We start from the raw sequence: 227,953 nt of genomic DNA on the forward strand, positions 1-227,953 counted from the left end.
GGTTCAAATCCTGTCCCCGCAACCAAACACTCAAAAGCCCCCGCACGTGATAAACGGCGGGGGCTTTTGCTTGGACAAAAGAACAGTGCACCAACAAAAGACGCAGGAAGCGGTAGATGTTTGCCGCCGCTCATGTGGGGCAAGAGGTCAAGTCGCCTATTGTTGGCCTCGGCATTTCTGACCTTAAGGCCGCTCCAGAGCTTGTCGATACACCAACCTTCAATCCTGTATCGAGACAAGGCGTCACAATACTGGCGAGCGCCGTGTCATGAAGTAAGCTTCGGTCATAGCCCGCGACCCTCATCGATAGAGCGCCTGTTAACGGCCATAGACGAAGACAGAATTCCCGTTAGAGTGGAGTAGAACCGTACCGTAAGCGGTCAATCCTTCACGAGGGGAGTATCAGATCATGACGATGACACGCCGCGACTTGGCCAAGATGGGCCTCGGACTGGGCGCTGCCGCAGCTCTGGGCCGGAGCGCGTTCGCGCAGGCACCGGCTTTCTTTCGTATTGGTACCGGCGGAACGGCCGGTACGTACTATCCCATCGGCGGACTTATCGCGAACGCCGTGTCCAATCCGCCCCGGCTCGTCCTGACAGCGCAGGCCTCCAATGGATCCGTGGCCAATGTGAACTCCATCGTGTCGGGTGCGCTTGAATCCGGCTTCAGCCAGGCGGACGTGGCCTACTGGGCGTATACCGGGACGGGCCTTTTCGAAGGCAAAGGCAAGATGGAGGATCTGCGCCTCCTAGCCAACCTCTATCCTGAGAGCATTCACCTCGTCGCTGCGAAATCCGCCAACATCAAGTCGGTCGCCGATCTCAAAGGCAAGCGCGTGTCGCTCGACGAGCCGGGCTCCGGCACCCTGGTCGATGCCCGCATCATCCTCTCCGGCTGGGGGCTTCAGGAAGCCGACGTGAAGGCCGACTTCCTGAAGCCCAACCAGGCGGCCGAGCGTATGCGCGACGGTGGGCTCGATGCATTCTTCTTCGTCGGCGGCTATCCCACGAGCGCCATTACGGAGCTCGCCGCCACAGGCGGAGGCGTTGAGATCGTGCCGCTGTCCGGTGCCGAAGCTGATGCCATCAGGAAACAGTACAACTTCTTTGCAGCCGACGAGATCCCGGGCGGCACCTACAAGGATGTCGGCGCGGTGAAGACGCTCGCCGTCGGAGCTCAGTGGGTCACCTCGGCGAAAGTGCCGGAGGCTGTTGTCTACGACGTCGTGAAAGGCCTGTGGGGCGACAAGACCCGCGCGGCGCTGGATGCCGGTCACGCCAAGGGCAAGCTGATCCGCAAGGAAAGTGCGCTCGCCGGTGCCGGTATTCCAATCCATGCGGGAGCTGAGCGCTTCTACAAGGAAGCCGGTCTCCTCAAGAGCTGATCGACGCCAGCCTCAGATCCAGCCTCCCGCGTCAGCCGCCGCGGGAGGCGCTTTGTTTCTTCCCTGTGAGAATGCTATGACCGCCGCCGATTCCCATATCATCATCGAGAACCGCAGCCTCGAGGAGAAATTCGATCCCGAGATGCGCTTCCGGCCCTTGCCGACAGGGACCGCATGGCTGGTGGCAGGCCTGCTTCTAACTCTTTCGCTTTTCCACTACTACACAGCGGGCTTCGGATTGCTGCGGGAAGCGACGCACCGCGGCATCCACATGGCCTTCGTGCTCGGCCTGATCTTCCTCGTATTCTCGGCCTCCAAAAAGGATTACGAACAGATTGCTCCGTCGAGCTGGTGGCGGCCTGGCAGCATCTCGCTGATCGATTGGGCGCTCGCCATCGCGGCGGCCGTCGTCAGCCTTTACGTTCCGTGGATCTTCAACGAGCTGGCTTTCCGGGTCGGTAATCCCTCGACCACCGATGTGGTCATGGGCACGATCCTGATCGTTGTCCTGCTGGAGGCAACCCGGCGTTCGGTCGGCTGGCCGCTGCCGGTGATCTCGATTTTCGTGATGCTCTATGCCTATTTCGGCCCCTCTATGCCGGGCATTCTCCAGCATCCAGGCGCGTCGTGGTCCAATATCGTCAACCATCTCTATCTCACGAGCCAGGGCATCTATGGTATCGCCCTGGGAGTTGTTGCCACTTATGTCTTCCACTACGTGCTCTTCGGCGTGCTGGCGACGCGGGTAGGCCTTGGCAAACTCTTCATCGATCTCGCCACCGTTGTCGCGGGGCGCTATGCAGGCGGGCCCGCGAAGGTCTCGATCTTCGGCTCCGCTCTGTTCGGGATGATCTCCGGTTCGTCCATCGCCAACACGGTGACGGTCGGGTCGCTTACGATCCCGGCCATGATCCGCGTGGGCTACCAGCGCCACTTTGCGGCGGCCGTTGAGTCGGCCGCCTCGACCGGCGGCCAGATCACGCCACCCATCATGGGTGCGGCCGCCTTCCTCATGGTCGAGTTTCTCAACGTCTCGTATCAGACGGTGATCCTCGCAGCGATCGTGCCTGCGTGCATGCACTTCTTTGGCGTGTTCATGCAGGTCCATCTTGAGGCCAAGCGCGCTGGATTGAAGGGGCTGCCGGCGGAGGAACTGCCGAAGGCTGCCAAAGTCATCCGTGAGGGATGGCAGACGATCATGCCGCTCGCGGTTCTGCTGATCGTGCTGTTCTCCGGCTTCACGCCTTATCTGGCGGCTTTCTGGGGCATTACGGCCTGTCTGGTCGTCGGCGCATCGAGGGTGCCCGTCATCACCCTCGGCTTCCTTGCCGCCGTCATTGCGGGCATCGCCATGGGCGTGCTCACGCAAATTATCTTCCTGGGGCCGGTGCTCGCCTCCGTGCTGGCGCTGCTCATCTATACCTATCTCAAGAGTGAGGCCGGAAAGGCGGTGGTGTTCGACCTCATCGACGCTTTCGTAGTCGGCGCAAAATACGCCATCGGCGTGGGCGCGGCTGCGGCCACTGTCGGCATTATTGTCGGCATCGTCACGCTCACGGGCGTAGGCTTCAAGATCTCCTTCATTGTCACATCCTTTGCAGCCCAACTGGCGCAAGGCTTAATGGACCTTATTCCTGCGGGCGTTGCCGACCTGAACGCCATGACGCTGTTCTTCACTCTGCTGATGACGGCCGTCGTCTGCATCCTGCTGGGTTGCGGCGTGCCGACCACGGCAAACTACATCATCATGGTGACGGTCGCGGCGCCGGCCCTCGGTCTTCTCGGCGTTCAGCCGCTCGTGGCGCATTTCTTCGTGTTCTATTACGGCGTGCTCGCCGACATTACGCCTCCCGTGGCCTTGGCGGCCTATGCAGGCGCCAGCATGGCGGGCGCCGACCCGTTCAAAACCGGCAACACGGCCTTCCGCCTCGGTCTCGGAAAGGTGCTGGTGCCATTTGTCTTCGTCTACGGGCCGGCCATGCTCATCGTCACGCCCGAGTTCACTTGGCCCGGCTTCTTCTTCGTCACAGGAGGTGCCGTTGTCGGCATCATGTTCCTGTCGGCGGCCTTCGCCGGCTATGGGTTGACTGTCATGCGGGCGTGGGAGCGTTGGCTCATCGGCCTCGCGGCCCTGCCCATCATCGCTCCTGATCCGGAGACAACCCTGATCGGGCTTGCCATGGCAGCTCCGGTAGTCGTGTCCCAGGTTCTCAAGGCTCGGACTGCCATGGTGCCGAAGCCGGCCTGAAGGTGAGGGCGTTGCTGCATAGCCTCGCTCTTTGAGAACCTGAACCATTCGGCGGCGCTCCCGTTGTTCTTGGCTTGGTTCAAAGATGACAGGAGGGCCGCATGGTCGATTACCGGAAGCTGTTGGATGCATTCATCGGAGCCATCGGGCGTCCCGATCAGCAGAATCCGGGCCAACCGGCTCAAGGAGGCATGCGGCAGCAGGTCGAAAGAAGCGTGACCCAGGTCACCGGCCAGTCGCCCGATCAGCTCCTGCAGAAGGCCAAGAATTTTGCCACCCAGCACCCTGGCCTGACCCAGACGGCTCTCATCGGCTTGGCGGGGCTCCTGTTCAGAGGGCGCAAGAAGAGCAAGCTCACCGGCAATCTTGTCAAGCTCGGTGGCCTCGCGGTGATCGGCGGGCTGGCCTACAAGGCCTATCAGGGCCAGCAGGCGGGCAAAGGCACCAGCGTTGGCGGGCAGAGCCTGACGGCTGCCCCAGCTATGGGTGAAACCCCAGCTGTTGCCTCCCAGGCTTCTGTACCTCAGTCGGACGAGGCGGTCGCGCAGTCGGCCCTCAGCGTGCCGGAAACCTCGCGCTTCCACCCTGTGTCTCAAACCGAGGACGACGCGCTTCTCTTCCTGCGCACAATGGTGGCGGCGGCTGCCGCCGACGGGCAGATCGACGAGGCCGAGCGGTCGCGAATCGTCAAGGGGCTGACCGAAGCGGGCATCGATCCGGATGCCACCCGCTGGCTGGACACCGAGATGGCGTCACCCGCCGATGTGGAGGAGCTTGCCGCCAACGTGAACGATCCGGAGAAGGCGGCTCAGGTCTATTCGGCGGCCCGCATCGCCATCGATCCTGACACGATCCAGGAGCGCGAGTTCCTGAACCAGCTGGCAGAGGCGCTCGATCTCGAACCGGCCGTGCGGTCCCAGATCGACGACACCGCCGGCGCGCTGACCTGAGGCGCTTCAGAGAGGGGAGGTTTTTCCCAGGGGCCTGATGGTCTGGTACTTCATGGTGCTCTGTGCACCGCCTCTTTCCTCGTAGCGCTTGGCCAGAATGAAGCCGAGCTCGGGCGAGTAGAGATCCGTGTGCTCGGACGTGGCCTTGCCGGCTGCGTTCAGAAAGCGGTTGCGCACGATCAGGACATTGTAGGAGCAGGTGCCGAGCTGCATCTGCTCCTGGCCCGTCACCGTCAGCTCGAGCGAGATCAGCTCTCCCACCTTGTCGGGCCGTGCCGGCGCATAGGTGAGGGCGCGGCGGGCTTTCGGCTCCAGGGGGAAGACATTGCGCAGGTCGGACACGGGGATGTTGATGCTGCGGGCCGTATCGTCGAAGCGGCTGATGGGGAAGAAGCCCCGGTAGTAGATCACGTTCTGCGTCTTCCCGCCGGGATACGAATTCACCACATGCACGAAGTGATCCGAGGAGGGCCGGACTTCGGCCTTCGTCCCCTGGCGCTCCAGGACAAAGCCGAGCTTCGCCGTCTGGGCATTGGGGCAGTCATCGGCATAAGCCGGAACGGGAAGAGCTGAAATGATCAGGAGAAGGGCAGGGCGAAGCATGGTCACATCGTGGAGCGAGAGAGGGAGCTTCGGCACGCAAAGCTTTCATTCTATGAAATATCATAACATGCTGGATTTCGCCAGGAAGGAACATGCGGCTTCTCAGGATGGCTTCGCCGGACGTTTTCTCGTCGAATGACGATGACTTTTGTCGAAGGGATGGTTGATCTCGGCTTCCGCTCCAGATCAAATACCCGTCAACTCGGTTACCGATGTCCAAAAAGGAAATGAAGAATGGCTGAGAGGCCTCACCGTCGCACTCCCGATCAGCTTCGCTCACGGCTCTGGTTCGACAATCCGGACAATCCGGGGATGACGGCACTTTACCTTGAGCGCTACCTGAACTTCGGCCTCACCGGCAAGGAGCTGCAAGGCAAGAAGCCGATCATCGGCATCGCGCAGACGGGATCCGATCTGTCGCCTTGCAACCGCCACCATCTGGAACTCGCCAAGCGCGTGCGCGACGGCATCACGGCGGCCGGCGGCGTGGCCTTCGAGTTTCCGTGCCATCCGATCCAGGAGACCGGCAAGCGTCCGACCGCCTGCCTCGACCGTAACCTCGCCTATCTCTCCCTCGTCGAGGTTCTTTACGGCTATCCGCTCGACGGCGTCGTGCTGCTCACCGGCTGCGACAAGACCATGCCGGCCTGCCTCATGGCGGCTGCCACCGTGAACATTCCGGCGATCTCGCTCAATGTCGGCCCAATGCTGAACGGCTGGCACCATGGCGAGCGCACCGGCTCCGGCACCATCGTATGGAAGGCGCGCGAGCGCCATGCGGCGGGCGATATCGATTACCAGCAGTTCATCGACATCGTGGGCTCGTCGGCCCCGTCCGTCGGCCATTGCAACACCATGGGCACGGCCTCGACGATGAATGCGCTTGCCGAGGCGCTCGGCATGGCGCTGCCGGGCTCGGCGGCCGTGCCTGCTCCTTATCGTGAACGCGGGCAGATGGCCTACGAGTCGGGCCGCCGCATCGTCGACATGGTGTGGGAGGATCTGAAGCCCTCCGACATCATGACCCGTGAGGCGTTCGAGAACGCCATCGTAGCCAATGCGGCCATCGGCGGCTCCACCAATGCGCCGGTCCACATCAACGCCATCGCCAAGCATATCGGCGTGCCGCTCGATTGCGACGATTGGGAGAAGATAGGCTTCGAGATCCCGTTGCTCGTCAACGTGCAGCCCGCGGGCGAATATCTCGGCGAAGAGTATTACCGCGCCGGCGGCCTGCCGGCCGTGATGGCCGAGCTTATCGGCGCCGGCAAGATCCACGAGGATGCGATCACCTGCACCGGCACGACCATCGGCGAGAACTGCCGCGGCAAGCACACCTGGGATCACGACGTCATCCGCTCCTACGACAATCCGCTTAAAGAAAAGGCGGGCTTCCTCAATCTCAAGGGCACGCTGTTCGATTCCGCCATCATGAAGACGAGCGTGATCAGCCCGGAATTCCAGGAGCGCTATCTCAACAATCCGGAAGATCCGAACGCCTTCGAGGGCCGTGTCATCGTGTTCGACGGGCCGGAGGATTATCATCACCGCATCGATGATCCGGCGCTCAACATCGACGAGCACACGATTCTCATCATGCGTGGCGCCGGTCCCATCGGCTATCCGGGTGCGGCCGAAGTGGTGAACATGCAGCCGCCAGGTTCGCTGATCAAACGCGGCGTTCTCTCGCTGCCCTGCATCGGCGATGGCCGTCAGTCCGGCACGTCCGGCACACCGTCGATCCTCAACGCGTCGCCGGAGGCTGCCGCCGGCGGTGGGCTGGCGATGCTGCAGTCGGGCGACCGTGTCCGCATCGATCTCAACAAGCGCACGGCCGACATTCTCCTGTCACCTGAGGAACTGGAGAAGCGCCGGGCCGATCTCGAGTCCAGAGGCGGCTATGCCTATCCGGCGAGCCAGACGCCGTGGCAGGAGATCCAGCGCTCCATGGTGGATCAGCTCTCCGAGGGCATGACCCTGAAGCCTGCTGTGAAGTACCAGAAGGTCGCGCAGACCTTTGGCGTGCCGCGCGACAATCACTAGAGCATCGTGCGGAAAAGTGGTTCCGGTTTTCGCTGGCGCGGCCCCCTGGGTCCGGTCACACGATGCTCTCACTCAAGAGGTAAGCATCGGACCCAAAAGTGCAAATCCACTTTTGGGTCCGATGCTTTAAGCAACGACGGGAGCAAGGGTTCTCATGAACAGGCTTCAAGGAAAGACCGCTCTCGTCACGGCGGCAGGGCAGGGAATCGGGCGCGCCATTGCGGAGGCTTTCCTCCGCGAGGGCGCGACGGTCTGGGCGACGGATCTCGATGTGGCGAAGCTGGAAGGTCTGGAGGGTGCCGAAAAGCGCAGGCTCGACGTGCTCTCGAATGCAGGTGTCGAGCAGCTCGTCACCGAGGCCGGATCCTTCGACGTCCTCGTCAATGCGGCGGGCTTCGTGCATCACGGCACCATCCTCGAATGCTCCGACAAGGACTGGGACTTCTCCTTCGACCTGAACGTGAGGTCCATGCACCGCACGATTAAAGCGGTGCTGCCGGGTATGCTGGAGAAGGGCCGCGGATCGATCGTCAATATCGCGTCCGGTGCCTCCTCGGTGCGCGGTATTCCCAACCGCTATGTCTACGGCACGACCAAGGCGGCGGTGATCGGCCTCACCAAGGCCGTGGCGGCCGATTTCATCAAGCGCGGTGTCCGGGCCAATGCGATCTGCCCCGGCACGATCCAGTCGCCGTCGCTCGACGAGCGGATCGCCGCTCAGGCCGAGAGTTCCGGCCAGAGCCTGGAAGCGGTGCGCCAGGCCTTCGTCGACCGGCAGCCCATGGGCCGGCTTGGCACGGCGGAAGAGGTGGCGGCGCTTGCCGTTTATCTCGCGTCGGATGAGGCGAGTTATACGACCGGGCACATTCACTTGGTCGATGGCGGGTTCGCGCTTTAAAGCGGCCAGGACTTCTTCGTCTAATTGGGAACGACACCCACCGCGTCATGGCCGCACTTGTTGCGGCCATCCACGTTTTAACGGAAGCAAAGGCGTGGATCCCCGGAACAAGTCCGGGGATGATGAAGAGGCGATGTCACGAGAGATATTAGGCTATCGCCCCTTGTAAGGCGTCTCCGGCACCGGCGTCAGCGGTCCCTTGCCCTCGACCCACGAGACGAGGTTGTCGGCCACGAGCTTGCCCATGGCGTTGCGGGTGTGGACCGAGGCGGAGGCGATGTGGGGCAGGAGCACCACGTGCTCCATGTCGATCAGCTCCTGCGGCACGCGCGGCTCATCCTCGTAGACATCGAGGCCTGCGCTGAGAATGGCCCCGGACCTGAGCGCCTCGATCAGCGCCTGCTCATCCACCACGGTGCCGCGCGCCACGTTGATCAGCACGCCGTTGGGGCCGAGGGCTTTCAGCACATCCGCATTGATGAGATGGCGCGTTGCGGCCCCACCCGGGGTGATGACGATCAGCACGTCGCAGGCCTCCGCGAGGCCGGTGACCGTGGAGTGATAGGCGTAAGCCACGTCGTCCTGTTGAGTGCGACCATGATAGGCGATGCTCACATCGAAGCCCGCAAGACGTCGTGCGATGGCCTTGCCGATGCGCCCGAGGCCGACGATGCCGACCTTCCGGTCGCGTAAAGTGGTCGAGAGAGGGAAGGAGGCTTTCAGCCATTGTCCCTCGCGCAGATAGCGGTCGGCCTGCGGGATCTTGCGCAGGGTCGCGAGCAGAAGGCCGAGGGTGAGATCGGCCACCTCGTCGTCGAGCACGCCGGGCGTGTTGGTGACGACGATGCCGCGCCGGGCTGCTTCGGCCGCATCCACGTTGTCGTAGCCGACGCCGAAGCTGGAGATGATCTCCACGTTCGGCAGCCGGTCGAGGAGCGAGGCCTCGAGGCGGCCGTAGAGAGTGCTGGTGGCGACACCGCGGATGTGCGGCCCGACCTCCTTGAGAAACGCCTCCTGATCCGTCTGCTCCCACAGGCGGTGCAGCGTGCAGGCTTTCTCCAGCGTCTCGATGACGATCGGCATCATCGGCGCGGTCATCAGGATGTCGGTGCGGCTCATGGCGTTTCCTGTTGTCGTCTGTGATCAGGGAATGGCGCAGCGTGCGGCGGCACCGCGGCGCATGGCCTCGTCGATAATCTTGGCCTGCTGCTGGAGCGCGGTCTTCACATCGGGGGCCAAGTCGAGCCAATGGCAACCGCGTAAGGCGGCCTCCAGCGCGTAGAGAGCGTTGATGTTGACCTGGCGGGGGAGCATGAACTTGAGGCGGCGATAGGCCTCGACGGCGCCGATGGAGCGAAGCTCGCCCTCGGTCCGGATGCCGGCCTCCCTCAGCCAGCCCTGCGTCACGGGTCCGATGCCGGGCAGGCTATCGACGGCGGCATCGCTCATGAAGACGTCTCCGGCTGATTTCGTTTCGCGCGTTCGCGGGAGAGCAAGTAGAGCCCCGATGCGATCACGATGCCAGCCCCGACGAAGGTCCAAGAATCGGGCCAGTCGCCGAACACGATGTAGCCCAGGGCGAGCATCCAGATGATCTGGCTGTAGATGAACGGCGCCAGGATCGCCGCCGGGGCCCGGGCGTGGGCGAGAACGAGCAACCAGTGTCCGAAGGCGCCGTAGAAGCCTGTGGTGGCCAGCAGAAACCAGACCAGGGGCGAGGAGGGCGTGGACCAGATCCACGGCAGAGCGGGTGTCACCAGGACGATGCCAGCGAAGCTTGAGTAGAGGGTTGTGGTCGCAATCGAATCGCTCGACGCGAGCATCCTGGTCACGATGTTGTAGAAGGCATAGGCGACAGACCCCGTAAGCGACAGCAGGGCTGCGGGATGCATGGTGCCGAGCCCTGGCCGCGTAATCACGAGGATGCCGATGAACCCGACCGCGATAGCGACCAGGCGCTGCCAGCCGATTCGCTCCCCCAGGAGGGGCGCTGCCAGCAGGGCCACCAGCAGGGGTGTGGCGAAGATGATCGACTGGGTCTCGACCAGCTGGAGGTATTTCAGGGCCAGGAAATTACAGAAGGTGGAGGCGAGAAGCAGGAAGGAGCGGAGGAGCTGGAGGGGGAGGCGGCGGGTCCTGAGTGCTCCCGGCTGGGTTCGCGGGTTGATGACCATGAAGGTGAGCAGGGCCGCCGACATGTAGCGGGCCCAGACCGTGACCATGGGGTCGACCGATTGGTTCACCCATTTGGCCGTGGCATCGAGACAGGAGAAGCAGAACAGCGCCGCGCACATGAGGCCGATGCCGATCATGCGGTTCTGGCGCTGTGAGATCGGGGTGGTTTGAGGCGTGGAGACGGTATCGGCCATCGGGCGATGCTAGCCGCAGCTTCATCCCGATGCGAATACCCGCAGCGCACGCCCCTCGTGCGCCGCAGGCAGGGGTGGTGTCTGTACCGTCAGGCCGTTGCGGCGAGTTCCGGCTCTGCGGCTTCCAACCCGTCGACCTCGTCGTCAGCCTCGAAGCCGGTCTGATCGGCACCTGTTAGGCCGGCAAGGTTCTTGGCGGCCCTGCGCAGGAGCTTGCGCAGGCGCTTGCGGTCCTTGTTGTCGAAGCCCTGGAGCAGCTCGCCCTCGACCTCATCCCAGAGGGCGTCGATGGCGGCCGCCCTTCGCTTGCCTTCCTTGGTGAGCTTCACGCGCACGACCCGGGCATCGCCGGGCTCCGTGTGGCGCTCCACCAGCTTGAGGGCGGACAGCCGTGAGACGGTCTTGGATGCAGTCGGCGGGCGCACCCGCAGGATTGTGGCCAACTCGCCCATGGTCATGGGACCGGACGTGCCCAGCGCCTGGAGTACCTGCTCCTGGCCGGCGAAAAGGCCGAGTTCGGAGAGCTTGTCACCCGTGCGGCTTCGGTGCAGGCGGGAGGCTTGAACCAGAGCCCATCCGACGCTCTTGGTGCTCGGATGCTTGTTGTCGGTATCCATGGTTCCTCGCTGCTCAAAGCGTTGCCTTGAGTACCATGGACACGTCTCATGACGGTACGATGACAAGCCGGGACATTATTAACAGGCTAAGGAAGTAGCCCCTCATTTCTCCTGCGTGAGAGCGCTTTCATGCCAGCGGCGGAGCAGAAGATGGCTGACGGCTGCGAGCAGGAGATAAAGAGCGATGCCGGTCAGGGCCAGGAGAACCAGGGCCGCAAAGAGCCGGGGGATGTTGAGGCGGTACTGGCTCTCGATGATGCGATAGGCCAGCCCCGAGCCTGCGCCGGCCGATCCCGCCGCCATCTCGGCCACCACGGCGCCGATGAGCGAGAGCCCGCCGGCGATCCGCAGGCCCGCCAGGAAGGCCGGCAGGGCGGCCGGACGGCGCAGATACCACAGGGCCTTGAGCCTTGAGCAGAGACGCGCAAGAGGCTTGCGGGATGCGGGGGCGCCGTAGAGCGCGAACAGCTCCATCAGGTTGCGGTCGACCGATTGAAGCCCGAGCATCGTGTTCGAGAGAACCGGAAAGAACGCGACGAGCCAGGCGCAGGTCAGAACCGCCACATCCTGAGGCATGTAGATCAGGAGCAAGGGCGCGATGGCGATTACCGGCGTGACCTGCAGCACGACGGCAAAGGGATAGAGCGAGTATTCGACGATCCGCGACAGGCTTAAGATCACGGCAATAAGGATCCCGCCGAGCACGGCCAGAGCGAGGCCGAGAAGCGTTGTTTTCAGTGTCGTCAGGAGAGAAGCCTGCAGGAGCGGCCAGTCGGCCACCATGGTCGTGCCGATCAGGCTCGGAGCCGGCAGAATATAGGGCGGAATGCCGTGCAGGCGCACGATGGCTTCCCAAAAGCCGATCATCGCTGCGAAGACCAGAAGGGGCAGGGCAAGCTTCAAGGGATTGGAGGATGCTGCCGTCACGCGCTCTCCTCCGCATTCTGCTCGAGCAGGATCTGCGAGATCTCTCCGCACAGGGCCGCATAGCGGGGGCTGGTGCGGAAATCTTTCGCGCGTGGCCCTGGCGCGTCGCCGGCAACCTCCGCCATGATGCGGCCGGGGCGCGGTGACATGATGGCGATGCGGCTCGACAGATAGGCGCTCTCATAGACGGAATGCGTCACGAACACGATCGTGCAACGCAGATCATTCTGCAGCTTGAGAAGATCGTCGTTCAGTTTGAATCGCGTGATCTCGTCGAGCGCGGCGAAGGGCTCGTCCATGAGCAGCAGCTGCGGCTTGAGGGAGAGCGCGCGCGCAATCGACACGCGCATCTTCATGCCGCCCGAAAGTTCGCGCGGATAGGCCTTCGCAAAATCTTTCAAGCCGACGAGAGAGAGGCTTTGAGTGATGCGCTCCTGCGCATCCCGCCGCGACAGGCCGCGCAAGCGCAGCGGCAGCCAGACATTATCCGCCACATTCGCCCAAGGCATCAAGGTTGGCTCCTGAAACACGAAGCCGATCTCGCTGCGGTGATCCTCATGGGCCGAGCCCGGCCACGTCACGTGCCCTACTGTCGGCTCGGCCAATTCGGCGATGAGGCGCAGCACCGTCGATTTCCCGCAGCCGGAGGGGCCGAGGAGAGACACGAAATCGCCCGCGCGAATGGCGAGATCGAAGCCGGAGAGCGCCGTCACGCCGTTCGTGAAGACCTTGCCGATATCATGCAGGGAAACGAGCGTGGATGCGGGCGCGTTCATGGGATGCAGCAGCGCTGGATGAGCCGGCGCCGCACTCCTCTACTTTCTCAGATTCAAGCCAACGCCCTTGTTCACGAACTGGAGCGTATAGGCTTTCCGGTAGTCGAGATCCGGCTTGAAGAGACCGGCCTTCACCATCTTGTCGAAGAAGTCCTTCATGCGCGCATCCGTCATGGCGCCGATGCCGAGCGTTTGCGTGTCACCGGAATCGACGATGCCGTATTCCTTCATCTTGGCGTGGGAATAAGCCAGCAGCTCGTCGCTCATCTCCGGGTTGTCGCGCTTGATGAGTTCCTTGGCCTTTGTGTTGTCACCGTTGAGATAATTGTACCAGCCCATGGTCGAGGCATCCACGAAGCGCTGCACGAGATCGGGGTTTTTCTCCACCACCTCGCGGCGCGTCTCGACCGTGGTGGAATAGGTGCTGAAACCATAATCCGCGAGCAGGAACACATTGGGCTTGAAGCCCGCGACTTTCTCGATGGTGAGCGGCTCGGAGGTGACATAGCCCTGCTGCACGGCTCGCTTGTTGGCGATGAAGGGAGCAGGGTTGAAGCCGAAGGGCTTCACCTGCTCGTCTCTGAATCCATGCTCGGCCTTCATCCACTGGAAGAAGGTGGCGGCCGCATCCTTGGACAACAGGATTTCGTTCGATGTTTTCAGATTTGCGAAGGTGTCGAGCCCCTGGCCGGGATGGCTCATGAGCACCTGCGGCTCCTTCTGGAAATGGGCCGCCACCACGATGGTGGGAATGTCCTTCTCCACCGCCGAGAAGGCCTGGATCATGCTGCCGCCCATGTAGAAGTCGAGCTTGCCGACGGTCATGAGCATGCGGTTGCTGGCGCGCGGGCCGCCCGGCACGATGGTGACCTTCAGGCCGTATTTCTCGTAAGTGCCGTCGGCGACGGCCTGGTAGTAGCCGCCGTGCTCACCTTGGGCGAGCCAATTGGTGCCGAAGGTCACGTCCGTCAGCGGCTGCGCAAGGGCGTTTCCTGTGCCCCAGGCGAGACCGGCTGCCAGCGTCCCTGCCACCAAAGCCTTCAGCGTCATGCGCATTCACTCCGTCGCTCCGGCTCCGTGCCAGCCGCGTCCGCTTCTGCGCGGTTCAGTGGAGCTTGGCAAGGTCCGCAGCGTCAGGAGGGATCCCTTAGGCGGATCATTCCACGAACCAGGGGTAAGTCCAGGTCTCCGTCAGGGCTCGGTTGCCGGCGCGCAGGAAGGCGCGCAGGTCCGTGGACTGGCCCGGCTCCAGCCGTACGTCGATGGCGGCGCGGAATCCGTCGATATGCGGATTGGGCATGATGAAGGTGTTGGTGATCTGGCCCGTGGAGGTGGAGGGAACCAGCTGCACCTGCTCGGGGGCGTTGAAGTAATAGGACAGGTCGCCTCCGGCAAAATCGACGATGAAGCGGCGGTGCCGGGGATCGCTTGGCGCGTTCGAGCCGCTGGCGCGGGGAGGCGTCTGGAAGGTGTTCACCGCCTTCCCGCCCGGGTGCATGCCGCTGATCGCGGCCGCGGCCCGCAGGCGATAGGAGATGACGACTTCCTGTCCCGGCTCGTAAGGCCGGTTCGGCTGCCAATAGGCGACGATGTTGTCCTGGGTCTCGTCCGCCGTCGGGATCTCGACCAGCTCGACCCAGCCTTCGCCCCACTGGCCGATGGGTTCGACCCAGTAGCCGGGCCGCTGGTGGTAGTGCGCTTCCAGATCCTGGTAGTGCTCGAACACCCGGTCGCGCTGCATGAGGCCGAAACCGCGCGGATTGTTGTCGCTGAAGGACGAGATGGTCTTCTTGGCCGGGTTGCGGATGGGGCGCCAGATCCATTCGCCGGCGCCCGACTGCATGAGCAGGCCATCCGAATCGTGCAGCTCCATGCGGAAATCGTCGGTGGTCTTCCGGTCGTTCTCGCCCCCGAAATACATGGAGGTGAGGGGGGCAAGGCCAACATTGTTGAGGGGCTGGCGCGGGAACAGCGTGGCCGTGACGTCGACGGTCGTTTCCCTGGACGGATAGATATCGAACCGGTAGGCGCCTGCGACCGACGGGCTGTCGAGCAGGGCAAAGATCACCGCGCGGTCGTCGTTCGGCTTCGGCATCTCGATCCAGAATTCTCGGAAATGCGGGAACTCTTCCGCCTGGCCGCCTTCTACATTGATCGCAAGCCCCCGGGCCGAGAGGCCGTATTTCTGGCCGGCTCCGAGGAAGCGGAAGTAGCTCGCGCCCAGGAAGGCGATGAGCTCGTCCATCACCTTCGGGTCGTTGAGCGGGTAGTGCAGCCGGAAACCGGCAAAGCCGAGGTTGACGGGGAGCGGCCGCTCGATCTTGTTGCGGCCATAATCGAACAGCTCCCGCTGGTAGGGCACCGGCGTCGGCACACCGTCGCGGATGATGTTCACCGTCACCGGGCGCGGATACAGGAAGCCAAGATGGAAAAGCTGCATCCGGAACGGCCCGTTGCCCGAGGCGAGCAGGGCCTTGTCCGGTCGGAAGCGGATGTCGCGGTAATCGTCGAAGCTGAGCCGGTTCAGGGGCTCCGGCAGCTGGGAGGGCGGAGTCTCGAAGGGAACCGTTGACAGCTCGCGGGCCCGGCGCACCACATCCTCGTAGCGAAACGGATTGGGCTGCGGCACCCCGTTCTGCTGCGCCCAACCCTGGCTTGAAGCGGACAGCGCGGTGGCTGCGAGCAGGCTTTGCAGGAGAGTGCGGCGGGACAGGTTCATCATGGCGCTGAAGCGGTTCTCGTCTTAGGGAAAAAGGCTGGGCTCTGGAGCCTGGAATATGGGGCCGGAGCTTCCATCCGTGTAGCTCGGCCGCTTAATGGAAGCTGAATGGTGATGCGGGCAAGACACAGGTCTCAGTACGGTTAAAAAAATTCTCCGGGAGGGCTCAAAAACTCTTGTGGTCCGGGTCGAATATGCTTATCTCCCGCTTGCCCAATTTCGCACGTGCCTGTGGTCGTGTGTCGGTTGGTGGGCATCCGGACAAGAGGCCGGACAGCCGCCCGAGAGCGCTCTAGCTCTCGATACCCCTAACCGGCAGCCGGAGGCGAAAACCGGCGCACCTCGTTCTCAACGGGGGACGCGACTTAAAGCAACGACGAACGGGCTTTTTTGGTCTCGTTGGCCCTCCAAAGGTCAACACCGAAGAGGCTTGTTTATCATTGCCAGGCGTGCGGATGGAGTATCCCCATCCAATCCAAGGCAGCATCTCCGGGTGAAGAGCCCATCGCGCTCCTCGTGTCTCCATCGCACGAAGCGGGATGCCATCTTCCCTCGCTGACGCCGGACGGCAGGAATCCCTGATCGTCTGAATTTCAATCTGGAGGCTCCACAAGACCTCCATTGAACCTTTGGTGGGGAGAGCGCCATGACTCAGCGCATCCGTGAATTTCTGCGCAACCGACGTGAGGACGGCCCGTGCGTGGTCGTCGACCTGGACGTCGTGCGTGACAACTACTCCAAGTTTGCCCGTGCGCTCCCCGACACGCGTGTGTTCTACGCCGTGAAGGCGAACCCGGATCCGCAAGTGCTCAAGCTCCTGGCCGAGCTCGGCTCGTGCTTCGACACGGCATCCGTGGTCGAGATCCAGCTCGCACTGGATGCCGGCGCCACGCCCGACCGCATCTCGTTCGGTAACACGATCAAGAAGGAGCGCGACATCGTTCGTGCGCTCGAGCTTGGCGTGCGCCTCTACGCGGTCGACTGCGAGGTCGAGGTCGAGAAGATCGCCCGCGCTGCGGCAACGGTCGGCATTGAGGCTTCCGACGTGAAGGTGTTCTGCCGCATTCTGTGCGACGGCGCCGGCGCCGAGTGGCCGCTCTCCCGCAAGTTCGGCTGCGTGCCCGAGATGGCCGTGGACGTGCTGGAGCATGCCTATCGTCAGGGCCTCGAGGCCTACGGCGTGTCGTTCCACGTGGGCTCGCAGCAGCGCAATACGGAAGCCTGGGATCAGGCTCTCGGTTCCGCATCTGCGATCTTCCGTGAATGCGCCGATCGCGGCATCCACCTGTCGATGGTCAACCTCGGCGGCGGCTTCCCGACGAAGTACCTGAAGACAGTCCCGATGGTCGAAGCCTATGGCGAGTCGATCTTCCGGGCGCTGTCGAAGCACTTCGGCAACCGCATTCCGGAGACGATCATCGAGCCGGGCCGCGGCATGGTCGGCAATGCCGGCATCATCGAGGCCGAGGTCGTTCTCGTCTCGAAGAAGAGCCAGGACGAAGACGAGGTGCGCTGGGTCTATCTCGACATCGGCAAGTTCGGCGGTCTCGCCGAGACGATGGACGAGTCGATCCGCTACCCGATCCGCACGGAGCACGATCACGACCGCAAGGTGCCGTGCGTGCTCGCAGGACCTACCTGCGATTCGGCCGACGTTCTCTACGAGAAGGAGCCTTACCCGCTCCCCATCTCGCTGGAAATCGGCGACAAGGTGCTGATCGAAGGCACGGGCGCCTACACGACCACCTACTCGGCGGTCGCGTTCAATGGCTTCCCGCCGCTCAAGTCCTACGTGATCTAACTCACGTCCCGCCTGCCTCGCGAAACGAGGCAGGCATCAACCCCACCAGAGTTGTCCCGGACGGCCGACTTGAGTTCAGGTCGGTGCGAGGGCTGTCGCTCACCCCACGTGTTTTGGGAGGCCACGGCCATGATCACAATTCGCGAAGAAACCTTCCGCGATGTCGAGCCGCGCGAGGCGCTGCTCGATGCCTGCTTCGGACCTGCCCGGTTCCAGAAGACCTGCGAACGCCTGCGCGAGGGCAGGATGCCGGCCGACGGTTTGTCCCTGGTCATCGACCGCGACAGTGAGGTCATCGGCACGGTGCGCTTGTGGCACGTCTCTGCCGGCCCGAACCGCTCCGGCCTCATGCTTGGCCCTATCGCCATCGATCCGTCTGTCCAGAGCCTCGGCCTTGGCGGAAAGCTCATGCGCGAGGCGCTCGAACGTGCTGATCAGCTCGGACACAAAGCGGTGCTGCTGGTGGGCGATGCGCCCTATTACGAGCGCTTCGGCTTCTCCACTGAGAAGACCGATTCGCTTTGGCTGCCGGGTCCTTACGAGCGCAACCGCTTCCTCGCGCTGGAGCTTGAGGAAGGCTCTCTCGACGGTGCACGCGGGCTTGTTTCCGCGACCGGCGCTTTCGAGCAGAAGCCCGATCTCGGCGCTCTCGTGGCCGCTGCCGCGCAGGTTGCCTCAAGCCGCATGCGCTTGGCCTACTGACTCTACCCTTCCGAGGGCCGCAGCCGTTCGGCCCTCGGATTGGGCAGCACGAAGGTGATGGTCGCAGCCGCCAGCATGTAGACGACAAATCCCAGGCAGATCGCCTCCAGGCTGATTCCGGCATCGAACAGCAACCCGATGGCGCCAGGAGTCGCGGCCGATGCTACCACCATGATCGCACCCGCAAGCGCGCGGATCTTGCCCAGATGCGTGGTGCCGAACAGCTCCGCCAGCACGGCTGCAATCACCACATTGGTGCAGCCCGAGGTCAGGCCGATCAGCCCGAAGAACACGAGCGGCAGGAACGGCGCGTCGAACAGGGCAAGGGTGAGGGACGCCGCCGTCATGCCGGCGAGATAAAAGTGGCTGAGCCGCACCGCCCCGAATCGGTCGACGAAACTGCCCGCCGACATGGCAACGACGAGGGAGACCAAGGCGAAGAGCGTGATGCTGCTCGCCAGAAGTTCCAGTGACCATCCCTTCACATCCGCGATGAAACGCTGATGGAAGAAATACGCCGTCATGATCGCCGGATAGCCGATCATGGTCGGAATGAGTGCGAGAAAGCGCCAGTCGCGCAAGACGTCGATCCAGCGCGGTCCTGCTTCGCTTGAAACCTTTTTGCGCGCGGATTCATGAAGATTCGGGTCTTTGCGCCTGATGAAAAATCCGAGGAGCCAGCCGAGGCCGAGAGACACGACGATGGCAAGGGCAGCTGTGCGCCAGGTGCCGGTCCAGCCGATGGCCGTGATCAGCGCGATGGCAAGGGCCGGAAAGATTGCTTCGCCCGCTGGGAAGCCAAGAGCCGCCACACCCAAGGCTCTGCCGCGGACGCCTTCATCGAGGCGGGCGGTGCTCATCACGCCTGCATGGCTCAGCATGCCCTGGCCGAAGAGACGCAGGGCGAACAGGCTCAGGCCCAGCACGATCACGTTGGGGGCGAGCGACAGGCTGAGCGCCGCGGCCGCCAAGCCAAGCATGGCCGTGGTGGCGTAAAGGCGGATGTCGACCCGATCGATGACGCTGCCGACCCAGATCATCAGCAGGCCTGAGGAGAGAGTCGCGAGGGAGTAGATGGAGCCGAATGCGCCGTGGGTCAGGCCGAAGGCATCGCGGATATCTGGACCCGAAAGGGAGATAAAGAAGGTCTGGCCGAAAGAGGACAGGAAAGTCAGGGCGAAGCCAAGTCCGATCACACGCCCATGGCGCATGAGGAGATCGTGGAATTTCATCGGTCGCAGTCAGCCTGAAGATGCCAAGGCTAGCCATCATGAAGCCTTGTTGCACGATGTCGAGGGGCAAAGCCGCATGGCAGGGATGATGTCCGTCACGCTGCCTTCGTGGCCCTCGGGCATTGACCCCGGGGGCTCCTCAATCCTAGATGCGGCCAAATCCGCCATCCGGCGTTACCCTTTTTCCATCTCTGCTTTCGTGAAGGAGACAGACCTGATGACCACTTGGCCCGTTCACGGTCGCATCAGCGGCCCCATCGTCATGATCGGCTTCGGCTCGATCGGCCAGGGCACCCTGCCGCTCATCGAACGCCACTTCGAGTATGACAAGAGCCGCTTCGTGGTCATCGATCCGCAAGAGAAGCACAAGGAACTCCTCGACGAGCGCGGCATCCGCTTCATCCAGCAGGCTGTGACCAAGGACAATTACCGCGAGCTGCTCACGCCGCTGCTGACGGCAGGCGGTGGTCAGGGCTTTTGCGTCAACCTCTCGGTGGATACGGGCTCCGTGGACATTATGGAGCTGTGCCGCTCACTCAACTGCTTCTACATCGACACGGTCAACGAGCCCTGGCCCGGCTTCTATTTCGACAAGAGCAAGGGCCCGGAATCGCGCACGAACTTCGCGCTTCGCGAGATCACCATGGAGGCACGTCACCGCAATCCCGGCGGCACCACGGCGGTGTCGTGCTGCGGCGCCAACCCCGGCATGGTGTCCTGGTTCGTCAAGCAGGCGCTCGTCAACGTCGCGGGCGATCTCGGGATCGCCTATGACGAACCCAAGAGCCGCGAGGATTGGGCGCGCCTGGCGCAGCAGGTGAACGTGAAGGGCATCCACATCGCCGAGCGCGACACGCAGCGCGCCAAGTCCGAGAAGCCCATGGACGTGTTCGTGAATACCTGGTCGGTGGACGGCTTCGTGTCGGAAGGCCTGCAGCCGGCCGAGCTCGGCTGGGGCACGCATGAGCAATGGATGCCGGAGAATGCCGGCACGCTCGGGTCCGATGCGCAGGCGATCTACCTGCTCCAGCCCGGCGCCAATACCCGCGTGCGCACCTGGTGCCCGACGCCCGGTTCGCAATACGGCTTCCTGGTCACGCACAACGAGTCGATCTCGATCTCTGACTATTACACCGTGCGCGAGAACGGGAAGGCCGCGTATCGCCCGACCGTTCACTATGCCTACCATCCCTGCAATGAGGCTGTGCTCTCGATGCACGAGATGTTCGGCAGCGCCGGTAAATTCCAGGAGAAGCAGCACATCCTCGACGAGAACGAGATCGTGGACGGAATCGACGAACTCGGCGTGCTGCTCTATGGCCACGGCAAGAACGCCTATTGGTACGGCTCGCAGCTCTCCATCGAAGAAACGCGTCGCGTCGCGCCCTACCAGAATGCCACTGGCCTGCAGGTGACCTCCGCCGTGCTTGCCGGCATGGTCTGGGCGCTGGAGAACCCGAATGCCGGCATCGTGGAGGCCGACGAGATGGATTTCCGCCGCTGCCTTGAGGTGCAGATGCCCTATCTTGGCCCGGTGAAGGGTTATTATACCGATTGGACCCCGCTCACCGACCGTCCCGGCTTCTTCCCGGAGGACATCGATTTGTCCGATCCGTGGCAGTTCCGGAACGTTCTGGTGCGGTAACGATCAACATCCTGGCCGGCCTTGAGCCGGCCGGGATCGATACAGAGCACGCCTGCATGCCCCATTTCGACGAATTCTATGCGAGCAAGCTCCGCGGTGGGCTTGGCGCCACAGATGCTGAGACAGTGCTCGATCTGCGCGGCGCCTCGCGGGAGAAGGCGGCCGCCTCGATCCAGGACATGCTGGAGCGCAGCCGCTTCGCTCAGGCCAAATCGATCGCCATCCGGCTCGACCCTCCGCCGGAGGGCGGGGGCGAGACGCTGTTCCAGCCCGTCGGCAAGGCGCTGCTCGAGGCCAAGAAGCGCGGTTGGATCGACCGGCTGCAGACCCTGCCGGCGCAAGACGGTCTTGGCTTCTATGTGGTTCTGGCCGGAAAGCCGGAGCGTGAGACCTGAACCGATTTATGCTGCCGGTGACGGCGCCGGAAAAGGCTGCGCAGGAAGCCTGAGAGCAGAAGCAGGCCGCCCCAAACGGCAATGAAGCCGGCGGCGGCCGAGAGAAGGCCCTCCTCGGTGACCGGCACGGCCGGCTCGAAGTCGCGGGAGACGGCTTCCAGGATATCCGTGTCGCCGTCGCGAACCAGCAGGGCGATGCGGGAAAAGGAGCCGGCCTCCATCATGGCCGTCCGGTGGGCCTCAAGCCGACCCAAGCGCTCCGCATTGGCCTGCATGGCCGCGCCTTGGCGGCTGACGAAATCGTCCGTGTTGGACCGCAGGCGCGCGATGGCGCTCTCCCGCGTCTCGCCGCTGACTTGAGCGTCCCTCTCGAATCGGGTGATCACCTGCCGCAACTCGTCGACCGCGCCGCCCAGGCGCTGACGGTATTGCTGAGCGAATTCAGGCCCTTGCGAGGCGGTAACGCCGCCAAGGAGCCCGAGACCGAAAGCGATGATGCGGGCGACCCGGGACAAGCTTGTCCTCCTCAACCGTCAAGAGCCGCGAGGATATCCTGTTCCGCGACTTCGTCGAGGGTCTTGGGAACCTTGAGCGCCCGTGTCTTCCGGCCCGGCTCCATCACCAGGATGACTGTCTCGATGCCGGGGCAGCCGGGGTCGTTGCAGGCGATCTCGTTGACCGCGAAGGCCGTATCCGGCGAGGCCTGAAGGGCCGAGCGGGCGAGTTCCTTCACGCGGTCGACCGCCTGCCTGTCGGGTTTGGGCAGACCGAAGGTCCCCCGCATGAAGGCGCCGAAGAGTGCCACCGGCGATCTCATGTGGGCAGGGTCAGGATGCCGGCCTGGCCGTCCTCGCACCCGAAGGCGAGGCGCCGGCCGGCCTTGTCCCAGGCCATGGCCGTGATGCCGCTGCCCTTGACGGCGGGGCGCACCAGAAGCTCGGAGGCATCGTTGAGGCGGATCAGCAGGATGCAGCCGTCCTCGTAGCCGACCGCCAGCACATAGGTGTTCGGATGGAAGGCCACCCGGCTGACCTTGGCGTGCCTGACGCCGCATTCCCGCGGCGCCTTGCCCATGGGGCCTTCCTTCGATTCGAAGGGCCAGATGATGGCGGCTTCCGCGCCGGAGGTGGCAAACCACTTGCCGTCCCCGGACCAGGAGAAGGAGCGCGTCTTCGACGGGTAGCCACTCATGCGCATGTGGCCTTTGTCCGGGATGAGCCGCCAGCCGTGGAGCGCGTTCTCCTGCATGGAGGTCACCACGAAGCGGGCATCCGGCGACCAGGTCACGTCGATATGCGAGCCCTTCCATTCGAGTCCCTCGGGCTTCGCCTCCACGTTGGGAAACCACAGGGTCGCGCCATTGTAATGGGAGATCGCCAGCCGGTAACCCTTGGGCGCGAAGGCAAGGCCTCGAGCGCTGGAGGGCACCTCGAGGACCTTCTCGCGTCCCTTGTCGTCGCGGGCAATGACCTTCCTGCCGGCCGCATAGGCGAAGGCGCCGCCCGCATTGACGGCAAGCGCGTCGATCCAGGCGCCCTTGGCTTCGGCCAGGGTCTTGGTGGAGCCGTCTGCCCCCGTGACGGCTACGCGGCCGTCGTCGCCGCCGGTGACGAAGCGCGCGCCGTCGCAGGCCCCGGCCAGAACGCCCGCATCCGGATGAGCCTCGACGCGATGAGTCTCGCCATCCTTCGCAAGCACGATGCCGCCGTCCCCAAGGCCGAGGGCGGCCGTGCCCTTCAGCCAGCCGATGGCCGTCACATGCGCGCCCGCATTCAAGGGCGTCACGTTCTGGGTGAGAGATGGAGCGGTTCCTGCAGTCATTGAGCAATTCCTTGAGATGGCTGCCCATAGCACAAATCAGCAAAACGGGAGCAACATCGTCTTGAGGCCTGGATCCGGTCCGGCGGATGTCCGGACGGACTAAGACCTTTGCGCCTTAGACCCCATGGGACGCCAGACCCATGATGCGCGTTCTCGAATCATGAGCGACATAATGCGGATCTTGCCTCTGATCACCCTCAGCCTTGCGATCGCCATGCCCGTGGGCCTTGCCGCCCAGGAGCAGCGCGGCGCTACATCGACGAGGGAGGTTCTGAAGGCCGCCTGCGAGAGGGATGCCCGCCTGATCTACAGGACCGGCGGCAAGACGCTCCCTGAGGTCCGCGAGCAGATGATCGCTGCCCGCAGAACCTATGTCAGGGACTGCCTGGCGAAAGGGAATGCGGCTGCCAGTTGATCCGCAAACGCTTTCCAAACCTTCCCGCTTTTCTCACGCCGCGCAGGCGAGAAAACCTTCGCGGATCGCCTTCTCGTTCAGGTCGCGGCCGATGAACACGACCTTGGAGGTGTGCTTCTCGCCCGGCTTCCACTCGCCCTGCACGTCACCGTCCAGGATCATGTGAACGCCCTGGAACACGAAGCGCTTCGGCTCGTCAGGGAAGGCCACGATGCCCTTGCAGCGCAGGATGTTCGGCCCCTCGACCTGGGTCAGGTTCGAGATCCACGGCATGAACTTCTCCGGATCGACCTCGCCATCGTGGTGCACGGCGACGGACTGCATCTCCTCGTCGTGATGGTGGTGATGGCCTTCCTCCAGGAAGTTCGGCTCGATCTCGATGATGCGGTCGAGATCGAAGGCCTTGCGGTCGAGCACTTCGGAGATCGGGATGGCGCAGTTCTGTGTCCGATGGACCTTGGCATAAGGGTTGATGGCGCGGATGCGGGCTTCGACCTCCTCCAGTTCCTGCGCGGACACGAGATCGATCTTGTTGAGGATGATCACATCCGCAAAGGCGATCTGGTTCTTGGCCTCGGGCGCATCCTTGAGCCGGTCGGACAGCCACTTGGCGTCGGCCACCGTCACCACCGCATCGAGGCGGGCGGTGTCGGACACGTCCTGGTCCATGAAGAAGGTCTGGGCCACGGGGGCCGGATCGGCGAGGCCCGTGGTCTCGACGATGATCGCGTCGAACTTTCCTTTTCGCTTCATCAGCCCATCAAGGATGCGGATCAGGTCGCCGCGCACGGTGCAGCAGATGCACCCGTTGTTCATCTCGAACACTTCCTCGTCGGCGCCGACGACGAGCTCGTTGTCGATGCCGATCTCGCCGAACTCGTTGACGATCACGGCGTATTTCTTGCCGTGCTGCTCGGTGAGGATGCGGTTGAGGAGGGTCGTCTTGCCAGCGCCGAGATAGCCTGTGAGGACGGTGACGGGGATCTTGTCGGTCATCGGATTAGGTCCGCAACGTTCATCTCCCACGAGCGGGGAGGGTGGATGGTCAGCTCGAAAGGGCCGCGCTGAAAGCCCTTATATTGTGTCGCATCATATCAATGTAAGTGCCGGCGGGGCCGTTCGCCTCCGAGAGCGCATCGGAGTAGACCCTGTCGCCGATCTTGGCACCGGTTTCCTTGGCGATCCGCTCCATCAGGCGGGCGTCGGAGACGTTCTCCACGAAGACGGCAGCGATCTTGTCGCGTCTGATCTGCTGGATGATGCGGGCCACGTCCTTGGCCGAGGCCTCCGATTCGGTGGAGACGCCCTGGGGCGATACGAAGTCGATGCCGTAGGCCGCCTCGAAGTAGCGGAAGGCATCGTGGGAGGTGATGATCCGGCGACGCTCAGTGGGAATGCCTGCAACGAGGCTTTTCACCTCTGCCTCCAGCGCGTCAAGCTGCTTGAGATAGGCGCTCGCATTGGCCTCGTAGGCGCCCTTGCCCGCCGCATCGGCGGCAATCAGCGCATCGCGGACATTCGCCACATAGGTCTTCGCATTGCCGATGCTCTGCCAGGCATGCGGATCGGAGCTGCCGTGATCGTGGTGTCCATGCCCGTGGCCCTCCTCCTCACCCTTCAGCGGCTTCACGCCCTTGGCGGCCTCGACCCTGGCAGCCTTGGTGCCGGAGGACTTGATAAGGCGGTCGATCCAGCCTTCGAATTTCAGGCCGTTCGTAAAGACGATCTTCGCTTCCGTCAGGCGGCGCCCATCCGCAGGCGTGGGCGAATAGACATGCGCATCGCCGTTGGGGCCGACGAGGGTCACCAGCTCGATGCGCTCGCCGCCCACGTTGCGGACCATGTCGCCAAGAATCGAGAAGCTGGCGACGACCTTCAGCTTCTCGGCATTCTGCGCCGCTGCCGGCCCTGCAGACGCAGCAAGAGTGAGGCATCCTGCCAGCAGGGACACGGCAGATCTTCTCGTCAGCATGGGTCGATCCTTTTGAGAGGTCAGGCTTCCAGATGCCGGCCGGGCCAAACAAGCCACAGCAGGCCGCCCTCACGGCCGAGCACGAGGGAAATCACATAAATGGCGCCGGCCGAGAGGATGATCGCCGGTCCGGCGGGCAGTTCGGCATGGAAGGAGAGCAGTAGGCCGCTGAACCCTGAGACGATGCCGACCACGATAGAGACGATCATCATCATGGTGATGTCGCTGGTCCAGAAGCGGGAAGCGGCTGCAGGGAGCATCATCATGCCCACAGCCAGCAGGGTCCCGAGAGCATGGAAGCCGCCGACAAGGTTCATGACGACCAATCCTAGGAAGATCAGGTGCGTGGGGGTCCCGGCCCGGCTCACCGAGCGCAGGAAGATCGGGTCCACGCATTCGAGCACGAGCGGGCGGTAGAGAACCGCCAAGGCCAGCACAGTCATGGTCGAGATGGAGGCGAGCAGCAGGAGCGTGCTGTCGTCGAGCGCCAGAACCGTGCCGAAGAGCACGTGCAGCAGGTCCACATTCGAGCCGCGCAGCGACACGATGGTGACGCCCAGCGCCAGGGACAGGAGATAGAAGGCTGCGAGCGACGCGTCTTCCTTGAGCGCCGTGAAACGCGAGACGAGGCCCGCCGCGACTGCAACGATCACGCCCGCGAACAAGCCGCCGATGGTCATGGCGGGCAGTGAGAGACCGGCCAGGAGATAGCCCACGGCGGCGCCCGGCAGGATGGCATGGGCCATGGCATCGCCCGTGAGGCTCATGCGCCGCAGCATCAGGAAGACGCCGACAGGACCGCCACCGAGGGCAATGGCTATCACGCCCACGAGGGCCCGCTGCATGAATTCGAATTCGGCCAAAGGCGCGTAGAACAGGTCGAGCATGGAGATTGCCAGTCTTATGCAGCGCTGCGGTGGCACACATCCGCGTGCGGATCGTATGCCTCGACCATGCGCCGGGCTTTCAGGAGATTCTCCGGGCTCAGGACCTCGCCGGTCTCGCCCCAGGCCACCGGCTCGCGGGCGATGAGCAGGGTCTGCGGGAAGGTGCGTCGGACCATGTCGAGATCGTGCAGCACGGCCACGACGGTGCGGGATTCGTCATGCCACCGGCGGACGAGGTCGAGCAGGTCGGCGGTCGTCTTCGCATCGATGGCCGTGAAGGGCTCGTCGAGCAGGATGACAGGAGCATCCTGGAGCAGGAGTCGGGCGAAGAGCGCGCGCTGCATCTGGCCGCCCGACAGGGTGGAGATGGGGCGGCGCTCGAAGCCGATCAGGCCCACGGCCGCCAGCGCCTCTTCGATCCTGGTGCGGTCGCGGCGCGCGACGCCGCCGAACAGGCCGGAGCGGGACCACAGGCCCATGGCGACAAGGTCGTAGACCGAGAGCGGGAACGACCGGTCGATCTCGGCAGCCTGCGGCAGGTAGGCGATGCCTGAAGCCGGTCCTTTCAGGCGGATATGGCCGTCAAGCGGCTTCAGCGTCCCGACGATCCCCTTGAGCAGGGTGGACTTGCCGGCTCCGTTGGGTCCGACCACGGCGATCAGGCTGCCGGCCGGGATCTCCCCGTCGAGGTGATGCACGGCAGGCCTGCGGCCGTAGCCCAGGGTGACCTCGTCGAACCGGATGACGGTGGATGTGAGACCCATGCGTTACCCCATCACGCTAAGAACCATCAGCCATAAGCCTGCCAGGATGGCGGCAGACCCAGCTAGGCGCTGCCCGACCGAGAGGCGCAGGAGCGAGAAGGTCGGGGCAGCGGCGACCGCCCGATGCGCGTGGCTGTGCTCGTGGGCATGATGGTGATGGCCATGTGACATGGCCTCCTACATAAACCCATCCGCATCCGATTTCCAGGGGCGTATAGTATTTTATACGCCCCTTCAACAATATGGTTTTGAAGGGTTAATCTCAGAATGCCGGATGGTATTGATAGAGCCAGGTTTCGCTTAAGATCTCGTTCTCGTTGCGCAGGTAGCAGCGCATCTCCACCGGCTCGGTTCCGGTCGCGGTCAGGTCGAACTGGGTGCGCCAGTGGCCGGGCACGTTGTTGGGAACCGCCTCGGTCAAGATGTTCGAGAACTCGCCCCGGGAGGCGGAAAGCACGGGCCGGGGGATCACGCCGCTCGGAAGCTTGGTCAGGGGCTGGCCCATGAACTCCACCATGAACTTGCGCACACCCTTTGGCCGGTTGGTGCCGGCCTGTCCGCCATTGCCGAACCGGGTGGCGACGACCCGCGCCAGCGGCGTCGGATAGGGCTCCTCCGCCGACCAGTGCATGCGGTAGCGCAGCTCGAGGGCCTGACCGGCCCGGACCGGCTCCGCCGGCACCCACATGGCTACGATATTGTCGTGGATCTCGTCGTCGGTCGGGATCTCCACGAGCTGGATGGAGCCCCGGCCCCAGGTCCCCTGCGGCTCGATCCAGAGGGAGGGACGGCGGTCGTAATAGACGCCGTCGAGGTAGTGGTCGAAGTTCCGGTCGCGCTGCAGGAGCCCGAAGCCCTTCGGATTCTCGTCGGCAAAGGCCGAGGTGATGATGCGGGGCGGGTTGTTGAGGGGGCGCCAGATGCGCTCGCCGGTGCCGGTCCACAGTGCCAGCCCGTCCGAGTCGTGGATTTCGGGGCGCCAGTCGACCGCGGTGGTCTTGGCCTTCTCAGAATACCAGTACATGGAGGTCAGAGGCGCGAGGCCGAGGCGGCTTACCTCCTGGCGCATGTAAACCGCGCTGTCGATGTCCATGATGATGGCAGAGGCCCGCTGCATGACGAAGCGGTAGGCGCCGGCCACGCTCTGACCGTCAAGGAGCGCGTAGACCGTGACCGTGTTCGAGCCAGGCTGGGGTGTCTCGAAATACACGTGGGTGAAGTCGGGGAATTCCTCGTTCTTGCCGAACACGGCTACATCGACCGCCAAGCCTCGGGCGGAGAGGCCGTATTGGTATAGCTCACCGATGGCGCGGAAATAGGAGGCACCGAGGAAGGCCACCCAGTCGTTCTTCCTCCAGTCGAGCTTGCCCGTGCGGGCCTCCTGGAAGCGGAAGCCTGCAAAGCCCGAGTTGTCGGGGAGCTTGTGGGCCGGGGAATCCGCCGGCATGTCGAAATAGTCGCTGTCGTAGACAATCTCGCGGGCCTGCCCGCTCTCCACCACATGCATGCGCACCGGCTTCTGGAAGAAGCGGCCCATGTGGAAGAAGGTGACCGGGAACTCGCTGGGGCCGTTGGCCCAGAGCGCCAGATCGGTCTTGAACCGGATCTTGCCGTGGGCGTCGTAGTCGATCTGGTAGAGCACCTCGGGCGAGGGGCTGGGCGGCGCCACGTAGGGGGAGCGCGCCATGTCCTGCGCCCGCTTCTTCAGCTCCTCGAACGAGAAGGCCGAGGGGGCTCCCATCTTCAGGCCCTGCTGCGCCAGAGCGGGGGCGGAAAAGCCCTGAGCGGCCAAGGCGGCCGTAGCGGTTGCGGTCTGGAGGAACTGGCGGCGATTGATCATGGATGAGCGCATGTATCTGTGAAGGGACGCACCCCTACCGACCAAGGTGGCAGGATTAAGTCCCTCTTAGCCTCTTGAGAAATCTTCGTCAGCGGTCAAAGTAGCCCCACACACAGGCACGGCGACAACCGTGCCGTAAATTAGGGAGTACGCTATGCATCGAACAGTCATGCGCCGCCTCATCGGCGCTGCGGCCGCCATTGCGCTGGCCGGAGCCAGCATCCCGGCCCAAGCCCAGGATTTCATCAACGTCCTGACCGGCGGCACCTCTGGCGTGTATTACCCGCTGGGCGTTGCGCTCTCCAAAGTCTTCTCCGACAAGGTGCAGGGGTCCCGTCCGTCGGTCCAGGCCACCAAGGCGTCCGTCGAGAACCTCACCCTCCTGCAGCAGGGCAAGGGCGAGATCGGCTTCACCCTCGGCGACAGCCTGGCCATGGGCTGGGCCGGCGACGAGGAGGCAGGCTTCAAGGGTAAGCTCGACAAGCTGCGCGGCATCACGGCGATCTACCCGAACTACATCCAGGTCGTGGCAACCCAGGAATCCGGCATCAAGTCGCTGGCGGATTTGAAGGGCAAGCGCCTTTCCGTTGGTGCGCCGAAGTCCGGCACCGAACTCAATGCCCGGGCGATCCTCCAGGGTGCGGGCTTGTCCTACAAGGATCTCGGCAAGGTCGAGTACCTGCCGTTCGGCGAGTCGGTCGAGCTCATGAAGAACCGCCAGCTCGACGCCACCCTGCAATCGGCCGGCCTCGGCGTGTCCTCCATTCGCGACCTCGCCACCTCGGTGCCGATCGTCGTGGTGGAGATTCCCGCCGCCGTCGTGGAGAAGGTCGGCACGCCTTACATCAAGGCGACGATCCCAGCGAACACCTATGGCGGCCAGACCGCTCCTGTGCAGACGGCTGCCGTCGTGAACTATCTCGTCACCCATTCCGGAGTGAAGGACGAGACCGTCTACCAGATGACCAAGGCGATCTACGAGAGCCTGCCGGATCTGTCCGCGGCTCATGCCGCCGCCAAGGACATCAAGCTGGAAAGCGCTCTCTCCGGCATGCCCGTTCCTATGCATCCGGGTGCACAGCGCTATTTCGACGAGAAGGGCGTGAAGAAGCAGGGTTCGTAACCTGCGCTTTCATTGACAAAAAGGCCGGGGCAGGTGAACTGCTCCGGCCTTTTTCATGACAAGAAGAACGATCCGTGAGGAGCCGCAGATGAGCCATGGCGTCAACACTTCCGAACTCGCGCAGATGGAAGCGCCGTCTGAGGCCGTAAATCCGGAACACGGTCTGCCGGAGAGCTTCGGCGAAGGGTTCCTCGGCAGACTCCTGTTCTGGATCGCGGTCTCGTTCTCCACGTTTCAGATCATCACCTCCTTCGGCATTCCTCTGGATCAGCCTTTCATCGCAGGCTTGAGCCTCACCCATCTCTGGGCCGCCGCTATGGTGGCCTGGGCGGCATGGCTGATCGGACTTGCGGTTCGCCGCCGCAGCATTGTCGACGGCGCCCTCGCCTGGATTGCCATTGCCATTGCGTTCGGGCTCGTCCTTTGGTTCGGCGGCAGCATGCCGAGCCAAGTGGTGCGTACCATCCATGTCGGCTTCCTGTGCCTCGTGGCCGGAGCGATGATCGCCAACCACCGCTCGGGCTCGTCGTCCCTGCGCGCCATCGGCTGGGTCGTCGGCCTCGCAAGCTTTGTGGTCGGGCTATACCACTTGGCATTCTACGAGGAGCTTGTCATTCGCGCTGGTGATCTCACCACGCTCGACCTTGTTGTCGGCATCGCGGCACTCGCCATCCTGATCTATCTCGTCTGGCGCGTGATGGGCTCGGCTCTACCCATCGTCGCAGGCCTGTTCCTGTCCTACTGCCTGTTCGGCAATTACCTGCCGGCGCCCCTCGATCATCGCGGCTATTCGCTCGAGCAGGTGATCGAGCACATGTCGTTTGGAACGGAAGGCATCTACGGCACCCCAACGCTGGTGTCGGCGACCTACATCTTCCTGTTCATCCTGTTCGGCGCCTTCATGGAAAAAGCCGGCGTCATCGATTTCTTCAACGACATCTCGATGGCGGTGTTCGGCGACAAGCAGGGTGGCCCCGGCAAGGTCTGCGTGGCGTCGTCTGCCCTCATGGGCACGGTTTCGGGCTCGGGCGTCGCCAATGTGGTGGCCTCGGGCCAGTTCACGATTCCGCTCATGAAGCGCTTCGGCTTCAAGGCCGCCTTCGCCGGCGGCGTCGAGGCCACCTCATCCATGGGCGGCCAGATCATGCCGCCGGTCATGGGCGCCGTCGCGTTCATCATGGCCGAGACCATCGACGTGCCGTACTCAAAAATCGTCGAGGCGGCGATCATTCCGGCCGTTCTCTACTTCGCAGCCTGCTACCTTGCGGTGCATCTGGAGGCCGGCAAGAGCCATCTGAGAGGCCTGCCGAAATCCGAGCTGCCGAATGCCTGGACCGAGATGAAGAAGAAGTGGTTTCTTCTCGCCCCGCTCTGCGTTCTCGTCTATCTGCTCTTTGCCGGATACACGCCGCTCTTCGCTGGCGCAGTGGGCCTGTCGCTCACCGTGGCGCTGATCCTCGGCACCGCCATCGTGGCAGGTTTCGGCACACCGGCCCTGCGCATCGTGTTCTGGATCGGACTTGCGCTGGTCTCCGCCTATTCGCTGGCCTCGACTGTCACGCTCGTCGTCCTCGTGGTCGCGGCGCTCTCCCTGTGGAATGCCTTCACGGGCCGGGGACGCACGACGCTTCAGGCCTGTGTCGACGCCATGGCGGACGGCGCGCGCCAAGCGCTGCCAGTCGGCCTCGCCTGCGCGGTGGTCGGCATCGTGATCGGCACCATGACGCTCACGGGCCTCGGCACCATTGTGGGCACCTGGATGATCTCCATCGGCAAGGAGAACATCTTTGCGGCCCTCGTGCTCACGATGATCTTCAGCCTGATCCTCGGCATGGGCATCCCGACGATCCCGAACTACATCATCACCTCGTCGCTCGCCGCGCCCATCCTGCTGCAGCTCGATGTGCCGCTCATCGTCTCGCACATGTTCGTGTTCTATTTCGGCATCATGGCGGACCTGACGCCGCCCGTGGCGCTCGCCGCCTTCGCGGCAGCACCCATGGCGAAGGAATCCGGACTCAAGATCGGAATCCAGGCGATGAAGATCGCGCTGCCCGGCTTCGTCATCCCCTACATGGCCGTCTACGACCCCACCCTGATGCTGCAGCCGGTGCCAGGTCTGGAGGGGGCCGGCTACTGGCTTGCGGTGGTCTACATCGTCATCAAAGCCTCGCTCGCCATGGTGCTCTGGGGGGTGGCTTCGGTCGGGTACTTCCTGAAGCCATTGACCTGGTGGGAGCGGATCTGGGCTGCCGTGGCAGCCGGCTTCCTCGTGGCGGCTATTCCGGTGACTGACGAGATCGGCTTCGTTCTCTCGGCGCTCTTCGTCGGCTACCACGTCTGGCAGACGCGCCGGGTCGCCACGCCCGTCGTCAGTTGATGATCTGCCTCCTGGCAGGCTCCACGATTGCGCCCCTTATGGCGGGAGCAATCACCCTGGCCTGGACGCATTCGGTCGAGAAGATCGTCTGGGAAGAGGACTGGCGCTCAGGCCCGGCAGGACTTGAACTAGTCGAGGCGCGGGTGCGCGGCTCCGGAGCCGGGATGGAGCCGCCACCGGAGGCCAAACTCCTCAACGGCGTCTGGTCGTGGAAGCCGAACCTGCCGCCTCAAGCGCAGGTGATCATGCGCCGCTCGGGAGCCACGGCGGATTGGCGGATCTGCGTCTCGGGCCAGTGCCGACCGATGGGGGCCTATGTGCCGCCCGAGGCCGATCCGATCGTGATGAAGGTGTGCGAAAAGCCTTAGGCGCGCCCGGTGAGCGGCTCGACCGCCACGCAGCGGCGCCAGAGGTTCACGAGGATGTAGAGAGCAAACAGGCTGAACAGAACCATCAGCGCATAGCCTACGTAGTCGCCGAGTTCGAACAGGCCGGCAATCGCCCAGCCGGCGGCGATCGCGACGCCGAAGACTTCCGCACCGACCAGGATCATGATGCTCATGATGGTGACCACGTTGCGCCAGTTGGTGCTTTTCGCCTGAGCCACTGTTGCCTTACTCCGTTTGTTGCACAGGGGACTACCCTAAACGCCCCCTCCGGTGCAAGCTCTGCCCGAATCTCATTCTGTCGCGTCTGCGTCCAATCGGAGAGACATGCCCGAGACCCCCGTTTTTTCGACCGCCGCCGTGGCGGCCCCTCACAGGCTGGCCGCCGAGACTGGCCAGAATATTCTCGCCGCTGGCGGCAATGCAGTCGAGGCGATGGTGGCCATGGCGGCCACCATCGCGGTCGTCTATCCGCACATGAACGGCATCGGCGGTGACGCCTTCTGGCTCGTGCGAGAGCCCAGGGGCCGCATCCATGCCCTGGATGCCTCGGGGCCTGCCGGCTCGCTCGCCACGATCAAGCGCTACCGGGAGAAGGACTATGACGCCATTCCATCGCGCGGGCCGGACTCGGCGCTCACGATAGCCGGTGCTGTCAGCGGTTGGGGTCTTGCGCTCGAACTGTCCCGGGCGCTCGGCGGGCAGCTGCCGCTCGATCTGCTTCTCGGGGATGCCATCCGCTTTGCCCGCAACGGATACCCGGTCTCCCGCTCCGAGGAGCGGTTCGTGACCAGCGAGGAAGCCGCCCTCTATGAGGTTCCCGGTTTCGCCGAGGCCTTCCTGGTCGAGGGCAAAAGAGCGCCGGAGGGCACGCAGAGGCGCGCGCCGCGCCTCGCCGACACCCTGGAGCGCCTCGCCCATGCGGGCCTTGCCGATTTCTATCGGGGCGATGTGGGGCGGGAGATCGCCCTCGATCTGGAACGGATTGAGAGCCCGATCACCCGCCGCGACCTGGAGACTTATCGCGCCCGCGTCGTGGAGCCCCTGTCGGTCAGGCTGAAGAATTCCACAATCTACAACCTGCCGCCGCCGAGCCAGGGATTGGCCACCCTGCTGATCCTCGGCATGGTCGAGCGCCTCAAGGGGCTCAGGGGCGAGACGCCGGAGCATCATCACGCGCTCATCGAGGCCGCCAAGCGCGCCTTCTCCATCCGCGACCGGGTGGTCGCGGACCCACGAAATCTCGTGCACGACCCGGCCTCCTTCCTGACGCTTCAGGCGCTGGAAAGGGAGGCTTCCCTCATCGACATGAAACGGGCTGCCCCCTTTCCCCTGCCGCGCCTGATCGACGGGGACACCATCTGGATGGGGGCCATCGACCGTGACGGGCTCGCGGTGTCCTATATCCAGTCCGTGTTCTGGGCCTATGGCTCCGGCTGCATGCTTCCGGCGACAGGCGTCCTCTGGCACAACCGTGGCACGGCCTTCTCGCTCGATCCTGCGAGCCGCAACCGGCTGGAGCCCGGCCACCGGCCGCTGCATTCCCTCAATCCGGCCATGGCCGTGTTTGATGATGGGCGGGTGCTGTCCTTCGGGGCGATGGGCGGCGAAACCCAGCCCCAATTCCTCAGCCAGATCTTTTCGCGCTACGCGGAGGCCGGCATGGGGCTGGCGGACGCGGTGGACGCGCCCCGCTGGCTACTCGATGCGAGGCCGCGCGAGCGTGAGGCCGTGCTGAAGGTGGAGAGCCATTTCGACCCCGGATTGATCCGCGGCCTGTCACGGCTCGGCCATCGAGTCGAGGAGATGGACGAGGCCTATTCCGGACGCTTCGGCCATGCCGGCATGCTGGTGAGGCACCCGCGCAACGGGCGCGTTGAGGCCGTGCACGATCCGCGCTCGGACGGTGGGTCGCTAGGGCTCTAGCTGGTCGCCCAGAGGCCGTAGAGCAGGCTGAGGCCCAACACCAGCACGAAGGCGGCGGCGAGAAGCTCGAGGCCTGCGATGGCGATGGCGCCCGATGCGCCGCGCCCGCCGGCGAGCCGCAACGCCATGGCCTTGAAGAACACCGCGAGCGCCGCGATGGCGCTGGTAGTCAACGCCGTGCCGAGCGCCATGGCGAAGGTCGCCGCAACACCGGCCGCGAACAGGCCCTGCGACAGGGCGAAGACCAGGACGATGAGGGCGCCTGCGCAGGGGCGGATGCCGGCGGCAAGCGCCACGCCTGCCATGTCGCGCCAGCGGGTGAGACGGCTGAGCTCCTCCGGCGGCGGCAGGTGGGCGTGATCGCAATTCTCCTGCACCGCGGCGAACGGGTTGCGCGCGAGCGCCATGACGCCCAGAACCTTACCGGCCTTGCGCCACGTGATGACGGCGCCGAGCAGGGCGACCGCAATGAAGCTCGCCAACTCCACATTCAGGGCAATGCTGTTCATGGTGGAGGCCGTGGCGCGCAGCATAAGGCTGACCACCGCCACGATGGCGATGGCGACAAGCGCCTGCACGAGGGCGGCGGCGAGACTCAAGAGGAACGCTTTGCGCAGGGCCTTCTCGTCCGCCACCAGATAGGCCGAGATCACGCCCTTGCCGTGTCCCGGACCGGCGGCATGGAAGATGCCATAGGCGAAGCCGACGAGGAGGAGCGAGACAAAGGCTGCGCCGTTCTCCTTCATCTCGCGCACGCCTGCCCGCAGGCTGGCGTAATACTCGGACTGCACGGAGAGGATCCAGGCGCCGATGTTGCCCGAAGGCGCCGCCTCGCGAAGGCCAATGCCGAAGGGGCTGCGCGGGGGCGGCTTGCTCACCGGCCCGAGCCACAGTCCGATCAGGCCCATGGCGGCGGCCACGACGGTAATGGCCGCGAGCATGATACCGAGCCGCCGCCACAGCGATGTCCGGCCGGCGCTCGGCAGGGCAGAGGCGTTGGACATCAGGGACATGCGATGATGGCCCTGTTGGAATATTCGATGCCGATATCCTGCGGCTGGATGGCGCCCTCGTCCTGCAGGATCTGCTGCATGGTGGTGTCGAGCGGCTTGGCCTTGGCGATGCTGGTCACGCAGCCCTGAGGCGCATTGGCCAGCGAGATGGCCGCCTGGCCTTCCGTCAGGCTGAAATAGACGAAGAAGGTCGGATCCTCGATCTCGACCGAGACCGCTCCCGTGGGCGCCACCGGCGCCTTCAGGGGCAGGAGGAAGGACATGGAGACTTGCGTTTTCTCCATGGTCATCCGGGCCTCCCTGGGGGTGTCGAAGATCTGGGACTTGCCCCGAGCCTTCAGCACCGTGAAATAATCAAACTCGTTGAGGGAGGCGGCGTTCTCGTCGGCGAGCTCCTGTAACTCCTCCGGTGCGAGCTTGCCGTCGCCGTTCTTGTCGAGGCCCTGCGTGACATAGGCCGTGTAGGCCTCATCAAAGGTCCAGTGATGGCGAACGCCCGTCACCTTGCCGTCAGGGGCGAAGACGATTTCCGCCTTGGCCGTAACCCACACATGGGGATGCGCGATCACCGGCGAGGACAGGCCAAAGCCCAAGACCGTCAGGGCGGATTTCAGACCGAGATGGCGTGTCATGCGTTGACCCTGGAACAGCGACGCTCCCGGCGAAAGCCGGTCATGAAAGGCGATATGCTGGTTGTATGGTTAACAGAGGCGAAACAAAGGCGCTTGATTGACGGGGTCGGGTATATATGTCAGCATTACTGACATATTCTAAACAACAAGACCGGATCACCGGCAGCGGGGCAAAGCCCCAGGAGGAACACGGATCATGGCCGAAGGTTTTGGCGCGCTTCGTCACGTGACGCTCGACGACAAGTACGATCTTTCCAAGGATAACGTCTTCATCACCGGAACGCAGGCTGTCATCCGCATGCTGCTGATGCAGCGCGAGCGCGACCGACTGGCGGGCCTCAACACGGCCGGCCTCGTGTCCGGCTATCGCGGCTCACCCATCGGCGGTCTCGACCAGAACCTGTGGCGTGCCCGGAAGTGGCTGGATCAGTCCAACATCGTCTTCCAGCCTGGCCTCAACGAGGAGCTTGCCGCCACCGCAATCTGGGGCTCGCAGCAGGCTGAGATCCGCGGCGAAGGCAAGTATGACGGCGTGTTCGGCCTCTGGTACGGCAAGGGTCCGGGCGTCGACCGCTCCGGCGACGTGTTCCGCCACGCCAACATGGCGGGCTCATCGAAGCACGGCGGCGTGCTCGCGCTCATGGGCGACGACCACACGGCGGAATCCTCCACCGTCGCGCACCAGTCCGAATTCCACTTCGTCGACGTGATGATGCCGATCCTGAACCCGGCAGGCGTTCAGGAGATCCTCGACTACGGCCTCTACGGCTATGCCATGAGCCGCTTTTCCGGCACTTGGGTCGCCTTCAAATGCGTGAAGGACAACATCGAATCGACCTCATCCGTCGATGCGTCGCTCGACCGCGTGAAGATCATCATTCCCGATGACTTCACGATGCCGCCGGGCGGCCTCAATATCCGCAACCGCGACGGCGTGCTCGACCAGGAGGCGCGGCTTCAGGACTTCAAGCGCGACGCCATGCTGGCGTTCGTGCGCGCCAACAACCTCAACCGCATCGTGCTCTCCGGCGGCCGCAACCCGAAGATCGGCATCATTACGGTCGGCAAGTCCTATCTCGATGTGCGCCAGGCGCTGGACGAGCTCGGCCTCGACGAGGTGAAGGCGAACGACATGGGTTTGCGCCTCTACAAGGTTGCTTGCCCCTGGCCGCTGTCGCAACGCGAGCTGGTGGATTTCGCTCGCGGGCTCGACAAGGTGATCGTGGTCGAGGAGAAGCGCTCCCTCATCGAGGTACAGCTGCGCGAGGAGCTCTACGGCACGGCAAACCAGCCGGTCTGCATCGGCAAGAAGGACGAGGAGGGCCGCTGGCTCTTCCCGGTCAAGGGCGCGCTCGATCCCAACGACATCGCCATTGCCATCGGCGAACGCCTGCTCGCCTACCACAACAACGACGACCTGCGCGGCCGCGTGGCGCGGCTCCGCCATGCGCAGGAGGTGCTCATCGCCACCAGCGACGTAGCAACCCGCACGCCGCATTTCTGCGCCGGCTGCCCTCACAACTCGTCCACGAAGGTACCCGAGGGCATGCGCGCCTATGCGGGCATCGGCTGCCACTACATGGTGCAGTGGATGGACCGCTCCACAGAGGGCTTCACCCAGATGGGCGGCGAGGGCGCGAACTGGATCGGCGAGTCCCCGTTCTCCAAGCGCGGCCACGTATTCCAGAACCTGGGTGACGGCACTTACAACCATTCGGGCGTGCTGGCCCTGCGCTGGTCGATCCACACCAAAACCAACGTTACCTACAAGATCCTCTTCAACGACGCGGTCGCCATGACGGGCGGGCAGAAGCATGAAGGCGGGCTCACCGTCGACATGATTGCCCGGCAGGTGCGCGAGGAGGGGGTCGAGCGCATCGCCCTCGTCACCGACGAGCCGCACAAGTACCCGAAGGAGATCCGCTGGCCCGCCGGCATGACGATCCATCACCGCAATGAGCTGGAAGCCGTGCAGCGCCAGCTGGCGGAGGTGCCGGGCGTATCGGTGATGATCTACGATCAGACCTGCGCGTCGGAAAAGCGCCGCCGCCGCAAGCGCGGCGAGTTCCCGGATCCGGACAAGCGCGTCATCATCAACGATCTCGTCTGTGAAGCCTGCGGCGACTGCTCGGTGCAGTCCAATTGCGTCGCCGTGCAGCCGGTCGAGACCGAGTTCGGCCGCAAGCGCCAGATCGACCAGTCGAACTGCAACAAGGACTTTTCCTGCGTCAACGGCTTCTGCCCGTCCTTCGTGACGGTGCATGGCGCCAAGGTGAAGAAGGCCGTGCCCGAGACCGTCTCGACGGAGGGCATGACCTTCAAGCCGCTGCCCGATCCGGCGATCCCCGCCATCGACCGCACCTTCAATGTCATCGTGACGGGCGTGGGCGGCACCGGCGTCGTCACCATCGGGGCGATCCTCGGCATGGCGGCGCATCTCGAAGGCAAGGGGCTGGGCATGATCGACATGGCCGGCCTCGCCCAGAAGGGCGGCGCCGTCTACAGCCATGTGCGCCTCGCCAACAACCAGGACGACATCCACGCCATCCGTGTGAGCGCGGATTCGGCTCATCTCGTGCTCGGCTGCGACCTTGTGGTGACAGGCACCAAGAAGGTGCTGGCCGCCGTGAAGCAGGGGCAGACGGCACTCGTGGTGAACACCGCGGAGGTCATGCCAGGCGAATTCACCCGCAACGCCGATTTCTCCCTGCCGACCGAGCGCCTCAAGCGCGCCATCAGTTCGGCGGCGGGCCAGGAGGGCGTGTCCTTCGTCGATGCGACGGCGATTGCCACCGCGCTCCTCGGCAATGCGATTGCGGCCAACATGTTCATGCTGGGCTATGCCTACCAGACCGGCCGCGTTCCGCTCTCGGGCGCAGCCATCGAGAAGGCGATTGAGCTCAACGGCGAAGCGGTAAAGATGAACCTTGCCGCCTTCACCTGGGGCCGCCGCGCCGCCGCCGAACCGGATCTCATCGCCTTAACGCTCGGCGAGCTGAAGGCGCCGACGGAATCGCGCAAGCTGTCCGAGACCCTGGACGAGGTGATCGAGCGGCGCGTCGCCTTCCTGTCGGACTACCAGAACGGGCGTTACGCCCGGCGCTACAACACCCTTGTCGAGCGCGTGCGCGGGGCGGAGGACAAAGCCGTGCCGGGCTCGACCGCACTCACCGACGCGGCGGCGCGCTCGCTGTTCAAGCTCATGGCCTACAAGGACGAGTACGAAGTGGCGCGGCTCTACACGAACGGCCATTTCGAGAAACAGGTTGCATCGGCTTTCGAGGGCGAGAACTTGACTTACGAGTTCCACATGGCGCCGCCTGTGCTTGCCAAGAAGGACCCGGTCACCGGCCTCCCAGGCAAGATGAGCTTTGGGCCGTGGATGCTGAAAGCCATGGGTGTTCTGGCGAAGTTCAAGCGGCTTCGCGGCACGCCGCTCGACGTCTTCGGCTACACTCACGAGCGCCGCACCGAGCGTCAGCTCATCCGCGAGTTCGAGGGACGGATCAAGGAGATCGTGGCGAAGCTCAATGCCGGCAACCATGCTACGGCCATCGGGCTCGCGAGCATTCCGCAGAAGATCCGCGGCTTCGGCCATATCAAGGAGCGGAACCTTAAGGCAGCAAAGGCAGAGGAGGCCGATCTCCTCGCCAAGTTCCGCGCCGATCCGCAGCCGTTGCTGGTTGCGGCGGAGTAAGTTTCTTACTCCGCACGCCCTACATTTTACGTCATGGCCGGGCTTGTCCCGGCCATCCACGTTTTCAAACCCGTAAGAAGACGTGGATCCCCGGAACAAGTCCGGGGATGACGGATGGAGTAGTGTTCTTCAGCCCCGCGCCTGACTCACCTCGACGAAGCTCTTCGCGACCTTCGCCACGTTCGCTTCGTTCAGCCCCGCCACGCACATGCGGCCGGAGCCTACCAGATAGACACCGTCGCGCTCGCGCAGGGTGGTGACCTGCTGCTCGTTCAACCCCGTGTAGCTGAACATGCCGCGCTGGTTCGTGAGGAATCCCACATCGATCTCGTTCGACAGGGAGCGGATCTGCTCGGCGAGACGCTTGCGCATGGAATCCATGCGAACCCGCATGGTCTCGACTTCGCGGGTCCATTGGGCGCGCAGGTCGTCGCTGCCGAGCACCGTCGCCACGAGAAGGCCAGCGGTCATCGGCGGGCTCGAGTAGCTGCGGCGCACAGCGAGCTTGAGCTGCCCGAGCACGCGCTCGGCTTCGGCATGATCGCGGCAGACGACGCTCAAGCCGCCGCAGCGCTCGCCATAGAGCGAGAAATTCTTGGAGAAGGAATTGGCTACGAGACAGTTGGCACGCTCGGCATAGCGGCGCACGAAGGCGGCATCCTCATCGAGGCCGGTGCCGAAGCCCTGATAGGCCATGTCGAACACCACGATGTGGCCCTTGGCCACCAGCACGTCCGTGACGGCCGCCTGCTGCCGCTCGTCGAGGTCGACGCCGGTCGGGTTGTGGCAGACGGGCTGGATCACCACGATGGAGCCGGACTCCGCGGCGTCCAGCGCCTTCACCATGCCGTCGAAATCCACGGAGCGTGTGGTGCGGTTCCAATAGGGATAAGTTGCAGTCTTGAAGCCGGCCCGCTGGAAGAGGCCGTGATGGTTGTCCCAGGTCGGGTCGCTGACGAGAACGGTCCGGCCGGGGCAGTGCTTGGCGAGGAAATCGGCCGCGATGCCCACCGCACCCGTGCCGCCGAGGGTCTGGATCGTCGCGACGCGCTTCTCGGCAAGGGCCGGGTGAGATGGGCCGAAGATCAGCTTCTGCACGCCCTCGCGATAGGCCGCATGGCCTTCCATCGGCAGGTAGGGACGCTCCGCGAAACCGTTGCGCTCATAGGCGGCCCTCACCGAGCCCAGCACCGGAAGGCGGCCTTGCTCATCCGTGTAGACGCCGATGCTGAGATTGACCTTCTCCGGCCGTGGATCGGTCTTGAAGCTGTCGTTGAGCGAAAGGATCGGGTCGCCCGCGAAGGCTTCCACCTGGCCGAACAGGGATTCCGTCATGCTGATCTCCAAGCCTGTCGCGGCAGCCTGCCTGCGACGCATCGTCGGTGCCGCGAGACCTAGCCCCTGCGAGGGCCTCTCGGCAAGGTGCTTCGTGGATTGTCAGTTATCCAGCCGCCAATCGATCGGCTCGAGGCCCTTCTCGATGAGCCAGGCATTGGCCTGGCTGAAGGGTTTCGTGCCGCGAAAGTCGTTGAGCCGGTTGAGCGGAGAGGGGTGCCCGGCCTCGATCACGAGATGCTTCGCCCCGTCCACGAGCGTGGCGCGCTTGCGAGCGGGGCCGCCCCAGAGCAGGAACACGACGGCGGGCTGCTGCTGCGAGATGGCGGTGATCGCCTGATCGACCAGGGCCGACCAGCCGAACTTCATGTGGGCTCCCGATTTGCCGGCCTCCACCGTCAGCGCCGTGTTGATGAGGAGCACGCCCTGCCGGGCCCATTTCGAGAGGTCTCCCGAGGCTGGCATCGGCACGTCCAGATCCTCGGCCATCTCGCGCAGGATCGTGCGTAAGGAAGCGGGTAGCCGCCGGGAGCCGCGATAGGAGAAGGCGAGCCCATGGGAATCGCCCGGCGTCGGGTAGGGGTCCTGGCCCAGAACCACCACCTTGACCTTCTCCAGAGGCGTGAGGCTGATGCTGGTGAACACGGCGTCCGGCGGCGGCAGCACCTGGGCGCCCGAGGCGATCACCGCATCGACCTTAGCGGCCACGGCCTCGGCACTGCCATCCTGGAAGAAGGGCAGCCTGATCCACCCCTCGGTACTGGGCTTGGCGCGGAACGCGGCGAGAGCTTGGCTGATGGGGCCGGTCATGGAGAGGTCATGCCTTTCTTCCGAGTCGAAGTGCCGACGCTGTGCCGGCTGAGGGTATCTGGCGGAATGGATCAAAAGGACATCAGGAGTGCCGCTGATTGGGGCGCCGACAATATCGACAGGATGTTACTTCTGTGACACGTTCCCGGTCTAGGCTCCACGCCTCCCACCGTGGATCCAACCTGCTACGAGGACTTTGTATGATGCTTCAGATCCGCCCCTCCGCCGCCCTGCGCGCCGGCTTTCTTGGACTATCGCTGCTGCTGTCGGGTACGGCCCTGGCGCAGGAGGCCGTGACGATCCGCTTCGTCCATACCAACGATATCGATCGCATGAGCGCCGAAAAGGGCCGCGGCGGCTTCGCCCGCCTGGCAACGGTGGTCAAGGAGGAGAAGGCGAAGGGCAACGCCTTCTTCATCCATGCGGGCGACACGATCTCGCCCTCGCTTCTGTCAGGCTTCGACAAGGGCGCCCACGTCATCGACATCCTGAACCGCATGGGCGTCGATGCCATGGCGCCGGGCAACCATGAATTCGATCTCGGCGACGCGGCCTTCCGCGCCCGCATGGCCGAGGCCAAGTTCGACGTGCTGGCCACCAACATCATCGACGGTAACGGCCTGCCGGCCAACACCAAGGCCGACAAGATGGTCGAGGTGCAGGGCGTGAAGATCGGCTTCTTCGGCCTCACCACCGAGACGACCCCGATCGAGTCGAGCCCCGGCACCATCAAGTTCTCCCCCACGGTCGACACCGCCCGCGCGAAGGCCAAGGAACTGCGCGAGAAGGGCGCCGACATCGTCGTTGCCATTGCCCACACCCCCCTGGCAGTTGACATGATCATTGCCCGCTCCGCCGGCGTGGATGTTATCATCGGCGGCCACGACGAGCACCTGCTCGCCTTCTATGACGGCAAGGTGGTTCTGTCGGAAGCCGAGTCCCAGGCCAACTTCGTCAACGTCGTCGAGCTTTCGGTGACCAAAGCGACGAAGGACGGCAAGACCACGGTCACATGGTCGCCGAACTTCCGCATCGTCGATACTGTCAATGTGAAGCCCGATCCCGATATCGAGGCGGTGGTGAAGGGCTACGAGGACAAGCTGTCCAAGGAACTCGACGTTGAGATCGGCGTGACGGAGACGGCCCTCGACAGCCGCCGGGCCACCGTGCGCGGAGGCGAGGCCGCCATGGGCAACCTGATCACCGATGCGCTCAAGGCTGCTGTCGGCGCCGATGTGGCGCTTACCAACGGCGGCGGCATCCGGGCCGACAAACAGTACCAGGCCGGCCAGAAGCTGACACGTCGCGATATCCTCTCGGAAATGCCCTTCGGCAACACCACCGTGCTGCTTGAAGTCACGGGCGCCCAGATCAAGGACGCGCTCGAGAACGGTGTCAGCCAGGTACGTGAACTCGGCGGACGTTTCCCGCAGGTCTCCGGCATCGTGGCCGAGGTCGATGTGAAGGAGTCTGTCGGCAGCCGGGTGAAATCGGTCAAGATCAACGGCCAGCCGCTTGATCCTGCCAAGACCTACAAGCTCGCCACCAACGATTTCGTCGGTCGCGGCGGCGACGGCTATCGCTCGTTCATCGGCGCCAAGTCGCTCATCGACGTCTCAGCCAGCCAGCTCATGGCAAGCCAGGTGATCGACTACGTGGCGAAGGCCGGCAAGGTGGCGCCGAATGTCGAGGGGCGTATCGTTCTGCGCTAATCCAAAAACACTTTTTTCTATTCTGGCGCCGGGACCTGCATGGGTCCCGGCGTTTTTCATAGGCCAACGGAGCCGGCGCATCCCTTTCATGTATGAGGCAAGATAGGTCGCAGGCCTCTGGTCAACGGGAAATCGCGACGTAAATTCCCCCTCCATCAATGGCAGTTGCTGTGTCATTCTGCCCACGCAACGCCGAATCTCGGACATCAAAGCGGCCTCTTCCTTGCAGTTTCACACGCCCTCAAAATCAGTCAGCCTGTCGCAGAAGCGCCGCCGGCGCTCCCTTGCGCGGGGTCGGCTGACTCTCGTCATGGGTCTGTTCGGCGTCGCCTTCATCCTCTTGACCTTCGGCTACATCGCCTGGGAGCAGCGCAACCGTCTGATCCAGCGAAACGAGGACGATCTTCGGAACGCCGCCTTCTTCCTGGCCGATCACACGGCCAGGCTTATGGAGGTCACGGACCTGACCTTGAAGCAGACCACCGCGCTCATGCAGGGGCAGAGCTGGGATCAGGTGGAAGCATCGCAGCCTCTCTGGCAGCAGATCCGTGCCGTCGATGAAGCGCTGCCCTATATTGACGGCGTCTGGCTCAACGATCCGAGCGGGCGCCTTCGGCTGACATCCGCTCAATTTCCGACCCCGGAGTCGAACGCCTCCGGACGCGACGCTTTCGCCGCGCAGCTGAACGGAGATCAGGGACTGTTCGTGGGCGAGCCGATCCTCGGGCGCGTCACGAAGGTCCCGACCTTCATGGTCAGCCGCCGCCTGCAGGGCAGCGATGGCGCGTTCGGTGGGATTGCCTCGGTGACTGTGGCTCTGTCCTACTTCTACGATTACTGGTCCAAGCTGCGGTTGCCCCGTGGCAGCCGGGTGGTGCTCATGCGCGGCTCGGACGCGGAGGTCATCGCCCAACATCCGCCGCCGCCGGATGGGCTGTCGTTCGCCCCCATCGACAAGTCCGCTTTCGATGCGGCTTTGCGCATGGCCTCCCAGGCTGGCCTCTATTCCTTCATCAGCATGGGCGGTGAGCGCGTGGGGGCCTATCGGCAGGTCGGCGCGATGCCGCTCTATATCAACGTCAGCATGCCGCAGGATGCCTATTGGACGCCCTGGTTCGTCCAGACGCGGCTTTATGGCGCCTTTGCCCTGGTGGCCCTTCTGGCTTTGCTCGCCCTCACGGCATTGGCCTCGCAGCAGTTCCACGAACAGGCCGCGAATGAAGCTCTCCTCGAGAAGCAGGTTGCCTTGCGCACCAGTGAGCTGCGGACCGAGACGGGGGCCCTGGAGGTTCTCAACCGGACAGGCAGCGTCCTTGCTGCGGAACTCGATCTGGACCGCATCATCGAAAGTGTCGTCGATGCCGGCATCGAGCTGACCGAGGCGCAGGCAGGAGCCTTTTTCTGCGCGGCCGCTCAGGGCGGGAAGGCGCATTACGGCAAATTCGCTTCTGAGGGTTTTGATGAGGCCTTCACGGCCCTCGATGTCCGGGCCATCTGTGCGCCAGCCTTCACGGAAGGCAGGACCGTCCGCCTGGACAACATCGCCGTCGAGCAAGGCTATGACGGCACGCCCTTTACGGCAGACGCTACGGCCGATCGCCCGGTGATCCGCAGCCTCATGGCGGTTCCCGTCCTGCTGCGTAGCGGCGAGACCCACGGCGTTCTTGTCTTCGGCCATGAAAGGTCCGGCGTCTTCAATGCGCGGTCCGAACGCCTGCTTGCGGGCCTGACGTCGCAGGCCGCCATCGCCCTTGAGAACAGTCGCCTCTATCGCGATGCCCAGAGCGAGATCGAGGAGCGCAAGCAGGCCCAGACCCAGCAATCGCTGCTGATCCGCGAGCTCCATCACCGGGTCAAGAACACCCTGGCCACCGTCCAGGCGGTGGTCGGCGCCACCGCGCGCTCGGCGCTGAACATCGACGATTTCTACCAAGCCTTCGTGGGGCGCATCATCTCGCTCGCCAACACCCATTCCCTGCTGACCGAGGCCGTCTGGCAGACCGCTTCCTTACGCGAGATCATGGAGAAGGAGCTGCGCCCCTACAACGACGTGAGGGGCCAGCGAATTTCCCTGAACGGTCCTGCGGTCGAGCTGCCCTCGGACGCGGCTGTGCCCATCGGCATGGCGATCCACGAGCTGACCACCAACGCGGCAAAGTATGGCGCCCTGTCGGTCCCTCGCGGCAAGGTGTCCGTTTCCTGGGATGCGGAAGCAGCTGACGAGGGCACGAGGCTCAAGCTGGTCTGGGAGGAAACCGGGGGCCCCGAGGTCTCGGCTCCGACACGGCAGGGCTTCGGTTCACGTCTGCTGCACCGGGTGCTGGCCACGCAGCTGGATGCCAAGGTAGACATGGATTTCCGGCCCGAAGGCCTGAAGGTGATGCTCGACACCGTTCTCAAGCACGAACCCAATAAGGGCCCGGCGCTCTGAGAGGCGTTCGTATTCTGCAAACGCGGCTTGCGACCGGGCGCGCCAATGTGATGGCGGTTTCGGTTGGCGGATGTGCCTGAAACTCTTATCTAAGCGGGATCGGGAGCGGCGTTCGGGAAGAACTCCGCCGCCAAGGGGCTATTCTTATGAACGAGACCGTCAATCTGACCGACCTGCGCCAGGGCGTCCGCCCGGTGGACCACCCGCCCGTGAGGGCCGGGCGGATCGGCGTGCTTCTGATGAATCTGGGCACCCCCGAGGGTACCAGCTATTGGCCCATGCGCCGCTACCTGAAGGAGTTCCTCTCCGACCGGCGTGTGATCGAGACCCCGCGCCTCCTGTGGTGGCCGATCCTCAACCTGATCATCCTGACCAAGCGCCCCGGCCCCAAGGGCCGCGACTACGCGTCGATCTGGAACAACGAGCGCGACGAGGGCCCACTCAAGACCATCACCCGCAGCCAGGCGGAGAAGGTGGCGGATCACATCAGGAGCATTGCCGGAGACAAGGTGACCGTCGACTGGGCCATGCGCTACGGCAAGCCCGAGGTGCGCGAGCGCATCCAGGCGCTTCTCGACCAAGGCTGCGACCGCATCCTTCTCGTGCCGCTTTATCCGCAATATGCCGCCGCCACCTCGGCCACCGCCTGCGATCAGGCCTTCCGGGCGCTGATGGACATGCGCTGGCAGCCGAGTGTGCGGGTCTCGCCGCCCTACCATGACGATCCGGTCTATATTGACTCCCTGGTCTCCTCGATGAAGAAGAACTTGGCGAAGCTCACCTTCGAGCCCGAGGTAATCCTCGTCTCTTTCCACGGGGTGCCGAAGGAATACCTGCTGAAGGGCGACCCCTATCACTGCCAATGCGTGAAGACCTGGCGCCTGATGCGTGAGGCTTTCGGCTGGTCGCCGGACAAGTTCCGCATGAGCTTCCAGTCCCGTTTCGGCCCGGCGGAATGGCTGCAGCCCTATACCGACAAGACCGTGGAGGCGCTCGCCAAAAGCGGCGTGAAGCGCATGGCCATCGTGGCGCCCGGCTTCTCGGCGGATTGCCTCGAAACCCTTGAGGAACTCGACGCCGAGAACCGCGAGATCTTCATGCACAACGGCGGCGAGCACTTCGCCTACCTGCCCTGCCTCAACGACAGCGACGACGGCATGCGGGTCATCAACCACGTCGTCGAGCGCGAGCTTCAGGGCTGGCTCTGAAGTTCTCCATGAGGCTGAATCTTGGCTATCTCGTGCGACGATAAATTAATCGACCAGGGCTTGGCGTTCGCCCTGGCCGTTTGTACGGAGGCCGGTGATATTCTTCGCGAGATCCGCCGCGAGGGCCGCGTCGCCGTCGAGGGCAAGGATGAGTTTGAGCTCGTCACGAACGCGGATCTTGCCGTCGACCGCCACTTCAAGGAGCGCATCGCGCAGACTTTCAAGGGTCATGCCGTTCTGTCCGAGGAAGATGAGGGCAGCGGAAACTCCTCGAAGGCGCTGTGCTGGGTGATCGATCCGCTTGATGGCACAGCTAATTTCGTTCACGGACACGATCATGTCGCCGTTTCGGCGGCGCTCAGAATCGATGGCGTGTCGGTGCTCGGCGTCGTTCACGCCCCTTTCCAGGGGCAAACCTTCTGGGCCGCTGCGGGGCGAGGCGCGTATCGCAACGGGGAGAGGATCAAGGCTTCGTCCCTGACCGATGTTCGACGAGCCCTGATCGGAACAGGGTTCCCCCATCACCGTGCCCGCATCGACGAAGTCGTGGATCGCCTGAAGCCGCTCCTGCGTGAATTCGGCGATATTCGCCGCCTTGCGGCTCCCGCGCTCGACATCTGCTGGGTCGCCGATGGCCGCCTGACTGGCTTCGTTGACAGGATTCATGAATGGGATGTCGCGGCAGCCGGCTTGATTGCGATGGAGGCCGGTGCGCGCATGACGGTACTCAAGCCGGCTGAAGGCGATGACGGAACCGATTATTTGATTGCTGCACCCGGTATATTCGAGCGGCTATGCGCCGTGCTTCGTTGATCCCGTGAGCGCGGGACGGTGCTGGATCAGCAATTCGACTAGGCCTTTGTCCTCTAGCTTCCCTTCTCCTCTCTAGGACTCCAGGCCTGTTTGGGATAGCGTGAGCCCTTTGCAACTCCGTTGCCTGGGGGACTTATGCTGGTGAGTGGGTTCGACATCTTCGTCATCGTTCTGGTGCTGGTCGTCATCGTGACGATCGCCATGGGCATCCGGACGGTCCCGCAGGGCTATGCCTATACGGTGGAGAGGTTCGGGCGCTACTCGCGCACGCTCACCCCCGGCCTCGGCCTGATCGTGCCCTACATCGATCAGATCGGCAAAAAGGTGAATGTCATGGAGCAGGTGCTCGACATTCCAAGCCAGGAGGCCTTCACCCGGGACAATGCGGGCGTCACCATCGATGCGGCCGCCTTCTATCAGATCCTCGATGCTGCTCGCGCCTCTTACGAGGTCTCGGATATGAACCAAGCCCTGCTGGTTCTGACCATGACCAATATCCGCACGGTCGTCGGCTCCATGGATCTCGATCAACTCCTGTCTCACCGCGACGAAATCAACGAGCGCCTGCTGCGGGTCATGGATGCGGCCGCCTCCCCCTGGGGGGCCAAGGTCACGCGCGTGGAGATCAAGGACATTCTCCCGCCGCAGGATCTTGCCGGCGCCATGGCGCGCCAGATGAAGGCCGAGCGCGAAAAGCGCGCCGCCGTGCTCGAGGCGGAAGGCCTTCGTCAGGCGGAAATCCTGCGCGCCGAGGGTCAGAAGCAATCGCAGATTCTGGCAGCGGAGGGCCGCAAAGAAGCAGCATTTCGCGATGCGGAGGCCCGCGAGCGCCAGGCGGAGGCCGAGGCGAAAGCCACCGGTATGGTCAGTGAGGCCATCACCAAGGGCGATCTTGCCGCCGCCAACTTCATCGTGGCGGAGAAATACATCGATGCGATCCGCGCCCTGGCCTCAGCCCCCAACCAGAAAGTGTTGATCGTTCCCATCGAGGCGGCGAGTCTCGCCGGGACGCTGGGTGGTATCGCAGAACTCACCAAGTCGGTGTTCGGCGAGGGCGGGGCAGGCCTCAATAAGCCCGCTCGCAGCGTGCCCACGGTGACGGGAGGCAATGACCGCTCATGATCCAGGATGCCTTCATCAGCCTCGGCGCCTGGGCTTGGATCATCCTTGGGGTTGTCCTGATCGGGGTCGAGCTTGTGGCGCCGGGAGCGTTCTTCCTCTGGCTCGGGCTGGCCGCCATCGTCACCGGCTTGCTCGATGCGGTGCTGGATCTCTCCTGGCAGGCTTCGGGGCTGCTCTTCGCCCTGCTCTCCGTTGGGGCTGTTGTCCTCGGCCGATTTGTCACCCGCTCGAAAACACAGCCGGACGCCGAGGCCACGCCGCTCAACCAGCGCGGACAGTCCCTTGTGGGTCGGGTGTTCACGCTTGAAGCACCCATCAAGGGCGGGGAGGGGCGTATCCGGGTCGACGACAGCTCCTGGCGCGTGACGGGCGCCGACCGGTTCGCCGGCGCCAAGGTGCGCGTCGTCCGGATCGAGGGCTCGACTCTCGTGGTCGATGATCCGTAAGCATTTTCAGGCGAAGTGGATGCCGGTTCGCCGCCAGGAAAATGCGTCGAGCAAAGAACTTCAGGCCGCGCCGGCGCGCAGCAGGTCGAGATAATGCACAAGGCCGATGGGCCGGTTGTGCTCGACCACGATCAGGGCCGTAATCCGGGAGGCCTCTTCCATCTCGAGGGCGCTGGCCACGAGGGCGTCCGGCGCGATGGTGCGCGGGGTCTTGGTCATGATCGCCGTGACCGGCAGCGTCGCGAGGTCGGGCCTCAGGTTGCGGCGCAGGTCGCCGTCGGTGACGATGCCGGCGAGCGTGCCGTCGCTGTTGACCACGATGACGGTACCAAAGCCCTTGCGGCCGATCTCCTCGATCGCCTCGCCCATGCGGGCTTCGACGCCGACGATCGGCAGGCGTTCGTCCTTGTGCATGATCTCGCGCACGAGCTTGAGCCGTGCGCCGAGCTTCCCGCCCGGGTGGAAGACCCGGAAGTTGTCGGCCGTGAAGCCACGCCGCTCCAGCAAGGCGACGGCCAAGGCATCGCCAAGGGCCAGCTGGATCGTGGTCGATGTGGTGGGCGCGAGCCCGTTGGGGCAGGCCTCCTTGGCTTTCGGCAGGGTCAGGCAGATGTCGGCGGCGCGCCCCAGGGTCGATTCCGCATTGGAGGTCATGGCGATCAGGGGAACCCGGAAACGGCGGGAATAACCGATGATATCGGCAAGCTCCGCCGTCTCTCCCGACCAGGACAGGGCGATGATCACGTCGTCGGTCTGGATCATGCCCAGATCGCCGTGGCTCGCCTCCGCCGGGTGGACGTAATGGGCGGGTGTGCCGGTCGAAGCGAAGGTGGCGGTCATCTTGCGGCCCACATGGCCGGACTTGCCCATGCCGGTGACGATGACTCGGCCTTTTGCTGCGGCAATGGTCTCGACCGCAGCCGTGAAGGGTTGCCCAAGGCCGTTGCCGATGGCCTCCATCAGGATCGTCAGGCCGTCCCGCTCGGTCTCGAGCGTACGCAGGGCGGATTGGACCGCCGGATCGGGCGAGTGGGGTGCGGATTTTGCAAGTGCCATGGCCGCCCCTTTAGCATAAGCGGGCGGCCATGCGGAACCCTTCGGCGGAACCCGGAGCCGCTTACTTCTGCCGCAGCACGGCTTCGAGCTCCTGGCGGAACTCCGCCGAGAGCTCCTCGCGCTCCAGGGCATAGGCCACGTTGGCCATGAGGAAGCCGATCTTCGAGCCGGTGTCGTAGGTCCTGCCCTGGTACTTCATGCCGAAGAAGGGCTGCTCCTTCATGAGGCGGATCATGGAATCGGTCAGCTGGATCTCGTTGCCGGCGCCGCGTTCCTGGGTCGAGAGAAGGTCGAAGACCTGGGGCTGCAGGATGTAGCGGCCCGAGATGATGTAGTTCGATGGCGCGGTGCCCTTCGGGGGCTTTTCCACCATGCCGGTGATCTCGAAGGTCTGGCCGAATTCCTGACCCACCGAGACGATGCCGTATTGATGGGTCTGGTCCTCGGGCACTTCCTCCACGGCGATGATGTTGCCGCCGTGCTTGTCGTAGGCCGAGATCATCTGCTCCATGGAGCCGCGGCTGAGCATGTCGGGCAGGATCACCGCGAAGGGCTCGTCGCCCACCAGTTCCCGGGCGCACCAGACCGCATGGCCCAGGCCCAGGGGCTCCTGCTGGCGGGTGAAGCTCGTCTGACCAGCCTGGGGCTGGTCCTTCGCCAGGATCTCCAGTTCCTTGGTCTTGCCACGGCCCTCGAGCGTGCGGTTGAGCTCGTAGGCGATATCGAAATGGTCCTCGATCACGGCCTTGTTGCGGCCGGTGACGAAGATGAAGTGCTCGATCCCGGCGGCGCGGGCCTCATCGACCACGTGCTGCACCACGGGACGGTCGACAACGCACAGCATCTCCTTGGGCACGGCCTTGGTGGCGGGCAGGAACCGGGTGCCGAGACCGGCGACGGGCAGGACTGCTTTGCGGATACGCTTCATTGAATGAGCCATAATTGAGCAGAAAGGTGGAGGGATAATCTAAGACAGGACCCGGAAAAGGAAACCGACAACTGCCAAGCTTCGGCTACCCATAACGCGGTACGCCCCGGCTTGTTTCATCCGGACGCGCTTCTTCATTGAAGCTCGGGACCTGAATTGAAGCTGAAGCGTTTTGGTTAAGCTGCTGAATGGGGCAGTTTTTCGGAGATGGACATGGCGGTACTGGTGACGGGCGGCGCGGGCTATATCGGCAGTCACATGGTGCTCGAGCTTCTGGATGCGGGCGAGACGGTGGTGGTGCTCGACAACCTGTCGACCGGCTTCCGCTGGGCCGTGCCGCAGGAGGCCACCTTTGTTGCCGGCGACGTGAGCGATCAGGCCCTGGTGTCCAGCATCATCGACGAGCACGGCATCGACAGCATCCTGCATTTTGCCGCCAAGATCGTGGTGCCGGAATCCGTCACCGACCCACTGGGCTATTACTTCGGCAACACCGTGAAGACCCGGGCGCTTCTTGAGACGGCGGTCCAGAAGGGCATCAGGAACTTCGTTTTCTCGTCCACGGCCGCGGTTTACGGCAATGCCGAGGCGCCCCTGCTGACCGAGGACATGCCGCTCGTGCCGATCAATCCTTACGGCCGCAGCAAGCTCATGTCCGAGTGGATGCTGCAGGATGCCCACACGGCCCATGGCCTGCGTTATGCCATCCTGCGCTACTTCAACGTCGCCGGCGCCGACCCGAAGGGCCGCTCCGGCCAGTCGACCCCGCAGGCCACCCACCTTATCAAGGTGGCGGCTCAAGCCGCGCTCGGCCAGCGGCCCCATCTCGATGTGTTCGGCACGGATTACGCCACCCCGGACGGCACCTGCGTGCGCGATTACATCCAGGTCGACGACCTCGCCCGGGCCCATCTCGTCGCCCTGCAGCATCTGCGCAACGGCGGCGACTGCACGATCATGAATTGCGGCTACGGCCATGGCGCTTCGGTCCTGGAGGTTGTCGACGTGGTCAAAAAGGTCTCGGGCATTGATTTCGAGGTCCGCCTGAGCCCGCGCCGACCGGGCGATCCAGCCCAGCTCGTGGCGAAGGTCGACAAGATCCGTAGCCTCGGCTGGACGCCGCAGCACGACGATCTGGAGCAGATCGTCGACCAGGCGCTACGCTGGGAGCAGACTCTGGCGGGTCGAAAAGCCGCATAGGACCCTACCTATAAGGCTAGGTGTCAACCGGGTGTTAACTCTCGTAGTGTCGCAATGGCAGGGCGATTTGTCCTGTTTCCGTGAGCGACCCCCATGCGTCAGCTTCTGGTGCGCCGCCTCTCCGGCGCCCTCCTTCTCGGTTTGAGCCTCACCGCCGGTGTGGGGCTCATGGCGCCGCCCGTTCAGGCGCAGGAGGCGTCGCAAGCCGGCTTCCAGCGCTTCGTGCAGGGGCTCTGGCCCGAGGCCAAGGCGCGGGGCGTCTCGCAGGCCACCTTCAACGAGGCATTCCGGGGCGTCGAGCCCGATGCCAAGATCATCGCGCTCACCAAGAAGCAGTCCGAGTTCGTCCGTCCGATCTGGGACTACATCAACGGATCCATCTCCGCAGAGCGCCTGAAGCGCGGCCAGGAAATGGTGGCCGAGTGGTCGAAGACGCTCGGCATGGTCGAGAAGACCTACGGCGTTCCGCGCTCCGTGGTGATTGGCGTCTGGGGCATGGAGACCAATTTCGGCAGCTTCACCGGCTCGATCTACGCCATCCGGGCGCTGTCGACCCTGGCCTATACGGGCTATCGCGCCGATTTCTTCCGCGAGGAACTGCTCACCGCTCTCCAGATCCTGGAGCAGGAGCATGTGGATCGCTCCAAGATGCTTGGCTCCTGGGCAGGCGCTATGGGCCAGACCCAGTTCATGCCATCGAGCTTCATGAAATACGCCGTTGACGGCAACCGGGACGGGGTGCGGGACATCTGGTCCTCGGTGCCGGATGCCATGGCGTCCACGGCCAATTACCTGCGCCAGCACGGCTGGGAGCCGGGGCTCCCGTGGGGCTTCGAGGTCCAACTGCCGAAGGGTTTCGATTTCCGCACCCTGAAGCAAAACTTCGCCCAATGGCAGACGCTCGGCCTGCATCGGGTCGACGGCAAGGCCATACCGCAGGCAGGCGAGGCCTCGCTGTTCCTGCCGGGCGGAGCGGGCGGTCCGGCTTTCCTGGTCACCAAGAACTACGACGTGATCAAATCTTATAATTCCTCAGATGCCTACGCCATGGGCGTGGCACATCTCGGCGACCGCCTCATGGGCGGGCAGCCGATCCAGGCCGCTTGGCCCAAGGAACCCATGCTGGACAAGGACCAGCGCCAGGAAATGCAGGAGCGTCTGGCGCGTCTCGGCTTCTATGAGGGCGACACGGACGGCAAGTTCGGCTCCAAGACCCGGGAGGCAGTTCGGAACTTCCAGCTTCGGCGTGGTTTGATCCCGGATGGCTATGCGGATTATGCTGTGCTGCGCGAACTGCGCGCGACCCGCTGACGGAGCTACCCTACGGCTCTACACCCAGGCTGGTCCGGATTAGGATGGAACCGCCTATGAGAATAGTGCCGATTCTTCGCCGTATGACCCTGGCCCTGCTCCTTGTAGCGGGCGGGGTTGATGCAGCCCTCGCGCAGTCCGGCTCCTACCAGCAGCCGGGCTACCGGGATCAGCGGGCTTATCCCCCCGGCTATTACCCTGGGAAGCTCGTGCAGCCGGCACAACCCCAGCCGCAGCAGGGCTTCAGCATCCGGCGTTTCTTCGGCGCTCGGGACGAGCCTCCGCCGCCGGCGCGCGCCCCCGTCTCAAGACCCCGCAGGTCCGCGCCGCCGCCGGCGGCCGTGGCCAAGCAGGAAAAGCCGAAGGTCAATCCGAGCACCCATGTGGTGGTGTTCGGCGATGCACTGGCGAGCTATGCCCGGCAGGGGCTCGATGCCCATTTCAGCGACGACCAGGACGTCGCGGTCGTCTCCAAGGTGAGAAGCGACACGAATCTCGTTCGCAGCGACCCGGCCGACTGGCCCAACTTCATCAAGGCAACCCTCGACGGCGGGCAGAAAACCTCGATAGCCGTCGTCATGCTGGGCACTAACGACCGGCAGTCGATTCGGGACGTCGACGAGAGCGTGGAGCCTCTGTCCGACCGCTGGAAGGAACTCTACCGTCAGCGGATCGATGCGATCACGGTCGCTTTGAAGGAGCGCAAGGCCCCGTTCATCTGGATCGGCCTGCCGCCCATGAAGAACAGCAAGCTTTCCGACGATCTCGTCGCCATGAACGAGATCTACAAGGAGAGCGTCCAGCGCAGCGGCGGGGTCTATGTGGACATCTGGCCGGGCTTCGTAGACGAGGAGAACCGCTACACCGATATCGGCCCGGATGTGGATGGAGATCCAACCAAGCTTCGGACCAACGAGGGCATCTTCTTCACCCGGGCTGGTGCGCGTAAGGTGGCCTTCTTCGCCGATACGGAAATCAAGCGGGTCCTGGGCTTAGGCGGAACGGCGACGGCCGCCGCGCCTGATCCCGCACAGATCGCGCCTGCCGATGGATCGGCCACACCTGCCATCGAGGCATCAGTGCCGCCTCCGCCGGATGCCGCCGTTCCGGTTGCCCTGCCGCAGAAGCCGCTGGTCGGGCCGGTTCTGCCGCTGACCCGCCAGGACGTCGCGCCGGGCGGCACGCTCGTGTCGGCGCCGCCAAAGCTCACCGGGGACAATGCCTACACGATCCAGCGTGCCTTGCGCACCGGAGTTGCTCCCAACTCGCGGCCGGGTCGAGCCGACGATTTTCGTTGGCCACCCTCATGACATCGCGCCGTTAAGCAGCAGCAGAACACCACGTGTCCCAGGACACGGCCGCAGCTTCATTAGTTCGTTACGATACTTAGTAACGATATGCTGTGGAAAGGTGCTTGAATATGTTGGTGTTGAACCGCGCTGTTTACTTGAGCCTGCTTCTCGGAATGCTGCCGACAACGGCGTGGGCTGATTTCTGGGCAGATAATTGCCCCCTGGACCGGCCGAAGCCGATGTTCAGTAACGGCGGTTTTCGGCTGAACAAGTCCACGGGACTCGCAACCGAGATAATCACCCTCAATAAGGATGTCACTCTTCGGTTGGAGCAAAGGACCTGTGAGTATCTGAGCCGAACCTACATTTTCATTCTCAAGGAGAGACAAGCAGAGACCCATGTTGCCGGTTGGCAATACAAGAAGTCCGTTGAATTACTCTCCTTGCTGGAGAAGAGCTCGGCGGCGAAGCTAAAATTCGCTGACGAGAAACTTGATTTTGCCGACGAAAAAAAGGCGCTCGACAACTATGTTCAGCAAGAGCCTCTTCCCAAGGAAGGCGTCGAGATCGATATTAATGACCGGCCTTATGACTCTTACGAGAATATCTCGGTTGACAGCCAGATTGGCAAAAAGGATTTCAGGATTGTCGTGAAAATCTCAAGTGGCCCTTATTGATCTCAGTTCGGATGGTTAGCAGGACGCATGTCCCAATTGCACTGCGCGCATCATCGAACTCACTGAGGTTCCGACAGCCTGCTAGGTTTTCCCAAGTGGGCTGTCGGATGCAGGCCCCATCTTCTACGAGAGGTTTGAAGCTTTCACTCCGGCAGGGTGCTGGAGCCCATCAGGAAGGTGTCGATGGACCGGGCGGCCTGACGGCCCTCGCGGATGGCCCACACCACCAGCGACTGGCCGCGGCGCATGTCGCCGGCGACGAAGACCTTGTCGTTCGACGTCCTGTAGCTCTTTTCGTCGGCCACCACGTTGCCGCGCCGATCCATGGCGACGGCGGACTGCTCAAGCAGACCTTCCTTCACCGAGCCGGCAAAGCCGATGGCGATGAAGACGAGATCGGCCTTGAGGATGAACTCGCTGCCGGGGATGGGCTGGCGCTTCTCGTCCACACGGGCGCATTGCACGCCAGAGACGCGGCCCTTTTTACCGACGACACCGAGCGTGGCAGCCTGGAACTCGCGCTCCGCGCCTTCCGCCTGTGATGAGGAGGTGCGCATCTTGGTCGGCCAATAGGGCCACACGGTGAGCTTGTCCTCCCGCTCCGGCGGCTTGGGACGGATGTCGAGCTGCGTCACGGAGAGGGCGCCCTGACGGAACGCGGTGCCGACACAGTCGGACGCCGTGTCGCCGCCGCCAATCACGATCACATGCTTCCCACCCGCAAGGATCGGCTCCTCGGTGACTTCCTCGTGCCCCATGCGCTGGTTGGCCTGAGTGAGGTAGGGCATGGCGTAATACACACCGGCGAGTTCCTGACCCGGCAGGTCCGGGTTGCGCGGATCCTCCGCGCCGCCAGCGAACAGCACTGCGTCGAACTCGTTGTGGAGCGAGGCAAAGCTGCGGTCGACGCCGATGTTCACGCCGCAATGGAAGACTACACCTTCCGCTTCCATCTGCTTCACGCGGCGGTCGATGTGGTACTTCTCCATTTTGAAGTCCGGGATGCCGTAGCGCAGCAGCCCGCCGGGCTTCGCCTGACGCTCGAACACGTGCACCTCGTGGCCTGCACGGGCGAGCTGCTGGGCGGCCGCCATGCCGGCGGGACCTGAGCCGATCACGGCCACGCGCTTGCCGGTCTGAACCTCCGCCGGCTCCGGCTTCACGAAGCCCATCTCCCAAGCCTTGTCGGCGATGGCCTGCTCGATGGTCTTGATGGTGACCGGCTGGTTTTCGAGGTTGAGCGTGCAGGCTTCCTCGCAGGGCGCCGGGCAGATGCGGCCCGTAAACTCGGGGAAGTTGTTGGTGGTGTGGAGGTTGCGCGCAGCCTCCTCCCAGTCGTCCTGCCAGACCAGATCGTTCCAGTCGGGAATCTGGTTGTGCACCGGACAGCCCGTCGGCCCGTGGCAGAACGGGATGCCGCAATCCATGCAGCGCCCCGCCTGCTTGCGCAGATCGTTGGTGTCCAGCGGCAGCGTGAACTCGCGGAAGTGGCGCACGCGCTCACCGGCGAGCTGATACTTCTGCTCCTGCCGGTCGTATTCGAGAAAGCCTGTGACCTTGCCCATGGGTTTGCCCCTTACAATCCTTATTCCGCCGCCTGCAGGTTCCGGAGACGATCCATCTCCTGGAGCGCGCGGCGATACTCGACCGGCATGACCTTCACGAACTTGGTGCGGTAGGTCGTCCAGTTGTCGAGGATCTCCTTGGCGCGCGTCGAGCCCGTGTAGGTGTGGTGGTTGGTGATGAGCTGCATCAGGCGCTCTTCATCGGGGCCTGACATGTTGGCCATGATGTCGATGCGGCCCTTGGTCTCCAGATCGCCGCCGTGATGGTGGAGGCGGCGCATCAGGTCCTCCTCCTCCTCGACGGGTTCGAGATCGACCATGGACAGGTTGCAGCGTTTGGTGAACGTGCCGTCCTCGTCGAGAACATAGGCGATGCCGCCCGACATGCCCGCCGCGAAGTTGCGGCCGGTCTGGCCTAGCACGACCACGAGGCCGCCGGTCATGTACTCGCAGCCGTGATCGCCCGTGCCCTCGACCACCGCGATGGCACCCGAGTTGCGCACGGCGAAGCGCTCGCCCGCAACACCACGGAAATAGGCCTCGCCGCCAATGGCCCCGTACATCACCGTGTTGCCGACCACGATGGAGTTCTCAGGCAGAGCCTTGGACCGGGTCGAGGGGCTGATGATGATCTTGCCGCCCGACAGGCCCTTGCCGACATAGTCGTTCGCTTCACCTTCCAGGTTCAGCGTTACGCCGGCGGCCAGCCATGCGCCGAAGCTCTGGCCTGCGGTGCCCTTCAGCTTCACGGTGATCGTGTCGTCGGGCAGGCCCTCATGGCCGTAGCGCTTGGCGACCTCGCCGGAGAGCATCGCACCCACCGTACGGTCGGAGCTTTTCACCGTCGATTCGATGGTGACAGCCTCGCCGCTCTCCAGGGCCGCACCGGCCTGCGCGATGAACGTGCGGTCGAGCACGTCCGCAATCGGGTGAACCTGACGCTCCAGATGGCGAGTCGCCACGTTCGCCGGCACATCCGGTTTGTGGAAGAGCTTGGTGAAGTCGAGTCCCTTCGCCTTCCAGTGATCGATGGCCCCGTTCTTGTCGAGGAGATCGGACTGGCCGATCAACTCCTCCACATTGCGGAAGCCCATCTCGGCCATCAGCTCGCGCACTTCCTCTGCGACGAAGAAGAAGTAGTTGATGACATGCTCAGGAAGTCCCTTGAAGCGCTTGCGCAGCACCGGGTCCTGCGTGGCTACTCCCACCGGGCAGGTGTTGAGATGGCACTTGCGCATCATGATGCAGCCGGCTGCAATCAGCGGCGCGGTCGAGAAGCCGTATTCGTCGGCACCGAGCAACGCTGCGATCACCACGTCACGTCCTGTACGCAGGCCGCCATCGGCCTGGAGCGCCACACGGCCACGCAGACGGTTGAGCACGAGGGTCTGCTGAGTTTCGGCGAGGCCGATCTCCCAGGGCGAGCCCGCATGCTTGAGCGAGGTGAGGGGAGAGGCACCCGTACCGCCCTCGAATCCTGAGATCGTGATGTGATCGGCGCGCGCCTTGGCAACGCCCGCCGCCACTGTGCCGACGCCGACTTCGGCGACAAGCTTCACCGACACGGCGGCCGAGGGGTTCACGTTCTTCAGGTCGAAGATCAGCTGCGCCAGATCTTCGATGGAGTAGATGTCGTGGTGCGGCGGCGGCGAGATGAGGCCGACGCCCGGAGTCGAGTGGCGCACGCGGGCGATCTTGGCGTCAACCTTGTGGCCGGGCAGCTGTCCGCCCTCGCCGGGCTTGGCACCTTGAGCCACCTTGATCTGCATCATGTCGGCATTGACAAGATATTCCGTCGTCACGCCAAAGCGGCCGGAGGCCACCTGCTTGATGGCGGAACGCTTGGACATGCCGTTCGCCAGCGGCCGGAAGCGCTCCGGCTCCTCGCCGCCCTCGCCGGTGTTCGACTTGCCGCCGATGGCGTTCATGGCGAGCGCCAGAGTCTCGTGCGCTTCCTTCGAGATCGATCCGAAGGACATGGCGCCCGTGGAGAAGCGCTTCACGATGTCCTGCGCGGACTCGACCTCGTTCAGCGGCACGGGCGCGCGTCCCGTCTCCTCCGCGCTCTTGATACGGAAGAGGCCGCGGATGGTCTTGAGCTCGTTGTCCTGCTCGTTCACGAGGCGCGCGAACTCGCGGTAGCGGTCCAGCGCGTTCAGGCGCACGGCGTGCTGGAGCGTCGCAACCGTATCCGGGTTCCAGGCATGCACCTCGCCACGCGTACGGTAGGCGTATTCGCCGCCCACATCGAGCGCGTTGCGGTAGATCGGTGCGTCGCCGAAGGCGTCGCGGTGGCGGCGCACGTTCTCCTCCGCCACCTCGTTCATGCCGATGCCTTCGATGGTGGTCGCGGTGCCGAAGAAGTCACGCGCCACGAAGTCGGAACGGAGGCCGATCGCGTCGAAGATCTGCGCGCCGCAATAGGACTGATAGGTGGAGATGCCCATTTTGGACATGACCTTGAGCAGGCCCTTGCCGATGGACTTGATGTAGCGCTTGACCGCCTCGTCCGCGTCCACCTCTTGCGGCAGCTCGCCGGCTGCGTGCATGGCGGCGATCGTCTCGAAGGCCAGATAAGGATTGATCGCTTCCGCGCCGTAGCCGGCAAGGCAGGCGAAGTGATGAATCTCGCGCGGTTCGCCGCTCTCCACCACGAGGCCGACGGAGGTGCGAAGCCCTTTCCGGATAAGGTAGTTGTGCACGGCTGCAGTGGCCAGCAGCGCAGGGATCGGAATGCGGTCCGGGCCGACCATGCGGTCGGACAGGATGATGATGTTGTAGCCGCCGTGCACCGCCGCTTCCGCGCGGTCGCAGAGCCGGTCCACCGCGCCGTCGAGGGCGGATGCGCCGAGCTCCGCGTCATAGGTGATGTCGAGGGTCTTGGTGTCGAAGCGGTCCTCGAAATGGCCGATGCAGCGGATCTTTTCCAGATCCGCGTTGGTGAGGATCGGCTGGCGCACTTCCAGGCGTTTGCGGCGCGAGGTGCCCTCTAAGTCAAGGATGTTCGGGCGCGGGCCGATGAACGACACGAGGCTCATGACGAGCTCCTCGCGGATCGGGTCGATCGGTGGGTTCGTCACCTGGGCGAAGTTCTGCTTGAAGTAGGTGTAGAGCAGCTTCGACTTGTCGGAGAGCGCGGAGATCGGCGTGTCCGATCCCATGGAGCCGACGGCCTCCTGGCCGGTGACGGCCATGGGCTGCATGAGGAGCTTGAGGTCTTCCGCCGTGTAGCCGAAGGCCTGCTGGCGGTCGAGGAGCGACACGTCCGTGCGCGACTCTCTGGCCTGCACGGGCTTCAGGTCTTCCAGCACGATCTGTGTGCGCTTGAGCCACTCCTTGTAAGGGTGCGCGTTTGAGAGCTGCTGCTTGATCTCGTCATCGGAGACGATGCGGCCTTCTTCCAGATCGATGAGGAGCATCTTGCCCGGCTGCAGGCGCCACTTCTCGACGATCTTCTCCTCCGGGATCGGCAGCACGCCCATCTCGGAGGCGAGCACCACGAGGCCGTCGTCGGTCACGAGATAGCGGGCGGGACGCAGGCCGTTGCGGTCGAGCGTCGCGCCGATCTGCTTGCCGTCCGTGAAGCACACGGCGGCGGGGCCGTCCCACGGCTCCATGAGGGCGGCGTGATACTCGTAGAAGGCGCGCCGGTCGTCGTTCATGAGCTTGTTGCCGGCCCAGGCTTCCGGGATCAGCATCATCATGGCGTGCGAGAGCGTGTAGCCGCCGCGCACCAGGAACTCGAGGGCGTTGTCGAAGCAGGCGGTGTCGGACTGGCCCTCGTAGGAGATCGGCCACAGCTTCGAGATGTCGTTGCCGAAGAGTTCGGAATCGACGGAGGCCTGGCGGGCCGCCATCCAGTTCACGTTGCCGCGCAGCGTGTTGATCTCGCCGTTATGGGCGACCATGCGGTAGGGGTGCGCGAGCTGCCAGGTCGGGAAGGTGTTGGTGGCAAAGCGCTGGTGCACGAGGGCGATGGCGCTCTCGAAGCGCGGATCCTGCAGGTCGAGGTAGTAGTCGCGCAGCTGCGTGACCAGCACCATGCCCTTGTAGACGATGGTGCGCGAGGACAGGCTGACGGGGTAATAGCCCTTCGTGCGCTCGTCCTTCATATCGTAGACGGCGTTCGAGATGACCTTGCGGGCGATGAACAGGCGACGCTCGAAGGTCTCGGCGTCGTCCATACCCTTGCCTTTACCGACAAAGATCTGACGGTGCAGAGGCTCGGTGGCCTTCACGCTCTCACCGAGATCGCTCGAATCCACCGGCACGTCGCGCCAGCCGAGCACCTGCAGGCCCTCGTCCGTGATCGCCTTGGTGACGATCTCCTCGACGAGCTTGAAGCCTTCGGGGTCGCGGGGCATGAACAAATGGCCGGCGCCGTACTGGCCCGCCTCTGGCAGCCAGATGCCGACCTTGGCGCATTCTGCCGCGAAGAACTTGTGCGGGATCTGAACCAGGATGCCGCAGCCGTCGCCCATCTTGGGGTCGGCACCCACCGCGCCGCGGTGGTCGAGGTTATGCAAGATCGCGAGACCCTGCTCGACGATCTCGTGCGACTTGCGGTTCTTCATGTCGGCGATGAAGCCGACGCCGCATGAATCCTGCTCGTTCCTCGGATCGTAGAGCCCCTGAGCGACGGGCAGGCCCGGATCGCGCACGACTTTGACCATATCGGCTGCATTGGCCGTGCGGCTTGGCACTTGGGCTTCCAGGCTCTTGGTCGGCACGTCGCTCATGGCTGGTCCTCACATCCGAACGCGTCATCTGAGCATCGGACCCAAAAAGTGGACACCACTTTTGGGATCAATCCAATGCTCCGTTTCTAGCTTGCGCATCGTGTGGCTCGGAAAACCGGGTCCACTTTTCCGCACGATGCGCTTTTCTTTAAGGCGGCTTTTGGGCCTGCCGGATGATCGGATCGTCCGGATGCCCGCCGCTTCTTCAGGTTTCGAGAGGTGGGTCCGGCAGGGGAGCCCGCTCCTCGCGGGCATCCTTTGGGCTGTTCGAGGTCAGCCCAGCGTCGCCCGTCCCGCCCACGCTTTGCGGGCGGCTTTCGTGGTATCTCGTTTCGTTCGCGTGGTGCGAAGCATCAAGAAAACCCCAGGGCGTCAAAGGAAGGGTGCAGGCACCCCAAAAGGGACAGTATCGCTGTCCTAATGACTGCAACCTGCCAGACTTCGCTGCAGGGCACAAGTGGGTTTAGAAAAATTTTAGACAAAAGTTACAAGGCGACGACTCGGAATGTAACAAAAGCAGCTTTTTGTCCCATTGAGACGCAAGTCTCCACCGATGGGTCAATGCTCTTGACATGTCGGATGCCTTCGCCAGGGTGCGCCCCCGAGGAGACAAGATATGAACTTTGCGAGCGACAACACCGTGGGCGCCAGCGCCCCCGTTCTCCAGGCCATCGTGCAAGCCAATGTGGGAGCCATGGCGGCCTATGGAAACGACGAGATCTCGAAGCGGGTGAGGGCAAGGTTCAACGATCTGTTCGAGCGCGAGGTCTCCGTGTTCTTCGCCACTACAGGGACTGCCGCCAACGCCCTGGCTCTCTCGTCCGCCGTGCCGCCCTATGGCCTCTGCGTCTGCCACCGCGAGGCTCACATCATCGATGATGAATGCGGGGCGCCGGAATTCTTCATGCACGGCGCCAAGCTTGTGGGCCTGCCGGGCGTCGGTGCCAAGCTGCAAGCGGAAGACGTCGCCGCGTACCTGAAGAGCCTGCCCAAGGCCGTAAAGCAGATGCCGCCGAAGGCGCTCTCGATCTCGCAGGTGAGCGAAGGCGGTCTCGTGTATAGCCTCGGCGAACTCGCTGCTCTGGGGCAGGTCTGCCGCGAGCATGGCCTGTCTTTCCACATGGACGGCGCGCGCTTCGCCAATGCGCTCGTGGCGCTCGGCTGCACCCCGGCTGAGATGACCTGGAAGCAGGGTGCCGACATCCTCTCCTTCGGCGCCACCAAGAACGGCGGCCTCATGGCCGAAGCCATTGTGGTGTTCAAGCCCGAGTTGGCGGAGGCGCTGGACTATCGCTCCAAGCGGGCCGGGCAGATCATCTCCAAGGGCCGGCTCATCGCGGCGCAGTTCGAGGGCTACTTCGCGGACGATCACTGGCTTTCCAATGCCCGCCACGCCAACCGCATGGCCAAGCTCCTGTCGGAGGGTCTGATGCGGCTGCCCGGCGTGCGTCTCGCCTGGCCGACCGAGGCCAACGAGGTGTTTCCGATCATCCCGCAGACCCTGAACCAGGTGCTGAAGACGGCCGGAATCCTCTACAGTCCCTGGACCGAGCTGAGCCTGCCGGAAGCCGAGCGGGTTGGAGAGAACGAGGTTCTGATCCGCCTCGTCGCCTCCTGGGCCACCCAGGAGGAGGACGTGCGCAAGCTTCTGGAGATCGCCTCTTCCGAGGTATCGCGCCAAGCCGCGGAGTGATTGCCCTAACCCTGCCGCATTCACGCGCGAATGGTCATTTCAAGAGACCCTTGACCGACGGGGCAGCCCTCCAGCCCCAGCGGGATTTTACCAAGGACCAGGACTTCAAAAACAAAAAAGCGCCCCGGCATGTACCGGGGCGCTATTCGTTTGGGCCTTAATTAGACGATTATGCAGCTTTCGCCTCGATGGTCTGCTGAGCGCCGTTCGAGGAAATCGGGATGAGCTTCGGCTTCTTGGCCTCTGGGATCTCGCGCACGAGATCGAGGTGGAGCAGGCCGTGCTCGAGGGCTGCGCCCACCACCTGCACTCCATCGGCCAGCTGGAAGCGCCGATCGAAGCTGCGGGCGGCGATGCCCTGGTGGAGCACGTCGACTTTGCGCTCTTCCGAAGGCTTGCGCTCGCCGCGCACGGAAAGGGCGTTTTCCTTCACCTCGACTGTCAGGTCGCGATCGGTGAAGCCGGCCACCGCAATGGAGATGCGATAGGCATTCTCGCCGGTGCGCTCGATGTTGTAGGGCGGGTAGCTCGGAGCCGCATCGACGCCGACCATCTGGTCGAGCATCGAGAACAGGCGGTCGAAGCCGACCGTATTGCGGTACAGGGGAGCAAGATCAAACTGTCGCATGGCATATTCTCCGCTTGAAGCAACATGCAGTCAGGGAAGATCCACCTTCATAAGGCTGGATCCGGGTTTCATGCCGCCATCATGGCCGGCACGCCCTCGATTTGGGAGCGGATATGGTTGCTTTCAAGAGGGCCGTTCCTTAAGCCCGAGATGCCCTATAAAGAGGTCACGCTTTCGAGTTGGAACCCCGAGTTGGACCCCACTGTGGAATTCATCACCACCCCTGACAATCCCATACCCGGCGAGCCAAAGCTGGTCAGTGTGACCACCCGCGATGGGATCGCGCTGCGGGCCGCGTATTGGATGCCGGAGACCGAGGAGCCGCAGGGCACAATCTGCATCCTGCAGGGCAGGGCGGAGTTCATCGAGAAGTATTTCGAGGTGGTGGGCGAGCTGCTCGACCGCGGCTTTGCCGTGGTGGCTTTCGACTGGCGCGGGCAGGGGCTCTCGGGCCGGCAGGTGAGCAACCCTCGCAAGGGCCACGTCCGGCGCTTCTCCGACTTCCGTCACGACCTCGAGGCGATCCGCGACCAGATCCTGGTGCCGCACATGCCGGAGCCGCATTTCGGGCTGGCCCATTCCATGGGCGGGGCCATTGCCCTGAATGCAGCCTACGAGACCTGGCTGCCCTTCCGCCGCCTCGTGACCACGACGCCGATGATCGCCCTGTGCATCATCAAGCGCACCCACGCCACAGCCTTCTTCGCGCGGTTCCTGCGGCTCCTCGGCATGGGCAAGATGTTCGTGCCCGGCGGTGGCGAGACCTCCATCGCTACCCTGCCGTTCAAGGGCAATCGCCTGACATCCGATCCTGTCCGCTACGCCCGCAACGCTGAGGCTGCCCACGCCATCGGGGCCGGCGCCATCGGGGCACCGACCGTGGCTTGGCTCGACGGCGCCTTCCGGTTCATGAAGCGCTTCGCCGATCCGCGCTATTCCATCAAGATCCGCCTGCCCACGCTCATCGTGGCGGCTGGCGCGGACCCCGTCTGCGCGACGCCGGCAACGGAGCGCTTCGCCTCGCGGCTGAAAGCAGGCCGCGTCATCGTCATCCCGGGCGCCCGGCATGAAATCCTGATGGAGCGGAATGTGGTTCGGGAGCAGTTCTGGGCCGCCTTCGATGCCTTCATCCCGGGAACGCCCGATCCGGTCGCGCCTGGAAAGCGCGATCTGGCTGAGGTGGGCTTATCGGCTGAGCAGCTCGATGGCAGCGGCGTGGACCCGGCGGTCGCCCGCAGCGACGATGCGCCCGCCCTCGGCGGCCGAGCCGCCGTCCCAGGCGGTGACGATGCCGCCGGCGCCCTCGATGATCGGGATCAGGGCCGCGATGTCGTAAGGCTTTAGGCCCGACTCGACCACGAGATCGATGTGACCCGCCGCCAGCATGCAATAGGCATAGCAATCGCAGCCGTAGCGGGCGAGGCGGGCGACGCTCTCCACCCGGTCGTAGGCACGCAGCTCGTCGCCGGCGAACAGACGCGGGCTCGTGGTGGAGATCACCGCATCCTTGAGCGATGCACAGCGGCGGACCTTGAGCTTGCGCTCGCCGCCGGGGCCGCGATAGGTCGCGCTGCCGGTGTCGCCGAAGAAGCACTCGCCCGTGAAGGGCTGGTGCATCATGCCGAAGACCGGCTGCTTCTTGTATGTCAGGCCGATCAGCGTGCCCCAGGTGGGAAGGCCTGCGATGAAGGCGCGGGTGCCGTCGATGGGGTCGAGAACCCAGACGTAATCAGCCTCCGGCCGCTCGGCGCCGAACTCCTCGCCGATGATGCCATGGGTGGGAAAGCTGCGCTTGATGAGGTGGCGCATGGTCGCCTCGCCCGCCCGGTCCGCCTCCGTCACCGGATCGAAGGCGCCGCCGCGGGACTTGTCCTCCGTGGCAATGGCGGTGCGGAAGAAGGGAAGGATCGCCTGGCCTGACTGGGTCGCGAGCTCGTTGACGAATTGCGTGAAGTCGATGAGCGCCATGGCGTCCCAATCCCCTGAAAGAATAGCCCGGGCGGCCTTGGCCCGCCTGCGGTGAGCTTTTATCAAGCGCCTGTCGCGCGGCAAGAGAGCGGCGGCGAATAAGGATCGAGATCGCATGGATTTTGCGCCCAAGCCCGGCCCGACCCGCTCGGAAACGGCCCTGTTCCTGATTGTGGCCCTGGTCTCGATCTATGCGGTTAGCCAGTTCCTGCGCAACTCCATCGGGGTCATCGCCAACGACCTTGCCCGGGAACTCGATCTCTCGGCCACCCAGACGGGGCTTCTCTCCAGCGCCTTCTTCTTCTCCTTCGCGGCGGTCCAGATCCCCATCGGCATCCTGATCGACCGCTATGGCCCCAAGCGCACCATGCTGGCTACAGCCGTGCTGACGGTTCTCGGCACCGTCCTTTTCGCGCTCGCCCCCTCGGCCTCCCTCCTCATTGTCGCCCGGGTGCTGATGGGGCTCGGCTGCTCCACCTTCTTCATGGCACCGCTGGTGATCTATGCGCGGCGCTTTCCGCCGGAGCGCTTTGCCGGCCTCACGAGCCTGCAGATGGGCTTGGCCAATATCGGGACCCTGGCAGCGACGGCTCCCCTGGCGGCCTCGGCGGCCGCCTTCGGCTGGCGGGCCTCGTTCCTGGCCGTCGCTGTTCTGACGGTTGCCATCACCCTCGTGATCGTCTTCCTCGTGCCCAAGGACTCAGGAACGGACAGGCCGAAGGAGGCTTGGGGGGCTGCGTTGCGGGGCGTTGCCGCGGCCCTGAAGGTGCCTTCCTTCTGGCCCGTATTCTTCATGCATCTCGCCACCTATGGCTGCTTCGTGTCCGTCATCGGGCTCTGGGCCGGGCCGTGGCTGTCGGACGTGCATGGGGCCGACCTCACGACGCGAGGCAATGTCCTGCTCCTGGGGGCATCGGCGCAGATCTGCGGCATGCTGCTGTGGGGGGCGATGGACCGGTTCTGGGGGAGCTACAAAAAGCCGGTTATTATCGGCAGCATGGCGACGATCCTGCTCCTCGCCGTGCTGGTGTTCGTGCCCCTGCCTCAGCCCTGGGCCACGCTCTGGTTCGTGCCGTTCGGTCTCTTCGTGGCCTACACGCCCATTCTCACCAGCCACGGCAAATCGCTGTTCCCGCCTGCCCTGACAGGTCGGGGCATCACGCTGATGAATATCGGCACCATGGGCGGTGCCTTCCTGTCCCAGAGCATGACGGGCGTGCTGATCGATCTCGTGGGGCGCTCCGAGCAAGGCCTCTACCGGCCTGAGGGCTATCGCCTCGTCTTCGGAGCCTTGGCGACAGCCCTGCTACTCAGCCTGATCTTCTATGTCAGAGCTATCGATCCTCATCCGAGCAGATATGCAACAAAGTCATAACTGGAGGCGAAATTTCGGTTGCAATTTGTGCGTTGCGGCGTAATTATTGCAGTGCGATATGGCGATGGCGTCGCTGTATCGTATGCCCTTCTTGGGCGTTTCCTCCCTAAACTTCGGGCCGCTGGCAACAGTGGCCTTTTTCTTTGTCTAGGGCTGATCGAGAAGCGTCCAGGCTCACTCCGCCGCGATGGGTCGGGAGGTCAGCTCGCCCTCGATATCGGCGATCACCTGGGCAAAGGCCTGGGTCAGATCGTCGGCTAGCACCGGGAAGGTGGTTTTCTTCCCCAAGGTACGCTCGTCCATGTAGAGCGCGCGGTTGATCTCGATCTGCAGGGCGTGCCGCCCGAGGGCAGGCTCGCCGTAATGTTCGGTGATGAAGCCGCCCGCATAGGGCTTGTTGCGCACGACTGTGTAACCACGTCCTCTGAGTGCCGCCTCCACGAGGTCGATCAGCAGTGTGGCACAGCTCGTCCCGTAGCGGTCGCCCAGCACGATATCGGCCTTGACCCCTTCCTCCCGGCTGACGCTGGAGGAGGGCATGGAATGGCAATCGATGAGAACGGTATGGCCGAAGAGCCGGGACGTACGGCGCACCAGATGGCGCAGGGTGCGGTGGTAGGGCTTGTAGAGCCATTCGATCCGGTGAAGCGCCTCGTCTACCGGCAGGCGCGAGCGATAGATTTCCTGGCCGTCGGCCACGATGCGCGGGATTGTCCCTAGGCCTCCCGCCACGCGCATGGAGCGGGTATTGGCGAAGGACGGCAGACGCCCGTCGAACATCCGGGAGTCGAGTTCGTAGGGTTCCCGGTTCAGGTCGAGAAAAGCCCGCGGGAAATGCGCCGTCATCAAGGGAGCGCCAAGCTCCATGACCGAGGCGAACAATTCGTCCACAAAAGCGTCCTCTGACCGCCTCAGCGCAACGGAGTCGAGGCGAGAGGCCGTCAGGAAGGAAGTCGGGTAGATCGCGCCCGCATGCGGCACGTTGAACACGAAGGGGACCGTCTGCATGGCAGGTTCGGCGACGGTGAAAGGAGGGTCGAACTCATCGACAATGGCTGGCCGCATCAGGAAATGAACTTGACTATGGTGGAAGAAAAGCCGGTCTTCAGGCTAGTGTAAGGCAGCGCCGTCGCCTGTCCATGACAATATCGTATCGGAACCGCGTCCTTCTTTCACGGCTTGTTTACTCCCGATCCGGCATGAAGGTCTGAACCCATTCGCTATGATTCGGGACTAGCAACCGATGAAGATCATTCTCGCTGAAGACGATAACGACATGCGCCGCTTCCTCGTGAAGGCGTTGGAGAACGCAGGCTACGACGTAGCCTCGTTCGATAACGGCCTTTCCGCCTATAACCGGCTGCGTGAGGAACCGTTCGAGCTGCTGCTGACGGACATCGTCATGCCCGAGATGGACGGCATCGAGCTGGCCCGCAAGGCCACCGAGCTCGATCCGGACATCAAGGTGATGTTCATCACGGGCTTCGCCGCCGTCGCGCTCAACCCGGATTCTCAGGCTCCTCGCGATGCGAAGGTCCTGTCGAAGCCGTTCCATCTGCGCGACCTCGTGACCGAGGTCGATAAAATGATGGCGGCCTAAAAAAGGCCCAGGCGAAGGCTTGCGCCCGCGCCCGCTTGTGGGTATATCGCCCCCACAGCCGAGACGGGACGTCAAACATCACCGTTTCCCGGGCGCGTAGCTCAGCGGGAGAGCACTACGTTGACATCGTAGGGGTCGCTGGTTCGATCCCAGCCGCGCCCACCATTTTTCTTTTTTCCGGCCTTCCCGAGGGGCCGCAGGAGACCGGATATGAAGATCCGTAACTCGTTGAAGTCGATCCGCGGCCGCCACCGCGACAACCAGCTGGTTCGTCGCAAGGGCCGGGTCTACATCATCAACAAGACCCAGAAGCGCTACAAGGCTCGTCAGGGCTAAAGTAGCGGGTGCGGCGATGCCGCACACGAGAATCTGAATTGACCGCGCATGCCGGGACCCTAAAACTCCCGGCATGCGCTTTTTCGCGTCTGCCCTGATCCTATCGCTGAGCTTCATGTCCCACCCTGTCGGTGCGCAGGAGCCTGCGCGTCCGAAGGAGGCCCCGAGGGACGCCCCAAAGGAGCAGACGCAGCCGGCCAAGCCCAACCCTCCGAGGGCATCCAGCCTCGACGAGCTATTCGAGCGTCTCGGCAAGGCCCAGAGCGAGCGGGAGGCTTCAGGCATCGCGACCCTGATCGAGCGGCGCTTCTCCCGCTCCGGCTCCGACACCGCCGATCTCCTGCTGAGCCGGGCCGCCGAAGCGTTCGGCAAGAAAGACTTTCCGCTCTCCATCGAACTGATCGACCGGGTCTTGGCGCTCCAGCCCAACTGGGCCGAGGCCTGGTACAAGCGCGCCACGGTGTTCTACCAGCTCGACGATCCGGTGGGCGCCATGGCGGACCTTCACCGTGCGCTGAAGATCGAACCCCGGCACTTCAATGCCTGGACGGGCCTGGGCCACATCCTGATGGCCTCGGACGACAAGGCGCGGGCGCTGCAGGCCTACCGGAAGGTGCTTGAGATCAATCCGCAGATGGATGACGTCAAAACGATCGTGACGCGGCTGTCTCCCGAGGTTGACGGGCAGGATCTCTGATCCCAGTTTGCCGGGATGACCCTGGTCCTCGTCCTGGCTGCGCCTTTCCTTCTTCTGATCCTGGGAGCCGCCTTCACCTATCTCTATGCCTGGAGCATCGAGAGGCGCTTCCCGCCGACGGGCCGCTTCATCGAGGTCGAGGGCTGCCGCCTTCACTGCCGGGAGGAGGGGCCCGCGAGCGCCCCGTCCCAAGGCACCATCGTGATCCTCCATGGCGCCTCCTCGAACCTCGTCGAGTCCATGCTTGGGATGGGTACGGCACTCTCGCAGCGCTACCGGGTGATCGCCCTCGACCGTCCTGGCCATGGCTGGAGCGACCGCAAACCCGGCCTCGCCGAGGCCGATCCCGCCCGGCAGGCGGCGCTCATGGCGGAAGCATTGCGGAAGCTGAATGTCCGCAATGCTGTCATCGTAGGGCATTCCTGGTCCGGAACCATCGTGCCGCATTTCGCTCTCGACCACGCCGACCTAGCTGGCGCGATCATTGTGCTCGCAGGCATCACGACCCCTTGGCCCGGCGGCTATATCGGCTGGTACCGCCGCCTGATCGACTCCTGGGCGGGCTGGCTCTGGTTCCGCACATTGGCCGTGCCGATCCTGCTCGTGCTCCGGCCTTGGATGAAGAAAAAGACGTTCTGGCCGCAACGGCCTCCGCAGGGCATCGTAACCAAGGGTTTTATCCCACTGGCCTTCCGGCCGAGAGCCTACGAGGTCAACATGCAGGACTTCGCTGTCATGTATGACGGCGTTCTGAAACAGAGCGGACGCTACAAGGAGATCCGCCTGCCCACGCTGGTGATTGCAGGCGATGCGGACGAGATCGTCTGGACCGATCTTCACAGCCGGTGCTTCGCCCGCGAGGTGCCGGGCGCGGAGCTGATCCTAATGCCCGGCATCGGCCACATGCCGCAATATGCGGATCAGGAAACAGTTCTCTCCGCCATCGTGGCCCTGGCCGAACGAGTTGCTCCCACGGTACATTCAAAAGCCTCCTTAGAGGCTGGCCGATAAAGGATGTAGCGCGGGTTTCCCTCCCCCTTGTGGGGAGGGCCGGGGTGGGGGTGTTGGCGCTGAACTGGACCAGCGTGGCGCCAACACCCCCACCTCCAACTCCTCCCCACAAGGGGGAGGAGGGCTGGTTGAGCCACACTCTCAAGATGGGTCGAGAAAGTTACCCATCGTGTTCTTTAGGCCTGAGCGGCGTGCTCCTGGCTGATGAAGGCGATGCGCACCATGTTGGTGGCGCCTGGCGTGCCGAAGGGCATGCCGGCTACGATGATCACCCGTTCGCCGACATTGGAGAATCCTTCGCGCACCGCGAACTTGCAGGCGCGGAACGCCATGTCGTCGATGTCGTTCGCATCCTTGGTGCGGATCGAATGCACACCCCAGACGAGAGCAAGGCGACGAGCGGTGTCGATGCTGGGGGTCAGCGCAATCACCGTCGAATTCGGCCGCTCGCGCGCGATGCGGAAGGCCGTTGAGCCCGAGAAGGTCCAGGCCGCCACCGTCTTGAGGTTGAGCGTGTCGGCGATCTGGTGGGAGGCCGCCGCGATGGCGTCCGATCCCGTGGCTTCCGGCTCGGCATTGAGCGTGCGCACGATCGACCAATAGTTCTGATCCTGCTCCACCTCCTCGGCAATCCGGTTCATGGTGGCCACCGCGTCGATCGGGTACTCGCCCGAGGCGCTTTCGGCGGAGAGCATCACCGCATCGGCCCCGTCATAGACGGCGGTCGCCACGTCGGAGACCTCGGCGCGGGTGGGCACCGGAGAGGTGATCATCGATTCCAGCATCTGGGTCGCTACCACGACGGGCTTGCCGTAACGGCGTGCCGTGCGGACGATGCGCTTCTGGATGCCAGGCACCTTTTCCAGCGGCATCTCCACGCCGAGGTCGCCGCGGGCAACCATGACCGCGTCCGAAATCTCGATGATCTCTTCGAGGCGGGTGATGGCCTGAGGCTTTTCGAGCTTGGACATGACGAGGGCGCGGCCGCGGGCCACCTTCTTCACCTCCGCCACATCCTCGGGGCGCTGCACGAAGGACAGGGCAATCCAGTCCACGCCGGCATCGAGCGCCGCTTCAAGGTCCGAGCGGTCCTTTTCCGTCATGGCCGCGACCGGGATCGTGGTGTCGGGCAGGCTCACACCCTTGCGGTTGGAGATCTTGCCGGCGACCTCGACCAAGGTGGTCGCGGAGCCCTTCTTCACGCTCTTGACGCGCAGCCGCAGCTTACCGTCGTCGATGAGAATCGTGTGGCCTGGCTCCAGCGAGGAGAGGATCTCCGGATGGGGCAGGTGCACGCGATCGATCGTACCGGGAGTCACGTCGGCATCGAGAGTGAAGGACTGGCCCGGCACCAGCATGGCGCCGTCGCCCTCAAAGGTGCCGACACGCAGCTTGGGGCCCTGCAGGTCCGCCAGGATGGCGATGGGGCGCCCGAACTTGGCCTCGACGGAGCGGATCATCGCAACCCGCTCCTTCAGCTTCTCGCGGGGCAGGTGGCTCATGTTGAGGCGGAACACGTCGGCGCCTGCTTCGAACAGCTTGGCGATCATCTCCGGGTTCTCGGAGACCGGCCCCAAGGTTGCTAGGATCTTCGTACGGCGTGCGCGTCTCATTATGGCTGCCCCCCTGGGCGGTTTGTTTCGGTGAGCTGAATGGTCCAGCTCTTCTGTTCTCCGGTGTCGACTTCGAAGAAGCCGCTGCGGTCAAAGCCTCTCGCGAGGCAATCCTCCGTTCCGCGGATCGTGAACTCACGCTCCCGCGTGCACATGAAGGAGCGCCCGCTCCATTCGCCGCCACGGTCGTAGTCGATGGCGTAGACATAATAGAAGCGTCCGGCGAGTTGACCCTTCAGCAGGGTCTCGCAGCCACGGGCTGTGAGATTCCACCACCCTTCCGTGATCCAACCCTGAGCGTCCCGATAGCCGAGCGCAATGCCGACTCGGCTCGAGGTCATGTTGCACAGGCGCAAGTCCGCCTTCGCCGGAGAAGCGGCCAGCAGGCACCCGCTCAAGACAAAGGTCGCGAGTGCAAGGCTTCGCCGGCAGACAGCAGACGATGTGAGGGTGAAGGCCTTCATGGATATGGTTTGGTCGAATCGAAAGGAATGAAGTCGCACAATGGGTCAAGGACTTTGGCGAATCGTTGTCGGCCAGATGCGCCCCGGGAGCAAGGCCTTCAAGCAGCGTGTCTTTACGAATTTGTGGTCCGCATGGCCTCTGCGACACAGGCGGACGGCTTTAAGGCTGGCGTTGCTCCCCGTTCGGAGGGGGCGTTGCCGCGCTATCAGGCCTGCGTGTCGGGTTTCGGGCGTGCCACCCAGATGCCGAAAAGGATCAGAGCGCCACCCAGGCTCTGGATCAGCGTCAGCGCCTCACCAAGGATAGCCCAGCCGAATACGGCCGCTGCGATTGCTTCCAAGAAAATCACCAGCGATGAGAAGGTCGGCGGCAGCCGCCCGAGCGCGATGGCGAGCAGACCTTGGCCGCCCGCATGGCTGACATAGGACATGGCCAGCAGCGCCGCGATGCCTTGCCCCGTCTGCGGGATCACCCGCGTGTCGAACAGAACCGCGATGACGAGGAGGATGGCGGAGGTAATAAGCCCCGCCTCGAAGGTCACCCGCGCGGCGCCGGCCGTCTTGCGTGCGCGGCTGGCGGCGAGAAAGTACATGCCGAAGAAGAAGGCCGTGGCGACCCCGTAGAGGTCGCCCTCGATCCGGGCCGGATCCGCCTGGAGGCTCTGGCCGATCAGGGCGCCGCCGCCCAGGAGGCAAAGGCCGAGACCGAGGAAGGTGCCCCGCGACACCTGCTGGCGGAGCACGAGCCAGACGACCAGCACGACGAAGAGCGGCGCCATGGTGGCGAAAAAAGTGGCATTGGCCACCGTCGTCTTGAGAATCGCCAGATGCCAGAAGAAGAGATCCCCTGCAAAGACGATGCCGCCCAGGATGCTCGCCTTGGAAAAGCGAACCTTTGGCTGGCCTGCCGGCGCGCGCCTCTCCTCGATGCGCATCCAGGCATAGAGCAGGGGCAGGCAGAGCGAAACGCGCCAGAAGGCGCTGGCGAAAGGCCCCACATCCGCTGGAACTCCGCCCATGTCGGCGGAGGCGAAGCGGACGAAGATCGGGGAAATACCCATGGCCACGGCGCCCAGGCAGAGGGCGGCAAAAGCGGAGGCGAAGCCCGGCTCGAGGCGGGCCGTGGTGGATGTCGGGGACATGTCCGTCTTGAAAGTGTGTTGCGCGGAAGGTCGCGTTGTCAGGGTTGGAGGGGCAGGGTAAGGCTTTTCGTCCGCCGTTCAATCCATCCTTATCTCGAAACCTATCTGTCCATGCCTGCTTCCGCCGCGCTCAAGCTCGACGAGCCTTTTCTTGACCCCCATCCTGTCGAGACCATTCCCGGTTCCGGCGAATCGGGGATCCTGATCCTGTGCGATCATGCCTCCAACGCGGTGCCGCCTGATCTCGGGGACCTCGGCCTGCCGGAATCCGAATTCCACCGCCATATCGCCTACGACATCGGCGCCGCGGCCGTGACCCGCTCGCTCGCCCGACGCCTTGGGGCTCCGGCGATCCTGACCCAGTTCTCCCGGCTGATCATCGACCCCAACCGGGGGAGGGACGACCCGACGCTCGTCATGCGCCTCTCCGACGGTGCGGTGGTGCCGGGCAATGCCAGGGTGGACGATACGGAAGTGCAGCGGCGCATCGCCCGGTTCTACGACCCTTACGACCATGCCATTGCGGACGCGATCCACAGGGCCATGGCGTCCGGCCATCCGCCCGTGGTCGTGACGGTCCACAGCTTCACGCCGGTCTGGCGCGGCTGGCCCCGGCCCTGGCACGTGGGCATCCTCTGGGATGCGGACGACCGCTTCGCCAAGCCGCTCCTGGAGGGGCTGCAGGCCGAGAGTGGACTCGTCGTCGGCGATAACGAGCCTTATGATGGGGCGCTGGCGGGCGACACGATCGACCGCCATGCGACGGTGCGGGGTCTCGCCAATGCGCTCATCGAGATCCGGCAGGACCTGATCGCCTCGAATGAGGGCGCCGAGGAATGGGCGGAGCGATTCGCCCGGCTGATGGAGCCCCTGGCCGTCTGGCCGGAGCTTCGGGCGCCCCGGATCTTCGGCACCCGCACCCGGGACCGCCTGCGCCAGCATGGAGGATCGAGCTCATGAAGGACATCGACGACAGGACCCGCACGGAACTGGAGGCTGCCGCCTTCCGCAGGCTGGTCGAGCATCTGCGCGAGCGTGCGGACGTTCAGAACATCGACCTCATGAACATGGCGGGCTTCTGCCGCAACTGCCTGTCCAACTGGTTGAAAGACGCCGCCGACGAGCGGGGCGTCGCCCTATCCAAGGAGGACAGCCGGACGCATGTCTATGGCATGCCCTACGAGGAGTGGAAGCAGCGCCATCAGGGTGAGGCGAGCGCGTCCCAGCTCACGAATTTTGAGAAAACGAAGCCGGGTCATTAAAACGGCTTCAACCAAATGACCATAACACTGGCACCAACGCCATCAATCAGGGGCTTCATTCATGGATGACGCAGCTTTCAATACCGAATCCGTCGCCGCCGACCAGCTGAAGGCCTTCATCGAGCGCATCGAGCGCCTCGAGGAGGAAAAGGCCGGGATCGCGGGAGACATCAAGGACGTCTACTCCGAGGCCAAGGGCAACGGCTTCGACACCAAGGTGCTCCGCAAGATCATCTCCCTGCGCAAGCGCGACTACGCCGAGCGCCAGGAGGAGGAGGCGATCCTCGAGCTCTACATGCAGGCGCTCGGGATGATAGGCTGAAATCAGCCTTCTCCGAAGTTTGAAAGGCCCTGCAGCGCAAGCTGCGGGGCCTTTGTCATTCTTGGGGCGCATCCGCCAGGCGCAGGGACTGCAGGATATCGACAGTCGCAGCTGGCAGCGGTGTCGAGCGGCGTGTTTCCTTGTCCACCATGACGATGGTCGCCTCAGTCGTCGCCACGAGCTGCCCGTTGCTGAATATACCCTGGGCCAGGGTGAACGAGCTGCGCCCGACCCTCACGACGCCCGTGCCGATGTCGACGTGGCCTGGCCAGAAGAGCTCCGCGCGGAAATCGATCTGCAGCCGGGCGATGACGAAGCTCCGGCCTTCCGAGGCGAGCGGCCTTGCCGGATCGTACATGAAGGCGACCCGCCCGACTTCCGAGAAGGTAGCAAAGACCGCATTGTTCACATGCCCCTGCCGGTCGAGATCCGCATAGCGGATGTCGGTGGAGGTGCGGCTCGGATAGGCCTCCAGCGGGCGCAGGGCGTTCAGGCTGTTCATCGTCCGGTCCTTGTCATGGGGCCATAGAATACGAAACGCCGTGTGGCTCAAGAGAGTGACGCCTTTTCATCCTCGATGATCTGCCATGCAGCCCGCGCCCTCGCTCCGGGCGATCCGGTTCTTTATAAACTCCGGGAGATTCGACGCGGGAGGAATGCATGAAGCGCGCGGCACACGAAGTGACGGAACCTCAGGACGCGGAGGCTCGCCGGAGGATTCCGCCTGTCATCTGCTACCCTGTCGACACTCTTCCGCGCCCCGACCTTGCCGCCTATCAGGCCGCCCGCGACGGCTGGGAGAAGGTGGACGAGGTCGTGGTGCCACCCCGTGAGGCGCGCTGTTTCCATGTGCCGGCGGGCTCGTTCTTTCGCATCGTCAGCATCGAGGGGCCGCAGGTAGGTGACCTCAATCTCTGGTCGGCCGATGACATCAACGAGCGCTTCTTCTCCGGCAAGACGCGGGCGCTGCACGGCACGCATCTCTCAACCGGGGACCAGCTCTGGTCATTCCTGCCTTACCTGCGCCCCATGGCGACGATCACCCACGACACCCTCGACTGGTACGGCTTCGACGCATTCGGCGGCTCCGTGCATGACGTGATCGGCACGCGCTGCGACCCCTACACCCACAAGCTCCTCTCAGGGGCCGAATACCACCATTGCTGCCACTCGAATCTGACCCGCGCCCTCAGCGAGCGCTTAGGCAAGCCGAAGCAGGAGGTGGAGCCTGCCGTGCATGACGTGCTCAACGTCTTCATGTGCACCGGCTTCACCCGCGACACGGGGCAGTATTTCATGAAGGCGAGCCCGGTGCGGCCGGGCGATTATCTCGAGTTTTTCGCCGAGATTGATTTGCTGGGCGCGCTCTCCGCCTGTCCGGGCGGCGATTGCAGCGCGGAGCATTCGAGCGATGCGGCCGTCTGCCATCCGCTGCTGGTGGAGGTCTACAGGCCGAAAGTGCCGCCTGCCGGGTGGACCTCGCCGCCGCGCAGCGGCTACAGCCGCAAGCACGAGGATTGAAACGAAAAGGGCCCCGCCGGGGCCCTTTCTTATTGCACCACTTTCAGCGGCTTGACGGCCGGTCCTGTGAACCGGTTCGTCGCCAGATCGGCCACCGGCTTCTTGGAGAAGCCCATATGCAGGCTCGGCTCCGCCGACATCAGGGCCGTAAGTGCCGTCGCAGGCGGCTGCTTCGCTGCAGCTTCCGGCGCCTTAGGTGAAGCGGCAGGCTGGGGCTTCGTCGGCTTGGTGTCCTTGGGCGTGGAGCCGGTGGTCGCGACCGGGATATCGACAGGAGCCACTGCTGCGACCTGGATGGGACGCTGGTCCGGGCGCGGCGGAGGCAGGGGAGCCGCGGCAGTGACTGCCGCACTCGTCGTGCCGCGCAGGTCGGCCAGAACCGGGATCGGGTTCGTGGCCGAAGGCGATCCGGGCCGGGCTGGCGGGAGCGGCGCATAGGCCAGGGCGACGGTGCCGCCGAGAGCGTCGATGCCTGTGTCATCCGAATCGGGCCGGCGCGGCGGCATCGGCGCGAAGGCCATGCCCTTGGCAATCGACATCTCCGAGGCGCCTGGGCCCTGCTGCCAGCCCAGGGCCGGGCCGGAGGCGGTCTGGACCGTACTCGGCGCTCCGGCGATCCGGGGCGGCGGCGGTGGGGGCGGCGTCAGGTCCTCCCGTAGAGCGGGAGCCATGGAGGCTACGACTGCGGGCGCTGGCGGTTCAGGCCGCGGCTGGATCGCCACCGGTGCCCGGCGCGGCGCTTGTGCCGGATTCTGGTAGGATTGCAGGGCTGCATAGACCGACGAGTTGGAATCGCTTGCATAATTGTCCGGCGGCGATGCCTGCTGGCGAGAGGCGATGTACGCCCGGCCCGGCCGTGACGCGACACGGATCTCCTCCGCATCCTCGTCCTCGTCGTCGCCGCCACCGAACAGGGTGGCCCAGAAGCTCTTGCGGCGCGGCTGGTTGGCGATAGCCTCTTCCGCATCCGCGTAAGCCGAGTAGCCGGCCACCGTGCCGCCCTTGGCCAGCACTTCGGCGCGAGCTTCCTCATAGCCGGGTAGGGGTCTGCCGTCAGCGGGAACGTGCACGGTTCTCCCGTCCGGGAAGATGCCGGCGAGCTGCGACCGGGTCATGCGGGGCCAGGCGCGCACGCTGCCCACGTCGAGATGGATGAACGGTGTGTAGGCGTTGGGATAATAGCCGACGCCACCGTTCTGGAGCCGCATGCCGATGGCCCGGACGCGGGAGGCGGGTACGTCGGGCAGGGAGAAGTCTAGGGCCTTGCCCTGCATGTGCTGGCTGTTCTTGGCCACTCCGCTGGAGCGCCGCCGCAGCATCGAGTTGGTCTGAGGCGAACGGTAGGCCGAGTTCACGTGAACGGGCGCATCGGACCCGACTTCGCGATAGACCTCCCACACCGTATCGAACAGGCGCGGGTCCATGCGGGTCGACTCGGCGCGCCGCCAGTCGCGCAGGAACCAGTTGAGCTGCTGCAGGGCGGCCGAATCGTACTGCCCGTTGCGCCGGAAGGTGACGGTGAGGCTTTCCTTGGTGTTGTTGTGGTAAAAGGTCAATGTGCGGGTGTCGCCATTGGCGACCGCATCCTGCGTGCCGCGCACTGCGCCCACCATAACGGCCAGAAAGGCCGCAAGACCAATGCCGACGCGATGCGTCAAGCGGCCCGTACGCATTACTCTCACTGTGCTACTCGTCTTTACCGGGCGGCATCCGTGGATGCAGCGATCCTTATAGTGAAAGGATCTTTGCCGAAGACGGTTACGTTCCCGTTAAGTGAGTGAGGGAAAGCGGCAGAAAAAGTAGCCAGGAGAAGGGATCATTCGGACAGGTTCAGGGCGGCACGGACCTTGCGGTCGAGGCCATAAATATCCTCGAAGCGCTTCAACTCGCCTTTCTCGTCGACCGAGAGGGTGAAGTAGGTCAGATGCACGGGCAGGGGATCGGTGAGGTGCACGTAGCGCTCGCCCTTGCCGATGAGGCCCCGCAGCTTCTGCTCGGTCCACTTTCCATCCTTGCCCATGATCTCTTCCGCAAGCTCGAAGGGCTTGTCGACTCGGACGCAGCCATGGCTGAAGGCGCGCTTGCTGGCGGAGAACAGATTGCGGTTCGGGGTGTCGTGCAGATAGACCGCATGCTGGTTGGGGAACATGAACTTCACGTAGCCCAGCGCATTGCGCTCGCCCGGCGGCTGCTGCACCGAGATCTGGTTGCCGCGGCGGATGACCTTGTAGCCCTTGCGCGCGGCATAATAAGGATCGTTGGCCAGCGCCGGCAAGATCTCCTTCTTCATGATGGATGGCGGGATCGTCCAAGACGGATTGACCACCAGATACTTCATGTTCTCGGAGAAGATCGGTGTCTGCGACTGCTCCTTGCCGACGATCACGCGGGTCTCATGGACCACATTGCGGCCCTCAGTCAGACGCAGACGATATTCGGGCACGTTTACGGCGATGTGCCGGTCACCCAGATCTGCCGGCAGCCAGCGCCAGCGCTCCATGTTGGCGATGATCTCGGATTCTCGCTGAGCGACTGATGGGCCGGAGAGAGCCGCCACCGTCTGGGCGTTCAGCACGCCCGTATCCGGCAGGCCTTTCTCCTTCTGGAAGGCCGCCACCGCTGAGGCGACGCGCTCGTCGTAGACGGTTTGGTTGTCGGAATCCTTGGCGAGATTGAAGCGGGCGCGGATCAGGGGCACACGCGGATCCTTCATGCCCACGCGCAGGATCGGCCCCTTGGGGAGGCGCACGCTGGGCTGGGAAGGATGGTTTTCACGCAGCTGCGCCAGCCGCTCCCTCAAGGCCCTGTAACCGGCATGCGGCGGGTTGTAGGCCGCGAGCGCTGCGCCGGCGTCTTTCGCCGAGGCAACCTTGCTTAGCACCTCGCCGATGTCGGGAATTGCAAGTTTCGGGGTCGCGAGAGGCGAGAGGCGCGGAAGATCGATGCGTGCGCCTCGGGCATCGCGGGCATAGCGAATCACGGATAGCGAGAGCTTCACATCGACCCTTGCCCATTGCGCAAGGGGTGCATCCTTGCGCAGGCCCGCATCACGAAGGACGTAGTCGGCAGGATCGAGGCCGTCCTCGTCCGCAGCCTTGAGACGCTCCATCGCGGCCTGAGCCGCCGGCGTCCAGGCCCCATCCTGCGCCCATACCAGAGGCCGCTCGGCCTGCGCGTAATAGGCGGCCAGGGCCTCGCGGTCCTTAGTACCCACGCGCAGCTCACGCATGACGGCATCGTCGGCGAACAGGCCTCCCACCGCCATGCGGACGATGTCGGTCTGCATGAGGGCCGTGACGGGAGCTGCATCGGGCAAGGGAATTTCGATGGCAGGAGCAGGCTTCAGGTCCGCGGCCTCTATCGAGACCGGTGCCGGCTCGACAAGCGGGATGGCCTGCGAAGCAACATCCCTCTGTGCAGGAGCATCCTGAATCGCCACATCGTGGAAGGATGGCTGCGCCGGGCTCTCAGTAGCGACCGGGTCGAGACGTTCGACCTGTGGATTGATGGCGATGTCGTTCGCCAAAGCGGAGAGGGGCAGGAGAGAAACCGAGCCGATAAGACCGAGCCAAATGGCTGTCTTGCGCAACTCACGCATGACCATGCTCCTCGTCGCAATGAATGTGGAGGACTTCAGCAATCCTCCATCAAATGAATTTTGTCAGTGTGCGGGCACACGTCTGTTACGCTTAACGCGCAAAACGTCGTGCGGCTTCATCGTCTAGGCCAAGTTCTTTCAATTTTCTGTAAAGAGTTGACCGGGTCGATGCCGAGGCAGCGCGGGATGGCCAGCATATGTCCTTGATAATAAAGGAATGAGAAGCAAACGCCTGCGCCTCCACGGCGTCTGCGTTTCGCCGAAAGCGTTAATGAGTGGTAAACCGTACGTGATGCGATCTGCAGGAGTTGCGCCGGGCAAGAAGGGTAAGCCCCGTCTTGATGCGAGCCGCCTCCGCTCTTCCTGACCCTCCGGCACGGGTTGATCCCTATGGGCCGGCGGCCAATATGTATGCAGTATCTCCGACCTCGATTTCCGGACAGGCCCTCGCCCGTGACCTCTCAGAACGCTTTCCCCGTGCATCTCCCCTTGTCCTCCGGCGCGGCACAGACCGAACTGGGCATGCTGCCCGAATGGAACCTGTCCCACCTCTATCCCGGCATGGACAGCGAGGAGTTCAAGCGCGATCTCGCCAAGGTCGAAGCCGAGTGCAAGGCCTTCGCCATGGCCCATCGCGGCAAGCTCGATGCCATGGCCCGGGGCGAGCGCGCGTCCGAGACGCTGAGCGAAGTCGTCAAGCGCTACGAGGCCCTGGAGGACCTCCTCGGCCGCATCATGTCCTATGCAGGTTTGGTCTATTCGGGCGACACCACCGACCCGGTGCGGGCCAAGTTCTACGGCGACACGCAGGAGCGCCTCACCGCAGCCTCCACCGAGCTGCTCTTCTTCGCGCTCGAGCTTAACCGTATCGAGGACGCGGTGCTCGATCACGCCATGGCCGAAGAGCCGCTTAAGTATTATAGGTCCTGGATCGAGGACCTGCGCAAGGACAAACCCTTCCAGCTCGACGACCGGATCGAGCAGCTCTTCCACGAGAAGTCCATCACTGGGCGCTCCGCCTGGAACCGCCTGTTCGACGAGACCATGGCTTCCTTGCGTTTCCATGTGCGCGGCGAGGAGCTTCCCATCGAGCCGACGCTGAACAAGCTGCAGGACTCGGACGAGAGCGTGCGCAAGGACGCCTCGGACGCGCTCGCCAAGACCTTCAAGGCCAATCTGCGCACCTTCACGCTCATCACCAACACGCTCGCCAAAGACAAGGAGATCTCCGACCGCTGGCGCGGCTTCGAGGACGTGGCCGATTCCCGCCATCTGGCGAACCGGGTCGAGCGTGAAGTGGTGGAGGCCATGGTGTCCGCCGTGCAAGAGGCCTATCCGCGCCTGTCGCACCGTTATTATGCGCTGAAGGCCCGGTGGTTCGGCAAGGACAAGCTCGACCATTGGGACCGCAATGCGCCCCTGCCGAAGGTCGAGCAGCGCACGATTTCCTGGAACGAGGCGAGGGATACGGTGCTCTCCGCCTATTCCGCCTTCTCGCCCCGCATGGCCGACATCGCCCGCCGCTTCTTCGACGAGGGCTGGATCGACGCCCCCACCCGCCCCGGCAAGGCGCCCGGTGCCTTCGCTCATCCGACCGTGCCTTCGGCCCATCCCTACGTGCTCCTGAACTACCAGGGCAAGCCGCGGGACGTGATGACGCTGGCCCACGAGTTGGGCCACGGGGTGCATCAGGTCATGGCCGGGCCCAACGGCGCCCTCATGGCGCCCACGCCCCTGACGCTCGCCGAGACGGCATCCGTGTTCGGCGAGATGCTCACCTTCCGCCGCCTGCTCGACCAGACCACCGATTCGGTCCAACGCAAGGCGATGCTGGCGGCCAAAGTCGAGGACATGATCAACACGGTGGTGCGCCAGATCGCGTTCTACGCCTTCGAGCGCAAGGTCCATCTGGAGCGCCGCAACGGCGAGCTGACGGCGGACAAGCTCTGCGAACTCTGGATGTCGGTGCAGGACGAGAGCTTGGGCCCGGCGATCCGCCTCGGCCCCGGCTACGAGAGCTTCTGGACCTACATCCCCCACTTCATCCACTCGCCGTTCTACGTCTATGCCTATGCCTTCGGCGATTGCCTGGTGAACTCGCTCTACGGCGTCTATGAGCGCTCCAACGAGGGCTTCGTGGACCGCTACTTCGCGCTGCTCTCGGCGGGCGGCACCAAGCATTACTCGGAGCTTCTCGCGCCCTTCGGCCTCGATGCCAGCGATCCGTCCTTCTGGCAGATCGGCCTGTCCATGATCGAGCGGCTGATCGGCGAGCTCGAGGCGATGGAAGAGACTGCTGCCTAGGGCCATCCTGCTTGGCCGAGCGCCATTGTGCTGGCACTATGAGGCTGAACTTTCTCGCCTGAACGCCACCGGCTTCCGCGCTCGCGTCGGGATGCCTGTTCGGGAGCCGGGCCATGCCGGTCGACACGCATTACGCCAGGAGCGGCGATCTTCGAATCGCCTATCAGGTCATCGGCCAGGGGCCGCTCGATCTGGTCTTCGTGCCGGGCTTCATCTCGAACCTGGATCTCTACTGGGACGAGCCCAACATGGCGCTTTTCCTGTCCCGGCTGAGTGCGTTCAGCCGCCTGATCCTGTTCGACAAGCGGGGAACCGGCCTCTCGGACCGCCTCGGAAACCTGCCATCCCTTGAGGAGCGCATGGACGACGTGCGTGCCGTGATGGATGCGGTCGGCAGTAGGAAGGCAGCTCTCTTCGGGATTTCGGAGGGAGGCGCCATGAGCATGCTCTTCGCCGCGACCTATCCGGAGCGGACCCAGGCGCTGATTCTCTATGGCACCTATGCCGATTTTCACACCTGGGTTCTGCCGCGCGACCGTTTCGAAACGTTTCTGGACAAGATCGACCGATCCTGGGGGCAGGGCGAGAGCCTTGCCGCCTTCGCCCCGACGAAGGTTGCGGACGAACGCTTCCGGCAATGGTGGGCGCGCTTCGAGCGGCTGAGCGCCAGCCCGTCTTCGGTCATTGCGCTCATGCGCATGAACAGCCAGATCGACGTGCGCCACATTCTGCCGACGATCCGCGTCCCGACTCTCGTCCTGCATCGGGCAGGCGATACGCGGGTCAACGTTGAGGGCGGCCGCTATCTCGCGTCTAATATTCCCGGCGCCAAATATGTCGAATTTTCCGGCATCGACCACCTCTTGTGGGCCAATGATGCAAGCCCGGTGGCCGATGAGATCGAGGAATTCCTCACCGGCACCCATGCGGAGAGCGAGCCCGATCGTGTGCTGGCCACAGTCCTGTTCACGGACATCGTCGATTCGACCAGCAAGGCGGAGAAGATGGGGGATCGTGCCTGGCGCGCGCTCCTCGACCAGCATGACCGGATCGTGCGCGGCGAAATCGGCCATTTCAAAGGTCAGGAGATCAAGACGCTCGGCGATGGGTTCCTGGCAACCTTCGACGGCCCCGCGCGGGCAGTACGATGCGCAAGCGCCATCATCGAGGCCCTCCGCGTCCTGGGGCTGCAGGTCCGTTGCGGGGTTCATACGGGCGAGATCGAAATGAAAGGCGGCGATATCGGCGGCATCGCGGTCCATATCGCGTCCCGTATCGCCGCGCTGGCCGATGGCCGCGAAGTCCTGGTGTCGCGTACGGTGCGCGATCTCGTTGCCGGCTCCAACCTCCATCTGGAGGATCGGGGTGCCTTTCCTCTCAAGGGGTTGAGCGAGCCCATGCCGCTGTTTTCGGCCGCCGGCAGCCAGAGGGCTTGAAGCCGCAGTGGCCTAGCGATTGCTGCTGCACGACATATCTTAAGCTCTCCAGTTCAAAGCAAGAGATCTCACGATATGGCCGAGTCCGACCGCGAAGCGAACCGCTTCTCCGCGCGCGCTGCCCGCTATGCCCGGGTCGGCGCCAATATGGGCGGGGTGGCGGCCCGCATGGCGGGGTCGCGCCTGTTCGGGGGCGATGATCGCGATGCCTCCAACGCGGCGGTGCTGGCGCAAGCGCTTGGCGGCCTGAAGGGCCCGATCATGAAGGTGGCGCAACTGCTCGCCACCATCCCCGACCTCATCCCGCCGGAATACGCCGCCGAGTTGCAGAAGCTGCAGAGTGAGGCGCCGCCCATGGGGGCGGCCTTCGTCAAGCGGCGCATGCAGGCGGAGTTGGGCCCGCAATGGCAGAGCCGGTTCGGCTCCTTCGAGCTCACCCCCTCGGCCGCAGCCTCCCTCGGCCAGGTGCACCGGGCCACCACGAAGGACGGCGAGGCGCTCGCCTGCAAGCTCCAGTATCCGGACATGCAATCCGCCGTGGAGGCGGATCTGAGTCAGCTCGAATGGGTTTTCGCCGTCCATCGCCGCATGGATCCGGCCATCGACACGCGGGAGATCGCCAAGGAGATCGGCGAGCGGGTGCGCGAGGAGCTCGATTACGAGCGCGAGGCCAAACACGCGGCGCTCTATGCCGAGACCCTGTCCGACGTGGAGCAGGTCCGGGTGCCGCGGGTCCATCCGGAGCTGTCCACCAAGCGGCTCCTGTCGCTCCAATGGCTCGAGGGCGAGAAGATTCTCACCTTCACCGAGGCTCCTGTCGAGATCCGCAACCGGCTGGCGGTCGCCATGTTCAAGGCGTGGTGGCACCCGTTCAGCCATGCGGCGGTGATCCATGGCGATCCTCACTTGGGCAATTACACGGTCTTCTCCGAAGGCGGGGAGGCGAGGGGGATCAACCTCCTCGATTACGGCTGCGTCCGCATCTTCCACCCGCGTTTCGTCGGCGGCGTGGTCGATCTCTACCGCGGCCTGCAGACCGACGACCGCGCCCGCATCGTCCATGCCTACGAGACCTGGGGCTTCAAGAGGCTGTCGAACGAATTGATCGACATCCTCAATATCTGGGCCCGCTTCATCTACGCCCCGCTCCTCGACGACCGGATCCGCACCGTGGCAGATGGAGTCAAGCCGGGCGAATACGGCCGCCGGCAGGCCTTCGAGGTGCACAAGGCGCTCAAGGAAAAGGGGCCTGTCACCGTCCCGCGTGAGTTCGTCTTCATGGACCGGGCCGCCGTCGGCTTAGGGGCCGTCTTCCTGCACTTGAAGGCTGAGCTCAATTATCACCACCTGTTCGAAAACGAGATCGATCGGTTTTCCTTGGAGAAGCTTGAGCAGAGGCAAGCAGAAGTCCTGGCAGCTTCCGGTTTACCAAAACCCATGTAATGAGGTTGCATCTTTCGTGATCTAGCCCTAGAGGCTACCGGTACGTTAGGGGCAGCCTATGAAGATCGCTTTCGTTCACCAGAACTTTCCGGGTCAGTTCCTGCGTCTGGCCGGGTCCTTCGCCGCCGAGGGGCATGAGGTCGTGGGCCTGGGGATGGTCAAGAAATGCTCCATCCCGGGCGTGAAGTACTTCTCCTACGATGCCGTGCCGGGGCCGGAGGACGCGCCTTTCCAGAACCGCTACTCTCCCGTGGTTCCGCGTCTGCGCCGGGCCTATGGCGTCGCCCACAGGGCTAAGGAGCTTGCCGCGCAGGGCTTCGAACCGGACGTGGTGGTGGTCAACACGGGCTGGGGCGAAAACCTGTTCCTCAAGGACATCTGGCCGAAGGCCAAGCACGTGGCCTATTTTGAATATTACTACCACGCCAAGGGGCAGGATCTCGATTTCGATCCCGAGTTCCCGGTCACCAACGAGGAGGTGATCTGGCGCCTGCGCCTCAAGAACTCCATGCAGCTCGGCGCTCTCGATGCCGCCGATCTCGCGGTGGCGCCCACCCGCTACCAGCGCGACACCTTCCCGGACTACCTGCGCGACCGGCTCGCCATCATCCATGACGGCATCGACACCAAGCGGCTCGTCCCCGACCGGAATGTCCGCATCAGGCTCGGCCAGGACGGGCCTCCGCTCACCCGCAACACGCCCGTGGTGACTTACGTGACCCGCAACATCGAGCCGATGCGGGGTGCCCACATCGTCTTCAAGAGCCTGCCCTACCTGCTCGATATCGACCCCGAACTCCGGGTGGTGATCATCGGCGGCAAGGGCACCAGCTATTCCGGTTCCGCACCGGGCGGGCAGTCCTGGTTCGATGTCTTCAAAGCCAAGATCGAGCGGCCGGTGGACTGGTCACGGGTTCATTTCGTCGGCAATCTGCCCTACGATCAGTTCGTGAAGGTGCTGCAGGTCTCCTCGGCCCATGTCTACATGACCTATCCCTTCGTCCTGTCCTGGTCGTCCATCGAGTCCATGGCGCTCGAATGCCGGATCGTGGCCTCCGACACGGAGCCGGTGCGCGAGATCATCCAGGACGGGGTCAACGGCCGTCTCTTCCCCTTCTTCGACGAGAAGGCCCTGGCCGAGCGGGTTCGTGAGACCTTGGTCGACAAGGAGAAGTCCGCCGTCATGGCCGCGGAGGCCCGCCGAATCGCCGTTGCGAAATACGATTACGAGACGGTGTGCCTGCCTCAGTGGCGTGATTTCCTGGGGATCGGATAATTCCACGAAACATTGATAAAGTTTTCGCCAGGAGCCATTGGAAAGATTGCGGCTCCTCACCGCATGCGTTAAACGCAGCAATTAACACGTGACGCTCAAACAGGGCTTTGAATCATGGCCGATACAAAACATGCGCCGCATGGGGGCTACAGTCCGTATATGGACGCCCGCGCTCATGAGGCGACCTACAACGGATTCATTCAGTTCGCTGAAATCAGCACCGCCGTCGTGATCTGCTTCATGCTGGCATTGGCTGTCGGCGGCATCAAGCACGCTTGGCTGACGTCCATTTTCGGCGTCGTGCTCTCTCTGGCTGCGGGCGGGCTTGGAGCCATGGCGCCCTCCATCGGGGTACGGGCACCGGCCGCCGTCGGCGTTCTTCTCCTCCTGGCGCTCGTCTTCTACTGAGCTGCGGGAGTTTCTACTGACACGAGACAAGAGCTTGATTTCAAGCCATTGACCAGATCGCAGGGGGGCTAAAATGCGGATCGCCGTTCTCTCCGAAACCGATGGAGCGGAGACCCGTGTTTCCGCCACCCCCGAGACGGTCAAGAAATACAAAACCCTCGGGGCGGACGTTGTCGTTCAGGCCGGAGCCGGCACCAGTGCCGGCGTCCCCGATGCCGATTTTGAGGCCGCCGGCGCCTTGATCGCCAAGACGGCGAAAGATGCTCTCAAGGATGCCGACGTCATCCTGAAGGTCCGCCGCCCGGCCGAGGGCGAATTGTCCGGCGCCAAACCCGGTGCGCTCGTCATCGCCATCATGGACCCCTATGGCCAGGACGCTGCCCTCAAGTCTCTGGCCGACGCCAAGGTCGCGGCCTTCTCCATGGAGCTGATGCCCCGCATCACCCGCGCCCAGGTGATGGACGTGCTGTCCTCCCAGGCCAATCTCGCCGGCTACCGGGCCGTGATCGACGCCACCGCCGAATATGGCCGCGCCATCCCGATGATGATGACCGCCGCCGGCACCGTGCCGGCAGCCCGCATCTTCGTCATGGGTGCAGGTGTCGCCGGCCTCCAGGCCGTCGCGACCGCCCGGCGCCTCGGCGCAGTGGTCACCGCCACGGACGTGCGCCCCGCCGCCAAGGAGCAGGTGGAGAGCCTGGGCGCCAAGTTCATCGCGGTCGAGGACGAGGAGTTCAAGCAGGCCGAAACCTCTGGCGGCTACGCCAAGGAAATGTCGGCCGAGTACCGGGCCAAGCAGGCCGAACTCGTTGCCTCCCACATCGCCAAGCAGGACATCGTCATCACCACGGCGTTGATCCCAGGGCGCCCGGCGCCGAAGCTCGTCACCCGCGCCATGGTCGAATCCATGAAGCCCGGCTCGGTGATCGTCGATCTGGCGGTGGAGCGCGGCGGCAACTGCGAAGTCGCAGAACCCGGCCAGGTGGTGGAGCATAACGGCGTGAAGATCGTGGGCCACCTCAACGTGCCCGGCCGGCTCGCCGCCACGGCCTCCAGCCTCTATGCGAAGAACCTCTATGCCTTCGTCGAGACGCTGGTGAACAAGGACACCAAGGAGTTGGACGTGAAATGGGACGACGAGCTGGTCAAGGCTACCTGCCTGACCCGCGACGGCGCCATCGTTCACACCGCCTTCCAGCCGACCGCTTAAACCGTCCAGGGGAGGACATCATGGCACTCACGCCCGAACAGGCTGTCGAGCAGGCCCGAGCGGCGGCGGATGCCGCCCGCCGTGCTGCCGAAGCCGCCCAGAGCATCGCCGACCAGCTGGCTGATACGGCTGGACACGCCGCCGCTGCCGTCACCCAAGGGGCGGTGGACCCGACGGTGTTTCGCCTCGCCATCTTCGTGCTGGCGATCTTCGTCGGCTACTACGTGGTCTGGCAGGTAACTCCGGCCCTGCACACGCCGCTGATGTCGGTCACCAACGCCATCTCGTCCGTGATCGTAGTCGGTGCCGTCCTGGCGGTGGGCGTCAACGTGGCGCCCAGCCTCGGCGAAGGCCCGATCTGGGCCAGGGCACTCGGCTTCATCGGGCTGGTCCTCGCCTCGATCAACATCTTCGGCGGCTTCCTGGTGACCCAGCGCATGCTCGCCATGTACCGCAAGAAGGGATGAGGCGATGTCGGCCAATCTAGCCTCGATCCTCTACCTCGTCTCGGGCGTCCTGTTCATCCTGGCCCTGCGGGGCCTGTCACACCCCACCACCTCTCGGCAGGGCAACCTCTACGGCATGGTGGGCATGGGGATCGCCATCCTCACTACCCTGTTCGTGTCGCCCCCGAGCGGCTTCGGCGGCTGGGCGCTCGTCATTCTCGGTCTCGCCATCGGCGGCGGCATCGGCGCGGTGATCGCCCGGCGCGTGCCCATGACGGCGATGCCCCAGCTGGTTGCCGCCTTCCACTCCCTGGTGGGCCTCGCGGCGGTGTTGGTGGCGGCAGGCGCGCTTTATGCGCCGCAGGCCTTCGGCATCGGCGCGGTCGGCACCATCCATGGCGGCTCGCTCTTCGAAATGGCTCTGGGCGTGGCCATCGGGGCCATCACCTTTACCGGCTCCGTGATCGCGTTCCTGAAGCTTGACGGGCGCATGTCCGGCAAGCCGATCATGCTGCCGAGCCGCCACCTCATCAATATCGGCTTGGCGCTCCTGCTGCTGGTGCTGCTCGTGGCCTTCATCCGCACCGAGAGCCACGCGGCTTTCTGGCTGATCGTGCTGGTCTCCTTCGTGCTCGGCGTCACGCTCATCATCCCCATCGGCGGCGCCGATATGCCGGTGGTGGTGTCGATGCTCAACTCCTATTCGGGCTGGGCGGCAGCCGGCATCGGCTTCACCCTGGGCAACCTCGCGCTGATCATCACCGGCGCGCTGGTGGGCTCCTCGGGCGCGATCCTGTCCTACATCATGTGCAAGGGCATGAACCGCTCCTTCATCTCGGTGATCCTCGGCGGCTTCGGCGGCGAGACCGCGGGAGCTGCGGCCGGCGCGGTCGAGACCCGGCCCGTGAAGCAGGGCTCGGCGGACGATGCAGCCTTCATCATGAAGAACGCCTCCAAGGTCATCATCGTGCCGGGCTACGGCATGGCGGTGGCCCAGGCCCAGCACGCTCTGCGCGAGATGGCGGACGAACTGAAAGCCGAAGGCGTGGAAGTGAAGTACGCCATCCACCCGGTGGCGGGCCGCATGCCCGGCCACATGAACGTGCTGCTCGCGGAAGCCAACGTGCCCTACGACGAGGTGTTCGAGCTCGAGGACATCAACGGCGAGTTCGCTCAGGCCGATGTGGCTTTCGTCATCGGCGCCAACGACGTGACGAACCCGGCCGCCAAGACCGACCCGGCCTCACCGATCTTCGGCATGCCGATCCTCGACGTGGAGCGGGCCAAGACCGTGCTCTTCATCAAGCGCGGCATGGGCTCCGGCTATGCCGGCGTGGAGAACGAGCTGTTCTTCCGCGACAACACCATGATGCTCTTCGGCGATGCGAAAAAGGTGGTCGACCAGATCCTGAAGAATCTCTGATCGGATGATTGGTTGAATGTTCAATGCCCGGCCATGTGCCGGGCATTTTATTTCGAGCCCACATTTCCACTGTCATTCCGGGGCGCCGCAGGCGAGCCCGGAATGACAGTGGAACGGTGACGGAAAACGCGAAATCTGCTTTAACCCGATCCCTGTCGCGCCAGCCGGATTCTCCCATGTCCTCCATCACTCTTCGCACCGCCCTTCCTGCCGACCGGGGAGTCGTCGTCGAGCTGATCCACCAGCTCAACGTCTTCGAGGCCGATCTTGTCGGCGACCGGCGCCGCGATTATGGCTCCGCGGAGGAGTATTACGATGAGCTGATGCAGCGCTTGTCCCGCCGCAATGGCCGCATCGTCCTAGCGGAAGCGGAAGGGATTGTCGTTGCCGCGATGGGCTTTTCGCTCGATCAGGATGCGGCTTACGTGATCGACGACGTCCGCAACCACGGCACCGTGACGGACCTGATCGTGCATGACGATTGGCGCGGGCGCGGCATCGGCCAGATGCTGCTGAACGAGGCCGAGCGCCTGACGAAAGAGGCGGGTTGCAAGCGTCTCGTCATCGGAGCCCTCGTGGCCAACGAGCGGGCCGAGCGCACTTATCGCGCCTTCGGCTTCGTGCCCTACGTGTCGATCCTGTCGAAGGAATTGTGAGACGCGGGATAGGCCTCCTCCCAGGACATCAACAGCGTCAACTTCGGCCAATTGGCCGGCCAGTCCTTCGCCATGACCCGCTCGCGATAGATGCCTATCTTGTGCCCAAAGACAGGTGTCGGCCGCACGATCAGGTTCAGGAGGTCGTCGACACCATAAGGCGCCATCACCTCGACCCGGCCTTCGACCGTACGGACGGCGATCGCGGTCGCTGTTTCAGCCCAATGAGCCACGGCATCGACCGTGTCGCGGTAGGGCGAATCGCCATTGCGCAAGTGCATCCGCGCTTGGTTCTTCACGGACCAGGGGGTGCTTGGCGCAAGGCTTCGGAGCCGGCGCTCGATCTCGGCCTCCCGCTCCCTGCTGGTGTCGTCGAGATCGAAGAACAGCACATCCACATCGGCGAGCCGCGTCACATCGATCGCTCGCCCATGCAGCACGTCCCACACGCTGTTGCGGATGAAGCCTGCGCCGATCCAGGCATCGGGAAGCCCGAGGCTCGCCACATGCAAAAGAAGCGCATGCGAGGGTGCATGCGCTTCGAGAAGCCGTTCGATGTCTGAGATCGCCCGCAGGGGAGGGGCGGGGTTCATGCCGCCGTTGCCCCGCGTCCTTTAAGAGCGGAACAGGCCGGCGACGCCGCCCTGCAGGCGGGACGAGCCCTGGCGGGCGACGCTGTTGCCGTTGTCGATGGAAAGAGCCCGGGTATAGCTCTCGAGTGCCTGGCTCCGGTTGCCCTTGCGCTCCATGGCCACGCCGCGCCATGCCCAGGAATTGGCGTCCTTGGGGTCGACGTTGAGGGCCGCGTTGAAGTCCTCGATGGCCTTGTCGTACTGGTTCGTCTCCACAAAGCTCTGGCCGCGGGCGGCGTAGGGCGCGCCCACGAAGGGGTTGCGGTCGATGGTAGCGTCGAAGTCGAGGATCGCCTGGGGGTGCATGCCCTGGCGCTGATAGAGCAGACCGCGGGAATGCAGCGCCTCGGCCGATTCGGGCAGGAGGCGGGTCGCCGTGTTCAGGTCGCTGAGAGCCTCCTGGAATTGGTTCTGGGCCCGGTAGAGGTTGGCGCGGCCGATATAAGCCGGGCCGTAATTCGGATCGGCCTGGATCGCCCGGCTGAAGTCGGCGAGCGCCTGATCGTTGCGGTTCGTCTGACGCAATGCCAGCGCCCGGTTGGCGTAGGCCGGCGCGTAGTTCGAATCGAGCTGCACCGCCTTGGTGAAGTCCGTCATCGCGCTGCTGTAATTGCCCACGCGGGCATAGGCCGCGCCGCGGGTGTTGTAGGCGCTCGGATCGTTCGGGTTGCGCTGGATGACGTCGGACAGGGACGAGATGTTGACCGTGCTCGTGCCTTGCGTGTCCTCTTCCACTACGGCGATGCGCTGGGCAGGGCCGCTGCTCGTCGTGCCGCAGGCGGAGAGGCCGAGGGCTACAAGGGTCAGGCTCAAGGGGGCAAAACGGCGGATCGATGGGGCGAACACGTTCGTCTCCAGCTTCTTACTCAGTACCAGGAAGGCGGCACTCTGACGGGAAATCCTTAACAGCCGTGAAACAAGGCATCAAAAAGGCGTTTCAGAGGGGAACTTGCCATTCAGGCGGAGCATCGGGTCGCAGCAGCCTCGCGCATCGTGCGGAAAAGTGGTCCCGGTTTTCCGCCTAAACGATGCGTTGATCGAAAGAGGAGCTCCAGACATGCAAACAGCGCCCCGCTTGCGCGTCGGGCGCTGTTTCACAACCGATAGTCCAGCCGATGGCTCGATTGAGAGCTTAGCGGCCGCCCGGTGTCGTCGGGCGCGGCTTCGAAGGCAGGAGGCCTTCGCGCTGCATGCGCTTGCGGATCAGCTTGCGGGCGCGGCGAACGGCCTCAGCCTTTTCACGGGCCTTCTTCTCGGACGGCTTCTCGTAATGACCGCGAAGCTTCATCTCACGGAAGATACCCTCACGCTGCATCTTCTTCTTGAGAGCGCGGAGCGCCTGGTCGACGTTGTTATCCCGGACAAGAACCTGCACGCGAATTCCTCGTATTTGAGCCGTTTCGATTGTGATAAAAAACAAAGGAGGCGCGTCAGGCGCACCTCTATCTGGCCGGCGTCAGTATCAGAAGAAGCCTTGCCTGTCCAGGGTTGCTGCTTAAGAAAAGCGCCGGGCCAGAAAGGCAACGGTCAGGCCTTAAAAAGGTTCAATTCCGTTCCGGAAAAACCCGCGTCACATGCCCCATCTTGCGGCCAGCGCGGGCCTCGGCCTTGCCGTAGAGATGGAGATGCGCACCCGGTTCGCCCAGGATCTCTTCCCAGGCATCCGCATCGTGCCCGATCAGGTTCTTCATCTCGACCCGGCCGAGACGGGCGGTGCTCCCCAAGGGCCAGCCGCAGACCGCGCGCACATGCTGCTCGAACTGTGACGTCACAGCGCCGCCCAAGGTCCAATGCCCTGAGTTGTGCACACGCGGGGCAATCTCGTTCACCACGAGCCGCTCGCGGCTACCTTCGGTGACCAGGAACATCTCGACGGCAAGCACGCCCACATAGTCCAAGGCTTCCGCAATGGAGCGAGCAATGCGAATCGCCTGCTCCTCCGTCTCCCGCGAGACGCCGGCAGGAACCTGGGTCGTATCAAGGATATGGTGACGATGCTCGTTGGCACAGAGATCATAGGCGGCGAATGCCCCGGATGCGGTGCGGGCGGCAACCACCGAGACCTCCCGCTCAAACGGCACGAAGCCTTCGATGATGGAGGAGGCGCGGCCGATCTCCGCCCAGGCGGCGGCAGGATCGGTGTCGGGCCGTACCATCACCTGACCCTTGCCGTCATAGCCGAAGCGCCGGGTCTTGAGCACGGCGGGCCGGCCGATGCGATCGAGCGCTTCTGCAAGCTCGGCTTCGTCCGAGAAGGCAGCGAAGGGGGCAACGTCGATGCCAAGGCCTGCGATGAAGCTCTTTTCCAGGAACCGGTCCTGTGACACGGCCAACGCCTGGGCGTTGGGGGCCAGCAGGGTATGGGCGCTTAAGGTCGCGGCTGTCTCGCTCGGCACGTTCTCGAATTCGTAGGTCATCACGTCCACGGCCTTGGCGAAGCGCACCAGGTTCGCCTCGTCCTCGTAAGCCGCGATGGTGCACTCGGCCGCCACCTCGAAGGCCGGGCTGTTGTCGTCCGGAGCGTAGATGTGGGTTCTCAGGCCCAGTTGCGCCGCCGCCATGGCGATCATGCGGCCGAGCTGGCCGCCGCCGAGGATGCCGAGGGTGCAGCCGGGGCGGATCATGGGCATGTCAGCTTTCATCGGACGGGCGTTCGGCGACGCCCTCGCTCTGGCGCGTGCGCCATGTATCAAGCCGTTCCGAAAGCGCAGGGTCGTGGAGGGCGAGCACGGCAGCGGCGAGGAGCGCCGCATTGACGGCGCCGGCCCGGCCGATGGCCAGCGTCCCGACCGGGATGCCGGCCGGCATCTGCACGATGGAGAGCAGGCTGTCCTGACCCGACAGTGCCTTGGATTCCACGGGCACGCCGAATACCGGCAGGGGCGTCATGGCGGCGGTCATGCCGGGAAGGTGCGCCGCGCCTCCGGCGCCCGCGATGATAACCTGGAAGCCGTCGGCCTTGGCCTTCTTGGCGAAGGCATAGAGCCGGTCCGGGGTGCGGTGGGCGGAGACGATGCGGGCGTTGTAAGGGATGCCCAGCGCCTCCAGCGTCTCGGCGGCGTGGCGCATGGTGGCCCAGTCGGACTGGCTGCCCATGATGATGGCAATGGGGGTTCCCGCCATGGCGTGGCTCCGGCGTAAGGCCTAAGGTGTCCAGCGGGAATAGCGAAGGCTCCCCTGACAGGCAAGGGCGATACGGACCTTAAGACCGGAATTCTCAGGCGATGATGTCGGGGGTCAGCTGATCTTCCAGCTGAATGATCTGGTCCTTGAGGGAGAGCTTGCGCTTCTTGAGGCGCTGGACCTGCAGCTGGTCGCCGGCGACCATGCTCTCCAGAGCATCGATGGCCATGTCGAGATCGCGGTGTTCCTGCTTGAGGCGGGCCAATTCCGCTTCCAGTTCAGCCAATTCGGTCATTGAAAAATCCAGAGCATCGGACCCAAAAGTGGCGCATCGTTGGGCACGGAAAACCGGGTCCACTTTTCCGCACGATGCGCTAAACGCCAAGCCGCCTATGGATGCCGGGCCAAGAGGAGCGGAAGTATGCTCTGCGGGTTTGTGGAGAGCAAGATCGCTCAAGCATCTTCTACTCTCGATTTTGCAAATTTTGCCTTCGACTCGCCACACTCGGGCTGCCACAATATCCGGGTCAGAGATCACATAGGAGGAACTGACATGCCGCTGCAGAATCACCTGACGGAACTGGAACGGAAGCATCGGGCTCTCGAGCGCGAAATCCAGGACACCCTCAACCGACCCTCCGCAGATGACATGAGGCTGGCAGAACTCAAGCGAAAGAAGCTTCAGCTCAAGGACGAGATCTCACGACTGAGAAGCTCCGAATCGGCGGTGCACTAGCCGCGCGTTTCCTCAAGACTCCCACCCTCAAGAAGCTGTCGCTTCATCCCGAAGTGGCGGCTTTTTGTTTGGCCGCTTCAGAGAAGCGCAGCCGCTCCGTCATAGACGAGCTTGGCCCCCACGAAGACCAGCAGCACATAGACTGCCGTATAGAAGAGCTGGCCGGAGACGCGCCGCACCAGCACCACCCCGGCCCAGGTGGAGCCGATCGCCACCGGGAACAAGGCTCCGGCGGTTGCCATGTTCTCGGCCGTCATCTGGCCCAGCACCAGATAGGGCGGCACCTTGATCCAGTTGATCAGCGCGAACACGACCGCGCCCGTGCCGACGAAGACGTCCCGCGGCAGGCGCTGCGGCATCACATAGATCTGGAAGGGCGGGCCGCCCGCGTGGGCGATCATGCTGGTAAAGCCCGTTACCCAGCCCCAGAACATGCCCCGCGGCACGTTGGCCGGCGTTGCTTTCGGCTCCCGGCCGCCCCGCTCAAGCACCAGGCGGCGGATGGCGAACGCGATAGAGATCAGGCCGACGGCGAGCTTGATCGCAGCATCGGACACTTGAGCCGCCAGGAGATAGCCGGTGAGAATGCCCGAAGTGGCGCCCACGACCAGGATGACGACGTTGCGCCGGTCCCAGGTGTACCGGTAGGCCCAGACCGACACCACGTCCTGTACGATCAGCGTCGGCAGCATAATCGCGGCCGCCTGAACCGGCGAGACCACCAGGGCCATGAGCGGCAGGGAGAGCATCCCGAGGCCCGAGAAGCCGCCCTTGGCTAACCCTAAGAGCGTCACGGCTGGAATGGCAGCGGCATAGAAGAGGGGATCGGTAATCACATAGGAACTCGCCGAAAGTCGGATCGCCGAAAGTCTCCGCTGACCACGACGCAACTGCCTGCTACCACAGCAGGCGCTTCAAGTCCCATGCAGTGAACGCAACGGGGAAACGCCATGTCATCGACCCAAAGCCGCTATCATGAGGTCTATGCCCGCTGGAAAGCCGATCCGGAAGGGTTTTGGGCACAGGCCGCGCGCGAGATCGACTGGATCAAGCCCGCCGACAAGGTCTTCGACGCTGCGGCCGGGGCCTACGGGACGTGGTTCACCGGGGCGGTCTGCAACACCTGCTACAACGCTGTCGACCGGCATGCGGCAACCCGCGGCGATCAGGCGGCGATCATCTACGACAGCCCCGTGACGAATTCGAAGCGCAGCATTTCCTATGCCGAGCTGCGCGACGAGGTGGCGACGCTCGCCGCCGTGCTGCAGGAGATGGGCGTCAGGCAAGGCGACCGCGTCGTCATCTACATGCCGATGATTCCCGAAGCGGCCTTCGCCATGCTGGCCTGCGCCCGCATCGGCGCCATCCACTCGGTGGTGTTCGGCGGCTTTGCCGCGAAAGAGCTCGCCACCCGCATCGACGACGCCAAGCCGAAGGCGATCCTCTCTGCCTCCTGCGGCATCGAGGGAGCCCGTACGATCCCCTACAAGCCGCTCCTGGACGAAGCGATCACGCTCTCGGCCTCGAAGCCCGATGCCTGCCTCGTCTACCAGAGGCCGCAATGCGAGGCGTCCCTGGTCGAGGGCCGCGATCAGGACTGGCAGAAGGCGGTCGCAACCGCTCGCCAAGCTGGCAAGCAGGCCGAATGCGTGCCGGTGGCCTCCACCGATCCGCTCTACGTGCTCTACACCTCGGGCACGACCGGGAAACCCAAGGGCGTCGTGCGCGACAACGGCGGCCACATGGTCGCGCTGAAATGGTCTATGGGGAACTTCTTCGGTGTCGAGCCGGGCGAGGTGTTCTGGGCCGCCTCCGACGTGGGCTGGGTGGTCGGCCATTCCTACATCGTCTACGGCCCGCTGCTCCATGGCTGCACGGCTATCCTCTATGAGGGCAAGCCTGTGGGCACGCCCGATGCCGGCGCCTATTGGCGGGTCATTGCCGACCATGGAATCGTGACGCTGTTCACGGCGCCGACCGCCTTCCGGGCGATCAGGAAGGAAGATCCCAATGCGGACCTCCTGAAGAAGTATGATCTCTCGGCCTTCCGCGCCCTGTTCCTCGCCGGCGAGCGGGCGGATCCCGACACGGTGAAATGGGCCGAGGATATCCTGAAGGTCCCGGTCGTCGACCATTGGTGGCAGACGGAGACGGGCTGGCCGGTGGTCGGCAACCCGCTGGGCTTAGGAGCCCTTCCGGTCAAGCATGGTTCGCCCACGGTGCCGCTTCCGGGCTACACGGTGCAGGTGCTGGACGAAGGCGGCAAGCAAGTCGCCCCCAGCACCATGGGTGCCATCGTCATCAAGCTGCCGCTCCCACCCGGAGCCCTGCCGACCCTCTGGCAGGCGGAGGAGCGTTTCAGGGAATCCTACCTGTCTGTCTATCCGGGCTACTACAACACGTCCGATGCAGGTTACATCGACGAGGACGGCTATGTCTGGGTCATGGGCCGCACGGACGACATCATCAACGTCGCGGGCCATCGCTTGTCGACCGGCGGCATGGAGGAAGTCCTGGCCTCCCATCCTGCCGTCGCCGAATGCGCCGTTATCGGCATGAAGGACGCCCTTAAGGGCGAGGTGCCCTGCGGCTTCGTGGTGCTGAAATCCGGCGTCCAGAAAAGCCCTGAGGAGATCGAGAAGGATCTCATCGGCCTCGTGCGCGAGAAGATCGGGCCGGTTGCAGCCTTCAAGCTTGCCATCACCGTGCCGCGGCTGCCCAAGACCCGCTCCGGCAAGATCCTGCGCGGCACCATGAAGAAGATCGCCGACGGCGATTCCTGGACCACACCCGCTACCATCGACGATCCGATCATTCTCGAGGAGATCGGGGAGGTGCTGAAGGCGAGGAGGGTGAGGGGGTAAGGCCAGCAATGGTCATCCCGGACGGCGCAGCCGATCCGGGATCGCGAAAACCAGTCCAGCACTGTCATTCCGGGGCCGCGTCAGCGGAGCCCGGAATCCATAAACACCACGTTTCAAGAAAGGGCGATCAAAGTTGCGCCTCTTTCCTCACCGTTAGCGGTTATGGATTCCGGGCTCTCGCTCATGCTCGCCCCGGAATGACAGCGTTGAGTTCCTGGGCCTTGTTCTGCACGCGATCCCGGATCTCCGCTGCACTCCGTCCGGGATGACCGCATGACAAAACAAAAAAAGGCCCGGATCGCTCCGGGCCTTTTGTTTGAAACTTATTCCTCGTCCTCGTCGTCGCGCTTGAGTGTCTTGAGCTTGGCAAAGACTGAATTGACGTCGATCGCCTCCTCCTGGACCGGCTTCGGGCGGCTCATGTCGGTGAAGGGGTCGACAGGCCGCTCGGGGGCCGTGGAGACCTCGGCCGGCATCAGGGTGCCGCCCTGGTTCTGGGCTTCCACCTGCGGGCGGTCCTTGGCGGCGCGCTGCACCTCGAAGTCCAGGTCGATCTGCGAGCACAGGCCCAGCGTCACCGGGTCCATGGGGGCGAGGCTTGCCGAGTTCCAGTGGGTGCGGTCGCGGACCTGCTGGATCGTGGTCTTGGTGGTGCCCACCAGCCGCATGATCTGCGCGTCCTTGAGCTCCGGATGATTGCGCACCAGCCAGAGAATCGCGTTCGGACGATCATGACGGCGGGAGACGGGGGTGTAGCGAGGGCCCTTCTTGACCCTCTTCTGCTCAGGCAGCTTCACCCGCGATTCGGCAAGCCGCAGGCGGTGGTTCGGATCGCCTTGCGCCTTCTCGATTTCATCGCGGGTCAGCTGGCCCGTTGTGATCGGATCGGAGCCCTTGATGCCCGCGGCCACTTCGCCGTCGGCGATGCCCTTCACCTCGAGTGGGTGGAGCTTGCAGAAATCGGCGATCTGGTCGAACGACAGTGACGTATTCTCGACAAGCCAAACGGCTGTCGCCTTCGGCATCAGCGGTCCCTGGGACATGTAAGCGAACCTCCTTCAGGCCGGGCGCCGGACATTTCGGCGCCGCACGGCAAAACTCTCTTGCGCTCCGAACCGGTGCGGACCGGAGCATCTCGTCTCACGATGTGAGGGAAACGGGGTGATTATAGGGATCGTGCCGCGATGTTGCAAATTTTTGAGCATCAATCCCAAAAGTGGAATGCACTTTTGGGATTGATCCGATGCTCAATCCTTTAAGCGGCGCATCGTTGATGCGGAAAACCGGCCCCACTTTTCGCTGACGCGGCCCTCTGGGTCCGCACGATGCGCTAGAGGGTGAGAACGATCTTCCCTATATGCTCGCCCCCGTCCATCCGGGCATGGGCCTTGGCCACATCCTCGAAGGCGAAGGTCGAGTCCATCACCGGTCGGCAGCGGCCCTGAGCAAGCAGCGGCCAGACCTTGTCCTCGAGAGCGCGGGCGATGAGAGCCTTTTCCGCCGGTGAACGAGGGCGCAGGGTCGAACCCGTATGGGTCAGCCGTTTGACCATGAGCCGGCGGAAGTCGACCTCGACCTTAGGACTCTGGAGAAAGGCGATCTGGACGATCCGCCCATCCTGGGCTGCCGCGTCGTAATTGCGCGGGATGTAGTCGCCGCCCACCATGTCGAGGATCAGGTCCGCGCCCCTGCCGCCGGTGGCCTCCTTCACGGCCGAGACGAAATCCTCGTTCCGGTAATTGACCGCCACATCGGCGCCGAGCCGCAGGCAGGCGTCGCATTTTTCTAAGGAGCCGGCCGTAGCGATGACCGTGGCGCCAAAGGCCTTGGCAAGCTGGATCGCCGTGGTGCCGATGCCCGAGGTGCCGCCATGGACCAGGAAGGTCTCGCCGGCCTGGAGGCGGCCCCGGTCGAACACGTTGGTCCAGACGGTGAAATAGGTTTCCGGGATGGCTCCTGCCTCCTCGGTGGACAAACCTGGAGGAACCGGCAGGGCGTTGCTCTCGTGTACGACCGCATAGTCCGCATAGCCGCCGCCCGGCACCAGGGCCATGACGGGTTCGCCGATGGAGAAGCGTCTAGCACTGGGGCCCGCGCCGACGACTTCGCCGGCGATTTCGAGCCCGAGGATATCGGGTGCCCCGGGCGGCGGCGGATAGCCGCCCTGGCGCTGGAGGACGTCGGGGCGGTTCACGCCCGCCGTCTTCAAGCGCACCAGGATCTCGCCGTCTCCGGGCCGGGGAACGGGGCGCTGCAAGACCTTGAGGACCTCCGGTCCGCCGCTTCCTTCCGCAACGACGGCGCGCATCATGTCCGGAATCTGCCCCATTTTTCCCTCCTTTGGCCAACACTCTCCTGAGATATAGACCCCGTTGGCAAGGAATGCAGGCAGGATGAGCATCGGCCCCAAAAGTGGACACCACTTTTGGGATTCATCCGATGCTCCAATCCTTGAAGTCAGCGCATCGTGTGGACCGGAAAACCGGGTCCACTTTTCCGCATGATGCGCTAAGGTCACGACCAACCTTGAAGAGGAGAATGCCATGGCCCTCGATCCCTTCGCCGATGACCCGCGGCGCGTCGTCAGCGGACACGAAATCGGCCAGGACCTGTCGATGCTCTCCATCGATGAACTCGATGAGCGTGTCGAGGTGCTCGAGCGGGAGATTTCCCGTCTCAAGGAGGCGAGGGCTAAGAAGGAAAGCTCCCTTGCTGCTGCGAGCGCCTTCTTCAGGCTCGGCCAAGCCTAGAGCATCGGACCCAAAAGTGGATTTGCACTTTTGGGATCAATCGATGCTCCTTCTTACGATGCGCTAGCGGGTGCTTAACTCCGCATTAACCATTTTCGAGCATGAATGAGGCATCCAGGTCTCTCCCTGGATGCCGAGTGGCTTAGAGGCTCACTCTGTTTGACGCTTCCCTGTTAGACTTCAAGAGCCGCCACGAGCGGCTCAATTTTTTTCGTGCTGCGGGCTTAACCTTAAGAAGAGGTTACCGAGGCAAGTCTTCCCGGACCGTCCTATAATCCCCTCATGAGTTGCAGTCCTCCGCTTCTGCGGGGGACAGGTCTTTGGGAGAGACGCGTGAACGAGCCCGACGTGATCCAGCTTGGTGTCGATCCTGTCCGGTTCGGGCAGAGCTTCGTGGGATCGGATGCCTTCAGGGCCCTGTTCCAGGAGGGCATGGAACTGATCGAGGAGACTGCCGCCTATCTCGACGGTCCGGGCCGGGAGGAGTCCCGTCACCTGGAGCGCCAGACGAGCCTCGCCTATGCCAGCGAGAGCATGCGGCTCACCACCCGCCTGATGCAGGTCGCCTCCTGGCTCCTGCTGCAGCGAGCGGTCGCCGAAGGGGAGATCTCCCCCGACCAGGCCCAGACCGAGAAGAGCAGGGTCCGCCTGAATTCGTCGGACACCAAGACCAGCATCGACGAATACGAGGCCCTGCCGGAACGGCTGCGTGAACTCATGGGCCTCGCGACCCGTCTTCACGCCCGGATCCTCCATCTGGAGCGCCTGATCGCCGAAGCCGGATCTGCTCCCCGCCAAGCGGCTCTCAACCCGATCGCGGCCCAGCTCGGCATGCTGGAGAAGGCCTTCGGGCCGGCCGAGTAAGAATTCCACCCCTGGCATGAGCGTGATGGAAGTCCCGCAGACAACGAAAAAGCCCCACCGAAGCGGGGCTTTTCATATTCCAGGTTGAAACAACCGGCGCTTGAGCAGCGCATCGTGTGGACCGGACCCAGCGGGCCGCGCTAGCGAAAACCGAGTCCACTTTTCCGCACGATGCGCCAGGCGCCAGGCGCCCGGTTACTTCTTGGCGCCGATGCCCAGGCCGCCGAAGCGCGAGTTGAAGCGCGACACGCGGCCGCCGCGGTCGAGCAGCTGCTGCGAACCGCCGGTCCAGGCCGGATGGGTGCTTGGGTCGATGTCGAGGTTGAGGGTGTCGCCCTCTTTGCCATAGGTCGACCGGGTCTGATACTCGGTGCCGTTGGTCATGACCACCTTGATGAAGTGGTAGTCGGGATGTTCGGTTGCTTTGCGCGCCATTGCCATAGTCCTTCTCGCGGCCAGCCAAGTCTGGTCAGCCCGCAATGTGAGATCGAGCCTGAATTCATGAATGCGCGCCTATACCTCACTTAAGTGGTTGAAACAAGCCGGGGCAAAGGTGCTAAACCGTCCCAGAGCACTTTTCGGCAAGATGAATCTGGTTCGCTGCTGAAAATTGAGACAGCTTAAAAGAAAAGGGCGGATTCCATGCCAATGGAAACAGCTCCGAACCGTGATTTCCGTCAACGAAGGCTGACATGGCCGATTTGCCCTCCGCCCAATCCCGCCCCAAGGCTGCCCTAAGCGCCCTGAAGCCGCTCATTCCCTACGGCCTCGCTTACAAGGGCAGGATCACGGCGGCGCTGGCGGCCCTCGCCCTGGCCTCTGCGGCCACGCTCGTCGTACCCATCGCCGTGCGCCGGGTGATCGATTTCGGTTTCTCGGCAGAGGGACGCGACTACATCAATGCCTATTTCGTCCTCCTGATCGGTGTGGTCAGCGTCTTGGCCCTGGCCAGCGCGCTCCGCTATTACTGCGTCATCACGCTCGGCGAGCGGGTGGTGGCGGACCTGCGCTCCGCCGTGTTCCGGCACCTGACCTCCCTCGACCCAGCCTTCTTCGACCAGACCAAGAGCGGGGAGATCGTCTCGCGGCTCACCGCCGACACTACCCAGGTCAAGGCGGCCTTCGGGGTCAGCATCTCGATCGCCCTACGCAATCTGTTCCTTTTCCTGGGCGCGACGGTTCTCATGATCATCACCAGCCCGAAGCTCTCGGCGCTGGTGCTTCTCGCCATTCCGGTCATCGTCCTGCCGCTCGTGTTCTCGGGCCGCGCCGTGCGGCGGCGGTCGCGGGCGGCGCAGGACCGCTTGGCCGACGCCTCGGCTTATGCAGCGGAGGCCGTCGGGGCCGTGCGCACCATGCAGGCCTTCGGCATGGAAAGCGCCACCGCCGCCCGCTTCGCCGCTGCCGCCGAGGAGGCGTTCGGCGCAGCCCGGCTCTCCACCACCATGCGGGCGTTTCTCACCGGCGCCGGCCTTTTTCTGGTCTCGGCGAGCGTCGTGGCCGTGCTCTGGTACGGCGCGCAGGACGTTCTGGCCGGCACCATGACGGGCGGTCGGCTGTCGCAGTTCGTCCTCTACGCGGTCTTCGCCGCAAGCTCCTTGGGTCAGCTCTCGGAGGTCTATGGCGAACTCGCTCAGGCCGCCGGTGCGGCGGAGCGCTTAGGCGAAATCCTGGCCACCAAACCTGCCATCGAAGCGCCACGCCGTCCAAAGCCCCTGCCGAACCCGCCTCTCGGCACGGTGGCGTTCAAGGATGTGCATTTCGCCTATCCGACCCGCTCCGAGCAGCGGGCTCTCCATGGCCTGAGCCTGACCGTGAGTTCCGGCGAAAGGGTCGCCATCGTCGGGCCTTCGGGAGCTGGCAAGAGCACGATCCTGCAGCTGCTCCTGCGCTTCTACGATCCGCAAGGCGGCACGATCTGGGTCGACGGGGTTCCCATCAACGAGGCCGATCCCTTCAGCCTACGCGCCCGCATGGCCCTCGTGCCGCAGGAGCCGACGATCTTCGCCACCAGCGTCCTCGACAACATCCGCTATGGCAAGCCTGAAGCCAGTGAGGACGATGTGCGCCGCGCGGCCGAACTCGCCTCCGCCGACGGCTTCATCCGGGCCCTGCCGCAGGGCTATGAGACCATGATCGGCGAGCGCGGCGTGACGCTCTCCGGCGGCCAGCGCCAGCGCCTCGCCATCGCCCGCGCCATCCTGAAGGACGCGCCGATCCTCCTCCTCGACGAGGCCACCTCGGCGCTGGATGCGGAGAGCGAGCGCAAGGTTCAAGGAGCCCTCGACCGGTTGATGGAGGGCCGCACCACCCTCGTCATCGCCCATCGGTTAGCCACCGTGCGCTCCGCCGACCGGATCCTCGTCATGGACCAGGGCCGGATCGTCGAGGAGGGGACTCATGAGGCGTTGCTCGCTCAGGGCGGCCTCTATGCGCGGCTCGCGCGGCTGCAGTTCACGAGCGAGCGGGAGCACAGCGAAGCTGCGGAGTAGCTCCGAAGGCTTCTTTCTCGTCGCTTCGGGAAGTCTATGGGGTGAGACCTTCCCGCCATGGCCGGGCTCGTCCCGGCCATCCCGCTTCGGAGAGGTTTGGCGCTTCATACAATCGGGATCACCGGCACAAAGCCGGTGATGATAGGTAGAGACCATCGATGGGAGTTCAGGCGATGCCCGAGACCTTTCGCATGAACATCCGCAGCAATCCTATCCCACTTAGTAGAAGGGTCAGCCCTGCAGCCAGCATCATCGGCCCGAAGGGCGGAGCCATAATCATGATGATCCCTGAGGTGGTGACGATCAGGCCGCCCAGGCACATCAGGGCACTGACGATGATCGCTAACCCCAGGAACACGGACCGAAGCGCCGAGCGTCCGGGAGGCCTTGAACCTTCCGGCAGCGTCGAGGGCCTATCAGGATCCAGTGTCAATCACCGCTCCGTCAGCTTCAGCTCGATGCGCCGGTTGCGGGCATAGGCTTCTTCCGTGGTCCCGTTGTCCAGCGGCTGGAACTCGCCGAAGCCGGTGGCGGCGAGGTGCTTGGGCTGGACGCCTCGGGCGACGAGCGCTTGCACCATCGCGATGGCGCGGGAGGACGAGAGGGCCCAGTTCGAGGGGAATTGCGGGGTGTTGATGGGGCGCTGGTCGGTGTGGCCGTCGACGCGGATCACCCAGGGGATGTCGGGCGGCACCTGCTTTTCCAGTTCGATCAGAGCGCTGGCGATGCGGTCGATCTCGCCGGAGGCTTCAGGGCGCAGGAACGCTTGGCCCGCCGGGAACAGCACCTCCGACTGGAACACGAAACGGTCGCCGACGATGCGCACATCCGGGCGGGTGCCGAGGATCTGGCGCAGGCGGCCGAAGAAGTCGGAGCGGTAGCGGGCGAGTTCCTGCACGCGCTGCGCCAACGCCACGTTGAGGCGGCTGCCGAGGTCGGCGATGCGAGCCTGGCTTTCCTTGTCCCGATTTTCGGAGACGGAAAGAGCCTCCTCCAGGGCCGCGAGCTGGCGGCGCATGGCGGCGATCTGCTGATTGAGGATCTCGACCTGGCTCAGCGCGCGGCCCGTCGCCTGGCGCTCGGTCTCGAGCTGGGTGTTCAGCTGGTCGGCCTGAACCTGCGCCGCGCCGCCTGTGTCGAGAAGGCTCTGAAGGCGCGCCCGGTCGGCTTCGTTGGCGCGCAGGGTCGTCTGGAGCGAGGTGACCGTTTCCTCGATGGTGCGCCGGCTCGAGCGTTCGAGGGAGAGAAGATCGGTCAGCTCGGCGATCTGGCGGTTGAGCCGGTCGAGCACCGTGTCTCGGCCTGACAATTCGCGCGACAGGAAGAACTGGCCGACGGTAAAGACGGAGATCAGGAAGATGATGGCGAGCAGGAGCGTGGATAGGGCGTCCACGAAGCCCGGCCAGTAATTGATCTGACTGTTGCGCCCGCGCCGCCGTCCGCCTGCGCTGGAGACCGGCATCAGGGCAGCCTTTCACGGGAGAGGCGATCGAGCACCTGCTTCAGCTCCTTCTCGCGGGCAGCCTGGGCCTCCACCCAATCGCGGATCATCTGCTGCTCGGCGCGCATGTGCTGCACGAGGCCCTGCACGCCCTCGGCGAGGTTCGCCATGGCCTGCGTGGCCGCTCGCCCGCCTCCGCCGTCGTTGACGGCGGCGGTGAGTCGGTTGAGGGCGAGCGTCAGGTCCTGCGGGGCGGCGCTGCCGCGCAGAGAGGGCTCGGCCGGCGTATCCATGGTGGAGGTGGCAAGCCAATCCTCCAGCTCCGTGTAGAAACGGTTCTGCGCCTGACCGGCCTGAAGATCGAGGAAGCCGAGCACGAGGGAGCCGGCGAGGCCGAACAGGGAGGCCGAGAAGGACAGGCCCATGCCCTGCAACGGGCCGGCGAGCGAGTTCTTCAGCTCGTCGAAGAGAACCGCCGAATCCTGCCCCGTCCGCAACGAGGAGATGATGCGGCCGACGGAGCCGACCGTGTCGATGAGCCCCCAGAAGGTGCCAAGCAGCCCGAGAAAGACCAGAAGGCCGGCGAGATAGCGCAGGATCTCCCGGCTCTCATCCAGGCGAGCGCCGATGGAATCGAGCAGCGAGCGGGTTGCCGCAACGGAAAAGCCGGACTGATCAGGCCGGTTGCCCAGGAGAGCAGCCAAGGGGGCGAGCAGCACCGGTGGGGTGGGAGCGACCAGGCCTTCCTCGCTCTGACGAAGTGTATTGACCCAGCGCACCTCGGGCCGCAGGCGCCAGACCTGCCGGATCGCCAAGCCGATGCCGATAAACATGATACCCAGGATCAGGGCATTGAGGCCTGGGTTTGCTTGGAAGGCCTCCCAGATCTGCCGGTAGAGGATGAAAGCGACAAACCCTGCCAGAATGAGGAAGACCGCCATGCGGATCAAATAGATCCGCGGTGGGGTAAGGGGTTGATCCGCCATCGTTATCCTGTGCATTCGTGCTTCGGGACTGCACCAATGTGACCGCCCCGGTCTGAAGGATCAAGCGCGACCATGCCGTCTTGAACCTGCACGAACAGAAATATCACCCCTTGGCCTTCTTCAGGAGCTTGAGGAGTTCCCGCTGCATCATTTCGTTGCCGCAGGCGATCGAGCCCTTGGCAATCGGGTCGCTGCCACCGTCGGCATCGGACACGAAGCCACCCGCCTCGCGGATCATGAGGATGCCGGCGGCCATGTCCCAGGAGTTCAGGCCGCGCTCCCAATAGGCGTCGAAGCGCCCGCAGGCCACATAGGCAAGGTCGAGGGCGGCCGCGCCCCAGCGGCGCATGCCGCCCACATTGGCCATGACGGAAGCGCATTCGCGCAGGAAGAGGCCGTGATCGCCCTTGCCGATATGAGGCAGGCCACAGGCCACCACCGCATCGGCGAGGTCGCCGCGGGCCGCCACGCGGATGCGGCGGTTGTTGAGGTAGGCGCCCTTGCCGCGCTCGGCGATGAAGAGCTCGTCCTTGGCCGGGTCGTAGATCACGCCGGCCACGATCTGGCCGTCGCGCTCCAGGCCGACCGAGATGGCGAATTGCGGCAGGCCGTGCAGGAAGTTCGTGGTGCCGTCGAGCGGGTCGATGTGCCAGCGGTGGCTGGTGTCGGTGCCCTGGATGACGCCTTCCTCCTCCATGACGAAGCCGTAGCCGGGGCGGGACTTTTCGAGCGACTCGCGCAGGATCTTTTCCGCCTTGCGGTCGGCGGCGGACACGAAGTCGCCCGGACCCTTGCGCGAGACCTGCAGGTTCTCGACCTCGCCGAAATCGCGCTTGAGCGAGCGTGACGCCTTCATCACGGCATCGGTCATAACGGTCATGAGGGGCGAGCGGATCATCGTGCAGGTCCTGACAAAGAGCGGTTTTTCAAAGAAGGTGGTCGATGGACCACCCTGGAGGCGGCGTCAAGCCGTTGTGGGCCTCATCGTCCCTATCCGTCAAACGCAGGGGCCGGAAAGATGATCCCGAAGGATCGCTGCATCCGGCGAAGCAGCTGCGCGGCAGTCTCCCTCTCCCTGAGGGAGAGGGTTGGGGTGAGGGGTTACAGGTCTATCCGGATATGGCTGTAACCCCTCACCCGCGCCTGAAGGCGCGACCTCTCCCACAAGGAGAGGTGGAGGCCTGCGGCCTTCCCGAATGGTTCACCGCATGCCGAGGCGCTCGGCCGCCAGCTTCTCGGATCGGGTGCGCTCATCTGCGGTGAGATCCTTGAGGGCATTGTCGAGCCAAGGGTCCGCCAGCCCCTGGGCTGCCGCCAGAATGTGCCAGGCCGCCGCATCGACCTTGTTGGCCGGCACGCCCCGGCCTGCCACGAGCAGGCGGGCGAGGCGGTTCTGGGCGATGGCGTTGCCCCTGGCGGCTGCGCGGCGAAAGGAGCGGGCAGCCTGGGACTCGCTTGCCGGGACCCCGTCGCCGTTGAAGAGCAGGATCGCGTATTCCACCTCGCCGACCGAGCTGCCGTTGCGGGCTGCGCGTTCGAACAGGCGCGCGGCCTCGGTAGCGTTGCGCGCGACGCCGCGGCCCTTGAGGTAGAGCACGCCCAGCGCATGCTGCGCATCCGGGATCTCCGCCTCGGAAGCCCTTCTCAGGAGCCCTATCGCTTTCTGCAGATCGGCATTCGCCTCGCTCGTGAGGAGGAGCAGGGCGAGGTTGTGGCTGGCGAGCGGGTTGCCCTTGGCGGCCGCTTCTTCCAGCCAGGCCCGGCCCTGGCCTAAGTTCTTCGGCATGCCGCGCCCATCGAGGGCCATCAAGCCCAAGGCCGCCAGCGCATGGGCATCGCCCCGCTGCGCCGCGAGCCGGTACCATTCGGAAGCTTTCTTGGGGTCCACCGTAACGCCGAGACCCTGATTGTAGAGCTCGCCCAGCAGGGTCATGGCAGCGGCGTCGTTGTTGTTCTTCTCCAGCCGCAGGGTCGCCTCGCGAAAGGCCGTTTGGTAAAGGCCGCGCTGATAGGCGCCATACGCGAGATCGGGCTGGGCCGCGGCAGTTGCGGTGGCGGATGCCAGCAGAAGCGCGCCGCCGATGATCCACGGGAGACGCATCAGCGCGACGTCTCCTGGCGCTTGAGGATTTCGGCCGCGGCCTTCACCGCAGCGGCAGGGCCGTCCGGATGGGACCAGACGGCATCGCCCAGGGCCACGAACTCGGAGTTCGTGGCGGCGAGCGTCTCGACCGCCTCAAAGCTCGGGGCATAGGCCACGCAGGGCGTCTCGAAGATCTCCGCCCACCAGGAGGCCCGCTCCACCACGCTCTCGAGGGACGGAAGGGAACCGTCCGGACGTGGCTCGCCGAAGAGCAGGTAGTCGACGCCGGCTTCCCCGAAGGTCATGGCGTCGTCCTTGGTGCGGATGCCGCCGACCCCGATGGCGCGCTCAGACTTCAGGCGGTCGCGCAACTCCCGCACAAGAGCAGGATCGGCACCGTTCATGTGAACCCCGTCGGCCCCGCCCCGCGCCGCAATGGTGGCGAGATCGGCCTTGGCCTCCGTGGTGACGATGACGGCTGCTCCATGGTCCTGAGCGGCAGGAGCGAGCGTCTTCACCTGATTGGTCAGGGTGCGCTCGTCGGCGGGTGCCAGCCGCAACAGAACGGCGGCGACAGTTCCGGTCGCGCAGGCCTCGGAAAGCTGCGGCGCGAAGGAGTCGTCCTCCAGAACGGGGGTGATGAGGTAGAGGCGGGCAGCGGTATCGGCCATGGGTCACTAGGGTTGAGAAAACAAAAGACACAGTTCCCATAACGAAAACGGGGCCATCTTGCGAGGCCCCGCTTGTCGATCATGATTAAGGCGAAAGCCTGATCGTAGAAATCTTGGGTGAACCCTTTCCGTCTTGGCCGGGCTTGTCCCGGCCATCCACGTCTTTGAGCGCCTTTAAGACGTGGATCCCCGGAACAAGTCCGGGGATGACGCGGAGGGTTTCTCGAGGGTAGGGGCTTGTCTCACTCCGCCGCCTGGCGGGCAGCACCGAAGGTCGGGTCGAGCTCGCCGGAGGCGTAGCGCTTAGCCATCTCGGCCAGCGTGTAGACCCGCTTGATCTTCGAGGCCTGGCCGGCGGTGTTGAACTCCTGCAGGCGCTGCTTGCAGAGCTTCGTCATCGCCTCCATGGCGGGCTTCAGGTACTTGCGCGGGTCGAACTCGCCCGGGTTCTCGGTCAGGATCTTGCGGATCTGGCCGGTCATGGCCATCCGGTTGTCCGTGTCGATGTTGATCTTGCGCACGCCGTGCTTGATGCCGCGCTGGATCTCTTCCACCGGCACGCCCCAGGTGGGCTTCATCTGGCCGCCATACTGGTTGATGATGTCCTGCAGGTCCTGCGGCACCGAGGACGAGCCGTGCATCACCAGGTGGGTGTTCGGCAGCTTCTGGTGGATCTCCTCGATGATGTGCATGGCGAGGATCGCGCCGTCGGGCTTGCGGGTGAACTTGTAGGCGCCGTGGGAGGTGCCCATGGCGATGGCGAGCGCATCGACCTTGGTCTCGGCCACGAATTTCACGGCCTCGTCGGGGTTCGTCAGCAGCTGGTCGTGGGAGAGCTTGCCCTCGGCGCCGTGTCCGTCCTCGGCCTCGCCTTCGCCTGTCTCCAGGGAGCCGAGCACGCCGAGCTCGCCTTCCACCGAGATGCCGCCGAGATGGGCCATCTCGACCACCTTCTTGGTGACGCCCACATTGTAGTCCCAGTCGCCCGGTGTCTTGCCGTCTGCCTTCAGCGAGCCGTCCATCATCACCGAGGTGAAGCCGGCCTGGATGGCGGTCATGCAGGTGGCAGGCTCGTTGCCGTGGTCGAGATGCACGCAGACCGGGATATGCGGGTAGATTTCGGTCACCGCGTCCATCATGTGCTTGAGCATGACGTCGTTGGCATAGGAGCGAGCGCCGCGGCTCGCCTGGATGATCACCGGGGCGTCGACCTCGCTGGCCGCCGCCATGATCGCCAGCGCCTGCTCCATGTTGTTGATGTTGAAGGCAGGCACGCCATAGCCTTGTTCGGCTGCGTGATCCAGAAGCTGCCTCATGGTAATGCGGGCCATTTGGTCCTCCGTATTGGTTTTGCTTTTAAACAGCGCAGAAGCTGAACCTCAGCTTAAGCATCTAGAGCATCGGACCCAAAAGTGGATCCCACTTTCGGGATCCATCCGATGCTCCTCTTGGCCAGGCAATTAGCTCAAGCTCTCAGAGCTTCCACGCCGGGGAGCGACTTGCCTTCGAGCCATTCGAGGAAGGCGCCGCCTGCGGTCGAGACATAGGAAAAGCTGTCCACAACGCCAGCATGGTTGAGAGCTGCCACCGTGTCGCCGCCGCCGGCGACAGAGACGAGCTTGCCGTCCTTCGTGCGCTGGGCGGCATGGCGGGCCGCCGCCACCGTGCCCTGGTCGAAGGGGGCGATCTCGAAGGCACCAAGCGGGCCGTTCCAGACCAGCGTCGCCGCATCGTTGATGGCGGAATTGACGCGCTCGACGGATTGCGAGCCCACGTCCAGGATCATCTGATCCTCGGGGATCGCGTCGATGCCGTAGGTGTGGTTGTGTGCGCCCGCCTTGAACTCATAGGCGCAGACGCCGTCAACGGGCAGGATGATGGCGCAGTTGGATTCGCGCGCCTTCTCGATGATGCGCATCGCGGTGGCGGCGAGATCCTTCTCGGCCAGCGACTTGCCGATGCCGAGACCTGTTGCATGCACGAAGGTGTTGGCCATGCCGCCGCCGATGACCAGGGCATCGACCCTGGTGACGAGATTTTCGAGCAGGTCGATCTTGGTCGAAACCTTCGCGCCGCCGACGATGGCGACCACCGGACGCTTTGGGGCTTCCAGTCCCTTGGTCAGGGCATCGAGCTCCGCCTGCATGGAGCGACCAGCATAACCGGGCAACGCGCGGGCAAGCCCTTCGGTGGAGGCATGAGCGCGGTGCGCTGCCGAGAAGGCGTCGTTGACATAGAGGTCGCCGAGCTTCGCCAGTTCCTGAACGAAAGCCGGATCGTTCTTCTCCTCGCCCGCGTGGAAGCGGGTGTTTTCGAGGAGGAGCACATCGCCGTCCTTCATGGCGTTGACAGCGCTGGTGGCGGCTTCGCCGATGCAGTCATCGGCGAAGGCCACAGGATTGCCGAGGTGGCTAGCGACCGCTTCCGCAACCGGCTTCAGGGACTCCTTGGGATCACGTCCCTTCGGGCGTCCGAAATGGGCGAGAAGGATCACCTTCCCGCCTTTGTCGGCGATCTCCCGGATGGTGGGAAGGACGCGCTCGATGCGTGTCGCGTCCGTAATCCTGCCGTTCTCCATGGGGACGTTGAGGTCCACCCGGACGAGTACGCGTTTTCCCTTGACGTCGGCCTGGTCGAGCGTGCGGAAGGCGGTCATTGAGCAGCCTCCCTTAGATGAGCTTCGCCATGGCGATGGCGGTGTCGGCCATGCGGTTCGAGAAGCCCCACTCGTTGTCGTACCAGGACAGCACGCGCACGAAGTTGCCTTCCATGACCTTGGTCTGGTCCATGTGGAACACGCTGGAATGCGGATCGTGGTTGAAGTCCGACGAGACGTTCGGGGCATTCGTGTAACCGAGGATGCCCTTGAGCGGGCCGTCGGCGGCCGCCTTGATGGCTGCGTTGATTTCTTCCTTCGTGGTGTTCTTCTTGGCCACGAACTTGAAGTCGACCACCGACACGTTCGGGGTCGGCACGCGGATCGACGAGCCGTCGAGCTTGCCGTTGAGGTCGGGCAGCACGAGGCCCACGGCCTTGGCGGCGCCGGTGGAGGTCGGGATCATGTTCAGGGCCGCCGCGCGGGCGCGGTAGAGGTCCTTGTGCATCTGGTCGAGGGTCGGCTGGTCGTTCGTGTACGAGTGGATCGTGGTCATGAAGCCCTTCTCGATGCCGACCGCATCGTGAAGCACCTTCGCCACGGGGGCGAGGCAGTTCGTGGTGCAGGAGGCGTTCGAGATGACCACGTGGTCCTTCGTCAGCTTGTCGTGGTTGACGCCGTAGACGACCGTCAGGTCCGCGCCGTCGGCGGGAGCCGACACGATGACGCGCTTGGCGCCGGCGGTCAGGTGCGCGGAGGCCTTGTCCTTCGAGGTGAAGATGCCGGTGCACTCCATGGCGATGTCGACGCCGAGTTCCCGGTGCGGCAGGGTCGCCGGATCCTTGATGGCCGTGACCCGGATCTTCTGGCCGTTGACGACGAGGAACTCGCCGTCGACCTGCACGTCGGCCGGGAAGCGGCCATGGACGGAGTCGAAGCGGAGAAGGTGAGCGTTCGTCTCGACCGGGCCGAGATCGTTGATGGCAACCACCTCGATGTCCTTCCGGCCGCTCTCCACGATGCCACGGAGGATGTTGCGTCCAATGCGACCGAATCCGTTGATCGCGACCTTCACCGTCATAGTGTTAGCTCCCTTGTGTATTGAGGCCCTGGCTGTTCTCGGGCCTCAGAGATTATGTGTCCGGAGAACCTTCTCCGCGATCGCCTCGGCGGTGATGCCGAAGTGCTTGTAAAGGTCCTTGTAGGGCGCGCTGGCGCCAAACCCATGCATGCCGACGAAAATTCCATCCGGGCCGATGACCGAATCCCAGCCGAAGCGCACGGCCGCCTCGACCGCAACCTTGATCGGCGCATCGCCGATGATCTGGGCGCGGACTTTCTCGGGCTGGCCTAAGAACAGGTCGAGCGAGGGCACCGACACAACGCGAACGGCGAAGCTTTGTTCATCCAGAAGCTTCTGGGCCGCGAGCGCGATCTCCACCTCGGAGCCCGAAGCGAAGAGGGTGGCGCGGGCCTTGCCGTTGGCCGGTGACAGCTCGTAGGCGCCCGTGGCCGAAAGGTTGTTGGCGCCGCCCTGCTTACGGACCTGCGGCAGGTTCTGGCGGGTCAGCGCCAGAGTCGACGGGCCGTCCGTGCGCTCGAGCGCCATCTGCCAGCACTCGGCGGTCTCGATTGCATCGGCCGGGCGGAACACCCGCATCTTCGGCATGGAGCGAAGCGCCGCCAGATGCTCCACCGGCTGGTGGGTCGGGCCGTCCTCGCCGAGGCCGATCGAGTCGTGGGTCATCACATAGACGGCCGGAATGCCGGCGAGCGCCGCGATGCGCATGGCAGGCCGCGCATAGTCGGTGAAGACCAGGAAGGTCGCGCCGGCCGGCACGTAGCCGCCATGGAGCGCGATGCCGTTCATGGCCGCCGCCATGCCGTGCTCGCGGATGCCGTAATGGATGTAGCGGCCGGCATAGTTGCCGGGCGAGATGGCGGTGAGGTTCTTGGTCTTGGTGTTGTTGGACGGCGTCAGGTCCGCCGAGCCCAGCACCAGCTCCGGCACCGCCTCGGTGATCACCTCGAGGGCGATCTCGCTGGCTTTACGGGTGGCGACGTTCTGCGGCTCGGCGATGAGCCGGTCCTTCAGCTTGGCGACGGCGTCGGAGAGACCTTGCGGGCGCACGCCCTTCACCCGGCGCTCGAACTCGGCGCGCTTCTCGGCCGGCACGGCCTTCAGGCGCTCGGCCCAGGCCTTGCGCTGGCGGCTGCCCTTCTTGCCGGCCTTGGCCCAGGCGGAACGGATGTTGTCGGGGATCTCGAAGGGAGCGTGGCTCCAGCCCAGCGCCGCCTTGGCGCCGGCCAGCTCCTCGGCGCCGAGGGGCTCGCCATGGGCCTTGGAGGTGCCGGCCTTCTTCGGGGCGCCGTAGCCGATAACGGTCTTGCAGGCGATGAGGGTGGGGCGGTCGGACTTCTGGGCGCGCGAGATCGCGCGCTGGATCGCCTTCTCGTCATGGCCGTCCACGCGCACCGCGTTCCAACCGCAGGCCTGGAAGCGCTTCACTTGGTCGACGGAGTCGGAGAGCGACAGGGGGCCGTCGATGGAGATCTCGTTGTCGTCCCACAGGACGATCATGCGGTTGAGCTTCAGGTGGCCGGCGAGCGCGATGGCCTCGTGGCTGATGCCCTCCATCAGGTCGCCGTCGGAGGCGAGCACATAGGTGTAGTGATCGACGAGATCGTTGCCGTATTCGGCGTTGAGCATGCGCTCTGCAAGCGCGAAACCCACGGCAGTGGCGATGCCCTGACCGAGCGGCCCGGTGGTGGTCTCGACGCCCGGGGTCATGAAGTTTTCCGGGTGGCCCGGGGTCTTGGAATCGAGCTTGCGGAAGTTCTTCAGCTCCTCGACCGTCATGCCCTTCACGCCCGTCAGGTGCAGGAGCGAATAGAGCAGCATCGAGCCGTGGCCGGCCGACAGGATGAACCGGTCGCGGTCGGGCCAGGTCGGGTCCGTGGCATCGTATTTCAGGAACTTGGTGAACAGCACCGTGGCGATGTCGGCGGCCCCCATGGGCAGGCCCGGATGGCCGGATTTGGCTGTTTCGACGGCGTCCATGGCGAGGACGCGCACGGCGTTCGCCAGATCGGAATGGGGGACGCGATCGGCGGAGACGGTATCTTGCACGGCGAGATCCACAAATCTTGAGGGCCCCGCAACGGGGCGGTCTGTCTGGGAAAGGTGCGGGCTCCTTAACACGGGGCAGGGGGGAGTCAAAGGCTCGAAGGGGCGTAATCCCCTTCCGGACCGCTGCTCCTTACTCGAAGGAGCGCATCGTTCTTCGCCGAATACCGGGTCCACTTTTCCGCACGATGCGCTAGTCTCATGGCCGATTCCCGGAGGCATGATGGCGCCCACACTCGACGAAGCGATGAAACGCCTGGACATGGCCCTTGGCCTCCTTGAGGCCTCGGTCTCCCGCCGTCTCGAGGGGGACCGCCGGCGCGGCGGCCTGGAGACCGAGCTTCAGCTCATGCAGGACGACCGCGCCCGCCTGGCGGTGGAACTCGACGGAGCCCTGACCCGCCTGCACCGCTTCGAGGCCGCCACCGACGATGTGAGCCGGCGGGTCTGCCAGGCTATCGGGGCCGTCGAGACCGTTCTGGCCCAGGCCGGCCAACTGGCTCCGGCCGGACAATTCGAACCTGAGGAAAACTAAGGCATGTCTCAGGTGACGGTGACCATTGCCGGCAGAACCTACCGGATCGCTTGCGCCGAGGGCGAGGAACGGCATCTCGAAGGGCTGGCGGCCTCCTACAATGCCCAGGTTGAGGAGATGCGCGCCACTTTCGGTCAGGTCGACGACCTGCGCCTCCATGTCATGGCGGCCATCTCCCAGGCCGACGAACTGCAGGAAACGAGGAAGCGGATCACTGCGCTTGCCGAGGAAGTGTCGATGCTCAACAGCGTCCATATCTATCGGGACGAGCGCCTCGAACAACTCGAGGCCAAGCTCTCCGAAGGCATCCAGCGGGCAGCCGAGCGCATCGAGGAGCTGGCCCGCAGCCTCAACGGGGCAGGGCAGGGTTAGCTCTCACGCCGATGGGATAGCCGGTGCTGGCGCTGCCGGAGCGTTGTCAGAAGCTCCACATAGGGCTCCCGCCTCTCGTGATGGGCGGTCCTGATCCTCCGCATGATGCGATTCTTGAACTCCTGGTCGGCGGCGCTTTTTTCGAGCTTGTCCACCTCGACCTGGTAGTCGAAATCGATGTTGCCGAGCCTGTGCAGGACCTCCCGCATCATGGCGTCGATGCTGGGCGAGTCCGGGTTGTGGCGGTGGAGTTCTTGGTAATTGTTGTGCTTCAGATGAGCCATGTTTCCTCCGCTCGATGGATGGCACATCCCCTACATGGCCATTTGGCGGCGTTTCCACGGGCTTGGCCATTCCGTAATGTTACGGAGGCGGCGCTTTGAGGATCGCCGAAAGATATCGGGTCTTCGCACTTTCCCCCTTCCCCCGGCGCGTCCCAATCCCTACATAGAGAAGGCGGGGCTGCGGGGCGCGTTAGGAGTACAAATTCCCCGGGGCCTTATCGATCCCAACGGGAGCTGTCCCTGCCCGGTCCGTGGACCGGAACATACGGCGCCCACCTACTTTGTAGGTTCCCGGGATCGCTTCTCCGACGGCTTTTCGTGGCTCCGCACCTTATGACCTCTCTTCCCCCTTCCGAACTGAAAGAGCGCCTCCGCGGCGAGATGTTCGCGCGCCGCGATGGCCTCGACAAAGCGTTCCGCCAGGATGCGGCGCAGCGCATCGCATCCCAAACCCTTGAATTTTCCGATCTTCAAAACGTGACGCCGGTGGGCGGCTATTGGCCGATCCGCAGCGAGCTCGATCCGCGCCCTCTCATGGAGGCCCTGCTTGATCGCGGACAGGACGTAGCCCTCTCGCAGATCCTTCATCCTCATTTGAGCTGGCGCCTCTGGCAGCCCGGTGACGTGCTGGTCAAGGGCGGTTTCGGCGTGCGTGAGCCCGGACCCGACGCGCCCGAGGTCTTCCCGAAAGCCTTGCTCGTTCCCCTCGTGGCCTTCGACCGCCGGGGAGGGCGCATCGGCTACGGCAAGGGGCATTTCGACCGGGCCATCGCGGCGCTCGAAGAACAGCATCCCGTCTTGACCATCGGCCTCGCTTATGCGGTTCAGGAGATCGACGAGGTTCCGGTCGAACCCCACGACCGGCTCCTCGACGTTATCATCACGGAAGCCGAACTCATTCGAACGAAATCCGCTTAAGGGTCCATCATGCGTCTTCTCTTTCTCGGCGACATCGTCGGGCGGCCCGGCCGCAACGCGGTGGTCGAGCGCCTGCCCGGACTTCGCGACCGCTGGCGGCTCGATTGCGTCGTCATCAACGGCGAGAACTCGGCCGGGGGCTTCGGTATCAATGAGGCGATCTGCGACGAGATCCTGAATGCAGGTGCCGATGCGATCACGCTGGGCAACCATTCCTGGGACCAGCGCGAGACGCTTGTGTTCATTGAGCGCCAGCCGCGGCTCCTGCGGCCCGTGAACTATCCCTCCGGCACGCCTGGTCGGGGCGCCAACCTCATCGACACCCGCTCCGGCCAAAGGGTTCTCGTGGTCAACGTCATGGGCCGCCTCTACATGGACCCGCTGGACGATCCGTTTGCTGCCGTCGAGCGGGAGCTCGAAACCTGCCCCCTGGGTCAGGTGGCGGACGCCGTCATCATCGACGTGCATGCAGAGGCGACGAGCGAGAAGGAGGCCATGGGCCATTACTTCGACGGGCGGGCGAGCCTGGTTGTGGGCACCCACACCCATGTGCCCACGGCCGATCACCGGGTCCTGTCCGGCGGCACGGCCTACATGTCCGATGCGGGCATGTGCGGCGACTACGATTCCATCCTCGGCATGCAGAAGGAGGAATCGATCCGCCGCTTCCTCCAGAAGACCCCCGGAATCCGCATGGAGCCGGCTTTAGGCGAGGGTACGCTCTCGGGCATCGCGGTCGAGACCGACGACCGCACCGGCTTGGCGGTTCGCGTCGCGGCGGTTCGCCTCGGGCCGAATCTGGAAGAGACCTGGCCCCGCTTTTGGGATTGAGTGGCGCTCTCCGACGTCATGGCCGGGCTTGTCCCGGCCATCCCGATGCTTCGAAGCGTAATGCTTTTCGGATCGGGATCACCGGCACAAGGCCGGTGATGACGTTTGGAATGGATGGAGGCGAAGTGCTCGACAGCGCGACGCTCCCTTGGCGGAGAGCGTCGCCGTTCCCATCTCTCCTGCCACGGAGGTGATCGGTGGACGCAGACACGAAGACGACCAAGACCGGCAGGATCAACGTCTATCGGCAGACGAGCGAGTTCCATCAGGCGCACGAGCACCTGAGCGCGTCGGCCGTCCTGCGCGCCGTGATCGACGAGGCCAAGGGCGAGACGATCTCGATCCGGGAGATCATCGAGGCCTTCGGCGAGCGCGCCTTCGGCTTCGTGCTGATCCTGTTCTCCCTGCCGAACTGCGTCCCGAATGTGCCCGGCATCGCCGGCATCGTCGGCACCCCCGTGCTCATCTTCGGCATCCAGATGATGCTGGGCCACAAGCGCCCCTGGCTGCCGGGATTCATCCTGCGGCGGACGGTTTCTGTTTCGAAATTCAAGCGCCTCATCGACATCGCGGAGCCCAAGCTCCAGAAGCTCGAAAGCTACTGCAAGCCCCGGCTGCTCCAGCTTTTCGGCCCCATCGGCGACCGGGTGGTGGGGCTTTTTGCCGTTTTGGTGGCCCTCTCGGTCCTCATCCCGTTCCCGGGCACCAACTTCCCGCCCTCCATTGCCCTCGTCATCGCGTCCATCGCGATCATGGAGGAGGATGGTTATCTGCTCATCGTCGGCTATCTCATCGGCCTGGCCGGGCTCGCCTATACGGCGACGATCCTGGGCGCTTCCTACCACCTCATCGTGGCGGCCATTCAGAACCTGCCGGGCTGGCTCGGGTTCTAGTTTTCCGAACCTGCGCAAGAGGGCTTTGCCTGAAGCCCGTCGCCGCCTTATAAGCGGGCCATCGTCAACTTCTCCGGCCTGACGGGCGCTTGGGATCCAAGCCGCTCTCGGCCGAAATTCCGGAGGCCCCCATGGCCGGGCATTCACAGTTCAAGAATATCATGCACCGCAAGGGCAAGGTGGACGCGGTGCGGTCCAAGGTGTTTTCCAAGCTGGCCCGTGAAATCACCGTGGCGGCCAAGATGGGCATGCCCGATCCCGCCATGAACCCGCGCCTGCGCGCCGCGATCCTCGCCGCCCGCGCCGAGAACATGCCCAAGGACAACATCCAGCGGGCCATCAACAAGGCCTCCGGGGGCGATGCGGAGAACTACGACGAGATCCGCTACGAGGGCTACGGTCCGGGTGGTGCTGCCATCATCGTCGAGGCCATGACCGACAACCGCAACCGCACGGCCTCCGACATCCGCTCCTACTTCACCAAGAGCGGCGGCAACCTGGCCGAGACCGGCGCGGTCTCCTTCATGTTCGACCGGGTCGGCTACATCGAGTTCGGCCCCGAGGTGGCGGATGCCGACGCCATGCTGGAAGCAGCCATCGATGCAGGCGCGGAAGACGTGACATCCTCCGAGAGCGGCCATGAGGTCTATTGCGACCAGGGCACCCTCAACGAGGTGACCAAGGCGCTCGAGGACAAGTTCGGCGAGCCCAAGGCGTCGAAGCTCGTCTGGAAGCCCCAGACCCCTGTCGCCGTTGACGACGAGACCGGCGAGAAGCTGATGAAGCTGATGGAATCGCTGGAGGAGCACGACGACGTCCAGAACGTCTACGGCAACTTCGAGCTGTCCGACGCCCTCATGCAGAAGATGGCTGGTTGATTTTTACCCTCTCCCCTCTGCGGGAGAGGGTGGCGAACGAAAGTGAGCCGGGAGAGGGGGAGTAGCGGGTCGAGTTCGGCCCCTCTCCCGACCCCTGCTATCGCAGTGGTCACCCTCTCCCGCAGAGGGGAGAGGGTTAGAAGTTGAGCCAATCTATTCGCATCCTCGGCCTCGACCCCGGCCTGCGCAACACCGGCTGGGGCGTCATCACCGTGGAGGGGACGAAGCTCTCGTACGTCGCCTGCGGGGTCGTGACCTCCGACGGGGACCTCGATCTGGCGCTTCGCCTCAAGCAACTCTATGACCGGCTCACGGAGGTGATCAGGACCTGGACGCCAGACGAGGTGTCGGTCGAAGAGACCTTCGTCAACAAGGACGCGCAGGCCACCCTGAAGCTCGGCCAGGCGCGTGCCATGTCCCTGCTGGTCCCTGCTCTCCACGGGCTGCCGGTGGCGGAATACGGCGCCAACCAGGTAAAGAAGACTGTGGTGGGCGTCGGCCACGCCGATAAGAACCAGGTACAGGCCATGATCAGGATCCTCCTGCCCAAAGCCGACTTCAAGAAGGCGGATGCTGCCGACGCGCTCGCCATCGCCATCGCTCACGCTCACCAGCGCAAGGCCCGCGCTTTGGCGGCGAGCTATTAGGATGTTACAGAAAAGCACAGCGTCATCCCGGGCGGCGTAAGCCGATCCGGGATCGGGTGCAGAATGTGGCTCCTCTTCACCTCTCCCATGGGGAGAGGTCGACGCGTGTAAGCGCGGCGGGTGAGGGGTTACAGGTCTATCCGGAAAGCGCGTACCCCCTCACCCGGACCTTGCGGTCCGACCTTTCCCTATGGGAGAGGTGAAGGTGCCTGAGGCGGCTATGAGGAGCAAGGACTGACGTGATCGGCAAACTCAAAGGCGTGGTCGATTCCTACGGCGAGGATTTCGTGATCCTCGACGTGCATGGGGTCGGCTACGTGGTTCACTGCTCCTCCCGCACCCTCCAGAATCTGCCTCCCACCGGCGAGGCAGCGGTTTTGGCCATCGAGACCCATGTGCGTGAGGACATGATCCGCCTGTTCGGGTTCCGCTCGGATTCGGAGCGCGAGTGGTTCCGCCTGCTCCAGAGCGTGCAGGGCGTCGGCTCCAAGGTGGCGCTCGGCATCCTGTCGGTGCTCGACCCTGGCACTCTCGCCACGGCGATTGCCACCGGCGACAAGGCATCCGTCGCCCGTGGCCCCGGCGTCGGGCCGAAGCTCGCCCAGCGCATCGTCTCCGAGCTAAAGGACAAGGCCCCGGCCTTCGGCTCCGTGGATCCCGCCCTGATCCGCCTCACCGGCGCGGTCGAGGACAACAGCGCCCCGCGCCCCGTGGCGGACGCCATCTCGGCGCTGGTCAATCTCGGCTACCCCCAAGTCCAGGCCTCTGCTGCCGTGGCAGCCGCCATGAAGCAGGCCGGTGACGAGGCAGAGGCTAAGACGCTGATCCGACTGGGACTTAGGGAATTGGCGCGTTAGCTTTATGCATTGGTTTATCTTTGCAGGTCTTGGGCCGTTAATAGGATTAACAAGCGCTTTCCTATTTGGATTTACCAGCAATTTTCTGGCGGGCACTCCGCAAAGCTATGACCCTTTTTCCGGGTCGCTGATGGACCAAATCGCGGGCATAACCTTTTTGGCCATCTGTGCTTACATATTTGGTTTGATTCCTGCTCTTGCCGCCGCACTGGCTGTCCGCAAGGTTCAGATCAGGCAGGCTAGACATGAATGGGTTTGGGTGACCCTCATGGGAATAGGCATCGGTCTCATCTTCGTTGTGGCTTTCGGCGCGGCGCTTCAATGGCTTATCCCACGCGGAGGAAGCATCTTTGACATCCACAAAGAAGCCTTTCTCGTCTACGTTCCTACATGCCTCATTCCAACTCTAGTGTGCTGGAGGCTGAGCCGGCGGTTTGATAAGTCATTCAAGCCAAGCCTCCTCAGTTGAACCCGTCCTTTAACCGATAAACGTTCCTGTTTTGATCTTGTTAAAGATGGCGTATTACACTGGAAACGCCTATATGAAGCCTTTGGAAGGTAAGCCTCTTTGACCGATTCCCGCCGCCTGCTCAGCCCCGAAAAGCGCGAGGACGATACGGAAGCCTCGATCCGGCCTCTGTCGCTCGACGATTTCACGGGCCAGAAGGCCGCGCGCGCCAATCTCCAGATCTTCATCAATGCCGCCAAAAGCCGGGGCGATGCCCTCGACCACGTGCTCTTCGTCGGCCCTCCGGGCCTTGGCAAGACCACGCTGGCCCAGATCGTCGCCCGCGAGCTTGGGGTCAATTTCCGCTCGACCTCCGGCCCGGTGATCGCGAAAGCAGGCGACCTCGCGGCCCAGCTCACCAACCTCGAAGAGCGCGACGTGCTCTTCATCGACGAGATCCACCGCCTCAACCCGGCCGTGGAGGAAATCCTCTATCCCGCCATGGAGGATTACCAGCTCGACCTCATCATCGGCGAGGGTCCGGCGGCCCGCTCGGTGAAGATCGAGCTGCCGAAATTCACGCTCGTCGGCGCCACCACCCGCGCGGGCCTGCTCACCACCCCGTTGCGCGACCGCTTCGGCATCCCGATCCGGCTCGAATTCTACACCGTCGACGAGCTGGAGCTCATCGTCCGCCGCGGTGCCCGCGTCTTGGGCCTTGGCATGAGCGACGAGGGCGCGAACGAGATCGCCCGCCGCTCCCGCGGCACGCCGCGCATCGCCGGCCGCCTGCTGCGCCGGGTGCGGGATTTTGCCATCGTCGAGGGCGTTCAGACCGTCTCGCGCGACCTCGCCGACAAGTCCCTGCGCCTCCTCGACGTGGACCCCATCGGCCTCGACCTCATGGACCGCAAGTACCTGACCCTGGTCGCCAGCTCCTTCGGCGGCGGCCCGGTCGGCATCGAGACCATCGCCGCGGCCCTGTCGGAGCCCCGCGATGCCATCGAGGACATCATCGAGCCCTACCTGATCCAGAAGGGCTTCGTGCAGCGCACCCCGCGCGGGCGCATCCTCACGCCCCACGCCTTCAAGCACCTCGGCATCCCCGAGCCGAGCCGCGAGACCGTGGCGCAGTTCGGGCTGTTCGGCGGGGATGCGGATGAATGAGCGGCGTGACCACGGAGGGATGGTCGGCTCCCACCTCTCCGGCTTCATGCAGGACGGCGCCCATATCCTCCCCATCCGCGTCTATTACGAGGACACGGATTTCTCCGCCCGCGTCTATCACGCCAGTTACCTGCGCTTCATGGAGCGCGGGCGTACGGAACTCTTGCGGGCGGTCGAGGTGGCACAGTCCGATCTTCACGCCAGCATGGACGGCCTCGCCTTTGTCGTCCGCAAGATGAGCATCGATTTCCTCGGCGCCGCTGTCATGGACGACGTGCTCACCATCGTGACCCGCCCCAAGGAGATGCGCGGCGCCTCGATGACGCTGGCGCAGGAAGTCCGGCGCGGCGACGAGGTGCTGGTCACGGCCGATGTTATGGTCGCAGCCGTCAGGGGAGGGCGGGCCGTACGGATTCCCGACGAGCTGCGGGCGGCCTTGGGAGCAAGCCCGTAAATCCGTGATCCTGCCCTATAGGCAGGCGGTGCACCAGCCCTGCCTCGGAAGCATACCGGCCAAGATTTCATATCAATTTCATAGCATTCCGCCCTGCGGCGGCCGTACTTAAACCAGACCTTAACCTTACTGTGTGCCTAACAGGGTACGGTCCGGGACGATCTGCGCCTCATCCGCCGGCTGCCCTTACTTTCGACAGATTCGGGGGCGAACGAGCAGTGATACAGAAACAGATTTTCCTGGAACCAATCTGCGGTGGGCCCTGAGCACTCTCAGGGCTGCTCGAAGAGCGAGGACGAGATTCATGAATCCGGCTGATGTGGCCCAGGCCGCTCCTGTGGCCCACGACCTGTCCTTCTTTGGCCTGTTCTGGCAGGCCCACTTCATCGTCAAGCTGGTGATGATCGGTCTGCTTGCGGCCTCGGTCTGGTGCTGGGCCATCATCGTCGACAAGACCCTGCTCTACAGCCGCACCAAGCGCGCCATGGATCGGTTCGAGGACGTGTTCTGGTCCGGCCAGTCCCTGGAGGAGCTCTACCGCAATCTCCAGGGCCGCCCGGCCACGGGCCTGGCTGCCGTCTTCGTTGCCGCCATGCGCGAGTGGAAGCGCGCCTTCGAGGGATCGGGGCGCTCGTTCCAGTCCCTGCCTCAGCGCATCGACAAGGTGCTCGACGTGACCATCCAGCGTGAGGTGGAGCGGCTCAATGCCCGCCTCACGGTGCTGGCCTCCATCGGCTCGGCCGGCCCCTATATCGGCCTCTTCGGCACAGTGGTGGGCATCATGAATTCCTTCACGTCGATTGCCGCCTCCAAGAACACCAGCCTTGCGGTTGTGGCCCCCGGCATCGCCGAGGCGCTGTTTGCCACGGCCATCGGCCTTTTCGCGGCCATTCCGGCGGTGCTGGCCTACAACAAGCTGAACTCGGAAGTGGGCAAGCTGCAGTCGCGGCTCGAAGGCTTCGCCGACGAGTTCTCGGCCATCCTGTCCCGTCAGGTGGACGAGCGCATCGGCCATGCGGGCCGTTCTTCCGCCAACGCGGCTTAAGGGAGATCCGGCATGGCCATGATGGCAGGATCGGCAGGAGGCGGACGCCGCCGCAGGCGCTCCCGGCAGGCGGGCGTGATCAACGAGATCAACATGACGCCGTTCATCGACGTCATGCTCGTGCTGCTCATCATCTTCATGGTGGCGGCACCCATGATGACGGCGGGCGTGCCGCTCGACCTGCCGCAGACCAAGGCCGCGCCGCTGAACTCCGATGCGACGCCGGTGACCCTGTCGATCAAGGCCAACGGCCAGGTTTTCTTGGGCGAGACGGAGCTGACGGACGAGACCATCGTGGGCAAGCTCGCGGAAGTGTCGAAGGCGGGCTTCGACGAGCGGGTCTTCGTGCGCGGCGACAAGAAGGTGGATTATGGGCGCGTCGCCCAGGTGATGTCGATCGTGACCACGGCCGGCTACAAGCGCGTCGCCCTCGTGACCGAGATCGACCAGCGCTGAACGGATTGAGAGCAAGGGGCAAACACACGTGGCGTTGAAGCTGAAATTCAGCACTTCGGAGCCGGGCTTCTGGGTCTCGGGCGTCGCGCATGCGGCGCTGCTGACGGCTGCCATGATCGGTCTGTCTTCTGTCGCCGAATTTCCTGAAGCGCAGGAAGGCATCCCGGTCGAAATCATCACCGATGCCCAACTCTCCCAGATCACCAAGGGTGAGACCAACGCCAAGGCGCCGCAGCCCAAGCCCCGCGCCGAGCGCGTCGCCGACAAGACCGAATTGAAGGATCCCGGCGAGGACAAGCGCGATGCGCCGGCACCGCCGAAGCGTCCGGCCGAGATGAAGGTCGCCGACAAGGAAGAGCCGGTCGCCGCCCAGCCTCCGCCGCCTGCGCCGCCGACCCGCTCGCAGGAAGACAAAGCTGCCGAGGCCAAGGCCGAGGCAGAGAAGAAGATGGTCGAAAAGGCTGAGGCCGAGGCTATCGAGAAGGCCAAGGCTGCCGAGCAGGCGAAGATCGAGGCCGAGGCCCAGGCAAAGGCGCAGGCCGAAGCGAAAGCCAAGGCCGAGGCGGAAGCCAAGAAGGTCGCCGAAGCCAAAGCGAAGGCCGAGGCAGACGCCAAGGCAAAGGCTGAAGCCGAGGCGAAGAAGCTCGCGGAAGCGAAAGTCAAGGAAGAGGCCGAGGCCAAGGCGCGCAAGGAGGCCCAGGTCGCCAAGAAGCTCGACATGGGCGACCTGAAGCAGTTTTTGGACAATAAGGACAAGAGCCAATCCACCGGCGCGACTGGCGCGGAGGTGCAGAAGACCGCCTCGCTCGGCGCTGCGACGGGATCGGCCGCGAAGCTCTCGCCGAGTATGGAAGATGCGCTCAGAGGAATACTCGATGAGCAAATCAAGCGCTGCTACAACCCACCGCCGGGTGCATCACTTGGGTCAGCGACAGCGCCTCTGATCGATGTGAAATTTAATCTCGATGGAGCTCTGACGGATGAACCGCGGGTGTTGAAAGCGGGTGCGACGACGGTTGATCGCGCCGTCGCCGATGCTGCCGTGCGCGCCATCAGGCGTTGTGCACCCTACAAAATTCCGGCCAGCTTCACGCCTTATTATAACTCGTGGAAGCACTGGAACATGTATTTCGAGCTTTCATAGGTTTGACCATCTTCGAGTGTAATTCCCCAAGCATGCAGCCATCTGGAACGCCAATGTCCCTCTACAATCCTGCTCGTGCGCTCTTCACGACGTTCTGCTTCCTGCTCGTGCTGGTCGCATCGACTCTTCCCTCTCAAGCCCAGCTCACGCTTCGCATCAGCCCCGGCGGGCAGTTCCAGCCCATGCCGATCGCCGTTGCCGACTTCTCCGGCGAAGGCGACATGGGGCAGCGCGTGTCCGGCATCATCGGCAACAACCTGCAGCGCTCAGGGTACTTCGCGCCGCTCGACAAGGCGCGCTTCCCGGAGCGTCCGTCCTTCGACGCCGCGCCGCGCTTCGATGCCTGGAAGGCGGCGGGCGCCCAGGCGCTCGTCACGGGCCGCGTCTCGCGCGACCCGTCGGGGCGGCTGCGCGCCGAGTTCCGCCTGTGGGACATCGAGACGGGGCAGCAGCTCACCGGCCAGCAATACGTGACGGACGCCAATTTCTGGCGCCGCGTCGGCCACATCATCTCGGATGCGGTCTACACCAAGATCACGGGCTTCGGCGGCTTCTTCGACACGCGCATGGTGTTCGTCGATGAATCGGGCCCGAAGGAGAACCGCCGCAAGCGCCTCGCCATCATGGATCAGGATGGTGCGAACGTGCGCTACCTGACGCAGGGCGACACCTCTGTCGTGGCGCCGCGCTATTCGCCGGCCACGCAGGACATCACCTACATGTCCCAGGTCGAAGGCCAGCAGCCGCGCGTTCAAGTGATCAATCTGGAAACCGGCGCGCGCCAGGTGCTCGGCAACTTCCCCGACATGGCGTCCTCGCCGCGCTTCGGACCCGAGGGAAGCCGTATCGTCATGAGCCTGCAGCAGGGCGGCAACGCCAACATTTTCCTGATGAATCTCGGCTCGCAGGCCACCACGCGCCTGACCTCGACGGATGCCATCGACACCTCTCCGTCCTTCTCGCCGGACGGTAAGCAGATCGTGTTCGAGAGCGACCGCGGCGGCAAGCAGCAGGTCTACGTGATGAACGTGGACGGCTCGGACCAGCGCCGCATCTCGTTCGGTGATGGCTCCTATTCGCAGCCGGCCTGGTCGCCGCGGGGCGACTACATCGCCTTCACCAAGCAGCGCGCCGGGGGCTTTGCCATCGGCATCATGAAGCCCGATGGCTCGGGCGAGCGCATTCTCACCGAAGGCTTCCATAACGAGAGCCCGACCTGGGCGCCCAACGGCCAGTACATCCTGTTCTTCCGCGATCCGGGCGGGCAGGCCGGCGGCAAGCTCTACATGGTCGACATCACTGGCCGCGTCGAACAGCCCGTTCCGACGCCGTCCTTCGCGTCTGACCCGACCTGGTCGCCGCTGCTGAGCGAGGCACGGTAAGTAAGCAGTGTATGCGCCTGTCATGGCCGGGCTCGCCCCGGCCATCTCGCTTTTGGGAGGCGGCGTGCTTCAGACAACCGGGATCGCCGGCACAAGGCCGGTGATGACGTGGCGGGTGTAGGAAGGTCGAACCAAAACCGGCCGGGAATGACAAGGGCGCCTCAGGGCGCCCTTGTCATTTTTGGCTATTAAGCCCTCATCGGAGCCGCACCGACGGTCTCGTCCTTGTGGCCCTTGAGCTTGAAGGCGAGAGCGATGAGGGAGATGCCGAAGACCAGGGCATAGGTTCCCAGCCACCAGGTCAGGACCACGGCGCCGATGAGCGGGGCCAGCAGGAGCGCAATTCCGAACAGGACCGAGACGATGCCGCTGAAGATCAGCCACCCGCGGCCATAGGCCGGGTTCAGCTTGAAGGCGGCCACGATCATCAGGACGCCGGTAATCAGCGACCACACCGCCATCAGGGTGACGAAGAACAGAACCGTCAGGCCCGGCATGACGAAGGCGATGATGCCGACCAGGATGCTCAGGATGCCTCCGAGGATCAGGAGGCCCCAGCGCTGGTTGTTGGAGGCTGCCCGAATGCCGGAGACGATGCCGAAGACCCCGTCGACCAGCATGTAGGCCGAGAAGACCCAGACCAGGGACAGGAGCGTGGCTCCGGGCATGAAGAAGGCAATGAGCGCGAAGATGATGGCGAAGACGCCGCGGAGCGCCAAGGCCCACCAGTTCTGAGCCAGAAGCGCGCTCATTGCGTAAGTGCGATCCAAGGTATCGAAAGAGCCGGTCGTACCTGCTGTCATAGGAGTCCTCCTTGAAAAGGAATGCACTGCCTCGCAAAGATTTACGCCAAGCTTGACCGTTGGTTTCGTTTTGCTCTTCTCGGGTCCTACTCTCCTGGCGAAGCCTCGCCGTCTCTGATCTTCGTCAATTTCCGCCGAAGTGCAAGCTTGCGTCGTCTCAGCCGCACGCGCCGCTTGAGCCTGAAGGCGCGGATGAGAAGCGCAAGGCCCAGCCAGACGAGGGCGATGACCACAGGCGAGATAATGAGGACTGGGAAGAACGTGATCAAAGCAGCGACGGCCAGGAGTGCGAAGCCGATGATGGCGATGCTGCTGGCTTCCGTGGCCGTAAGCGAGCGCGATCCGGACCCGACTGCCTTGCTCACGGCACTCGACAGCGCGAGGGCGCCGGCGGCAAGCCTTCGCACGCCGCCTTTGGTGTAGCGGTGGCCGCGGCGGGAGCGCATGTTTCTCGCCTGCCGTCGGCGGGATTGCCAGCCGGGAACGATCTCCGTCGCGTTGGCAAGATCCTCCAGATACATCGCCTCCATGGCCTCGGCGAAGCCTGTGTCCTCCACCACCACGTCGAGCTCCCAGTTGGTGGCCCAACTCGCCAGATTGAGGTTGGTGGAGCCCACCCGGGCCCAGCGCCCGTCCGCCACGGCGGTCTTGGCGTGGAGCATCGTGCCGTTCCACTCAAAAACGCGGACCCCGGCCTCGATCAGCGAGCGATAGCCCGCCCGCACCACCGGCTGCAGCGCCGGCACGTCGCTCGATCCGGGCACGAGGATGCGCACGTCGACGCCGTCGCGCGCGGCTTCGCCCAGCGCCTGCACGTAGGAGGTGGTGGCGACGAAATAGGCATCGGTGAGCCAGAGGTTGCGCTGCGCGGTGGCGGCGATGAACTGGTCGACCCGGTAGGTGCGGAACATGCCGGGCTCGCCGCTGATGACCCGGGCCGCGACGGAGCCGACCGGCGGGATCAGGTCCGCGTGGGGCAGCTCGGATTTCGGGATCGGCCGCATTCCGGCGAGAACCCAGCTCTCGGCAAAGGCGGCATCGAGATCCGCCACCAGCGGGCCTTCCACGGCGATACCTGTGTCGCGCCAAGGCTCATGACCGCCCTTGCCGACCCAGCTGTCGGAGATGCAGAGCCCTGAGACGAAACCGATGCGCCCGTCGACCGTGATCAGCTTGCGGTGGTTGCGGCGGATCCAGAACGGATCCGTCAGACGGGGCGGGTTGAAGACCTTGGCCTGCACCCCGGCCTCGCGCATGCGCCGCCAGTAAGAGGGCAGGGCGCGGGCGGAGGAGCCGAGCCAGTCGTACAGCACCCGTACCCGCACGCCGGCCTGTGCGCGCTCCATCAGGGCTTCGGCGAATTCCCCGCCGGAATCATCGTCGGCGATGATGAAGTTCTCGAAATGGATTGCCGTTTGTGCGGAGCGGATCGCCTCAAGCCAGGCTGGATAGTTCTCCCGCGCGTCCCGCAGCAGGTTCACCGCATTGCCGTGCCGCAGGTCGCTGTCGGCGATGCGCGCGAAAGCCCGCTCCAGACGCAGGTCGTCGAGAGCCTTGCGGTAGGGCTGTCCAAGGGTGCCGGGCGGGGTCGTCACGATATTCATGACCTCTCAACGCGTGAGATAGGCAATCGGCAGCAGCCTAGCTTCCTTCACCTGTCCTAACGACAGATATAAAGCTTCCAGCGGGAATTCATTCACGGTTGATTTACCCTAATCCCAACTTCCACAACTTGGCCATAATTCACCTTAATCCCGGGTCTCTCTCCTCGGTTGACGGAACCCTCCCTTAACCATCCTCCCGATATGAAAGACACAACGTTCGGCAAACGTATGTGTAAGGAGTATTGCCCATGATGACGCTGCGCGCCGTCAAATTCGCCGCTGCTATCGTCCTCGCCCTCGGGGCGGCGGCGTGTTCGTCCAACAAAGATGAGATGGCCGGTGGAGCCGGCTTCGGTGCCGGTGGTGCCGCCACCCCAGGCAGCGCCCAGGATTTCGTCGTCAATGTAGGCGACCGCGTGTTCTTCGAGACCGACTCGACGGACCTGACCCCCACGGCCGTTGCGACCCTCGACAAGCAGGCCCAGTGGCTGCAGCGCTACCCGCAATACACCTTCATCCTTGAAGGTCATGCGGACGAGCGCGGCACCCGCGAGTACAACTTCTCGCTCTCCGCCCGCCGTTCCCAGGTCGCCCGCGACTACCTGATCTCCCGCGGCATCCCGGGCAACCGCTTCCGCACCGTGTCCTACGGCAAGGAGCGCCCGGTGGCGGTCTGCAACGACATCTCCTGCTGGTCGCAGAACCGGCGCGCGGTGACGGTGCTCGGCAACGGCGCCGGGGCATAAGGCCTCATCAGGTTCAAGTCTCGTGAAATCGCAGAGCGCCGCCACATTCTCGCCGTGGCGGCGCTTTTGTGTTATCGGCACCTCCGCCCTGGATCCTTACGGTATTCCCAGCATGTTCCGACGCCTGTTTGTCTTTTTCGCCTTTGCCCTGGCTTTGGCCGCAACTTCGGTTTCCCCTGCCGCCGCGCAGGATGCGGCTGACGCGATCGTGCGCCTGAACCGGCTCGAGAGCCAGTTCCGGCAGATGTCCGGGCAAATGGAGCAGCTCCAGTACGAGAACCGCCAGCTGAAGGAACAGCTGCGCAAGTTCCAGGAGGACGTGGAGTTCCGGTTCCAGGAAGGGCGTGGTGGCGGATCCAAGCCCGCTCCTGCACCGTCCACCGCGACGCCTTCGCGGCCTGCCCCACAGCCGGCGCCGGCCCAGCCGCAGCCCCAGCGCCGCAGCGACGTCTTCGACCCGTCGGAGGCGCCAGGCGCTCCCGGCGCACCTCGCCCGCTCGGCTCGACCCCGCCGTCAGCGGCACTCGCCGAGGCCGGCCGGCCGATGCCGCTTCCGGGCGGGCAACTCGGCGGGATCGGGGAGCTGATCGAGCAGGACGATCCCGAGGGCGCACCGCTCGATTATCCTGCCGACGCCCAGGCGGCCTTGCCTCAGGGCGCCATCACCGAGCGTGCCAACCCCAGCGTGGCGGCCACCAGTGTCGGCAATCCCCGGTCGGATTTCGACACGGCCTACGCGTCCTTCACGCAGAAGCAATATGACCAGGCCGAGATGAGCTTTCGCCGCTTCCTGCAATCAAACCCGCGCGACAAGCTCGTGCCGGAAGCTACCTTCTGGCTTGGCGAGACCTATCTCGTGCGCAGCCGGTATCGCGAGGCCGCGGAGCAGTTCCTGAACGTCTCGGCCGAGCATCCGGACACGCCCAAGGCGCCCGATGCCCTGCTGCGTCTCGGCATCTCCCTGAACGGCCTTGGGGCCAAAGATCGCGCCTGCTCGGTTTTCGCCGAACTCGACCGCAAGTACCCGCAGGCCTCCGCGCCTGTCCGCCAAGCCTCCGAGCGCGAGCAGAAGCGGATCAAGTGCACTTGATCCGCTGACCTTCTACAGGCCCCGCGCCGTGGCCCCGGTCTCGCCCCCCGACGATCCGCTCTCGGATGAAGGGCTCGAGCGTCTTTTCTCTTCTCTCAGCCAAGCCTCCGGCATCCTGGTGGCCGTGTCGGGTGGACCGGACTCGATGGCCCTGATGCATGGGCTCGCCCGCTGGGCTTCGCTCAAGCGCCGTCCTCCGATCCATGTTGCCACCGTCGATCATGGCCTCCGGCCCGAGGCCGCCGAGGAGGCCGCCTTCGTGGCGCGCGAAGCCGCTCTTTTAAGCCTGCCGCACCGGACCCTCGCCTGGACCGGGCAAAAGCCCGCTACCGGGATCCAGGAGGCTGCCCGCGAGACGCGCTATGGGCTCCTCGTCGAGCACGCCCGTGAGAGGGGAGCCTCCCATCTCGTTACCGCTCATACCCTCGACGATCAGGCCGAAACGGTGATGATGCGCCTGTCGCGCGGCTCGGGATTGTCGGGCCTTGCCGGCATGCGCCTCGAAACGGACCGGCACGGCATCCGTCACGTGCGGCCGCTCCTTGGTGTTCCGAAATCACGTCTTCTCGATCAATGCCGGCAGCAGGGCTGGCGCTTCGTCACCGATCCGTCGAACGCGGACGAGCGCTATGCCCGGGTCCGCTGGCGCAAGCTGATGCCCCTTCTTGCCGCTGAGGGGCTCACCGCCGAGCGGCTGGCCCGCCTGGCGGAGAGGGCAGCGCAAGCGGATGAGGCTCTCGACCTCAAGGCACGGGAAGCCCTCGACCGCGCTGAGCCGCTTTCCGAAGCCGGGACCCTGTCGTTCCATGCGAGAGCCCTTACGGACGAGCCCTTCGACATCGCCCTGCGGGTGCTGGAACTGGCCTTGGCAGAAGCTGGCATGGATCTGGACAACAGCCGTCTTTACCGGCTCGAGGCCTGCACGGAGCGCCTGCGACAGGCCGCTGGAGGGGGCGAGGCGCTGAGCCTCACCATCGTAGGAGCTCACCTGCGCCTGACCCGAGCCGGACGGGTGTCTGTGGGGCCGGAACCGCCACGCCATCGCGGCCGTTAGCCGAATCTCCTGGTCCAGGCTATCGGATGATGCCGCATGCATGCCGCATTCCCTTGGCAAGGCGGGACGGTATGCCTACATTGAGTTTAGCCGCGCGGGGAGACCTCCTCGTGCTTTCTCCCTCTGGGGCAGAACCTGATCAAATGAATTCAAATTTCCGCAACTTCGCCCTGTGGGTGGTTATCTTCCTCCTGGTGCTGGCGCTCGTGACCCTTTTCCAGAGCCCCGGCCAACGGGGCGGCGGCAGCGACATCGCCTATAGCCAGCTTCTCAGCGAGGCCGATGCCGGGCGCATCACCAGCGTCGTCATCTCCGGCCCTGAGATCAGCGGCACCTATACGGACGGCCGCTCCTTCACGACCTATGCGCCGAGCGACCCGATGCTGGTCACCAAGCTGCAGCAGAAGGGCGTCTCGATCACGGCCCGTCCGCAGTCGGATTCCACCCCCTGGTTCATCGCGGTGCTCATGAACATCCTGCCCATCGCGCTCTTCATCGGCGCCTGGGTGTTTCTGTCGCGTCAGATGCAGAGCGGCGCCGGCCGGGCCATGGGCTTCGGCAAGTCCAAGGCAAAGCTCCTCACCGAGGCGCATGGCCGCGTCACCTTCGATGATGTTGCGGGCATCGACGAGGCCAAGGAAGACCTGCAGGAGGTCGTGGAGTTCCTGCGCGATCCGCAGAAGTTCCAGCGTCTCGGCGGCCGCATTCCCCGCGGCGTGCTGCTCGTCGGCCCTCCCGGTACCGGTAAGACCCTCACCGCCCGTGCGGTAGCAGGCGAGGCCAACGTGCCGTTCTTCACCATCTCGGGCTCCGACTTCGTCGAGATGTTCGTCGGCGTCGGCGCCTCCCGCGTGCGCGACATGTTCGAACAGGCGAAGAAGAACGCCCCCTGCATCATCTTCATCGACGAGATCGACGCGGTCGGCCGCCATCGCGGCGCCGGCCTCGGCGGCGGCAACGACGAGCGCGAGCAGACCCTCAACCAGCTCCTGGTGGAGATGGACGGCTTCGAGGCCAACGAGGGCGTGATCATTATTGCTGCCACCAACCGTCCCGACGTGCTCGATCCGGCGCTCCTGCGCCCGGGCCGCTTTGACCGTCAGATCGTGGTGCCGAACCCCGACGTGGTCGGCCGCGAGAAGATCCTGCGCGTCCATGTGCGCAAGGTCCCGCTGGCTCCCGACGTGGACCTGAAGATCATCGCTCGCGGCACCCCCGGCTTCTCGGGCGCGGATCTGATGAACCTCGTCAACGAGGCGGCCCTGCTGGCGGCGAGGCGCGGCAAGCGCATCGTCACCATGAAGGAGTTCGAGGACGCCAAGGACAAGGTGATGATGGGCGCCGAGCGCCGCACCCTGGTCATGACCGACGACGAGAAGCGCCTGACCGCCTATCACGAGGCAGGCCACGCCGTGGTGGCGCTCAACGTCCCGGCCACCGATCCGGTGCACAAGGCCACCATCATCCCGCGCGGACGTGCGCTCGGCATGGTCATGCAGCTGCCCGAGCGGGATAAGCTGTCCATGTCTTATGAGCAGATGACCTCGCGTCTGGCCATCATGATGGGCGGCCGCATCGCCGAGGAGATGATCTTCGGCAAGGAGAAGGTCACCTCGGGCGCCCAGTCGGACATCGAGCAGGCCACGCGTCTGGCCCGTATGATGGTGACCAAGTGGGGCTTCTCGCCCGAGCTCGGCACCGTGGCTTATGGCGAGAACCAGGACGAGGTGTTCCTCGGCATGTCCATGGGACGCACGCAGAACATCTCCGAGGCGACCTCCCAGAAGATCGACTCCGAGGTTCGCCGCCTTGTGGAGGACGGGCTCAACGATGCCCGTCGCATTCTCACAGAGAAACAGCACGAACTCGAGGGACTGGCTCGCGGCCTTCTGGAATACGAGACCCTGTCGGGCGAGGAGATCCGCAACCTGCTCGACGGCCAGCCCCCAGTGCGGGACACCGGCGACACGGCGACCCCGACCCGCGGCTCGGCTGTTCCGACGACCCGCCCGGGTCGCCCGCGGGAAAGCGACGGGGGCATGGAGCCCCAGCCGCAGGCTTAAAAACATCAGTATCTGTAAAATCCAGGAACGCCCGCCTCCCCAGCGGGCGTTCTTTTTTGTTTACCCTGAAGTACTAATACTACAGATGGGCTAGGCTTAAGGTCTGTAACAATCGCTTATCACTTGTGATGGCGCAGATTGGCCTCCATGCCTTGACCGACGTGGGGGAGGTTGCTTTGAAAAAGCAAAGGCGCTGATCGGCGCATCGTGCGGAAAAGTGGACCCGGTTTTCCGCTCCAGACGATGCGCCTATCAAGGAAGAAGCATCGGATTGGGTCCCAAAAGTGGAATCCACTTTTGGGACCGATGCTTTAACGCAACGGAATGCGGAGACAAAGCACGTGCGGAAATACTTCGGAACAGACGGCATTCGGGGCCGTGCCAACGGCATCATCACGCCGGACCTCGCCCTCAGGGTCGGTCAGGCAGCCGGCCTCATGTTCCAGCAGCGCGGCGATTACCGGCACCGGGTGGTGATCGGCAAGGATACGCGGCTGTCCGGCTACATGATCGAGTCCGCCCTTCAGGCGGGTTTTACCTCGGTGGGCATGGACGTGCTCCTGCTCGGGCCGATCCCGACCCCTGCGGTTGCCATGCTGACCCGCTCCATGCGCTGCGACCTCGGCGTCATGATCTCGGCCTCGCACAACCCCTACGAGGACAACGGCATCAAGCTGTTCGGCCCGGACGGGTTCAAGCTCAATGACGACATGGAGCGCGAGATCGAGGCCCTGATCGATTCCGATCTGACCCGCCAGCTGTCCGGGTCCGCCACGCTCGGCCGCGCCAAGCGCATCGAGAGCGTCCAGGCTCGCTATATCGAGTTCGCCAAGCGCACCCTGCCTCGGCAGGTTGATCTCGAAGGCATGCGGGTCGTGATCGACTGCGCCAATGGCGCCGGCTACAAGGTGGCGCCGGAAGCCCTATGGGAACTAGGCGCCGAGGTGATGTCGATCGGCGTGGAGCCCAACGGCTTCAACATCAACCACGATGTCGGCTCGACCGCCCCCGATTCTCTGATCCAGAAGGTCAGGGAGCTGCGCGCCGATGTGGGCATCGCCCTCGACGGCGATGCGGACCGGGTGCTGATCATCGACGAGAAGGGTCACAAGGTCGATGGCGACCAGCTCATGGCTGTGGTCGCCCGTTCGTGGAAGGACGACGGCCGCCTGTCCCAGCCCGGCATCGTTGCGACGATCATGTCGAATCTCGGCCTGGAGCGTTTCTTAAGCGGCATGGGCCTCGGCCTCGTGCGCACAGCAGTGGGTGATCGCTACGTGCTCGAGCACATGCGGGCCCATGGCTTCAATCTCGGTGGCGAGCAGTCTGGACACATCATCATGTCCGACTACACAACCACGGGCGATGGCCTCGTCGCGGCGCTCCAGCTTCTCGCCGTGGTCAAGAGCCTCGACAAGCCGGTCTCGGAGGTCTGTCATTGCTTCGAGCCCCTGCCGCAGGTGCTCAAGAACGTGCGCTACAAGGCCGGCAAGCCGCTTCAGGACGCCTCGGTCATCAAGGCCATCGAGGCAGGGCGCGAGACTCTCGGCCAAGCAGGCCGGCTCGTGATCCGTCCCTCCGGCACTGAACCGGTCATTCGTGTGATGGGCGAGGGCGACAACGAGGATATCGTCAAACGCGTGGTGGACGACGTGGTGGCTGCCGTCACGCGGGCTGCCTCCCAGGTCGCTGCATAAGAACGCTGCTCCCTACCAAGCTTCAAACGAAAAGCCCCGGCGAGATGATCGCCGGGGCTTTTCGTTCTTATCATCACTCCGCAGGATGCGCTGGAGGCTGTTGTGGCGCATGAGGTTTGATGTCTTCCCCATGGGGCCGCAGGCCAGTCTGCGTGCGCAGGCGATCGATCATCTCGCCCACATAGGTGGAGGGCTTGGTGAAGCCGCCGATGAGCAGATAGATCGAGGGCACCACCAGCATGGTCAGCATGGTGGAGACCGTCACGCCGCCCACGATCACCGAGCCGATGGCGTTGCGCGCCTCGGCGCCGGCGCCAGTCGACCAGGCGAGCGGAATGGCGCCGCCGATCATCGCGATGGAGGTCATCAGGATCGGCCGCAGGCGCAGGACCGATGCTTCGAGCACCGCATCGTGCACGGAATATCCCCGCTCGCGCAGCTGGTTCGAGAATTCGACGATCAGGATGCCGTTCTTGGTCATGAGGCCGATGAGCAGGATCATGCCGATCTGGCTGTAGATGTTGAGCGTCTGCCCTGTGACGAACAGCGCCAGCAACCCACCGGTCACGGCGAGCGGCACGGTGAGCATGATGATGAACGGGTTGATCCAGCTCTCGAACTGGGCCGCCAGCACCAGGAACACAACGAGTAGCGCCATGGCGAAGGTTACGTAGATCGCGCCGGTGGAATCGAGGAAGTCTTTCGACTGCCCGTTATAGCCGATGCGCACTTCCGCCGGCAGGTTGTCGCGCACGATCTGCTGGAGGATCTCCAGACCTTCGCCGATGGAAACGCCCGGTGTCAGCGACGACTGGATCGTAATCGAGCGCAGCCGGTCGAACCGGTTCAGGGCCTGCGGCGCGGCCGATTCCGTTAAGGAGACGAAGGACGAGAGAGGCACCAACTCGCTGTTGGCGGCACGGATGAAGGTGTTGGTGAGATCGTTCGGCGTCGCGCGATCCTGGGCGCGGGCACGCATGATCACCGGATACTCGTCACCGCGGCTGACAAAGGTCGAGACTTCGGTCTCGCCGAACATCAGCTGGAGCGTGCGGCCGATATCCTCCACCGAGACGCCGAGATCGGCGGCGCGCTGGCGGTCGATCTGCACGCGGATGTCGGGCTGCGACTCGCGGTAGTTCGAATCCATGTTGAGGAACTTGCCCGTCTCCTGGGCCTTCTGCATGACGATGTCGCGCCAGCCGCGGATCGTGTCGTAATCGGGACCGCCGAGCACGAACTGGATCGGCTGGCCGAAGCCGCCGGCGCCGCCGAAAGCCGGCGGGTTGACCACGGACACGCGGGCGCCGGGGAAGTTCGACACCTTCGGCGTCAGCTGGCGCACGATGTCCTGCTGGCTCTCGGTCCGCTCCTCCCAGGGCACGAGCCGCACGATCACGATGCCTTCATTGACCGGGGACGGGCGCGCGAAGCCCGGTGCGACCTGGCTCAGCATGGAGCCGATGACGCCTTGCTCCTGCAGGGGCAGGATGGCCTTCTCGACCTCCTTCACCCGGTCGCGGGTGTAGTCGAGGCTTGCGCCTTCCGGCGCCTGGAGCCTGACGATGATGGCGCCGCGATCCTCCTGCGGGGCGAATTCCTTCGGCAGGGACTGGAACAGGCCATAGGCCGAGAGCGATACGAGGAATCCGACGAAGAGGATGACGAACGGAATCTTCAGCGCGCGGGAGAGCAGCCAGCGGTAGCCGCTGTTCATCTTCTCAAAGACCGGCTCGGTCATGCGCTGGATGCGGCCGTGGGCCGGCACCATCAGCTTGGAGCACATCATCGGGGTGAGTGTGCGCGCCACCACGCCCGAGAAGAAGATTGCTGCCGCAAGCGTGATGCCGAATTCGCGGAAGAGCTTGCCGGTATTGCCGGTCATGAAGGCGAGCGGCACGAACACCGCCATCAGGGTGGCCGTGGTGGCGATCACGGCAAAGCCGATCTCGCGCGCGCCGTCGAAAGAGGCGAGCAGCGGCGGCTGCCCTTCCTCGATGCGCCGGTGCACGTTCTCGATCTCCACGATGGCGTCATCCACCACGATGCCGATGGCAAGCACGATGGCCAGCAGGGTCAGCACGTTGATGGACGCACCGAAGAAGGCCATGACCATGAAGGCTGCGGTGATGGAGACCGGAATCGCCACCATGGCCACGATGGTCGAGCGCCAGTCGCGCAGGAAGACCAGGATCACGAGGATCACCAGCGCCACGCCTTCGAGCAGCGTCTTCAGCACGCCGTCGATGGACGCGCGGATGAACTGGCTTTCGTCATAGGCCACTTCGGCGACGGTGCCGGGGGGAAGCGACGACTTGAGCTCGTCCAATTCCTTGCGCACGCCTTCGACGACGGAGAGTGTGTTGGCGGTCGATTGGCGCACAACGCCTAAGCCGATGGCGGTCTCGCCCGACTGGTAGAACTCGAAGCGCGTGTCCTCCGCGCCGACCTCCACCTGAGCCACTTCGCCAAGACGGACCAGATGGCCGTTCTTGTTGGTGACGATTACCTGCGCAAATTCCTCGGGCGTGGCGAGGCGGGAATCGGTCTTGACGGTGAATTCACGCTGACTGGACTCGATCCGGCCGCCGGGCAATTCCACGTTCTGGCGCTTGATGGCGGTCTCTAAATCCTGCGCCGTCAGGCCGCGGGCAGCCAGCGCCGGGCGGTCGATCCAGACGCGCATGGCAAAGCGGCGCTCGCCGCTTAAGTTCACGTTGGCGACGCCTGGAACAGTCGACAGGCGGTCCACATAGACGCGCTTGAGGAAGTCGCTGAGCTCGAGGGCATCGAGCGTGGTGGACGTGACGCCGACCCACAGAATGGCCGAGGCGTTCGCATCGACCTTGCGCACCACCGGCGTATCGGCGTCGTCGGGCAGCCGTCCAGTGACGCGGGACACGGCGTCGCGCACGTCCGAGGTCGCGGCTTCCGGCTCGCGGGAAACCTCGAACTCGATGGACACCGAGGAGCGGTCGTTCTGGCTCTGGGACGTAATCTGGCGGATGCCTTCGATGCCCGCGATGGCACCCTCGATGATCTCCGTCACCCGGCTTTCGATCACCTCGTTCGAGGCACCGCGATAGACGGTGGAAACCGACACGACCGGGCGGTCGACCTGCGGATATTCGCGAACCGGCAGGTTCATGAGCGCAGCGAGGCCGCCCACGATCAGCAGCAGACTTGCCACGACAGCCAGGACGGGACGGCGGATGAAGAGGTCTGAAACCTGCATGGCTCTATTCAATCCCGTTAGGGTCAAGTCTTTTGAAAAGTTGAAGACCGGTGTCATCCCTGGCGAGCAGAGCGAGGGAAGGGGATCCACTTGCACGCTCGGCGGCTATGGCTTCCCTTCCCCTACGCTGCGCTCCGGTCGGGAATGACACGGAATGCATGTTATTTCCGCTCGGCGGCCTGGGCGCTGCCGATGGCCTGCGGCACGTTCAGCGACGAGCGGGAGGGTTGCTCGCGATTGGCCGCCGGAGCAGGAGCGGCAGCAGGGCCGGAACCCACCGGCCGGGCGATGACTTCGGCGCCGGGCCGCACGCGCTGGACACCAAGCACGACGATGGTCTCACCGGCCTTGAGCCCATCCACCACCTCCACCTTGCCGCCCTGACGCTGGCCGATGGTGATGACGCGGCGCTCCACCTTGTTGTCCTTCACCGGATAGACGACGTGGCGCAAGCCCTCGCTGACAATGGCTTCTTCCGGTACCACGACAGCGTCATCCTTCGTGGACACTTCCAGGGACACGGACAGGAACATGCCGGGCTTCAAAGCTTCGTCCGGATTGTCGAACTCCGCGGTGAGGCGCGCCGTGCGGGTCGTCTGGTCCACGCGTGTATCGATGGTCGCAACCGTGCCCTTGAAGATACGGCCCTTATAGGCGGCCGAGGTGGCGTTGACCGTCTGGCCGGGCTTGAGGCGGCCCAGAAGGTTCTCCGGTACTGCGAAGTCCAGGCGCACCTTCGACAGCTCGTCGAGGGAGGTGATCCGGGTGCCGGGGGCCACATAGGCGCCGAGCGAGACGGAGCGGGTGCCGACACGGCCGGCGAAGGGGGCACGGATCGTCAGCTCCTCAAGCCGGGCCTCGGCGGCCTTGCGCTGGGCCTGGGCGGAGGCAATCGAGCCTTCGAGCGACTTCATCTGGGCCGTCAGATCTTCGACCTGGGCGCCGGTGCCGGCGCCGGTGCGGTTCAGGGCCTGGGCGCGCTCGAGCTTGATGGCGATCTCGTTCCGGAGTGCCGTGGCCCGGTTGGCCTCGGCTGCAGCCTGCTCGATAGCGGCGCGGCGCTCGGCGGCATCGAACTGGACCAGCAGGTCGCCGGCCTTGACCTTCTGCCCTTCCTCGAAGCCGATCTCGCCAATGATGCCTGCCACCTTGGCAGTCACCATGATCGATTCATAGGCACGAACCGTACCGACCGATTCCCGCATCTCGACGATGCGACCGGTCTTGACCGTGTCGACCTCGACCGTCGCCGGGCCGGCGGGACCGGCACGTCCGCCCGGGCCTCTCGGACCGCCAGCCTGTTGGCCGGAAGGTTGGCTCACATAGGCGCCGATCACAGGCACATTGGCCAGATGGCCGCCCTTGTAGGCGTACCAGCCGCCAAAGCCTGCCGCCCCCAGCATGGCTATGACAGCAAGTTGACCGGACACACGCATGCTTGCTCCTTACACGTCAGTCTTTATCGTTCGGAAGATCGGACCTTGTCCTAGCATAATATATGCCAATTACTCCGAACGGGTCCCTCTGAACACGATGTTTTGTATTACGATTTCGTAATCTGGATTGCTGCCGCAACGACAGATCCCGCAGCAATCGCCTTGACCGTGGCTTTCGCGTCCGTCATACCGGTCGGCGGGACACCTCTCCCCACCGAGAGGCGCCCATCTGAGAGGATGGAATCATGACAAGCCTGCCCGCCGCGCGTCCGCGCGTGCCCTTCTTTTCGTCCGGCCCCTGCGCAAAGCGCCCCGGATGGTCTCTGCAAAATCTCAAAACCGACAGCCTTGGCCGCTCGCACCGCGCCAAGCTCGGCAAGGCGCGCCTGAAGCTCGCCATCGATCTCACCCGCGAGGTGCTCGACGTGCCGGCCGATTACCGCATCGGCATCGTGCCCGCCTCCGACACCGGCGCGGTCGAGATGGTGCTGTGGTCGATGCTGGGCGCTAAGCCCGTCGACATGCTGGCCTGGGAAAGCTTCGGCGAGGGCTGGGTCACCGACGTGGTCAAGCAGCTCAAGCTTTCGGATGCCCGGGTCATTACCGCGCCATACGGCGAGCTTCCCGATCTCTCGCAGGTCGATACCAAGAACCGCGATGTGGTCTTCACCTGGAACGGCACCACCTCCGGCGTGCGCGTGCCGGATGCTGACTGGATCGCGGCCGACCGCGAGGGCCTGACCATCTGCGACGCCACCTCGGCGGCGTTTGCGCAGAAGCTCGATTTCGCCAAGCTCGACGTGGTCACCTTCTCCTGGCAGAAGGTGCTCGGCGGCGAAGCCGCCCACGGCATGCTCATCCTCTCGCCGCGCGCCGTCGAGCGGCTTGAGAGCTACAAGCCGGCTTGGCCGCTGCCGAAGATCTTCCGCATGACCAAGGGCGGCAAGCTCATCGAAGGCATCTTCGAGGGCGAGACCATCAACACCCCGTCCATGCTGGCTGTCGAGGACTACATCGATGCGCTCGAATGGGCGAAGTCCATTGGCGGCTTAGAAAAGCTTGTCGCCAAGGCCGATGGCAATGCGAAGGTCATCACCGACTGGGTCGCGAAGACTCCGTGGATCGCCAATCTGGCCAAGGATCCGGCCACCGCCTCCAACACCAGCGTGTGCCTCGTCATCGCCGATCCGGACGTGGTGGCAAAGGGTCCCGAGGCCGTGGTGCAGGTCGCCAAGGGCATCGTGTCCGCGCTTGAAAAGGAGGGCGTGGCCCTCGACATCGGCGCCTACCGCGATGCCCCTCCGGGCCTGCGCATCTGGTGCGGCGCGACGGTCGAGCAATCCGATCTCGAAGCCCTGACGCCCTGGCTCGACTGGGCCTTCGCGCAGGAAAAGGCGAAGCTCGCGCAAGCGGCGTAACGCTCGATCCCTCTCCCCTTTGCGGGAGAGGGTGCCCTGCAAAGCAGGGCGGGAGAGGGGCCGTACTCGCTCAAACTCTGCCCCTCTCACCCTCATTCAACAATTCTTCCCCTCTCCCGACCTCGCTCCGCGAGGCCACCCTCTCCCGCAGAGGGGAGAGGGATTTCAGAGGTGCACCATGCCCGCTCCCCGCGTACTCATTTCCGATGCTCTTTCTCCCGCCGCCGTGCAGATCTTCAAGGATCGCGGCATCGAGGTCGATTTCCAGCCCGATCTCGGCAAGGACAAGGACAAGCTTAGCCAGATCATCGGCGATTACGATGGCCTTGCCATCCGCTCCGCCACCAAGGTCACGGCGAAGATCCTCGAGCAGGCCAAGAACCTGAAGGTCATCGGCCGCGCCGGCATCGGCGTCGACAATGTCGAGATTCCCGCTGCCACGGCGCGCGGTGTGATCGTCATGAACACGCCCTTCGGCAATTCCATCACCACGGCCGAGCATGCGATTGCCATGATGTTCGCGCTTGCGCGGCAGATCCCGCAGGCGGATGCCTCCACGCAAGCCGGCAAGTGGGAAAAGAACCGCTTCATGGGCGTCGAACTCACCGGCAAGACCCTCGGGGTCATCGGCTGCGGCAATATCGGCTCCATCGTGGCCGACCGCGCCATCGGGCTGCGCATGAAGGTGATCGCCTATGATCCCTTCCTGTCGCCCGAGCGCGCACTGGAACTCGGCGTCGAGAAGGTGGAGCTCGAGGACCTGCTGCGCCGCGCCGACATCATCACGCTCCACGTGCCGATGACGGAAAAGACGAAGAACGTGCTCTCGGCCGAGAACATCGCCAAGACCAAGAAGGGCGTGCGCATCATCAACTGCGCCCGCGGCGGTCTCGTGGACGAGGTGGCGTTGCGCGCAGCACTCGATTCCGGCCATGTGGCGGGCGCTGCCTTCGACGTGTTCGTCGAGGAGCCTGCCACGTCGAACCCACTCTTCGGGCATCCCAACGTGGTCTGCACGCCGCATCTGGGTGCCGCCACCACGGAGGCGCAGGAGAATGTAGCCCTGCAGGTGGCCGAGCAGATGTCGGATTACCTGCTGCAGGGCGCAATCCAGAATGCGGTGAACTTCCCATCGATCACGGCCGAGGAAGCGCCGCGCCTGAAACCCTTTGTGGCTTTGGCTGAAAAGCTCGGCTCGTTCCTCGGCCAGCTTACGGAAGCACCGATCAAGGGCATCCGCATCGAGTACGAGGGTGCGGTCGCCGAGATGAACACCCGCGCGCTCACCTCGGCTGCCGTGACCGGCGTGCTGCGCCCCTTCCTGCAGGACATCAACATGGTGTCGGCGCCGCTCGTTGCGCGAGACCGTGGCATCATGGTGGAAGAGGTGAAGCGTGAGAACGCAGCGCGCGACTACGAGAGCTTCATCCGCATCATCGTCGATGCGGACGACATGGCGCGCCATGCCGGCGGCACAGTGTTCCAGGACGGCAAGCCGCGCGTGATCGAGATCCGCGACATCGCGGTCGATGCCGAGTTCGCCCCGCATATGATCTATGTCCGCAACGACGACAAGCCGGGCTTCATCGGCCGCTTCGGCACATTGCTCGGCGAGTCGGGCGTCAATGTCGCGACCTTTGCGCTCGGCCGCGACAAGCCTGGCGGCGACGCGATCTGCTTCGTCTCGGTGGACGACCCGGTCTCCGACGATCTCCTGCGCCTGATCGAGGACATCCCGCAGGTCAAGCGTGCCCGCGCCGTTCGCTTTTAAGGTGTAATGCTATGGCCCATGCCCCGTCGCAGCGCTTCGTGCTGACGCTCGCATGCCCGAACCGTCCGGGCATCGTGGCCGCCGTCGCGGGGCATTTGTCGGATGCCGGTCTCAACATCCTCGACGCGCAGCAATACGACGACACGCAGACAGACCGGTTCTTCATGCGCGTCGTCTTCGATCCCGTGATGGGCGAGGCCGACCTCGACGCCCTCAAGAGCGGCTTCGCGCCGCTCAGCCAGCGCTTTTCCATGACCTGGACTCTGCGCGATCCGGCCGAGAAGCGGCGCGTCATGCTGCTGGTGTCGAAGTTTGATCATTGCCTGGCCGATCTGCTCTATCGCTGGCGCATCGGCGAGCTCGATTTCGAGCCCGTCGGCATCATCGCCAATCACCCGGCCGAGACCTATGCCCATGTGGGCTTAGGCAACATCCCGTTCCACTACCTGCCCGTCTCGAAGGATACCAAGCTCGAGCAGGAGGCGCAGGTCTGGGACATCATCCGCGAGTCGAAGGCCGATCTCGTGGTGCTTGCGCGCTACATGCAGGTGCTCTCGGACGGACTGGTCGCGAAGCTTGCCGGGCGCTGCATCAACATCCACCACTCGTTCCTGCCCAGCTTCAAGGGCGCCAAGCCTTACCACCAGGCGCACACACGCGGCGTGAAGCTGATCGGCGCGACGGCGCATTACGTGACATCGGATCTCGACGAGGGCCCGATCATCGCGCAGGACGTGGAGTCGATCACGCACCGCGACACGGCGGACGATCTGGTGCGCAAGGGCCGCGACATCGAACGCCGCGTGCTGGCCCGCGCCGTGCGCCACCACCTGGAAGACCGCATCCTGCTCAATGGGCGCAAGACCGTGGTGTTTGCGGATTAGTGACGCCTCTCACTGTCATTCCGGGGCGAGCAAAGCGAGAGCCCGGAATCCATAACCGCTAACGATTCAGAATGAGGCGCAACGCTGCTCGCCCTTACTTAAGCCGTCGTGTTTATGGATTCCGGGCTCCGCTGCGCGGCCCCGGAATGACAGTGACGGGTCTCTACCGCCGCCGTTCCGAGAGCCAGATGCCGCCGAGCACCAGCACAAGGCCTCCGGCATGATAGAGCGCGAAGGGCTCGCCCAGCAGAACCACGGCAAGAAGCGCCCCGAAGATCGGAACGAGATTGACGAAAAGCCCGGCGCGCGCGGGGCCGATCAGCTCGACGCCGCGCATGAAGAAAACCTGCGAGAGCAGGGACGGCAGCAGGCCCACGTAAAGCAGGATGAGCCAACCTTTCGCGGTCGGGAATTGCAGATTGCCCTGCGCCGCCTCGATCCAGAGCAGCGGCAGAGATGTTGTGAAGGCCACCACTGCCAGCGCCGCGAAGAAGATGAGGCCCGGAAGCGCAGGGCGGTGGCGCAGGCCGAGCGTGTAGGCTGCGTAGAACACGCAGGCGATCAGCGTCCAGACATCGCCGATGTTGAGCGCGAGCGTCCGGAGGATCTCGAAATCGGCCTTCACGGAAACTAGGATCACGCCGAGGATTGTGACGATCATGCCGATGATCTGTAGCGGGATCACGCGGGCACCGAAGAACAGTACGGTGCCGAGCAGCACGAGCACCGGGATGGAGCCCTGAAAGATCGTGAGGTTCACGGCGGTCGTGTAATGCGCGGCTGCGTAGAACAGCGCGTTGAAGCCGGTGAACCCGAAGGCTCCCATGAGGATCGTGAAAGCCCAGCGCCCCCTGATCTGCGGCCAGGCCGCAACCACCTGGCGGCCGACCAGCGGCATCAGCACGATCACGACGATGACCCAGCGCAGGCAGGTGAGCATCATGGGCGAGACCTCGCCCACGGCGAGCCGCCCGGCGATGGCATTGCCGCCCCACATCAGCGTGGTGAGGGTCAGGAGCACATAGGCCTGCCCCCACGTTCCCTTCCAAAGCGCATGCAGGGTTCTCATTGGGGACCAGACCTTATTGCACTTGCCGCCGGGCGCCTTTCGGCTAAACCGGCACAACGACAAGCGAGTGACACGCATGGCCTTAAGGTTTCTGGTGGTTGAGGGCAATACGCGGGGCGCAAGGCAGGCCCACAGGGATGCCTATGGACTCACGCTCTCCGAGTCCTATTCGGAGGTGATCCAGGAGATCGCCCAGGATGCCGTCTGCGACATCGCCTTCCCGACAGACGAGGGCGCGAACCTGCCGGATGCGGCGGGGCTCGGCTCCTATGACGGCATCGTGCTCACCGGCTCTCATCTCAACATCTACGACCGCACGCCTGAGATTTTGCGTCAGATCGACCTGATGCGGGCGACCTATGCCTCCGGCACGCCATCGTTCGGCTCCTGCTGGGGATTGCAGGTGGCAGCGGTGGCAGCGGACGGCGACGTGCGCCAGAACCCACTCGGCCGCGAAGTCGGCATCGCCCGCAGGCTCACGCGGACAGAGGCGGGCAGGGGCCATCCGCTCCTCGATGGCCGCCCGGCCGCTTACGACGCGCCCGCGATCCATCTCGACATGGTCACCGCTGTGCCGGAGGATTGCACTGTGCTCGCGAGCAACGCGGTGTCGCCGGTTCAGGCGGCCGAGATCCGCCGCGACGGCGGCACGTTCTGGGGTGTGCAGTATCACCCGGAGTTTTCCTTAAGCGAACTCGCCGCCATCTTGAGCCGCCGCACCGACATCCTCGTGCTCGAAGGCTTCTGCCGCACGCCCGAGGAGGCTCTTGCCTATGCGGAGGATCTGGCGGCGCTCGACAAGGATCCGACCCGCTTCGATCTCGCCTGGCGCCACGGCATCGACGCGGAGGTGCTTGAGCCTGCCCGCCGCACCCGTGAAATCCGCAACTTCATCGAGAACCGCGTGAAGGCGGAAAAGAGCGCACGCGGTCGGGCTTGAGTGCTGCGGAGCCCGAAATGCCGCCCTCCTCGTCATCCCCGGACTTGTTCCAGGGATCCACGTCTTCTGCAACGCTGCAACTCCAAAGACGTGGATGGCTGGCACAAGGCCGGCCATGACGCGGCGCGGGTGTTCCCCTCCCCAGCAAAGGGGAGAGGGCCAGCAGTACTGATGTTCTTTATTTGTTCTTGACATCTGCCTCAACCTTAGCTATAGTATTTCCTTAGATCTGTTCCTATCGAGGGGCGCGCTCGCGAGGCGTCGCAGTGTGGGAGCAGACACGGTCCTGTGGTGCGGCCTCGCAAGCTTCACCGACAGGAGGCCCAGGCTGCGTGCCGGTGGTCGGAATCGGTCTCAGGCCCCCGTCGAGCAGACGGACCCCGCCTGAGGCGGTCACCGGGCCGGCACCGCTTGAACGCCTAAAGAAGCCGTGCGCGAAGAGACAGTTCGGCTCTTCCACTTCACACCACATTATCGAGCCGGGCTGCCATTCGCGCCACCCTCGATTTCCACCACAGGCTCGCAGCACATGCTGCGGGCCCACAGGTGCTGGCTCTTCAATCAACCTGTATGCGAGACCGAACATGCAAAACCACAATCCCGCCTTTCCAGTGCTTATGATGCGGGGATGCAGGGCTCATTCCGCCTTGACCTGAGGCGCATGATCCACCATGAGGGTTTGCAAGGTTTTTAACCCAGCCCTGGCCTTGCGCCGGGGCTTTTTCATGTGAGGGTTTAGGCGATGGCGAACGTGGTTGTCGTGGGCGCCCAGTGGGGCGACGAGGGCAAGGGCAAGATCGTCGACTGGCTGTCCGAACAGGCGGATGTGGTCGTGCGGTTCCAGGGCGGTCACAATGCCGGCCATACGCTTGTCATCGGCGACAAGGTCTACAAGCTCTCGCTCCTGCCCTCCGGCGTCGTGCGCCCGAACAAGCTCTCCGTCATCGGCAACGGCGTGGTGCTCGATCCGCATGCGCTGGCCGGCGAGGTGGAGCGCCTGAGCGAGCAGGGCGTCTCGATCAGTCGCGAGAACCTGCGCGTGGCCGAGAACGCCACGCTGATTCTCTCGATTCACCGTGAGCTCGATGCCTTGCGCGAAAGCGGCAGCGCCGGCACCAAGATCGGCACCACCAAGCGCGGCATCGGCCCGGCCTACGAGGACAAGGCCGGCCGCCGCGCCATCCGCCTCATGGATCTCGCCGATCTCCCGTCGCTGCGCGACAAGATCGACCGCCTGCTCACGCACCACAACGCGCTGCGCCGTGGCTTTGGCCTCGACGAGTTCAAACCTGAGGAGATCTACGAGGAACTCGCTTCGGTCGCTCCGAAGGTGCTGCCTTACATGGATGCCGTGTGGCGCCTGCTCGACGAGGAGCGCCGGGCCGGCAAGCGGATCCTATTCGAGGGCGCGCAGGGCGCCCTGCTCGACGTCGATCACGGCACCTATCCGTTCGTCACCTCGTCCAACACGGTGGCCGGCCAGGCGGCGACCGGCTCCGGCCTCGGCCCCGGTGCTGTCGGCTACGTGCTCGGCATCGCCAAGGCCTACACCACCCGCGTGGGAGAGGGGCCGTTCCCGACCGAGCTCTTCGACGAGACCGGCGAGCTGATCGGCCAGAAGGGCAAGGAGTTCGGCGTGGTCACGGGGCGCAAGCGCCGCTGCGGCTGGTTCGACGCCACGCTGGTGCGCCAGACCGTGAGCACCTCGGGCATCGACGGCATCGCGCTCACCAAGCTCGATATCCTCGACGGCTTCGAGACCATCAGGATCGGCGTCGGCTACAGGCTCGATGGCGAGACCATCGACTATTTCCCGGCGAGCCAGGGGGCTCAGGCCCGCGTGGAGCCGATCTACGAGGATTTCGAGGGCTGGAGCGGCTCGACCGCGGGTGCCCGCTCCTGGGCGGACCTGCCGGCGCAGGCCATCAAGTATGTCCGCCGGGTCGAGGAGCTGATCGGCGCGCCGGTCGCGGTGCTCTCCACCTCGCCGGAGCGTGACGACACAATCCTCATGAAGAACCCCTTTGAGGGTTGACGGCAAAGCCCCGGCGGGTCATTCCCAAGGCAAATGGCAGATTATTACCCTCTCATCGCCCGAGCCGTCGAAGGCCTGCCCGAGCAGAACCCCGACAAGCGGCACGCTGTCTACGAGCGTGCCCGTACGGCGCTGATCGCGCAGCTCCGTTCGCTCAACCCGCCCCTGTCCGAGGCTGAGATCCAGCAGGAGAGCCGCTCCCTCGACGAGGCCATCGCCAAGGTCGAGGCGGACTATGCGCCGCCGTCCGGGTTCGATGCCGATACCTTCTCGACCACGCCAACTGACGAGCCGCCGGTCCGGCCGGGGCCTGAAGGCTCGCGCGGTGCAGCCTCGGTCCATGGATTACGGGCGCCGGCTCCCGAGCCGGTTCAGGATGACGAGTTCGACGATTCCTATGCCGAGCCCGCAGTGTCCCGGCCTAAGATCGACAGCAGGCCTCATCCTGCTATGCAGAACAAGGGACGTGCGCGCACCATCGTGTTCGGCTCGGTCCTGGCACTCGTGATCGCGGCCATTGCGGCCTTCGCCTTCCTGTGGCGCGACAGGCCCGAGGACCTCGCTCCCGAGGCTCCAGTCGCGGAGGCTCCGGCAACGCCACCGGCCGATTCCAAGATCAACGAGCGCGTAGGGGGAGGGCAGGCGTCTCCGCCGGCCGCCACCGCCAACCCGGCGCCCCGCCAGGAAACAGGCGTCGTGCAGCGTGCGGTCTTCTACGAGGAGGATCCCGCCAATCCCCAGGCCCCCAAGGCGCAAGTCGGGCGCGTGACGTGGCGCCTGGAAGACGTCAATCCAGGCCAGGGTCAGCCGCTGGAAAAGGCCGTGATCGCCAATGTGGATATCCCTGATGCCGGCCTGACTATGAGAATGGTGCTCCGGCGCAATCTCGACACGACGCTGCCGGCTTCTCATACGGTCGAGCTCACCTTCACGACCCGCGCGGGCGATACGAACCGCGTGATCCGTGACGTGGGCCTGCTGCAGTTCAAGAGCGAGGAGGCGGCGCGCGGCACCCCGGTCGCCGGTCTGCCGGTGCCCGTGCGCGAAAACCTGTTTCTGATCGGCCTTTCCAACCTGCAGGCCGATGTGGCGCGCAACACGCAACTCTTCGTGCGCCGCAACTGGGTCGACCTGCCGGTGCGGATGGCCTCGGGCCAGCGCGCCATCCTGAGCTTTGAGAAGGGCGGCTCCGGCGAACAGGTGATCAACGACGCGTTCAGCCAGTGGCAATAGGCCCGATTAAGACGTGAACAGCAAAAAGCCGCGCATGATGCGCGGCTTTTTTATTGGATCTGCCTCTGGAGGTTTAGGCCTCGGCCTCCGAGGTCTCAATCTGGGTCAGGTTCTTCTTGACCGCGTCCTGGATCTTCTCGAAGGCGCGCACCTCGATCTGGCGGACACGCTCGCGGGAGACGCCGAACTCGGTGGAGAGCTCCTCCAGGGTAATCGGATCGTCCGAGAGGCGTCGCGCCTCGAAGATACGGCGTTCGCGCGGATTGAGGACGGAGAGCGCGTTGCGCAGGGCCTTCAGCCGGTTCTGGCCTTCCTCTTCCTCGACGAGCACCTGCTCCTGGCTCTGGCCCTGGTCGACGAGCCAGTCCTGCCACTCGCCGCCGCCTTCGCCCTCATCGCGCAGTGGCGCGTTGAGAGAGGAGTCGCCGCCGAGCCGGCGGTTCATGTCCACCACGTCCTGCTCGGTCACGCCGAGCTGGGTGGCGATCCGCTTGACGTTGTCAGGGTGCAGGTCGCCTTCCTCGAAGGCGGAGATGCGGCCCTTGGCCTTGCGCAGGTTGAAGAACAGCTTCTTCTGGTTCGCGGTGGTGCCCATCTTCACGAGGGACCAGGACCGCAGGATGTATTCTTGAATCGCCGCCTTGATCCACCACATGGCATAGGTGGCGAGGCGGAAGCCCTTGTCGGGCTCGAAGCGCTTGACGGCCTGCATCAGGCCGACATTGCCTTCCGAAACCACCTCGCCGATCGGCAGGCCGTAGCCGCGGTAGCCCATGGCGATCTTGGCGACCAGGCGCAGGTGGGATGTGACAAGCTTGTGGGCTGCTTCGCGATCTCCATGCTCGCGCCAGCTTTTGGCGAGCATGTATTCCTCATGCGGCTCGAGCATGGGGAAGCGACGGATCTCGTCGAGATAGCGCGAAAGGCCTCCTTCATTGGCAAGCACTGGAAGCGCTGTAGCCATCGTGTCTCCTCCTTTGGCTCCCTCACCGCGAGGCAAGCCTGCGGCGGCCCCCTCCCATGGCTGGCCGCCCAACCTCTTCATATAATCGGTTCAATCTCGTCCGAATAGAGGCGTCAGGCTTCAAGACGTGGTGAACGCATCAGAATCGCAAGGGTGCCAGCGTGGCTGAATCTTGCGACCCATTGACGCTAAATTTCCGCCCGCAGAGCCTCCAGCAACGCAGCCAGATCGGCCGGCAGAGGGCTCTCGAAGCGCAGGAACTCGCCGCTTCGTGGATGCTCGAAGCCGAGAATTGTCGCGTGCAGGGCCTGCCGGCGGAGAGCAGTGAGCGCATCCCGCGACCGCTCCGCGAGGCGGTTCGCCTTGGTCTTGAAGCCGGAACCATAGGTTGCGTCGCCCAGGAGCGGGTGCCCGAGATGGGCCATGTGGACCCGGATCTGGTGCGTGCGTCCGGTTTCCAGCTCGCATTTGACAAGGCTCGCCAATGGCAGGGCGGGGGGCAGAGTCTCCAGGAGTTCGTAATGGGTGATGGCATAGCGGCCGCTCTCCCCGGCCACCACCACGATCTTCTCGCGGTTGTGAGTGGAGCGGGCGAGCGCCGCCTCCACGGTTCCGCGCCGCCGCTCCGGTGCACCCCAGACGATGGCAAGATAGGCGCGCTCCAGCGGACCCGTGCGGCCATGATCGGCGAACTGTGCCGACAGCGCCTGATGGGCGAGGTCGTTCTTGGCCACTACCAGCAGGCCCGACGTATCCTTGTCGAGCCGGTGCACGATGCCCGGCCGCTTCACCCCGCCGATGCCTGACAGACTCTCGCCGCAATGGGCGATGAGCGCGTTCACCAGGGTGCCTGAATCGTGTCCCGCTGCCGGGTGAACCACGAGGCCGGGCGGCTTGTCGATGACGATCACGTCGTCATCCTCATAGACGATGCTGAGCGCCATCACCTCGCCGGCTGGTTCCGCCGGCACCGGCGGCGGCACGCTCAATCCGATGCGGGCACCGCCTGCCACCTTGCGGTTGGGGTCCAGCACCGGTGCCTCATCGACGGTCACGTGGCCCTCTCGGATCAGTGCCTGGAGGCGACTGCGCGACAGGTCGCCTTGCAGCCGCGCCAGCACGCGATCGAGTCGCTCGGGCCCGAGGCCATCCTCCAACGTCCATTCCTGCTGCGTCGCGTCGTTCACCGCATCCTCATTTCCGGTCGGCCTTCGCTTTTTTGAGCGAAAGGACTTGAAGCAAATCAGAAGGGTGGTTATACGAGCGGCCTCCACCTTGCTAGCTCCCTTCGTCTAGCGGTCTAGGACGTCGCCCTCTCACGGCGAAAACAGGGGTTCGAGTCCCCTAGGGAGCGCCAAAGGCAAGTTGCTGAAATCGCTGCATTTTTAACTTCTGAGAACCCTGTGGTTACACAGGATTCTACACATGCCGCGATACCTCTGGCAGCGCCCATCGGGCTACGTCTTCCAAATAACTCCCCCTCAACGTTTTCTTGACCGTTTCGGTGCTACTCCGTTCCGGATCAAGCTTGGCCGTTTACCTGCAGCCGAGGCCCGGCGTCGTGCCTGCATTCTCGCGGGATACGCCATCACCAGAATGGAGTGTAGGGACGTGTCGAGGGAATTGGTATCCCGGGGATTGGCTGCCCTGGCTGAACAGCTTGAGGCACTTCGCCGAGAGGAGTTTGGGGCGGGTCTTAAAGGATTGAATGCCAATACTCGGTGGCGTGAGGAGGCGGAACACGGACTTGCTGATCCAGAGATCATCCAGATATATCAGGCTATTGAGGCCAAGCACATGGCGCGTCGCGACGCTCTCCGTTCTGCCCGTGCTCGCCTCGACATCATCGGAGCCGAAATTAAAAGAGACGGCGAGGAATGGCACCAAGAGCGTGCAGTGTATGATCGAACTGTCGACCGTCTTGCGACCCTGAAAGGCAGAGTTGCGGAAGACTTGCCTCTCCTCAGTGTCTGTGCTGCCGAGGTCATCAAGACCAAGAGTGACGCTCTTGGAGGGAAGTCGGGATACACTGCTCGGCTCCAGCGTGCTGTTCGAGCCTTCGTCGCAATCATCGGTGACAAGGCTGTCGATGCCTATGCTCCCAGCGATCTCCAAACCTTCACAGCAGTCCTTGGGCGTCTCCCTTCAACTTGGAATACGGACAAGCGGCTCCGGGACTTGCAGCCGTTGGAAATCATTGAGAGGGCCAAATCGATCCGTGGCCTGAAGCCGATTTCCAAGACTACCGTATCGGAATACCTGGCTGAGTTTCGCCATGTGTGGAAAGTAATCCGGGCGACGTATCCAGATCATGTACGCGCACTTGGTCACGAAGATGTACCCATCACATTGCCCCGCTCGGCGGCTCGCCCGGTCACGCGTGAGGGCCTTGACGTTGAAAAGCTCAATATCTTTCTCGCTTGGGCAGCAAGGGAACAGCGCCCTGATGATCGCTTCATTCCTTTGCTCGGGGTGTTGACAGGTGCGCGCTTGGGAGAACTCGTGGGCCTTCAGGTTGCGGATGTGCAGCCATTTGGGTCTCACTGGACCCTCAGTCTCGTCGAGGACATTGAGGGCGAGGATGGGGAAGTTGAGGAGCGCCAGGTCAAGAATGACGGTAGCCGTCGCGTGATAGCACTCCCTGACGCGATTATCGGCACGGGGTTTCTTGAGTGGGTTGCTGGCCTTCGTTCCGGGACCTTATGGCCGCAGCTATCGCGTGCCGTACGACCCCATGCAACAGCCTCGAAGCGCATGGCTCGTACCATGAAGGAGCTTGGGATCCACGAAGCGCGCGGCCAAACATTTCACAGCCTTCGGCATGGCTGCAAGGACTGGCTCAGGTCACAAAAAGTGGACCTTCGAACTATCGACGTCCAACTTGGACATGCTCACAAGGATGTTGGCGCCACATACGGCTCCAAGACTCTTCGGGCAGACGAGATCCGAACTCTTGCCACAGTGTCCCTGCCAGAGGGTCTTGATCTCTCACCATACTACGCACCGTTCTCACCAGTGCCTGCCAGGAAGATAGGTCGTCCCCGGAAGGCATCTGGGGTCATGGCGTAGTGCCGTTCCTGCTGGAAACGATGGGTGGGCTGGTCCTGAACCGTACTACAGCCTTCCGCGGAAACAGGATTCCAAGTCCTGTGCGGAAGCCCATGGTTGCGCCTGATCGGCAATGAAACCCCTTCACTGCCCTCAAAGCCTAGGTCGCACAGACACTGGGCATAGTGAGGGCTCTTCACTACTAAACAGGCTGATTGATGAGACTGGTTGAACTTTTCTGCGGCGCCGGAGGGATGTCGCTGGGCTTCAAGCGTGCGGGGTTCGCTATCATGAGGGGCTACGACTACTGGCAGCCCGCACTGGATATCCACGAAGCGAACCTGGGATCCCTGCTTCGCAAGGTGAACGGGTACAAAAAGGCTCGTCAAGCCAACTTGGGGCGGTTTGACGGGGAATCCCCGGAACTCGGAGACATTCTCTCCATCATCCCGGAGATCCTGGAGTTGGCCCCGGATATCATTGTTGGCGGCCCTCCCTGCCAACCGTGGTCCTCGGCAGGGCAGCGGAAAGGGGAGGAAGACGAGCGTGCCAAGCTCACTGATGCGTTTGCCTACATTGTGGCACTGGTAAAGCCCAGGTACTTCGTCATGGAGAACGTGCAGGGTCTCAGGCGCTACAGCATCTTCAGCCGGATCACGGCAATCCTTCGGAACGCTGGATACGGATTGACGGAGAAGGTCTTGGACGCGTCGTATTACGGTGTCGGCCAATCGCGTAAAAGACTCATCTTGGCAGGATGTCTTGGCGAAATGGATGGCTGGCTCCTTGATCATCTTGATGCCGCAAAATCTCCCAAGCAGATGACCGTCGCCGATGTGCTCGGCCCGGATTTCGGCCGAGTCTATTTTCGCCGTGGTCACAACGAGGGAGATCGACGTTCGCTGTGGTCCTCGGCTGAGCCGGCACCATCGATCACCTCCACGTTCAGGCGCAGTGCTGGCGATACCGGATACGCGTTGAGGGAGGCCGATATCCGTGTGCTTGATACGCTTGATGAGACAGCGCTTCAGGAAGCCTGTCGCCTCTTCTGGCTTATGCCAGGCGGGATGAGCAGCGCCGGAACGCGGCGAGCGGATCAGCCTGCTCCAACGATCTCACATGGAGTCCGCGAGCATCCTGGGGCAAGCTACCGGCCGAAGGCCAATGACGTCATCGACTTGGACAAGCTACCGATCCCAACTTTCGAGCAGCTTTCACTCATTGGAGGATTCCCTGCGAATTGGGACTGGTCGCCTGGCAAGTCGGAATCGGCCAAAATGCAGGCCTTGGCAAACGCCGTTCCTCCGCCGCTCGCCGAGGCGATTGGCAGATGCATCATGGCTCATTCCAAAGGCGAGCCGCCAACCGAGATCAATATGAAGGTGCCGAGACCCTTCGTGACTTGGCTCCGGAGGAACAAGCCCATGGACGAGGATCGACGGAAGCAGGTTCTATCGGAGTTCAAGGCCGTACAAAAGCTTGTAGGACAACGCACGTTCCCAGACGTCTACGCCGCACTGGCGTTTCTTGAGACGATCCCTGAGTTCAAGGCATTGGGTACGACAAGGAAGTCGAATCTCCGCGGGGCACTGCGCCTTTATGCGGAGTGCAATACAGATCTAAGCAGGTAGTCAAATACATGCGCTGCTAGACGCTGTGTGACAGGTCGAAGTGCGCCAAGCCCCTGACGGGACACTGATTATTCGGATGTGTCCCGTTTTCCCTTATCAATAGGAATAACTCATCTCAGAAGCAGGGCTTGACCCTTGCGCGGTTCGGCATTCCCCTCAAAGGGAGCCCTGCTCCAAGCAATCCATTGGCGACGGGTCGTAGTGAAGGATCGTCATGGTCGGCATGGGCCAGTGAGGGAGACGCCGTGAGTATCAACCTGGAAGCCTTCGAGTGGCTCCGGAAGCACACTTATGCGCATGCAAGGGCATGCGGCGAATCTGGCCGCGATGAGAAAGGGCTAGAGGCTTGGTGTAACCAGCAACTCCAGGCCTGGCTCGCAAAGCAGCCGGAGGGGGATGAGATGCCACCCTCCCACGTCGCCGCAACGGCGCGCAGTGTGGCTCAGTATGTATCGAAGAACTACGAGCGGCATCGAGCGCCACCGAAGTCGACGCGGGACCAGCGACAGGCGGAGCAGAACATAATGCCATTGATCGCTGAGGATTATCAGCGTCGGGGAATACGCCCCACTGTTCGACGCGTCGCCAACTTCATGGACGTCTCGAAGAGTAAGGCCGGAAGGCTTCGCGCCCGGGAGGGCGTTGCTCCAGTCCGAGATCGACGGAAGGCGCCTCTCCGTTCTGTAGCTCGTCAGGTTCTTGATGCCTTGGAAGCAATGCTGCCCCGGGACGGAAGCACCGTAGTCAGGCTTGACGATCTCGCCGATCCGATTTGGCCGAGGTCGACCAATAAAACAACAGGCAGGCAGCACCGGAAAAGGGTCAGGGATGCGTTGTCCGAGATCGAGAAGGCTCGTTTAGGATTCAACATCGTCCCGTCCTCCACGCTCGCTGCGGTTCAACGGGGACGCCGCTGGAAGCCTGGGCAGGCGGACGCAGCGCTCGCAGCAGCCGAGGCTACGCCAAGCCGCTTGTACCCGATCGACGCACTTCCAGAGCGCCCAGTTGGAGGTTCCTTCTGGGCCTCACCCGAAATCCATGACGTCATGATCATGCTCCGGGTTGCGGCGCAGGAGCGCCTGCCATTTCACCCTCTTGCACGCTTCATCCATGCTCACCGGCTCGTGATTGATCCTCAGCCGTTGTTGGACATCACGTGGCGCTTCTCTCAGCCTCAGTATTCCCGGGACGAGATGTTGGAGCAGATGCGTCGCAAAGCGTCACAGCTCGTCGATCCGCGATGGAATGATGGCCGGCGCTATCTGTCCAAGCCTTTAAGGAGGCTAGTGAACTCCATTCACTTGCTCACAGAGGAGGGGTATTGGGGAAGGCCAGCACCAGATGCTTTGATCACGGCCCTGCACGTGACGCGGTACCTGGATCATGTCGACGAGGGCGCCCGTACCCGCATTAACATGCTCCAGGCAATTATTGAGGCTCTTTGGGAGAGCGATAGCAACATGGACCCCAAAGCTGCCGTTGCGGCGTGCAGACAGCTTGCCCAAGCCGAAGAGGCTGGGCAATGGACGCCCGCCGATGGCCACGTTCTGAGGCCGGAGCCAGTGTATGGGAAAGTGCTTGAAGCCCGGGATGATATCCCATTCTGATGGATTGTGACAGATCATGCCATTCTAAAGCTTTGGAAAGTAACACGAATTCAGATCGTGTCCCGTTTTTCCATATCAATAGAGAATGGTTGGTAGAATAAGGCCGTTCATGCGGCTCTGCCTGATTCCATACAGGAAAAGGCACGATCGATCACTGGCCAGACCCCCACCCAAACTGCTGGGTTCAGTGCTGAACATTCTGGCACTCTCCATGATCGGCCAGTACCTCGATAATTCGACATTCGGAGATCCGTCGGTGGTCGCAAGTGACCATAGCCTCCAGTTCATTACGAAGGGCGGTCAGGCGGGTAACATTGTCCTTTACCTCCTCAAGATGGGCCTTGGTGATGTAGTGCACCTCGCCACAGGAGCGGCCTGGATCGCTCGCAAGACCCAAGAGTTGCCAGATGGCGTCGACCTCAAAGCCGAGCTCGGACACGACGGATGAAATTCAGCCGACGGCATACTTCTTCGGCTTCACCCATTGCCCCGAGGTGTGCCCGACGACGCTGTTCGGAATGTCCCAGCACCTCAAGGAACTCGGACCCGAGGCCGACCGCCTCAACGTCGTGTTCGTCACGGCCGACGCGGAGCGGGACACACTGGAGCTTCTGAAGGCCACCTACCTCGAGAGTTTCGATCCCCGCATCGTCGCGCTCACCGGCACGCCGGAGGAGATGGCGGCCGCAAAGGCCGTCCGAATCTCGTACCGCAAGGTGCCGTCGGAAGGCGGCGGCTACACCATGGAGCATACGGCGTCCGTGGTCATGACCGATGCCGGAGGCGAGCTCGTCAGCCTGATCGACTACCATGAGGATGCCGCGACGGCCCTTTCGAAGTTGCGGAGGGCCATCCGTGGATCGTGATGCTCGAGGTTCCCGCGTCCGGCGGCCCCGGCCGGCCGGATCAGTTCGGCCTAGGCGTCTCGGGCGACGGAGATGGTGCCGGAGGACTTGTGGGTGCTCCCTGCTGCATGTCGGGCATATTCCGCATCCCGGGCATGTCCTGCATCCCGCCGGGTTGTCCTCGCTGGGGCTCCATCATGGCCATGTTCCGGCAGCACGGGCACATGCCGCCCGTGGACTGGCCCGGCTGTGCGGGTTGGGCCGCCTGCCCCGGCTGCTGGGCCTGGGCAGTGGTGGACGGCGTGCCGCACATCATCGCGCCTGCCGTAGCGGTCGAACCCGTGGCCTGCGCGGCGGCCTGATGCATCGGGCAGGCGAGAACCGGGGTAGCGGCGAATCCGGCCGCGGCGGCGATGGCCAAGGTGAGCTTTCTCATGACGTTCCTCCGGAATGACTCCGGGCAAGTTCGTGCCATTCACGGGTTTCGGCAATTCCCAATGTGGTGAGCGGACCTTCCCAGGTTCCTCCATCGATGGCCCGTGAAACGGGAGGGAGCGTGTCGGACGCAGGTTGAAGGGTACCGATCAGTTGGGAAATCGGCTCCGGCTTGCCTTCGCCAACGGCCGCGGCTCCCCATGCCGCGGTCACCGGCTTGAAGCTGCGGGGGCCGTACACCCAGGCGCGAATCCATCCGGAAATGCTACAGCCAGCGCCGGACGCGCGATTGGTAGTCACGGTACACATCGCCGAACTTGCGCTCGAGATAGGCTTCCTCCCGAGCAACGACGCCGTAGCGGATGACGAGCGCGAAGGGCACCAGCATCATCAGCAGCCAGGGATTGTCGAACGTCATGGCCAGTCCCATCAGGCCCAGGAACATGCCGAGGTAGATGGGGTTGCGCGTGAACCGATACGGCCCGCTCTCGACGATGGTGGTGCTCGGGCGGTTCGTGGGGACGTTCGAACCCGCCCCGGTCATCGTCACGATGGCCCAGGCGAACAGCGCCAGCGCGAGGACGAACACCATTGCACCAAGCCTGCCGGAAGGCACGTCAGCGGCCAGGAACGGCAAGTCCACGAGCCAGTCGAGCGCAAGGCCGGCCATGACGGCAAGCCCCCATGCAAGCGGCGGCCGGATGATGACGTGAGCGTTATCTGCCGTGTCAGCCATGGCGGGACCGTGAACCCAATGCCCTTGTCCAGGTCGCTTGCAGACGACCATCGAACCGCTTCCGGGATTGACCCGTGATCCTGGACCTTCGCCCCCGCGATTTCAACCAAGGCCGCCGCAATGCATGGGGAGCGGGTCAGTGGTGCCTCTTCGTGCCGTGCCCGCGGTCACCCGATGCCTGGTAGCCGCGCAGTTCACCGTACGAGCGCACCTGCTCGGGCGTGAGGATGTCCAAGGTGGAGAGGTGATGGCGCAAATGGGCAAACCGCAGGGCACCCTGTGTTGTGCCGATGTCCGCCGTTGCCGCTTGCAGGCTCGCAGGCGTGACCGTCTTCCCGGCGAGCTGGCGGTCGAGGTCAGTCTCCTGCGCGATCAGGCGCTCGCCCAGCGGCACGGTCTCGGCCTTCATGGCCGCATGGAGTTCCTGCACGCGTGTCCGCTGGTCCTCCGTCAGCCCAAGCCTGTCGGCGAGTTCGAGGACGTGGACCGGACCCGGGTAGCCGTTCAGCTCCGCCGGAAGGGCAAGGCCCATGCCGCGGCCCGCCCGAAGATCGGCGATCTGCTCGTCGGACAAGGCCTTGGTGGTCCGTTGCTCGAGGCCGGAGTAGGGAGATGTGGATGAATGCTGTGCCGAGGCGGGAACCGCGACGAGAAGTGCGGCAAGCGCGAACCAGGGACGTGGCATCGGTGATCTCCGTCAGGACGCGGGGTCAGAGCAGGCGTGCTCCCTCATAACGGGCGAAGGTCTTGCGGCCCGATGGCCCGAACAGGATGACCTCGTAAGTGTCCGGTGCCATGCCCTCAATCTCCATGCCGGGCGAACCCATCGGCATGCCGGCAACGGCCAGCCCCTTGGCTGTGGGTTTCTCAACGAGGAGACTCTTGATCGCGTTGGCCGGCACGTGGCCGTCGATCACGTAGCCGCCGATCTCGGCGGTGTGGCAGGAGGCGAGCTCATCCGGCACGCCCAGGCGTGCCTTCACCCGGTTGATCTCCGACGTCTCGATCACCTCGGCGGGGAAACCGGCCTTGCGCAGGTGGTCGACCCAGCCCGTGCAGCAGCCGCAGGTCGGATCTTTGCTGACGACGATCCTAGGAAGAGCCTGGGCTTGCGAGGGATGGGAATGTGCCAGTAGGGCGCCAGCCGTCAGGCCGGTGACGAGGCTGCGCCGGGTGATGAGCTTGTTAGTCATCGGATCGCCTTTCCGGCAGCCGATCAGGCTGCCTCACGCTGCGGGTGGTTGGGACAGGCATGGACCTCGACGGTCACATGCGACAGCCCTTCGATGCCGGAGAGCCGCTGCTTGTAGACCTCGGGCGGCTGAGGGGCGTCCGAGACGACCGAGACGATCAGGCCCGCATGACCTGGCCCCAGGCGCCATAGATGGAGGTCCGTCACGCGGTCTTCCCCGACCTCTATGCGCTCGCGCACTGATCGGGCAAGCGTCTGGTCGGGGACCGCGTCGAGGAGGGTGGCTCCGGCTGTGCGGATCAGGCCCCATGACCATTGCGCGATGACGATGGCTCCGACCACGCCCATCACGGGATCGAGCCAGCTCCAGCCGTAGAGCCGCCCGGCAAGCAGCGCCACGATGGCGAGGACGGATGTCAGGGCATCGGCGAGAACGTGCAGGTAGGCCGCACGGATGTTCGTGTCGCCGCCATGATGATGGTGGTCTCTCTGCGCATGATCGTGGTGATGGTCTACATGGTCATGGTGGTGTTCATGCCCATGGCCATGATGATGTCCGTGATCATGGTGATGATGCCCATGATGGTGATGGTCGCCGGCCAGCAGCCAGGCGCTGGCGAGGTTCACGGCAAGCCCGATCACCGCCACCACCGTCGCCTCGCCGAACCGGATCGACACCGGGTTCATCAGCGCACGAGGCTTTCGTAGCCGATCAGCAGGGCAATCAGGGCCAGGATGATGGCGCTCGAGAACGCCGCGAGCTCGCCGACCTTGCCGGTGCCGAACGAGAAGCGGGGGTCGTGGGCATGCCTGCGGGCGAAGCGGTAGGCCAGCGCGGCAATGGCCAGTGCCGCGGCATGGGTCGACATGTGCCACCCGTCGGCCACCAGCGCCATCGACCCGAAGATCGTCCCGGCGACGATCTCGGCGACCATCATGGCCGCGGTCAGGCCGACCACCAGCCAGGTGCGCCGCTCGTGCCGGTCGTGGTCCTCACCGAGAAAGACATGGTCGTGCTGCCAATGGTTCAGGGCATGGCTGTGCATCGGATCGCTTTCGTTGCTCGTGCCCTACATGGGCGATGCCGGGAAGCGGCACATGGCCGCCCCGGTGGCCGCTACTTGCCATTCTTCTTCAGCCAGTCCTGCATCTCGGCGATCTCCTTCTCCTGATCGTCGATGATCTTCTGGCCCATCCGCTTCGTCTCGGGATCCTTGGCATGCTTGAGGGCGACCTTCTCCATCTCGACGGCACCCTGGTGGTGCGGGATCATGTGGGTGCGAAAGCCCACATACGGGTTGCCGGTGTAGGGCACACTCATGTTGTGCATCATCTGCATGTCAGCCGCCTTGAAGTCCTTCGTGGAGGCCGGATCGTTCGGCGACGGCATCATGCCCTGCATCATCTTCTGCATCGCCGCCGAGTCCATGTTGCCCCTGGGCATGGCGCCGGACATCGGCATGCTGCCGTGGCCTTGGTGCGATGTCTGCGCGTATGCCACGCCGGCCACGGCGGTGATCGCGAGAGCGGCGATGGTCTTGGTGATCGTCTTCATCGTTTTCTCCTTTGCTGTCAGGAAGGTCAGTTGCTGACGAAGCGGGCCTGCACGGCGTGACCGTCGGCCATGGTGGCCGAGACGACCACGCGGGCGCCCGAGCCGAGCGGCTGGGGCAGGGCCCCGACGAGCTTGTTGGGCTCGGCCGGCTGGAGCGGAACGGTCGCCGTCTTGCCGCCGTCCTGGACGATGGCGCGGGCGTTCTTCGTGCCCGCGGACGCCAGCGGCTTGTCGTCCGCCTCGGTGAGGAACAGGACGAGCTCGGAGCCCTTGGCGACCATCTCCACGTGATGGCCGGCGCTGTCGACGACGGGGCCGCCGTTCGGTCCCTTGGCGACCTCATGGGCAGATACCGCGAGTGGCGAGACTGCGATGGCAAGGGCGAGGATGAGATGCTTCATGGTTTTCTCCTTGGATGAGGTCAGAAGGCTTCCGCTGCGGTGAGGCCGCCTTCGCGGCCTTCGCGGCTGGCCTGGATGCGCTCCAGGGGCTTCCTGCCGAAGGTCAGGAACAGGACCGGGGTGAGGAAGGTGTCGATTAGCGTCGCCGAGATCAGCCCGCCGAAGATCGTCACCGCCACGGGATGCAGGATCTCGCGCCCGGGCTCGTCCGCGCCGATGAGGAGCGGGATGAGCGCGAGGCCGGCGGAGAGAGCCGTCATCAGTACCGGGGTCAGCCGCTCCAGGCTGCCGCGGATCACCAGGTCCTTGCCGAACTGCTCGCCTTCGTAGAGCACGAGGTTGATGTAGTGCGAGACCTTCAGGATGCCGTTGCGGGCAGAGATGCCGGCCAGCGTGATGAAGCCGATCATCGAGGCGACCGAGAGCGGCTGGCCGGCGATGTTGAGCGCGATCACGCTCCCGATGAGCGCCAGCGGGATGTTGCCCATGATGATCAGCGCCAGCGCCGGCGACTGGTAGCGGCTGTAGAGCACCACGAACACCATCGCGAGCGACAGGAGCGACAGCGCCCCGATCCGGAGCGTGGCCTCCTCCTGCGCCTGGAAGGTGCCCTCCAGGCGGGTGACGTAGCCCTGCGGCCACTGCGTCTCGGCGGTGATGCGGCGGATGTCGGCGATGATGGCTGCCATGTCACGCCTGCCATCCGTGTTGCCGAGGACCGCGATCCGGCGCTGGCCGTTCTCGCGCAGGACCTGGTTCGGACCATCCGTCTCCTCGACATTCGCGATCATGCGCAGCGGCACGTGGCCCGTCGGCGTGGCGATGAGCAGGTCGCCGAGGCCTGTGGTGGAGCGGTCCTGGTCCGAGAGGCGCATCACCACGTCGAAGCGGCGGTTGCCCTCGACGATCTGCGACACCGTGCGCCCGTTCGACATCGTCTCCAGACCTTGCGTCACCGTCGCTGGCGTGAGGCCGTAGAGGGCGGCCTTCTCGTAGTCGACATCGATCCGGAGCTGCGGGATGCGCACCTGCTTCTCGACCTGAAGGTCGACGAGTCCCTCGACGCCCGAGAGCCGCTCGCGCAGGCCTTCCGCGAGGGTGCGGAGCGTGTCGACGTCCTCGCCGTAGATCTTGAGCGCGATCTCGGCGCGCACGCCCGAGAGCATGTGGTCGAGGCGGTGCGAGATCGGCTGGCCCACGTTGAGCGTCGCCGGCAGGACGGCCAGGCGGGCGCGGATATCGCCCATCACCTCCTCCTTCGAGCGCTCCGACCGCTTCAGGTCGACGTCGATCTCGGAGGAATGCACGCCCTCCGCGTGCTCATCGAGCTCGGCGCGGCCCGTGCGACGGCCGACCGAGATCACCTCGGGCACGTCCTTGATCAGGTTCTCGGCGACCAACCCGAGGCGGTGGCTCTCGGCCAGCGCGATCCCGGGGTTGTAGGCGAGGCTGATCGTGAGGGTTCCCTCGTTGAACGGCGGCAGGAAGGCGCGGGGCAGCAGCGTCGCCCCGTAGGCTGCCAGGCCGACGCCCAGCAGGATGGTGGTGAACAGGAAACCCCGGTGTGCGAAGGCCCAGCGCAGCAGGGCCGCGTTGCCGCGCTTGAGGTGCCGCACCACGAAGCTGTCGTGCTCGTGGCCCGTCACCCGCCCCGAAAGCAGGTAGTAGGCCAGCACAGGCGTCACGGTGATCGAGGTGACGAGCGAGGCCAGGATCGAGACGATGTAAGCCACGCCCAAGGGCGCGAAGAGGCGCCCCTCGATGCCCGACAGCGCGAAGAGCGGGATGAACACCAGGATGATGATCATCGTCGCGTAGACGATGCCGGAACGGACCTCCTGGGATGCGGCCGCGATCACCTCCAGCACGGGCCTGGGGTCGGGGAGTTCCCGGTTCTCCTTGAGCCGGCGCAGGATGTTCTCGACATCGACCACGGCGTCGTCGACGAGCTCGCCGATGGCGATGGCGAGGCCGCCCAGCGTCATGGTGTTGATGGTCAGCCCGAACGCATAGAAGACGAGCACCGTCACCAGGATCGAGATCGGGATCGCGGTCAGCGAGATGGCGGTCGCCCGCCAGTTCATCAGGAACAGGATCAGGATCACCGCCACGACACCTGCGGCCTCCAGCAGCACGCGCTTCACGTTGTCGACCGAGGTCTCGATGAAGGTGGCCTGCCGGAATTGCAGGTTCGTGGCCGACACGCCCTGCGGCAGCGTCTTCTGGATCTCGGCGAGAGCGGCCTCGATCTTGCCCGTGAGGTCGACCGTGTCCGCGCCGGGCTGCTTCTGGATGGAGACGATCACCGCGGGCTTGCCCTGGAAGCCGGCGTCGCCGCGCTTAACCCGGGGGGCGAAGTCGACCTGGGCCACCTGATGCAGGAAGACCGGCTGGCCCTGCCTGTGGACCACCACGGTGTTGCGCAGGTCCTCCAGGCGCCGGGTCATGCCGACGTTTCGGATGAGGTACTCGCGCCCGTGCTGGTCGACGAAGCCGCCGCCCGTGTTGGTGCCGAAGCGGGTGACGGCCGCCTCGATCTGCTCGTGCGTGACGTCGAGCGCCTGGAGGGCCGCGATGTTGGGCACGATTCGATACTGCCGGACCTCGCCGCCGATGGGGATCACCTGGGCTACGCCCGCGATGGTGAGGAGCTGCGGCCGGATGACGAAGTCGGCGATCTCGCGCACTTCCATCGGCGAGACGGTGTCGCTGGTGACGGCGACCAGCATGATCTCGCCCATGATCGAGGTCACCGGCCCCATCTGGGGGGTGACGCCGGTCGGGAGCTGCTCGCCGACCAGCGCCAGGCGCTCGGCGACGAGCTGGCGCGAGCGGTAGATGTCGGTGCCCCAGTCGAACTCGACATAGACGATGGACAGGCCGACGCCGGACACCGAGCGCACCCGGGTCACGCCCGGCATGCCGTTCATGGAGGTTTCGAGCGGATACGTGACGAGCTGCTCCACCTCCTGCGGCGCGAGGCCCTCGGCCTCGGTCATCAGGGTGACGGTGGGGCGGTTGAGGTCGGGGAACACGTCGACGGGCACCCGCGGCAGGATCCACGAGCCGTAGGCGACGAGCACGAGTGCCGCCGCGATGACGAAGAGCCTGTTGCGGAGGCTGCTGCTGACGAGGAAGTTGAACATCGCCGCCTCACCGGATCTGGTTGATGAGCTCGGAGCCGCGGATCACGATCCGCTCGCCCTCCGCAACGCCGGCCCGGATGACCAGCCGCGTCGCGTCGAAGGGCTCGGTCCGCACGGGCCGTGCCTCGAAGCGCTCGGGATCCGTGTGGCGCCACACCACCGCCTCGCCGTTGGCCCCTCGCACCACCGCGTCCCGCGGCATGATGATGTCCCTGACGGAGGCCCCGTTCTGCGCGAAGACCGTGACCGGCGCGCCGACCGACAGGTTGCTCGGTGGGTTCTCGACGGCGAACTGCACCACGGTGGCCTGCTGCTGGAGCGCCTTGCTGAAGCCCTGGAACGTGAGCTTCAGGGGCGTGCCGTCGACGGCCGTGGCGCTGGCGCCGGTGACCTTGGCCGGATCGATCTCGCCGTAGACGAGCGCCTCGACCCAGAGGCCCTTCGGGTCGACGATCTGGAAGACCACGTCCTGGGAGGCGACCACCTGGCCCGGAACCACCCGCGCCGCCGCGATGGCGCCGTCGATTGGGGCCCGCAGGACCTCGGACTCGATGCGGGTCCGGCGCACGATCTCGCGGCGGCGGCGCAGGCCTTCCAGCTCGATCTCGGCATCCGTGACCTGACTCGGCGGCGCGACGCCGCGATCCGAGAGCTGGCGCACGCGCTTGAGCCTGGTCTCGGCGACCGCGATCTCCTGCTCGATCTCGCCGACGCGCTCGGACAGCGTGGTGCGGTCGGCCTGGGGCACCGCCTGCTCGACGAGGGCGAGCACGTCGCCCTTCCTGACCGCCTGTCCAATGCGGGGCAGCCCCGTCTCGGGAGCGATGATGCGTCCGCCGTTGATGCTCTGCACCAGACCGGAGCGGTTCGGGTCGGCGATGACGCGTCCGATCAGGCTCACCGCCTTCTGCGCCTCCTCCGGCTTCGTCAGGGCCGTGCGCACGTTGAGCAGGCGCTGGCTCGGCTTGGGCACGAACACCGTGCCGTCGGGCAGGCGGCGCGGGGTGTCCCCTGCCGGAAGGGCGGCCTTGGCAGCCTCGGCCCCGTGGTCGTGCCCCTCGTGGGCGAAGGCATAGGCGGTCGAGACCGCGAGCACGACCAGCGCCAGGCCCGCCACGGGCACCAGCCTCCTCCCGCTGCGGGCGGCCAGCCCGAGCAGGAAGCCTAGCGCGAGCGCGACGCCGGCGATCACGTAGGGCGTGGCCACCTCGATGCCGCCGAGCCGCACGGTCGGCGTGTCCTGCAAGACCTGAAGCGGGGAGCCGCGCGCCGGGGCCGGAGCCGCGGCCACGGCCTTGGCGGGGAGCTGGAGCGTGCCGATCAGCAGGTCGTCGCCGCCTGGCGCCGTGACGGCGAAGATGAGCTCGAGCGGGCCTTCGCCGGCGAACTTGGGCGAGGCCACCGTGTAGGTGCCGTCGGGAGCCGCCTCTGCTTGAACTTCCTCGTCGCCGCCAACGGTCACGGCCATCCTAGCGTCGGTCACGGGTTCGTTCGAGGCGAAACGGTCCAGATAGATCCCGAGGCGGTCACCACGGAGGACGCCGACGAGCTCGTAGGCATCCGACTGGGCGGTGACCCGCGGATTGCCGGTGGTGACCGCGGCAGGCGGCGGGGCGCCGTGGTCATGTCCTTCGTGGGCAACCGCAGTTGCGGCGATGGTGGTCAGGAGGCCCAGGCCGACCAGCACGGCCTGGATGCGGCGCAGGGCGCCGCTGGAACGGATAAGCATTGGGAGAACCCCGGGTCATGAGCACGTCGTCGGGAGCGACGCGGCATCAGGCCGGTCGCTCGGTTACGCGATGTCGGGGGTTCGCGGCGGGCGCTTGAGGCCGTCGAGATTCGTGCCGGTGCCGTTCTGGGACGCAGGCAGGAGTTCGACCGCGATGCCGATCGGCGCGGGGATGGCGTCAGGCCCGATGGCCGTAAGGGCCATGGCACAGACGCTGGCGCAGCAGGGAGAGGACTTCGCGTCGGATGCCGGGTCGCCGGCATCGGCAGTGTCCACCGACTCGTCGAGGTGCTGATGGGTCGCACCGTCGGCGTGGTCATGCTCCGCCTGATGGGCATACGCGGAGGAGTGGTCGTGGGCCGCAGCCTGGTGCACGTGACCCGCCGGGGCCGTCGTCGCGCACTCGGTTGATCCCATTCCATGTTGGTGAACGCCGGCCATGGCGCCCCCGTGGAGCACGAACGACGTCATGGCCACGAGCATCAGGCTCGCGACGAGACGGCGGAAGTGGGTCCAGGCAGCGCTCAACGAATCGTTCCTCCAGGCTGGGAAACCACCTGAGAGCGGTTAGGTTTCCGGAAGGTTACCTCGACGCACGACATGGCGGATGTGGGGCAAGCCGCCATGCCGCTTCAAGATGACCCTTCCAACGGTGGCAAGGTCAAGCCTCATTTCACGACGAGCGTGCCGACCATGCCGGCCTCGCGGTGGCCCGGGATCAGGCAGGCGTACTCGAACGTCCCGGCCTGGCTGAACTGCCAGCGCAGCACGCCGGACGTCCTCGGCCTCAGGCGCTTGGCGTTCAGATCCTCGTGTTCCATGTCAGGGTGGGCGGCCATGGCCTCCGCGTGCTCCCTGTTCGCTTCCACGGTGCCGATGACGAGTTCGTGCTCGAGCTCGCCGCCGTTGCGCAGGACGAACTGGACCTGCTCACCCTGACGGACCTCGATGCGGCTGGGCGCGAACGCCATTCCGGTTTCGGTTTCGCCCATGGTGACCTGGATCACCCGTCCGCCCCTTGCGGGGTCGCCGGGCCGTCCGTAGGCAGCCTCAGGACCATGGTCATGGCCATGGTGCCCGGGGTCGGCCCAGGCGACGGATGCAGGCGGCAGGGCGAACGCCGCGGCAGCCAGGATCATCGGAAGAGCACGCATGGCAGCCTCCTTCAGTGATGGGCGTGGACGAGGGTATGGCCCCGTCCGCGGGCGATGAGCCAGCGGTTGAGCGGGAAGGCGAACGCGCCGGCGATCACGAGGGCGACCGCGAGGCTGACCCAGAAGAGCGGGCTCGACAGTGGGGCATCCATGGCGCCGGGGATCGCCAGCATGATGGCGTTGTCGACGATCTCCATGATGGTGATCGAGGCGGTGTCCGAGGCGAAGGCCAGGCCCACTGCGGTACCGAGTGCCATGCCGCTGCGCAGCAGGGGCAGCATCGTGAGCGCGTAGCCGAACAGGAAGGCGAGCGCCACCGCGAGGGCGATGGTGGCGCCGGCACCCCAGCCCAGGGCGGTGCCGATCACCATGCCGAGGACCTCGCCGATGGCACAGCCCGTGAGGCAATGGAGGGTGGCGCTGAAGGCGACGCGGTTGAGGCTCGGGGCAGCGGCCTGAGAGCCGTGGTGACCCTGATGACCGTGATGGGAATGGTGGTGATCGTTGGCTTGCATGACGGTCTCCTTATCCGAGAGGCTGCGGCACGGGTTCGGCGGGAAAGCCGGCCGCGCGCAGGGTTCGCAGGAGTGCGGACTCGTAGTGCCGGGAGACGACCCGGACGTTGCGGTGCTTCAGGTCGGCCTCGACGCAGGCGGTCCCGTCAACGGCATGCAGCACGCTGGTGAGGAGGGCGACGCAGCGGTCGCACATCATCTTCGGGACGTGGAAGAGGTTGTCGGCCTGGTGGCGGTGCATGGTCCTGGTCCTTGTTTTGGTTCAGGCGGGGATCCGGAAAGGGGCCGGACCTCCGTCTGCTCTCATCCGAGCGCCGGAACGGTCGGGGTGTAGCCGGCGCCGACGATCAGGGCCTCGACCTTGGCGAGATCGCGGGTGCCCCGGACGGAGACGAGCTTGGTGGCCGGGTCCGCCTGCACGCGGGTGCCGGGGAGTCCGGCCTCGAGCGCCTTGGTGATGGCGCCTGCGCAGTGACCGCAGGACATGTCCTCGACCTTGAGGGTCAGGGCGGCCGGATCGCGCTCGGTGGTCGTGCCCGCTTGGGGTTGGTGTGTGCTGCATCCGCACATGGGAAAACTCCGGTTGGCGTTGACGATGTGAGGACGATGCACCTTCCAATCATGGGAAGGTCAAGAGCCCACTGATCTGATATCTCTATGGGTTGTCCAGCTCTTCGCCGGCAGACATCGTAGAGTAGCCAGCCATGGTGATACCGCCTCTCCGAGGCTCATCCCCAAGCCGGCAAGGGGAGGCATTGCCTCCCCATTGACCCCACCGTTGTCGGAGACGCCGAAGGAAAGGACCAAGCAATGATGTGTGATGCGGACATAGCCGTCCTCGACGAAATCATGGAGGAGGCCACAGGCGAAGTGAACGCCACCGTGCTTGCCTTTCTCTGCGGCGAAGTCTGTGAGGCGGAGCGTGATGCGGCTTTGGCCCGCTGGAAGAGGACGCACGCATATTGGATGGGGGTGCGCCTGACGCGAAGGGCCACGGATGAGGCCGGGGCATCTGCATGACTATGCGGGCAGTGCACGTGCGGCTCCCTGAAGGCTTGGCGGCTGCTCTCGATGCTGCCGCAACTGCCGAGGGTATTTCGCCCACCGGATGGGTACGTGCTGCCCTGGTCCGTGCACTTCCCGTCGAGAGTGAGGTCGGTTCACTGCCTCCATCCCCTCGGCGACGCCCCGCTGTTGTTCCTCCAGAAGATCTGGCAGTTGTCGCACGCCTGATCGGGGAGGTCGGCCGAGCCACGGGGGCGACGATCCAGCTCGCCCGAACCCTCCGGGAAGTTGGGTGTACGGACGAACATGCCGAAGCCGAGGCGGTCCTGAAGGGATTGCGGTCGACCCAAGCTGACCTCGTGGCTGTCGTGTCCGTGCTCCGTGAGATTCCTGCCCTGATGGGTGCACATGGTCATGGGGAACGAGCATGATTGCGGGCGCTACCCGGGGCCAAGGAGGTCCCGCGCTCGCCCGTCACCTCCTGTCCCGGAAGGAAGGGCAGAAGGTGGAGATCATGGAATCCCGGGGCTTGGCCGCTGCCGATCTAGGGGGACAACTCCGTGAACTGGTCGCGGCTGCGGCGCACGGCCGGACGGATCGCCCAATTCATCACGTCCACATTGATCCACCGCCTGACTGCTCTGATCCAGCGGCTGTGATGGAGCGCTTCCTTCATCTCTACGAACTGGAATTTGGCCTCACCGACGCGCACCGCTGCGGTGTCCGCCACCACAAGGAAGGTCGGGATCACTGGCACGTGGTGTGGTCTCTTGTCGGCTCTGACGGCCGGGTCATTGATCTGAGACATGATCATGCCAGGCGGGAGAAGATCAGCCGCCTCGTGGAGTACGAGTGCGGCCTGGCCTGGACGAAAGGCCGACACAACCGCGCCGTCGCCCAAGCCCTCCGGCGCGAAGGACGGGCCGACGTCGCTGCGGAGTTGGAAGCTGCCGGCCTTCTGGATGGGAGCCGACCCATCGCCACATCAACTCCCCGGGAACGTGCGCAGGCCGAGCGCACTGGCGTTCCGCTAGCAGAGGTTCGCACTCGCGTACTCGCGGCGTGGCGTGCGTCAGACGACGGCGCCACATTCGCGGCTGCCCTTAGGCCTCTGGGCCTACGCATCGCTGCGGGGACCCGTGGTCATGTCCTCGTCGACCGTTCCGGGGCGACCCACGGGCTGACGCGCAGCCTGTCTGCGGCTGCCCGCAAGGACGGCGACCGCATCGCCGCGGCCGCAATCCGCACCCGTCTCTCAGGGTTGCACATTCCTACAATAGAGGAGGTTCGCAATGGACAGCACCAAACAGAAACCCAGTCCTGCCGAGGCGATCTACCGCGAGGCGAGGACAGCCCGGGAGACCTCGCAGCAGCTTCTGCCGCTCCTCTCGCTCGTGGCAGAGCAGAAGGACGAGAAGAACCCGTTGGAGGAAATCCAGAACCTTCTCGGCTCAATCCTGTCCGCATTACAGAACCAGACCGAGGTTCTCGCACGCCTCGAGGCCGTCTCCGCCAGCGTGCTGCCGTCGCAGCCCTCGCAAGCCTCGACGTACGGGAACTGACTGTCCAGGCGGCCGCACTCGCGGCCGGCAGCCGGAGGTCCAATAATGTACTCGGTTCACTGAGCGGAGGCACATTGATGGCACACGGACTGAAACCCGCACGCAATCTCGACTACAAAACGCAGCTCCTCTCTGACGTGGCGCCGAAAGGATTCGATGCTGCCGCTTGGCGCGATGATCTCCACCTGATCAGGCCTGCGAGTCCTGGCCAGCCAACCAGCAGGATCCTGTTGAGGGATGGCGGATGGATTGAGATTGACCAGGCGGCGGGCATCGTTCGTACATGGGGACCCCGGGGGCGCTCCGATGCCTTGGCGGCCGCCCTCGCGGCCTCTGGGAACTGGGGCACCAAACGTCTGACGCGCACGGCGACGATCGCGAGGAGTTCCCATGGACCCCGCCAGGAGCGCCTGTCTGAGGCTCAGGCTGAGGCCTTGGTAAGGTGGTGGCAGGATCGCGGTTACAGTGCAACGTCCGCACCGGACGGATGCTGGATCAGTGCCGGCTCATCGAGGATCCGCGACACAGGCGATCAACTGGAGATCCACGGTCCTGTCAGTGACGACGCAATCAAGGCATTGGTCACGAAGGCGCGCGAGGCCTGGGGCGGGGGTGCCGTGCTGACAGGCTCTTGGTCGCAGGCTGATCAGGACCGCGTTTGGCTTGAAGCCCAGCGCCAGGGTGTCGTGCTCGAGGGCTGCCACCCGTCCGACGCAGCACAGCAGGCATGGGCGAAGGAGACCGCAACATCCAAGGTGCAGGCTGAGACCATTGGACTTGTGCGGGCCGGCGCCCGGGAGGCCCAGGACCTCCTGGCGGGAACCCGGGGTGACCCCGCGGCACTCGGCCGCCTGAGCCCGGAGCTCCAGGCATTTGTCGGCTCATACCTTGATGATGATCAGCGCCTGGAATTGGCCCAATCCGAGGTCGCCGACGTCGTTCCCGAACTCCATCGGTTCAAGGCTCTTGGCCGACAGGAGATGGAACAGATCGAGCGGCGCAGAGCAAAGGATCATGATGGAAAATCCAGCCGTCTTGGATTTGATCTGCCGCCGAAGGACCTCGGGGCTGACGTCGCCAAGCATACCGTTGCGCCCTTGGATGTGCCCTGATGCGTGATCCCGAGGCCCAACTGCTGCGCAGGTATGTCCTAGAACGAGCGGCAGGACGGATGCCTGCTGCCGAATACGTGCGGCTTGAGGAAGTGGCCCCAGGTGTCGGCGGATGGATCAGGTGCGATGAGAAGACGGCGAGGGAGGCGGAGCATTGGCGCCGTCTCCGGAGACCAAGGGCACTGTGGTGTCCCGTTCTTGGACATCGCCTTAGCATCGCACAGGATGTGGCGTTGCAGGCATATTTCATGACCGTTCCCGAAGACGGGTGGCAGCGTCTCGCCAGCGAGGTACAGCGACGTCCGTCTCAATCCCTCCGCCGCTGGCGAGATGCCGGGCGCCGAATCCTTGCAACATCGGCTGCTCAAACTTCAGGGGTGCTGCCGCCTCCCGGGAAACTGGCAGGGTGGCCAGCACGACGTGGCACTGGTCCCCGCAGCCTGAATGCCAATCTCGGCTGAGGTGCGATCCATCCAAGAGTTCCCAGACAGCCCAAGCCTCTTGAACGGGGCAAGAAACCTAGAATGTGGGGCTGATGCCGCCAGATCGTTCAAGCAGTGCCCTGTACCTGGGTCTCGGCAGTAATCACGCGTGCCCCAATTTCAGGTACGCCGTGAAGTGCAGTGAAGCCGAATCCTTCGTTATCAGACTGCTCCTTCAGGGTGGCTACGGCTTCATCAATGCGTTCCGCCTGCTTCTCATTCAGTAATGGGCTATCCCGGGAAGGAGTAAAAAGGATCATCTCGTGTGTTCGCGGCTCGAACAGCCCGCCGTCTCTGTCCTGCCGGACTTTCAGATCGAACATCTTTCTCTTGATCCGATCCACCGCCAAGGCAGTTGTGTTGGATCGTAGGGTGGCGAAGTTCGCGACAAGCCGCGCACCAGTGAAGTCGATATTAATTTCCGCGATACCTGAGGATGGGCGCCGTTTACGGAAGTGCCGGATCTCGTCGCTGAAGTAGCCAACCAAGCCTGGATTGGTCTTGTTTACATGGTCCAAGACCAACGCAGGCAGACGGTCTGCCGTTACGCCAGCATCCGGCCGATCTTCGTCCCTGATTTCCATGGACTCCGGGATGAACCTGTACAGGGACGACATTGCAGACATCCACGTGCGGCTGAGGTGCTGGAGACTGCGTGCCTCGCCTTCAGAGACTTGTCCCAGCGTAACTCCAGAAAATACCAGTGTGCTCTCGACAAGAGCAGCTTCTCCCTTGTCGATCAGCGCAGCCTCAAGCTCATCAATGGCCACGTCTGCGGCGAACAAGGCTGTCTCTGCTGCTTTCCCGTAAAGGCATGAAAGCCTCTTGAGTTCGTTGGCCCGCTCAATATGAAAATCGCTGCCGTTTGCTGCCGCTACAGCAATCACAAACCGCTCTGGAGACCCTAGGATGGGCGACAAGAAGACTGGCGCCCACCGTCCCCGTGTGGATGCGTCGAGCTGAGGAAATCTCAGTGGTGAGAGGGAAATGCTCATCACAGCATTCTTTCGATATTCAGTGCACTGGCCGCCAGACGAGGAATATGAGGTAATCGCTGGTTGAGGAAGTCGAGCACTGCCTTAAGATCGCCTTCAACCAGCAATTCTGCCATGTAATTTGATAGAGCTAGGTCGTTAATATTGAGTTGGGCAGTTGTTGTTTCTACAAGAGCTGCTTCCTCAGCCTTCTGGGTTCTTTGTCGATCATCCAATACTGGGGTCATCCACTCATTGAGCCTGTTAGCCGTTTTCTGTTCTGGCGGGACCAGATCATCCGGTGTCCAGCGTGGCCCTGTGAAGCAATGACCGTGATCAATGATCCAGACCTCTCTGTCCCCGGAGAAAAGGATATTCCCGGCATGGCGATCGATATTTGCAACTAGGGCATCGAAGCCATAGAGGCGGCCCATTTCCTTCCATTCAGCCAAGCGGGCGAGGACGCGCGGTCCACCACCGTTGCGATACAGCATCGCTACCTGGGGCTGGGCGACGTCGATGCTTGCATAGACCAGCCGTCCCTCGCCGAGGATCGGCCCTTTCGTAGCATCCAATCTGTCCTTCATCGCAAGGGCGAGCACAGGGGTGGGGACTGGCAGGCCAAGGTGCAGCGCCATCGCGGCAACAAGTACCTCATTGGCAAGCTCCTTCGGCTCAAGGTCCTTGATTATGGCCGTGCGCTCCCCTTCGTCGGTGAGCACGATGCCCCGATAGGTGTCATTGATATTCCCAGCCTTGAATGGCTGAGCCCCAGCCAAAACTTGGCCGAGCTGCACCACGGTCCTCATGATAAGCGCCTTCGCTCCGACGTCAGTTCAGTAGGCGTGAAATTAAACACCGATCGAGACCGGAAGAAAGTCCTGCTCGTGCATTAGTTGGCTCTTTGGGTCATGCGTCGGCCGTTGAATAGGCGCGGAATTCTCGCCCTTGGGCATGGATTTATACGAGGTAAGCACCGAAGTCCGGCAGTGCCGAGGCCGTATTCGAGTACAGGGCGCAGCGACAAACAATGGCGTAAGGACCCGCCAACTGGCGGGTCCTCCGTTCCGGATCAGAGATGGAGAATTTTCCATCCATCACGGATGAGTTTCACGATCTGGCTGATTTTATCGTCATCCAACGTACAGGAAGTGCGACGCTTCGGATAATCGCTGATAAATGGAGGACGACCAACCACAAGGGTCTCATCCGGGGACCCTGAGGTCGTCAGGACTTCCCAAGTGCCGATCTGGCCAAGCGTAATGAGGTTGCCGTTGCCTCCTAAGGCACCGATCAAATCCACATCGCTCGGATCGTCCGTGCTGAGCGGAACTGTTCTGATGTTTCCATTCGCGTCTACGCGCTTGGCATCAATGGCCATTATGAATCCTTAACCTGTTATGGGGCCTACCGCATTCTGCTATGCGCTGGAACACGGTCCCGGCTATATAGCCAGACTTCCTCCGGAGAGCGAGTTCTGGCATCTACGCTTTGGCTCTGAACCCTAGGCAGTTCCCATGCGTCCTCTATCCAAAGCACGTTTTGACGCCTTGGCGGGCTACGCGCGCCAGCCGTTGTCGTTTGTCATGGCCCAGGAGGTGGGGTGGTTCGAGCACGGCAACGAACGGGTCTTGGCGACCCTGATCCGTGACAACGAGGATGGTGACTATGCCAGCATCATCATGGGAAGAGATCGCAAAGGCCGCTTCCGAGGCGTTCACGTGAGCCAATTCAACGAATCTAGGCGGCACGCTGAAGTCGCGATGCGCCGCGAGATGGAGGCTGTCGCCCACCGGGATGACGCGGAATACTTTCAGGGCGACGAGGCAGGCGAGCCACTTGATTTCTTCACACCCGTCGTGGCGTGGGAGCGTCTACACCCTGACTTCCTGAAGGTGGTCGAATTGGAGGGCTTCTCTTCTGCCCGCGGCATCATCGAGCCGATGATGCATTGGTATGAAGACCCGGACGGGAATTTCGTCGAGCAGTTCCAGACGACCGGGTTCGACGCGAGGATCTGGGAACTTTATCTGTTCGCCGCATTCAGTGAGATAGGCTACCAGATCGACCGGAGCGAGGCTGTTCCAGATTTCACATGCAAGAGCTTGGGCGTCGAGTTCTGTGTCGAGGCGACAACCGTAAATGCTAGCCGCGAAGGACCGCTGGCGACTCCGCCATCGCTAGAGACCAACGAAGGCTGCCTCGAGTATCTTCGTGAGTTCATGCCACTGAAATATGGCAGCGCGCTCTACACGAAGTTCAAGAGGAAATATTGGGAAAAGCCCAATGTAAAAGGCAAGCCGCTGATCTTCGCCATTGCCGATTTTCAGGGTGGCCCGTCGATGATTATGACCCGCTCAGGTCTCCCAATTTACCTTTATGGCTACGATTACAGTTGGCATAAGGACGAGACCGGACGGCTGCATATAGCACCCAGGCAGGTCGAAAAGCACCAATGGGGCACGAAGGAGATTCCCTCAGGCTTCTTCAATCAGCCAGGTGCTGAGAACATCAGCGCCGTGGTGTTCAATAATAGCGGCACCATCTCGAAGTTCTTAAGGATGGGAATGCTTGCCGGCTTTGGGTCCCCGGGAGTCGCCCTAGTCCGTGAGGGAAAGGCGGTGGATCACGATCCCAATGCCACCGAGCCGCTGAACTTCACGCATCTCGTGAATTCGCCGGACTACAATGAGACGTGGGTGGAGGGATTCGATGTTTTCCACAACCCGAATGCCCTTCATCCGCTTGAGGAATGGTTGCTGCCCGGCGCGTCTCACCATTGGCTGCTACCCGACAAACAAATGCTCAGCCACACGCCGGATTGGCAGCCACTCGGGTCGATGACGCATATCCTAGTCAAAGAAAGCGCGACCGTGGAATCGGCTTAGAGGAGGGGCCTCTATCACCCTGCCTTGCCCGAGCGGGAAGCTTCATGACAACTATCCCTTGCATGGCCGGGAGCGGATACCGCCCGGTTCCAGGAACCCTGGGTGCAGCCGTATCCGGCCGTTGTTTTGTAGGGAGCGGTTCTCGGGTGGGTTGTTGGTTTCCCAAGCCTTCCTAAATCGTTGACATGTCGGCCACGCCTCCCTACACACATTCCCACACAGGCTTCTGAGAAGAAGTCAGCCTTTTCAATAATTTGATGCTGATTCTCCCTGTCCGTCCCCTAGGGAGCGCCAAAGGTTTTAAGGAAAAAGCCCCGCTTCGGCGGGGCTTTTCTTTTCTCAATCGATCGGCATCCGAGAGAATGTGTCAGATGACGATGAAGTCGGATCGCATTAGCCTTTGGTTGCCGGCGGGGCGATTGCCCTGCTCAGCGTGATCCGGGTTGCTCTGGCTCGGATGCACGATGCTGGTGTTGGGGCTTTGCTCGGCCAGCCCCTGCAGACGATCTCTGCCTCAGCTGCCGCTCTGGATATCGCGGCGATGAACTCCAGAATCCATGCCCTTCTGATCCTTGAGGGCATGCTCGCAACGGTCCACATGGCTTGCGGCGCGCTGCTGCATTTCCTGCGTGTTATGGCAAGGGTCAGTCACGTCTTGCTGGCAGAACTGGCACTTCATAGCGGCCTCCTTTGGAGCACGAGTGGAAGGCCAACGTGAACGCGCAGCCGGAGTTCCGGACGTGACCAGAGCCTTGCGGCTCAATCAGCCGTCGAACCTCAGCCGTAGAGATACCGCGGCAGCCAAAGGCCGAGTTCCGGGAAGATGTAGAACATCGCCATGGCAACGATGACGAGGAAGATGAAAGGCATCACACCGGCAAAGATGTCGTTGATGCTCACATGTGGGGGCGCGATGCCCTTCAGATAGAAGGGCGCCATGGCCACAGGTGGCGAGAGGAACGAGGTCTGAATGTTGAGGGCGATCAAAATCCCGAAGAAAATCGGATCGATGCCGAAATTGTCGAGAAGCGGCAGGAAGATCGGCACAAAGATCACGACGATCTCGGTCCATTCCAGCGGCCAGCCGAGCACGAAGATGATGATTTGAGTGAGGATCAGGAACCAGAACGGCGAGAGGTTCAGGCCCGTGACAAAGTTCTCGATAGGCTGGTGCCCGCCGAGGAAGGCGAAGATGGAGGAGAAGATGAAGGAGCCGACGAAGAGCCAGCACACCATGGCCGAGGTGCGGGCCGTGAGGATGACCGATTCCCTGAGCTTGCCGAACGAGAGAGACCGATAGGCGGCGGCGAGCAGCAAGCTGCCGAGGGCGCCCACGGCCGCCGCTTCGGTCGGAGTCGCGATGCCGAAGAAGATGGCGCCGAGCACGGACAGGATGAGCAACGCGAGCGGAAAGAACGACGTGGCCAGCGACCAAATGATCTTCGCGAGTGGAACCTTGCGCTCCTCCGGGGGCAGCTTGGGCGCCAGGCTCGGGTTGATGGTGCAGCGGATGAGCACATAGAGCATGTACAATCCGGCAAGCATCAGGCCCGGGAAGAGGGCGCCTGCATAGAGCTTCGGCACGGACACACCGGCCGTCGCGCCATAGAGGATCAGCATGACGCTGGGCGGGATGAGGATGCCGAGACAGCCGCCGGCGCACACGACGCCAGCCGAGAGACGCACGTCATAGCCCGCCTTCAGCATGGCCGGGAAGGCAAGGAGGCCCATGAGGGTAACGACCGCACCGACGATGCCGGTAGCGGTGGCGAACAGCGCGCATGTGAGCAGCGTCGCGAGGGCGAGGGATCCGGGAAGGCCGCCAACGGCGATCTGAATTGAGTAGAACAGCCGGTCGAGGATGTTGGCGCGTTCGATGATGTAGCCCATGAAGACGAAGAGTGGAATGGCGACGAGCGTGTCGTTCGTCATCACTGAGTAGGCGCGCTGCACCACCAATGCGAACACGATGTCGCCCATGGCGAAGTAGCCGAAGCCGAAACCGAGCGCCATCAGCGTGAACGCGATGGGAAACCCGAACATGATGAAGACCACGAACAGGCCGAGCATCAGCACGCCCAGTTCGGGATTTCCCAACCCCCAAGATGCCAGCATCAAACGATCCCCTTCGTAAGGCCTTGTTGTTCGGCCTGTTCGAGAATGAGCTTCTCCGTTTCTTCCACGTCATGCAGCCGTTGCGGCCACTCGCCGTTGCGTAGGCATTGAATGCAGCGGATGACTTCGACGACGCCCTGGAACGCCATAAGAATTCCCGCGAGAGGGATCAGCGCCTTGAAGGGATAGATCGGTGGACCGTTCGGTGAGTTCATGGAATGCTCGTTCATCATCCATGACATCTGGGAAAACGGAATGCCGGCATAGACGAGGGCAAGAATGCCGGGGAAGAAGAACAGGAAGTAGAGCACGAGATCCATGGCCGCCTGCCGGCGCGGATGCCAGTTGCGGTAGAGAAAGTCGCCTCTCACGTGGTTGTTGCGTGCAAGCGTGTAGGGGCCGGCGATCATGAAGAGAAGTCCGTACAGCATGTAGCTTGCATCGAACGCCCATTCGGTCGGTGCCCGCAGCACATAGCGTGCGAACACCTCGTAGCAGACGGCAAATGTGAGGGCGAGGATTGCCCAAGCGACAGTCTTGCCGATGAAGGTATTGATGCGGTCGATGAAATAGACGAAGCGCATGGGCGAGGCCCTTTTTGGAAGCCTGCGGGACACCAGCGCATCGTGCGGAAAAGCGGATCCGGTTTTCCGCCTCGAACGATGCGCAAGCTATGGATTGAGCATCGAATGTTTCCCAAAAGTGCAAATCCACTTTTGGGTCCGATGCTCTAGGAGGGCGGCATCATGCGTGCCGCCCTCATTTGAAGACAGTGCCTTAGATGGCGGACTTGCCGGCCATTCCTCAGGTGGTCTTGAAGAAGTGGTCGTAGGCCATATCGCGCGAAGGCTCGTTCAGACGCTCATAGGCATAGGTCCGCTGCACCCAGGCCTTCTGGCTGTCGATCACCTTCTTGAAGAACGGATCCTTCGAGAAGTCTTCGATGACCTTGTTCCAGGCTTCGAGCTGGACTTTGAGCACCGAGTCAGGAGTCTTCTTGATCTGGACGCCACGGCCGCGAATGGCTTCAAGGTCCTTAGAATAACGGTCGAGGGCCTTCCAGGACATGTCGGCCGAGGAGGATTCCGCCGCATACTTGATCATGGCCTTCAGCTCCGGCGGGAGCGCATCGTACTTTGCCTTGTTGAAGATCAGCTCGAAGGTTTCACCGGATTGGTGATAGCTCTGGAGCATCAGGTTCTTCGACACGTCGGGGAAGCCGAGAATGAGGTCGGAGGACGGGTTGTTGAACTCGGCGCCGTCGATGACGCCGCGCTCCAGCGCCGGTACGATCTCGCCGCCGGCCAGGATGGTGACGGCTGCGCCGAGCTGGCGGTTGAGATCGGCCGCCAACCCCACCGTGCGATACTTCAGGCCCTTGAAGGCATCCGCCGAGGTCACCTCGCTCTTGAACCAGCCGAGGGGCTGGGCCGGCATGGGGCCCGACAGGAAGCCGACGATGTTGAGCTTTAGGATCTGCTGCTGCAGCTCGTTGTAGAGATCGTAGCCGCCGCCGTAGTTCATCCAGCCTAAGAACGAGTTGGCGTTCCAGCCGAAGGACGGGCCGGTGCCGAACAGGGCGAAGGCCTTGTTCTTGCCGTACCAGTAGGCGGAGACGCCATGGCCGCCGTCGAGAATGCCGGCATGGACGGCATCCTGCAGCTGGAAGGCGGGGACGACTGCGCCGGAGGCGAGAACGTCCAGCTTCAGGCGCCCTCCCGACATATCGTTCACGCGCTTGGCGAAGTCGTTGCAGAACTCGTGGAAGATGTCGCGGTTCGGCCAAGTGGACTGGAACTTCCAGTTGGTGGTTTGGGCTCTGGAGACCTGTGGGGCCGCGACCGTTGCCGCCGCTCCCAGGCCGGCGACTTGCAGGAACCGACGGCGAGACTGCTTGGATGCACCCGGAGTCTGAGACGCTGGTGTTTTGTCTTTTTTCACTGCTTCCTCCCTTCAACCTTATCATTGTGAGGGGTCGCGTTTTCTTATGCTGGAACGCGTTATTCCGCAGAGGATGGTGTGTCATTTCCCCTGTGACTTCAAGGGGCGCGGAAGGAAGGGCGATATAGACCTCTGGCGTAGATGCGGTTTACTTCATCGGCCGATGTTGTGCATCGGCCTTCTTCTACAAAGACCTTGAAAGAGCCGCCGCTCCATCGACGGAGCAGCCCGATGCCGGGTCGACAACACTCATGTGAGCCGGTTGCCTCGATGCGGCCTCAGACCGGCATCACGCGCTTGTGATGGTCAGGTGCGCTCAAGGGCGCGGGCGAGATCCTCGAGCAGGTCGTCCTTGTGCTCCAGCCCGACCGACAGGCGCACCAGACCATCCGTGATGCCCATCTCGGCGCGCTGCTCGGGCGTGAAGCGCTGATGCGTGGTGGTGGCCGGATGGGTGACGAGACTTTTCGCATCGCCCAGGTTGTTGGAGATCCTGATCAGCCTCAGGGCATTCAGGAAGCGGAAAGCGCCTTCCCTGCCGCCCCTGACGTCGAGGGCGATCATGGTCGAGGCACCACTCATCTGGCGCCGGATCAGGTCCGCCTGCGGGTGGTCCGGGCGGCCTGGGTAGATCAGGCGGTGCAGCTTCGAATGGTCGTGGAGCGCGTCGGCAAGAGAAGTGGCGGTAGCCGTCTGCCTTTCGACGCGCAGAGGAAGCGTCTCGAGGCCTTTCAGAAGAACCCAGGCGTTGAAGGGTGAGATCGACGGACCCGTCATGCGCAGGAATTGCTGCACCTTGTTCTCGATGAACTCAGTGGAGGCGAGGATTACGCCGCCGAGACATCGGCCCTGGCCGTCGATGTGCTTGGTGGCCGAATACACGACGCAATCGGCCCCGAGCGCGAGCGGCTTCTGGAAAAGCGGTGTTGCGAAAACATTGTCGACGGTGAGCGTCGCGCCGGCCGCATGGGCGATCTCGGCAACCGCCGCGATGTCGATGATCTCCAGGCTCGGATTGGTCGGCGTCTCCAGCAGGAAAGCCTTGGTCTCGGGTCTCACGGCGTCGCGCCACTGGCTGAGATCCGTTCCGTCGACCAGGGTGCAGCCGACGCCGAAGCGGGGCAGAAAATCCTCCACCACCCAGCGGCAGGAACCGAAGAGCGCACGGGCCGCCACCACATGGTCGCCGGCCTGCACCTGCCCGACCATGGCAGCGGTGACAGCCGCCATGCCGCTCGCCGTCGCACGGGCCGCTTCCGCGCCTTCGAGGCCGGCCATGCGCTGCTCGAAGGCATCGATGGTCGGGTTTGAGTAGCGGCTGTAGCTGTAGCCGGGCTCCTCGTTGAGAAAGCGCCGCTCGGCGCTCTCGGCGCTCTCGTAGACGAAGCCCTGCGTGAGAAACAGCGCCTCGGAGGTCTCCCCGAAGGGAGTGCGCTGGGTGCCTTCATGAACGAGGCGTGTTTCGAGGCGATAGGGAGGCTCTTCGGACGTGATCATGAAGCAATCCTACGATTGTTCTTTATAAAGAACAATCGTCTCCCCCCTGCGGAAATTGTCAGTTCAGCCCACATTGCCTCGGAGAAACTCCTTGCGGGTCTCCTCGATGAGGCGCTTCACGCACGGCTCAAGCGACGAGCGCCAAGGCGGCAGCATCACGCCATGCACGTCCTTGAGCTTGGTGCAGTCGAGCCGGGAATTGGCCGGTCGTTTGGCCGGGGTAGGGTAATCCGATGTCACAATCGGCCGGACCTTCGCTGCAGGCCCGCCGAGATGAGCCGACAGGGCGAAGATTTCGGTCGCGAACTCGGCCCAACTGGCAAAGCCCGTTCCGGCCATGTGGAACAGGCCACGAAGGTTCTTGTCCTCCGGTCTCTCCAGAAGGTTGCGGCTGACCGCGATGATGCCGTCGGCGATGTCCAGGGCGCTGGTCGGGGAGCCGTGCTGGTCGGCCACAACCCCAACCTCGTCGCGGTCACCCGCAAGGCGCAGCATCGTCTTCACGAAGTTCTTGCCGAAGGGGCTGTAGATCCAGGCGGTGCGCAGGATGACGTAGTTCTCGGCCTCGGCCGCCACGGCCTCCTCGCCCAAGAGCTTTGAGGCGCCGTAGACGCCTAAGGGAGAGACCGGGTCATCCTCCCGATAAGGGTGATCGGCAGTGCCGTCGAAGACGTAATCGGTGGAGAGGTGAATCAGGGGCACGTTCATCGCCGCCGCGGTGCCGGCCACGACGCCGGCGCCGATCCCATTGATGGCTTCGGCCAGTTCCGGGGTGGATTCGGCTTGGTCGACAGCCGTATAGGCGGCCGCGTTCACGATGATGTCGCCGCCGGTCTCAACCAGGGCATCCTCGATGCCTGATGGGTCGGCAAGATCGAGCTTGGGACGGCCTACGAGCACGGCCTGTGCGCCGTGAGCCCGTGCCCGCTCCGCCAGGGAGCGGGCGACCTGTCCCTCCTTGCCGATGACGATGATACGCATGAAACCGAACCCTCTTCGATGTGGAAGCAGCGTTATGACACAAGCTGCCAAGCACATGTCAGTTGCCGATGGCAACACCTTCACGACGGCTGTCGGCACCGCCGACGAGCCCTGCCGGCGTGACAACGATGGCATGGATGCCGGAGTTCTGGTCGATCAGCTTGACCTCGTGGCCCTTAGCCTCGAGTGCGGCCTTCCAGGCTTCCGCCTCGGTCCCGGCCTCGAGCTCCGTCGGTCCGTTGCGGCTACCCATGTTGGGCAGATCGGCGGCGACCTGGGGATCGAGCTTCCAGTCCAGGATGCCCACGAGCGTCTTGGCCACGTAGTTGGGAATGAGGCTTCCGCCCGGTGAGCCCACCACCGCATAGAGCTTGCCGCTGCCGTCGAGCACCATGGTGGGCGCCATGGACGAGCGCGGGCGCTTGCCGGCCTCGACGCGATTGGCAATCGGCTTGCCCTCTTCCGTCGTGGCAAAAGAGAAGTCCGTCAGCTCGTTGTTGAGCAGGAACCCGCTCTTCGTCATGATCCGCGCCCCGAAACCGTCCTCGATCGTGGTGGTCATGGACACGGCGTTGCCGTTGCGATCGACGATGGAGATGTGGCTCGTGCCGTACTCGATCCCGTCCGACGCCCCCCAGAGGAAGGTCTTCTGGAAGGGCGGGTCGCCGGGCTTGGCCTTGCCCATGGACTTGCTGGGGTCGACGAGAGCGGCGCGGCTCTTGATGTAACCGGGATCGGTCAGGCCCTTGACGGGAACGTTCACGAAGGCCGGATCGGCCAGGAAGAGAGCGCGGTCCGCATAGGCCAGGCGGCCCGCCTCAGCGATCCAGTGCACCGCGTCAGGTCCAGGCTTCATGGCGGCTAGGTCCTGGGTTTCCAGGACGCCCATGATCTGCTGCACGGCAACCTGGCCTGAACTCGGCGGGCCCATGCCGCAGATCCTGTAGGTGCGATAGCTGCCGCAGAGAGCCTCACGCTCCTGCACCTTGTATCCCTTCAAGTCATCGAGGGTCATGTCGCCGGGATTGGTCGGATGCCCCGTCACGGTCGCCACGATGTCCTGGGCGATCTCGCCCGTGTAGAAGACTTCTGCCCCCTTCTCGGCGACGGTACGGAGCGTCTTGGCGAAGGCCGGGTTCTTCAGGACGGTTCCAACCGCCTTGGGCCTGCCATCGGGTTCGTAGAAATAGGCGCGGGCCACCGGATCGTTCTGGAGGTATTTCTCCTGGGTCAGCAGGCCGTTGAGGCGCGGCGAGATGGCAAAGCCTTCCTCGGCCAGACGCGCCGCAGGCTCGATCACCTGCTGCCAGCTCAGCTTGCCCCAATTCTTGTGCGCCATTTCGAGCAGACGCAGCGTTCCGGGCACGCCGACCGAGCGGCCGCCGACCACGGCATCATAAAATTTCATCGGCTTGCCATCGGGCCCGAGAAAACGCTCGGGCTTGGCCGCGGCAGGCGCCGTTTCGCGCCCGTCGAGGGCTGCCATGGTCCGGCCGTCCCAAAAGACCATGAAGGCGCCGCCGCCGATGCCGGAACTCTGGGGCTCGACAAGATTGAGAACCAGCTGAACGGCAATGGCAGCGTCGACCGCGCTGCCGCCGGCCGCAAGGATCTCCCGCCCTGCCTGGGCTGCCAGAGGATTGGCAGCGGCAACCATGTCCTTCGTTGCGGTGCCGACCGACTTGGTCGTGCGTCCTGTGGGGGCCTCCGGAGAAGGCGCGACTGCTTGCGCCAATGCCAGCGGAGCAAGGGGCAGGCTAGCCAGGAGACTGAGACCTATGAGGCTTCGACGAAGGCTGCTCTGAGTGGTCATGCGGCGCGCTCCCTGTTTGTGAGGCTTATTCCGTCAGGTGAGTGAGCCTAACAAAGGATTATCCCTTTGCGCCACTTCCATTCGATGCCGAAAAAGAAGAAATTCTTTTGATGCTGCGCTGCAATATCACACTCCTGTCACTGTTGCCGGGCAGGATGTGATTCGTCGCGAGAAGAAAAGGAGCAGGACATGTACGCATATAATCTGTTCCAGAGTACGAAACTGGACGGCCTCATCTGCGCTGTTCCCGAGGAGCGTACCGTTCCTCCCTTCGTCGTGGAGCCGAACTGGCGGTTCGGCGGGAAGGTCCAGACTCAGGACGCTCCCTTGGGCTTCGACCGGAAAGCCGCCATGGAAGGCGTGCGTTTCAACGGCTTTTATCTTTTCGCCAGCTTTCAGAAGGATCGCCTGAGCCAGTAGGCTCCCGGGCGCAACGGCGAGCATGTCCGGTCCATAGCCGGGCATGCCGACCGACCAAAGACCATTGATACGAACCGGATCGATACTTGATCTTAAGCGGCACCTGCTCTCTATCTTGCTGACCTTCGCGCCTGCCGCCCCGCATCATCGATTCGATCGTGAACTCCTCCCTTGCTCTGATCTGGACCGTTACGGCCGCCACGACCCTGCTCCAGGCCGGGAACGGTCTCCTGCAGGCCTTGATGCCGCTGCGCATGCAGGCGGAGGGCATCTCCGTCGCCTCCATCGGTGTCGTGGCTGCCGCCTATGGAGTGGGCTTTTCGACCGGCTGCTTCCTCGCGCCGAGCTTCATCCGCCATGTCGGCTACATCAGGGCCTTCGCCAGCCTGGCGGCGGTGGTGTCCGTGCTGATCCTGGTCATGACGCAGGCTCATTCGACACTGGCCTGGATCCTGCTGCGCGGCCTGTCGGGCGTCATGCTCGCCTGCATCTTTACCGTCACTGACGGGTGGATCAGCGCCCGGGCCACATCAAGCCATCGCGGGCGGATCCTCTCCATCTACATGATCTGCACCAAGGTCGCCCTGATGCTGTCCCCGCTCGGCATCAGTTTCGGCGACATCCGCACGGACGGATTGTTCATGGCGGTGAGCGCGTTGATCACGCTCTCGCTGCTTCCCATCGCGGCTACGACGACAAAGGAGCCGAACGCGCCGCAGGGCGTACGGATAGAGGTCAGGAAACTGTTCGCCACGGCTCCCTCTGCGGTCGTTGGAGCCTTCGTGGTCGGTCTGGTCAATGGCCCGGTGATTGCGATCACGCCGGTCTTCGGCGTCAGGATCGGGTTGAGCCAGGATCAGGCTGCGGCGCTTCTGTTCGCTTTGCAGGCTGGAAGTCTCGCTATGCAATGGCCGCTCGGATGGCTTTCCGATCGGGCCGACCGGCGCTACGTGATCGCAGGCCTGGCCTTAGGTGCGAGCCTGGTTTCGCTCCTGATCCTCTGGGCCAGTGCGCAGAATGCGAGTCTGCTGATCCTGTGGTCGTTTGCGGCCTGGGGTGGGCTTGCCCTGTGCATCTACTCGGTCTGTGTGGCCCATGCCTGCGATATCGTCGATCCAGGGCAGATCGTATCCACGGTCGGCACTCTTCTGTTTTCCTGGGCCACCGGAGTCACTATCGGACCTCTCCTGGGGGCCTTGGCCATGGAAGTGCTCGGCCCTCAAGGGTTGTTCATCTATGCGGCCTTGGCTTCACTGGGCCTTGCCGCCTTCATCGTGATGCGGATCATTCGGGTGCAGCGCCCGCCTGCCAGAGGTGGCTTTGTCGATATTGCGCCCAGCAGCTCGGCTTCAGCCGGCTTGGCGCCACGGGCGGAGGTCGGCACGGCAGATTCTCATCCTCACGCCCCTGACCCAGAAGGAGATGCGGAACCGACTGATCAGAAGGGAAGGTCCCCTGCCACGCGGGTCGAGACGTCGCCGTAGCGGTTGAGGCGCTTGTCGATCATGTCGTCGATCTTGCCATAGACCTCGGCCACGCTGAGCTGGCGGGTCTTCTTGCCGTCTTTGGTGAAGAACAGAGATTTGTTGGACTTCGCCGCGGCCGGGAAGGCAGCGGGTGCACTCTTCTTAGGCGTGTCGTCCACCAAGGCGATGAACTTGCTGGCACTGTCCACGCCGAAGAAGTGGGACATATAGAATTCCGAACGGTTGAGCTTGCGGCCAAGCCTTGTTTCGATCTTCGCCTTGTCGCGCTTCATCATCTCGGCGGCCATGAGAGACGAGATGTAAGGATTGCGGCGCAGCCCGAGAATGTGCTCACGCATGGTCTCGTCCGCCACGGCGAGCTTGCCATCGACCCGCTCAATCGCCTGTGCTTCCGCGTCCAAGCCGTGGGCCGGCCCGAAGGAGCGCACGACCTCGAGCCATGTGCTCGTGATGAACTGGAACAAGCCCACAGCCGAGGAGGTCGACGCCTTATTGCCCGGCAGGAAGCTCGATTCCTTGTCCGCCAGAGCCATCATGTAGACGGGGTCAGCGCCGGTCATCTTTGAGGCGCGCAGGATCGTGTCCACGATCCATACGGGCACGCGCATTTCCTCGAATTCCATGTAATCCGTGAGTTCCCGCGAGACGGGCTTGTCGTCCTCGCTGCCTGCCGGGGTCGTCGGATTGGTCAAGGGGATGGTCAGGATGATCTGCCTCTGCAGATCGGCTTGGCTGGCCTCCGCAGCCGCCACCGTGACGATGGCCTCCAACGGATCAGCCGGAGCGGCATCCTTCACCGATAGGGCGAAGGGTTCCTCATGCTGAGACGGAATCTTGATGGCATCTGCGCCGGCGTCGAAAGCCGCTGGAAGAGCTGACTTCTGCTCCGCCGCCGAGGCGGCTTGGGGCATGGCAGCAGTGCCGAGAGCCAGCGTGATGCAGGCGCCAAGGCCGAGCATCTTAGTCAGGTTGAGCAGGGTCTGACCCCCTTGAAGGGCAGGGCGCTTCTGAGCCGTGCAGCGGCCTTGGCCGCTGTGCTTTCCAAAGTCGAGGCAAATAGCCTTCTGCTGGCATGCGTCGCGAGACGCTGTCAGAGCAATCTGCATATGAAGAAGCCCCCTAGAAATGCGCCGCTTCGCTGTCGAGACAGGTTTGCGGTTGTTCTTCGTTCAAGTGAGGTGAGTATGTGCGTGGTAGATATGTCCAGAATGGGTCAGCTTGACGGTGCTTTTGGACTTTGTTCCCAAGTGCGACCTTTTGCAACTATCCGGATAAAGGGGATCATCTTCAAAGTTCTCTTGTTTTCTAAGGAATACTGGTGCGAAGACGTGGCTTGAGCAGGCAGTTAACTAAATTTACGGGTCATTCCGCCGCATCTAGGAAGGATGGGCCGTGCTGATCGGCTGCCTGTGGGGGAACTCTCCGGCTATGGCTCAGCCGAGACCGCAGCAGATTGCCTCCCTCAATCTCTGCACGGATCAATTGCTGCTGGCGTTGGCCGATCGTCACCAGATCGCGTCATTGAGCCGGCTTGCTCGCGATTCATCCATCTCGTTCATGGCGGAGGAGGCAGCAGGCTTGCCCCTCAACGCGGGTGGAGCAGAGGCCCTTCTGTTCAGCAAACCCGATCTGATGCTGACCGGCACCTATGGCCAGCAGGATCAGGTCGCCGTTCTGAAGCGGCAGGGTCTGGATGTCCTCCAGCTTGGCCCCTGGTCAGGGCTGGCGGAGGGGCGCGAGCAGATCCGGACCCTTGCCCGCAGGCTCGGCCATGCGGATCGCGGTGAGGCCCTTATTACACGGATCGATGCGGCCCTGGACCGGGCCAGGGATCGTGTTCCGAACGGGCGCAGCATTCTGGTTTACGAGCGGGGAGGGTGGGTGACAGATGCCCGTTCGCCCTTGAGCGAAGTGCTGATGCACATGGGCTTCACGCTGCACGAGGAGGTTCTCGGCCGCAAGAGCGGAGGTGTTGTGCGCCTGGAGACGATTGTCACCACTCCACCGGACGTCATGCTCGTCGATGCAGGATCCCAGCAGGCCATCGACAACGGCACAGCCCTGTTTGCCCATCCCGCACTGGCGGCCGCCGTACCGCATGAGCGACGCCTCGCTGTTCCGGGCCGTTTCACGATCTGCGGAGGTCCCTCGACGCCGGCCATGATCGAGGCCTTGACCGTTGAGGTAGAGTCCAAATTGCCCTGAAAGCCGCTGTGTTCAGGCCAGCCTCAGATCCAGAGCTGGGACCGGCTTCAGCAGGATCTGGCAGCCCGCGGCCACGAAGACGACCGCATCGCAGGCCTCCGCAATCCTCTGGTTCAGGCGCCCCTGCTCATCGCGGAAGGAGCGTCCGAGAGGTGTCGGCGGCACGATGCCCTGGCCCACTTCGTTCGACACCAGGATGAGAGGTCCCTGGGCTTCCCGAACCGTGTGTATCAGCTGGTCGGCCTCATGGGACGGGTCGTGCTCGGCGAGCATGATGTTGGAGAGCCAGAGGGTCAGGCAATCGACAAGCACGGCTTTCTCAGGATCGGTCTGAGCTTGGATGGCTTGCGACAGCTCCAACGGGGCATCTACCGTCTGCCAGGAGCGATCGCGCTCCAGGCGATGAAGAGCGATGCGCTCGCGCATCTCGTCGTCGAAGGCCTGCGCCGTCGCGACATAGACCCGCTTTGATGAGGCCTGCTCGGCCAGCTGCAGGGCGGTGCGGCTCTTGCCGGAGCGCGCTCCGCCCAAGACCAGGACACGGCGGTACAAAGGCATGACCGGTCAGGCGCTCAGCCGGTTGACGGGGACAATCATGTGAACGCGCAGCCCTTGCGTCTGCCACTCCCGCTCGAGAATGCCCCCGAGCTGCCCGGCGATGCTGCGCTGAGACAGCTGCGTGCCGAAGCCTTCAAAGCTTGGCGGACCCTCAATCGTTGGGCCGCCCCGCTCGGTCCAGAGGAGATCCACATTCTCCTCCTGGAGCGTCCAGCCAATGGTGAGCTCGCCCTCGGAACTGGAGAGACACCCATATTTGGCAGCGTTCGTCGCGAGTTCATGTAGAACCAGTGCAAGGCTCGTGGTCGTGTTGGAGCCCACGGCAATGGCGGGTCCCTCGATGGCAACTCTGTTCTGGCCGGATTGCCTGTAGGGTTCGAGGACAGCCTCGATCAGGCGGGAGAGTTCGACATCGGTGCCGGAGCCCGGCTCCGTTATAGGGGCCGGCTGTACCAACTCATGGGCCCGTGACAGGGCGCTGAGCCGCCCCCTCAGAGCGGTCGCCATGTCCTTAGGGTCCTTGGCCGTGCGGGCCGTCATCGAGACCATGCCGTTCGCGATGGCGAACAGGTTCTTCACGCGATGGTTCAGTTCCCTGGTCAGAAGCTTCTGCGCCTCTTCAAGGGCCTGGCGTTCTGTGATGTCGCTGATCACGCCATAAAGGCTGACGGCGCGACGCCTGCCGCCGTCATTCACGTGAAGGGCTCGCCCGTGAGAACGGAACCACCGGAGACTCCCGTCAGGAAGCTGCGCCCGGTAGCGATTGTCGTACTTGCCGTCCGAATCTGGCGCGGCTGCAGCGGCGATCCGCGCCTTCACGTCCTCCCGATCGTCGGGATGGATCATGTTCAAGGCTTCATCGAGCGAGAGGCTGTACAATCCATCGTGGGGAATGCGGTAGAGGGCGCAGCTTTCCTCATCCCAGGTGATCTGACTATTATCCAAGTCGATCTGCCAGGTTCCGAGATGTGCGGCCTCAAGAGCTAGGCGGTATTGGCTCTCGAGCATCCGAACGGCTTCCTCATTCTTCTTCTGCTCATCAATGTTGGTGCTGGTGCCGAACCAGCGGGTGATTTTGCCGGTGAGGTCCTGGATCGGGATCGCACGGCTGAGAAACCACTTATGGTCTCCTACGGCGTTCCTCATCCGGTGCTCCCATTCATAAGCCTGTCCGGATTCGAGGGAGCGCTTCCAATGGTCATGGGTCTGGGTCAGGTCATCCGGATGGATGGATTCCTGCCACCCGTCTCCTAAGATCTGCTCGCCTGATCGGCCCGTATATTCACGCCAGCGGCGATTGACATAGTCGACATAGCCATCGGGTTGCGCCGACCAGACAAGTTGGGGCAGGGACTCCGCCAGAACGGCATATTGGGTTTCTGTATCCTTGAAATCCACGCAGAACTCCTGGGCCACCCGTACGGCCAAAGTCACTCACAAACCCGCTTCGATCAGGGAAGCATAGTTGTAGGCCTTTTTCGAGGCTGACAACCCACATCCGCTTTCATGTGCATTTTCTCGGCGCAAAGAGTAGCGCCAGTGCTGCGAAACCATTAAAAGGCCGCCTGCGTCTGGCGGTTCCCTCCGTCAGCGCCTAGATGCAGGACTGCCCGCATACCTGATGCGGCTTTCCTACGCTGAGGCTGATTGACAGTTTTCATGAACCATATGAGCTCCCGCCCGATGCCTCCACCGGAGATGTCATCTGCCGAGGCCTTTCACCCGAAGGAGCGCCGCTCCCGCGGGTTTGCCTGGATCGGGATGGCGGCGAGCATTCTCCTGTTCGGCGCTTCGCTTGTCGTCCTCTGGCATATCGTATCCGATATCGACATCAACGAGCTGAAATCCGCGTTCACAACGGCCAGCCTGCGTCAGATCGGATTGGCGGTGCTCTTCACCACCATCAGTTATGGCCTGCTGACCTGCTACGACGCCATTGCCCTACGCCAGCTCAAGCTGCAGATTCCCTACCGAACCACGGCCTTGGCCTCCTTCACGAGCTACGCGGTGAGCTTCACCCTCGGGTTCCCGCTACTCACGGCAGGAACGGTTCGTTACTGGATCTATTCGCCCAAGGGCGTGAAGCCGGGACGGGTGGCGAGCCTGACCGTGATTGCCGGGGTCACCTTCTGGCTCGGCATGGCGCTCGTGCTCGCCTGGAGCCTGATCAGCAAGGCCGACGAACTGGCGAGCCTCGTCTACACCCATATCTGGATGAACCAGCTCGCGGGACTAGGCGCCGCCGTCTTCGTCGCCGCCTATATGGTCTGGGTCTCGCTCAAGCGCCGCTCGGTCAAGATCCAGGGCTGGAAGCTGGAACTGCCGGGCTTTCGCCTGTCGCTTGCGCAGATCCTGATCGGTGCAGCCGACGTTTGCGCCGGCGCGGGCGTTCTCTTCGTGCTCCTGCCGGGCGGGCATGGTCTCAACTTCGAAACCTTCGTGGCAGTCTACATCTTCGCCGTCATGCTGGGGGTGGCGAGCCATGCGCCGGGAGGCTTGGGCGTCTTCGAGGCGACCATTCTACTTGCCCTCTCGAGCTATCCGAGGGAGCCGGTCCTCGGGGCGCTCCTCCTCTATCGCCTGTGCTATTACCTCATTCCCTTTGTCATCGCCCTCGCGCTCTTGGGCGGTTACGAGATTCGCAACCGCATTGGGGCCGCTCGGCTCGCGTTCAAGCCCGATGAGGATGAGGCTGCCGCCGGGGCGGAGCTTGGCGGGAGATGACACCTGTCGGTGCCTGCCTTAAAGAAGGCGTGCAACCCCTCCGAGACCTCCCGTTCCATGAGCGCTCCCGACGATCCGACGCCGGAACCCAAATCCCAGGGCGCCACACTTCTGCGTGATGCAGCCTTGCGGGCCGCGGTGGTCACGTGTTTCGTCATGGTTGTCGTGGAGCTGGTGCGGGGCAATGGAGATGCCTGGCTTCTGCTCTGGGCTGCCATTGCCATCACGGCTGGATTTTTGATCGCCAGTCCGAAGCGCAGCCTTGGCGTCGGGGTCCGGCCGCAGCCGAGCAAGCCCCAGCGCTCGAGCGTCGCCGAGGCGGTTCTGGCCCAGATCCCCGATCCGGTCATCCTGGTGGATCAGCGTGCCTTGGTCATTGAGGCCAACAAGGCCGCTTACGGGCTCCTCGGCGGATTGAAGACTGGACACCCCTTGTCCTTCGCGCTCCGCAGCCCCGACGTGCTCGACGGCATCCAGAGGGTTCTGGAGCAGGGAGAGCCCCTGAAGGTCGAATATTCGGAACGGGTTCCCACCGAGCGCACCTTCGAGGTGCATATCGGCCCCCTCCAGGCCGATGCGCCCAGCACCGGGGTTCAGGCCGGAGTCGTCCTGTTCTTTCGCGATCTCACCTCGGCCCGCCGCCTGGAGGCCATGCGGGCCGATTTCGTTGCCAATGCGAGCCATGAGCTGCGCACGCCTCTGGCCTCGGTGCTCGGTTTCATCGAAACTCTTCAAGGACCCGCGCGGGACGATGTGAATGCTCGGGAGCGCTTCCTCGAAATCATGAAGGGGCAGGCGCAGCGCATGAAGCGCCTGATCGACGATCTCCTGTCCCTGTCGCGCATCGAGATGCGGGCTCATCTCTCGCCGACCCAGAATGTCGATCTCGCCTCCATCGTGTCCCAGATGATTGAGACCCTGTCGCCCATGGCGCGGGAGAGGGGTGTAGTCATCCAGGCCAAGCTGCCCAAGCTATCCATCCTCGTGCGCGGCGACCGGGACGAGCTTCTGCGCGTCGCCGAGAACCTGATCGAGAATGCGGTCAAGTACGGCGAGAGCGGCGGCAGGGTGGATGTGGAGATCGACAGCATTGGATCCTCCCATGGCGAGCAGGGTCCGCATGTCACCTTCACGGTCCAGGATTACGGGCCCGGCATCGCGCCTGAGCACCTGCCGCGCCTGACGGAGCGGTTCTACCGGGCTGACGTGGCCCAGAGCCGCGACAAGGGCGGAACGGGCTTGGGGTTGGCAATCGTCAAGCACATCGTCAATCGCCACCGGGGCCATTTCGACATCACGAGCGAACCGGGGCAAGGCGCCCGGTTCACCGTGACATTGCCTGAGGCCGGTTCCTGATCGGGCAGCTTCCTCAGGGCAGAAAATGAGGCGCTCCAAGGGATCCTGAAGGGGTGTCATGTAATTGTCATCCAACTGTCGTAGAGGAGACATCCGTCGGGCCTAGCTGTCCCATCGCGTGACGTGGCCCATGGCTTTCGACAGCCGCCTGTCACGTTGCATGAACAGGAGATTGACCCTTGAAGATCGTGTCCTACGCCATTGCGGCTGGCCTTGCCGTCGCGAGCTTTACGACCACGGCCTCTGCTGCTGACATCACCGGCGCAGGCGCAACGTTCCCGTTTCCGATCTATGCCAAGTGGGCCGAGGCCTACAACAAGGAGACGAGCAACCGGCTGAACTATCAGTCCATCGGCTCCAGCGGCGGTATCCGCCAAATCCGGGCCAAGACCGTCGATTTCGGCGCGACCGATGCTCCGCTGAAGGGCGAAGAGCTTCAGAAGGACGGCTTTGTCCAGTTCCCGGCGGTCATGGGTGGCGTGGTCGCCGTCTATAACGTTCAGGGCGTTTCCGCCGGCCAGCTGAAGCTGACAGGCGAGGTCCTCGCCGACATCTTCAACGGCAAGATCTCCAAGTGGAACGATGCCAAGATCGCACAGGCGAACCAGGGCGTGACGCTTCCCAATGCGTCGATCACTCCGGTCTACCGCTCCGACGGATCGGGCACCACCAGCGTGTTCACCACCTATCTGTCCCAGGTCTCTGAGACCTGGAAGAGCGGACCGGGCGTTGGCGCATCGGTGCAGTGGCCGGTCGGCCAGGGCGGCAAGGGCAATGAGGGCGTCGCCGCTCTCGTGAAGCAGGTGCCGAATTCCATCGGCTATGTGGAATACGCCTACGCCAAGCAGAACAGCATACCGTTCGCCCAGCTGCAGAACAAGAACGGCAAGTTCGTGTCGCCGGAGGCCAAGACCTTCCAGGCTGCCGCTGCCAATGCCGACTGGAAGTCGGCTCCCGGCTACGGCATCTCGCTGACGAACCAGGCGGGCGATGAGGCCTGGCCGATCACGGCTCCGACCTTCATCCTCGTTCCCAAGAATCCGGAGAAGCCGGAGCAGGTAGCCGAGGCCTTGAAGTTCTTCGACTGGTCGTTCAAGAACGGCGACAAGATGGCTGTCGAACTCGACTACGTGCCGCTTCCCGCTCAGCTGAAGGATCAGGTGCGCGCGACGTGGAAGAGCGAGATCAAGAACGCTTCGGGTCAGCCGGTCTTCACGCAGTAATCTGACTTTATCTAAACAACAAAGCGGATCGGCGAATGGTAGCTCTCTCGCAAGAACGTCTCGTTTCGAGCGCGGCTGCTCCCGCTCGTCGATCCCCTCCACCAAGCTTCGACAGGCTCTTCCGCCTCGCCAGCCTCGCATCGGCCCTTCTGGTGCTGATTGTGCTCCTCGGGATCATCGGATCGATGATCTACGGCGGATTGCCGGCCTTTCGCGAGTTCGGCTTCGGTTTCATCACGTCGAGCGTGTGGAACGTCAACGAAGACCAGTACGGCGCTTGGGTCGCCATCGTCGGAACGCTGACGACGGCGCTGATCGCCCTGGTGATCGGCGTGCCTCTGTCCCTGGGCATCGCCATTTTCCTGACGCAGCTCTGCCCGCCCTGGCTCAAGCGGCCGGTGGCGACGACCATCGAGCTTCTCGCGGCCGTTCCCAGCATCATCTACGGCATGTGGGGCCTCTTCGTCTTCGCGCCCCTTTTCGCCAACTACGTGCAGATCCCAGTCTCCAACATCGTCGAGGGGATGCCGATCATCGGCACCATCCTGTATGCGCGCACGCCCTCCGGCGTCGGCATCCTGACGGCCGGCATCATTCTGGCGATTATGATCATCCCGTTCATCGCCTCGATCGCGCGAGACATCCTCGATCAGATCCCATCGGTCCTGCGCGAGAGCGCCTACGGCATCGGCTGCACCACTTGGGAGGTGGTGCGTAATGTGCTTCTGCCGCAGGCCGGCGTCAGCATCATCGGGGCGATCATGCTCGGCCTCGGCCGCGCGCTCGGTGAGACGATGGCTGTGACCTTCGTGGTCGGCAACGCCAACCGCCTGTCGGGTTCGCTCTTCGATCCGGGCTCCACCATTGCGTCGCGCATTGCCAACGAATTCAACGAGGCCATCGGCCTGCAGCTCAATGCGCTCATGGCGCTGGGTTGCATCCTGTTCCTTGTCACGTTCACCGTGCTCGTGCTCGCCCGGCTTCTGGTATCCCGGGTGAAGGTAGGCTGAGGAGACCATGATGGACACCGCTCTGCAGCACCGGACCGCGACCGAACCAACAACTGCTCCCGCCCCCTGGGGGCGGGTGCGCCGCAGCCGCCATGTGGCTGACCGCGCTCTCAAGATCATCTGCACGCTGTTCACGATCCTTGGCGCCTTCTTCCTTGGCTGGATCCTTCTGATGCTGATCGTCGAGGGGATCGGCGGTCTCTCGCCGGCAGTCTTTACCGAGACGACGCCAGGACCCGGCAGCCAGGGCGGCGGCATCGCCAATGCCATCGTGGGCAGTCTGATCCTGACCGTTCTCGGCATTGTCGTGGCAACGCCAGTCGGCGTGCTGGCCGGTACCTATCTGGCCGAGTACGGCAAGAGTTCGAAGCTCGCGGAAGTCATCCGCTTCGTGAACGACATCCTGCTCGCCGCGCCCAGCATCCTCATCGGCCTCTTCGTCTACATGCTCATGGTGCAGCCCATGGGCGGTTATTCCGGATGGGCTGGCGGCGTGGCCCTCGCCATCATCGCCGTACCGGTGATCGTGCGCACCACGGAGGACATGCTGCGCCTCGTGCCGGGTTCGCTCCGTGAGGCGGGTGCCGCGCTCGGCGCACCCATGTCGACCGTGATCATCAAGATCAGTTGGAAGGCGGCGCGTGCCGGCATGGTCACCGGCGTGCTGCTGGCCACCGCCCGCATCGCAGGCGAAACTGCACCGCTGCTGTTCACGGCCCTCAACAACAATTTCTGGTTCAACCCCAACCTGATGGGTGGCGTGGCCAACCTGCCGGTCATGATCTACCAGTTCGCCCTCTCGCCCTATGAGAACTGGCGCGAGCTGGCCTGGGCCGGCGCCCTCATCATCACCATGTCGATCCTGGCGCTGTCCATCGTGGCGCGCCTGCTCCTGAGGAAGGATAAAGTCCGATGAGCACGATTGCCCTCAACACGAGCAGCGCTGTCGGAAAAGCCGCCGCCGGGAATGCCGAAGCGCCGGTGCGCATCGCCGTTCGGAACCTGAATTTCTATTACGGCGACTTCCGCAGTCTCAAGGACATCAATCTCGACTTCTACGACCGGCAGGTGACGGCCCTCATCGGCCCCTCCGGCTGCGGAAAGTCGACACTGCTGCGCACCTTCAACCGCATCTACAGCTTGTATCCCGAGCAGCGCGCCGATGGCGAGATCCTGCTCGACGGCCAGAACGTGCTCTCCTCCTCTATCGACGTGAACGAGCTGCGCGCCCGCGTCGGCATGGTGTTCCAGAAGCCGACGCCGTTCCCCATGTCGATCTATGACAACATCGCCTTCGGCATCAAACTCTATGAGAAGCTGCCGAAATCCGAGCTCGATGGACGCATCGAGGAGGCCCTGCGCAAGGCGGCCCTGTGGGACGAGGCGAAGGACAAGCTGCGTCAGTCGGGCATGAGCCTGTCCGGCGGCCAGCAGCAGCGTCTCTGCATTGCGCGCACCATCGCGCAGAAGCCCGAGGTGATCCTTCTCGACGAGCCGACCTCGGCGCTCGATCCGATCTCCACCGGCAAGATCGAGGAGCTGATCGAGCAACTCCGCTCCGAGTTCACCATCGTGATCGTCACGCACAATATGCAGCAGGCGGCGCGCATCTCGCAGTTTACCGCTTTCATGTATCTCGGGGAGGTTGTGGAGTTCGGGCCGACGAACAAGATGTTCATGAACCCGGCCAAGAAACAGACCCAGGACTACATCACGGGCCGCTTCGGCTGATCGAAGCGGCTCAGGGAGAACCTTCATGTCAGAGCATATCGTCCGCTCCTACGACGCCGATCTCCAAGGGCTTCGGCAGCGCATTGCCGAAATGGGCGGCATCGCCGAGAAGATGCTGGTCGATTCCGTCGCCGCGTTGGCTCGCCACGACAAGCCTCTGGCCCAAGCGGTGATTGCATCCGACCCGCGCCTCGATGTTCTCCATCGCGAGGTCGAGGAGAACGCCATTCTCACCATCGCACGCCGTCAACCCCTGGCGGTCGACCTGCGCGAGACCATCTCGGCCATCCGTATCGCCGGCGACGTGGAACGCATCGGCGATCTCGCCAAGAACATCGCCAAGCGTGCGCTTGCAATCGGCGGCGACTTCCAGCCGCACAAGATCGTCGTCGGGCTCCGGCACATGAACGATCTGGTGATGGCGCAGCTCAAGGACGTGCTCGACGCCTATGCGCAGAAGGATACGGCAAAGGCGCTCGACGTGTGGAAGCGCGACGGCGCGATCGATGCGCTCTACACCTCCCTGTTCCGGGAGCTCCTGACCTACATGATGGAAGATCCGCGCAACATTTCGTTCTGCACGCACCTTCTCTTCTGTGCCAAGAACATCGAGCGCATCGGCGACCATACCACCAACATCGCCGAGACGGTCCATTACCTCGTCACAGGCGAAACCCTGGCCATCGACCGGCCCAAGAACGACCGCTCCATCGATACCTCAGTTGAGGCAGGAGCCTGACCATGGGGCCTCGCGTTCTGATCGTGGAAGACGAGGAGCCCTTGATGCTCCTCCTGCGCTACAACCTCGAGGCCGAGGGCTACGAGGTTGACAGCGTGTCCCGCGGCGACGAGGCGGAGATCCGCCTGCGCGAGCAGGTGCCCGACATCGTGCTGCTCGACTGGATGCTGCCCGGAATCTCCGGCATCGAGCTGTGCCGCCGCATCCGCGCGCGCGCAGAGACCGAGCGCCTGCCGGTGATCATGTTGACCGCCCGCGGCGAAGAGGGGGACCGCATCCGTGGCCTGTCCACCGGCGCCGACGACTACATCGTCAAGCCGTTCTCGGTGCCGGAGCTGCTGGCACGGGTACGCGCGCTCCTGCGCCGGACGAAGCCTGCCCATATCGCGACCCTTCTGAGGGCCGGCGACATCGAGCTCGACCGCGAGACCCATCGCGTACGCCGCGCGACCCAGGAACTGCACTTAGGGCCCACGGAGTTCCGCCTGCTGGAATTCCTGATGCAGAGCCCGGGCCGTGTGTTCTCCCGCGAGCACCTGCTCAATGCGGTCTGGGGCCACGACGTCTATATCGACGAGCGCACGGTTGACGTGCATGTGGGCCGCCTGCGCAAGGCAATCAGCATGCCACGCAAGCCCGATCCTATCCGCACCGTGCGGGGGGCCGGCTATTCCTTCGACGAGACCTTCGCTCGGGAGGAGCAGGCGTTGGAGGCCTGAGCCACAAAGACATCGAACAACGAAAAGGGCCGCGCTGAAACGATCAGCGCGGCCCTTTTCGTTGAAGGATATGGAGTTCTATGCCCGTGCGAGCCTGCGGTCGCGCTTGCGGTCGGCCACCGGCTGGTAGGCGATGCGGGCGTGGTGGGTGCAATAGGGCAGGCCCGTGATGGAGCGGGCGCCGCAGAAGCGGAATTCGGGCTTGGTCGGGTCGCCCATGGGCCAGCGGCACATGGACTCGCGCAGATCCATGATGGTCACGCGCTCGGAGACCGGAACGGCGAGGTCGTCCTCGACGTAGACGCTCGGCTCCTGGGTGATGGGCTGAAGGGCGATCGGGGCGATGACCACATTGTTGGTGTGCGGCTGAGGCGGCAGGGGGGCCGGGGCGCTCGGCGCACGGGTCGCCTTGCGGGGACGGGCCGCGGCGGCGGAACCGGCCGGCCTGGCATCCTTCGCGCGGCCGGACAGGCCAAGGCGGTGAACCTTGCCGATAACCGCATTGCGGGTCACGTTGCCAAGCTCGGCGGCGATCTGGCTCGCGCTCAAACCATCGGTCCAGAGCTTCTTGAGAAGCTCGACCCGTTCGTCCGTCCAAGTTGCGCCCGCATCTGTCATTTTCAATCTGCCTCCATCGGAGGCGGCCTTCAAACACTCAGAATCCCAGATGCTTCGCGGACAGGGTTTTTGTGTCCGACCGCGTTGCGAGGGTCGCTCCTGAGGGTGAATGCCGCCGCACGAATGCCGTACTCGACTGACCCGAAGTTACAGGATGGGTGGACTCCGGCGCAAGAGTCCCCGGACAAGCCATGCTGTTTTCCCCAAGGAACTCACCCAAGGTCAAAAATTCCTTGTGATGAGTCAGTTCATTTCTCTTGAATTGACAGGGTCTCGCACCTCGGTAGAATTCCCAGTCGTGCCGCTCCTGCCTGGGGCGGCGCTTTCTTTTTCGGGCCCGGGTGCGACTTTGGGTCCTTGGAGGCGGAGACAACCTGTGACATCGCCATTGCTGCCGACCTACGCACGCGCCGAGCTTTCCTTTGAGAAAGGGGAGGGCCCCTGGCTCTTCGGCCGAGATGGCGAGCGATATCTCGATTTCGGGGCCGGCATCGCGGTCAATGCCTTAGGGCACGCCCATCCGCACCTCGTCCAGGCCCTGACGGAGCAGGCCTCCAAGGTCTGGCACACCTCCAACCTGTTCCAGATCCCCGAAGGGGAGCGTCTGGCCAAGCGTCTGGTCGAGAACACCTTCGCGGACGTGGTCTTCTTCTCCAATTCCGGCGCCGAGGCCAACGAGGCCGCCATCAAGATGGCCCGCAAGTACCATGCCGTGAACGGCAATCCCGAGCGTTTCCGCATTGTCACGTTCGAGGGCGCCTTCCATGGTCGGACCCTGGCGACCATCGCGGCCGGCGGCCAGGCTAAGTATCTGGAAGGCTTCGGCCCCAAGGTGGAAGGCTTCGATCAGGTGCCGGTCGAGGATCTTGAGGCCCTGAAGGCTGTGATCGGTCCCGAGACCGCGGCCCTGATGATCGAGCCGATCCAGGGCGAGGGCGGTATCCGGACCGTTTCCAACGCTTTCCTGCGCGAGCTGCGCCATCTCTGCGACAGCCAGGGTCTGCTGCTGATCTTCGACGAGATCCAGACCGGTGTCGGGCGCACGGGCAAGCTCTTCGCTTACGAATGGACCGGCGTCACGCCCGACATCATGGCGGTCGCCAAGGGCATCGGCGGCGGCTTCCCGATGGGCGCGTGCCTTGCCACGGCGGAGGCCGCAAAGGGCATGACGGTCGGCACCCACGGCACCACCTTCGGGGGCAATCCGCTCGCCATGGCGGTGGGCAACGCGGTGCTTGATGTGATCCTGGAACCCGGCTTCCTGAAGGAAGTCGAGCGCAAGGGCCTGCTGCTCAAGCAGCGCCTTGCCGAGCTGAAGGACCGCCATCCTGGAGTTATCGCCGACGTGCGCGGCCACGGCCTCATGATGGGCCTGCGTATTGTGGTGCCCAACACCGAGTTCATCGCCGCCGCCCGCGCCCAGAAGCTGCTCGTGATCGGGGCCGGCGACAACGTGGCCCGCCTCCTGCCGCCGCTCATCATCAGCGACACGGAGATCGGCGAGGCCGTCAACCGTATCGAGGCCGCCTGCACGGCCATTGAAGCTGGGCAGGCCTCCGCCTCCCAGCGGGGAGCCGTTCAATGAAGACCCGCCACTTTCTCGATCTGAGCGATTTTTCCGGAGCGGAGATCCGGGGTCTTTTGAAGATCGGCTCCGAGATCAAGACCAAGCGCCGCCGCGGCGAGAAGGCCAAGGAGCGCCCGCTCGAAGGCAAGGTTCTGGCGATGGTCTTCGACAAGCCCTCCACCCGCACCCGCGTCTCGTTCGATGTCGGCATGCGCGAGCTTGGCGGCGAGACCCTGATGCTCACCGGCAAGGAGATGCAGCTCGGCCGCGGCGAGAGCATCGCCGACACGGCACGGGTCCTGTCCCGCTATGTGGACGCCATCATGATCCGCACCCTCGATCATGCCATGGTGACGGAGCTCGCCCAGTACGCCTCGATCCCGGTGATCAACGGCCTGACCAAGATGACGCATCCGTGCCAGATCATGGCCGACATCATGACTTTCGAGGAGCATCGCGGCTCCATCGAGGGCAAGACGGTGGCCTGGACGGGCGATGCCAACAATGTGCTCGCCTCTTGGGTCCACGCCGCGGCGCGCCTCGATTTCACCCTGAAGATCGCCTCCCCGCCGGAACTTGCCCCCCGTCCCGAGCTTTTGTCCTGGGCGAAACAGGAAGGGGCCAAGATCAGCGTGACCACCGATGCCTTCGAGGCCGCCGAGGGCGCCCACGCGATCGTCACCGATTGCTGGGTGTCCATGGGCGACGACGACGAGTTCCGCCGCCAGAACCTGCTCAAGCCCTATCAGGTCAACGGCAGGCTCATGGGTGTGGCCGACAAAGAAGCCATCTTCATGCACTGCCTTCCCGCCCATCGCGGCGAGGAGGTGACGGATGAGGTGATGGACGGTCCGCAATCCGTGGTCTTCGACGAGGCCGAGAACCGGCTTCACGCACAAAAGGGCATCCTGGCCTGGTGCCTCGGAGCAGCAAGCGCATGAGTTCAGCCTCGCTTGAAGGAAATGATGACGTCGTCCTCCCCTTCGCGGTCGAGCCCCTCGACGTGCGCGGGCGCGTGGTGCGTCTCGGTCCTTCCATCGACACGATCCTGGCCCGCCACGGCTATCCCGACCGGGTCGCTCGCGTCATCGGAGAGGCGGCAGCGCTGACCGTCATGCTCGGCGCATCCATCAAGCTCGAGGGGCGGTTCCAGCTGCAGACCAAGACCGATGGCATCATCGATATGGTGGTGGTCGACTTCAACGCGCCGGACCGCCTTCGCGCCACGGCCCGCTTCGACAAGGACCGGCTCGAAGCGCTCGATCCGGCCTCTACAGGAACGGGCGACCTCCTCGGCTCCGGCTATCTCGCCATGACCATCGATCAGGGCTCCGAGCGCAGCCGCTACCAAGGCGTCGTTGCGCTGGACGGCCAAGGCTTCGAGGAGGCGGCGCACCAGTATTTCCGCCAGTCCGAGCAGATCCCGACGCAGGTGCGTCTCGCCGTCGCCGAGCAGTTCGAGAACGGGCGTCATACCTATCGCGCCGGCGGTCTGATGATCCAGTTCCTGCCCTCGTCCCCCGAGCGCCTGCGGCAGGCTGATCTCAATCCTGGCGATGTTCCCGAAGGCCACACGTCGAACACCTTCTCAGTGCCTTCCGAAGACGATGCTTGGGTAGAGGCAAAGTCCCTGATCGGCACAGTCGAAGATCACGAGTTGGTCGATCCCACCGTGTCTAGCGAGACGCTTCTCTATCGTCTGTTCCACGAGCGCGGCGTGCGTGTCTTCGAGGGCCAACACGTGCATGAGGAATGCACCTGCTCGCAGGAGCGCATCATGGGCATGATGCGCCGCTTCCCGCCGGAAGACCGCCGCGACATGGTTGGCGAGAACGGCCGCATCGGCATCACCTGCGAGTTCTGTTCACGCTTCTACGATCTCGATCCGGTGGAGGTCGAAGCCGCGATTGCGAAATCAGAGTCGTAACGCTGCCTCTCACAAATGTTTGTCTTCTCAACATTCGTCATGGCCGGGCTTGTCCCGGCCATCCACGTTTTAACAGGCGCAAAGACGTGGATGCCCGCAACAAGTGCGGGCATGACGGGGTGTTGATCGTCACGAACTCGCGCACGTCGCAGCAAGCCGCCGCATGAAGGCTGCGCCCGCTTCGAGCTGGTCCAGCGTGATATACTCATCCGGCTGATGGGCCTGATCTATGGAGCCCGGACCGCAGACCACCGTTGGAATGCCTGCCGCCTGATAATGGCCTGCCTCGGTGCCGAAGGGAACGGTCTGCGTGTGGTTCTTGCCGGCAAGCCGTAGAGTAAAAGCCTCTGCGTAGGATCCCGGCTCCGGCGCGAGTCCCGGCACCGCCACCTCGAGCTTCGTCTCGATCCGCCCGAACTCACCGAAGCGGTTGAGGCGCTTGAGCGCGACCTCCTGCGCGAAGGTCTCCAGGCGGCTCGGAATCTCCTGCGGATCGAGGTTCGGCAGACCGCGAAACTCCCAGTGGAAACTGCAAGACTTCGACAGGATGTTGCGCGCCGTGCCGCCGGCAATCGTGCCCACATGCACAGTCGTGTAGGGCGGATCGAAGCGCCCGCTCGTGTCGCCGCGCTCCATCATGTCGTCGCCAATGCGGTTGAGCTCCGCAATCAGCTCTGCCGCCGTCATCACGGCGCTCGCGCCGAGATACGGCTTCGACGAATGCGCCTCGAAGCCGTGCACCGTCGTGCTGAAGGTGACGACGCTTTTGTGCGCATCCACCACCTCCATCATCGTCGGCTCGCCCACGATGGCGGCCTTCGGCAGCGGCAGATCGTGACCGAGGCGTCGGATCACGTCGACTACGCCGAGACAGGTCGTCTCCTCGTCATAGGAAAGCAAGATGTGAATCGGCGTCATGAGGTTCGCGGCTTGAAACTCTGGGATCAGCGCCAGCGCGAGCGCATCGAAGGCCTTCATGTCCACCGCGCCGCGCCCATAAGCGCGCCCATTCTCCACCCGTAGGGTGAAGGGATCCGACGTCCAGGCCTGCCCTGTCACCGGCACCACGTCCGTGTGGCCGGAGAGCACGATCCCGCCGCGGTCCTGCGGGCCGATCGTTGCATAGATGGCCGCTTTGTCGCCGGTCTCGTTCGGCACACGCACATACGGCACGTTCCAGCCCTGTAGGTAATCTTCCACGAAGTCGATCAGCGGCAGGTTCGACTTCGAGCTCACCGTGTCGAACGACACGAGCTTCGCCAGCATTTCGAGCGGCATGAGCCGCTGACCTTGGGATGACATCGGGAACCTCAGTGCAGCACGCGCTTCGCGCGCGGGATATCGAGTGAGAAGGCGGGGATTTCGGCATCGAAAGTTTCGCCGCCGGCGGTTTCCATCAGGTAGGTGCCGTGCATGGTGCCGCTCGGCGTCGTCAGGGGGCAGCCGCTCGTGTAGCTGAAGCTCTCGCCCGGCCCGAGCACAGGCTCCTCGCCGACGACGCCCGTGCCGCGCACCTCCTGCACATGGCCGTGCTCGTCGGTGATCCGCCAGTGGCGGGCGCGCAGATGGACCCGCTCCAGGCTCGTGTTGATGATCTCCACCGTATAGGCAAAGAAGTAGCGGCCGTCGTCGGGGGAGGATTCTTCGGGCATGTAGCGGGGCGTTACCGTCACAGAGATGCCGCGGGTCACAGCCTTGTACATGAGCTGCCTTCAGCCAGTAGAGGAGTTCGACCTGCCCGTGGTAAGGCCGTCCTCACACCTCGTCAATCGAGGCAGAGGAGAGCGGGCTATGCTCGATGGATGGGTGCGGCGCAGGATCGATCCGTCGATGGATCGGCTGGGGCAGGGCCTTGCGCGGGCAGGCGTCTCCGCCGATACCGTGACGCTGGCGGGGCTGGGACTGGGGCTCGCGGCGGCCCTCATGATCATTCTGGGGTTTGATGGGGCGGCGCTTATCCTGTTCGGGCTCAACAGGCTCCTTGATGGCCTGGATGGTGCCGTTGCCCGCTCCACCCAGCGCACAGACCGGGGCGGGTTCCTGGACATCGTTCTCGACTTCGCCATCTATGGCGCCATCCCGTTGGCTTTCGCCCTGCGGGACCCCGGCACCTTAGCCCTGCCGGCGGCGGTCCTTCTGTTCTCCTTCTATGTCAATGGAGCTAGCTTCCTCGCCTTCGCGGCCGTCGCCGCCAAGCGGGGCATGAGCAGCGATATCCGGGGCATCAAGTCGATCTATTTCACGGCCGGCGTGATGGAGGGGACGGAGACGATCCTGTTCTTCGTTGCCATGATCCTGTTTCCACAGAACTTCGCGGTCCTGGCCTATGCCTTCGCCGGATTGACCGTAATGAGCGCGCTAGCCCGCATCACCCTGGCCTGGCACGCCTTCCGGGGCGAGGCTTAAGGAAAGCGATTGAGAATTCCGTAACAAGGCTTAGAGGATATTGAAAGGCTCAACACTTCGAAGACGGCAGGGTTCTCGGATGACGGACATGGTTGCGTTGAAGGACGGGATCCAATCGGCTGATGCCATCATGCGCCTTGCGGAAGCAGGAGCCATCAAGCCGGAGACGCCTTTCGCGTCCGATCAGGTCCAGCCGGCGAGCCTGGACCTCAGGCTGGGGCGCCGGGCCTATCGCGTAAGGGCCAGCTTCCTGCCGGGGCGCAACCATACGGTCCAGGATCGCCTTGACCAGCTGAGCTTCCACGAGATTGATCTGGGCCGGGGCGCCATCCTGGAGACTGGTAGCGTCTATATCGCGGAGCTACAGGAGGAGCTGTCTTTGCCGCAGGATCTCTCGGCGGCGGCAAACCCCAAGAGCTCCACGGGCCGCATCGACGTGTTCACCCGCGTCATTACCGACCGAAGCCAGGAATTCGATACAATCGGGGCCGGCTATAATGGACGTCTTTATGCCGAGATCTCGCCGCGGACCTTCCCGGTGCTGGTTCGGACGGGCACGCGCCTGTCCCAGCTGCGCCTGCGCAAGGGCGTGGTGCGCCTGAGCGATGCCGAACTCCTGGCGCTCCATCAGCGCGAGCGGGTGGTGACCTCCGCCGAGCCTTCGATCCAGGATGGCGTGGCAGTCAGCGTGGATCTCGCCGGCTTCGGTCCTGAAAAGCTCATCGGCTACCGCGCCAAGCGCCACACGGGCCTCGTCGACGTGGACAAGCCGGGCTCCTGCCGCACCGCGGATTTCTGGGAGCCGCTCTATGCGGATGCCTCCCGCACCCTGATTTTGGATCCGGGTCAGTTCTACATTCTCGCCTCTAAGGAAGCGGTGCACGTGCCGCCGGATTACGCCGCCGAGATGGTGCCCTTCGACCCCCTCGTGGGTGAGTTCCGCGTCCATTATGCCGGCTTCTTCGATCCGGGCTTTGGCCATGCCCAGGCCGGAGGCGAGGGGGCCCGTGCCGTGCTCGAGGTGCGCTCCCGCGACGTACCCTTCATCCTGGAGGACGGGCAGATCGTCGGCCGCCTCGTCTACGAGCGCATGGCCGAGCGGCCCAAGGTCCTCTACGGCGCAGGCGCAGGCTCGAACTACCAGGCGCAGGGGCTGAAGCTGTCGAAGCACTTCCGCTGATCCCTTCAAGCTGCCCCCTTGCCGGATCGCTGGAAGGCCGGATATGAATAAGAGCGCGCGGGCGTAGTTCAGAGGTAGAACGTCAGCTTCCCAAGCTGAATGTCGTGGGTTCGATTCCCATCGCCCGCTCCACCTAACTCTTTGGTGGATAAAGCTTTTCGACGTTCTGCCACAAATCCCTCGCTCCCTCCCCAACCGCGCCCGGCGAGTAGCGAGCTTTGGTCAAAATCCAAGCATGGGCTGCCGTGGACCGGAGGACATGCCGCGTCAGGGAACGATCCGGCGCTGAACCTATTGTTCAACAGCGAAGCTTCACCTCGGGCCTAAGCCCGACACAACGAAGGGTGCGCGGCACGGCCGATGGCGCAGCTTTTCACACCGGCGGCAACCACCCTGTTCCGGGTTGTCATCGTGCTCACGGGGCTTGGGCTCGTGGGGGCGGGCGTGACCGCCTATCTGTGGGCCCGCGCGGATAGCACCTGGAATGTCGGCAAGCCCGCGCCGCAGCCAGTCCCGTTCCGGCACGATCTTCATGCAGGCCAGCTCGATATCGATTGCCGCTACTGCCATTCCACTGTCGAGCGTGCAGCCGATGCCGGCATGCCGTCGGCCCAGACCTGCATGTCCTGCCATTCGCAAGTGTGGGTGGGTGCGAGCGTACTCGAGCCCGTCCGTTCGAGCTTCGCACTCGGCCAGCCGATCCAGTGGACCTCCGTTCACCGCCTGCCGGATGACGCTTATTTTCATCATGCAGCCCACGTGACGAAGGGAGTCGCCTGTGAGACCTGTCACGGCCGCGTGGATCAGATGCCGAAGACGGTGAAGGCCGAGACCCTCTCCATGGGCTGGTGCCTGGATTGCCATCGCGATCCGGTGCCGCAACTTCGCCCCCGCGAGGCGGTTTTCGCCATGGGCTACGAGCCTCATGGCGATGAATTGCCCGAGGACATCCGCGAGTTCTACCGGGAGGCTTCCCGGCGGCTCACCAGCTGCAACACGTGTCACCGGTAGGTTCGATGGGCGAGGGAACGACAATCGATCTCGAAGCCCTGAGGGCTCGCCTCGCAACCGAGGAGGGGCCGCGCCTCTGGCGTAGCCTTGAGGAACTCGCGGATGTGCCGGAGGTGCGGCGTCACATCGAAGCCGAGTTCCCCGACATCGTGCAGGCTTCGCAGATCGACCGGCGCACCCTGCTCAGGCTGATGAGCGCCTCCCTGGCCTTGGGAGGTCTGGCTGCCTGCAACGGCAGCGATGCCGGAGCTAAGGCGCCGCTCCTGTCGCAGAGCCACAACATGCCGGGCTACGTGCCGGGCGTGCCGGTGACGATCGCCACCTCTCTAGCCTTGAATGGGTATGGCAGGGGCGTGCTCGTCAAGGCGCAGGAAGGGCGCCCGATCAAGATTGAAGGAAACCGGCTTCATCCCGCGAGCCTCGGCGCAACCGACGTGTTCGCGCAGGCCGAGATCCTCTCCCTCTACGATCTCGACCGGACCGATGCTCCGCTCCAAGGCGGCGTGCCGAGATCATGGGAGGAGCTGACGAACCTCATCCGTCCCGTGCGCAACGAGCTTGTCTTCGACGAGGGCAGGGGGCTCCATGTCCTGATGCCGCCGGTCGCGTCGCCGACCCTGCACAGGCTGATCGGGCAGGCGCGGCAGCTTTTCCCGCATGCGCAATGGCATGTGTTCTCACCCCTCGATGACAACAATCGGCAAGCCGCCGCCATGGCTGTCTTTGGGCGGGACGTGGACCTCGTCTACGATCTGACACAGGCCGATGCCATTCTGACCCTAGGCGGCGATCTCTTTGCCGAGGAGCCGGGGCATATCCGCTACGCGGCCGATTATCAGGCGCGACGGCGGAACTTGGATCGGGGGCTTCCCCGACTTGTCGCCGTCGAGACGCGCACGAGCCTCGTCGGTGCCCGTGCGGACGAGCGTATCCCGCTGCGCCCGAGAGACTTCGAGACCTTCGCCGAAGTGCTCGCGGCGGCTCTCGAGGCCGGGGCTGCGCCGTCGGGCTCCCATCCCGCCATTCCCCGTCTGGCGGATGCGCTGCGCCGTGCAGGAACCCGCAGCCTCGTTGCGGCAGGTCGCGAGCAGCCCGCCCATGTTCATGCGCTGACTCTCGCCATAAATGCGCGGCTCGGAGCGTTCGGCACCACGATCCGCGCCATCGAACCCCTGCGTACTTTAGGTGGCGAGGTTCGGTCTCTGGGTGATCTGGCAGGAGCGATCAGAGCCGGACAGGTTTCGCGCCTCGTGATCCTCGGCGGCAATCCCGTCTATGCCGCGCCGGCCGATATCGATCTCGGCGCGCTCGTGCGGCGCGTGCCGTTGTCCCTGCATCTCGGACAGTACCGGGACGAAACGGCCGCCCTCTGCACCTGGCATATTCCCGAGAGCCATCCGCTCGAAAGTTGGGGGGATCTCCGAGCCTTCGACGGGACGGTGGGGCTGCGCCAGCCGGCCACGATGCGGCTGAAGCCTGGCCTGAGCGCGGAGGAGTTCCTCGGGCTGATGGCAGGTCAGAATACGGATGGGCACGGACTGGTCCAGGCCGCATGGCGCGAGACTTGGGGTGAGGCCTTTGACGAGCGCTGGGCGCGATCCCTGGAGGACGGGGTGATCGAAGGCACGGCGGCGCCCACCATCGATGTGGCCATCCAGCCAAGCTGGACGCTGGAACCCGCAGCGCCCGTCTCATCCTCAGGGATCGATGTTCTGTTCGCGCCCGACCCCTCGGTCTGGGATGGCTCTTACGCCAACAACGGCTGGCTGCAGGAACTGCCCAAGCCGCTGACGAAGCAGGTCTGGGGCAATGCCGCTCTGATCGCACCGGAAACGGCGGAGGTGTTTGGGCTCACTTCGGGTGACGCCGTCGACCTGTCCGTCAACGGGCGTGTCGTGCGTGCGCCTGTGTGGCTGCTGCCCGGCCATGCCCCCGGGGCCGTGACGCTGCCCCTCGGCTATGGCCGCCGATCGGCCGGTAGGATCGGCAATGGGATCGGCTTCGACGCCTATTCCGTCCGTTCTTCAGAGATGCCCTGGGTGGCGTCGGGCGAGATCCGGCGGGCGGGTGGAAAGATCCCGGTCATCTCCACGCAGCAGCACCATTCGCTGCAGGGACGGGACATCGTGCGCGTGGTGGCACCCGGAGAAGCCGTGCCTCCGGAGCCCGTGCATCCATCCATTTATCCCGAATGGCCTTACAAGGAACATGCCTGGGGCATGGCCATCGATCTCGATGCCTGTATCGGCTGCAATGCCTGCGTGATCGCCTGTCAGGCCGAGAACAACATCGCCGTGGTCGGCCCCGAAGAGGTGGCGAAGGGGCGTGAGATGCACTGGCTGCGCGTCGACCGCTATTACGCCGGCGATCCGGCAGCCCCCGACACTTATTTCCAGCCCGTTCCGTGCATGCATTGCGAGAAGGCGCCCTGCGAGGTCGTCTGCCCGGTCAACGCGACGGTGCATTCCTCCGAGGGTCTCAACGACATGGTGTACAATCGCTGCGTCGGCACGCGGACCTGCTCGAACAATTGCCCCTACAAGGTGCGCCGCTTCAACTTCGTCGATTATCAGGGCACCGACGTTTCAGCCCCGTCCGAGGCCATGAACCCTCATGTAACGGTGCGCGATCGCGGTGTCATGGAGAAATGCACATTCTGCGTCCAGCGGATCGGCGCAGCCCGCGCGAATGCGCGCGTCGAGGATCGGCGCTTGGCCGATGGCGAGGTGATGACCGCCTGCCAGCAGGCTTGCCCGACGCAGGCCATCGTGTTCGGCGACATTAACGATCCGGACAGCACTGTCAGCCGCCTCAAGGCCAGCCCGCGCAACTACGCGCTGCTGGGAGCGCTCAACACGCAGCCGCGCACCACTTACCTCGCGCGTGTCGAAGACCCGAAGGAGAACGGATAGGCGAATGACCAGCGACGCCCATGCAGCGACGAGCCGGGTGGCCGACGTTCCACTCTCTCCCCACTTTGGATGGGCGTGGTGGCTCGCGCTCCTGGCCTCCGGTGGGCTCGTCGCGCTCCTCGGCTACACGCTGATCTCCGTCACGATCATCGGCGTCGGCGTCTGGGGCGTGAACATTCCTTATGTCTGGGGCTTCGATCTCATCAACTATGCCTGGTGGATCGGCATCGCCAACGGCGCAAGCCTCTTTGCCGCCACCCTGGTCCTGCGCCGGCACGATCTGCGCACGGCGGTGAACCGATTTGCGGAAGGCGTTGCCCTCTTTGCGGTCATCTGCGCCGGAATTTTTCCGATCTTCCACCTCGGAAGGCCCTGGCTGTTCTACTGGACATTTCCTTATCCGGCGACCTTCGAGGTCTGGCCGCAGTTCCGCAGCACCCTGACCTGGGATTTCTGGGCTATCAGCACCCATGTGATCGTCACGAGCCTGCTGTGGTATGTGGGCCTGATCCCCGATCTGGCGACATTGCGGGATCGCGCCAGGCGTCCGATCGTGCAGCGGATCTATGGCGTCTTCGCCCTCGGCTGGCCCGGCTCCGTGCGCCATTGGGCCTATCACCAGCGCGCCTACCGCCTCGTTGCCATCCTGGTGCTGCCCCTGATCCTCATCATGCAGAGCACCGTCGCCTTCGAGTTCGCCGTGACTCTGGTGCCCGACTGGCATGAGACGCGCCAGCCGCTCCACTTCGTGGCCACAGGTTTGGCACAGGGGCTGTCCATCGTGCTCCTCGTGGCAGTGCTCTTGCGCTGGGGCCTGCGGCTCGAACGCTACATCGACGAGGGAGACATCGACCTGTTGGGCAAGCTGGTTCTCGCGAGCGCCCTGGTCTCCGGCTATCTCTACATCGACGAGATCGCCGCGGCCCTCCTGTCGGGAGGACTGGCCCAGAAGGCGACTTTCACGCGCATGACGGGCGACTATGCAGGGCTCTACTGGACGGCCATCGTCTACTCTGTCGTGATCCCGCAGCTGTTCTGGTTCAGGAGCGCCCGGTTGAGCACCGTGGGTGGGGTCTTCGTCGGCATTGCCATCGGCGTCGGCATCTGGTTCGACCGTTTCTCGATCATCGTCGGCGGACTTCAGACCGATTATCTGCCGTCCATTGGGCGCAGCTATAGTCCGACACTGCCGGAAACAGGCCTTTTCCTGGGAACGATCGGTTTATTCGCAGCCTTTCTGCTGCTCTTCGTCCGTTTCCTGCCCGTAATTTCCATGTTCGAGACACGCCATGACGAGCACGAGGAGAAATCCTCATGACGCAGCAGCCCTATGGCATCATGGCGGAGTTCAAGAGCCCTGAAGCCCTCATGGAAGCCGTTAGGACCGCCAAGCACAAAGGATATACGAGACTCGATGCGTTCAGCCCTTTCCCTCTCCCCGATCTCGCCAAGGAACTCGGCGTTCGCACGGCGGTGATCCCCTGGGTTGCGTTCATTGCCGGGCTCACAGGAGCTGTCATTCAATACGGCTCGCAATACTGGATGAACGCCGTCGATTATCCGTTGAACGTGGGCGGGCGACCCCTTCACAGCTGGCCGGCCTTCATTCCCGCCTCACTGATCGTCGCCATTCTCTGGGCGGGCGCCGCAACCCTGATCGGACTGCTCCTGATCCTGCGGCTGCCGCGCCTGCATCATCCGGTTTTCGCGTTTCCGGGATTTGAGCGCGCCTCAGAAGACCGGTTCTTCCTCTGCATCATGCAGGGCGATCCGATGTTCGACGCCGCGACCCTGCGCGCGTTCTTCGGAGCGCTGTCGCCCCTGGCAGTTTGGGAGGTCCCGGCGTGCGACTAGCGGCAGCCATCGCGAGCCTCGTTCTGCTGGCCGCCTGCGATACCGGAACGGAGGAGCGGGATGCCGTCGCTTCGACGCGCACTGTGCAGCGCGGCTATGTGCCCGTGCCTCCCGGGACAGTCGCGAGAGGAGCGTCTGCGCAGGCTGCCGCCCTCGCACCTCCGGGGCCGGAGCGTACGCCGGCTCTGCTCGCCCGCGGAGAGGACCGGTTCAAAGCCTTTTGCACGCCCTGCCACGGCGTGAGCGGCCGCGGCGACGGCCCTGTCGTGTCCCGTGGCTTCGTTCCGCCTCCCTCCTACCATGAGGAGCGCCTCCGAGCCCTGACGCCCGAGCAGATCGTGCAGGTCATCACCCAGGGCAGAGGACGGATGTTCTCCTATGCCGATCGCGTTCTGCCCGAAGAGCGTTGGGAGATTGCGCACTACGTGAAGGAGCTACAGGCCCGCGGCACCGGAGCTTCGTCAGGGCAGGAGGGCGCTAAACCATGAGCGCGATGGAAGCCCTGTACATCGTTTTCGTCGTCCTGTCGGGGGTTGCGATGGGCAGCCTTGTGATGCTGATGATTGGGCATCTCATGAACGAGCACTGGCTTGCGCCGATACGCAACGAGGCGGAAGCTGCAGCCCTGACGCTGCCCGTGCTTCTGCTGCTCGGCCTCGTGCTGGCCTTCGGTCTTGGTGAGCTTTTCCCTTGGGCCGACCATCCGCTCGATCTTCCTTCCGCCCGGGCAGCTTATCTGAGCCCCGGCTTCTTCATGATCCGGAGCGCCGCTTATCTTCTGATCTGCATAGGTCTGGCCTATTGGCTGACGCATACGCGCTGCACGCGCCGTGCCAGCGCCATAGGTCTCGCGCTGCTGACACCGGTCATGACCTTCTCGGCTTATGATTGGGTGCTGTCCCGAGAGCCGCAATGGTGGTCGAGCCTGTTCGGGTTCGCATTCGGGCTGGGGCAGGTGCTTGCGGCCCTTGCCAGCGCAATCCTGATTACCCTTCTCAAGACGGAGCCCGCATCTCCCAAGCGCATGGCAAGCCTTGAACGCGCATTGCTGACCCTGCTGCTGCTGACGGCCTGGACGTGGTTCGCGCAGTTCCTGATCGTCTGGCTCGCAAACGTGCCGCATGAGGTCGCGTGGTATCTGGAGCGCTCGGGCGACGGCAACCTGGCCCTTCTCGGAACGTCCTATGCGCTGATGCTTGCCGCTATCGTCGTCCTCGTACCCTCAGGCGTGAGCCGCATGGCAATGCTCATCGGCAGTGCGCTGGCGCTCCTGCATCATGTTACGCACATGATCTGGGTGCTGCAGCCGCGTGGCGGCTTTTCCTGGCTAGCTCTCGGATTGATCCTCGCGGTTGCCGCTCTCTGGATCGGTGTCTATGCGGCCGTGATGCGTGTTCGTCCGAACTATATCGAGGAAGCGTCCGAGGAGCCTTAGCTCTTCGGCGCGCTTCCATCGAGGTTGGGTACGATGCGGCGCGTGCGGACATCGGTCTCCGAGGGAACGGCCGGAGGGTTCGGGATGTCGGCCGCGACCTCATCCTCATCACGCAAAGGGAGAGGAGGATCGGGCGGATAGACCTGCATCCCATCGCGGCCAAGGGAGTAGAGGTAGGCAGCCATGTGCCGTGCCTCCGCCTCGGTCACTCCTTGCGCGGGCATGCCGGTTGTGGGCTTCAGGGCCACGGGATCCATCAGCCAAGCAATCAGGTTCTGTGGTGTGTTCGGCAGGAAGCCGGCGAGGAGATGCTGCTGCGCATATTTCTCCAACCGCGGCCCCACCTTGCCCCTCGCGCCACGGACATCCTCAATTGTGTGGCAGGTGCCGCAGCCATAGGCCTGAATGAGTGCATGGCCCTGCTCGGGCTCGCCGCCTGCAGTCGCGAGGCGCGAGGTGGGATCCTGCGAATCGCTGCAGGCGGCGAGCGCCGTCAGGACCATCGATATCAGGAGGACAGGGCGAAGGATCATCGGCTCGGTTTCAGGGTGCTGTCGTGGCAACCGGCGAGCGTCGCGTCCGTTCCGTTCTAGGCGTCAGGAGCCGAAGCGCCATGATGAGCCCTGCCGAAAGATAGATCGCGCACATGGGAAGGGACATGATGGCTCCTGCCAATTGCTGATCTTCCAGAGCTGTCAAACCCCAATCTATCGTGTCCGGCGCATGATACAGCGCTTCCCGCGCGAAGCTCAGGAGAGCGCTGAGGAGGCCGCTCTGGAGCAGGGTGATGAAACAGGCGATCAGTGCGGCAGCCGCCGCCTCCCGGCCGGAATGCGCCTTGATCACGGCCCGCCAGAACAGCAGCGCCGTGCCGAAGAACAGGACGTGCTCCAGCCAGTGCAGCCTGTCTGAGGCGACCGCCGCATCGAACAGCATCGGGCTGTGCCAGACCCACAAGGTCGCCATGTGGATCAGGGCCGCCGGAATGGGCCGTGCACAGGGCGACAGGATCCCGAGCAAGGACCGCAGCGGGCCGTGGCGCGCCACGCCGCGCCGCCAGTGCACCGGCAGCGCCCAAAGCCACGCAACTTCCGGCTTGCCGAGAACGAGAAGCGGCGGCACGACGGCGATCAGCAGGATGTGCTGCACCATGTGGGCCGAGAGCAGGGCCGAGGACAGCGCCTCGAGCGGCGAGAGGAGAGCGATGACGAGCAGGACCGCTCCCAAGGCGAAGCAGGCGATCTGCCGTGGGCCGAAGCCGGGAGGAAATCGCCCCAGGTCCCGCCGCAGATGCCGGACCCCTCGGATAAAGAGCAGGCACGATGCGAGCAACGGCACCGAAATCAGCGGATCGGTATGCCACGCATGCCAGAGATCGCCGGCACCGTGTGGTGCCGTTCCGTGGGCGAAGGCAGAGGTATCGCACAGGATGGTGGCGAATCCCACCGTGAGACCTAGTTCGGTCCTGAGGGACCTGTTCGGGAATGCCTTTCGGGAACCAAGTCTCACGGCCAAGCTTTTCCGTTCACTGCATGCAGAAACGATCTAGGGCGGATGGACTTTGAAACGACCCTGACGCGCCTTCGAGGGCGGCTTGACCCCGTTCTGAGGTGCGGGGGCGGGCTTCTGTTGGCATTCTCGCTCGCAGGCTGCAGCGGCGTGCAGTCGGCCCTCGATCCGGCCGGGGGCGACGCCTGGGATCTCTATTGGCTCACCGTCATCATGACGGTGGGAGCAACCCTCATCTTCATCTTCGTGACGGCGCTTCTGCTCTATGCCGTCTTTGCACCGCCGGAGCGCCGTACCTGGCTCGGAACCCGAAGGACAATCGTCTATGGCGGGCTCGCTTTCCCGATCGTGACCCTCTCGCTGCTGCTTCCCTATGGTCTCATCGTCATGCGGGATGTCGATGTTCCGCAACCCGGCGCACTGCAGATCGAGGTGATCGGCGAGCAGTACTGGTGGCGGGTGCGCTATCCGGCCGAGGGCAATCAGGCGGAGTTCTCGACCGCCAACGAACTCGTTGTGCCCATCGGCAGGCCGATTACCGTATCGGTGACGGCGGCTGACGTGATCCACAGCTTCTGGATCCCGAATTTTGGTGGCAAGATCGACATGATCCCAGGCCGGATCAATCGCTTCAACTTCACGGCGGAACGTCCCGGCATCTATCGCGGCGTCTGCGCCGAGTTCTGCGGCGCCCAGCATGCGCGCATGGCCTTCGACGTCATGGCACTGGAGCCTGCCGAATTCGAGGCATGGCGAAGAACACAGACGCAGCCGGCCCCGGAGCCGGCGATCCTGGTCTTGGCGAGAGGCCGTGACCTGTTCCGCAGCGGTGGCTGCGGCTCCTGCCATGTGGTGAAGGGCACGGAGGCAAATGGGCAATTCGGCCCCGACCTCACCCATGTGGGAAGCCGGCGAACCATCGGTGCGGGGCAGTTTCCGAACAATATCGGCACGCTGGCGGGCTGGATTGCCAACGTGCAGCACATCAAGCCTGGAGCGAAGATGCCCTCCTACGGTTCGCTCACCGGCGAGGATCTGCGGGCAATGGCCGGATATCTGGAGAGCTTGAAATGAATGCACCCGAGCTCCCAAAATCCTTCGAGCGACGGGAGACCGAGCTGCCTAACCCGCTGCCGCGTCCGGAGGGCGAGTTCGAGGCTCTGAAGAAAGCCTGGGAACCGCCGCGGGGCTTGAGCTTCATCACCGCCGTCAACAACACCTATGTGGGCCTGTGGTATGTCGGAACGGCCTTCCTGTTCTTCATCCTGGCCGGGATCCTCGCGCTGATCATGCGCGTCCAGCTTGCCGCGCCGGAAAGCGATTTCGTCAGTCACGATCTCTACAACCAGCTCTTCACCATGCACGGCACGGTGATGATGTTCCTCTTCGCGGTACCGGCGGTTGAGGCGGCGAGCGTTTATCTCCTGCCGAACATGCAGGCGGCGCGCGACCTGCCGTTCCCGCGCCTGTCGGCCTACGCGTTCTGGGCCTACTTCGTCGGTGGCCTCGTGTTCTTCGGCACGATCTTCTTCGGCCTGTCGCCGGATGGCGGCTGGTTCATGTATCCGCCGCTCACCAGCACCAAGTACTCGCCCGCCGAGAATGCCGACTGGTGGCTCCTCGGCATCGGCTTCATTGAGATTTCGGCCATCGCTGGCGCCATCGAGATCATCGTCGGCGTCATGAAGACCCGCGCGGTCGGCATGAGCCTCGACAAGCTGCCGGTCTATTCCTGGGCCATGCTGGTCTTCGCCGTCATGATCGTGATCGGCTTTCCGGCGATCATCCTCGGCACGCTGCTGCTCGAGATGGAACGTGCTTTCGACTGGCCGTTCTTCATCGCCGAGAGGGGCGGGGACCCGCTCCTGTGGCAGCACCTGTTCTGGTTCTTCGGCCACCCGGAGGTTTACATCATCTTCCTGCCGGCAACCGGCATGGTGTCGATGATCGTACCGACAATGGCGCAGACGCCGCTCGTAGGCTACCGCCTCGTGGTGCTCGCCCTCATTGCGACAGGCTTCCTCTCCTTCGGCCTCTGGGTGCACCACATGTTCGCCACGGGCCTGCCGAAGATGTCCCTGAGCTTCTTTTCGGCTGCCAGTACGGCGGTGGCGGTGCCGAGCGGCATCCAGGTCTTTGCCTGGATCGCCACCATCGCGTCCGGGCGCATGAAGCTGACGACGCCGTCGATGTTCGTCATCGGCTTCCTGTTCATCTTCACCCTCGGCGGTCTCACCGGCGTGATGGTCGCCATGGCGCCCTTCGACTGGCAGGCGCACGACAGCTATTTCGTGGTGGCGCATCTGCATTACGTGCTCATCGGCGGCATGGTGTTCCCGCTCTTCGCCGCCGTTTATTACTGGGTTCCCGTGGCGAGCAAACGGGCTCTTTCCGAGCGTCTCGGACGCTGGGTGTTCGGCCTTATGTTCCTTGGGGTCAATGTGACGTTCCTGCCGATGCATATCACCGGGCTCATCGGCATGCCCCGGCGGGTCTATACCTATCCGGTCGGCATGGGGTGGGATGCGCTCAATCTCGTCTCCACCATCGGCTCCTTCATGATTGCCGCAGGCGTCGCACTCTTCCTGTTCGACATGGCTCGTAACTTCCGCTTCGCCGGTGAGGACAATGCCGGAAACGTCTGGAGCGCCAGCACGCTCGAGTGGCTGCCGAACGGCAACTACAACACGCGCAGCATCCCCTCCGTCGTTAGCCGTGATCCCCTCTGGGATCAGCCCAACCTGTCGAAGGATGTGGAGGACGGCCGCTACTATCTGCCGGGAACCGCCACCGGCAGACGCGAGGCGTTGGTGACGAGCCCCTTCGATGCACGGCCCCAGTATATCCTGCAGGTTCCGGGTCCCGGCTGGCAGCCGGTGCTCGCGGCGGTGTTCACGGCGGCGTTCTTCCTGCTCCTGACCGTCAAATTCGTCTTTACGTCGATCATCTGCGGTATTCTCGCGGTCGGCTTCGTGATCTGGTGGCTCTGGGAGACCGATCCCGGACCGGTCCGCCCTCCTGCAGACATTGGCGGCGGCATCGTCGTTCCGGTCTATGTCACGGGCCCGATGAACCATTCCTGGTGGGCGATGATCGTCCTCATGGTGGTGTCGGGCATGGTCTTCACCTGCCTGATTTTCTCATACCTCTTCCTCTGGCTCGTGAACCCGGGAGCATGGCCGCCGCAGGGTGTTCGGATCCCTGACTGGATCTGGCCCGCTCTCTCTGCCTTCCTTTACTGCGCCAGCGCAGCTTTGATTGCTGTGGCGAGCCGGCATCTGCGCGGCGAGGATCGGCGCAAGCCGCGCTCGGTGCCGATCCTGATCGGTGTGGCGCTCCTGCTCGTGAGCATTGCGTCGGCTGTGGATCTCTGGGCGCAATGGCAGACGGGTTTGAGCCCGTCGGCTCATGCCTATGGAGCGGCCGTCTATGCCATCATGTCCCTGCAGATCTTCTTCGTGCTGACCACGCTGGTCATGGGTCTTTACACCATCGCCCGCTGGCTTGCCGGCAAGCTCGACAGCGTGCGCCGGACGACCTTCGACAACACCATGCTGTTCTGGTTCTACACCGTAGGGCAGGGCCTGGTCGGTCTCCTGGTGGTGCACGGCTACCCGCGCCTGACCGGAGGGATCTAGCATGACCGGACGGCGGACAGGGCAGGTTCTCCTGACGCTTGGCGGGATGATCGCCTGGGCGGTGCAGTTCACGGTTGTCTACGGAGCGACATCGACCCTATGCGGCCGAGGATGGGCAGATGCGACGCTTCTCGGCATCGGCGTCGTTCCATTCGCGATCCTCGCAGCCACCCTCGTGACTCTTGCGGCTGCGGCCATCCTGCTGATCGTCTCGCTTCGCGAAGAACGGCAACAGCGGAATCAGCCAGCCTCAGCGACGGACAGCTTCTTGAGTCAGGCAGGCATGCTGATCAACGGCCTCTCACTCATCGCGATCCTCTGGAATGGCGTACCGGCCTTCATCCTGCCAGCCTGCGCATAGACGGGACGGGAACCGGCCTAGCTGGCGGTTCTTATATGTAGGAGTTCTCCTCCAACCGATACAAAAGAGCCCGATGTGATTGGAAACCGGAACGAAAAACGTTGGGCTGATGCCAGGGCACAGGACAGAGAGTTCGGCTCACCAGTCGTCGTGGTCACGGGAGCATCGGCCGGTGTCGGTCGCGCAGTTGCCATGGCATTCGGGCGGAAAGGCTGGCGCGTGGCCTTGATCGCCCGCGGCCGCGGACGGCTCGAGAGCGCTGCCCGAGAGGTGAAGGAAGCAGGCGGCACGGCCCTCGTGATCCCGACGGATGTTGCCGACGCAGATGCGGTCGATGCGGCGGCCGCGCAGGTGATCGCCACATGGGGGCGTATCGACGTCTGGATCAACAATGCCATGGCGACCGTCTACGGACCTGCCACGTCCATGAGTCCTGATGAAGTCCGTCGGGTGACGGAGGTCACCTATCTGGGACAGGTGCACGGCACTCTGGCGGCCCTGCGCCACATGCGGAAGAAGGACACGGGGACGATTGTCCAGATCGGATCGGCCTTGAGCTATCGGTCCATTCCGCTGCAATCGGCCTATTGCGCAGCGAAGTTCGCCGTGCGCGGCTTCACGGACTCGCTGCGCAGCGAGCTTCATCATGAAGGCAGCCGCATCAGGCTCACGATGGTGCAGCTGCCCGCCGTTGATACCCCGCAATTCGATTGGGCGCGCAGTCATCTGCCGGAAGAGCTGCAGCCTGTTCCGCCGATCCACGCGCCGGAGGCCGTGGCCGAGGCCATCGTGCGGGCAGCCCGGACGGCGCCCCGCGAAATGTGGATCGGCAGCCCTACGATCCAGGCGATCCTCGGCACCATGGTGGCTCCGGGTCTCCTCGACCGCATGATGGCACGACAGGCCTGGGAAGGGCAGATGACAGGAGCGCCCGGGAAGCCTCGCGAGGGCAACCTCTTCGAGGCTCCGCCCGGCGATCCCGGAGCCCATGGACGCTTTGGATCCCGATCCCGCCGACGTGTGGTGGCGGTCTCCGGGACAACGGCCCGCGGTGTGCTGGCGGCGGTTGCGCTCGGCTGCGTGGCCGGAGCGGTCGCGGCGGCGTGGCGTATGGGAGCGAACGGCACCGTGACGAACAACCGTCGTTTGTCGGACAGGGAGCATGCTGCCCGCATGATCAGTTAGGTAATTTCAGATGCTCGACCTCTGGTACAAGAACGCCGTGATTTACTGCGTCGATGTCGAAACCTTCATGGATTCGAACGGCGACGGAGTGGGCGACTTCGGCGGACTTGCCGACCGGCTCGATCATGTGGAGGCGCTCGGCGCAACCTGCATCTGGCTGCTGCCGTTCTACCCGACCCCGAACCGCGACAACGGCTATGACGTGACCGACTTCTATGCCGTCGATCCGAGGCTTGGCACGCTCGGCGATTTCGTCACCTTCACGCACGCGGCTCATGACCGGGGCTTAAGGGTCATCATCGACCTCGTGGCAAACCACACGTCGATCGACCATCCCTGGTTTCAGGAGGCACGGCAGCATCCGAACTCGCGCTATCGCGATTGGTATATCTGGTCGAAGGAGAAGCCTGAGAACATCCATGAGGGTGTTGTCTTCCCCGGCGTTCAGGACACGACCTGGACTTACGACGATGTCGCACAGGCCTGGTACATGCATCGTTTCTACAAGCACCAGGCCGACCTCAACATCGCAAATCCGGAGGTGAGAGAGGAAATCGAAAAGGTGATGGGTTTCTGGCTGCAGCTCGGCGTCTCAGGATTCCGGCTCGATGCCGTTCCCTTCCTGATCGAGTACCGCGGCGTACCGGCAGAGGACAAGCCGGACAGGGATCCTCACGAGTACCTGAATGAGCTGCGGTCGTTCATCTCGTGGCGCCGCGCAGAGGCCATGTTGCTGGCAGAGGCCAACATCACCATGGATCAGGTGGACGAATATTTCGGTACCTCGGGGGACCGGCTCCACATGATCTTCAACTTCATGCTGAACCAGAACCTGTTTCTGGCACTATCCCGCAACGATGCCGAGCCGATCCGTCGCGTGATGGCCCAGACGCCGGCCATTCCCCCCAAGAGTCAATGGGCGAGCTTCCTGCGCAATCACGACGAACTCGACCTCGGCCGATTGTCGGATGCCGAGCGCGGCGAGGTCTTCGCGGCCTTCGGTCCTGCGCCTGAGATGCAGGCGTATGAGCGCGGCATCCGCCGGCGCTTGGCTCCCATGCTTGATGGCGATGAGCGCCGGATCAGACTGGCCTTCAGCCTCATGTTCGCCCTGCCCGGAACACCGGTGCTCTGGTACGGCGACGAGATCGGCATGGGAGAGGATCTTGCCCTCAAGGAGCGCAACTCAGTCAGGACACCGATGCAATGGGCGGATGAGCCGAATGCGGGATTCTCGGCCGGACCGACTGAGCGCCTCGTACGGCCCGTCGTGTCGAAGGGGGCGTTCGACTACAAGCGCATCAACGTTGCGGCGCAGCACGATCTCGATGGCTCGCTGATGAGCACTGTGCAGCGACTGGTTCGGACACGGCGTGCCTGCCCGGAGGTCGGCTGGGGCCAATGTCAGGTACTCGACACAGGCAAAACCGGGGTTCTTGCCCTGCGATACGACTGGCAGGGAGAGACCACCCTGATCCTTCACAATCTAGCCGCTCAAGCAGTTGACGTGAAGATGTCGCTCGACGGTATTGGCAGATTGCGGCCGCTCTTCTGCGATCAGGACGACCGGGCCATGCGTGATGCCTCCGATCCGATTTCCCTCAATCCTTTCGGGTATCGCTGGTTCCGGGCACAAGGCGAGCGACGATAGGCGGGGGAAGCGCCGCTCTTTCGCTGATCCAGCTTACGCGGTCGGCTGCGGCGTTGTCGGCGTTGCTGGAATTTCCTGCGGCGTAGTCGGCGGCACTCCCACGGGTTCGCCGGGAGGCGGGATATCGCTTGGCGTCGTCGGAGGCACGCCGATCGGTGCCGGTTGCGGCGTCTCGGGCGGCGTCGGCGGGCTGACGGGAGCTGGATTGGGATCGGCCGGATTCGGCTCCGGATAGGGCTGATTCGGCAGAGGAATCGGCATGCAGGGAATGCTCCACGGACGAAATGTCTCGAAGGGGCAATCCCCCTCACACCGGCAGGTTCCGCTTCAGCGCCGGGCCGTCAGATTCCGAGCGCAATGATGAGGCCCTCATCGGCCCGCAGGACAACCTGCGCTTCGATAGGCTCCTCGCTCCGATCCGGGACCGTCGAAAGCACCACACGTCCTTTCGTCCCGGCTGGAAAGGGGAGGGTATGCGGCTCATGCCCTAGGTTCAAAGCCACCAGGAAGCGCTCCGAACCATGCTGCCGTTCATAAGCGAGAACATCTCCTTCGGCTGAGACCTGCGTGTAGCCGCCGACGCTCAGGGCCAAGTGCTGGCGCCGCAGCTCGATCAGGTGCCGGTACAGCATCAGGATGGACGCCGGATCGTCCCGTAATCCTTCCACATGGCAGGATCGGAAATGCGGGTCGAGGGGCAGCCAGGGCTTGCCGCTCGTGAACCCGCCTTGGGCCGAGCCGTCCCAATGCATGGGGGTGCGCTCCGGATCGCGCCCGAGGTCTAAGCCCGGCTCGTTCTTCTCCCAGGGATCCTGAGCCGCCTCCGGCGGGATCTCGACTTTGCCGATCCCGATCTCGTCGCCGTAATACATGGTGGGTGTGCCTCTGAGGGTCAGAAGCAGCATGGCGGCCACACGCGCCTGCTGTGGGCCGATCCGGGCGCCGATGCGCGGCTGGTCATGGTTGCCGAGCACCCAATTGGGCCATCCGCCTTCGGGAAGTGCGGCCTCGTACTCGTTGATGAGAGCCGCGATCGTCCGGGCGTTCCAGGCTGTCTGAATGAGCTGGAAGTTGAAGGGCAGATGAGCGCCGGAAAGATCCTTGCCGTAATAGGTGACGAGACGCTCCAGCGGCAGGTAGATCTCCCCGATCAGCACCCGCTCCGGATATTCCTCCAGCACGCCGCGCATCTCGCTCACCACCTCATGCACTTCGGGCTGGTCGGCGGAATACACCTGGATGAAACGGTTGATCTCTGCCTGACTAGTCTGAAACGCGGGGTTGTGTGGGTTGTCCCGGAACTCGGCGTGCTTGATGAGATGCCAGATCACATCAACCCTGAATCCATCGACACCGCGATCGAGCCAGAACCGCAAGGCATTATACATGGCCTTGCGTATATCAGAATTGCGCCAGTTGAGGTCCGGCTGCTCCTTCAGGAAGGCATGGTAGTAATACTGCCCCGTGGCTTCATCCCACTCCCAGGCAGGGCCGCCGAAATTGCTGATCCAGTTGTTGGGCGGAGATCCGTCCGGCTTGGCATCGCGCCAGAGATACCAGTCCCGATTCGGGTTCGTGCGCGACGAGCGGCTCTCCTTGAACCAGGGATGCTGATCGGACGTGTGGTTGGGGACGAAGTCGAGGATGAGCTTGAGGCCCTTGGCATGCGCTTCCTCGATGAGGCGCTCGAAGTCCTCCAAGGTGCCGAAGATCGGATCGATGCCGCAGTAATCGGCCACGTCATAGCCGAAATCGGCCATGGGTGAGGGGAAGATCGGTGAAATCCAGATCGCATTGATGCCGAGCCAGGCAAGATAATCCAGCCGCTGGCGAATTCCATTCAGATCGCTGATGCCGTCGCCATTGCTGTCCTGAAACGAGCGAGGATAAATCTGGTAGACGATACCGCGCTTCCACCATGTGGTCTCAGGCATGAGGGACGCTTCACTGTTGGAAAGGATCGGACCGGAGGGGCAACGGTAGGCGAATTCGGCAGCCGTCTGAGGGTTCCGCTTCTCGAGGCGAAAATGGGTGAAGACACCTTGACCGCTACGGTCATCCCCCTTGAGGCTCCCAACTGAATGTCGTGGGTTCGATTCCCATCGCCCGCTCCAATCCCCTCACAATGAAGGCACAGGCCTGCAGCTGAGCTCTTCCGTTTACCTTAGCGGTCGAGAGGAAGAGAAAAGCCTTCGGGGTGCCATTGGCGGGTGTTGACAAACCAGACGGGAATCGACATATCCGCAGCCCCGCCGGAATTCAGTTCGGGCGAGCTTCAATCTCAAACGACACCGACGCTGCCGAGGTCTCCGGATCTCTCTGTTCGTTCGGGTCCCGATCGGTGATCTTAAAACATCCTGATCTGCGGCACGAGCCATGAGCCCCAGTATATGGCGGTCCTCCATGGCTCCTCTGGCGAAAAACGAGAAGACTCCGGATCGATGTCATTGATCTGGGTCAAGTAAACGCAGAGGCGAATTCGCTCTCTGCGAATGCTGAAGCTTGTTTGAATACTGAGTAATGGCGCCGGGCGATGCCGATTTCGAAAGATCTTCGAAAAAGATGTTGACCTAGGGAAGGGGTTCGGATAGAACATCTTCATCGACGGCGGCCACTGTGGTGGTTGGCCTGACGGAGGCTTTTTCGATCCTGGCGCTTCAAGCGGCGGGATGGACAAGGCTCTCTTCTTCGTCTGTGTGACGGGGAATTTGCTCTTTGACATTGTTGAGAGGGGAAGAGAAGCGTAGGCGGCGGTGTCCTTGCGGGCGATTGGCAACAATTGCTGTAAGATACATCGACC

Annotated in this window: 208 protein-coding genes, 3 tRNA genes, 1 other RNA gene and 3 pseudogenes; 116 read left to right on the forward strand and 99 right to left on the reverse strand. The window is 63.9% G+C overall.

Going from position 1 to position 227,953, the window contains the following annotated elements; all coding sequences use genetic code 11:
* Window positions 1-409 precede the first annotated feature (409 nt).
* The 3 genes from VB618_RS14660 (at window position 410) to VB618_RS14670 (ending at window position 4,585) form a co-directional block, all read left to right on the forward strand.
* Entirely contained in the window at window positions 410-1,387 is a 978-nt protein-coding gene (locus tag VB618_RS14660; RefSeq protein WP_329797452.1) for a TAXI family TRAP transporter solute-binding subunit, read from the forward strand.
* Between the two features lie 76 nt (window positions 1,388-1,463).
* Window positions 1,464-3,635 (forward strand): TRAP transporter permease, encoded by a 2,172-nt coding sequence (locus VB618_RS14665; RefSeq protein ID WP_329797453.1) that lies wholly within the window; start codon window positions 1,464-1,466, stop codon window positions 3,633-3,635.
* A gap of 101 nt (window positions 3,636-3,736) precedes the next feature.
* The gene (locus tag VB618_RS14670; protein WP_329797454.1) at window positions 3,737-4,585 is read left to right on the forward strand and encodes a tellurite resistance TerB family protein; all 849 of its coding nucleotides are present in this window, start codon (window positions 3,737-3,739) and stop codon (window positions 4,583-4,585) included.
* 6 nt (window positions 4,586-4,591) lie between these two features.
* Here VB618_RS14670 and VB618_RS14675 read toward each other — a convergent pair whose 3' ends face one another.
* Window positions 4,592-5,224, reverse strand: coding sequence for a hypothetical protein (locus VB618_RS14675; protein WP_329797455.1), 633 nt, complete (start codon window positions 5,222-5,224; stop codon window positions 4,592-4,594).
* A 198-nt stretch (window positions 5,225-5,422) separates the two neighbouring features.
* On the opposite strand from VB618_RS14675, the gene VB618_RS14680 reads away from it, so the two are divergent.
* Window positions 5,423-7,231 (forward strand): IlvD/Edd family dehydratase, encoded by a 1,809-nt coding sequence (locus tag VB618_RS14680; RefSeq protein ID WP_329797456.1) that lies wholly within the window; start codon window positions 5,423-5,425, stop codon window positions 7,229-7,231.
* A 154-nt stretch (window positions 7,232-7,385) separates the two neighbouring features.
* Window positions 7,386-8,129: an SDR family oxidoreductase gene (locus VB618_RS14685; protein ID WP_329797457.1), complete on the forward strand. Its 744-nt coding sequence runs from the start codon at window positions 7,386-7,388 to the stop codon at window positions 8,127-8,129.
* Between the two features lie 153 nt (window positions 8,130-8,282).
* Here VB618_RS14685 and VB618_RS14690 read toward each other — a convergent pair whose 3' ends face one another.
* The 8 genes from VB618_RS14690 to VB618_RS14725 form a co-directional block, all read right to left on the reverse strand.
* The gene (locus VB618_RS14690; RefSeq protein ID WP_329797458.1) at window positions 8,283-9,248 is read right to left on the reverse strand and encodes a 2-hydroxyacid dehydrogenase; all 966 of its coding nucleotides are present in this window, start codon (window positions 9,246-9,248) and stop codon (window positions 8,283-8,285) included.
* Between the two features lie 24 nt (window positions 9,249-9,272).
* Window positions 9,273-9,578, reverse strand: a complete 306-nt coding sequence (locus VB618_RS14695; RefSeq protein WP_329797459.1) for a TfoX/Sxy family protein — start codon at window positions 9,576-9,578, stop codon at window positions 9,273-9,275.
* Window positions 9,575-10,498, reverse strand: coding sequence for a DMT family transporter (locus VB618_RS14700; protein ID WP_329797460.1), 924 nt, complete (start codon window positions 10,496-10,498; stop codon window positions 9,575-9,577). The genes VB618_RS14695 and VB618_RS14700 overlap by 4 nt, the downstream gene beginning before the upstream one ends.
* A gap of 89 nt (window positions 10,499-10,587) precedes the next feature.
* Window positions 10,588-11,115 carry a MarR family winged helix-turn-helix transcriptional regulator gene (locus VB618_RS14705; RefSeq protein ID WP_329797461.1) on the reverse strand — a complete coding sequence of 176 codons (528 nt, stop codon included), beginning with the start codon at window positions 11,113-11,115 and terminating at the stop codon, window positions 10,588-10,590.
* 102 nt (window positions 11,116-11,217) lie between these two features.
* The gene (locus tag VB618_RS14710) at window positions 11,218-12,042 is read right to left on the reverse strand and encodes an ABC transporter permease (protein WP_442931790.1); all 825 of its coding nucleotides are present in this window, start codon (window positions 12,040-12,042) and stop codon (window positions 11,218-11,220) included.
* A complete protein-coding gene (locus VB618_RS14715; protein WP_329797462.1) occupies window positions 12,039-12,818 on the reverse strand; it encodes an ABC transporter ATP-binding protein in 780 nt (259 codons plus the stop codon). Before VB618_RS14715 ends, VB618_RS14710 begins: the two co-directional genes overlap by 4 nt.
* Window positions 12,819-12,857: 39 nt before the next feature.
* On the reverse strand, window positions 12,858-13,868 hold the full coding sequence (locus VB618_RS14720) for an ABC transporter substrate-binding protein (RefSeq protein WP_329797463.1): 1,011 nt from the start codon (window positions 13,866-13,868) through the stop codon (window positions 12,858-12,860).
* A 106-nt stretch (window positions 13,869-13,974) separates the two neighbouring features.
* Window positions 13,975-15,540, reverse strand: a complete 1,566-nt coding sequence (locus tag VB618_RS14725) for a glucan biosynthesis protein (RefSeq protein ID WP_329797464.1) — start codon at window positions 15,538-15,540, stop codon at window positions 13,975-13,977.
* 643 nt (window positions 15,541-16,183) lie between these two features.
* Here VB618_RS14725 and VB618_RS14730 point away from each other — a divergent pair.
* Entirely contained in the window at window positions 16,184-17,338 is a 1,155-nt protein-coding gene (locus VB618_RS14730) for a type III PLP-dependent enzyme (RefSeq protein WP_329797465.1), read from the forward strand.
* A 129-nt stretch (window positions 17,339-17,467) separates the two neighbouring features.
* Entirely contained in the window at window positions 17,468-18,040 is a 573-nt protein-coding gene (locus VB618_RS14735; RefSeq protein ID WP_329797466.1) for a GNAT family N-acetyltransferase, read from the forward strand.
* A gap of 2 nt (window positions 18,041-18,042) precedes the next feature.
* Here VB618_RS14735 and VB618_RS14740 read toward each other — a convergent pair whose 3' ends face one another.
* Window positions 18,043-19,272 (reverse strand): MFS transporter, encoded by a 1,230-nt coding sequence (locus VB618_RS14740; RefSeq protein ID WP_329797467.1) that lies wholly within the window; start codon window positions 19,270-19,272, stop codon window positions 18,043-18,045.
* A 217-nt stretch (window positions 19,273-19,489) separates the two neighbouring features.
* Here VB618_RS14740 and VB618_RS14745 point away from each other — a divergent pair, with 217 nt between their 5' ends.
* Complete coding sequence (locus VB618_RS14745) at window positions 19,490-20,917, forward strand: homospermidine synthase (protein ID WP_329797468.1); 1,428 nt, start codon at window positions 19,490-19,492, stop codon at window positions 20,915-20,917.
* Between the two features lie 56 nt (window positions 20,918-20,973).
* Window positions 20,974-21,312 (forward strand): hypothetical protein, encoded by a 339-nt coding sequence (locus tag VB618_RS14750; RefSeq protein ID WP_329797655.1) that lies wholly within the window; start codon window positions 20,974-20,976, stop codon window positions 21,310-21,312.
* Here VB618_RS14750 and VB618_RS14755 read toward each other — a convergent pair.
* From VB618_RS14755 to VB618_RS14765, 3 genes are read right to left on the reverse strand one after another with little or no spacing between them, the layout of a single operon-like run.
* Window positions 21,273-21,827, reverse strand: coding sequence for a DUF2937 family protein (locus VB618_RS14755; protein WP_329797469.1), 555 nt, complete (start codon window positions 21,825-21,827; stop codon window positions 21,273-21,275). The two genes, VB618_RS14750 and VB618_RS14755, sit on opposite strands and share 40 nt — an antisense overlap.
* A gap of 11 nt (window positions 21,828-21,838) precedes the next feature.
* The gene (locus VB618_RS14760) at window positions 21,839-22,117 is read right to left on the reverse strand and encodes a hypothetical protein (protein ID WP_329797470.1); all 279 of its coding nucleotides are present in this window, start codon (window positions 22,115-22,117) and stop codon (window positions 21,839-21,841) included.
* A gap of 8 nt (window positions 22,118-22,125) precedes the next feature.
* A complete protein-coding gene (locus VB618_RS14765; RefSeq protein WP_329797471.1) occupies window positions 22,126-23,133 on the reverse strand; it encodes a WD40 repeat domain-containing protein in 1,008 nt (335 codons plus the stop codon).
* A gap of 172 nt (window positions 23,134-23,305) precedes the next feature.
* Here VB618_RS14765 and VB618_RS14770 point away from each other — a divergent pair, with 172 nt between their 5' ends.
* Window positions 23,306-23,548, forward strand: a complete 243-nt coding sequence (locus VB618_RS14770) for a hypothetical protein (RefSeq protein WP_329797472.1) — start codon at window positions 23,306-23,308, stop codon at window positions 23,546-23,548.
* 33 nt (window positions 23,549-23,581) lie between these two features.
* Here the strand turns inward: VB618_RS14770 and VB618_RS14775 are convergent, their stop codons facing one another.
* The 6 genes from VB618_RS14775 to VB618_RS14800 all read right to left on the reverse strand — a co-directional run bounded on the left by VB618_RS14775 (window position 23,582) and on the right by VB618_RS14800 (window position 29,011).
* Window positions 23,582-24,544 (reverse strand): CobW family GTP-binding protein, encoded by a 963-nt coding sequence (locus tag VB618_RS14775; protein WP_329797474.1) that lies wholly within the window; start codon window positions 24,542-24,544, stop codon window positions 23,582-23,584.
* Between the two features lie 49 nt (window positions 24,545-24,593).
* Window positions 24,594-25,520 carry a metal ABC transporter substrate-binding protein gene (locus tag VB618_RS14780; RefSeq protein ID WP_329797475.1) on the reverse strand — a complete coding sequence of 309 codons (927 nt, stop codon included), beginning with the start codon at window positions 25,518-25,520 and terminating at the stop codon, window positions 24,594-24,596.
* A 20-nt stretch (window positions 25,521-25,540) separates the two neighbouring features.
* A complete protein-coding gene (locus VB618_RS14785; protein ID WP_329797476.1) occupies window positions 25,541-26,407 on the reverse strand; it encodes a metal ABC transporter permease in 867 nt (288 codons plus the stop codon).
* Between the two features lie 14 nt (window positions 26,408-26,421).
* Window positions 26,422-27,171: a zinc ABC transporter ATP-binding protein AztA gene (aztA, locus tag VB618_RS14790; protein WP_329797477.1), complete on the reverse strand. Its 750-nt coding sequence runs from the start codon at window positions 27,169-27,171 to the stop codon at window positions 26,422-26,424.
* Window positions 27,172-27,174: 3 nt separating this feature from the next.
* Window positions 27,175-27,342 (reverse strand): hypothetical protein, encoded by a 168-nt coding sequence (locus VB618_RS14795; protein WP_329797478.1) that lies wholly within the window; start codon window positions 27,340-27,342, stop codon window positions 27,175-27,177.
* 91 nt (window positions 27,343-27,433) lie between these two features.
* The gene (locus VB618_RS14800) at window positions 27,434-29,011 is read right to left on the reverse strand and encodes a glucan biosynthesis protein (RefSeq protein ID WP_329797479.1); all 1,578 of its coding nucleotides are present in this window, start codon (window positions 29,009-29,011) and stop codon (window positions 27,434-27,436) included.
* Between the two features lie 154 nt (window positions 29,012-29,165).
* Here VB618_RS14800 and VB618_RS14805 point away from each other — a divergent pair, with 154 nt between their 5' ends.
* From VB618_RS14805 to VB618_RS14815, 3 genes are all read left to right on the forward strand, one after another.
* Window positions 29,166-30,134: a TAXI family TRAP transporter solute-binding subunit gene (locus VB618_RS14805; RefSeq protein ID WP_329797480.1), complete on the forward strand. Its 969-nt coding sequence runs from the start codon at window positions 29,166-29,168 to the stop codon at window positions 30,132-30,134.
* Between the two features lie 88 nt (window positions 30,135-30,222).
* Complete coding sequence (locus VB618_RS14810; protein ID WP_329797481.1) at window positions 30,223-32,514, forward strand: TRAP transporter permease; 2,292 nt, start codon at window positions 30,223-30,225, stop codon at window positions 32,512-32,514.
* Between the two features lie 38 nt (window positions 32,515-32,552).
* Window positions 32,553-32,882 carry a DUF1850 domain-containing protein gene (locus tag VB618_RS14815; RefSeq protein WP_329797482.1) on the forward strand — a complete coding sequence of 110 codons (330 nt, stop codon included), beginning with the start codon at window positions 32,553-32,555 and terminating at the stop codon, window positions 32,880-32,882.
* On the opposite strand, the gene VB618_RS14820 is transcribed toward VB618_RS14815, so the two are convergent.
* A complete protein-coding gene (locus VB618_RS14820; protein WP_329797656.1) occupies window positions 32,879-33,076 on the reverse strand; it encodes a hypothetical protein in 198 nt (65 codons plus the stop codon). The two genes, VB618_RS14815 and VB618_RS14820, sit on opposite strands and share 4 nt — an antisense overlap.
* A 151-nt stretch (window positions 33,077-33,227) precedes the next feature.
* Between VB618_RS14820 and VB618_RS14825 the strand changes: the two genes are divergently transcribed.
* On the forward strand, window positions 33,228-34,826 hold the full coding sequence (locus VB618_RS14825) for a gamma-glutamyltransferase family protein (protein ID WP_329797483.1): 1,599 nt from the start codon (window positions 33,228-33,230) through the stop codon (window positions 34,824-34,826).
* On the opposite strand, the gene VB618_RS14830 is transcribed toward VB618_RS14825, so the two are convergent.
* Together VB618_RS14830 and VB618_RS14835 are read right to left on the reverse strand one after the other, a co-directional pair.
* Window positions 34,823-35,830, reverse strand: a complete 1,008-nt coding sequence (locus VB618_RS14830; protein WP_329797658.1) for a nickel/cobalt transporter — start codon at window positions 35,828-35,830, stop codon at window positions 34,823-34,825. The genes VB618_RS14825 and VB618_RS14830 overlap by 4 nt on opposite strands.
* Window positions 35,830-36,471, reverse strand: a complete 642-nt coding sequence (locus VB618_RS14835; protein WP_329797484.1) for a DUF1007 family protein — start codon at window positions 36,469-36,471, stop codon at window positions 35,830-35,832. The genes VB618_RS14830 and VB618_RS14835 overlap by 1 nt, the downstream gene beginning before the upstream one ends.
* Window positions 36,472-36,667: 196 nt before the next feature.
* On the opposite strand from VB618_RS14835, the gene VB618_RS14840 reads away from it, so the two are divergent.
* Window positions 36,668-40,168 carry an indolepyruvate ferredoxin oxidoreductase family protein gene (locus VB618_RS14840; RefSeq protein WP_329797485.1) on the forward strand — a complete coding sequence of 1,167 codons (3,501 nt, stop codon included), beginning with the start codon at window positions 36,668-36,670 and terminating at the stop codon, window positions 40,166-40,168.
* 129 nt (window positions 40,169-40,297) lie between these two features.
* Here VB618_RS14840 and VB618_RS14845 read toward each other — a convergent pair whose 3' ends face one another.
* Window positions 40,298-41,503 (reverse strand): amino acid aminotransferase, encoded by a 1,206-nt coding sequence (locus VB618_RS14845; RefSeq protein WP_329797486.1) that lies wholly within the window; start codon window positions 41,501-41,503, stop codon window positions 40,298-40,300.
* Between the two features lie 102 nt (window positions 41,504-41,605).
* The gene (gene ung, locus VB618_RS14850) at window positions 41,606-42,313 is read right to left on the reverse strand and encodes a uracil-DNA glycosylase (protein WP_329797487.1); all 708 of its coding nucleotides are present in this window, start codon (window positions 42,311-42,313) and stop codon (window positions 41,606-41,608) included.
* A gap of 200 nt (window positions 42,314-42,513) precedes the next feature.
* On the opposite strand from ung, the gene VB618_RS14855 reads away from it, so the two are divergent.
* The 6 genes from VB618_RS14855 (at window position 42,514) to VB618_RS14880 (ending at window position 50,045) form a co-directional block, all read left to right on the forward strand.
* Entirely contained in the window at window positions 42,514-44,025 is a 1,512-nt protein-coding gene (locus VB618_RS14855) for a bifunctional metallophosphatase/5'-nucleotidase (protein ID WP_329797488.1), read from the forward strand.
* Between the two features lie 223 nt (window positions 44,026-44,248).
* The gene (locus tag VB618_RS14860) at window positions 44,249-46,456 is read left to right on the forward strand and encodes a sensor histidine kinase (RefSeq protein WP_329797489.1); all 2,208 of its coding nucleotides are present in this window, start codon (window positions 44,249-44,251) and stop codon (window positions 46,454-46,456) included.
* Between the two features lie 146 nt (window positions 46,457-46,602).
* The gene (gene hemH, locus VB618_RS14865) at window positions 46,603-47,664 is read left to right on the forward strand and encodes a ferrochelatase (RefSeq protein WP_329797490.1); all 1,062 of its coding nucleotides are present in this window, start codon (window positions 46,603-46,605) and stop codon (window positions 47,662-47,664) included.
* 21 nt (window positions 47,665-47,685) lie between these two features.
* Entirely contained in the window at window positions 47,686-48,477 is a 792-nt protein-coding gene (locus VB618_RS14870; protein WP_329797491.1) for an inositol monophosphatase family protein, read from the forward strand.
* A 135-nt stretch (window positions 48,478-48,612) separates the two neighbouring features.
* Complete coding sequence (locus VB618_RS14875; RefSeq protein WP_329797492.1) at window positions 48,613-49,599, forward strand: SPFH domain-containing protein; 987 nt, start codon at window positions 48,613-48,615, stop codon at window positions 49,597-49,599.
* Window positions 49,596-50,045 (forward strand): NfeD family protein, encoded by a 450-nt coding sequence (locus VB618_RS14880; protein ID WP_329797493.1) that lies wholly within the window; start codon window positions 49,596-49,598, stop codon window positions 50,043-50,045. Before VB618_RS14875 ends, VB618_RS14880 begins: the two co-directional genes overlap by 4 nt.
* A 60-nt stretch (window positions 50,046-50,105) precedes the next feature.
* Here the strand turns inward: VB618_RS14880 and VB618_RS14885 are convergent, their stop codons facing one another.
* Both VB618_RS14885 and VB618_RS14890 read right to left on the reverse strand, forming a co-directional pair.
* Window positions 50,106-51,101 (reverse strand): KpsF/GutQ family sugar-phosphate isomerase, encoded by a 996-nt coding sequence (locus VB618_RS14885; protein WP_329797494.1) that lies wholly within the window; start codon window positions 51,099-51,101, stop codon window positions 50,106-50,108.
* A 61-nt stretch (window positions 51,102-51,162) separates the two neighbouring features.
* Window positions 51,163-52,029, reverse strand: coding sequence for a UTP--glucose-1-phosphate uridylyltransferase (locus tag VB618_RS14890; RefSeq protein ID WP_329797495.1), 867 nt, complete (start codon window positions 52,027-52,029; stop codon window positions 51,163-51,165).
* A gap of 213 nt (window positions 52,030-52,242) precedes the next feature.
* Between VB618_RS14890 and galE the strand changes: the two genes are divergently transcribed.
* The 4 genes from galE to VB618_RS14910 all read left to right on the forward strand — a co-directional run bounded on the left by galE (window position 52,243) and on the right by VB618_RS14910 (window position 56,509).
* Complete coding sequence (gene galE, locus VB618_RS14895) at window positions 52,243-53,229, forward strand: UDP-glucose 4-epimerase GalE (RefSeq protein ID WP_329797496.1); 987 nt, start codon at window positions 52,243-52,245, stop codon at window positions 53,227-53,229.
* A 93-nt stretch (window positions 53,230-53,322) separates the two neighbouring features.
* Entirely contained in the window at window positions 53,323-54,540 is a 1,218-nt protein-coding gene (locus VB618_RS14900; protein ID WP_329797497.1) for a lytic murein transglycosylase, read from the forward strand.
* Between the two features lie 65 nt (window positions 54,541-54,605).
* On the forward strand, window positions 54,606-55,850 hold the full coding sequence (locus tag VB618_RS14905) for an SGNH/GDSL hydrolase family protein (protein ID WP_329797499.1): 1,245 nt from the start codon (window positions 54,606-54,608) through the stop codon (window positions 55,848-55,850).
* A gap of 110 nt (window positions 55,851-55,960) precedes the next feature.
* On the forward strand, window positions 55,961-56,509 hold the full coding sequence (locus VB618_RS14910) for a hypothetical protein (RefSeq protein ID WP_329797500.1): 549 nt from the start codon (window positions 55,961-55,963) through the stop codon (window positions 56,507-56,509).
* 143 nt (window positions 56,510-56,652) lie between these two features.
* Here VB618_RS14910 and VB618_RS14915 read toward each other — a convergent pair whose 3' ends face one another.
* Window positions 56,653-58,074, reverse strand: a complete 1,422-nt coding sequence (locus VB618_RS14915; protein ID WP_329797502.1) for a glutamate synthase subunit beta — start codon at window positions 58,072-58,074, stop codon at window positions 56,653-56,655.
* Window positions 58,075-58,094: 20 nt separating this feature from the next.
* A complete protein-coding gene (gltB, locus tag VB618_RS14920) occupies window positions 58,095-62,813 on the reverse strand; it encodes a glutamate synthase large subunit (RefSeq protein ID WP_329797503.1) in 4,719 nt (1,572 codons plus the stop codon).
* 616 nt (window positions 62,814-63,429) lie between these two features.
* On the opposite strand from gltB, the gene VB618_RS14925 reads away from it, so the two are divergent.
* Window positions 63,430-64,506 carry a threonine aldolase family protein gene (locus VB618_RS14925; RefSeq protein WP_329797504.1) on the forward strand — a complete coding sequence of 359 codons (1,077 nt, stop codon included), beginning with the start codon at window positions 63,430-63,432 and terminating at the stop codon, window positions 64,504-64,506.
* A 169-nt stretch (window positions 64,507-64,675) separates the two neighbouring features.
* Here VB618_RS14925 and VB618_RS14930 read toward each other — a convergent pair whose 3' ends face one another.
* Window positions 64,676-65,134, reverse strand: a complete 459-nt coding sequence (locus VB618_RS14930) for an Hsp20 family protein (protein ID WP_329797505.1) — start codon at window positions 65,132-65,134, stop codon at window positions 64,676-64,678.
* A gap of 150 nt (window positions 65,135-65,284) precedes the next feature.
* Here VB618_RS14930 and VB618_RS14935 point away from each other — a divergent pair.
* Window positions 65,285-66,271: pseudogene (locus VB618_RS14935) on the forward strand (alpha/beta fold hydrolase); the annotation flags it as partial.
* A 48-nt stretch (window positions 66,272-66,319) separates the two neighbouring features.
* On the opposite strand, the gene hisN reads toward VB618_RS14935, so the two are convergent.
* Window positions 66,320-67,102 carry a histidinol-phosphatase gene (gene hisN, locus VB618_RS14940; RefSeq protein WP_329797659.1) on the reverse strand — a complete coding sequence of 261 codons (783 nt, stop codon included), beginning with the start codon at window positions 67,100-67,102 and terminating at the stop codon, window positions 66,320-66,322.
* Window positions 67,103-67,217: 115 nt separating this feature from the next.
* On the opposite strand from hisN, the gene VB618_RS14945 reads away from it, so the two are divergent.
* Window positions 67,218-68,477: an MFS transporter gene (locus VB618_RS14945; protein WP_329797507.1), complete on the forward strand. Its 1,260-nt coding sequence runs from the start codon at window positions 67,218-67,220 to the stop codon at window positions 68,475-68,477.
* 174 nt (window positions 68,478-68,651) lie between these two features.
* Here the strand turns inward: VB618_RS14945 and VB618_RS14950 are convergent, their stop codons facing one another.
* A complete protein-coding gene (locus tag VB618_RS14950; protein ID WP_329797508.1) occupies window positions 68,652-69,542 on the reverse strand; it encodes an N-formylglutamate amidohydrolase in 891 nt (296 codons plus the stop codon).
* 178 nt (window positions 69,543-69,720) lie between these two features.
* Between VB618_RS14950 and cpdR the strand changes: the two genes are divergently transcribed.
* From cpdR to VB618_RS14975, 5 genes are all read left to right on the forward strand, one after another.
* Window positions 69,721-70,077 (forward strand): cell cycle two-component system response regulator CpdR, encoded by a 357-nt coding sequence (gene cpdR, locus VB618_RS14955; RefSeq protein WP_201862469.1) that lies wholly within the window; start codon window positions 69,721-69,723, stop codon window positions 70,075-70,077.
* A gap of 90 nt (window positions 70,078-70,167) precedes the next feature.
* Window positions 70,168-70,242 (forward strand) — tRNA-Val (locus VB618_RS14960).
* A 45-nt stretch (window positions 70,243-70,287) separates the two neighbouring features.
* Window positions 70,288-70,413: a type B 50S ribosomal protein L36 gene (gene ykgO / locus VB618_RS14965; protein ID WP_009763379.1), complete on the forward strand. Its 126-nt coding sequence runs from the start codon at window positions 70,288-70,290 to the stop codon at window positions 70,411-70,413.
* Window positions 70,414-70,528: 115 nt separating this feature from the next.
* On the forward strand, window positions 70,529-71,110 hold the full coding sequence (locus VB618_RS14970) for a tetratricopeptide repeat protein (protein ID WP_329797509.1): 582 nt from the start codon (window positions 70,529-70,531) through the stop codon (window positions 71,108-71,110).
* Window positions 71,111-71,125: 15 nt separating this feature from the next.
* Window positions 71,126-72,121 carry an alpha/beta fold hydrolase gene (locus tag VB618_RS14975; protein ID WP_329797510.1) on the forward strand — a complete coding sequence of 332 codons (996 nt, stop codon included), beginning with the start codon at window positions 71,126-71,128 and terminating at the stop codon, window positions 72,119-72,121.
* Between the two features lie 176 nt (window positions 72,122-72,297).
* Here the strand turns inward: VB618_RS14975 and pyk are convergent, their stop codons facing one another.
* The 3 genes from pyk to VB618_RS14990 all read right to left on the reverse strand — a co-directional run bounded on the left by pyk (window position 72,298) and on the right by VB618_RS14990 (window position 75,340).
* Entirely contained in the window at window positions 72,298-73,734 is a 1,437-nt protein-coding gene (gene pyk, locus VB618_RS14980) for a pyruvate kinase (protein ID WP_329797511.1), read from the reverse strand.
* Window positions 73,734-74,198 (reverse strand): DUF1036 domain-containing protein, encoded by a 465-nt coding sequence (locus VB618_RS14985; RefSeq protein WP_329797512.1) that lies wholly within the window; start codon window positions 74,196-74,198, stop codon window positions 73,734-73,736. The genes pyk and VB618_RS14985 overlap by 1 nt, the downstream gene beginning before the upstream one ends.
* Window positions 74,199-74,404: 206 nt before the next feature.
* The gene (locus VB618_RS14990) at window positions 74,405-75,340 is read right to left on the reverse strand and encodes a DMT family transporter (protein WP_329797513.1); all 936 of its coding nucleotides are present in this window, start codon (window positions 75,338-75,340) and stop codon (window positions 74,405-74,407) included.
* 111 nt (window positions 75,341-75,451) lie between these two features.
* Between VB618_RS14990 and VB618_RS14995 the strand changes: the two genes are divergently transcribed.
* The 3 genes from VB618_RS14995 to VB618_RS15005 all read left to right on the forward strand — a co-directional run bounded on the left by VB618_RS14995 (window position 75,452) and on the right by VB618_RS15005 (window position 76,924).
* A complete protein-coding gene (locus tag VB618_RS14995; RefSeq protein WP_329797514.1) occupies window positions 75,452-76,300 on the forward strand; it encodes an N-formylglutamate amidohydrolase in 849 nt (282 codons plus the stop codon).
* Window positions 76,297-76,602 (forward strand): DUF1244 domain-containing protein, encoded by a 306-nt coding sequence (locus tag VB618_RS15000; protein ID WP_329797515.1) that lies wholly within the window; start codon window positions 76,297-76,299, stop codon window positions 76,600-76,602. The genes VB618_RS14995 and VB618_RS15000 overlap by 4 nt, the downstream gene beginning before the upstream one ends.
* A gap of 61 nt (window positions 76,603-76,663) precedes the next feature.
* Entirely contained in the window at window positions 76,664-76,924 is a 261-nt protein-coding gene (locus tag VB618_RS15005) for a DUF2312 domain-containing protein (protein WP_329797516.1), read from the forward strand.
* 55 nt (window positions 76,925-76,979) lie between these two features.
* Here VB618_RS15005 and VB618_RS15010 read toward each other — a convergent pair whose 3' ends face one another.
* Window positions 76,980-77,426 carry an acyl-CoA thioesterase gene (locus tag VB618_RS15010; protein WP_329797517.1) on the reverse strand — a complete coding sequence of 149 codons (447 nt, stop codon included), beginning with the start codon at window positions 77,424-77,426 and terminating at the stop codon, window positions 76,980-76,982.
* Window positions 77,427-77,584: 158 nt separating this feature from the next.
* Between VB618_RS15010 and VB618_RS15015 the strand changes: the two genes are divergently transcribed.
* Window positions 77,585-78,445, forward strand: coding sequence for an urea carboxylase-associated family protein (locus tag VB618_RS15015; protein WP_329797518.1), 861 nt, complete (start codon window positions 77,585-77,587; stop codon window positions 78,443-78,445).
* Window positions 78,446-78,474: 29 nt separating this feature from the next.
* Here the strand turns inward: VB618_RS15015 and VB618_RS15020 are convergent, their stop codons facing one another.
* Together VB618_RS15020 and VB618_RS15025 are read right to left on the reverse strand one after the other, a co-directional pair.
* On the reverse strand, window positions 78,475-80,118 hold the full coding sequence (locus VB618_RS15020; protein WP_329797519.1) for a DUF882 domain-containing protein: 1,644 nt from the start codon (window positions 80,116-80,118) through the stop codon (window positions 78,475-78,477).
* A 143-nt stretch (window positions 80,119-80,261) separates the two neighbouring features.
* The gene (locus VB618_RS15025; protein ID WP_329797520.1) at window positions 80,262-82,043 is read right to left on the reverse strand and encodes a L,D-transpeptidase family protein; all 1,782 of its coding nucleotides are present in this window, start codon (window positions 82,041-82,043) and stop codon (window positions 80,262-80,264) included.
* Between the two features lie 522 nt (window positions 82,044-82,565).
* Between VB618_RS15025 and VB618_RS15030 the strand changes: the two genes are divergently transcribed.
* From VB618_RS15030 to VB618_RS15070, 9 genes are all read left to right on the forward strand, one after another.
* The gene (locus VB618_RS15030; protein WP_329797660.1) at window positions 82,566-84,347 is read left to right on the forward strand and encodes a M3 family oligoendopeptidase; all 1,782 of its coding nucleotides are present in this window, start codon (window positions 82,566-82,568) and stop codon (window positions 84,345-84,347) included.
* Between the two features lie 113 nt (window positions 84,348-84,460).
* Complete coding sequence (locus tag VB618_RS15035; protein ID WP_329797521.1) at window positions 84,461-85,783, forward strand: adenylate/guanylate cyclase domain-containing protein; 1,323 nt, start codon at window positions 84,461-84,463, stop codon at window positions 85,781-85,783.
* Between the two features lie 75 nt (window positions 85,784-85,858).
* Complete coding sequence (locus tag VB618_RS15040; RefSeq protein ID WP_329797522.1) at window positions 85,859-87,226, forward strand: ABC1 kinase family protein; 1,368 nt, start codon at window positions 85,859-85,861, stop codon at window positions 87,224-87,226.
* A 58-nt stretch (window positions 87,227-87,284) separates the two neighbouring features.
* A complete protein-coding gene (locus VB618_RS15045; RefSeq protein WP_329797523.1) occupies window positions 87,285-88,502 on the forward strand; it encodes a glycosyltransferase in 1,218 nt (405 codons plus the stop codon).
* A gap of 114 nt (window positions 88,503-88,616) precedes the next feature.
* Window positions 88,617-88,910: an aa3-type cytochrome c oxidase subunit IV gene (locus tag VB618_RS15050; RefSeq protein WP_329797524.1), complete on the forward strand. Its 294-nt coding sequence runs from the start codon at window positions 88,617-88,619 to the stop codon at window positions 88,908-88,910.
* A gap of 73 nt (window positions 88,911-88,983) precedes the next feature.
* Entirely contained in the window at window positions 88,984-90,120 is a 1,137-nt protein-coding gene (locus tag VB618_RS15055) for a Re/Si-specific NAD(P)(+) transhydrogenase subunit alpha (protein WP_329797525.1), read from the forward strand.
* Between the two features lie 20 nt (window positions 90,121-90,140).
* The gene (locus VB618_RS15060) at window positions 90,141-90,587 is read left to right on the forward strand and encodes a proton-translocating transhydrogenase family protein (protein ID WP_329797526.1); all 447 of its coding nucleotides are present in this window, start codon (window positions 90,141-90,143) and stop codon (window positions 90,585-90,587) included.
* 4 nt (window positions 90,588-90,591) lie between these two features.
* Window positions 90,592-91,989: an NAD(P)(+) transhydrogenase (Re/Si-specific) subunit beta gene (locus VB618_RS15065; RefSeq protein WP_329797527.1), complete on the forward strand. Its 1,398-nt coding sequence runs from the start codon at window positions 90,592-90,594 to the stop codon at window positions 91,987-91,989.
* Window positions 91,990-92,165: 176 nt separating this feature from the next.
* Entirely contained in the window at window positions 92,166-92,645 is a 480-nt protein-coding gene (locus VB618_RS15070) for a GNAT family N-acetyltransferase (RefSeq protein WP_329797528.1), read from the forward strand.
* Here the strand turns inward: VB618_RS15070 and VB618_RS15075 are convergent.
* The 6 genes from VB618_RS15075 to VB618_RS15100 form a co-directional block, all read right to left on the reverse strand.
* Complete coding sequence (locus tag VB618_RS15075; protein ID WP_329797529.1) at window positions 92,615-93,238, reverse strand: nucleotidyltransferase family protein; 624 nt, start codon at window positions 93,236-93,238, stop codon at window positions 92,615-92,617. The two genes, VB618_RS15070 and VB618_RS15075, sit on opposite strands and share 31 nt — an antisense overlap.
* Before the next feature lie 21 nt (window positions 93,239-93,259).
* Complete coding sequence (locus VB618_RS15080; RefSeq protein ID WP_329797530.1) at window positions 93,260-94,123, reverse strand: tetratricopeptide repeat protein; 864 nt, start codon at window positions 94,121-94,123, stop codon at window positions 93,260-93,262.
* Between the two features lie 286 nt (window positions 94,124-94,409).
* Complete coding sequence (gene rpsU / locus VB618_RS15085) at window positions 94,410-94,652, reverse strand: 30S ribosomal protein S21 (protein ID WP_329797531.1); 243 nt, start codon at window positions 94,650-94,652, stop codon at window positions 94,410-94,412.
* Window positions 94,653-94,821: 169 nt separating this feature from the next.
* Complete coding sequence (locus tag VB618_RS15090) at window positions 94,822-95,901, reverse strand: 5-(carboxyamino)imidazole ribonucleotide synthase (protein ID WP_329797661.1); 1,080 nt, start codon at window positions 95,899-95,901, stop codon at window positions 94,822-94,824.
* 7 nt (window positions 95,902-95,908) lie between these two features.
* Window positions 95,909-96,400, reverse strand: coding sequence for a 5-(carboxyamino)imidazole ribonucleotide mutase (gene purE, locus VB618_RS15095; protein ID WP_329797532.1), 492 nt, complete (start codon window positions 96,398-96,400; stop codon window positions 95,909-95,911).
* Window positions 96,401-96,494: 94 nt separating this feature from the next.
* Window positions 96,495-96,695 (reverse strand): YdcH family protein, encoded by a 201-nt coding sequence (locus tag VB618_RS15100; RefSeq protein ID WP_329797533.1) that lies wholly within the window; start codon window positions 96,693-96,695, stop codon window positions 96,495-96,497.
* Between the two features lie 258 nt (window positions 96,696-96,953).
* On the opposite strand from VB618_RS15100, the gene VB618_RS15105 reads away from it, so the two are divergent.
* The gene (locus VB618_RS15105; RefSeq protein ID WP_203275018.1) at window positions 96,954-97,136 is read left to right on the forward strand and encodes a YdcH family protein; all 183 of its coding nucleotides are present in this window, start codon (window positions 96,954-96,956) and stop codon (window positions 97,134-97,136) included.
* 77 nt (window positions 97,137-97,213) lie between these two features.
* Here the strand turns inward: VB618_RS15105 and VB618_RS15110 are convergent, their stop codons facing one another.
* A complete protein-coding gene (locus VB618_RS15110; protein ID WP_329797534.1) occupies window positions 97,214-97,972 on the reverse strand; it encodes a sulfite exporter TauE/SafE family protein in 759 nt (252 codons plus the stop codon).
* A gap of 114 nt (window positions 97,973-98,086) precedes the next feature.
* Between VB618_RS15110 and VB618_RS15115 the strand changes: the two genes are divergently transcribed.
* Window positions 98,087-100,000 carry a propionyl-CoA synthetase gene (locus VB618_RS15115; protein WP_329797535.1) on the forward strand — a complete coding sequence of 638 codons (1,914 nt, stop codon included), beginning with the start codon at window positions 98,087-98,089 and terminating at the stop codon, window positions 99,998-100,000.
* A gap of 323 nt (window positions 100,001-100,323) precedes the next feature.
* Here VB618_RS15115 and VB618_RS15120 read toward each other — a convergent pair whose 3' ends face one another.
* Window positions 100,324-101,043 carry a DUF1013 domain-containing protein gene (locus VB618_RS15120; protein ID WP_329797536.1) on the reverse strand — a complete coding sequence of 240 codons (720 nt, stop codon included), beginning with the start codon at window positions 101,041-101,043 and terminating at the stop codon, window positions 100,324-100,326.
* 287 nt (window positions 101,044-101,330) lie between these two features.
* A complete protein-coding gene (locus VB618_RS15125) occupies window positions 101,331-102,329 on the reverse strand; it encodes an NAD(P)H-quinone oxidoreductase (RefSeq protein WP_329797537.1) in 999 nt (332 codons plus the stop codon).
* Between the two features lie 214 nt (window positions 102,330-102,543).
* On the opposite strand from VB618_RS15125, the gene VB618_RS15130 reads away from it, so the two are divergent.
* Window positions 102,544-102,750, forward strand: coding sequence for a DUF1192 domain-containing protein (locus VB618_RS15130; protein ID WP_329797538.1), 207 nt, complete (start codon window positions 102,544-102,546; stop codon window positions 102,748-102,750).
* Window positions 102,751-103,083: 333 nt separating this feature from the next.
* On the forward strand, window positions 103,084-103,614 hold the full coding sequence (rcdA, locus tag VB618_RS15135) for a protease adaptor protein RcdA (protein WP_329797539.1): 531 nt from the start codon (window positions 103,084-103,086) through the stop codon (window positions 103,612-103,614).
* A 195-nt stretch (window positions 103,615-103,809) separates the two neighbouring features.
* Here rcdA and rpmE read toward each other — a convergent pair whose 3' ends face one another.
* Complete coding sequence (gene rpmE / locus VB618_RS15140) at window positions 103,810-104,049, reverse strand: 50S ribosomal protein L31 (protein ID WP_329797540.1); 240 nt, start codon at window positions 104,047-104,049, stop codon at window positions 103,810-103,812.
* Window positions 104,050-104,306: 257 nt separating this feature from the next.
* On the opposite strand from rpmE, the gene VB618_RS15145 reads away from it, so the two are divergent.
* Window positions 104,307-106,106, forward strand: a complete 1,800-nt coding sequence (locus tag VB618_RS15145; protein WP_329797541.1) for an ABC transporter transmembrane domain-containing protein — start codon at window positions 104,307-104,309, stop codon at window positions 106,104-106,106.
* Between the two features lie 166 nt (window positions 106,107-106,272).
* On the opposite strand, the gene VB618_RS15150 is transcribed toward VB618_RS15145, so the two are convergent.
* From VB618_RS15150 to tkt, 10 genes are all read right to left on the reverse strand, one after another.
* Window positions 106,273-106,539, reverse strand: coding sequence for a hypothetical protein (locus VB618_RS15150; protein WP_329797542.1), 267 nt, complete (start codon window positions 106,537-106,539; stop codon window positions 106,273-106,275).
* Window positions 106,540-107,568: a peptidoglycan -binding protein gene (locus VB618_RS15155; RefSeq protein WP_329797543.1), complete on the reverse strand. Its 1,029-nt coding sequence runs from the start codon at window positions 107,566-107,568 to the stop codon at window positions 106,540-106,542. It lies immediately after the preceding gene.
* Window positions 107,568-108,533: a flagellar motor protein MotA gene (locus VB618_RS15160; RefSeq protein ID WP_329797544.1), complete on the reverse strand. Its 966-nt coding sequence runs from the start codon at window positions 108,531-108,533 to the stop codon at window positions 107,568-107,570. The genes VB618_RS15155 and VB618_RS15160 overlap by 1 nt, the downstream gene beginning before the upstream one ends.
* 103 nt (window positions 108,534-108,636) lie before the next feature.
* A complete protein-coding gene (locus VB618_RS15165) occupies window positions 108,637-109,431 on the reverse strand; it encodes an inositol monophosphatase family protein (protein ID WP_329797545.1) in 795 nt (264 codons plus the stop codon).
* Between the two features lie 303 nt (window positions 109,432-109,734).
* The gene (locus tag VB618_RS15170; protein ID WP_329797546.1) at window positions 109,735-110,634 is read right to left on the reverse strand and encodes a tetratricopeptide repeat protein; all 900 of its coding nucleotides are present in this window, start codon (window positions 110,632-110,634) and stop codon (window positions 109,735-109,737) included.
* Window positions 110,634-111,287: a thiamine phosphate synthase gene (locus VB618_RS15175; protein ID WP_329797547.1), complete on the reverse strand. Its 654-nt coding sequence runs from the start codon at window positions 111,285-111,287 to the stop codon at window positions 110,634-110,636. Before VB618_RS15175 ends, VB618_RS15170 begins: the two co-directional genes overlap by 1 nt.
* A gap of 242 nt (window positions 111,288-111,529) precedes the next feature.
* The gene (gene fba / locus VB618_RS15180) at window positions 111,530-112,618 is read right to left on the reverse strand and encodes a class II fructose-bisphosphate aldolase (protein WP_329797548.1); all 1,089 of its coding nucleotides are present in this window, start codon (window positions 112,616-112,618) and stop codon (window positions 111,530-111,532) included.
* A gap of 134 nt (window positions 112,619-112,752) precedes the next feature.
* Window positions 112,753-113,943, reverse strand: coding sequence for a phosphoglycerate kinase (locus VB618_RS15185; protein ID WP_329797549.1), 1,191 nt, complete (start codon window positions 113,941-113,943; stop codon window positions 112,753-112,755).
* A gap of 13 nt (window positions 113,944-113,956) precedes the next feature.
* On the reverse strand, window positions 113,957-114,964 hold the full coding sequence (gap, locus tag VB618_RS15190; protein ID WP_329797550.1) for a type I glyceraldehyde-3-phosphate dehydrogenase: 1,008 nt from the start codon (window positions 114,962-114,964) through the stop codon (window positions 113,957-113,959).
* A gap of 45 nt (window positions 114,965-115,009) precedes the next feature.
* Entirely contained in the window at window positions 115,010-117,013 is a 2,004-nt protein-coding gene (tkt, locus tag VB618_RS15195) for a transketolase (RefSeq protein WP_329797551.1), read from the reverse strand.
* Between the two features lie 220 nt (window positions 117,014-117,233).
* Between tkt and VB618_RS15200 the strand changes: the two genes are divergently transcribed.
* A complete protein-coding gene (locus tag VB618_RS15200) occupies window positions 117,234-117,545 on the forward strand; it encodes a DUF4164 domain-containing protein (RefSeq protein ID WP_442931801.1) in 312 nt (103 codons plus the stop codon).
* Window positions 117,546-117,548: 3 nt separating this feature from the next.
* Window positions 117,549-117,917: a cell division protein ZapA gene (locus tag VB618_RS15205; RefSeq protein WP_329797553.1), complete on the forward strand. Its 369-nt coding sequence runs from the start codon at window positions 117,549-117,551 to the stop codon at window positions 117,915-117,917.
* On the opposite strand, the gene VB618_RS15210 is transcribed toward VB618_RS15205, so the two are convergent.
* Complete coding sequence (locus tag VB618_RS15210; protein WP_329797554.1) at window positions 117,914-118,201, reverse strand: hypothetical protein; 288 nt, start codon at window positions 118,199-118,201, stop codon at window positions 117,914-117,916. The genes VB618_RS15205 and VB618_RS15210 overlap by 4 nt on opposite strands.
* 172 nt (window positions 118,202-118,373) lie before the next feature.
* On the opposite strand from VB618_RS15210, the gene ssrS reads away from it, so the two are divergent.
* The 14 genes from ssrS to tolB all read left to right on the forward strand — a co-directional run bounded on the left by ssrS (window position 118,374) and on the right by tolB (window position 129,321).
* Window positions 118,374-118,530: non-coding RNA, 6S RNA (gene ssrS / locus VB618_RS15215), on the forward strand.
* A 4-nt stretch (window positions 118,531-118,534) separates the two neighbouring features.
* The gene (locus VB618_RS15220; protein ID WP_329797555.1) at window positions 118,535-119,119 is read left to right on the forward strand and encodes a 5-formyltetrahydrofolate cyclo-ligase; all 585 of its coding nucleotides are present in this window, start codon (window positions 118,535-118,537) and stop codon (window positions 119,117-119,119) included.
* Window positions 119,120-119,128: 9 nt separating this feature from the next.
* Window positions 119,129-119,950: a TIGR00282 family metallophosphoesterase gene (locus tag VB618_RS15225; RefSeq protein ID WP_329797556.1), complete on the forward strand. Its 822-nt coding sequence runs from the start codon at window positions 119,129-119,131 to the stop codon at window positions 119,948-119,950.
* Between the two features lie 197 nt (window positions 119,951-120,147).
* On the forward strand, window positions 120,148-120,843 hold the full coding sequence (locus VB618_RS15230) for an exopolysaccharide biosynthesis protein (RefSeq protein WP_329797557.1): 696 nt from the start codon (window positions 120,148-120,150) through the stop codon (window positions 120,841-120,843).
* Between the two features lie 131 nt (window positions 120,844-120,974).
* Window positions 120,975-121,721 (forward strand): YebC/PmpR family DNA-binding transcriptional regulator, encoded by a 747-nt coding sequence (locus tag VB618_RS15235; protein ID WP_329797558.1) that lies wholly within the window; start codon window positions 120,975-120,977, stop codon window positions 121,719-121,721.
* Between the two features lie 143 nt (window positions 121,722-121,864).
* Entirely contained in the window at window positions 121,865-122,368 is a 504-nt protein-coding gene (gene ruvC, locus VB618_RS15240) for a crossover junction endodeoxyribonuclease RuvC (protein WP_329797559.1), read from the forward strand.
* A 239-nt stretch (window positions 122,369-122,607) separates the two neighbouring features.
* A complete protein-coding gene (ruvA, locus tag VB618_RS15245; protein WP_329797561.1) occupies window positions 122,608-123,225 on the forward strand; it encodes a Holliday junction branch migration protein RuvA in 618 nt (205 codons plus the stop codon).
* Window positions 123,226-123,229: 4 nt separating this feature from the next.
* On the forward strand, window positions 123,230-123,694 hold the full coding sequence (locus VB618_RS15250; protein ID WP_329797562.1) for a hypothetical protein: 465 nt from the start codon (window positions 123,230-123,232) through the stop codon (window positions 123,692-123,694).
* A 99-nt stretch (window positions 123,695-123,793) separates the two neighbouring features.
* The gene (ruvB, locus tag VB618_RS15255; protein WP_329797563.1) at window positions 123,794-124,840 is read left to right on the forward strand and encodes a Holliday junction branch migration DNA helicase RuvB; all 1,047 of its coding nucleotides are present in this window, start codon (window positions 123,794-123,796) and stop codon (window positions 124,838-124,840) included.
* A gap of 19 nt (window positions 124,841-124,859) precedes the next feature.
* The gene (gene ybgC / locus VB618_RS15260; RefSeq protein ID WP_329797662.1) at window positions 124,860-125,294 is read left to right on the forward strand and encodes a tol-pal system-associated acyl-CoA thioesterase; all 435 of its coding nucleotides are present in this window, start codon (window positions 124,860-124,862) and stop codon (window positions 125,292-125,294) included.
* Between the two features lie 304 nt (window positions 125,295-125,598).
* On the forward strand, window positions 125,599-126,339 hold the full coding sequence (gene tolQ, locus VB618_RS15265; protein WP_329797564.1) for a protein TolQ: 741 nt from the start codon (window positions 125,599-125,601) through the stop codon (window positions 126,337-126,339).
* A gap of 12 nt (window positions 126,340-126,351) precedes the next feature.
* The gene (locus tag VB618_RS15270) at window positions 126,352-126,795 is read left to right on the forward strand and encodes an ExbD/TolR family protein (protein WP_329797565.1); all 444 of its coding nucleotides are present in this window, start codon (window positions 126,352-126,354) and stop codon (window positions 126,793-126,795) included.
* 34 nt (window positions 126,796-126,829) lie between these two features.
* Complete coding sequence (tolA, locus tag VB618_RS15275; RefSeq protein WP_329797663.1) at window positions 126,830-127,939, forward strand: cell envelope integrity protein TolA; 1,110 nt, start codon at window positions 126,830-126,832, stop codon at window positions 127,937-127,939.
* A gap of 53 nt (window positions 127,940-127,992) precedes the next feature.
* A complete protein-coding gene (gene tolB / locus VB618_RS15280; RefSeq protein ID WP_329797566.1) occupies window positions 127,993-129,321 on the forward strand; it encodes a Tol-Pal system beta propeller repeat protein TolB in 1,329 nt (442 codons plus the stop codon).
* 188 nt (window positions 129,322-129,509) lie between these two features.
* Here tolB and VB618_RS15285 read toward each other — a convergent pair whose 3' ends face one another.
* Window positions 129,510-130,124 (reverse strand): HdeD family acid-resistance protein, encoded by a 615-nt coding sequence (locus VB618_RS15285; RefSeq protein ID WP_329797567.1) that lies wholly within the window; start codon window positions 130,122-130,124, stop codon window positions 129,510-129,512.
* An 86-nt stretch (window positions 130,125-130,210) separates the two neighbouring features.
* Window positions 130,211-131,728, reverse strand: a complete 1,518-nt coding sequence (locus VB618_RS15290; RefSeq protein WP_329797568.1) for a phospholipase D-like domain-containing protein — start codon at window positions 131,726-131,728, stop codon at window positions 130,211-130,213.
* A 248-nt stretch (window positions 131,729-131,976) separates the two neighbouring features.
* On the opposite strand from VB618_RS15290, the gene VB618_RS15295 reads away from it, so the two are divergent.
* The 5 genes from VB618_RS15295 (at window position 131,977) to glmM (ending at window position 138,378) form a co-directional block, all read left to right on the forward strand.
* Complete coding sequence (locus VB618_RS15295; protein WP_329797569.1) at window positions 131,977-132,474, forward strand: OmpA family protein; 498 nt, start codon at window positions 131,977-131,979, stop codon at window positions 132,472-132,474.
* Between the two features lie 112 nt (window positions 132,475-132,586).
* Window positions 132,587-133,564 carry a tol-pal system protein YbgF gene (ybgF, locus tag VB618_RS15300; protein ID WP_329797664.1) on the forward strand — a complete coding sequence of 326 codons (978 nt, stop codon included), beginning with the start codon at window positions 132,587-132,589 and terminating at the stop codon, window positions 133,562-133,564.
* A gap of 28 nt (window positions 133,565-133,592) precedes the next feature.
* On the forward strand, window positions 133,593-134,618 hold the full coding sequence (tilS, locus tag VB618_RS15305; protein WP_329797570.1) for a tRNA lysidine(34) synthetase TilS: 1,026 nt from the start codon (window positions 133,593-133,595) through the stop codon (window positions 134,616-134,618).
* Between the two features lie 143 nt (window positions 134,619-134,761).
* Window positions 134,762-136,681, forward strand: coding sequence for an ATP-dependent zinc metalloprotease FtsH (ftsH, locus tag VB618_RS15310; protein WP_329797571.1), 1,920 nt, complete (start codon window positions 134,762-134,764; stop codon window positions 136,679-136,681).
* A gap of 341 nt (window positions 136,682-137,022) precedes the next feature.
* Window positions 137,023-138,378 carry a phosphoglucosamine mutase gene (gene glmM / locus VB618_RS15315; RefSeq protein ID WP_329797572.1) on the forward strand — a complete coding sequence of 452 codons (1,356 nt, stop codon included), beginning with the start codon at window positions 137,023-137,025 and terminating at the stop codon, window positions 138,376-138,378.
* 73 nt (window positions 138,379-138,451) lie between these two features.
* On the opposite strand, the gene VB618_RS15320 is transcribed toward glmM, so the two are convergent.
* Together VB618_RS15320 and VB618_RS15325 are read right to left on the reverse strand one after the other, a co-directional pair.
* Complete coding sequence (locus tag VB618_RS15320) at window positions 138,452-141,613, reverse strand: efflux RND transporter permease subunit (protein WP_329797573.1); 3,162 nt, start codon at window positions 141,611-141,613, stop codon at window positions 138,452-138,454.
* 161 nt (window positions 141,614-141,774) lie between these two features.
* On the reverse strand, window positions 141,775-143,049 hold the full coding sequence (locus VB618_RS15325; RefSeq protein WP_329797574.1) for an efflux RND transporter periplasmic adaptor subunit: 1,275 nt from the start codon (window positions 143,047-143,049) through the stop codon (window positions 141,775-141,777).
* 245 nt (window positions 143,050-143,294) lie between these two features.
* On the opposite strand from VB618_RS15325, the gene VB618_RS15330 reads away from it, so the two are divergent.
* The 3 genes from VB618_RS15330 to purU all read left to right on the forward strand — a co-directional run bounded on the left by VB618_RS15330 (window position 143,295) and on the right by purU (window position 147,122).
* A complete protein-coding gene (locus tag VB618_RS15330; RefSeq protein WP_329797575.1) occupies window positions 143,295-144,467 on the forward strand; it encodes a phosphoserine transaminase in 1,173 nt (390 codons plus the stop codon).
* Window positions 144,468-144,645: 178 nt separating this feature from the next.
* Window positions 144,646-146,238, forward strand: coding sequence for a phosphoglycerate dehydrogenase (gene serA, locus VB618_RS15335; RefSeq protein WP_329797576.1), 1,593 nt, complete (start codon window positions 144,646-144,648; stop codon window positions 146,236-146,238).
* A gap of 11 nt (window positions 146,239-146,249) precedes the next feature.
* Window positions 146,250-147,122 (forward strand): formyltetrahydrofolate deformylase, encoded by an 873-nt coding sequence (gene purU, locus VB618_RS15340; protein WP_329797577.1) that lies wholly within the window; start codon window positions 146,250-146,252, stop codon window positions 147,120-147,122.
* Between the two features lie 163 nt (window positions 147,123-147,285).
* On the opposite strand, the gene VB618_RS15345 is transcribed toward purU, so the two are convergent.
* Window positions 147,286-148,191, reverse strand: coding sequence for a DMT family transporter (locus VB618_RS15345; RefSeq protein ID WP_329797578.1), 906 nt, complete (start codon window positions 148,189-148,191; stop codon window positions 147,286-147,288).
* 76 nt (window positions 148,192-148,267) lie between these two features.
* Between VB618_RS15345 and VB618_RS15350 the strand changes: the two genes are divergently transcribed.
* The 3 genes from VB618_RS15350 (at window position 148,268) to VB618_RS15360 (ending at window position 152,399) form a co-directional block, all read left to right on the forward strand.
* On the forward strand, window positions 148,268-149,131 hold the full coding sequence (locus VB618_RS15350) for a type 1 glutamine amidotransferase (protein WP_329797579.1): 864 nt from the start codon (window positions 148,268-148,270) through the stop codon (window positions 149,129-149,131).
* Between the two features lie 742 nt (window positions 149,132-149,873).
* Entirely contained in the window at window positions 149,874-151,166 is a 1,293-nt protein-coding gene (locus VB618_RS15355) for an adenylosuccinate synthase (RefSeq protein ID WP_329797580.1), read from the forward strand.
* A gap of 33 nt (window positions 151,167-151,199) precedes the next feature.
* Entirely contained in the window at window positions 151,200-152,399 is a 1,200-nt protein-coding gene (locus VB618_RS15360; protein WP_329797581.1) for a histidine kinase, read from the forward strand.
* Window positions 152,400-152,472: 73 nt separating this feature from the next.
* On the opposite strand, the gene rpoH is transcribed toward VB618_RS15360, so the two are convergent.
* Window positions 152,473-153,363 (reverse strand): RNA polymerase sigma factor RpoH, encoded by an 891-nt coding sequence (gene rpoH, locus VB618_RS15365; RefSeq protein WP_329797582.1) that lies wholly within the window; start codon window positions 153,361-153,363, stop codon window positions 152,473-152,475.
* Between the two features lie 188 nt (window positions 153,364-153,551).
* On the reverse strand, window positions 153,552-154,550 hold the full coding sequence (locus VB618_RS15370; RefSeq protein WP_329797583.1) for an RluA family pseudouridine synthase: 999 nt from the start codon (window positions 154,548-154,550) through the stop codon (window positions 153,552-153,554).
* Window positions 154,551-154,644: 94 nt separating this feature from the next.
* Between VB618_RS15370 and VB618_RS15375 the strand changes: the two genes are divergently transcribed.
* The 4 genes from VB618_RS15375 (at window position 154,645) to VB618_RS15390 (ending at window position 159,649) form a co-directional block, all read left to right on the forward strand.
* Window positions 154,645-154,720: transfer RNA gene (locus VB618_RS15375), tRNA-Glu, on the forward strand.
* Between the two features lie 68 nt (window positions 154,721-154,788).
* Entirely contained in the window at window positions 154,789-156,432 is a 1,644-nt protein-coding gene (locus tag VB618_RS15380) for a tyrosine-type recombinase/integrase (RefSeq protein WP_329797584.1), read from the forward strand.
* A gap of 197 nt (window positions 156,433-156,629) precedes the next feature.
* Window positions 156,630-158,042, forward strand: coding sequence for a DNA cytosine methyltransferase (locus VB618_RS15385; RefSeq protein ID WP_329797585.1), 1,413 nt, complete (start codon window positions 156,630-156,632; stop codon window positions 158,040-158,042).
* 245 nt (window positions 158,043-158,287) lie between these two features.
* A complete protein-coding gene (locus tag VB618_RS15390) occupies window positions 158,288-159,649 on the forward strand; it encodes a hypothetical protein (protein WP_329797586.1) in 1,362 nt (453 codons plus the stop codon).
* Between the two features lie 184 nt (window positions 159,650-159,833).
* Here the strand turns inward: VB618_RS15390 and VB618_RS19805 are convergent, their stop codons facing one another.
* Window positions 159,834-160,088: a MerR family DNA-binding protein gene (locus tag VB618_RS19805; RefSeq protein ID WP_442931806.1), complete on the reverse strand. Its 255-nt coding sequence runs from the start codon at window positions 160,086-160,088 to the stop codon at window positions 159,834-159,836.
* Between VB618_RS19805 and VB618_RS15400 the strand changes: the two genes are divergently transcribed.
* Together VB618_RS15400 and VB618_RS15405 are read left to right on the forward strand one after the other, a co-directional pair.
* Window positions 160,057-160,515: an SCO family protein gene (locus VB618_RS15400; protein WP_329797588.1), complete on the forward strand. Its 459-nt coding sequence runs from the start codon at window positions 160,057-160,059 to the stop codon at window positions 160,513-160,515. The two genes, VB618_RS19805 and VB618_RS15400, sit on opposite strands and share 32 nt — an antisense overlap.
* Window positions 160,512-160,856: a hypothetical protein gene (locus VB618_RS15405; protein ID WP_329797589.1), complete on the forward strand. Its 345-nt coding sequence runs from the start codon at window positions 160,512-160,514 to the stop codon at window positions 160,854-160,856. Before VB618_RS15400 ends, VB618_RS15405 begins: the two co-directional genes overlap by 4 nt.
* A 338-nt stretch (window positions 160,857-161,194) precedes the next feature.
* Here the strand turns inward: VB618_RS15405 and VB618_RS15410 are convergent, their stop codons facing one another.
* The 13 genes and pseudogenes from VB618_RS15410 to VB618_RS15470 form a co-directional block, all read right to left on the reverse strand.
* Window positions 161,195-161,665: a methyltransferase family protein gene (locus tag VB618_RS15410; RefSeq protein WP_329797590.1), complete on the reverse strand. Its 471-nt coding sequence runs from the start codon at window positions 161,663-161,665 to the stop codon at window positions 161,195-161,197.
* Between the two features lie 136 nt (window positions 161,666-161,801).
* On the reverse strand, window positions 161,802-162,350 hold the full coding sequence (locus tag VB618_RS15415) for a Spy/CpxP family protein refolding chaperone (protein WP_329797591.1): 549 nt from the start codon (window positions 162,348-162,350) through the stop codon (window positions 161,802-161,804).
* A gap of 25 nt (window positions 162,351-162,375) precedes the next feature.
* Entirely contained in the window at window positions 162,376-162,858 is a 483-nt protein-coding gene (locus tag VB618_RS15420; RefSeq protein WP_329797592.1) for a DUF411 domain-containing protein, read from the reverse strand.
* 23 nt (window positions 162,859-162,881) lie between these two features.
* Window positions 162,882-163,903 (reverse strand): annotated as a pseudogene (dmeF, locus tag VB618_RS15425) (CDF family Co(II)/Ni(II) efflux transporter DmeF).
* 71 nt (window positions 163,904-163,974) lie between these two features.
* Window positions 163,975-164,412: a DUF305 domain-containing protein gene (locus tag VB618_RS15430; protein WP_329797593.1), complete on the reverse strand. Its 438-nt coding sequence runs from the start codon at window positions 164,410-164,412 to the stop codon at window positions 163,975-163,977.
* 26 nt (window positions 164,413-164,438) lie between these two features.
* Window positions 164,439-164,813, reverse strand: a complete 375-nt coding sequence (locus VB618_RS15435) for a hypothetical protein (protein WP_329797594.1) — start codon at window positions 164,811-164,813, stop codon at window positions 164,439-164,441.
* 20 nt (window positions 164,814-164,833) lie between these two features.
* Window positions 164,834-167,959, reverse strand: a complete 3,126-nt coding sequence (locus VB618_RS15440; protein WP_329797595.1) for an efflux RND transporter permease subunit — start codon at window positions 167,957-167,959, stop codon at window positions 164,834-164,836.
* 7 nt (window positions 167,960-167,966) lie between these two features.
* Window positions 167,967-169,688 carry an efflux RND transporter periplasmic adaptor subunit gene (locus VB618_RS15445; RefSeq protein ID WP_329797596.1) on the reverse strand — a complete coding sequence of 574 codons (1,722 nt, stop codon included), beginning with the start codon at window positions 169,686-169,688 and terminating at the stop codon, window positions 167,967-167,969.
* A 63-nt stretch (window positions 169,689-169,751) separates the two neighbouring features.
* Window positions 169,752-170,216 carry a hypothetical protein gene (locus tag VB618_RS15450; RefSeq protein ID WP_329797597.1) on the reverse strand — a complete coding sequence of 155 codons (465 nt, stop codon included), beginning with the start codon at window positions 170,214-170,216 and terminating at the stop codon, window positions 169,752-169,754.
* Window positions 170,217-170,356: 140 nt separating this feature from the next.
* On the reverse strand, window positions 170,357-170,842 hold the full coding sequence (locus VB618_RS15455) for a cupredoxin domain-containing protein (protein WP_329797598.1): 486 nt from the start codon (window positions 170,840-170,842) through the stop codon (window positions 170,357-170,359).
* 11 nt (window positions 170,843-170,853) lie between these two features.
* Window positions 170,854-171,357, reverse strand: a complete 504-nt coding sequence (locus VB618_RS15460; protein ID WP_329797599.1) for a DUF4396 domain-containing protein — start codon at window positions 171,355-171,357, stop codon at window positions 170,854-170,856.
* A 10-nt stretch (window positions 171,358-171,367) separates the two neighbouring features.
* A complete protein-coding gene (locus VB618_RS15465) occupies window positions 171,368-171,598 on the reverse strand; it encodes a heavy-metal-associated domain-containing protein (protein ID WP_329797600.1) in 231 nt (76 codons plus the stop codon).
* A 62-nt stretch (window positions 171,599-171,660) separates the two neighbouring features.
* A complete protein-coding gene (locus VB618_RS15470) occupies window positions 171,661-171,927 on the reverse strand; it encodes a heavy-metal-associated domain-containing protein (protein ID WP_329797601.1) in 267 nt (88 codons plus the stop codon).
* A gap of 949 nt (window positions 171,928-172,876) precedes the next feature.
* Here VB618_RS15470 and VB618_RS19810 point away from each other — a divergent pair.
* The 3 genes and pseudogenes from VB618_RS19810 to VB618_RS15485 all read left to right on the forward strand — a co-directional run.
* A pseudogene (locus VB618_RS19810) lies at window positions 172,877-173,164 on the forward strand (relaxase/mobilization nuclease domain-containing protein); the annotation flags it as partial.
* A 490-nt stretch (window positions 173,165-173,654) separates the two neighbouring features.
* Complete coding sequence (locus VB618_RS15480) at window positions 173,655-173,924, forward strand: hypothetical protein (RefSeq protein WP_329797603.1); 270 nt, start codon at window positions 173,655-173,657, stop codon at window positions 173,922-173,924.
* Window positions 173,925-174,001: 77 nt separating this feature from the next.
* Window positions 174,002-175,036 (forward strand): LPD7 domain-containing protein, encoded by a 1,035-nt coding sequence (locus tag VB618_RS15485; RefSeq protein WP_329797604.1) that lies wholly within the window; start codon window positions 174,002-174,004, stop codon window positions 175,034-175,036.
* A 550-nt stretch (window positions 175,037-175,586) separates the two neighbouring features.
* On the opposite strand, the gene VB618_RS15490 is transcribed toward VB618_RS15485, so the two are convergent.
* From VB618_RS15490 to VB618_RS15500, 3 genes are all read right to left on the reverse strand, one after another.
* Window positions 175,587-176,405, reverse strand: a complete 819-nt coding sequence (locus VB618_RS15490) for a hypothetical protein (RefSeq protein WP_329797605.1) — start codon at window positions 176,403-176,405, stop codon at window positions 175,587-175,589.
* 107 nt (window positions 176,406-176,512) lie between these two features.
* Window positions 176,513-177,301, reverse strand: a complete 789-nt coding sequence (locus VB618_RS15495) for a hypothetical protein (protein WP_329797606.1) — start codon at window positions 177,299-177,301, stop codon at window positions 176,513-176,515.
* 263 nt (window positions 177,302-177,564) lie between these two features.
* Window positions 177,565-177,873, reverse strand: coding sequence for a hypothetical protein (locus VB618_RS15500; protein WP_329797607.1), 309 nt, complete (start codon window positions 177,871-177,873; stop codon window positions 177,565-177,567).
* Window positions 177,874-178,009: 136 nt separating this feature from the next.
* On the opposite strand from VB618_RS15500, the gene VB618_RS15505 reads away from it, so the two are divergent.
* Window positions 178,010-179,380 carry a hypothetical protein gene (locus VB618_RS15505; protein WP_329797608.1) on the forward strand — a complete coding sequence of 457 codons (1,371 nt, stop codon included), beginning with the start codon at window positions 178,010-178,012 and terminating at the stop codon, window positions 179,378-179,380.
* 514 nt (window positions 179,381-179,894) lie between these two features.
* Here VB618_RS15505 and VB618_RS15510 read toward each other — a convergent pair.
* The 7 genes from VB618_RS15510 to ggt form a co-directional block, all read right to left on the reverse strand.
* The gene (locus VB618_RS15510) at window positions 179,895-180,059 is read right to left on the reverse strand and encodes a hypothetical protein (protein ID WP_329797609.1); all 165 of its coding nucleotides are present in this window, start codon (window positions 180,057-180,059) and stop codon (window positions 179,895-179,897) included.
* Between the two features lie 98 nt (window positions 180,060-180,157).
* Window positions 180,158-181,495, reverse strand: coding sequence for a TRAP transporter large permease (locus VB618_RS15515; protein WP_329797611.1), 1,338 nt, complete (start codon window positions 181,493-181,495; stop codon window positions 180,158-180,160).
* Window positions 181,495-182,079, reverse strand: coding sequence for a TRAP transporter small permease subunit (locus tag VB618_RS15520; protein ID WP_329797612.1), 585 nt, complete (start codon window positions 182,077-182,079; stop codon window positions 181,495-181,497). Before VB618_RS15520 ends, VB618_RS15515 begins: the two co-directional genes overlap by 1 nt.
* A 220-nt stretch (window positions 182,080-182,299) precedes the next feature.
* On the reverse strand, window positions 182,300-183,436 hold the full coding sequence (locus VB618_RS15525; RefSeq protein WP_329797613.1) for a TRAP transporter substrate-binding protein: 1,137 nt from the start codon (window positions 183,434-183,436) through the stop codon (window positions 182,300-182,302).
* 306 nt (window positions 183,437-183,742) lie between these two features.
* Window positions 183,743-184,933, reverse strand: coding sequence for an O-succinylhomoserine sulfhydrylase (locus VB618_RS15530; protein ID WP_329797614.1), 1,191 nt, complete (start codon window positions 184,931-184,933; stop codon window positions 183,743-183,745).
* Window positions 184,934-184,996: 63 nt separating this feature from the next.
* A complete protein-coding gene (gene rfbD / locus VB618_RS15535) occupies window positions 184,997-185,914 on the reverse strand; it encodes a dTDP-4-dehydrorhamnose reductase (protein ID WP_329797615.1) in 918 nt (305 codons plus the stop codon).
* A 58-nt stretch (window positions 185,915-185,972) separates the two neighbouring features.
* Entirely contained in the window at window positions 185,973-187,727 is a 1,755-nt protein-coding gene (ggt, locus tag VB618_RS15540; RefSeq protein WP_329797617.1) for a gamma-glutamyltransferase, read from the reverse strand.
* Between the two features lie 189 nt (window positions 187,728-187,916).
* Here ggt and VB618_RS15545 point away from each other — a divergent pair, with 189 nt between their 5' ends.
* Together VB618_RS15545 and VB618_RS15550 are read left to right on the forward strand one after the other, a co-directional pair.
* Window positions 187,917-188,147, forward strand: a complete 231-nt coding sequence (locus tag VB618_RS15545; RefSeq protein ID WP_329797618.1) for a hypothetical protein — start codon at window positions 187,917-187,919, stop codon at window positions 188,145-188,147.
* 158 nt (window positions 188,148-188,305) lie between these two features.
* Window positions 188,306-189,631: an MFS transporter gene (locus tag VB618_RS15550; RefSeq protein WP_329797619.1), complete on the forward strand. Its 1,326-nt coding sequence runs from the start codon at window positions 188,306-188,308 to the stop codon at window positions 189,629-189,631.
* Here the strand turns inward: VB618_RS15550 and VB618_RS15555 are convergent.
* Window positions 189,586-190,740: a transglycosylase SLT domain-containing protein gene (locus VB618_RS15555; RefSeq protein WP_329797620.1), complete on the reverse strand. Its 1,155-nt coding sequence runs from the start codon at window positions 190,738-190,740 to the stop codon at window positions 189,586-189,588. The genes VB618_RS15550 and VB618_RS15555 overlap by 46 nt on opposite strands.
* 322 nt (window positions 190,741-191,062) lie before the next feature.
* On the opposite strand from VB618_RS15555, the gene VB618_RS15560 reads away from it, so the two are divergent.
* Entirely contained in the window at window positions 191,063-191,839 is a 777-nt protein-coding gene (locus VB618_RS15560) for an ABC transporter substrate-binding protein (protein WP_329797621.1), read from the forward strand.
* Window positions 191,840-191,851: 12 nt separating this feature from the next.
* Here the strand turns inward: VB618_RS15560 and cobU are convergent, their stop codons facing one another.
* Entirely contained in the window at window positions 191,852-192,397 is a 546-nt protein-coding gene (gene cobU / locus VB618_RS15565) for a bifunctional adenosylcobinamide kinase/adenosylcobinamide-phosphate guanylyltransferase (RefSeq protein ID WP_329797622.1), read from the reverse strand.
* A 6-nt stretch (window positions 192,398-192,403) separates the two neighbouring features.
* Complete coding sequence (locus VB618_RS15570; protein ID WP_329797623.1) at window positions 192,404-193,831, reverse strand: PAS domain-containing protein; 1,428 nt, start codon at window positions 193,829-193,831, stop codon at window positions 192,404-192,406.
* A gap of 249 nt (window positions 193,832-194,080) precedes the next feature.
* On the opposite strand from VB618_RS15570, the gene VB618_RS15575 reads away from it, so the two are divergent.
* The 8 genes from VB618_RS15575 (at window position 194,081) to phoB (ending at window position 201,899) form a co-directional block, all read left to right on the forward strand.
* Window positions 194,081-195,121, forward strand: coding sequence for a lysylphosphatidylglycerol synthase domain-containing protein (locus VB618_RS15575; RefSeq protein ID WP_329797624.1), 1,041 nt, complete (start codon window positions 194,081-194,083; stop codon window positions 195,119-195,121).
* A gap of 57 nt (window positions 195,122-195,178) precedes the next feature.
* Window positions 195,179-196,477, forward strand: coding sequence for an ATP-binding protein (locus tag VB618_RS15580; protein WP_329797625.1), 1,299 nt, complete (start codon window positions 195,179-195,181; stop codon window positions 196,475-196,477).
* A gap of 179 nt (window positions 196,478-196,656) precedes the next feature.
* Window positions 196,657-197,700, forward strand: coding sequence for a phosphate ABC transporter substrate-binding protein PstS (gene pstS / locus VB618_RS15585; protein ID WP_329797626.1), 1,044 nt, complete (start codon window positions 196,657-196,659; stop codon window positions 197,698-197,700).
* Window positions 197,701-197,735: 35 nt separating this feature from the next.
* A complete protein-coding gene (gene pstC, locus VB618_RS15590; RefSeq protein ID WP_329797627.1) occupies window positions 197,736-198,710 on the forward strand; it encodes a phosphate ABC transporter permease subunit PstC in 975 nt (324 codons plus the stop codon).
* 7 nt (window positions 198,711-198,717) lie between these two features.
* Window positions 198,718-199,626: a phosphate ABC transporter permease PstA gene (pstA, locus tag VB618_RS15595; RefSeq protein WP_442931807.1), complete on the forward strand. Its 909-nt coding sequence runs from the start codon at window positions 198,718-198,720 to the stop codon at window positions 199,624-199,626.
* On the forward strand, window positions 199,623-200,441 hold the full coding sequence (pstB, locus tag VB618_RS15600; protein ID WP_329797628.1) for a phosphate ABC transporter ATP-binding protein PstB: 819 nt from the start codon (window positions 199,623-199,625) through the stop codon (window positions 200,439-200,441). The genes pstA and pstB overlap by 4 nt, the downstream gene beginning before the upstream one ends.
* 25 nt (window positions 200,442-200,466) lie before the next feature.
* Window positions 200,467-201,180 carry a phosphate signaling complex protein PhoU gene (gene phoU, locus VB618_RS15605; RefSeq protein ID WP_329797629.1) on the forward strand — a complete coding sequence of 238 codons (714 nt, stop codon included), beginning with the start codon at window positions 200,467-200,469 and terminating at the stop codon, window positions 201,178-201,180.
* Window positions 201,181-201,182: 2 nt separating this feature from the next.
* The gene (gene phoB / locus VB618_RS15610; RefSeq protein WP_329797631.1) at window positions 201,183-201,899 is read left to right on the forward strand and encodes a phosphate regulon transcriptional regulator PhoB; all 717 of its coding nucleotides are present in this window, start codon (window positions 201,183-201,185) and stop codon (window positions 201,897-201,899) included.
* A gap of 78 nt (window positions 201,900-201,977) precedes the next feature.
* On the opposite strand, the gene VB618_RS15615 is transcribed toward phoB, so the two are convergent.
* The gene (locus tag VB618_RS15615) at window positions 201,978-202,517 is read right to left on the reverse strand and encodes a GcrA family cell cycle regulator (protein WP_329797632.1); all 540 of its coding nucleotides are present in this window, start codon (window positions 202,515-202,517) and stop codon (window positions 201,978-201,980) included.
* A 376-nt stretch (window positions 202,518-202,893) separates the two neighbouring features.
* On the opposite strand from VB618_RS15615, the gene VB618_RS15620 reads away from it, so the two are divergent.
* From VB618_RS15620 to VB618_RS15630, 3 genes are read left to right on the forward strand one after another with little or no spacing between them, the layout of a single operon-like run.
* Window positions 202,894-204,102, forward strand: coding sequence for an aspartate aminotransferase family protein (locus VB618_RS15620; RefSeq protein ID WP_329797633.1), 1,209 nt, complete (start codon window positions 202,894-202,896; stop codon window positions 204,100-204,102).
* Window positions 204,099-205,025, forward strand: a complete 927-nt coding sequence (gene argF, locus VB618_RS15625; RefSeq protein WP_329797634.1) for an ornithine carbamoyltransferase — start codon at window positions 204,099-204,101, stop codon at window positions 205,023-205,025. Before VB618_RS15620 ends, argF begins: the two co-directional genes overlap by 4 nt.
* Window positions 205,022-206,011 carry an Hsp33 family molecular chaperone gene (locus VB618_RS15630; protein ID WP_329797635.1) on the forward strand — a complete coding sequence of 330 codons (990 nt, stop codon included), beginning with the start codon at window positions 205,022-205,024 and terminating at the stop codon, window positions 206,009-206,011. The genes argF and VB618_RS15630 overlap by 4 nt, the downstream gene beginning before the upstream one ends.
* A gap of 129 nt (window positions 206,012-206,140) precedes the next feature.
* On the opposite strand, the gene argE is transcribed toward VB618_RS15630, so the two are convergent.
* Together argE and apaG are read right to left on the reverse strand one after the other, a co-directional pair.
* Window positions 206,141-207,313 carry an acetylornithine deacetylase gene (gene argE / locus VB618_RS15635; protein ID WP_329797636.1) on the reverse strand — a complete coding sequence of 391 codons (1,173 nt, stop codon included), beginning with the start codon at window positions 207,311-207,313 and terminating at the stop codon, window positions 206,141-206,143.
* A gap of 8 nt (window positions 207,314-207,321) precedes the next feature.
* Entirely contained in the window at window positions 207,322-207,714 is a 393-nt protein-coding gene (gene apaG, locus VB618_RS15640) for a Co2+/Mg2+ efflux protein ApaG (protein WP_329797637.1), read from the reverse strand.
* An 88-nt stretch (window positions 207,715-207,802) separates the two neighbouring features.
* On the opposite strand from apaG, the gene VB618_RS15645 reads away from it, so the two are divergent.
* The 9 genes from VB618_RS15645 to VB618_RS15685 all read left to right on the forward strand — a co-directional run bounded on the left by VB618_RS15645 (window position 207,803) and on the right by VB618_RS15685 (window position 216,809).
* Window positions 207,803-208,417 carry a CDP-alcohol phosphatidyltransferase family protein gene (locus VB618_RS15645; protein ID WP_329797638.1) on the forward strand — a complete coding sequence of 205 codons (615 nt, stop codon included), beginning with the start codon at window positions 207,803-207,805 and terminating at the stop codon, window positions 208,415-208,417.
* An 88-nt stretch (window positions 208,418-208,505) separates the two neighbouring features.
* Window positions 208,506-209,597 (forward strand): 2'-deoxycytidine 5'-triphosphate deaminase, encoded by a 1,092-nt coding sequence (locus VB618_RS15650; protein WP_329797666.1) that lies wholly within the window; start codon window positions 208,506-208,508, stop codon window positions 209,595-209,597.
* 57 nt (window positions 209,598-209,654) lie between these two features.
* A tRNA-Gly gene (locus tag VB618_RS15655) sits at window positions 209,655-209,729 on the forward strand.
* A gap of 228 nt (window positions 209,730-209,957) precedes the next feature.
* Complete coding sequence (locus VB618_RS15660) at window positions 209,958-210,608, forward strand: cytochrome c3 family protein (protein ID WP_329797639.1); 651 nt, start codon at window positions 209,958-209,960, stop codon at window positions 210,606-210,608.
* Window positions 210,596-213,520 carry a TAT-variant-translocated molybdopterin oxidoreductase gene (locus tag VB618_RS15665; RefSeq protein ID WP_329797640.1) on the forward strand — a complete coding sequence of 975 codons (2,925 nt, stop codon included), beginning with the start codon at window positions 210,596-210,598 and terminating at the stop codon, window positions 213,518-213,520. Before VB618_RS15660 ends, VB618_RS15665 begins: the two co-directional genes overlap by 13 nt.
* 4 nt (window positions 213,521-213,524) lie before the next feature.
* Window positions 213,525-214,838, forward strand: a complete 1,314-nt coding sequence (gene nrfD / locus VB618_RS15670) for an NrfD/PsrC family molybdoenzyme membrane anchor subunit (protein WP_329797642.1) — start codon at window positions 213,525-213,527, stop codon at window positions 214,836-214,838.
* Window positions 214,835-215,374: a DUF3341 domain-containing protein gene (locus tag VB618_RS15675; RefSeq protein ID WP_329797643.1), complete on the forward strand. Its 540-nt coding sequence runs from the start codon at window positions 214,835-214,837 to the stop codon at window positions 215,372-215,374. Before nrfD ends, VB618_RS15675 begins: the two co-directional genes overlap by 4 nt.
* The gene (locus tag VB618_RS15680; protein ID WP_329797644.1) at window positions 215,365-215,862 is read left to right on the forward strand and encodes a c-type cytochrome; all 498 of its coding nucleotides are present in this window, start codon (window positions 215,365-215,367) and stop codon (window positions 215,860-215,862) included. The genes VB618_RS15675 and VB618_RS15680 overlap by 10 nt, the downstream gene beginning before the upstream one ends.
* Window positions 215,859-216,809: a hypothetical protein gene (locus VB618_RS15685; protein WP_329797645.1), complete on the forward strand. Its 951-nt coding sequence runs from the start codon at window positions 215,859-215,861 to the stop codon at window positions 216,807-216,809. Before VB618_RS15680 ends, VB618_RS15685 begins: the two co-directional genes overlap by 4 nt.
* On the opposite strand, the gene VB618_RS15690 is transcribed toward VB618_RS15685, so the two are convergent.
* Together VB618_RS15690 and VB618_RS15695 are read right to left on the reverse strand one after the other, a co-directional pair.
* Window positions 216,806-217,342, reverse strand: a complete 537-nt coding sequence (locus VB618_RS15690) for a c-type cytochrome (RefSeq protein ID WP_329797646.1) — start codon at window positions 217,340-217,342, stop codon at window positions 216,806-216,808. The two genes, VB618_RS15685 and VB618_RS15690, sit on opposite strands and share 4 nt — an antisense overlap.
* A 10-nt stretch (window positions 217,343-217,352) precedes the next feature.
* Complete coding sequence (locus VB618_RS15695; protein WP_329797647.1) at window positions 217,353-218,255, reverse strand: cytochrome c oxidase assembly protein; 903 nt, start codon at window positions 218,253-218,255, stop codon at window positions 217,353-217,355.
* A gap of 183 nt (window positions 218,256-218,438) precedes the next feature.
* On the opposite strand from VB618_RS15695, the gene coxB reads away from it, so the two are divergent.
* The 5 genes from coxB to VB618_RS15720 all read left to right on the forward strand — a co-directional run bounded on the left by coxB (window position 218,439) and on the right by VB618_RS15720 (window position 225,153).
* Window positions 218,439-219,392 (forward strand): cytochrome c oxidase subunit II, encoded by a 954-nt coding sequence (gene coxB, locus VB618_RS15700; RefSeq protein WP_329797648.1) that lies wholly within the window; start codon window positions 218,439-218,441, stop codon window positions 219,390-219,392.
* Window positions 219,389-221,956 (forward strand): cbb3-type cytochrome c oxidase subunit I, encoded by a 2,568-nt coding sequence (locus VB618_RS15705; protein ID WP_329797649.1) that lies wholly within the window; start codon window positions 219,389-219,391, stop codon window positions 221,954-221,956. The genes coxB and VB618_RS15705 overlap by 4 nt, the downstream gene beginning before the upstream one ends.
* Window position 221,957: 1 nt before the next feature.
* Window positions 221,958-222,317 (forward strand): hypothetical protein, encoded by a 360-nt coding sequence (locus tag VB618_RS15710; protein WP_329797650.1) that lies wholly within the window; start codon window positions 221,958-221,960, stop codon window positions 222,315-222,317.
* A 75-nt stretch (window positions 222,318-222,392) separates the two neighbouring features.
* Entirely contained in the window at window positions 222,393-223,502 is a 1,110-nt protein-coding gene (locus tag VB618_RS15715) for an SDR family oxidoreductase (RefSeq protein WP_442931809.1), read from the forward strand.
* A 10-nt stretch (window positions 223,503-223,512) separates the two neighbouring features.
* Complete coding sequence (locus tag VB618_RS15720; RefSeq protein WP_329797651.1) at window positions 223,513-225,153, forward strand: alpha-amylase family protein; 1,641 nt, start codon at window positions 223,513-223,515, stop codon at window positions 225,151-225,153.
* Window positions 225,154-225,186: 33 nt separating this feature from the next.
* Here VB618_RS15720 and VB618_RS15725 read toward each other — a convergent pair whose 3' ends face one another.
* Window positions 225,187-225,414 carry a hypothetical protein gene (locus VB618_RS15725; protein ID WP_329797652.1) on the reverse strand — a complete coding sequence of 76 codons (228 nt, stop codon included), beginning with the start codon at window positions 225,412-225,414 and terminating at the stop codon, window positions 225,187-225,189.
* A gap of 80 nt (window positions 225,415-225,494) precedes the next feature.
* Entirely contained in the window at window positions 225,495-227,087 is a 1,593-nt protein-coding gene (locus VB618_RS15730; RefSeq protein WP_329797653.1) for an alpha-amylase family glycosyl hydrolase, read from the reverse strand.
* Between the last annotated feature and the right edge of the window lie 866 nt (window positions 227,088-227,953).

The organism is Microvirga sp. CF3062, from assembly GCF_036314045.1.
In the GTDB taxonomy this organism is placed as follows: Bacteria; Pseudomonadota; Alphaproteobacteria; order Rhizobiales; family Beijerinckiaceae; genus Microvirga.

Coding starts and splice junctions, on each gene's coding strand:
- VB618_RS14835 (WP_329797484.1), bottom strand. CDS start 36,471: ATGACACGCCATCTCGGTCTGAAATCCGCCCTGACGGTCTTGGGCTTT.
- VB618_RS15075 (WP_329797529.1), bottom strand. CDS start 93,238: ATGAACCCCGCCCCTCCCCTGCGGGCGATCTCAGACATCGAACGGCTT.
- VB618_RS15675 (WP_329797643.1), top strand. CDS start 214,835: ATGACGCAGCAGCCCTATGGCATCATGGCGGAGTTCAAGAGCCCTGAA.
- VB618_RS15530 (WP_329797614.1), bottom strand. CDS start 184,933: ATGATCACGTCCGAAGAGCCTCCCTATCGCCTCGAAACACGCCTCGTT.
- VB618_RS15045 (WP_329797523.1), top strand. CDS start 87,285: ATGAAGATCGCTTTCGTTCACCAGAACTTTCCGGGTCAGTTCCTGCGT.
- VB618_RS15515 (WP_329797611.1), bottom strand. CDS start 181,495: ATGCTGGCATCTTGGGGGTTGGGAAATCCCGAACTGGGCGTGCTGATG.
- VB618_RS14945 (WP_329797507.1), top strand. CDS start 67,218: ATGGATTTTGCGCCCAAGCCCGGCCCGACCCGCTCGGAAACGGCCCTG.
- VB618_RS15100 (WP_329797533.1), bottom strand. CDS start 96,695: ATGACCGAATTGGCTGAACTGGAAGCGGAATTGGCCCGCCTCAAGCAG.
- VB618_RS14910 (WP_329797500.1), top strand. CDS start 55,961: ATGTTGGTGTTGAACCGCGCTGTTTACTTGAGCCTGCTTCTCGGAATG.
- VB618_RS14915 (WP_329797502.1), bottom strand. CDS start 58,074: ATGGGCAAGGTCACAGGCTTTCTCGAATACGACCGGCAGGAGCAGAAG.
- ykgO (WP_009763379.1), top strand. CDS start 70,288: ATGAAGATCCGTAACTCGTTGAAGTCGATCCGCGGCCGCCACCGCGAC.
- VB618_RS15185 (WP_329797549.1), bottom strand. CDS start 113,943: ATGACCGCCTTCCGCACGCTCGACCAGGCCGACGTCAAGGGAAAACGC.
- VB618_RS14780 (WP_329797475.1), bottom strand. CDS start 25,520: ATGCTGACGAGAAGATCTGCCGTGTCCCTGCTGGCAGGATGCCTCACT.
- VB618_RS14750 (WP_329797655.1), top strand. CDS start 20,974: ATGCCCCATTTCGACGAATTCTATGCGAGCAAGCTCCGCGGTGGGCTT.
- VB618_RS15580 (WP_329797625.1), top strand. CDS start 195,179: ATGAGCGCTCCCGACGATCCGACGCCGGAACCCAAATCCCAGGGCGCC.
- VB618_RS14840 (WP_329797485.1), top strand. CDS start 36,668: ATGGCCGAAGGTTTTGGCGCGCTTCGTCACGTGACGCTCGACGACAAG.
- VB618_RS14985 (WP_329797512.1), bottom strand. CDS start 74,198: ATGAAGGCCTTCACCCTCACATCGTCTGCTGTCTGCCGGCGAAGCCTT.
- VB618_RS14885 (WP_329797494.1), bottom strand. CDS start 51,101: ATGGCACTTGCAAAATCCGCACCCCACTCGCCCGATCCGGCGGTCCAA.
- VB618_RS15155 (WP_329797543.1), bottom strand. CDS start 107,568: ATGCCGGTCTCCAGCGCAGGCGGACGGCGGCGCGGGCGCAACAGTCAG.
- VB618_RS14820 (WP_329797656.1), bottom strand. CDS start 33,076: ATGAGCATCATGATCCTGGTCGGTGCGGAAGTCTTCGGCGTCGCGATC.
- VB618_RS15090 (WP_329797661.1), bottom strand. CDS start 95,901: ATGATCCGCCCCGGCTGCACCCTCGGCATCCTCGGCGGCGGCCAGCTC.
- aztA (WP_329797477.1), bottom strand. CDS start 27,171: ATGGGTCTCACATCCACCGTCATCCGGTTCGACGAGGTCACCCTGGGC.
- rpmE (WP_329797540.1), bottom strand. CDS start 104,049: ATGGCGCGCAAAGCAACCGAACATCCCGACTACCACTTCATCAAGGTG.
- VB618_RS15520 (WP_329797612.1), bottom strand. CDS start 182,079: ATGCGCTTCGTCTATTTCATCGACCGCATCAATACCTTCATCGGCAAG.
- VB618_RS14765 (WP_329797471.1), bottom strand. CDS start 23,133: ATGACTGCAGGAACCGCTCCATCTCTCACCCAGAACGTGACGCCCTTG.
- VB618_RS14705 (WP_329797461.1), bottom strand. CDS start 11,115: ATGGATACCGACAACAAGCATCCGAGCACCAAGAGCGTCGGATGGGCT.
- VB618_RS15000 (WP_329797515.1), top strand. CDS start 76,297: ATGAAGGACATCGACGACAGGACCCGCACGGAACTGGAGGCTGCCGCC.
- pstC (WP_329797627.1), top strand. CDS start 197,736: ATGGTAGCTCTCTCGCAAGAACGTCTCGTTTCGAGCGCGGCTGCTCCC.
- VB618_RS15465 (WP_329797600.1), bottom strand. CDS start 171,598: ATGCACCGCCACCAGGCCGACAACCTCTTCCACGTCCCGAAGATGATG.
- VB618_RS15145 (WP_329797541.1), top strand. CDS start 104,307: ATGGCCGATTTGCCCTCCGCCCAATCCCGCCCCAAGGCTGCCCTAAGC.
- VB618_RS15455 (WP_329797598.1), bottom strand. CDS start 170,842: ATGCGTGCTCTTCCGATGATCCTGGCTGCCGCGGCGTTCGCCCTGCCG.
- VB618_RS15115 (WP_329797535.1), top strand. CDS start 98,087: ATGTCATCGACCCAAAGCCGCTATCATGAGGTCTATGCCCGCTGGAAA.
- VB618_RS15065 (WP_329797527.1), top strand. CDS start 90,592: ATGTCGGCCAATCTAGCCTCGATCCTCTACCTCGTCTCGGGCGTCCTG.
- VB618_RS15380 (WP_329797584.1), top strand. CDS start 154,789: ATGCCGCGATACCTCTGGCAGCGCCCATCGGGCTACGTCTTCCAAATA.
- VB618_RS15485 (WP_329797604.1), top strand. CDS start 174,002: ATGGCACACGGACTGAAACCCGCACGCAATCTCGACTACAAAACGCAG.
- VB618_RS15015 (WP_329797518.1), top strand. CDS start 77,585: ATGAAGCGCGCGGCACACGAAGTGACGGAACCTCAGGACGCGGAGGCT.
- VB618_RS14995 (WP_329797514.1), top strand. CDS start 75,452: ATGCCTGCTTCCGCCGCGCTCAAGCTCGACGAGCCTTTTCTTGACCCC.
- gap (WP_329797550.1), bottom strand. CDS start 114,964: ATGACGGTGAAGGTCGCGATCAACGGATTCGGTCGCATTGGACGCAAC.
- serA (WP_329797576.1), top strand. CDS start 144,646: ATGCCCGCTCCCCGCGTACTCATTTCCGATGCTCTTTCTCCCGCCGCC.
- VB618_RS14855 (WP_329797488.1), top strand. CDS start 42,514: ATGATGCTTCAGATCCGCCCCTCCGCCGCCCTGCGCGCCGGCTTTCTT.
- VB618_RS15325 (WP_329797574.1), bottom strand. CDS start 143,049: ATGCGTGTGTCCGGTCAACTTGCTGTCATAGCCATGCTGGGGGCGGCA.
- VB618_RS14735 (WP_329797466.1), top strand. CDS start 17,468: ATGATCACAATTCGCGAAGAAACCTTCCGCGATGTCGAGCCGCGCGAG.
- VB618_RS15105 (WP_203275018.1), top strand. CDS start 96,954: ATGCCGCTGCAGAATCACCTGACGGAACTGGAACGGAAGCATCGGGCT.
- VB618_RS15560 (WP_329797621.1), top strand. CDS start 191,063: ATGGCTCAGCCGAGACCGCAGCAGATTGCCTCCCTCAATCTCTGCACG.
- ung (WP_329797487.1), bottom strand. CDS start 42,313: ATGACCGGCCCCATCAGCCAAGCTCTCGCCGCGTTCCGCGCCAAGCCC.
- VB618_RS15420 (WP_329797592.1), bottom strand. CDS start 162,858: ATGACTAACAAGCTCATCACCCGGCGCAGCCTCGTCACCGGCCTGACG.
- VB618_RS15555 (WP_329797620.1), bottom strand. CDS start 190,740: ATGCAGATTGCTCTGACAGCGTCTCGCGACGCATGCCAGCAGAAGGCT.
- VB618_RS15205 (WP_329797553.1), top strand. CDS start 117,549: ATGTCTCAGGTGACGGTGACCATTGCCGGCAGAACCTACCGGATCGCT.
- VB618_RS15645 (WP_329797638.1), top strand. CDS start 207,803: ATGCTCGATGGATGGGTGCGGCGCAGGATCGATCCGTCGATGGATCGG.
- VB618_RS14770 (WP_329797472.1), top strand. CDS start 23,306: ATGCGGATCTTGCCTCTGATCACCCTCAGCCTTGCGATCGCCATGCCC.
- VB618_RS14925 (WP_329797504.1), top strand. CDS start 63,430: ATGAACTTTGCGAGCGACAACACCGTGGGCGCCAGCGCCCCCGTTCTC.
- VB618_RS14890 (WP_329797495.1), bottom strand. CDS start 52,029: ATGAAGCGTATCCGCAAAGCAGTCCTGCCCGTCGCCGGTCTCGGCACC.
- argF (WP_329797634.1), top strand. CDS start 204,099: ATGAAGACCCGCCACTTTCTCGATCTGAGCGATTTTTCCGGAGCGGAG.
- VB618_RS15320 (WP_329797573.1), bottom strand. CDS start 141,613: ATGCAGGTTTCAGACCTCTTCATCCGCCGTCCCGTCCTGGCTGTCGTG.
- VB618_RS14875 (WP_329797492.1), top strand. CDS start 48,613: ATGCTGGTGAGTGGGTTCGACATCTTCGTCATCGTTCTGGTGCTGGTC.
- pyk (WP_329797511.1), bottom strand. CDS start 73,734: ATGAGACGCGCACGCCGTACGAAGATCCTAGCAACCTTGGGGCCGGTC.
- VB618_RS15345 (WP_329797578.1), bottom strand. CDS start 148,191: ATGAGAACCCTGCATGCGCTTTGGAAGGGAACGTGGGGGCAGGCCTAT.
- VB618_RS14795 (WP_329797478.1), bottom strand. CDS start 27,342: ATGTCACATGGCCATCACCATCATGCCCACGAGCACAGCCACGCGCAT.
- VB618_RS15175 (WP_329797547.1), bottom strand. CDS start 111,287: ATGGCCGATACCGCTGCCCGCCTCTACCTCATCACCCCCGTTCTGGAG.
- VB618_RS15220 (WP_329797555.1), top strand. CDS start 118,535: ATGACCTCTCTTCCCCCTTCCGAACTGAAAGAGCGCCTCCGCGGCGAG.
- VB618_RS14660 (WP_329797452.1), top strand. CDS start 410: ATGACGATGACACGCCGCGACTTGGCCAAGATGGGCCTCGGACTGGGC.
- VB618_RS15575 (WP_329797624.1), top strand. CDS start 194,081: ATGCCTCCACCGGAGATGTCATCTGCCGAGGCCTTTCACCCGAAGGAG.
- VB618_RS14815 (WP_329797482.1), top strand. CDS start 32,553: ATGGCGGGAGCAATCACCCTGGCCTGGACGCATTCGGTCGAGAAGATC.
- VB618_RS14970 (WP_329797509.1), top strand. CDS start 70,529: ATGTCCCACCCTGTCGGTGCGCAGGAGCCTGCGCGTCCGAAGGAGGCC.
- VB618_RS15295 (WP_329797569.1), top strand. CDS start 131,977: ATGATGACGCTGCGCGCCGTCAAATTCGCCGCTGCTATCGTCCTCGCC.
- VB618_RS15685 (WP_329797645.1), top strand. CDS start 215,859: ATGAGCGCGATGGAAGCCCTGTACATCGTTTTCGTCGTCCTGTCGGGG.
- VB618_RS15650 (WP_329797666.1), top strand. CDS start 208,506: ATGGTTGCGTTGAAGGACGGGATCCAATCGGCTGATGCCATCATGCGC.
- VB618_RS14685 (WP_329797457.1), top strand. CDS start 7,386: ATGAACAGGCTTCAAGGAAAGACCGCTCTCGTCACGGCGGCAGGGCAG.
- purU (WP_329797577.1), top strand. CDS start 146,250: ATGGCCCATGCCCCGTCGCAGCGCTTCGTGCTGACGCTCGCATGCCCG.
- VB618_RS15510 (WP_329797609.1), bottom strand. CDS start 180,059: ATGAAGTGCCAGTTCTGCCAGCAAGACGTGACTGACCCTTGCCATAAC.
- VB618_RS14720 (WP_329797463.1), bottom strand. CDS start 13,868: ATGACGCTGAAGGCTTTGGTGGCAGGGACGCTGGCAGCCGGTCTCGCC.
- VB618_RS15430 (WP_329797593.1), bottom strand. CDS start 164,412: ATGAAGACGATCACCAAGACCATCGCCGCTCTCGCGATCACCGCCGTG.
- VB618_RS15010 (WP_329797517.1), bottom strand. CDS start 77,426: ATGAACAGCCTGAACGCCCTGCGCCCGCTGGAGGCCTATCCGAGCCGC.
- VB618_RS14740 (WP_329797467.1), bottom strand. CDS start 19,272: ATGAAATTCCACGATCTCCTCATGCGCCATGGGCGTGTGATCGGACTT.
- hemH (WP_329797490.1), top strand. CDS start 46,603: ATGAACGAGACCGTCAATCTGACCGACCTGCGCCAGGGCGTCCGCCCG.
- VB618_RS15440 (WP_329797595.1), bottom strand. CDS start 167,959: ATGTTCAACTTCCTCGTCAGCAGCAGCCTCCGCAACAGGCTCTTCGTC.
- rpoH (WP_329797582.1), bottom strand. CDS start 153,363: ATGGCTACAGCGCTTCCAGTGCTTGCCAATGAAGGAGGCCTTTCGCGC.
- VB618_RS15615 (WP_329797632.1), bottom strand. CDS start 202,517: ATGACAGATGCGGGCGCAACTTGGACGGACGAACGGGTCGAGCTTCTC.
- VB618_RS15070 (WP_329797528.1), top strand. CDS start 92,166: ATGTCCTCCATCACTCTTCGCACCGCCCTTCCTGCCGACCGGGGAGTC.
- VB618_RS15720 (WP_329797651.1), top strand. CDS start 223,513: ATGCTCGACCTCTGGTACAAGAACGCCGTGATTTACTGCGTCGATGTC.
- VB618_RS14775 (WP_329797474.1), bottom strand. CDS start 24,544: ATGACCGACAAGATCCCCGTCACCGTCCTCACAGGCTATCTCGGCGCT.
- VB618_RS15235 (WP_329797558.1), top strand. CDS start 120,975: ATGGCCGGGCATTCACAGTTCAAGAATATCATGCACCGCAAGGGCAAG.
- VB618_RS15290 (WP_329797568.1), bottom strand. CDS start 131,728: ATGAATATCGTGACGACCCCGCCCGGCACCCTTGGACAGCCCTACCGC.
- VB618_RS14730 (WP_329797465.1), top strand. CDS start 16,184: ATGACTCAGCGCATCCGTGAATTTCTGCGCAACCGACGTGAGGACGGC.
- VB618_RS15050 (WP_329797524.1), top strand. CDS start 88,617: ATGGCCGATACAAAACATGCGCCGCATGGGGGCTACAGTCCGTATATG.
- VB618_RS14695 (WP_329797459.1), bottom strand. CDS start 9,578: ATGAGCGATGCCGCCGTCGATAGCCTGCCCGGCATCGGACCCGTGACG.
- VB618_RS15035 (WP_329797521.1), top strand. CDS start 84,461: ATGCCGGTCGACACGCATTACGCCAGGAGCGGCGATCTTCGAATCGCC.
- apaG (WP_329797637.1), bottom strand. CDS start 207,714: ATGTACAAGGCTGTGACCCGCGGCATCTCTGTGACGGTAACGCCCCGC.
- VB618_RS15730 (WP_329797653.1), bottom strand. CDS start 227,087: ATGCCTGAGACCACATGGTGGAAGCGCGGTATCGTCTACCAGATTTAT.
- VB618_RS15030 (WP_329797660.1), top strand. CDS start 82,566: ATGCTGCCCGAATGGAACCTGTCCCACCTCTATCCCGGCATGGACAGC.
- galE (WP_329797496.1), top strand. CDS start 52,243: ATGGCGGTACTGGTGACGGGCGGCGCGGGCTATATCGGCAGTCACATG.
- gltB (WP_329797503.1), bottom strand. CDS start 62,813: ATGAGCGACGTGCCGACCAAGAGCCTGGAAGCCCAAGTGCCAAGCCGC.
- VB618_RS15445 (WP_329797596.1), bottom strand. CDS start 169,688: ATGCTTATCCGTTCCAGCGGCGCCCTGCGCCGCATCCAGGCCGTGCTG.
- VB618_RS15040 (WP_329797522.1), top strand. CDS start 85,859: ATGGCCGAGTCCGACCGCGAAGCGAACCGCTTCTCCGCGCGCGCTGCC.
- nrfD (WP_329797642.1), top strand. CDS start 213,525: ATGACCAGCGACGCCCATGCAGCGACGAGCCGGGTGGCCGACGTTCCA.
- ggt (WP_329797617.1), bottom strand. CDS start 187,727: ATGACCACTCAGAGCAGCCTTCGTCGAAGCCTCATAGGTCTCAGTCTC.
- cobU (WP_329797622.1), bottom strand. CDS start 192,397: ATGCCTTTGTACCGCCGTGTCCTGGTCTTGGGCGGAGCGCGCTCCGGC.
- VB618_RS15630 (WP_329797635.1), top strand. CDS start 205,022: ATGAGTTCAGCCTCGCTTGAAGGAAATGATGACGTCGTCCTCCCCTTC.
- ybgC (WP_329797662.1), top strand. CDS start 124,860: ATGGTCGGCTCCCACCTCTCCGGCTTCATGCAGGACGGCGCCCATATC.
- VB618_RS15055 (WP_329797525.1), top strand. CDS start 88,984: ATGCGGATCGCCGTTCTCTCCGAAACCGATGGAGCGGAGACCCGTGTT.
- VB618_RS15480 (WP_329797603.1), top strand. CDS start 173,655: ATGGACAGCACCAAACAGAAACCCAGTCCTGCCGAGGCGATCTACCGC.
- VB618_RS14725 (WP_329797464.1), bottom strand. CDS start 15,540: ATGATGAACCTGTCCCGCCGCACTCTCCTGCAAAGCCTGCTCGCAGCC.
- VB618_RS15130 (WP_329797538.1), top strand. CDS start 102,544: ATGGCCCTCGATCCCTTCGCCGATGACCCGCGGCGCGTCGTCAGCGGA.
- VB618_RS14670 (WP_329797454.1), top strand. CDS start 3,737: ATGGTCGATTACCGGAAGCTGTTGGATGCATTCATCGGAGCCATCGGG.
- VB618_RS14845 (WP_329797486.1), bottom strand. CDS start 41,503: ATGACGGAATCCCTGTTCGGCCAGGTGGAAGCCTTCGCGGGCGACCCG.
- VB618_RS15225 (WP_329797556.1), top strand. CDS start 119,129: ATGCGTCTTCTCTTTCTCGGCGACATCGTCGGGCGGCCCGGCCGCAAC.
- pstB (WP_329797628.1), top strand. CDS start 199,623: ATGAGCACGATTGCCCTCAACACGAGCAGCGCTGTCGGAAAAGCCGCC.
- pstA (WP_442931807.1), top strand. CDS start 198,718: ATGATGGACACCGCTCTGCAGCACCGGACCGCGACCGAACCAACAACT.
- VB618_RS14990 (WP_329797513.1), bottom strand. CDS start 75,340: ATGTCCCCGACATCCACCACGGCCCGCCTCGAGCCGGGCTTCGCCTCC.
- phoU (WP_329797629.1), top strand. CDS start 200,467: ATGTCAGAGCATATCGTCCGCTCCTACGACGCCGATCTCCAAGGGCTT.
- VB618_RS15125 (WP_329797537.1), bottom strand. CDS start 102,329: ATGGGGCAGATTCCGGACATGATGCGCGCCGTCGTTGCGGAAGGAAGC.
- VB618_RS15500 (WP_329797607.1), bottom strand. CDS start 177,873: ATGGCCATTGATGCCAAGCGCGTAGACGCGAATGGAAACATCAGAACA.
- VB618_RS15400 (WP_329797588.1), top strand. CDS start 160,057: ATGGCGTCGACCTCAAAGCCGAGCTCGGACACGACGGATGAAATTCAG.
- phoB (WP_329797631.1), top strand. CDS start 201,183: ATGGGGCCTCGCGTTCTGATCGTGGAAGACGAGGAGCCCTTGATGCTC.
- VB618_RS15170 (WP_329797546.1), bottom strand. CDS start 110,634: ATGCGTCTCCCGTGGATCATCGGCGGCGCGCTTCTGCTGGCATCCGCC.
- VB618_RS14900 (WP_329797497.1), top strand. CDS start 53,323: ATGCGTCAGCTTCTGGTGCGCCGCCTCTCCGGCGCCCTCCTTCTCGGT.
- VB618_RS14830 (WP_329797658.1), bottom strand. CDS start 35,830: ATGTCCAACGCCTCTGCCCTGCCGAGCGCCGGCCGGACATCGCTGTGG.
- argE (WP_329797636.1), bottom strand. CDS start 207,313: ATGTCATCCCAAGGTCAGCGGCTCATGCCGCTCGAAATGCTGGCGAAG.
- VB618_RS15270 (WP_329797565.1), top strand. CDS start 126,352: ATGGCCATGATGGCAGGATCGGCAGGAGGCGGACGCCGCCGCAGGCGC.
- VB618_RS15210 (WP_329797554.1), bottom strand. CDS start 118,201: ATGGCTCATCTGAAGCACAACAATTACCAAGAACTCCACCGCCACAAC.
- VB618_RS15355 (WP_329797580.1), top strand. CDS start 149,874: ATGGCGAACGTGGTTGTCGTGGGCGCCCAGTGGGGCGACGAGGGCAAG.
- VB618_RS15505 (WP_329797608.1), top strand. CDS start 178,010: ATGCGTCCTCTATCCAAAGCACGTTTTGACGCCTTGGCGGGCTACGCG.
- ybgF (WP_329797664.1), top strand. CDS start 132,587: ATGTTCCGACGCCTGTTTGTCTTTTTCGCCTTTGCCCTGGCTTTGGCC.
- VB618_RS14715 (WP_329797462.1), bottom strand. CDS start 12,818: ATGAACGCGCCCGCATCCACGCTCGTTTCCCTGCATGATATCGGCAAG.
- VB618_RS15025 (WP_329797520.1), bottom strand. CDS start 82,043: ATGCGTGAGTTGCGCAAGACAGCCATTTGGCTCGGTCTTATCGGCTCG.
- tolQ (WP_329797564.1), top strand. CDS start 125,599: ATGAATCCGGCTGATGTGGCCCAGGCCGCTCCTGTGGCCCACGACCTG.
- VB618_RS15350 (WP_329797579.1), top strand. CDS start 148,268: ATGGCCTTAAGGTTTCTGGTGGTTGAGGGCAATACGCGGGGCGCAAGG.
- VB618_RS15690 (WP_329797646.1), bottom strand. CDS start 217,342: ATGATCCTTCGCCCTGTCCTCCTGATATCGATGGTCCTGACGGCGCTC.
- VB618_RS14805 (WP_329797480.1), top strand. CDS start 29,166: ATGCATCGAACAGTCATGCGCCGCCTCATCGGCGCTGCGGCCGCCATT.
- VB618_RS15460 (WP_329797599.1), bottom strand. CDS start 171,357: ATGCAAGCCAACGATCACCACCATTCCCATCACGGTCATCAGGGTCAC.
- VB618_RS14950 (WP_329797508.1), bottom strand. CDS start 69,542: ATGCGGCCAGCCATTGTCGATGAGTTCGACCCTCCTTTCACCGTCGCC.
- VB618_RS15285 (WP_329797567.1), bottom strand. CDS start 130,124: ATGACAGCAGGTACGACCGGCTCTTTCGATACCTTGGATCGCACTTAC.
- VB618_RS15435 (WP_329797594.1), bottom strand. CDS start 164,813: ATGAAGCATCTCATCCTCGCCCTTGCCATCGCAGTCTCGCCACTCGCG.
- VB618_RS15545 (WP_329797618.1), top strand. CDS start 187,917: ATGTACGCATATAATCTGTTCCAGAGTACGAAACTGGACGGCCTCATC.
- VB618_RS14665 (WP_329797453.1), top strand. CDS start 1,464: ATGACCGCCGCCGATTCCCATATCATCATCGAGAACCGCAGCCTCGAG.
- VB618_RS15165 (WP_329797545.1), bottom strand. CDS start 109,431: ATGATCCGCTCGCCCCTCATGACCGTTATGACCGATGCCGTGATGAAG.
- VB618_RS15385 (WP_329797585.1), top strand. CDS start 156,630: ATGAGACTGGTTGAACTTTTCTGCGGCGCCGGAGGGATGTCGCTGGGC.
- VB618_RS14975 (WP_329797510.1), top strand. CDS start 71,126: ATGACCCTGGTCCTCGTCCTGGCTGCGCCTTTCCTTCTTCTGATCCTG.
- hisN (WP_329797659.1), bottom strand. CDS start 67,102: ATGGCGCTCATCGACTTCACGCAATTCGTCAACGAGCTCGCGACCCAG.
- tolB (WP_329797566.1), top strand. CDS start 127,993: ATGTCCCTCTACAATCCTGCTCGTGCGCTCTTCACGACGTTCTGCTTC.
- VB618_RS15470 (WP_329797601.1), bottom strand. CDS start 171,927: ATGTGCGGATGCAGCACACACCAACCCCAAGCGGGCACGACCACCGAG.
- VB618_RS14680 (WP_329797456.1), top strand. CDS start 5,423: ATGGCTGAGAGGCCTCACCGTCGCACTCCCGATCAGCTTCGCTCACGG.
- VB618_RS14690 (WP_329797458.1), bottom strand. CDS start 9,248: ATGAGCCGCACCGACATCCTGATGACCGCGCCGATGATGCCGATCGTC.
- VB618_RS15725 (WP_329797652.1), bottom strand. CDS start 225,414: ATGCCGATTCCTCTGCCGAATCAGCCCTATCCGGAGCCGAATCCGGCC.
- VB618_RS14800 (WP_329797479.1), bottom strand. CDS start 29,011: ATGATCAATCGCCGCCAGTTCCTCCAGACCGCAACCGCTACGGCCGCC.
- VB618_RS15060 (WP_329797526.1), top strand. CDS start 90,141: ATGGCACTCACGCCCGAACAGGCTGTCGAGCAGGCCCGAGCGGCGGCG.
- VB618_RS15120 (WP_329797536.1), bottom strand. CDS start 101,043: ATGTCCCAGGGACCGCTGATGCCGAAGGCGACAGCCGTTTGGCTTGTC.
- VB618_RS14880 (WP_329797493.1), top strand. CDS start 49,596: ATGATCCAGGATGCCTTCATCAGCCTCGGCGCCTGGGCTTGGATCATC.
- VB618_RS15710 (WP_329797650.1), top strand. CDS start 221,958: ATGACCGGACGGCGGACAGGGCAGGTTCTCCTGACGCTTGGCGGGATG.
- VB618_RS15160 (WP_329797544.1), bottom strand. CDS start 108,533: ATGGCGGATCAACCCCTTACCCCACCGCGGATCTATTTGATCCGCATG.
- ftsH (WP_329797571.1), top strand. CDS start 134,762: ATGAATTCAAATTTCCGCAACTTCGCCCTGTGGGTGGTTATCTTCCTC.
- VB618_RS15415 (WP_329797591.1), bottom strand. CDS start 162,350: ATGCCACGTCCCTGGTTCGCGCTTGCCGCACTTCTCGTCGCGGTTCCC.
- VB618_RS15250 (WP_329797562.1), top strand. CDS start 123,230: ATGCATTGGTTTATCTTTGCAGGTCTTGGGCCGTTAATAGGATTAACA.
- VB618_RS15005 (WP_329797516.1), top strand. CDS start 76,664: ATGGATGACGCAGCTTTCAATACCGAATCCGTCGCCGCCGACCAGCTG.
- VB618_RS15705 (WP_329797649.1), top strand. CDS start 219,389: ATGAATGCACCCGAGCTCCCAAAATCCTTCGAGCGACGGGAGACCGAG.
- VB618_RS15660 (WP_329797639.1), top strand. CDS start 209,958: ATGGCGCAGCTTTTCACACCGGCGGCAACCACCCTGTTCCGGGTTGTC.
- VB618_RS15200 (WP_442931801.1), top strand. CDS start 117,234: ATGGCGCCCACACTCGACGAAGCGATGAAACGCCTGGACATGGCCCTT.
- VB618_RS15330 (WP_329797575.1), top strand. CDS start 143,295: ATGACAAGCCTGCCCGCCGCGCGTCCGCGCGTGCCCTTCTTTTCGTCC.
- cpdR (WP_201862469.1), top strand. CDS start 69,721: ATGAAGATCATTCTCGCTGAAGACGATAACGACATGCGCCGCTTCCTC.
- VB618_RS14700 (WP_329797460.1), bottom strand. CDS start 10,498: ATGGCCGATACCGTCTCCACGCCTCAAACCACCCCGATCTCACAGCGC.
- VB618_RS15360 (WP_329797581.1), top strand. CDS start 151,200: ATGGCAGATTATTACCCTCTCATCGCCCGAGCCGTCGAAGGCCTGCCC.
- VB618_RS15495 (WP_329797606.1), bottom strand. CDS start 177,301: ATGAGGACCGTGGTGCAGCTCGGCCAAGTTTTGGCTGGGGCTCAGCCA.
- VB618_RS14825 (WP_329797483.1), top strand. CDS start 33,228: ATGCCCGAGACCCCCGTTTTTTCGACCGCCGCCGTGGCGGCCCCTCAC.
- rfbD (WP_329797615.1), bottom strand. CDS start 185,914: ATGCGTATCATCGTCATCGGCAAGGAGGGACAGGTCGCCCGCTCCCTG.
- VB618_RS14785 (WP_329797476.1), bottom strand. CDS start 26,407: ATGCTCGACCTGTTCTACGCGCCTTTGGCCGAATTCGAATTCATGCAG.
- VB618_RS15410 (WP_329797590.1), bottom strand. CDS start 161,665: ATGGCTGACACGGCAGATAACGCTCACGTCATCATCCGGCCGCCGCTT.
- fba (WP_329797548.1), bottom strand. CDS start 112,618: ATGGCCCGCATTACCATGAGGCAGCTTCTGGATCACGCAGCCGAACAA.
- VB618_RS14745 (WP_329797468.1), top strand. CDS start 19,490: ATGACCACTTGGCCCGTTCACGGTCGCATCAGCGGCCCCATCGTCATG.
- VB618_RS15020 (WP_329797519.1), bottom strand. CDS start 80,118: ATGCGTACGGGCCGCTTGACGCATCGCGTCGGCATTGGTCTTGCGGCC.
- VB618_RS14930 (WP_329797505.1), bottom strand. CDS start 65,134: ATGCGACAGTTTGATCTTGCTCCCCTGTACCGCAATACGGTCGGCTTC.
- purE (WP_329797532.1), bottom strand. CDS start 96,400: ATGGCGGGAACCCCCATTGCCATCATCATGGGCAGCCAGTCCGACTGG.
- VB618_RS14810 (WP_329797481.1), top strand. CDS start 30,223: ATGAGCCATGGCGTCAACACTTCCGAACTCGCGCAGATGGAAGCGCCG.